At 70.5% G+C, this 230,686-nt stretch carries 187 protein-coding genes, 5 pseudogenes and 1 riboswitch (1 of these 193 cut by a window edge); of the genes and pseudogenes, 69 read left to right on the plus strand and 123 right to left on the minus strand.

Going from position 1 to position 230,686, the window contains the following annotated elements:
* Positions 1-172 (minus strand): annotated as a pseudogene (locus ACFY16_RS07180) (methylmalonyl-CoA carboxyltransferase); the annotation flags it as partial.
* A 506-nt stretch (positions 173-678) separates the two neighbouring features.
* Positions 679-1,194: a hypothetical protein gene (locus tag ACFY16_RS07185; RefSeq protein WP_390646117.1), complete on the minus strand. Its 516-nt coding sequence runs from the start codon at positions 1,192-1,194 to the stop codon at positions 679-681.
* Between the two features lie 283 nt (positions 1,195-1,477).
* On the opposite strand from ACFY16_RS07185, the gene ACFY16_RS07190 reads away from it, so the two are divergent.
* Complete coding sequence (locus ACFY16_RS07190) at positions 1,478-2,098, plus strand: YceI family protein (protein WP_390646118.1); 621 nt, start codon at positions 1,478-1,480, stop codon at positions 2,096-2,098.
* A gap of 303 nt (positions 2,099-2,401) precedes the next feature.
* Here the strand turns inward: ACFY16_RS07190 and ACFY16_RS07195 are convergent, their stop codons facing one another.
* Both ACFY16_RS07195 and ACFY16_RS07200 read right to left on the minus strand, forming a co-directional pair.
* Complete coding sequence (locus ACFY16_RS07195) at positions 2,402-3,214, minus strand: ABC transporter permease (protein WP_390646119.1); 813 nt, start codon at positions 3,212-3,214, stop codon at positions 2,402-2,404.
* Positions 3,211-3,564 carry a hypothetical protein gene (locus ACFY16_RS07200; protein ID WP_390646120.1) on the minus strand — a complete coding sequence of 118 codons (354 nt, stop codon included), beginning with the start codon at positions 3,562-3,564 and terminating at the stop codon, positions 3,211-3,213. Before ACFY16_RS07200 ends, ACFY16_RS07195 begins: the two co-directional genes overlap by 4 nt.
* A 281-nt stretch (positions 3,565-3,845) precedes the next feature.
* Between ACFY16_RS07200 and ACFY16_RS07205 the strand changes: the two genes are divergently transcribed.
* Complete coding sequence (locus ACFY16_RS07205; protein WP_390646121.1) at positions 3,846-5,855, plus strand: zinc ribbon domain-containing protein; 2,010 nt, start codon at positions 3,846-3,848, stop codon at positions 5,853-5,855.
* A 615-nt stretch (positions 5,856-6,470) separates the two neighbouring features.
* Positions 6,471-6,863 (plus strand): annotated as a pseudogene (locus tag ACFY16_RS07210) (LuxR C-terminal-related transcriptional regulator); the annotation flags it as partial.
* A gap of 135 nt (positions 6,864-6,998) precedes the next feature.
* On the opposite strand, the gene ACFY16_RS07215 reads toward ACFY16_RS07210, so the two are convergent.
* Positions 6,999-8,396, minus strand: a complete 1,398-nt coding sequence (locus ACFY16_RS07215) for a hypothetical protein (protein ID WP_390646122.1) — start codon at positions 8,394-8,396, stop codon at positions 6,999-7,001.
* A 67-nt stretch (positions 8,397-8,463) separates the two neighbouring features.
* Positions 8,464-11,475: a glycoside hydrolase family 3 N-terminal domain-containing protein gene (locus ACFY16_RS07220; RefSeq protein WP_390646123.1), complete on the minus strand. Its 3,012-nt coding sequence runs from the start codon at positions 11,473-11,475 to the stop codon at positions 8,464-8,466.
* A gap of 264 nt (positions 11,476-11,739) precedes the next feature.
* On the opposite strand from ACFY16_RS07220, the gene ACFY16_RS07225 reads away from it, so the two are divergent.
* Positions 11,740-11,916, plus strand: a complete 177-nt coding sequence (locus ACFY16_RS07225; RefSeq protein WP_390646124.1) for a hypothetical protein — start codon at positions 11,740-11,742, stop codon at positions 11,914-11,916.
* Between the two features lie 8 nt (positions 11,917-11,924).
* Here ACFY16_RS07225 and cimA read toward each other — a convergent pair whose 3' ends face one another.
* From cimA to ACFY16_RS07270, 9 genes are all read right to left on the minus strand, one after another.
* On the minus strand, positions 11,925-13,529 hold the full coding sequence (cimA, locus tag ACFY16_RS07230; RefSeq protein ID WP_390646125.1) for a citramalate synthase: 1,605 nt from the start codon (positions 13,527-13,529) through the stop codon (positions 11,925-11,927).
* A gap of 322 nt (positions 13,530-13,851) precedes the next feature.
* On the minus strand, positions 13,852-14,460 hold the full coding sequence (locus tag ACFY16_RS07235) for a TetR/AcrR family transcriptional regulator (protein ID WP_390646126.1): 609 nt from the start codon (positions 14,458-14,460) through the stop codon (positions 13,852-13,854).
* 18 nt (positions 14,461-14,478) lie between these two features.
* A complete protein-coding gene (locus ACFY16_RS07240; protein ID WP_390646127.1) occupies positions 14,479-15,516 on the minus strand; it encodes an agmatine/peptidylarginine deiminase in 1,038 nt (345 codons plus the stop codon).
* A 49-nt stretch (positions 15,517-15,565) separates the two neighbouring features.
* Positions 15,566-17,236, minus strand: coding sequence for an urease subunit alpha (locus ACFY16_RS07245; RefSeq protein WP_390646128.1), 1,671 nt, complete (start codon positions 17,234-17,236; stop codon positions 15,566-15,568).
* Positions 17,233-17,916 (minus strand): urease subunit gamma, encoded by a 684-nt coding sequence (gene ureA, locus ACFY16_RS07250; protein ID WP_390646129.1) that lies wholly within the window; start codon positions 17,914-17,916, stop codon positions 17,233-17,235. Before ureA ends, ACFY16_RS07245 begins: the two co-directional genes overlap by 4 nt.
* 308 nt (positions 17,917-18,224) lie before the next feature.
* A complete protein-coding gene (locus ACFY16_RS07255) occupies positions 18,225-19,316 on the minus strand; it encodes a branched-chain amino acid aminotransferase (RefSeq protein ID WP_390646130.1) in 1,092 nt (363 codons plus the stop codon).
* Between the two features lie 251 nt (positions 19,317-19,567).
* On the minus strand, positions 19,568-20,611 hold the full coding sequence (locus ACFY16_RS07260; protein WP_390646131.1) for a 3-isopropylmalate dehydrogenase: 1,044 nt from the start codon (positions 20,609-20,611) through the stop codon (positions 19,568-19,570).
* Between the two features lie 193 nt (positions 20,612-20,804).
* The gene (locus tag ACFY16_RS07265) at positions 20,805-20,936 is read right to left on the minus strand and encodes a hypothetical protein (RefSeq protein WP_015493350.1); all 132 of its coding nucleotides are present in this window, start codon (positions 20,934-20,936) and stop codon (positions 20,805-20,807) included.
* Positions 20,937-21,116: 180 nt separating this feature from the next.
* A complete protein-coding gene (locus tag ACFY16_RS07270; RefSeq protein ID WP_390646132.1) occupies positions 21,117-22,025 on the minus strand; it encodes a LysR family transcriptional regulator in 909 nt (302 codons plus the stop codon).
* Positions 22,026-22,128: 103 nt separating this feature from the next.
* Between ACFY16_RS07270 and ACFY16_RS07275 the strand changes: the two genes are divergently transcribed.
* Positions 22,129-23,124, plus strand: a complete 996-nt coding sequence (locus tag ACFY16_RS07275; protein WP_390646133.1) for an NADP-dependent oxidoreductase — start codon at positions 22,129-22,131, stop codon at positions 23,122-23,124.
* Positions 23,125-23,146: 22 nt separating this feature from the next.
* Here ACFY16_RS07275 and ACFY16_RS07280 read toward each other — a convergent pair whose 3' ends face one another.
* The 4 genes from ACFY16_RS07280 to ACFY16_RS07295 form a co-directional block, all read right to left on the minus strand.
* Complete coding sequence (locus ACFY16_RS07280; RefSeq protein ID WP_390646134.1) at positions 23,147-23,716, minus strand: GNAT family N-acetyltransferase; 570 nt, start codon at positions 23,714-23,716, stop codon at positions 23,147-23,149.
* Positions 23,717-23,740: 24 nt separating this feature from the next.
* On the minus strand, positions 23,741-24,613 hold the full coding sequence (locus ACFY16_RS07285; RefSeq protein ID WP_390646135.1) for an alpha/beta fold hydrolase: 873 nt from the start codon (positions 24,611-24,613) through the stop codon (positions 23,741-23,743).
* 165 nt (positions 24,614-24,778) lie between these two features.
* Positions 24,779-26,410: an L-glutamate gamma-semialdehyde dehydrogenase gene (pruA, locus tag ACFY16_RS07290; protein WP_390646136.1), complete on the minus strand. Its 1,632-nt coding sequence runs from the start codon at positions 26,408-26,410 to the stop codon at positions 24,779-24,781.
* A gap of 171 nt (positions 26,411-26,581) precedes the next feature.
* Entirely contained in the window at positions 26,582-27,508 is a 927-nt protein-coding gene (locus ACFY16_RS07295; protein WP_390646137.1) for a proline dehydrogenase family protein, read from the minus strand.
* Positions 27,509-27,672: 164 nt separating this feature from the next.
* On the opposite strand from ACFY16_RS07295, the gene ACFY16_RS07300 reads away from it, so the two are divergent.
* The gene (locus ACFY16_RS07300) at positions 27,673-28,869 is read left to right on the plus strand and encodes a PucR family transcriptional regulator (RefSeq protein ID WP_390646138.1); all 1,197 of its coding nucleotides are present in this window, start codon (positions 27,673-27,675) and stop codon (positions 28,867-28,869) included.
* Positions 28,870-28,927: 58 nt separating this feature from the next.
* Here ACFY16_RS07300 and ACFY16_RS07305 read toward each other — a convergent pair whose 3' ends face one another.
* Entirely contained in the window at positions 28,928-29,506 is a 579-nt protein-coding gene (locus ACFY16_RS07305) for a TetR/AcrR family transcriptional regulator (RefSeq protein ID WP_390646139.1), read from the minus strand.
* A gap of 97 nt (positions 29,507-29,603) precedes the next feature.
* Here ACFY16_RS07305 and ACFY16_RS07310 point away from each other — a divergent pair, with 97 nt between their 5' ends.
* Positions 29,604-31,121, plus strand: a complete 1,518-nt coding sequence (locus ACFY16_RS07310) for an MFS transporter (protein ID WP_390646140.1) — start codon at positions 29,604-29,606, stop codon at positions 31,119-31,121.
* Positions 31,122-31,237: 116 nt separating this feature from the next.
* Here the strand turns inward: ACFY16_RS07310 and serA are convergent, their stop codons facing one another.
* The 6 genes from serA to ACFY16_RS07340 all read right to left on the minus strand — a co-directional run bounded on the left by serA (position 31,238) and on the right by ACFY16_RS07340 (position 41,190).
* A complete protein-coding gene (gene serA, locus ACFY16_RS07315) occupies positions 31,238-32,827 on the minus strand; it encodes a phosphoglycerate dehydrogenase (protein WP_390646141.1) in 1,590 nt (529 codons plus the stop codon).
* Positions 32,828-33,097: 270 nt separating this feature from the next.
* Positions 33,098-34,096 (minus strand): ketol-acid reductoisomerase, encoded by a 999-nt coding sequence (ilvC, locus tag ACFY16_RS07320; RefSeq protein WP_390646142.1) that lies wholly within the window; start codon positions 34,094-34,096, stop codon positions 33,098-33,100.
* Between the two features lie 118 nt (positions 34,097-34,214).
* Positions 34,215-34,739 (minus strand): acetolactate synthase small subunit, encoded by a 525-nt coding sequence (gene ilvN, locus ACFY16_RS07325; RefSeq protein WP_390646143.1) that lies wholly within the window; start codon positions 34,737-34,739, stop codon positions 34,215-34,217.
* 20 nt (positions 34,740-34,759) lie between these two features.
* The gene (locus ACFY16_RS07330; protein WP_390646144.1) at positions 34,760-36,613 is read right to left on the minus strand and encodes an acetolactate synthase large subunit; all 1,854 of its coding nucleotides are present in this window, start codon (positions 36,611-36,613) and stop codon (positions 34,760-34,762) included.
* Between the two features lie 243 nt (positions 36,614-36,856).
* Positions 36,857-39,865, minus strand: coding sequence for a putative bifunctional diguanylate cyclase/phosphodiesterase (locus ACFY16_RS07335; RefSeq protein ID WP_390646145.1), 3,009 nt, complete (start codon positions 39,863-39,865; stop codon positions 36,857-36,859).
* Between the two features lie 374 nt (positions 39,866-40,239).
* Complete coding sequence (locus ACFY16_RS07340) at positions 40,240-41,190, minus strand: 2-hydroxyacid dehydrogenase (RefSeq protein ID WP_390646146.1); 951 nt, start codon at positions 41,188-41,190, stop codon at positions 40,240-40,242.
* Positions 41,191-41,265: 75 nt separating this feature from the next.
* On the opposite strand from ACFY16_RS07340, the gene ACFY16_RS07345 reads away from it, so the two are divergent.
* Both ACFY16_RS07345 and ACFY16_RS07350 read left to right on the plus strand, forming a co-directional pair.
* Positions 41,266-42,264: an aldo/keto reductase gene (locus ACFY16_RS07345; RefSeq protein ID WP_390646147.1), complete on the plus strand. Its 999-nt coding sequence runs from the start codon at positions 41,266-41,268 to the stop codon at positions 42,262-42,264.
* Between the two features lie 169 nt (positions 42,265-42,433).
* Positions 42,434-43,603, plus strand: a complete 1,170-nt coding sequence (locus tag ACFY16_RS07350; protein WP_390646148.1) for a PQQ-dependent sugar dehydrogenase — start codon at positions 42,434-42,436, stop codon at positions 43,601-43,603.
* Positions 43,604-43,612: 9 nt separating this feature from the next.
* Here ACFY16_RS07350 and ACFY16_RS07355 read toward each other — a convergent pair whose 3' ends face one another.
* The 7 genes from ACFY16_RS07355 to ACFY16_RS07385 form a co-directional block, all read right to left on the minus strand.
* On the minus strand, positions 43,613-43,840 hold the full coding sequence (locus tag ACFY16_RS07355; protein WP_390646149.1) for a DUF6191 domain-containing protein: 228 nt from the start codon (positions 43,838-43,840) through the stop codon (positions 43,613-43,615).
* Positions 43,841-43,862: 22 nt separating this feature from the next.
* Positions 43,863-46,952: an AAA family ATPase gene (locus ACFY16_RS07360; RefSeq protein WP_390646150.1), complete on the minus strand. Its 3,090-nt coding sequence runs from the start codon at positions 46,950-46,952 to the stop codon at positions 43,863-43,865.
* A gap of 266 nt (positions 46,953-47,218) precedes the next feature.
* Entirely contained in the window at positions 47,219-47,404 is a 186-nt protein-coding gene (locus tag ACFY16_RS07365; protein ID WP_390646151.1) for a hypothetical protein, read from the minus strand.
* A 211-nt stretch (positions 47,405-47,615) separates the two neighbouring features.
* Entirely contained in the window at positions 47,616-48,182 is a 567-nt protein-coding gene (locus ACFY16_RS07370) for a hypothetical protein (RefSeq protein WP_390646152.1), read from the minus strand.
* A gap of 34 nt (positions 48,183-48,216) precedes the next feature.
* Entirely contained in the window at positions 48,217-48,468 is a 252-nt protein-coding gene (locus ACFY16_RS07375) for a hypothetical protein (RefSeq protein WP_390646153.1), read from the minus strand.
* On the minus strand, positions 48,446-50,677 hold the full coding sequence (locus ACFY16_RS07380) for an MMPL family transporter (protein WP_390646154.1): 2,232 nt from the start codon (positions 50,675-50,677) through the stop codon (positions 48,446-48,448). Before ACFY16_RS07380 ends, ACFY16_RS07375 begins: the two co-directional genes overlap by 23 nt.
* A 214-nt stretch (positions 50,678-50,891) precedes the next feature.
* Positions 50,892-51,218, minus strand: a complete 327-nt coding sequence (locus ACFY16_RS07385) for a hypothetical protein (protein ID WP_390646155.1) — start codon at positions 51,216-51,218, stop codon at positions 50,892-50,894.
* A 184-nt stretch (positions 51,219-51,402) separates the two neighbouring features.
* Between ACFY16_RS07385 and ACFY16_RS07390 the strand changes: the two genes are divergently transcribed.
* The gene (locus tag ACFY16_RS07390; protein ID WP_390646156.1) at positions 51,403-52,218 is read left to right on the plus strand and encodes an SAM-dependent methyltransferase; all 816 of its coding nucleotides are present in this window, start codon (positions 51,403-51,405) and stop codon (positions 52,216-52,218) included.
* Positions 52,219-52,280: 62 nt separating this feature from the next.
* Here the strand turns inward: ACFY16_RS07390 and gatB are convergent, their stop codons facing one another.
* The 10 genes from gatB to ACFY16_RS07440 form a co-directional block, all read right to left on the minus strand.
* A complete protein-coding gene (gatB, locus tag ACFY16_RS07395) occupies positions 52,281-53,795 on the minus strand; it encodes an Asp-tRNA(Asn)/Glu-tRNA(Gln) amidotransferase subunit GatB (protein WP_390646157.1) in 1,515 nt (504 codons plus the stop codon).
* A gap of 15 nt (positions 53,796-53,810) precedes the next feature.
* Positions 53,811-54,053, minus strand: coding sequence for a hypothetical protein (locus ACFY16_RS07400; protein WP_351151463.1), 243 nt, complete (start codon positions 54,051-54,053; stop codon positions 53,811-53,813).
* A complete protein-coding gene (gene gatA, locus ACFY16_RS07405; RefSeq protein WP_390646158.1) occupies positions 54,050-55,543 on the minus strand; it encodes an Asp-tRNA(Asn)/Glu-tRNA(Gln) amidotransferase subunit GatA in 1,494 nt (497 codons plus the stop codon). Before gatA ends, ACFY16_RS07400 begins: the two co-directional genes overlap by 4 nt.
* Before the next feature lie 7 nt (positions 55,544-55,550).
* Positions 55,551-55,847, minus strand: a complete 297-nt coding sequence (gene gatC / locus ACFY16_RS07410; RefSeq protein ID WP_018531282.1) for an Asp-tRNA(Asn)/Glu-tRNA(Gln) amidotransferase subunit GatC — start codon at positions 55,845-55,847, stop codon at positions 55,551-55,553.
* Between the two features lie 104 nt (positions 55,848-55,951).
* Positions 55,952-56,443, minus strand: a complete 492-nt coding sequence (locus ACFY16_RS07415; protein ID WP_390646159.1) for a cupin domain-containing protein — start codon at positions 56,441-56,443, stop codon at positions 55,952-55,954.
* Positions 56,444-56,616: 173 nt separating this feature from the next.
* Complete coding sequence (locus ACFY16_RS07420; protein WP_390646160.1) at positions 56,617-58,932, minus strand: putative bifunctional diguanylate cyclase/phosphodiesterase; 2,316 nt, start codon at positions 58,930-58,932, stop codon at positions 56,617-56,619.
* Between the two features lie 259 nt (positions 58,933-59,191).
* Positions 59,192-61,384 carry an NAD-dependent DNA ligase LigA gene (gene ligA / locus ACFY16_RS07425; RefSeq protein WP_390646161.1) on the minus strand — a complete coding sequence of 731 codons (2,193 nt, stop codon included), beginning with the start codon at positions 61,382-61,384 and terminating at the stop codon, positions 59,192-59,194.
* 15 nt (positions 61,385-61,399) lie between these two features.
* Positions 61,400-62,407: a methionine synthase gene (locus tag ACFY16_RS07430; RefSeq protein WP_390646162.1), complete on the minus strand. Its 1,008-nt coding sequence runs from the start codon at positions 62,405-62,407 to the stop codon at positions 61,400-61,402.
* 65 nt (positions 62,408-62,472) lie between these two features.
* Positions 62,473-63,171 (minus strand): SDR family oxidoreductase, encoded by a 699-nt coding sequence (locus tag ACFY16_RS07435; protein WP_390646163.1) that lies wholly within the window; start codon positions 63,169-63,171, stop codon positions 62,473-62,475.
* A 7-nt stretch (positions 63,172-63,178) separates the two neighbouring features.
* A complete protein-coding gene (locus tag ACFY16_RS07440) occupies positions 63,179-63,718 on the minus strand; it encodes a TIGR00730 family Rossman fold protein (RefSeq protein ID WP_390646164.1) in 540 nt (179 codons plus the stop codon).
* A gap of 50 nt (positions 63,719-63,768) precedes the next feature.
* Here ACFY16_RS07440 and ACFY16_RS07445 point away from each other — a divergent pair, with 50 nt between their 5' ends.
* Positions 63,769-64,092 carry a DUF427 domain-containing protein gene (locus ACFY16_RS07445; RefSeq protein WP_390646165.1) on the plus strand — a complete coding sequence of 108 codons (324 nt, stop codon included), beginning with the start codon at positions 63,769-63,771 and terminating at the stop codon, positions 64,090-64,092.
* Between the two features lie 37 nt (positions 64,093-64,129).
* A complete protein-coding gene (locus ACFY16_RS07450; protein WP_390646166.1) occupies positions 64,130-64,909 on the plus strand; it encodes an alpha/beta fold hydrolase in 780 nt (259 codons plus the stop codon).
* Between the two features lie 24 nt (positions 64,910-64,933).
* Here the strand turns inward: ACFY16_RS07450 and mnmA are convergent, their stop codons facing one another.
* Positions 64,934-66,064: a tRNA 2-thiouridine(34) synthase MnmA gene (gene mnmA / locus ACFY16_RS07455; protein WP_390646167.1), complete on the minus strand. Its 1,131-nt coding sequence runs from the start codon at positions 66,062-66,064 to the stop codon at positions 64,934-64,936.
* 60 nt (positions 66,065-66,124) lie between these two features.
* Between mnmA and ACFY16_RS07460 the strand changes: the two genes are divergently transcribed.
* Positions 66,125-66,799 carry an N-acetylmuramoyl-L-alanine amidase gene (locus ACFY16_RS07460; protein ID WP_390646168.1) on the plus strand — a complete coding sequence of 225 codons (675 nt, stop codon included), beginning with the start codon at positions 66,125-66,127 and terminating at the stop codon, positions 66,797-66,799.
* A gap of 89 nt (positions 66,800-66,888) precedes the next feature.
* On the opposite strand, the gene ACFY16_RS07465 is transcribed toward ACFY16_RS07460, so the two are convergent.
* From ACFY16_RS07465 to ACFY16_RS07475, 3 genes are all read right to left on the minus strand, one after another.
* A complete protein-coding gene (locus ACFY16_RS07465; RefSeq protein ID WP_390646169.1) occupies positions 66,889-68,058 on the minus strand; it encodes a cysteine desulfurase family protein in 1,170 nt (389 codons plus the stop codon).
* Between the two features lie 91 nt (positions 68,059-68,149).
* Positions 68,150-68,431, minus strand: coding sequence for a DUF4190 domain-containing protein (locus tag ACFY16_RS07470; RefSeq protein ID WP_390646170.1), 282 nt, complete (start codon positions 68,429-68,431; stop codon positions 68,150-68,152).
* A gap of 50 nt (positions 68,432-68,481) precedes the next feature.
* Positions 68,482-68,649: a hypothetical protein gene (locus tag ACFY16_RS07475; protein WP_390646171.1), complete on the minus strand. Its 168-nt coding sequence runs from the start codon at positions 68,647-68,649 to the stop codon at positions 68,482-68,484.
* A gap of 147 nt (positions 68,650-68,796) precedes the next feature.
* On the opposite strand from ACFY16_RS07475, the gene ACFY16_RS07480 reads away from it, so the two are divergent.
* Complete coding sequence (locus ACFY16_RS07480) at positions 68,797-69,423, plus strand: TetR family transcriptional regulator (RefSeq protein WP_390646172.1); 627 nt, start codon at positions 68,797-68,799, stop codon at positions 69,421-69,423.
* A 76-nt stretch (positions 69,424-69,499) separates the two neighbouring features.
* Here the strand turns inward: ACFY16_RS07480 and ACFY16_RS07485 are convergent, their stop codons facing one another.
* Together ACFY16_RS07485 and ACFY16_RS07490 are read right to left on the minus strand one after the other, a co-directional pair.
* A complete protein-coding gene (locus tag ACFY16_RS07485) occupies positions 69,500-69,853 on the minus strand; it encodes a hypothetical protein (protein WP_390646173.1) in 354 nt (117 codons plus the stop codon).
* A gap of 303 nt (positions 69,854-70,156) precedes the next feature.
* Positions 70,157-71,017 carry a thioesterase family protein gene (locus tag ACFY16_RS07490; RefSeq protein ID WP_390646174.1) on the minus strand — a complete coding sequence of 287 codons (861 nt, stop codon included), beginning with the start codon at positions 71,015-71,017 and terminating at the stop codon, positions 70,157-70,159.
* 155 nt (positions 71,018-71,172) lie between these two features.
* Between ACFY16_RS07490 and ACFY16_RS07495 the strand changes: the two genes are divergently transcribed.
* Complete coding sequence (locus ACFY16_RS07495; RefSeq protein ID WP_390646175.1) at positions 71,173-72,405, plus strand: alpha/beta hydrolase; 1,233 nt, start codon at positions 71,173-71,175, stop codon at positions 72,403-72,405.
* Here ACFY16_RS07495 and ACFY16_RS07500 read toward each other — a convergent pair.
* The 9 genes from ACFY16_RS07500 to ACFY16_RS07540 all read right to left on the minus strand — a co-directional run bounded on the left by ACFY16_RS07500 (position 72,314) and on the right by ACFY16_RS07540 (position 82,877).
* Positions 72,314-72,970 carry a trimeric intracellular cation channel family protein gene (locus ACFY16_RS07500; RefSeq protein ID WP_390646176.1) on the minus strand — a complete coding sequence of 219 codons (657 nt, stop codon included), beginning with the start codon at positions 72,968-72,970 and terminating at the stop codon, positions 72,314-72,316. The genes ACFY16_RS07495 and ACFY16_RS07500 overlap by 92 nt on opposite strands.
* 168 nt (positions 72,971-73,138) lie before the next feature.
* Positions 73,139-74,452, minus strand: coding sequence for an ABC transporter ATP-binding protein (locus ACFY16_RS07505; protein ID WP_390646177.1), 1,314 nt, complete (start codon positions 74,450-74,452; stop codon positions 73,139-73,141).
* On the minus strand, positions 74,449-75,546 hold the full coding sequence (locus ACFY16_RS07510) for an ABC transporter ATP-binding protein (protein WP_390646178.1): 1,098 nt from the start codon (positions 75,544-75,546) through the stop codon (positions 74,449-74,451). The genes ACFY16_RS07505 and ACFY16_RS07510 overlap by 4 nt, the downstream gene beginning before the upstream one ends.
* Positions 75,543-76,550, minus strand: coding sequence for an ABC transporter permease (locus ACFY16_RS07515; protein WP_390646179.1), 1,008 nt, complete (start codon positions 76,548-76,550; stop codon positions 75,543-75,545). Before ACFY16_RS07515 ends, ACFY16_RS07510 begins: the two co-directional genes overlap by 4 nt.
* A 69-nt stretch (positions 76,551-76,619) precedes the next feature.
* Entirely contained in the window at positions 76,620-78,389 is a 1,770-nt protein-coding gene (locus tag ACFY16_RS07520) for an ABC transporter substrate-binding protein (protein WP_390646180.1), read from the minus strand.
* 34 nt (positions 78,390-78,423) lie between these two features.
* Positions 78,424-79,422: an ABC transporter permease gene (locus ACFY16_RS07525; RefSeq protein ID WP_390646181.1), complete on the minus strand. Its 999-nt coding sequence runs from the start codon at positions 79,420-79,422 to the stop codon at positions 78,424-78,426.
* Positions 79,423-80,252: 830 nt separating this feature from the next.
* Positions 80,253-81,053: an enhanced serine sensitivity protein SseB C-terminal domain-containing protein gene (locus ACFY16_RS07530; protein WP_390646182.1), complete on the minus strand. Its 801-nt coding sequence runs from the start codon at positions 81,051-81,053 to the stop codon at positions 80,253-80,255.
* Between the two features lie 136 nt (positions 81,054-81,189).
* The gene (locus tag ACFY16_RS07535; protein WP_390646183.1) at positions 81,190-81,993 is read right to left on the minus strand and encodes an enhanced serine sensitivity protein SseB; all 804 of its coding nucleotides are present in this window, start codon (positions 81,991-81,993) and stop codon (positions 81,190-81,192) included.
* Positions 81,994-82,202: 209 nt separating this feature from the next.
* Positions 82,203-82,877: an AAA family ATPase gene (locus ACFY16_RS07540; protein WP_390646681.1), complete on the minus strand. Its 675-nt coding sequence runs from the start codon at positions 82,875-82,877 to the stop codon at positions 82,203-82,205.
* A gap of 170 nt (positions 82,878-83,047) precedes the next feature.
* Positions 83,048-83,149: riboswitch (glycine riboswitch) on the plus strand.
* A gap of 183 nt (positions 83,150-83,332) precedes the next feature.
* On the opposite strand from ACFY16_RS07540, the gene gcvT reads away from it, so the two are divergent.
* From gcvT to ACFY16_RS07565, 5 genes are all read left to right on the plus strand, one after another.
* The gene (gcvT, locus tag ACFY16_RS07545; protein WP_390646184.1) at positions 83,333-84,451 is read left to right on the plus strand and encodes a glycine cleavage system aminomethyltransferase GcvT; all 1,119 of its coding nucleotides are present in this window, start codon (positions 83,333-83,335) and stop codon (positions 84,449-84,451) included.
* A gap of 117 nt (positions 84,452-84,568) precedes the next feature.
* Positions 84,569-84,946, plus strand: a complete 378-nt coding sequence (gcvH, locus tag ACFY16_RS07550) for a glycine cleavage system protein GcvH (RefSeq protein WP_351152428.1) — start codon at positions 84,569-84,571, stop codon at positions 84,944-84,946.
* Positions 84,947-84,960: 14 nt separating this feature from the next.
* Positions 84,961-86,223 (plus strand): serine hydroxymethyltransferase, encoded by a 1,263-nt coding sequence (glyA, locus tag ACFY16_RS07555; RefSeq protein WP_390646185.1) that lies wholly within the window; start codon positions 84,961-84,963, stop codon positions 86,221-86,223.
* A gap of 86 nt (positions 86,224-86,309) precedes the next feature.
* A complete protein-coding gene (locus ACFY16_RS07560; protein WP_390646186.1) occupies positions 86,310-87,677 on the plus strand; it encodes an L-serine ammonia-lyase in 1,368 nt (455 codons plus the stop codon).
* Positions 87,678-87,825: 148 nt separating this feature from the next.
* Positions 87,826-88,383 carry a glycoside hydrolase family 25 protein gene (locus ACFY16_RS07565; protein ID WP_390646187.1) on the plus strand — a complete coding sequence of 186 codons (558 nt, stop codon included), beginning with the start codon at positions 87,826-87,828 and terminating at the stop codon, positions 88,381-88,383.
* A 238-nt stretch (positions 88,384-88,621) separates the two neighbouring features.
* Here the strand turns inward: ACFY16_RS07565 and ACFY16_RS07570 are convergent, their stop codons facing one another.
* The 3 genes from ACFY16_RS07570 to ACFY16_RS07580 form a co-directional block, all read right to left on the minus strand.
* Positions 88,622-89,284, minus strand: a complete 663-nt coding sequence (locus tag ACFY16_RS07570) for an NADPH-dependent F420 reductase (protein ID WP_390646188.1) — start codon at positions 89,282-89,284, stop codon at positions 88,622-88,624.
* A 168-nt stretch (positions 89,285-89,452) separates the two neighbouring features.
* Positions 89,453-89,665 (minus strand): EF-hand domain-containing protein, encoded by a 213-nt coding sequence (locus ACFY16_RS07575; RefSeq protein ID WP_390646189.1) that lies wholly within the window; start codon positions 89,663-89,665, stop codon positions 89,453-89,455.
* Between the two features lie 50 nt (positions 89,666-89,715).
* Positions 89,716-90,630: a MerR family transcriptional regulator gene (locus ACFY16_RS07580; RefSeq protein WP_390646190.1), complete on the minus strand. Its 915-nt coding sequence runs from the start codon at positions 90,628-90,630 to the stop codon at positions 89,716-89,718.
* Positions 90,631-90,685: 55 nt separating this feature from the next.
* Here ACFY16_RS07580 and ACFY16_RS07585 point away from each other — a divergent pair, with 55 nt between their 5' ends.
* Positions 90,686-91,324: a GNAT family N-acetyltransferase gene (locus ACFY16_RS07585; protein WP_390646191.1), complete on the plus strand. Its 639-nt coding sequence runs from the start codon at positions 90,686-90,688 to the stop codon at positions 91,322-91,324.
* A 9-nt stretch (positions 91,325-91,333) separates the two neighbouring features.
* Here ACFY16_RS07585 and ACFY16_RS07590 read toward each other — a convergent pair.
* The 7 genes and pseudogenes from ACFY16_RS07590 to ACFY16_RS07620 all read right to left on the minus strand — a co-directional run.
* Positions 91,334-91,504: pseudogene (locus ACFY16_RS07590) on the minus strand (hypothetical protein); the annotation flags it as partial.
* Positions 91,505-91,530: 26 nt separating this feature from the next.
* Complete coding sequence (locus ACFY16_RS07595) at positions 91,531-92,727, minus strand: YncE family protein (RefSeq protein ID WP_390646192.1); 1,197 nt, start codon at positions 92,725-92,727, stop codon at positions 91,531-91,533.
* Positions 92,727-93,527: a polysaccharide deacetylase family protein gene (locus ACFY16_RS07600; RefSeq protein WP_390646193.1), complete on the minus strand. Its 801-nt coding sequence runs from the start codon at positions 93,525-93,527 to the stop codon at positions 92,727-92,729. The genes ACFY16_RS07595 and ACFY16_RS07600 overlap by 1 nt, the downstream gene beginning before the upstream one ends.
* A 202-nt stretch (positions 93,528-93,729) precedes the next feature.
* Positions 93,730-94,236 carry an ATP-binding protein gene (locus ACFY16_RS07605; RefSeq protein WP_390646194.1) on the minus strand — a complete coding sequence of 169 codons (507 nt, stop codon included), beginning with the start codon at positions 94,234-94,236 and terminating at the stop codon, positions 93,730-93,732.
* A 337-nt stretch (positions 94,237-94,573) separates the two neighbouring features.
* On the minus strand, positions 94,574-95,341 hold the full coding sequence (locus ACFY16_RS07610; protein WP_390646195.1) for an enoyl-CoA hydratase/isomerase family protein: 768 nt from the start codon (positions 95,339-95,341) through the stop codon (positions 94,574-94,576).
* 79 nt (positions 95,342-95,420) lie between these two features.
* The gene (locus ACFY16_RS07615) at positions 95,421-96,683 is read right to left on the minus strand and encodes an Ig-like domain-containing protein (protein WP_390646196.1); all 1,263 of its coding nucleotides are present in this window, start codon (positions 96,681-96,683) and stop codon (positions 95,421-95,423) included.
* Between the two features lie 165 nt (positions 96,684-96,848).
* Positions 96,849-98,069, minus strand: a complete 1,221-nt coding sequence (locus ACFY16_RS07620) for an Ig-like domain-containing protein (RefSeq protein WP_390646197.1) — start codon at positions 98,067-98,069, stop codon at positions 96,849-96,851.
* 163 nt (positions 98,070-98,232) lie between these two features.
* Here ACFY16_RS07620 and glgX point away from each other — a divergent pair, with 163 nt between their 5' ends.
* The gene (glgX, locus tag ACFY16_RS07625) at positions 98,233-100,494 is read left to right on the plus strand and encodes a glycogen debranching protein GlgX (RefSeq protein WP_390646198.1); all 2,262 of its coding nucleotides are present in this window, start codon (positions 98,233-98,235) and stop codon (positions 100,492-100,494) included.
* 182 nt (positions 100,495-100,676) lie between these two features.
* Here glgX and ACFY16_RS07630 read toward each other — a convergent pair whose 3' ends face one another.
* From ACFY16_RS07630 to ACFY16_RS07645, 4 genes are all read right to left on the minus strand, one after another.
* Positions 100,677-101,321, minus strand: coding sequence for a response regulator (locus ACFY16_RS07630; protein ID WP_390646199.1), 645 nt, complete (start codon positions 101,319-101,321; stop codon positions 100,677-100,679).
* Positions 101,311-102,690 carry an ATP-binding protein gene (locus ACFY16_RS07635; RefSeq protein ID WP_390646682.1) on the minus strand — a complete coding sequence of 460 codons (1,380 nt, stop codon included), beginning with the start codon at positions 102,688-102,690 and terminating at the stop codon, positions 101,311-101,313. The genes ACFY16_RS07630 and ACFY16_RS07635 overlap by 11 nt, the downstream gene beginning before the upstream one ends.
* An 80-nt stretch (positions 102,691-102,770) precedes the next feature.
* Complete coding sequence (locus ACFY16_RS07640; protein ID WP_390646200.1) at positions 102,771-103,505, minus strand: ABC transporter permease; 735 nt, start codon at positions 103,503-103,505, stop codon at positions 102,771-102,773.
* Positions 103,502-104,407 (minus strand): ABC transporter ATP-binding protein, encoded by a 906-nt coding sequence (locus tag ACFY16_RS07645; RefSeq protein ID WP_390646201.1) that lies wholly within the window; start codon positions 104,405-104,407, stop codon positions 103,502-103,504. The genes ACFY16_RS07640 and ACFY16_RS07645 overlap by 4 nt, the downstream gene beginning before the upstream one ends.
* A 183-nt stretch (positions 104,408-104,590) precedes the next feature.
* Between ACFY16_RS07645 and ACFY16_RS07650 the strand changes: the two genes are divergently transcribed.
* The 7 genes from ACFY16_RS07650 (at position 104,591) to ACFY16_RS07680 (ending at position 116,725) form a co-directional block, all read left to right on the plus strand.
* Positions 104,591-106,411, plus strand: a complete 1,821-nt coding sequence (locus tag ACFY16_RS07650; RefSeq protein WP_390646202.1) for an ABC transporter ATP-binding protein — start codon at positions 104,591-104,593, stop codon at positions 106,409-106,411.
* Positions 106,408-108,273 (plus strand): ABC transporter ATP-binding protein, encoded by a 1,866-nt coding sequence (locus ACFY16_RS07655; RefSeq protein WP_390646203.1) that lies wholly within the window; start codon positions 106,408-106,410, stop codon positions 108,271-108,273. Before ACFY16_RS07650 ends, ACFY16_RS07655 begins: the two co-directional genes overlap by 4 nt.
* Before the next feature lie 17 nt (positions 108,274-108,290).
* Positions 108,291-110,033 carry an ABC transporter transmembrane domain-containing protein gene (locus ACFY16_RS07660; protein ID WP_390646204.1) on the plus strand — a complete coding sequence of 581 codons (1,743 nt, stop codon included), beginning with the start codon at positions 108,291-108,293 and terminating at the stop codon, positions 110,031-110,033.
* Positions 110,030-111,793: an ABC transporter ATP-binding protein gene (locus ACFY16_RS07665; RefSeq protein ID WP_390646205.1), complete on the plus strand. Its 1,764-nt coding sequence runs from the start codon at positions 110,030-110,032 to the stop codon at positions 111,791-111,793. Before ACFY16_RS07660 ends, ACFY16_RS07665 begins: the two co-directional genes overlap by 4 nt.
* A 341-nt stretch (positions 111,794-112,134) precedes the next feature.
* Positions 112,135-114,177, plus strand: coding sequence for a M4 family metallopeptidase (locus ACFY16_RS07670; RefSeq protein ID WP_390646206.1), 2,043 nt, complete (start codon positions 112,135-112,137; stop codon positions 114,175-114,177).
* A gap of 300 nt (positions 114,178-114,477) precedes the next feature.
* On the plus strand, positions 114,478-116,142 hold the full coding sequence (locus ACFY16_RS07675; RefSeq protein WP_390646207.1) for a M4 family metallopeptidase: 1,665 nt from the start codon (positions 114,478-114,480) through the stop codon (positions 116,140-116,142).
* A gap of 70 nt (positions 116,143-116,212) precedes the next feature.
* Positions 116,213-116,725 carry a DUF1990 domain-containing protein gene (locus ACFY16_RS07680; RefSeq protein WP_390646208.1) on the plus strand — a complete coding sequence of 171 codons (513 nt, stop codon included), beginning with the start codon at positions 116,213-116,215 and terminating at the stop codon, positions 116,723-116,725.
* A gap of 208 nt (positions 116,726-116,933) precedes the next feature.
* On the opposite strand, the gene ACFY16_RS07685 is transcribed toward ACFY16_RS07680, so the two are convergent.
* From ACFY16_RS07685 to ACFY16_RS07700, 4 genes are all read right to left on the minus strand, one after another.
* On the minus strand, positions 116,934-117,284 hold the full coding sequence (locus tag ACFY16_RS07685) for a hypothetical protein (protein WP_390646209.1): 351 nt from the start codon (positions 117,282-117,284) through the stop codon (positions 116,934-116,936).
* Positions 117,281-123,706, minus strand: a complete 6,426-nt coding sequence (locus ACFY16_RS07690) for an RHS repeat-associated core domain-containing protein (RefSeq protein WP_390646210.1) — start codon at positions 123,704-123,706, stop codon at positions 117,281-117,283. The genes ACFY16_RS07685 and ACFY16_RS07690 overlap by 4 nt, the downstream gene beginning before the upstream one ends.
* Complete coding sequence (locus tag ACFY16_RS07695; RefSeq protein WP_390646211.1) at positions 123,703-128,094, minus strand: LamG domain-containing protein; 4,392 nt, start codon at positions 128,092-128,094, stop codon at positions 123,703-123,705. The genes ACFY16_RS07690 and ACFY16_RS07695 overlap by 4 nt, the downstream gene beginning before the upstream one ends.
* 209 nt (positions 128,095-128,303) lie before the next feature.
* On the minus strand, positions 128,304-130,922 hold the full coding sequence (locus ACFY16_RS07700) for a glycosyltransferase family 1 protein (protein ID WP_390646212.1): 2,619 nt from the start codon (positions 130,920-130,922) through the stop codon (positions 128,304-128,306).
* Between the two features lie 284 nt (positions 130,923-131,206).
* Here ACFY16_RS07700 and ACFY16_RS07705 point away from each other — a divergent pair, with 284 nt between their 5' ends.
* From ACFY16_RS07705 to glgB, 5 genes are all read left to right on the plus strand, one after another.
* On the plus strand, positions 131,207-132,409 hold the full coding sequence (locus ACFY16_RS07705) for a S8 family peptidase (RefSeq protein ID WP_390646213.1): 1,203 nt from the start codon (positions 131,207-131,209) through the stop codon (positions 132,407-132,409).
* A gap of 309 nt (positions 132,410-132,718) precedes the next feature.
* Entirely contained in the window at positions 132,719-134,818 is a 2,100-nt protein-coding gene (locus tag ACFY16_RS07710) for a maltotransferase domain-containing protein (RefSeq protein WP_390646214.1), read from the plus strand.
* Positions 134,815-136,515: a maltose alpha-D-glucosyltransferase gene (gene treS / locus ACFY16_RS07715; protein ID WP_390646215.1), complete on the plus strand. Its 1,701-nt coding sequence runs from the start codon at positions 134,815-134,817 to the stop codon at positions 136,513-136,515. Before ACFY16_RS07710 ends, treS begins: the two co-directional genes overlap by 4 nt.
* Positions 136,516-136,598: 83 nt before the next feature.
* A complete protein-coding gene (locus ACFY16_RS07720; protein WP_390646216.1) occupies positions 136,599-138,017 on the plus strand; it encodes a maltokinase in 1,419 nt (472 codons plus the stop codon).
* 28 nt (positions 138,018-138,045) lie between these two features.
* Positions 138,046-140,553, plus strand: a complete 2,508-nt coding sequence (glgB, locus tag ACFY16_RS07725) for a 1,4-alpha-glucan branching enzyme (RefSeq protein ID WP_390646217.1) — start codon at positions 138,046-138,048, stop codon at positions 140,551-140,553.
* Between the two features lie 121 nt (positions 140,554-140,674).
* On the opposite strand, the gene ACFY16_RS07730 is transcribed toward glgB, so the two are convergent.
* The 3 genes from ACFY16_RS07730 to ACFY16_RS07740 form a co-directional block, all read right to left on the minus strand.
* Positions 140,675-142,933, minus strand: coding sequence for a HelD family protein (locus tag ACFY16_RS07730; protein ID WP_390646218.1), 2,259 nt, complete (start codon positions 142,931-142,933; stop codon positions 140,675-140,677).
* A 177-nt stretch (positions 142,934-143,110) separates the two neighbouring features.
* Positions 143,111-143,452 (minus strand): thioredoxin, encoded by a 342-nt coding sequence (gene trxA, locus ACFY16_RS07735; RefSeq protein WP_390646219.1) that lies wholly within the window; start codon positions 143,450-143,452, stop codon positions 143,111-143,113.
* Positions 143,449-143,877 carry a MerR family transcriptional regulator gene (locus tag ACFY16_RS07740; RefSeq protein WP_351144806.1) on the minus strand — a complete coding sequence of 143 codons (429 nt, stop codon included), beginning with the start codon at positions 143,875-143,877 and terminating at the stop codon, positions 143,449-143,451. The genes trxA and ACFY16_RS07740 overlap by 4 nt, the downstream gene beginning before the upstream one ends.
* On the opposite strand from ACFY16_RS07740, the gene ACFY16_RS07745 reads away from it, so the two are divergent.
* Complete coding sequence (locus ACFY16_RS07745) at positions 143,876-144,064, plus strand: hypothetical protein (RefSeq protein ID WP_390646220.1); 189 nt, start codon at positions 143,876-143,878, stop codon at positions 144,062-144,064. The genes ACFY16_RS07740 and ACFY16_RS07745 overlap by 2 nt on opposite strands.
* Before the next feature lie 122 nt (positions 144,065-144,186).
* Here ACFY16_RS07745 and ACFY16_RS07750 read toward each other — a convergent pair whose 3' ends face one another.
* Positions 144,187-145,611, minus strand: a complete 1,425-nt coding sequence (locus ACFY16_RS07750) for a cation:dicarboxylate symporter family transporter (RefSeq protein ID WP_390646683.1) — start codon at positions 145,609-145,611, stop codon at positions 144,187-144,189.
* A 145-nt stretch (positions 145,612-145,756) separates the two neighbouring features.
* On the opposite strand from ACFY16_RS07750, the gene ACFY16_RS07755 reads away from it, so the two are divergent.
* The 5 genes from ACFY16_RS07755 to ACFY16_RS07775 all read left to right on the plus strand — a co-directional run bounded on the left by ACFY16_RS07755 (position 145,757) and on the right by ACFY16_RS07775 (position 151,437).
* Complete coding sequence (locus ACFY16_RS07755) at positions 145,757-147,511, plus strand: ATP-binding protein (protein WP_390646221.1); 1,755 nt, start codon at positions 145,757-145,759, stop codon at positions 147,509-147,511.
* Positions 147,508-148,206, plus strand: coding sequence for a response regulator (locus tag ACFY16_RS07760; protein WP_390646222.1), 699 nt, complete (start codon positions 147,508-147,510; stop codon positions 148,204-148,206). The genes ACFY16_RS07755 and ACFY16_RS07760 overlap by 4 nt, the downstream gene beginning before the upstream one ends.
* 167 nt (positions 148,207-148,373) lie before the next feature.
* Positions 148,374-149,750 carry an extracellular solute-binding protein gene (locus ACFY16_RS07765; RefSeq protein WP_390646223.1) on the plus strand — a complete coding sequence of 459 codons (1,377 nt, stop codon included), beginning with the start codon at positions 148,374-148,376 and terminating at the stop codon, positions 149,748-149,750.
* Positions 149,747-150,607 (plus strand): carbohydrate ABC transporter permease, encoded by an 861-nt coding sequence (locus tag ACFY16_RS07770; RefSeq protein WP_390646224.1) that lies wholly within the window; start codon positions 149,747-149,749, stop codon positions 150,605-150,607. Before ACFY16_RS07765 ends, ACFY16_RS07770 begins: the two co-directional genes overlap by 4 nt.
* A 5-nt stretch (positions 150,608-150,612) precedes the next feature.
* Positions 150,613-151,437, plus strand: a complete 825-nt coding sequence (locus ACFY16_RS07775; protein WP_390646225.1) for a carbohydrate ABC transporter permease — start codon at positions 150,613-150,615, stop codon at positions 151,435-151,437.
* A 97-nt stretch (positions 151,438-151,534) separates the two neighbouring features.
* Here the strand turns inward: ACFY16_RS07775 and ACFY16_RS07780 are convergent, their stop codons facing one another.
* A complete protein-coding gene (locus ACFY16_RS07780) occupies positions 151,535-152,560 on the minus strand; it encodes an ATP-dependent 6-phosphofructokinase (RefSeq protein WP_390646226.1) in 1,026 nt (341 codons plus the stop codon).
* 245 nt (positions 152,561-152,805) lie between these two features.
* On the opposite strand from ACFY16_RS07780, the gene pta reads away from it, so the two are divergent.
* The 3 genes from pta (at position 152,806) to pyk (ending at position 157,739) form a co-directional block, all read left to right on the plus strand.
* Positions 152,806-154,950 carry a phosphate acetyltransferase gene (gene pta / locus ACFY16_RS07785; RefSeq protein WP_390646227.1) on the plus strand — a complete coding sequence of 715 codons (2,145 nt, stop codon included), beginning with the start codon at positions 152,806-152,808 and terminating at the stop codon, positions 154,948-154,950.
* Positions 154,951-154,979: 29 nt separating this feature from the next.
* On the plus strand, positions 154,980-156,209 hold the full coding sequence (locus ACFY16_RS07790) for an acetate kinase (RefSeq protein ID WP_390646684.1): 1,230 nt from the start codon (positions 154,980-154,982) through the stop codon (positions 156,207-156,209).
* A 102-nt stretch (positions 156,210-156,311) separates the two neighbouring features.
* Complete coding sequence (gene pyk / locus ACFY16_RS07795; protein ID WP_390646228.1) at positions 156,312-157,739, plus strand: pyruvate kinase; 1,428 nt, start codon at positions 156,312-156,314, stop codon at positions 157,737-157,739.
* A gap of 95 nt (positions 157,740-157,834) precedes the next feature.
* Here pyk and ACFY16_RS07800 read toward each other — a convergent pair whose 3' ends face one another.
* The 5 genes from ACFY16_RS07800 to tnpB form a co-directional block, all read right to left on the minus strand.
* The gene (locus ACFY16_RS07800) at positions 157,835-159,127 is read right to left on the minus strand and encodes a hypothetical protein (protein ID WP_390646229.1); all 1,293 of its coding nucleotides are present in this window, start codon (positions 159,125-159,127) and stop codon (positions 157,835-157,837) included.
* Entirely contained in the window at positions 159,117-159,728 is a 612-nt protein-coding gene (locus tag ACFY16_RS07805) for a DUF6114 domain-containing protein (protein WP_390646230.1), read from the minus strand. The genes ACFY16_RS07800 and ACFY16_RS07805 overlap by 11 nt, the downstream gene beginning before the upstream one ends.
* A gap of 133 nt (positions 159,729-159,861) precedes the next feature.
* Complete coding sequence (locus tag ACFY16_RS07810) at positions 159,862-160,539, minus strand: DUF6230 family protein (protein ID WP_390646231.1); 678 nt, start codon at positions 160,537-160,539, stop codon at positions 159,862-159,864.
* A gap of 670 nt (positions 160,540-161,209) precedes the next feature.
* Positions 161,210-162,181 carry a tetratricopeptide repeat protein gene (locus ACFY16_RS07815; protein WP_390646232.1) on the minus strand — a complete coding sequence of 324 codons (972 nt, stop codon included), beginning with the start codon at positions 162,179-162,181 and terminating at the stop codon, positions 161,210-161,212.
* A gap of 264 nt (positions 162,182-162,445) precedes the next feature.
* Entirely contained in the window at positions 162,446-163,897 is a 1,452-nt protein-coding gene (gene tnpB / locus ACFY16_RS07820; RefSeq protein WP_390646233.1) for an IS607 family element RNA-guided endonuclease TnpB, read from the minus strand.
* A gap of 255 nt (positions 163,898-164,152) precedes the next feature.
* Here tnpB and ACFY16_RS07825 point away from each other — a divergent pair, with 255 nt between their 5' ends.
* Together ACFY16_RS07825 and ACFY16_RS07830 are read left to right on the plus strand one after the other, a co-directional pair.
* A complete protein-coding gene (locus tag ACFY16_RS07825; protein WP_390646234.1) occupies positions 164,153-164,788 on the plus strand; it encodes a TetR/AcrR family transcriptional regulator in 636 nt (211 codons plus the stop codon).
* An 84-nt stretch (positions 164,789-164,872) separates the two neighbouring features.
* Positions 164,873-165,592 (plus strand): hypothetical protein, encoded by a 720-nt coding sequence (locus tag ACFY16_RS07830; RefSeq protein WP_390646235.1) that lies wholly within the window; start codon positions 164,873-164,875, stop codon positions 165,590-165,592.
* Positions 165,593-165,687: 95 nt separating this feature from the next.
* On the opposite strand, the gene ACFY16_RS07835 is transcribed toward ACFY16_RS07830, so the two are convergent.
* The 6 genes from ACFY16_RS07835 to ACFY16_RS07860 form a co-directional block, all read right to left on the minus strand.
* Complete coding sequence (locus ACFY16_RS07835; protein ID WP_390646236.1) at positions 165,688-166,062, minus strand: DUF6086 family protein; 375 nt, start codon at positions 166,060-166,062, stop codon at positions 165,688-165,690.
* Entirely contained in the window at positions 166,050-173,120 is a 7,071-nt protein-coding gene (locus ACFY16_RS07840) for a hypothetical protein (RefSeq protein ID WP_390646237.1), read from the minus strand. The genes ACFY16_RS07835 and ACFY16_RS07840 overlap by 13 nt, the downstream gene beginning before the upstream one ends.
* Before the next feature lie 427 nt (positions 173,121-173,547).
* Positions 173,548-175,248, minus strand: coding sequence for a methylmalonyl-CoA mutase (locus tag ACFY16_RS07845; RefSeq protein ID WP_390646238.1), 1,701 nt, complete (start codon positions 175,246-175,248; stop codon positions 173,548-173,550).
* A gap of 75 nt (positions 175,249-175,323) precedes the next feature.
* A complete protein-coding gene (locus tag ACFY16_RS07850) occupies positions 175,324-175,662 on the minus strand; it encodes a DUF3817 domain-containing protein (protein WP_355501715.1) in 339 nt (112 codons plus the stop codon).
* A 55-nt stretch (positions 175,663-175,717) separates the two neighbouring features.
* Positions 175,718-176,227 (minus strand): MarR family winged helix-turn-helix transcriptional regulator, encoded by a 510-nt coding sequence (locus tag ACFY16_RS07855; RefSeq protein WP_390646239.1) that lies wholly within the window; start codon positions 176,225-176,227, stop codon positions 175,718-175,720.
* A gap of 11 nt (positions 176,228-176,238) precedes the next feature.
* The gene (locus tag ACFY16_RS07860) at positions 176,239-177,516 is read right to left on the minus strand and encodes an MFS transporter (RefSeq protein ID WP_390646240.1); all 1,278 of its coding nucleotides are present in this window, start codon (positions 177,514-177,516) and stop codon (positions 176,239-176,241) included.
* A gap of 77 nt (positions 177,517-177,593) precedes the next feature.
* Between ACFY16_RS07860 and ACFY16_RS07865 the strand changes: the two genes are divergently transcribed.
* Positions 177,594-178,574, plus strand: a complete 981-nt coding sequence (locus ACFY16_RS07865; RefSeq protein ID WP_390646241.1) for a DUF5937 family protein — start codon at positions 177,594-177,596, stop codon at positions 178,572-178,574.
* A gap of 45 nt (positions 178,575-178,619) precedes the next feature.
* On the opposite strand, the gene ACFY16_RS07870 is transcribed toward ACFY16_RS07865, so the two are convergent.
* Positions 178,620-180,257 carry an FAD-dependent oxidoreductase gene (locus ACFY16_RS07870; RefSeq protein WP_390646242.1) on the minus strand — a complete coding sequence of 546 codons (1,638 nt, stop codon included), beginning with the start codon at positions 180,255-180,257 and terminating at the stop codon, positions 178,620-178,622.
* 263 nt (positions 180,258-180,520) lie between these two features.
* Here ACFY16_RS07870 and ACFY16_RS07875 point away from each other — a divergent pair, with 263 nt between their 5' ends.
* The 7 genes from ACFY16_RS07875 (at position 180,521) to ACFY16_RS07905 (ending at position 185,886) form a co-directional block, all read left to right on the plus strand.
* On the plus strand, positions 180,521-181,669 hold the full coding sequence (locus ACFY16_RS07875; protein ID WP_390646243.1) for a SchA/CurD-like domain-containing protein: 1,149 nt from the start codon (positions 180,521-180,523) through the stop codon (positions 181,667-181,669).
* Between the two features lie 71 nt (positions 181,670-181,740).
* Positions 181,741-182,184: a cupin domain-containing protein gene (locus ACFY16_RS07880; RefSeq protein ID WP_390646244.1), complete on the plus strand. Its 444-nt coding sequence runs from the start codon at positions 181,741-181,743 to the stop codon at positions 182,182-182,184.
* Complete coding sequence (locus ACFY16_RS07885) at positions 182,181-183,449, plus strand: beta-ketoacyl-[acyl-carrier-protein] synthase family protein (RefSeq protein ID WP_390646245.1); 1,269 nt, start codon at positions 182,181-182,183, stop codon at positions 183,447-183,449. Before ACFY16_RS07880 ends, ACFY16_RS07885 begins: the two co-directional genes overlap by 4 nt.
* Positions 183,446-184,696: a ketosynthase chain-length factor gene (locus tag ACFY16_RS07890; RefSeq protein WP_390646246.1), complete on the plus strand. Its 1,251-nt coding sequence runs from the start codon at positions 183,446-183,448 to the stop codon at positions 184,694-184,696. Before ACFY16_RS07885 ends, ACFY16_RS07890 begins: the two co-directional genes overlap by 4 nt.
* A 13-nt stretch (positions 184,697-184,709) precedes the next feature.
* Positions 184,710-184,967, plus strand: coding sequence for an acyl carrier protein (locus tag ACFY16_RS07895; RefSeq protein ID WP_390646247.1), 258 nt, complete (start codon positions 184,710-184,712; stop codon positions 184,965-184,967).
* 1 nt (position 184,968) lies between these two features.
* On the plus strand, positions 184,969-185,448 hold the full coding sequence (locus ACFY16_RS07900; RefSeq protein WP_390646248.1) for an SRPBCC family protein: 480 nt from the start codon (positions 184,969-184,971) through the stop codon (positions 185,446-185,448).
* A gap of 105 nt (positions 185,449-185,553) precedes the next feature.
* On the plus strand, positions 185,554-185,886 hold the full coding sequence (locus tag ACFY16_RS07905; RefSeq protein ID WP_390646249.1) for a TcmI family type II polyketide cyclase: 333 nt from the start codon (positions 185,554-185,556) through the stop codon (positions 185,884-185,886).
* 62 nt (positions 185,887-185,948) lie between these two features.
* On the opposite strand, the gene ACFY16_RS07910 is transcribed toward ACFY16_RS07905, so the two are convergent.
* From ACFY16_RS07910 to ACFY16_RS07925, 4 genes are all read right to left on the minus strand, one after another.
* Positions 185,949-187,019: a methyltransferase gene (locus ACFY16_RS07910; protein ID WP_390646250.1), complete on the minus strand. Its 1,071-nt coding sequence runs from the start codon at positions 187,017-187,019 to the stop codon at positions 185,949-185,951.
* Between the two features lie 46 nt (positions 187,020-187,065).
* A complete protein-coding gene (locus ACFY16_RS07915; protein ID WP_390646251.1) occupies positions 187,066-188,124 on the minus strand; it encodes a nitrous oxide reductase family maturation protein NosD in 1,059 nt (352 codons plus the stop codon).
* 309 nt (positions 188,125-188,433) lie between these two features.
* Positions 188,434-188,727, minus strand: coding sequence for an MTH1187 family thiamine-binding protein (locus tag ACFY16_RS07920; RefSeq protein ID WP_390646252.1), 294 nt, complete (start codon positions 188,725-188,727; stop codon positions 188,434-188,436).
* Positions 188,724-189,068 (minus strand): DUF3817 domain-containing protein, encoded by a 345-nt coding sequence (locus tag ACFY16_RS07925; RefSeq protein ID WP_390646253.1) that lies wholly within the window; start codon positions 189,066-189,068, stop codon positions 188,724-188,726. Before ACFY16_RS07925 ends, ACFY16_RS07920 begins: the two co-directional genes overlap by 4 nt.
* Before the next feature lie 224 nt (positions 189,069-189,292).
* Between ACFY16_RS07925 and ACFY16_RS07930 the strand changes: the two genes are divergently transcribed.
* From ACFY16_RS07930 to ACFY16_RS07945, 4 genes are all read left to right on the plus strand, one after another.
* Positions 189,293-189,925: an AIM24 family protein gene (locus ACFY16_RS07930; protein ID WP_355502056.1), complete on the plus strand. Its 633-nt coding sequence runs from the start codon at positions 189,293-189,295 to the stop codon at positions 189,923-189,925.
* A gap of 1 nt (position 189,926) precedes the next feature.
* The gene (locus ACFY16_RS07935; RefSeq protein WP_390646254.1) at positions 189,927-190,577 is read left to right on the plus strand and encodes an AIM24 family protein; all 651 of its coding nucleotides are present in this window, start codon (positions 189,927-189,929) and stop codon (positions 190,575-190,577) included.
* Positions 190,574-191,374 carry an AIM24 family protein gene (locus ACFY16_RS07940; protein ID WP_390646255.1) on the plus strand — a complete coding sequence of 267 codons (801 nt, stop codon included), beginning with the start codon at positions 190,574-190,576 and terminating at the stop codon, positions 191,372-191,374. The genes ACFY16_RS07935 and ACFY16_RS07940 overlap by 4 nt, the downstream gene beginning before the upstream one ends.
* A gap of 92 nt (positions 191,375-191,466) precedes the next feature.
* Positions 191,467-191,943, plus strand: coding sequence for a MarR family winged helix-turn-helix transcriptional regulator (locus ACFY16_RS07945; RefSeq protein ID WP_390646256.1), 477 nt, complete (start codon positions 191,467-191,469; stop codon positions 191,941-191,943).
* Between the two features lie 352 nt (positions 191,944-192,295).
* On the opposite strand, the gene ACFY16_RS07950 is transcribed toward ACFY16_RS07945, so the two are convergent.
* Genes ACFY16_RS07950 through ACFY16_RS07960 form a run of 3 tightly spaced genes read right to left on the minus strand, consistent with a single transcriptional unit; the run spans position 192,296 to position 194,722 of the window.
* A complete protein-coding gene (locus ACFY16_RS07950) occupies positions 192,296-192,478 on the minus strand; it encodes a hypothetical protein (RefSeq protein ID WP_390646257.1) in 183 nt (60 codons plus the stop codon).
* Between the two features lie 53 nt (positions 192,479-192,531).
* Positions 192,532-193,488 (minus strand): methylmalonyl Co-A mutase-associated GTPase MeaB, encoded by a 957-nt coding sequence (gene meaB / locus ACFY16_RS07955; RefSeq protein WP_390646258.1) that lies wholly within the window; start codon positions 193,486-193,488, stop codon positions 192,532-192,534.
* 34 nt (positions 193,489-193,522) lie between these two features.
* On the minus strand, positions 193,523-194,722 hold the full coding sequence (locus ACFY16_RS07960) for an acetyl-CoA C-acetyltransferase (protein ID WP_390646259.1): 1,200 nt from the start codon (positions 194,720-194,722) through the stop codon (positions 193,523-193,525).
* Between the two features lie 147 nt (positions 194,723-194,869).
* Here ACFY16_RS07960 and mce point away from each other — a divergent pair, with 147 nt between their 5' ends.
* The 7 genes from mce (at position 194,870) to ACFY16_RS07995 (ending at position 204,695) form a co-directional block, all read left to right on the plus strand.
* Complete coding sequence (gene mce, locus ACFY16_RS07965) at positions 194,870-195,310, plus strand: methylmalonyl-CoA epimerase (RefSeq protein ID WP_390646260.1); 441 nt, start codon at positions 194,870-194,872, stop codon at positions 195,308-195,310.
* Positions 195,311-195,519: 209 nt separating this feature from the next.
* Complete coding sequence (gene scy / locus ACFY16_RS07970) at positions 195,520-199,368, plus strand: polarized growth protein Scy (protein WP_390646261.1); 3,849 nt, start codon at positions 195,520-195,522, stop codon at positions 199,366-199,368.
* 183 nt (positions 199,369-199,551) lie between these two features.
* Positions 199,552-200,487 (plus strand): cellulose-binding protein, encoded by a 936-nt coding sequence (locus ACFY16_RS07975; protein WP_351144767.1) that lies wholly within the window; start codon positions 199,552-199,554, stop codon positions 200,485-200,487.
* 181 nt (positions 200,488-200,668) lie between these two features.
* Complete coding sequence (locus ACFY16_RS07980) at positions 200,669-201,619, plus strand: ABC transporter ATP-binding protein (RefSeq protein ID WP_390646262.1); 951 nt, start codon at positions 200,669-200,671, stop codon at positions 201,617-201,619.
* Between the two features lie 2 nt (positions 201,620-201,621).
* Complete coding sequence (locus tag ACFY16_RS07985) at positions 201,622-202,392, plus strand: ABC transporter permease (RefSeq protein ID WP_390646263.1); 771 nt, start codon at positions 201,622-201,624, stop codon at positions 202,390-202,392.
* 138 nt (positions 202,393-202,530) lie between these two features.
* Positions 202,531-203,829, plus strand: a complete 1,299-nt coding sequence (locus ACFY16_RS07990; protein WP_390646264.1) for an ABC transporter ATP-binding protein — start codon at positions 202,531-202,533, stop codon at positions 203,827-203,829.
* Positions 203,826-204,695 carry an ABC transporter permease subunit gene (locus ACFY16_RS07995; protein ID WP_390646265.1) on the plus strand — a complete coding sequence of 290 codons (870 nt, stop codon included), beginning with the start codon at positions 203,826-203,828 and terminating at the stop codon, positions 204,693-204,695. The genes ACFY16_RS07990 and ACFY16_RS07995 overlap by 4 nt, the downstream gene beginning before the upstream one ends.
* Before the next feature lie 20 nt (positions 204,696-204,715).
* Here ACFY16_RS07995 and ACFY16_RS08000 read toward each other — a convergent pair whose 3' ends face one another.
* Complete coding sequence (locus ACFY16_RS08000) at positions 204,716-205,045, minus strand: ATP/GTP-binding protein (protein ID WP_390646266.1); 330 nt, start codon at positions 205,043-205,045, stop codon at positions 204,716-204,718.
* Between the two features lie 223 nt (positions 205,046-205,268).
* Here ACFY16_RS08000 and ACFY16_RS08005 point away from each other — a divergent pair, with 223 nt between their 5' ends.
* Entirely contained in the window at positions 205,269-206,297 is a 1,029-nt protein-coding gene (locus tag ACFY16_RS08005; RefSeq protein ID WP_390646267.1) for an LLM class flavin-dependent oxidoreductase, read from the plus strand.
* 84 nt (positions 206,298-206,381) lie between these two features.
* Here ACFY16_RS08005 and ACFY16_RS08010 read toward each other — a convergent pair whose 3' ends face one another.
* Positions 206,382-206,774 carry an SCO5389 family protein gene (locus ACFY16_RS08010; protein WP_351144760.1) on the minus strand — a complete coding sequence of 131 codons (393 nt, stop codon included), beginning with the start codon at positions 206,772-206,774 and terminating at the stop codon, positions 206,382-206,384.
* A gap of 252 nt (positions 206,775-207,026) precedes the next feature.
* Between ACFY16_RS08010 and nucS the strand changes: the two genes are divergently transcribed.
* Complete coding sequence (gene nucS / locus ACFY16_RS08015; RefSeq protein ID WP_390646268.1) at positions 207,027-207,698, plus strand: endonuclease NucS; 672 nt, start codon at positions 207,027-207,029, stop codon at positions 207,696-207,698.
* 88 nt (positions 207,699-207,786) lie between these two features.
* Here the strand turns inward: nucS and ACFY16_RS08020 are convergent, their stop codons facing one another.
* The 3 genes from ACFY16_RS08020 to ACFY16_RS08030 form a co-directional block, all read right to left on the minus strand.
* Entirely contained in the window at positions 207,787-210,306 is a 2,520-nt protein-coding gene (locus tag ACFY16_RS08020; RefSeq protein ID WP_390646269.1) for an ATP-binding protein, read from the minus strand.
* 265 nt (positions 210,307-210,571) lie between these two features.
* Positions 210,572-210,895, minus strand: a complete 324-nt coding sequence (locus tag ACFY16_RS08025; protein WP_351144757.1) for an STAS domain-containing protein — start codon at positions 210,893-210,895, stop codon at positions 210,572-210,574.
* A 181-nt stretch (positions 210,896-211,076) separates the two neighbouring features.
* Entirely contained in the window at positions 211,077-211,925 is an 849-nt protein-coding gene (locus ACFY16_RS08030) for a 3-hydroxyacyl-CoA dehydrogenase family protein (protein WP_390646270.1), read from the minus strand.
* A 402-nt stretch (positions 211,926-212,327) separates the two neighbouring features.
* Between ACFY16_RS08030 and ACFY16_RS08035 the strand changes: the two genes are divergently transcribed.
* On the plus strand, positions 212,328-212,900 hold the full coding sequence (locus ACFY16_RS08035; protein ID WP_390646271.1) for a cob(I)yrinic acid a,c-diamide adenosyltransferase: 573 nt from the start codon (positions 212,328-212,330) through the stop codon (positions 212,898-212,900).
* Between the two features lie 90 nt (positions 212,901-212,990).
* On the opposite strand, the pseudogene ACFY16_RS08040 reads toward ACFY16_RS08035, so the two are convergent.
* Positions 212,991-213,450: pseudogene (locus ACFY16_RS08040) on the minus strand (hypothetical protein); the annotation flags it as partial.
* Between ACFY16_RS08040 and ACFY16_RS08045 the strand changes: the two are divergent.
* Both ACFY16_RS08045 and ACFY16_RS08050 read left to right on the plus strand, forming a co-directional pair.
* Positions 213,450-213,641: pseudogene (locus ACFY16_RS08045) on the plus strand (hypothetical protein); the annotation flags it as partial. The pseudogenes ACFY16_RS08040 and ACFY16_RS08045 overlap by 1 nt on opposite strands.
* A 38-nt stretch (positions 213,642-213,679) precedes the next feature.
* On the plus strand, positions 213,680-215,506 hold the full coding sequence (locus tag ACFY16_RS08050) for a glycosyl hydrolase family 18 protein (RefSeq protein ID WP_390646272.1): 1,827 nt from the start codon (positions 213,680-213,682) through the stop codon (positions 215,504-215,506).
* A 79-nt stretch (positions 215,507-215,585) separates the two neighbouring features.
* Here the strand turns inward: ACFY16_RS08050 and ACFY16_RS08055 are convergent, their stop codons facing one another.
* The 17 genes from ACFY16_RS08055 to rpmE form a co-directional block, all read right to left on the minus strand.
* On the minus strand, positions 215,586-216,032 hold the full coding sequence (locus ACFY16_RS08055; protein ID WP_351144750.1) for a DUF2550 domain-containing protein: 447 nt from the start codon (positions 216,030-216,032) through the stop codon (positions 215,586-215,588).
* Between the two features lie 142 nt (positions 216,033-216,174).
* Positions 216,175-216,549 (minus strand): F0F1 ATP synthase subunit epsilon, encoded by a 375-nt coding sequence (locus ACFY16_RS08060; RefSeq protein ID WP_351144749.1) that lies wholly within the window; start codon positions 216,547-216,549, stop codon positions 216,175-216,177.
* 192 nt (positions 216,550-216,741) lie between these two features.
* Entirely contained in the window at positions 216,742-218,178 is a 1,437-nt protein-coding gene (gene atpD, locus ACFY16_RS08065) for a F0F1 ATP synthase subunit beta (protein ID WP_390646273.1), read from the minus strand.
* Positions 218,178-219,095: a F0F1 ATP synthase subunit gamma gene (locus ACFY16_RS08070; RefSeq protein WP_390646274.1), complete on the minus strand. Its 918-nt coding sequence runs from the start codon at positions 219,093-219,095 to the stop codon at positions 218,178-218,180. The genes atpD and ACFY16_RS08070 overlap by 1 nt, the downstream gene beginning before the upstream one ends.
* A 21-nt stretch (positions 219,096-219,116) precedes the next feature.
* Positions 219,117-220,709, minus strand: a complete 1,593-nt coding sequence (gene atpA / locus ACFY16_RS08075; RefSeq protein ID WP_390646275.1) for a F0F1 ATP synthase subunit alpha — start codon at positions 220,707-220,709, stop codon at positions 219,117-219,119.
* Between the two features lie 142 nt (positions 220,710-220,851).
* The gene (locus tag ACFY16_RS08080) at positions 220,852-221,673 is read right to left on the minus strand and encodes a F0F1 ATP synthase subunit delta (RefSeq protein WP_390646276.1); all 822 of its coding nucleotides are present in this window, start codon (positions 221,671-221,673) and stop codon (positions 220,852-220,854) included.
* A complete protein-coding gene (locus ACFY16_RS08085) occupies positions 221,670-222,218 on the minus strand; it encodes a F0F1 ATP synthase subunit B (RefSeq protein ID WP_390646277.1) in 549 nt (182 codons plus the stop codon). Before ACFY16_RS08085 ends, ACFY16_RS08080 begins: the two co-directional genes overlap by 4 nt.
* A gap of 42 nt (positions 222,219-222,260) precedes the next feature.
* Positions 222,261-222,491, minus strand: a complete 231-nt coding sequence (gene atpE, locus ACFY16_RS08090) for an ATP synthase F0 subunit C (protein ID WP_006381669.1) — start codon at positions 222,489-222,491, stop codon at positions 222,261-222,263.
* Positions 222,492-222,564: 73 nt separating this feature from the next.
* The gene (atpB, locus tag ACFY16_RS08095; protein ID WP_390646278.1) at positions 222,565-223,398 is read right to left on the minus strand and encodes a F0F1 ATP synthase subunit A; all 834 of its coding nucleotides are present in this window, start codon (positions 223,396-223,398) and stop codon (positions 222,565-222,567) included.
* A 210-nt stretch (positions 223,399-223,608) separates the two neighbouring features.
* The gene (locus tag ACFY16_RS08100; RefSeq protein WP_351144742.1) at positions 223,609-224,067 is read right to left on the minus strand and encodes a hypothetical protein; all 459 of its coding nucleotides are present in this window, start codon (positions 224,065-224,067) and stop codon (positions 223,609-223,611) included.
* Positions 224,068-224,370: 303 nt separating this feature from the next.
* Positions 224,371-225,702 carry an MraY family glycosyltransferase gene (locus ACFY16_RS08105; protein WP_390646279.1) on the minus strand — a complete coding sequence of 444 codons (1,332 nt, stop codon included), beginning with the start codon at positions 225,700-225,702 and terminating at the stop codon, positions 224,371-224,373.
* 129 nt (positions 225,703-225,831) lie between these two features.
* The gene (gene glyA / locus ACFY16_RS08110) at positions 225,832-227,070 is read right to left on the minus strand and encodes a serine hydroxymethyltransferase (protein WP_390646280.1); all 1,239 of its coding nucleotides are present in this window, start codon (positions 227,068-227,070) and stop codon (positions 225,832-225,834) included.
* 78 nt (positions 227,071-227,148) lie between these two features.
* On the minus strand, positions 227,149-227,817 hold the full coding sequence (locus ACFY16_RS08115) for a protein-tyrosine-phosphatase (RefSeq protein WP_390646281.1): 669 nt from the start codon (positions 227,815-227,817) through the stop codon (positions 227,149-227,151).
* Entirely contained in the window at positions 227,814-228,461 is a 648-nt protein-coding gene (locus ACFY16_RS08120; protein WP_351144738.1) for an L-threonylcarbamoyladenylate synthase, read from the minus strand. The genes ACFY16_RS08115 and ACFY16_RS08120 overlap by 4 nt, the downstream gene beginning before the upstream one ends.
* A gap of 53 nt (positions 228,462-228,514) precedes the next feature.
* Positions 228,515-229,360, minus strand: coding sequence for a peptide chain release factor N(5)-glutamine methyltransferase (prmC, locus tag ACFY16_RS08125; protein WP_351144737.1), 846 nt, complete (start codon positions 229,358-229,360; stop codon positions 228,515-228,517).
* Positions 229,361-229,408: 48 nt separating this feature from the next.
* Positions 229,409-230,485 (minus strand): peptide chain release factor 1, encoded by a 1,077-nt coding sequence (prfA, locus tag ACFY16_RS08130; protein ID WP_390646282.1) that lies wholly within the window; start codon positions 230,483-230,485, stop codon positions 229,409-229,411.
* A gap of 109 nt (positions 230,486-230,594) precedes the next feature.
* A protein-coding gene (gene rpmE, locus ACFY16_RS08135) for a 50S ribosomal protein L31 (protein WP_019326867.1) crosses the window boundary here: on the minus strand, positions 230,595-230,686 show its end. It continues 133 nt past the right edge of the window; only the last 92 of its 225 coding nucleotides appear in the window; its start codon lies off the right edge, out of view; it ends in the stop codon at positions 230,595-230,597.

Consider the following 230,686-nt stretch of genomic DNA (forward strand, 5'->3'; position numbering starts at 1 on the left):
GGTCCAGGAGCAGCTCGATCCGCTCCCGGGCGGTCAGCTTGCCCTTGGCATGCTGTGCCTCGGTCGCCCTCTCGCTCGGACCCGCCAGCGCCTGCACACGGATCTCGTGGAGTTCGGCGACCCGCCCTCGCGCGTCCGTCGGCTCACCCGTCGTCTCTTCCAAAACGGTCATGTAGTGACCTTACGAAGCCGACCAAGGAAAGCGAGCCGTCCACTCCGTACAGTCTCCGGACCGTTTTCCTGGTACCCCTGAACAGAACCGCGACCCCATGCAGGCGTTCCGACTGCTCAAGGGGCCTGCGGCTTGTAGGGGTCGCACAAACCCAGGGGCTGAGAGCCAGCTCACATTCGTGCGTCGCACATGCCGTCTCCGGAGTGACACGGAGGCGCATACGGCGGCCTGCCGACAGTACCTCGCCGGAGTCGTCGGTCCGGATCACCCGGCGCACGGAACGGTCCCAGACGATCTTCAGCGGTTCACCGCTGCGCGGCGGCGGGAGGCTCGCTCACACAGAGGTTGACCTGCTCCCCCTCCGAGCCGGCGGCGGTGGAGGGTGTCGTACGGGTCGCCCGCGGGGGCGTCCGCGGCGCGAGCCGTGCCGGTCCTCGCGGCGATGACCGCCGCGAGGACCGCCGCGCCGAGGAAGAGTCGGCGCGAGGGAGTCATGTCCGAGCGGCTCAGCAGCCGCCGCAGTTGTAGTACAGGACGTCCCAGTGGCTGCCCTCGTCGGCGTAGATGTTGCCGGCGCCGGACTGGTACTGGGGGGCGCCGTCGCCGCGCAGTCCGATGTAGGTGAAGGAGTTCTTGATGTAGTTCGTCACGCAGGTGTTCTTGCCGTAGTCGAGCTTGTAGCCGTTCCAGTGGGAGTAGGTGCCGGAGGCGTGACCGGTCTCCGTACCACCGGTGATGTTGAGGGCGCAGCCGCTGGCGCTCTTGAGGGTCTGGGCGCCCTGCGCGGTGGCGAGGTTGAGCTGCTCGAAGGACGTACAGGTGGAGTTGTTCCGGTCGGAGCAGCCACCGGAAGAGGACCAGGTGATGCCCACCTGCCGGAACATCGAGGTCGCGGTGGCGTGGCTGATCTTGGTGACGGCGAAGGCGTCGGTAGCGGTGCCGAGGACGGCGACGCCGGGGGCGACGAGGAGGGCGAGCGCGGTGAGGGCGGAGCGGAGCTTGAGCGGTCTCGCGGTCTTCATGGGGACCATGGGAAAACCCTTCCTGCGGATGGCCGTGCTTCCTTCGGGGCGGCTGTGCAGGTGGCGCAGGGAGATGATGCCCGAGGTCTACGCGCGTCCGCCAGAGGGCACCGGACGATTACCCGCCGTAGCCTGGGGAATACGTAGCGGGTGATGTTGAAAACTGAACGGAATAGGTCTACCGTCGGTCCTGTTCACCTCGTTGAAGATTCAACAGAATCCTCCAGAGTCCGTTCCGCGGCTTCGGACGAAACCGCGACCCCCGTCCCCCAAGGAGCACGTCATGGGCATCTTCGGCCGCAAGAGCAGCAACGACACGACCAGCGAGACCACCGCCGCGGCCCCTGCCGCCGTGACCCCGGAGCTGGCCGCGCTGACCGGCGAGTACACGATCGACCCGGCCCACTCCACGTTCGCTTTCGTGGCGCGCCATGCGATGGTCACGAACGTCAAGGGCAAGTTCAACGACTTCACCGGTTCCCTGTACCTGGACGGCAGCGACCCGGCCAAGTCCACGGCGACCATTGACATCACGATGGACAGCGTCGACACCGGCTCCGCCGACCGTGACGGCCACCTGAAGAGCTCGGACTTCTTCCGGACCGATGAGTTCCCGACGATGACCTTCCGCTCCACCAAGGCGGAGGCCCTGGGCGGCGACGACTACCGCATCACCGGTGACCTGAACATCCTCGGCGTCACCAAGCCGCTCACCATCGACCTGGAGTTCAACGGCTCCGCCAAGGACCCCTTCGGCAACGAGCGCCTCGGCTTCGAGGGCAAGGCGGAGATCCTGCGCTCCGAGTGGGGCCTGACGTGGAACGCCGCGCTGGAGACGGGTGGCGTGCTGGTCTCCGACAAGATCAAGCTGAACTTCGACATCTCGGCGATCAAGAACGCGTGAGGTTTGCCGTCCGACGGCTGAACGCCGAGTCCTGAGCGCGCCCGCCCTTCACCCACCCTTGTGGGGAGGGCGGGCGCTCGGCGTATCCGGGTGCCGCCCACCGCGCTGTGCACGAGGAGGGCCGGCCGTGGATCGTTGTTGCCCCAGAAGGCCGCGGCTCTGCCTGAAGCCGAGTGGCCTCGTGGTCAGGGAAGTACGGCCGGGGCTGGACAGGCAGTCCCCGTCGTGGACCTGATCGCTGCGGCTCCGCCACGAGGGGTCCGGGTGCAGTCCCCCCGCCACTTGGAGTGTGTTCGTCCGGCCTTACGCGTCTCGCGCCCCGAGCAGTACCGCCCCCGCCACCAACAACCCCGCCACGTACGCCGCCAACACCCCCAGCCCGGGCCACGGACCGATCGCCAGACGCTCCAGGTTCTTCGTCGCCTGGATCGACAGGCCCGCCGGCATCGGTGCCCAGCGTTGCAGGCGGTGCTGCCATGTGGGGGAGGCGAGGGCGTTCGCCATGAACGGGACGATGTACAGGAGGCCGAGGCCCAGGGTGATCGCGCCGCTTGTGTCTCTGAGCAAGGTTGCCAGGGCCAGGCCCAGCAAGGTCACCAGCATCAGACAGAGGACCGAGCCCGCCGCCGCGCGGAGGGTCGGGCCGTCCGTCAGGGTCGGCAGGGGGTACCCCGTCGACGGCTTGAAGCCGTTCGTCGGGAGGATCAGGCGGGCGAGCCACAGCGACGTGACGATCGCAGCCGCTCCGGCCACCGCCGTCACCGCGGACAGTGTCGTCGCCTTCGCCATCAGCATCCGCCGACGGGCCGGCATCGCGATGAGCGTCGTGCGGATCGTGCCCGTGCCGTACTCCGCCCCCATGGACAGGACGCCGAGGATCAGCGCCGTCGCCTGGCCGAGCCAGACGCCCGTAAGGCTCAGTTTGACCGTGTCCTCGTGGCAGGCCGCGGCCGTCAGGCAGTCGTGGGTGTCCACGGCGGCCGTCGTGGCCGCGCCCATCCCGACGGTCAGGACGACGGTGGCCGTCAGCAGGAGCCAACTGCTCAGCAGCGTACGGAGTTTGGTCCACTCCGCGTGGAGAGGCCTCGGGGAGCCAAGGGAATTCATGGAACTCATACGTCCCTCCTGCGCAGACGCCATCCCGCCAACACCAGCGCCACCGCCACGTACACGCACAGGACCGCCAGGCCGTTTCCGGGCGAGAGGGGGTAACAGCCGCTCTCCGGGAGGCAGTTGCTTTCCACCTGTGGGTAGTGCGTCGCTCCCTGCTGGACCGCGAACGCCGCCGCCGGGGTCAGCCTCAGCATCCAGTCCGCGACCGGGAGCGGCAGGGCGAACGCCAGGATCTGCGGGAGGATGACGAGGACGATGACGATGGTGATGGCGCCGGCGCTGTTGCGGAGGACCGTGCCCAGGGCGAGGGCCAGGACCGCGACCAGGGACAGGAGCAGGGCGCTGCCCACCACCGCGTGCAGGGCGGGATCATGGACGAGCGAGAGGTCAGGGTACGCGGGCGGCTTGAACCCGTTGGACCGCAGGCTGCGTTGGGCGAGCCGAACACGATCGCCGTCGCCGCCAGGCTCAGGTGTTTCCTTTGGAATCCGTAGCGATGCATCGTCTGTTGGTGCGGCGTCGTGTGTCCGGTGCCGGTTTCGGTGTCGTATCTGAGTGCGTGGATCGAATGCGTGACCTTTTCGCGGGAGTGTCGTTGATCGGATGACAGCACCACGGGCGGGAAGGGGAGCCGGTGAGCCGGAAGCTGCCGCTCGGCGAGGGCGAGACGGCCCGGACGGCCTGTGCTCGTGGACTGTTGCGTACGGGCGTGGTGGAGAAGACCGGCGAGGTCCTGTCGGCTGCTGTGCTGGTGCAGCGGGTGGGCTGGGCCGCCGATCTGGTGTCCGGCATGGCGGCCGGACTGCTGGCCGGGCACTGGAACGCCACCGATGTGGATGTCCTGGCTTCGGGTGAGGACGCGGGCGGGCGGACGCTGCCGTCGAACGCGTGGATGGCGCTGCGCCGACTGGGCTGGACGGCCGCTCCGGCCCGGGGCGTGAGGGTCAACGACCGGATCGTGCGCATGGCCCAGGAGCAGGCCGGGCGCGCGCTGCGCTCGGCCCGCTGGCGGGCCGAACTGACCTGCGCGGTGCTTGAGACGTGGCCGGGCGATCCGGGCAGGCGCACCCCTGAGGAGTGGGACCGGGTACGCGAGGCGGTCCCCGGGGGCCGGCATCTCCCCTCGGGTGTGATCCGCTCCCGCACGCGGCAGATCACCGCCTTCGCCACACAGCACGGCCGCCTGCCGGCCGATGTGTTCGAGCTGGAGGCTGCGCCCCGGGCAGCGCGGATGCTGCTGCTGTCGGCGTGCGACGGCCAGCAGGCCACCATCGAACGCGGCGAGGACGACCCGCAGCGGGCGCTGCTGCGCCTGCAGCTGCCCACCCGGCCCGACCCGCGTTCCTACCGGGACTGGACCTGGGTGGCCTGCCCCGTCCCGCTGCCGCCCACCATCCCGCCCGGCGCCGTGCTGCACCTGCCCACCCTGCGCCTCGCGGGCAGCAAGGTACGCGCCGACCTGGCCTACACCCACGCCGTCCCCAGGACCAGCCGTACCGGCCACACCGTGGCGCTCGGCGTGGACTGGGGCCTGAACACCCTGCTGTCCGCGGGCGCCGCCCGGCTGCACGACGACGGGCACATCACCGCGCTCGGGCACGGCGCCCAGTTCCGGGCCACCGGCGTCCTGGCCAGGCAGCACCGCCTGCGGCGCCTGTCGGAGCACCTGCACGCCAAGGCCGACCGGTACCAGCGGCTCATCGACGAGACCACCGGGCATCCGCTCACTGGCAGGCACGAGGTGCTCCGTGAGGAGATCCGCCGTGTCTGCGACCGCAGGTCGAACCTCAACGATGCCCTGGCCCGGGCCGCCGCCCGCTGGACGGTGGACCAGGCCATCGCCGCCCAGGCCACGGTCATCTACCTGGAAGACCTGCGGTCGATGGAAGCGGGCGGCATGGGCCGCACCATGAATACGCGCCTGTCCCAGACGGTGCGCGGCCAGATCGCCGACCGCATCCGGCACCTGGCCGCCGAAGCCGGTATCGCCGTGGTGACCGTCCCGCCGCGCAACACCTCCCGGCACTGCCCCCGTTGCCTGAGCCCGCTGCGGCACCGCAAGGCCCCCGACCGCCCCACCACACCGGGCTGGAAATGGGCCATCTGCCCCGACCGCGCCGGATGCGGCTGGCAGGGCGACCGCGACCACGGCGCCTGGCAGCGCATCGCCGCACGCGGCCTCACCCACCAGGCCAAGACCGTCACCGACCGGCCCACCATGCAGATGATGATCCGCACGGTGGTGGACACACTCGAAACCCAAGCGGTCATCACCCCGCCCGCCGAGACCAGCCGGACCGACCGGTCCAAGACCGGCCCCACCCGGCGCAAAACCACACGCCCCGCGCCCAGGCGACGCAGGGCACCCTCCCCCACCGGCCCCTCGGGCCCGGCGGGCAAGCGTCCGGAGGGACACGCACCAACGGACCGGAGACGGCTGCCCCGCGCAGCCCACCGGCACCAGGGCGAGACAACGATCAGCACACCCTCCCCCAGACTCCGTCCGGGGGGACCCCCATCCAGCCGACACCGGCCACGAGGAGCAACACTGGGCGCAGGCTTCCACCTGCACGCCCACGCCACCCCTCCACGATGGGCACAACCCACGCCAGACGCCATGTCTGACATGGGATCACTAAGCTGATCAGAGACGCTCACCGCGAAGGTCACCGCCCCTGTCACCAGCGCCTTGGCCGCGAGCACCCGCGCACGGCGCGGGCTGGCCGAGAACGTCGTACGGATCAGGCCGCGTTTGTACTCGGAGGTGATGAACAGGGCGCCGAGACAGACCATGAACAGCACGCCCACGAACGCGCCCTGGAAACTCATCTGGACGGTGTCGGGGCCGGTCTCGTCCGGGGCGATGTCGCCCTGGCCGCTGACGGTGTAGACGCCGCCCGAATGCTTGGTGGCGCCGGGCGTCCGGGCCGCGGGGCCGGACACCGGCCCGCTCGGGGCCTTCGGGTCGTTCGGGTCGATGCCTCGCACGTCCGTGCTGGTCCACGTGGTGCCCGCAGTGCCGCCGCTCAAGGCCACGTGGTCGAAGTCCGCCTTGGCCGTGGTGCCGCTCACCCTCTCGCTCGTTCCGCCGAACGAGCGTCGCAGTTCGGTGTGTTGAGGCGTCGTCACGAAGAAGCCCGCCTGGACCGTCCCCGACAGTTCCGGCAGCGCGACCGCGCCCACCTTCGTCCAATGGGTGCCGTCGGTCGACTCATAGCCGGTGAACTGCCCGTCCTTGCGGGTCAGTCGGAGCCGGCGCGTGTACGACGCCCTGGCCGCGGGAGCGAGCGGGTTCCTGTTGAAGGACGTGACCGCCGAGCGGCTCTTCGACGCGGTACGGGTCGTCGCGGCCGGGGAGGCCCTGCTCGCGCCGGCCGTCACCCGGCGGCTGATCGCGGAGTTCGCCCGGCAGCGGCCCAGGACGGCCCCGGCCGACGACGCGCTCGCCGCGCTCACCCCGCGCGAGACCGACGTCCTGCGGCTGCTGGCGGAGGGCCTGTCCAACCCGGAGGTCGCCGAGCGGCTGCACGTCGGCGAGGAGACGGTCAAGACGCACGTCAGCCGGGTCCTGTCCAAGCTCGGACTGCGCGACCGCACCCAGGCCGTCGTCATGGCGTACGAGTCGGGGCTGGTGGTGCCGCGGATGTCGTAGGTCCGCCGGGGGGCGGACTTCCGGGGGCAGACTTCTGGGACACCGCTCGGCCGGACGGAGCACGAGGTGCCGCGGCTCGCCGGACGATCCCCCGGGAGCCGGCGCCGTTCACGCCCGGCGCGTCCGTTCCCGTAGTCAGAACCCGCCGCCGAAGTCCCCGCCGCCCCCGCCGCCGAAGTCGCCTCCTCCCCCACCGTCGCCGAATCCGCCTCCGCCATCGCCGAACCCGCCCCCGAAGTCGCTCGAGTCGAAGTCCGCGCCGGAGAGGTCGCCGCCCTCGTATCCGGCGGCGCCGAAGTCGCCGTAGCCGCTGCCGTAGTCGGCGGCGTAGGACGGCGTGGACATCGCGCTGCCGAGCACGGTGCCGAGGAGGAGGCCGGGGAGGATGCCGCCGCCGAAGTAGCCGCCGGCCCAGGGACCGTAGGCGGGGCCCGCGTCCCAGTAGGGGCGGCGGCCGTACTCGGTGTCGACCTGGCGGATCACCGGGTCGCGGCCGTCGGCCAGCCGGGTACGGTCGGCGGCGCAGACGGGTACCTCGCGGGGCGCGCCGCCGACCGGCGTCCAGGTGGCGTCGGCGACCGAGGGGCCGTGGCGGGGATCGAAGAAGCAGGGCGGGCGGCGTTCGGGCAGTGAGCGGCCCTCACGGCGGGCGGCGAGCTGGGCCAGGGAGAAGCGGCCGTCGTCCAGGGCCTGGGTGACGGCGCGGACGTCCTCCGGTTTCCGCGCCTCCGCCATGTACGTCTTCGCCTGATCGTAGGCGTCCAGCGCGCGCTCGTAGTCCGCTCGCATGGCGTCGTCCGCCCCGGCCTCGGCCGGGTGGAAGTCCAGGCGGTCCAGCTCCTCGCCGAAAGCGGTGATGTCCTCGTCCACCACGACGCGCAGTTTGTCCAGGGCGGCCTGCTGCTCCTCCTCGCGGCGCCGGCGGCTGCGGCGGGCCAGCGCGTACGCGCCCACCCCGCCCGCCACCAGGACGGCGCCCGCAGTGATCAGCGCCGTGGTCGAGCCCCCGTCACCCCCGCCGGAGGAACCCCAGGTCGAGGGCGCCGAACCGCCCATGTTGGTCAGCGCGCGGCCGGTGAAGTCGTCGAGCTGGGTCTTCGCGTCGCTCTCGCCCTGGACACTGGTGACGAGGTTCGCCACCGCTGTGCGCGGCAGGACGGAGGAGTCGGCACGGGCGTCGAAGCGGTCGCCGAGGCGGATCGCGTACAGGCCGGTGATGCCGGTGGCGGTGCGCAGGTCGGTGAAGAGGTTCTGGGTCGGGTAGCCGGCCGGGAGAACCGCGATGAAGAGGGGTTTGTCGGCGTTCTTGATCTGCTTGGTCAGGGCGTTCGCGTCGGCGTCCGACAGCTGGGACGCGGCCGCCGGATCGACGTAGACGGGGCTCTTGCGCAGGGCGTCCGCGACGGCCGAGACGCTGGTGGCGGCCGAGGCGGGCCGGGTGCCCACCCACACCCCGGCGAGGGCGACGAGCACGGCGAGCACAAGGGCCGGCACCAGTCCGGGGAGGCTTCGGGTCCGTACGACGGCCTTCATGGTTCGAAGCTACCCGAAGCCTCCCAAAACTGGTCATTTTTTTCAGGCGGGAGACGCAGTATGTACGTCAGGCCGCCCGGTACGCCTCCGTCAGCTTCTGCACCGCCGCGCCGTACCGGCCGGTCAGGAGCAGATGGTCGGCGTCGGCGAAGGGCTTCGCCACCGCCGCCGTGATGTTCTGCCCCACCTTCTGCTGGACGATCAGCCGCGCCTTGGTGACGAGCGCACGGCCGGCCTCTTCCGCGCCGGCCTTCTCGGCCACGGCGGCTGCGACCCCGAGGGCTTTCAGCGTCGTCCCGCCGCCCTCCGGCGCCTTCGTGAGGGTCGTCAGACCCCAGCCGTACGGGAACTGCGGGTCGTACGCCGAATCGCCGACGTTGACCGGCAGCTGGGCCTCGGACCTGGGCCAGGTGACGGGGAGCTGTCCGGTGAAGGGGCGCGCGCCGTACAGCACGTCCGCCACGCCGGCGCCCTCGGTGCCCGGCAGCCAGGAGGCCACCAGCGCGTCGATGTCGCCGAGCCGGTCGCCGACGAGTTGCGGGCGGCCCGAGACGATCAGCACCGCGCACTTCATGGCCGCGCACACCTTGTCCACGGCGGCCTGGTCGGCGGCCGTCAGTTCCAGGTCGTTGCCGTTGCCGACGTCGCCCACGCCCTCGGCGTACGGGGTCTCCCCGACGACGACCACGCCGACGTCGTAGCCGTCGGTGGGTGCGGAGGCGTCCTTGGAGTAGGTGACGTCGCCGCCGGCCGCGCGCATACCCTGCAGGATCGTCGTCCCCGGGGTGATGTTCCCGGACGAGCCCTGCCAGGTGACCGTCCAGCCGCCGGCCTGGTTGCCGATGTCGTCGGCGTTGGAGCCGGCGACGTAGACCTTCTGCGACTTCTTCAGGGGCAGCACACCGCTCGCGTTCTTCAGCAGCACCTGCGACTCGGCGGCCGCCTGCCGGGCGACGGCACGGTGGGCCGGGGAGCCGATCTGCGCGGCGCCGGTGGTGTCGGCGTAGGGGTGCTCGAAGAGGCCCAGCTCGAACTTCTGGGTGAGGATGCGGGAGACGGCGTCGTCGATGCGCTCCTCGCTGATCCGGCCCGCCTCGGCCTCGTCGACCAGGGTCGAGCTGAAGTCCTTGTACGTGTACGGCACCATCATCATGTCGAGGCCCGCGTTGACCGCCGTGCGGACGTGGGCGGCGTAGTCGCCGGGGAGCTGGTCGATGGCGTTCCAGTCGCTGATGACGAAGCCGTCGAAGCCCATCCGGTCCTTGAGCACTCCGTTGATCATGTCGGCGCGGGCGTGCATCTTCACCGGACCCTGCCCGTCGCCGGCGATGTCGAGCGAGGAGTACGACGGCATGACCGTGCCGATCCCGCGGTCGACGGCCGTCTGGTAGGGGGCGAGGTGGACGGTCTCCAGCTGCTGCCGGGTGACCTTGGTGACGCCCTGGTCGATGGTGTAGGTGCCGGTGGTGGAGGAGCCGTACTCGGTGCCGCCGTCACCGACGAAGTGCTTGGCGGTGGCGAGGACCTTGTCGTTCCGGCTCAGGTCCGCGCCGTTCGCCCGCCCTTGGAGGCCCTGGATGACGGTTTCCATGGAGTCGACGAGGGCCGGATCCTCGCCGAAGGACTCGTAGGAGCGGCCCCAGCGCTCGTCGCGGGTGACGCAGAGGCAGGGGGCGAAGTCCCAGGGGATGCCGGTGGCGCGGACCTCGGCGGCCGTCACCGCGCCCGTCTTCTCGGCGAGTCGGGGGTCGCGGGTCGCGCCGATGCCGATGTTGTGCGGCATGACCGTGGCGCCGACCAGGTTGTTGTGGCCGTGGACCGCGTCGACGCCGTAGATGAGCGGGATCTGGAAGCGGGTCGCCTGGGCCCGGAGCTGGAAGGAGTCGATCATCTTCGCCCAGGCCTCGGGCGTGTTGGGGGTCGGGGTCGAACCGCCTCCGGAGAGCAGCGAGCCGAGGTCGTAGGCGGCGATGTCACCGGGTGCGGTGAGCGCGCCTCGCTCGGCCTGGGTCATCTGGCCGGCCTTCTCCGCCAGGGTCATGCGGGAGAGGAGGTCGGCGACGCGCTTCTTCACCGGCAACCTGCTGTCCAGGTAGGGCAGCCCGTTGGCGTCCACGACGACCTGCGGGGTCTCGGCGGGGGGCTTGGCGCCGGTGACGGTCAGCCTGAGGGGGATCGTCTCGGCGGGTTCGGCGGCCTTGTCCTTGAGGGTGGGGACTTTGATGGTCTGCGTCGTGCCCGAGGCCGTACCGGCCGGGAAGGTGAGGGTTCCGGTGACCGGGGTGTAGTCCTTGCCGGGTTCCGCGGTGCCGCCGGTGGTCTCGTAGGCGACGGTCACCGGTTCGTCGACGGGGGCGGAGCCGGTGGTGGCGACGGTGACCTCGATCGTGGCCGCCCCGCCCTCCTTGACCGGGTGGACGGCGGAGTCGGTGGTGACGGAGGCACGCAGGGACTGGTCGGCCTTGCCGTACAACTCGACCTCGTCCATGGCGAACCGGCCCTCGGCGCCGACGGGGAGCGTGACGGCGTACCCCCACATCCCAGTGAGACCGAGGACGTGGTCGATGCCGCCGACGGGCTGGTAGTCCGTGCGGTACACGAAGTCGCCGAAGGGGATCTCGACCTGTTTCCAGCCGGTCCAGTCGTCGGTGAAGGAGGTCGTCCACAGCTCGGAGGCCTCGCCGTTCGCGCCGCCGTCCTTGATCTCGAAGGCGATCTTCTTACCGTTGTCCTGGCCGTCCCACCAGAAGCGGATGCCCTCGTGGGCGGACCAGTCGTGGGCGGGCTGGTTCGCGGCGAAGTCGTGCGTGAAGCCGCCGTAGCCGCTGATGTCGTACGTCCCGGAGAGCACCTTCTCCCCCTCGGGGGCGTCGGCGCGTTCCTCCAGTGCGAGCGTAGGCGGGTCGTCGCTGTCGCTGCCCCAGGTGAAGATGCCCTCGGCGGGCTGGGAAGCGAAGGGGACCTCGCCCTCGTAGCGGTCGACGGGGGTGGGGGCGGGGTCGTCGGCCGCGCGGGCCGACGACAGCGGCACCAGAGCGGCCAGCAAGGCGGCGGAGACGAGCAGGGCGGTTCTCGGCATAGACCTTCCCTCGACTCTCATGGTTCACTCAGGACTTAGCTCACATCGTGAGTTAACTGTCGGCCCGTAGACCCGTCAAGACGTCACGCCGGACATTCCGACCCGGGTGCGGGCTCAACCCCGACGGGCCGACGACGGCTCGGACTCCGAGCCCGACCTCTCCGGCTGGAGTGTCCCGGCAAGCGGCACGGCACCGACGCCGAGTTCCCGCTGTTCTCGCCCCCGGCGGCCTGGCGGGCACGCACGGCCGGGCAGCAGCGGCCGGTGCCGGCGTACACGTACGAACTCTCCTTCGGGAAGGCCGAGTTCAACTACGAGTACACCGGCATCGTCACCTTCCGCGCCACCGACCTGCACCCGTTGAGGCGAGGCCAGGTCTGGGCCGACGGTCGGGCGATGAGTCTCGGCGAGTTCGAGAGGCTCGCCGAGGACTCCTGCTGAGGCGTCGGCTACTCCGCGGGCTCCACCCCGGCCCGCAGCAGGCCGTACGTGTACGCGTCCTCCAGTGCCTGCCAGGACGCGGCGATGACGTTCTCCGCCACGCCCACCGTGGACCACTCGCCGGCGCCGTCCGACGTCGAGATCAGAACACGCGTCGTGGACTGGGTGCCGTGCTTGCCTTCGAGGATGCGGACCTTGTAGTCCACCAGCTCCAACTGGGCGAGCTGGGGGTAGATCTTCTCCAGGGCCACGCGCAGCGCGCGGTCCAGGGCGTTGACCGGGCCGTTGCCCTCCGCCGTGGCGACGATGCGCTCGCCCTTGGCGTAGAGCTTCACGGTCGCCTCGTTGGCGTGCGTGCCGTCGGGGCGGTCCTCGACGATCGCGCGCCAGGACTCGACCTCGAAGTACTTGCGGGCCTTGCCCTCGGCCTCCGCGCGCAGCAGCAGTTCGAACGACGCGTCCGCCGCCTCGAACGTGTAGCCCTTGAGCTCGCGCTCCTTCACGCGCTCGACCACGCGGCCGACCAGTTCGCGGTCGCCGCTGATGTCGATGCCGAGTTCCTTGCCCTTGAGCTCGACCGAGGCACGGCCCGCCATGTCCGACACCAGCATCCGCATGGTGTTGCCGACCTGCTCGGGCTCGATGTGCTGGTACAGGGCCGGGTCGACCTTGATGGCGGAGGCGTGCAGGCCGCCCTTGTGGGCGAAGGCCGAGACTCCCACGTACGGCTGATGGGTGGCGGGGGTGAGGTTCACCACCTCGGCGATCGCGTGCGAGATGCGGGTCATCTCGCGGAGCGCGCCCTCGGGGAGGACCTTCTTGCCGTACTTCAGTTCCAGGGCCGCCACGACCGGGAACAGGTTGGAGTTTCCTACCCGCTCGCCGTAGCCGTTCGCCGTGCACTGGACGTGGGTCGCGCCCGCGTCGACGGCGGCGAGGGTGTTGGCGACCGCGCACCCCGTGTCGTCCTGGGCGTGGATGCCGAGCCGGGCGCCGGTGTCGGCGAGGACGGTGGCGACGACCGCCTGGATCTGTGCCGGGAGCATGCCGCCGTTGGTGTCGCAGAGCACGACCACGTCGGCGCCGGCCTCGGAGGCGGCGCGGACGACCGCCTTCGCGTACTCCGGGTTCGCTCGGTAGCCGTCGAAGAAGTGCTCGCAGTCGACGAAGACGCGGCGGCCCTGCGACCGGAGGAACGCGACCGTGTCCCGCACCATCTCGAGGTTCTCGTCCAGCGTGGTGCGCAGCGCCAGTTCCACGTGACGGTCGTGGGACTTCGCGACCAGCGTGATCACCTGGGCGCCGGAGTCCAGGAGGGCCTTGACCTGCGGGTCCTCCGATGCCTTCGCGTTCGCCCGGCGGGTGGACCCGAAGGCGACGAGCGTGGCGTGCTGGAAGTCGATCTCCTGCTGCGCGCGGGCGAAGAACTCCGTGTCCCGCGGGTTGGCGCCGGGCCAGCCGCCCTCGATGAAGCCGACGCCGAAGTCGTCCAGGTGCCGTGCGATGGCCAGCTTGTCGGCGACGGTGAGGTTGATGCCCTCCCGCTGGGCGCCGTCGCGCAGGGTGGTGTCGAAGACATGGAACGAGTCGTCGAGCTCGCTGGTTTCCGTCATGGTGTCAAGGCTCCTGTTTTGGATCTCGGTCTACCGGAATAACCGGCTCCACCGTCCCCCCCATGGTCCCTCGCGCTCCCCTCCTGGCTGAAGGTGGGCCAGGAAAACGAAAAACCTCTCGCGGGTGCGAGAGGTCTGCGCGCGGGTCGAGGACACGATGGCCGCCCGTACCTGGTCGTACGTGGCGGTCACTGCGGACCGGCGCGCCTGCTGCCAATAATCGTGGCGAACGAGAGCACGGCGGCAGTCTGGCACAATCCGCCCCTGCACTCACCGTCCGTCTCAGGATGCGAGCGGTTACCTGGTCGACCTGGACAAAGGATCAAGCATCCGGGTGAAGCGCCTCGTCCAGGAACTCCCGCACGTGGCCGAGGACCTGCCCCCGGTCCGTCCCCCGCAGCCCGATCGCCACGTGGATGGAGAAGCCGTCGAGGAGGGCGCGCAGCCGGGCGGCGAAGCGGTCGGCGTCGACCGGGCGGAACTCGCCACGCGAGACACCCTCCGCGATCAGGGCGACCAGGTCGCGGTGCCAGGCGCCCTCGATGGCGGCCTGCCGGTCGCGGGCGTCGTCGTCGGCGTTCTGCGAGCGGTTCCATACCTCCAGCCAGAGGGTCCAGTGCGGGTCGCGGTGGCCGTCGGGGACGTACAGGTCGACGTACGCGTCGAGGCGTTCGCGGGCCGGCGCCGTGCGGGTGAGGAGCCTGCCGCGTTCGGCGCCCAGCCTGCTCTCGCTCCACTCCAGGGTCTGGAGCAGCAGTTCGTCCTTGGAGTGGAAGTAGTAGAGCAGATGGCCGCTGCTCATGCCGACCGCACGGCCGAGCGCCGCCATGGTGAGCTTCTCCAGACCGCGCTCGGCGATCATGTCCATGGCTGCGGCGAGGACCTCCTCGCGCGGCGGCGCGTTCCTGCGCGCACGTGCCGCACCGGCCATCGCTACTCCCACCTGCTCTCAGATCTTCGGCTGCTGCTGGGTGATGCAGTGGATGCCGCCGCCACCGGAGAAGATCGTACGGGCGTCCACCAGCGTCACCGTCCGCTCCGGGAACAGACGGCGGAAGATACCGGCCGCGATCTCGTCGCGCGGGTCGTCGAAGCCGCACAGCACCACACCGCCGTTGCAGAGGTAGTGGTTGATGTAGGAGTAGTCGGCCCAGTGGCCGTCGGCCTCCAGGACGGTCGGCGCGGGTACCTCGACGACTTCCAGACGGCGGCCGCGCGCGTCGGTCTGGGACTTCAGCAGGCCGATGACCTCCTTCGTCACCTCGTGGTCGGGGTGCGCCGGATCGGGCTGGTGGTGCGCGACCACCACGCCCGGGCGGGCGAAGGCGGCGACGATGTCGACATGGCCGAGGGTGCCGAAGCCGTGGGGAGGGTAGTCGCCGGTGAGGCCGCGCGGCAGCCAGATCGCCTTGCGGGTGCCGAGCTGGGCGTGGATCTCCGCCTCCACCTCCGCGCGCGTCCAGTGCGGGTTGCGCTCGGGGCCGAGCTGCACGGTCTCCGTCAGCAGGACGGTGCCCTCGCCGTCGACGTGGATCGCGCCGCCCTCGTTGACGAGCTTCGAGGCGTACGTCCGTGCCCCCGCGAGGTCCGAGACGTACGCGGCGATCTTCGCGTCGTACTCCCAGCGGGCCCAGTCCTGGGCGCCCCAGCCGTTGAACGTCCAGTCGACGGCCGCGAGTTCACCGCGTCCGTCGGTGAGGAAGGTGGGGCCGATGTCGCGCATCCAGGCGTCGTCGAGGTCGCGCTCGACGATCTCGATGCCGGGGCCGAGCAGCGCGGCGGCCCCCACGGCCTGGCCCGGGCCGCACACCACCGTCACCGGCTCGAAGCGGCGGATCGCCCGGGCGACCGACGCCCAGGCCGTACGGGACGCGGCGAGGTCCCCGGGGTCGTCGAAGGTCGGGTTGGGTCCCGGCCACGCCATCCAGGTGCGTTCGTGCGGGGCCCACTCGGCGGGCATGCGGAAGCCGTCGGCGGCAGGGGTCATGGGGAGTCCTTCGCTGAAAAGCGTGACACTTTTCTCGGATGTGTCACAGTTACAGAAAGTAGAGACGGTTGAGGGAGACGGACTCGGCCGGCTCGGAGCGCAGCGGCTCTCCGTCCAGGGTGACCAGGCCGGTGCGCTGGTCGACGTCCACGGATCCCGTACGGGAGTTGAGGCGCAGGTCGGCCGGGCCGATACCGCGGGTGCCGCCCACGGCGACCCTGCGTCGGCGGGTCGGCATCCTGTCGTTGCCCTGGTCGAGGGCGGCCCGGGCGACGAAGGCGACCGAGATGTCGGCGGGTGTCGTGCCGTGCGCGCCGAACTGCGGGCCCAGTACCAGGGGTTCGCAGGTGTCGGTGGCCGCGTTGGGGTCGCCGACCACGCCGTACGCCGGGAAGCCGGACTTGAGGACGAGCTGCGGCTTGGCGCCGAAGTACTCCGGCCGCCACAGCACGATGTCGGCGAGCTTGCCCTCCTCGATCGAGCCGACCTCGTGCGCGAGGCCGTGCGCGATGGCGGGGTTGATGGTCAGCTTGGCGATGTAGCGCAGGACCCGTTCGTTGTCGTGGTCCTCGGGGGCGCCGAACTCGGCCTTCATCTTCCCGGCCATCGCGAACGTACGGCGCACGGTCTCCCCCGCGCGTCCCATGCCCTGCGCGTCCGACGAGGTGATGCCGATCGCGCCCAGGTCGTGCAGCACGTCCTCGGCGCCCATGGTCCCGGCGCGGATGCGGTCGCGGGCCATGGCGGCGTCGCCGGGCAGGTCGGTCTTGAGGTCGTGGACGGAGACGATCATGCCGTAGTGCTCGGCGACCGCGTCCCGGCCGAAGGGGAGGGTGGGGTTCGTGGAGGAGCCGATGACGTTCGCGACTCCCGCCATCTTCAGCACGTTCGGCACATGACCGCCGCCGCAGCCCTCGATGTGGAAGGCGTGGATGGTGCGGCCCTCCAGGACCCGGAGGGTGTCCTCGACCGACAGGCACTCGTTCAGCCCGTCGCTGTGCAGGGCGACCTGGACGTCGTGCTCCTCGGCGACACGCAGCGCGGTGTCCAGCGCCCGCGTATGGGCGCCCATGTCCTCGTGCACCTTGAAGCCGGACGCGCCGCCCTCGGCGAGGGCTTCGATCAGGGGTGCCTGGTCGGAGGAGGAACCCCGGCCCAGGAAGCCGATGTTGACCGGCCAGGCGTCGAACGCGTTGAACGCGTGCCGCAGCGCCCACGGCGAGTTGACGCCGACGCCCCACACCGGCCCGAACTCCTGCCCGATGATCGTGGTCACGCCGGAGGCGAGCGAGGCCTCCATGATGCGCGGGGACAGCAGGTGGACATGCGTGTCGACGGCCCCGGCCGTGGCGATGAGCCCCTCGCCGGACACGATCGACGTGCCCGTGCCGACGACGACGTCGACCCCGTCGAGAGTGTCGGGGTTCCCGGCCCGCCCGATCGCGCAGATCCGGCCTTCCCTGATACCGATGGAGACCTTCCGGATCCCCTGCACGGCGTCGATCACGACGACGTTGCTGATCACGACGTCACACGTCTCGCGGACGGCGGCCGCCTTGAGATGGAGGCCGTCACGGGCGGTCTTGCCGAAGCCGGCGAGGAACTCGTCGCCGTACTTCTGGGCGTCGGACTCGACGCGGACGGTCAGCCCGGAGTCGCCGAGGCGGACCCGGTCGCCGGCCCGCGGGCCGTGGATGGCGGCGTACTCGTACGGGTTCATGCCTGTGCTCCCAGATATCCGCAGGCGGCGGCCCTGCGTATGGCCTCTTCCCGCGCCCCCGGCGCGTCCAGCGCCCCGTCGACCAGACCGGCGAAGCCGATCGCGATCCGGTCGCCCCCGATCGGCACGAGCCCGACCTCGGCGCTCTCCCCCGGACCGAAGCGCACCGAGGAACCGGCCGGGACCGCCAGCCGCATTCCGTAGGCCTTCCGGCGTGCGAAGTCGAGTCGCGGGTTGGCCTCGAAGAAGTGGAAGTGGGAGGTGACGGAGACCGGTACGGCCGCGGTGTTGGTGACCGTCAGCCGTACGACCGCCTCGGGCTCGGCGTGCTCGGGTCCCGGCAGCAGCGCGCCCGGTGCCCGGTCGCCCAGCCCGCCTCCCCCGATCGGATCGCTGACGACCGCGAGGCGCGAGCCGTCGTCGAAGACGGCCTCGACGTGCACCTCGGTGACCACGTCGGCGACGCCCGGCAGCACGTCGTGCGGGCCGAGCACGGACCGGGCGGCGGCGATGGCCTCCGCGAGCCGCTTCCCGTCCCGGGCGGCCTCGCACACGGTGTCCGCGATGAGCGCGGTCGCCTCCGGCACGTTCAGCCTCAGGCCGCGGGCGCGGCGGGCGCGGGCCAGTTCGGCGGCTCCGAACAGCAGCAGCCGGTCACGTTCGGTGGGTGTCAGTCTCATGACGCGGCACCTCCTTGCCTTCCTCGCGTTAGAGCATCACTCTAAGCCCTGGGTTCGCGCAACCGAAACGTTGAAGCCCCACCTTCGAACGCGTCACATTGAACGCTGCTCAAACAATAGGAGAGCCCGAACGCCGTTCGAAGGAGACCAGCCATGCTGCTGTCGCTGACGGGCGGGGTGGACCGCAGCTTCCTGCTCTCGGGGGTGGTGGGCGGGGTGGTGTACCTGGTGTGGACCGCCGGGGCGGTACGCGACAGGGCCGCCGCGGACACGGAGTCCGGGGCGGCCCTGTCGGGTGCTCGCGAGGCTCAGGCCAGCTCGTGCATCCAGCCGTGCTTGTCCTCGGCCTTGCCGCGCTGGATGTCCAGCAGGGCCTGGCGCAGCTTCAGGGTGACCTCGCCGGGCTCACCACCCGACTGCTGCCACTCGGCGCCGGTGCTGCGCTTGACCGTGCCGACCGGCGTGATCACGGCGGCGGTGCCGCAGGCGAAGACCTCGGTAAGAGTGCCGTTCTCCGAGTCGCGCTGCCACTGGTCGACGGAGACGCGGCCCTCCTCGGCCTCGTAGCCGAGGTCACGGGCGACGGCCAGGAGGGAGTCACGCGTGACGCCCTCCAGGATCGAGCCGGTGAGGGTCGGGGTGACGATTTTGTCGCCGTACACGAAGTACAGGTTCATGCCGCCGAGTTCCTCGACCCACTTGTGCTCGACCGCGTCGAGGTAGCAGACCTGGTCGCACCCCTTGGCGGCGGCCTCGGCCTGGGCGAGCAGGGAGGCCGCGTAGTTGCCGCCGGTCTTGGCGTCGCCCATGCCGCCCGGGACGGCGCGGACGCGGTCCTCGGAGGCCCAGATGGAGACCGGCTTGACCCCGCCGGGGAAGTAGGCGCCGGCCGGGGAGGCGATGACGATGAACAAGTACTCGTTGGCGGGCTTCACGCCCAGGCCGACCTCGGTCGCGATCATGAAGGGGCGCAGGTAGAGGGACTCCTCGCCGCCGTGCGCGGGCACCCAGTCCTTGTCCTGCTGGACCAGGAGGTCGCACGCCTCGATGAAGGTCTCGACCGGCAGCTCGGGCATCGCGAGGCGGCGGGCGGAGCGCTGGAAGCGCTTGGCGTTCTGGTCCGGGCGGAAGGTGGCGACGGAGCCGTCGGGGCGGCGGTAGGCCTTCAGGCCCTCGAAGATCTCCTGGGCGTAGTGCAGGACGTTGGTGGCCGGGTCGAGCGGGATCGCCGCGTACGGAACGAGTTGGCCGTCGTGCCAGCCCCGGCCCTCGGTCCACTTGATCGTCACCATGTGGTCGGTGAAGTGGCGGCCGAACCCGGGGGCCGCCAGGATCGCGTCGCGCTCCCTGGCGGAGAGGGGGTTGGCGGACGGCTTCAGCTCGATCGTGGGCGTCGTCATGAGTAGGTGTCCTTCACCGGTTGTAGTGACGGGCCGCGCTCACGCCCGCACGGCCGGTGGCCAGTGCTAGGACGTCCGAGCATTCCCTCATACCGCGGCTCCGCGTTCGATTATCGCGCGGGGCCCGCGGCGGAAGAAAACGGGGTGAATGCGGCCCAGTGGTTGATGGTGGCACCCGGCGAGGCATACGAAAAGCCGCCGGGTGCGGATGCGACCCGGCGGCTTCGAAAGAGTTCGAGGTGCGCGGCGGGTCAGCCGGCTACTCGTACGGAGAGCGCGTCACCGATCTCGGTGGTGCTGCGGGCGGGCAGCGCACCGCGCTCCGCGAGGTCGGCGGAGACCGCGTCCTCGATCCGGGTCGCCTCGGCCTCGTAGCCGAGGTGGCGCAGGAGGAGGGCGACGGACAGGACCGTGGCGGTGGGGTCGGCCTTGCCCTGGCCCGCGATGTCCGGGGCCGAGCCGTGGACCGGCTCGAACATGGACGGGAAGTCGCCGGACGGGTTGATGTTCCCGCTCGCGGCGACGCCGATGCCGCCGGAGACGGCCGCGGCGAGGTCGGTGACGATGTCACCGAAGAGGTTGTCGGTGACGATGACGTCGAACCGCTCGGGCTGCGTGACCAGGTAGATGGTGGCCGCGTCCACGTGCATGTACTCGGTGGTGACCTCGGGGAACTCCGCGGCCACCTTGTTGAAGATGTTGGTCCACAGGTGACCGGCGAAGGTCAGCACGTTGTTCTTGTGGATCAGCGCGAGCTTCTTGCGCGGGCGGGCCTGAGCGCGGGCGAAGGCGTCGCGGACCACGCGCTCGACACCGAAGGCCGTGTTCACCGAGACCTCGGTGGCGACCTCGTGCTCGGTGCCCTTGCGGATGGTGCCGCCGTTGCCGGTGTACGGACCCTCGGTGCCCTCACGGACCACGACGAAGTCGATCTGCGGCTGGCCGGCGAGCGGGGTGGCCACGCCCGGGAGCAGCTTCGACGGACGCAGGTTGACGTGGTGGTCGAAGGCGAAGCGGAGCTTGAGCAGGAAGCCGCGCTCCAGGACGCCGGACGGCACCGACGGATCGCCGATCGCGCCGAGCAGGATGGCGTCGTGCTTCTTGAGGTCGTCGAGGTCGGCGTCGGTGAGGGTCTCGCCGGTGGCGAGGTACCGCCTGGCGCCGAAGTCGTACTCCTTGGTCTCCAGCTTCACATCCTGCGGAAGGACTGCGGAGAGGACCTTGAGACCCTCGGCCACGACCTCCTGGCCGATGCCGTCACCGGGAATCACTGCGAGATTGATGCTGCGAGACATGTCCGGCACCCTACTCCTCGTCCCATGGAATGACACGGACTGTCCGCCATACGGACATTCCGTTGGAGGGTCAGGAGCCGCTCGACTTCGACCATGTCGAGGTGCGGCGCGGGGCGCGGGCCCCGCACCGCACCCCGGCGGGTGCGGCTCCCGGTATCAGGGGTTCAGCGCAGGTTCAGGGCAGGAGTTCGACTCAGTGGCCGGTCTCGCCGCCGTTGTCGCGACGGTCGAGGGCGCGCTGGAGAGCGGCGGCGGCGTTCTTGCGGTCGGACTCGCTCGTACGGGAGACGTGACGGACTCGGCGGCGGACGGTCGTCTCGGCCATGGGAAATCGACTCCTTCGGAACCGGGAGCGCGGAACGGGTTACGAGACGCCGGATGGGGCGGGGAGCGGAGCGGCAGGGGTTGCCTGCACGGGGCCCGGCTCACGACCGCCATTCGCTGGATCGAGCGAGACGTTCGGCTCCTACAAAGCTAAGCGAGGAGCGCGCTCCTGTCTCTACAATTACTCGGACTTCCTACTATCTGAGACGGCGGCTGCCGGACGACGGGCCCGCAGCTCTCTGACCAGGGCGCGCACGGCCGCCGTGGCGGCGAGTTCGGGGGTGGTGACGTAGCCCACCTGGCGGGTAGGGCGTTCGGTTCCGAGGTCGGTGATCCCGACCGAGAGCGGTGCTCCGGTGAGGGAGAGCGCGGGCATGATGGCCATGCCGAGACCGCTGCTCACCATCGAGAGCACCGCTCCGTCGTCCTCGGCGCGCACGGTCGCCGCGGGGATCCAGTCCTGCGCCGCCCACCACTGGCGCGTGTAGGAGGAGCAGTTCTCGGTCCAGTCGACCAGGGGCAGGGCGCGCGGGTCCGGGTGACCGGCCGGGTGCACCAGGGCGTACGGCTCCTCCAGCAGTACGTCGCCGATCAGTTGCGGCGGGATCGGTGAGCTGGTCCCCATGGTGGCGATCCCCAGGTCGGCCCGCCCCGCGGTCACCTCGCCCGCCGCACCGGTGCCCACCTCGCGCACCACGGTGACTTCCGCCTCGATCCCCGGGTGCCGTGCGGCGAGCCGCTCCAGCACGGGCGGCAACAGGTACAGGGCGGCACTGCGGAAGGCGGCGATCCGCAACGGCCCGGCGACCTCCCCGGCCCCCACGCCCCGCGTCTCGGCGACCAGCACCTCCAGCATCCGCAGGACCCGACGGGCGTGGGCCACGGCCCGGGTACCGGCGGCGGTGGGCCGGGCGCCGTACCGTCCCCGCTCGAACAGCACGACGCCCAGTTTGCGTTCGATGCCGCGCACCGCGTGCGAGACCGCGGACTGGGTGGTCCCGAGCCGGCCGGCCGCCGCCGAGAAGCCTCCCTCGCCGGCCACCGCCACCAGGGTCCGCAACTCCTGCGGCGCAAGATCGACCGTGTCCACGCGAGGCTCCCACCTGCCACTATGAGGGCGCTTCATGGATCGCCCCGTTCCATGACCGCAACCCCCTGCCCACCCCGCGCATTCCTCCCTACGGTCCCGTCCCATGACCGACACCGCGCTCACCGTGCACCAGACCGCCCGCCCGGCCGGCTTTCCCACCCCCGCCCACTTCCGCTTCGCCGAGTCCCCCGTCCCCGAACCGGCCGCCGGCACGGCCCTGGTCGAGAACCTCTACTGGTCCGTCGACCCGTACCACCGCGAAATGATGGACGGTGACTTCGAGTTGGACGCCCCGCTGGAGGGCCGCACGCTCGGCCGGATCATCGCCTCGCGCGACCCGGCCCTCCCGGAGGGCGAGATCGTCTTCCACCGCCGGGGCTGGCGCACCCACGCGGTCGTCCGTCCCGAGGAGGTCAGGCGCCTCCCCCAGCACGACGGGGTGCCGCTGTCCGCGTACCTGAGCGTGCTCGGCGGTACGGGCCTGACGGCGTACGTCGGCCTCACCCGGATCGCCCGGCTGCGCGAGGGCGACGACCTGTTCGTCTCGGCCGCGGCCGGCGGGGTCGGCACCGCGACCGGCCGGTTCGCCCGGCTGCTGGGCGCCTGCCGGCTGGTCGGCAGCGCGGGCACGGCGGCCAAGGTCCGTCACCTGACCGAACAGGTCGGCTACGACGCGGCCTTCGACTACCACGAGGGCCGGGTCTCCGACCTCCTCGCCGAGGCCGCCCCCAGTGGCATCGACGTGTTCGTCGACAACGTGGGCGGCGACCATCTCGGCGCGGCGATCGGCGCGCTACGGGAGCGCGGGCGGGTGGTGCGGATCGGCACGGTCGGGCAGTACAACACGCCGGACGCACCGCCGGTGCTCTTCAACCACGCCGACGTGGTGGAGAAGAGTCTCCGCATCGAGGGTTTCCTCGTACGCGACTACGTCGACGTGCAGGAGGAGTTGTACGAGTTCGCCGTACCGCATCTGCTGAGCGGGGCCCTGGCGCTCGACGAGACGGTGGTGGAGGGCTTCGAGCGGATCGTGGAGGCGTTCCTGTCGATGCTGCGGGGCGGCAACACGGGCAAGATCCTGGTGCGGGCCACTACCTGACGGCCGTCGTTCTGACGAGCCGTCACAGTACGTCGCCGTCCCGCCAGTCGAAGACCAGCTCGTGGGTGGAGTCGAGCGGGCCGGCGAGCGCGGGGCGTACGAAGGTGCTGCCCTCCTCCTCCGGCAGGCGCACCACGCCGTCCGGGCCGTGGGCGGCGACCCGGCCCGCCCACACCTGCCAGCCGCGTGCCGCGTACAGGCGTGCCCCGGCGTCGCTCGCCGAGAGCGCGCCGACGTCGTAGGCGCGGTCGACCACCCGTTCCAGGGCGCCCATGACCCGGCCGCCCAGGCCGGTCCGGCGCGCGTCGGACCGTACGGCGACGGCCTCCACGTACCCCATCCGCAGCCAGCGGCCCCGGTACCGCGCCCGCCGCATGATCACCGCCCCGTGGGCCGCGAGCCCGGCCCCGTCGTACACCAGGGCGTGCACACCGCCGAGGCAGTGGTCGTAGTCCTCGTCGCCGAAGTCGCCGTCGAAGGCGGCGTCCAGGAGATCGCGGACAGCCCGGAGGCCGGCGGGGGCGAGGTCGGCGGTGTGGGCGATGCGAAGACGTGGGGCGCGGAGCGAGGGAATGCGGGTGCGCGGGGTCACCGCAGCAGTATCCCGCTCACCCGCTCAGAGCGCCCTCGCCACCGCCTCCCGGAAGCCTTTCGGGTCCTCGGTCCATACCATGTGCCCGGCCTCCGGAAGGGTCACCCTGCGTACGTTCGGCAGCGCGCGTTCCAGGGAGTCCACGGCGGCGCGGGGCCGGATGTCCCGGGCTCCGTCGACGATCGTCACGGGTACGTCCAGGGAGCGACAGGCGGCGTACAGCTCCGGAGTGCCCCACACGCGCCTCCGCTCGGCGTTGAGGGCCTTGTTGCACTCGTCGTTGATCGCGAACCACGGGTCGGCCATCCGTCCGGCGTGCTCCAGCGCCCGCTCGCGCTCCTCGAACTCGACCGACCACTGGAGTACGGCCCGTTCCCGGTCCTCCTCCTCGGTCCGCCGCGGACGTTCGGTCAACTCCTGCCAGCGGGAGAGCCGTTCGGGGTGGTCGCCGAGCCGGGCACGGAAGTTCTCCACGAAGGCGTCGTGCCAGTCGGCGTCCGGCCCGATGCCCGTCCCGGCCACGTAGACCAGCGCGCTCACCCGCTCCGGATGCGCGAGCGCGTAACTCAGTGCCAGCTGCGCGCCCCAGGAGTGGCCGAGCAGCGCCACGCGGTCGAGCGCGAAGTGCCGTCGTACGGCGTCCAGGTCGGCCACGAACCGCTCGCTCGTCCACGGCCCCGCGCACCGCCGCGACCGCCCGCACCCGCGCTGGTCCCAGCGGACCACCGTGGCCAGGTCGGCGAGCAGTCCGGCCGCGTCGCCGAACATGTCCCACAGACCGGGGCCGCCGTGGCACAGCACCAGCGGCTCGCCCGCGCCCGACCGCGACGCCCACAGGGCCACCCCGTCGTCGGCCGTGACGGTCACCGTCTCCGTCTCGCTCTCCGTCCAGGTCATGGGAAGGAGTCTGCCCGCTCGTCGGCCCGAATGTCCGCCAGTGCGTCCGGCCGCATGTCACGCCAGTGTGTCCACCCGTTCGTCCGCCCGTTCGTCCGCCCGCGCGGACACGCGAACGGGCCGGGCCGACGAAGACCCGGCCCGGCCCGTTCCACGTGGGGGGTGTCAGCCCATGTGCGGGTACGTGTAGTCGGTCGGCGGGACCAGCGTCTCCTTGATGGCGCGGGTCAGCGTCCAGCGCATCAGGTTCTGCGGGGCGCCGGCCTTGTCGTTGGTGCCGGAGGCACGGCCGCCGCCGAAGGGCTGCTGGCCGACGACGGCGCCGGTCGACTTGTCGTTGATGTAGAAGTTGCCGGCCGCGTAGCGCAGCTTCTCCATCGTGTACGCGGCGGCCGCGCGGTCGCCCGCGATGACCGAGCCGGTGAGGGCGTAGTCGGAGGCGGACTCCATCTGGGTCAGCATCTCGTCGTACTGGTCGTCCTCGTAGACGTGCACGGCGAGGACCGGGCCGAAGTACTCGGTCGTGAAGACCTCGTTCTCCGGGTCGGTGCACTCGATGACAGTCGGACGGACGAAGTAGCCGACCGAGTTGTCGTACGAGCCGCCCGCGACGATCGTGCAGGCCGGGTCGTCCTGCGCCCGGTCGATCGCCGCCTTGTTCTTGGCGAAGGCACGCTCGTCGATGACCGCGCCGATGAAGTTCGAGAAGTCGGTGACGTCACCCATGGTGAGGTAGTCGACCTCGGCCGCGAACTCCTCCTTGAAGCCGGAGTTCCAGATCGACGCCGGGATGTACGCCCGGGAGGTCGCGCTGCACTTCTGGCCCTGGTACTCGAAGGCACCGCGGGTCAGCGCCGTCTTCAGGACCGCGCGGTCGGCGCTCGGGTGCGCGACGAGGAAGTCCTTGCCGCCGGTCTCGCCGACCAGACGCGGGTAGGAGCGGTACTTCTCGATGTTGTTGCCGACCGTCTTCCACAGGTACTGGAAGGTCTTGGTCGACCCGGTGAAGTGGATGCCGGCGAGGTCGCGGTGCTCGAGGGCGACCTTGGACACCTCGATGCCGTCGCCGGTGACGAGGTTGATGACGCCCTTGGGCAGACCGGCCTCCTCCAGCAGCTGCATCAGCAGCACGGCGGCGTGGGTCTGGGTCGGGGACGGCTTCCACACGACCACGTTGCCCATGAGCGCGGGGGCGGTGGGCAGGTTGCCCGCGATGGCCGTGAAGTTGAACGGCGTGATCGCGTAGACGAAGCCCTCGAGCGGGCGGTGGTCGAGGCGGTTCCAGACACCCGGGGAGTTGGCCGGGGGCTGCTCGGCGAGCAGGTCACGGGCGTACTTGACGTTGAAGCGCCAGAAGTCGACCAGCTCGCAGGGACAGTCGATCTCGGCCTGCTGCGCGGTCTTCGACTGGCCGAGCATGGTGGAGGCGGCGAGGGTCTCGCGCCAGGGGCCGGCCAGCAGTTCGGCGGCGCGCAGGATGATCGCCGCGCGGTCGTCGAAGGACATCGCGCGCCAGGCGGGCGCCGCGGCGAGGGCCGCGTCGATCGCGTCCTGCGCGTCCTGCTGGGTGGCGTTGCGGTACGTGCCGATGACGGCCTTGTGGTTGTGCGGCTGCACGACCTGGAAGGCCTCGCCGCCGCCCATCCGCTTCTCGCCGCCGATGGTCATCGGCAGCTCGGCGGGGTTCTCGGCGAGCTCCTTGAGCTTGACCTCGAGGCGGGCACGTTCGGGCGAGCCGGGGGCGTAGCCGTGCACCGGCTCGTTGACGGGGGTGGGGACCTGGGTCACAGCGTCCATGAGTTCCGTAACTCCTTGTACTTGAGCGGGTGTTCGGGCTCAGCCCTTGCTGACCATGGAGCGGAGGAAGAAGCGCAGGTTCGCCGGCTTCTCCGCCAGGCGGCGCATGCCGTACCTTCCCGGGGGACAACCCCCGGACCCCCGGCCGAAATCTTCAGTGATCGTCATCTCTCAGCCTCGGGTGAGCATGCTGCGGACGAAGAAGCGCAGGTTCGCCGGCTTCTCCGCCAGGCGGCGCATGAAGTAGCCGTACCAGTCGGTGCCGTAGGCGGTGTAGACGCGCATGCGGTGGCCCTCCGCGGCGAGCCGCAGGTGCTCGTCGCTCCTGATCCCGTACAGCATCTGGAACTCGTACTCGTCGAGCTTGCGCCCGGCCTGCCTGGCGAGCTCCTGGGCGATGCTGATGAGCCGCGGGTCGTGGGACCCGATCATCGGGTACCCCTCGCCCTCCATCAAGGTCCTCAGGATCCGGACGTACGCCTTGTCGATCTCGTGCTTCTGCTGGTACGCGACCTCGGCGGGCTCCTTGTAGGCGCCCTTGACGAGGCGTACGCGGCTGCCGGCGTCGGCGAGGCGACGCGCGTCGGCCTCGGTGCGGAAGAGGTAGGCCTGGATGACGCAGCCGGTCCGCGGGAAGTCCTTCCGCAGCTCCTCGTGGATGGCGAACATCGAGTCGAGGGTGGTGTGGTCCTCGGCGTCGAGCGTGACCGTCGTACCGATGGCGGCGGCGGCCTCGACGACCGGGCGGACGTTGGCGAGGGCCAGCTCGTGGCCGCCCGGGAGGGACTGGCCGAACATCGACAGCTTGACCGACATCTCGACCTTCTCGCCGAGTCCGAGCTCCTTGAGCCGGCCGACCAGCTCCAGGTAGGCGTCCCGCGCGGCGGCGGCCTGCTCCGGGCTGGTGATGTCCTCGCCGACGACGTCCATGGTCAGCTCGAGACCCTTGGCGGTCAGGCCCTCGATGATCGGGACGATGTCCCCGACGGCCTCGCCGGGGATGAAGCGGTCGACGACCTGCTTCGTCACCGGGGCCGCCGAGATCAGGCGTCGCATCCGGTCGCTGCGCGACGCGGCGAGAATCACGGGACCCAGCACGGGGCACCTCCACAGAAAAGCACCAGAACGGCCGCTGCCCGACGATTCGGGGACGGCACGGAGAACCACCGTGAAACCTAAGGATCCCTCCGATCCTCGGCCATCGACAGCTGTCACGCATCCGTGCCCGAGATCTCAGACAGATGTATGAAGGCCTCTCGGAAATGCGGGAGAATGCCCGGGTGACGTCCGAATACAAGGGTGATTACCAGGAGCTGGTGGACGAGATCTCGGAGCTGCTGGACGCCCCGGCGACCCTGGAGAACCGCAACTTCGAGCTGATCGCCTTCGGGGCCTACGACAGCGAGGGCGACCTCGATCCCTCGGCGCTGGACCCGGTGCGTACCCGCTCGATCCTGACCCGGCGTTCCACGGCGGCGGTCCGGACCTGGTTCGAGGGCTTCGGCATCACCCGGGCCACCGGCCCGGTCCGTATCCCGCCCACTCCCGAAGCGGGGGTCTACCGGGGACGCATCTGCCTTCCCGTACGCCATCGGGGTGTCGTTCTCGGTTACGTCTGGCTCCTGGACGACGATCCGGGCCCGAGCGAGCGACAGCTGGCGGCGGCGATGGCGGTCACCGGACGGATCGGCGCGCTGCTCGCGGACGAGGCCGCGGCCGGCGCGGACCTCACCCGGGAACTGCGGGCGGTGCTGACGGCCGAGGGGGGCTGGCAGCACGACATGGCGGTGGCCGAGCTGCGCACCGCTCTCGGCAACCGCGCCGACGGTCCCCACACGGTGGTGTGCGTGGCCCCCTGGCCCTCGGCCGACCCCGACGACGCGCCCTCCGTGCGTACGCTGCCGGGCGCGACGACGTTGTGCACGGTTCCGTGGGGCACGGCGGCCCAGTCGCTGGCACTGCTGGTACGGCTGCGGTCGACGGAGACGGTGACGCCGGCGGTGTCGGCGGCGGGACGGTTGCTGGAGCGGGTGGGCGGCAGGCCGGGTTCCGTCGCCGCCGGGGTCGCCGCCCCGCGGCTGGGACTCGCCGAGCTGGGGACGGCCTGGCAGGAGGCGACCGGGACGGCGCTGGCCGCGCTGGCGGAGCCGCGGTTCGGCCCGGTCGCCGAGTGGGCGCGGATCGGCCCGTACCGGCTGCTGACCTCTCTCCCGCGACAGGCGGCTCACGACTTTGCCGTGGCCCCGCTGCTCACCCCGGCCCACCAGGAACTGGCCCGCACCGCCGAGGCCTATCTCGACTGCGCCGGCCAGGCGGGCCGCACGGCAGCCCTGCTGGGCATCCACCGGCAGACCCTCTACTACCGACTGTCGCGTGTGGAACAGCTGACGGGCCTGGACCTGGACGACGGGGAGGACCGGCTGCTGCTCCACATGGCCCTGAAGAGGGCGCGCCTGTAGAACCGCTCCGCCGTACGGCACTTCGCGGACCGGGGGGTCGTGCTGCGGGACGAGCGGGTCACGTCCGCGTGGCGGCCTCGACGATCTGCCGCAGGCCCTCGGTGAGTGTGTCCCCGTCAGGTGCGGTCTTCGGGTCGAAGGTCCACTGCGAGATGAGCCCCGACATCAGGGTCATGTAGAAACGGCCGAGGGTGTCGGCCGTCTCGTCCGACACCTCCCCCTCCGGCACGCCCATGAGCAGCGAGACCAGGCCCCGGCCGCCCTCGAGCTGTGCGCGGCTCAACTGGTCGCGCACCTCGGGCAGCTGGTCGCCCATCGCCATGATCTCCATACTGAGCCGCCACATCGAGCCGGGCTCACGCATGGAGTCGACGATGTTCGAGAACACCTCCCGGAACCGCTCCAGGGAACCGGGCGCACCGTCGATGCCGGCATCCTCCTCACCCTCGAAGGACACCTCCTCCACCAGGGCGATGTAGGCCTGCCCGAGCAGCGCGTCCTTCGACCCGTAGTGGTAGCCGATCGAGGCCAGGTTGGTCCCGGACTCCTTCACGATGTCGCGCGCGGTGGTGCGCGCGAACCCCTTCTCCAGCAGGCAGCGCTTCGCGCCCTCGAGCAGATCCTCGCGATGTCCCATGCCCACCAGCCTACCGGGGATCCATACGACCGTCCTAGACGCATGAATTATACAAGCGTTCTAGACAAGCGTTTAAGACGCCCGTACAGTCATCGGCATGACGAACTCGACGCGCACCACCACAACCCCGGCCGGCCGCGCCGGCCGCCGTGAATGGACCGCACTCGGCGTGCTGATGCTCCCGCTGCTGCTGGTCTCGATGGACGTCTCGGTCCTCTACTTCGCGATTCCCGCGATCAGCGCGGACCTGGAGCCGAGCGGCACGCAGCAGCTGTGGATCTTCGACATCTACGCGTTCGTCCTGGCCGGCCTGCTGATGACGATGGGCTCGCTGGGCGACCGCATCGGCCGCCGCAAGCTCCTCCTGATCGGCGCCGCCGCCTTCGGCACCGCCTCACTGATCGCGGCCTACGCCAACAGCGCCGAGACCCTGATCGCGGCCCGAGCGGTGCTCGGCATCGGCGGTGCGACCCTGATGCCGTCGACGATGGCGCTGATCCGCACGATGTTCACCGACTCCGCGCAACGCGCGAAGGCGATCGGGATGTGGTCCGGCGTGATGACGGCCGGCATCGCGCTCGGCTCGGTGATGAGCGGTGTCCTGGTCCAGTACTTCTGGTGGGGCTCGGTCTTCCTGGTCAACCTGCCCGCGATGGCACTGCTGCTGGCCCTCGGCCCGTTCCTGCTCCCCGAGTCCAAGGACCCGAACCCCGGCCGCTTCGACTGGCTGAGCGTCCCGCTGTCGATGGCCGCCGTGCTCCCCGTCGTCTACGGCCTGAAGGAGATCCCGTCCGAGGGCTGGCACACCGGGTACGTCGTCTCGATCACCGTCGGCCTGCTCTTCGCGGCGCTCTTCGTCCACCGCCAGCGCACCGCGGCCTCCCCGATGATCTCCCCGGCGCTGTTCCGCGGCCGCGGCTTCGCGCCCTCCGTCGTCCTCAACCTCATCGCCTCGTTCGCCATGCTGGGCTCGGCGTTCTTCACCACGCAGTACCTGCAGTCGGTGCTCGACAAGAGCGCGATGGAGGCGGCCCTGTGGGCGCTGCTCCCCTCGGTACCGATCGGCATGGCGGCCCCGCTGGCGACCGCACTGGTCCAGAAGGGCGTCAACCGCGCGTACGTCGTCACCGCCGGATTCGCCATCGGCGCCTGCGGCTACGCACTGCTGAGCCTCGCCGGCACGGACTCACTGTGGCTGGTGCTGGTCGCGTGCGGTGTCCTCGCCTCCGGGATCGTCATGGTCATCTCCCAGATCACCGACCTCGCGATGAGCAGCGCCCCGGTGGAGCGTGCGGGCTCGGCGTCCTCCCTGATGGAGACCGGCGCGGAGTTCGGCGGCGCGCTGGGGATGGCGGTCCTCGGCTCCATCGGCACGGCGGTCTACCGCCACGACATCCCGGCCTCGGCCCCGTCCGCAGCCCACGAAACCCTCGGCGGCGCGCTGGCGATCGCCGGTCAGCTGCCGGGGCGCACGGGTGACGCCCTGGCAACAGCCGCCCGGGAGGCGTTCACCAGCGGGATGCAGGCAGCGGCGATCGCGGGGACAGTACTGCTGGTGGGGGCGGCGGCGCTGGCGGCACGGGCGCTGCGGAGTATCCACGTCGACGACAAGTAAGGGCACATGCGAACGCCGGACGGGCTGACTCACGTCAGCCCGTCCGGCGTTCGAGCATGCGGCCGTTCAGGCCGAAGCGGGGGCCTGGGGGCGGCAGCCCCCAGGCGACGGCAGCCTCAGACGAGGTTGACCGATCGAGCCGACGTCGCGCCGATCTCCGCCGCGACCTCACCGAGCACCCCGGAGGACACCGTGTCGTCCACGGTCAGCACCGCCAGCGCCTCGCCACCGGCCACCGCACGGGAGACCTGCATGCCGGCGATGTTGATCCCGGCCTCGCCGAGGATGCGGCCGACCGTGCCGACGACGCCCGGACGGTCCTCGTAGCGCAGCACCACCATGTGGTCGGCGAGCGCGAGGTCGACGTCGTACTCGCCGACCGCGACGATCTTCTGGAGGTGCTTCGGGCCGGCCAGCGTGCCGGAGACCGAGACCTCCTCGCCGTTGCCGAGCGTGCCGCGCACGGTGACGACGTTGCGGTGGTCGGGCGACTCGGAGCTGGTGGTCAGCCGCACCTCGACACCGCGCTCCTGGGCGAACAGCGGGGCGTTCACGTAGGAGACCGTCTCGTCGACGACGTCCTCGAAGACGCCCTTGAGCGCCGACAGCTCCAGCACCTTCACGTCGTGCTGGGTGATCTCGCCGTACACCTCGACGTCGAGACGGACCGCGACCTCACCGGCGAGCGCGGTGAAGATGCGGCCGAGGCGCTCGGCGAGCGGCAGACCCGGCTTGACGTCCTCGGCGATGACACCGCCCTGGACGTTCACCGCGTCCGGCACGAGCTCTCCGGCGAGGGCGAGACGCACGGACCGGGCGACCGCGATGCCCGCCTTCTCCTGCGCCTCGTCGGTCGACGCGCCGAGGTGCGGGGTGGCCACGACCTGGTCGAACTCGAACAGCGGGGAGTCCGTGCAGGGCTCCTTCGCGTACACGTCGAGACCGGCACCGGCGACCCGGCCCTCCTTGAGGGCGGAGTACAGCGCCTCCTCGTCGACGATGCCACCGCGCGCGGCGTTGACGATGCGCACGCTCGGCTTGACCTTGCGCAGCGCCTCATCGCCGATCAGACCGACCGTCTCTGGGGTCTTGGGCAGGTGGACGGTGATGAAGTCGGCGACCTCGAGCAGCTCGTCCAGCGACAGGACCTTGACGCCCATCTGGGCGGCGCGCGCGGGCTGCACGTAGGGGTCGTAGGCGACGACCTTCATGCCGAAGCCGGACATGCGCTGGGCGACGAGAGCGCCGATCCGCCCCAGACCCACGACACCCAGGGTCTTCTCGGCGAGCTCGACGCCCGTGTACTTGCTGCGCTTCCACTCGCCGTTCTTCAGCGCGGCGTTGGCCTGCGGAATGTGGCGTGCGGTGGCGAGGATGAGACCGCAGGCCAGCTCGGCGGCGGTCACGATGTTCGAGGTGGGGGCGTTGACGACCATCACGCCGGCCTTGGTGGCGGCGGAGACGTCGACGTTGTCCAGGCCGACGCCGGCTCGTGCGACGACCTTCAGCTTCTTCGCGGCGGCGATCGCCTCGGCGTCGACCTTGGTGGCCGAGCGGATCAGGATCGCGTCGACGTCGGCGATGGCCGGGAGCAGTTCGGCTCGGTCCGCTCCGTTGCAGTGCCGGATCTCGAAGTCCGGGCCAAGCGCCTCCACGGTCGCGGGCGACAGCTCTTCAGCGATGAGTACGACAGGTTTCGAGCTCACGTGAGTCCTCACAAGTCCAATGCGTGCGGACGGCCGTCCCGACGGCCGCAGGCGGAGGAGGGTACTGGCCGCGTGGAAGACGCACGACGCTGTGGGCCTGACGCGTATGTAGTGCAGAAGTCTAGTGGCGCGGCGCGAGTCCTCTTGCGCCTCTGCGGAAGGATCACCCGTCCGTGGCTGGACGGGTTGGACAACAGCCTATTCCCTGGTGTTACCCGTGGTTTGCCGAAGGGGCCGGAGCGTCCTGCCCCGGCCCCTCGGCCAGGAGGCTTACGCCTCCTCGTCGACCCAGCTCATCAGCTTGCGCAGCTGCTTGCCGGTGGTCTCCAGCAGGTGCTCGGAGTCCTGCGTCTTGTACTCGTTGTACTTCTTCAGACCGCCGTGGTACTCGTCCATCCAGTTGCTGGCGAACGTGCCGTCCTGGATCTCGGCGAGGACCTTCTTCATCTCGGCCTTGGTGGCGTCGGTGATGATGCGCGGGCCCGTGACGTAGTCGCCCCACTCGGCGGTCTCGGAGATCGACCAGCGCATCTTCTCCAGGCCGCCCTCGTACATGAGGTCCACGATCAGCTTCAGCTCGTGCAGGCACTCGAAGTAGGCGATCTCCGGCTGGTAGCCAGCCTCGACCAGGGTCTCGAAACCGGCCTTGACCAGGGCGGAGGTGCCACCGCACAGGACGGCCTGCTCACCGAACAGGTCGGTCTCGGTCTCCTCGGTGAACGTCGTCTTGATGACGCCGGCGCGCGTGCCACCGATGCCCTTCGCGTACGACAGCGCCAGCGGGAACGCGTTGCCGGTGGCGTCCTGCTCGACTCCGGCGATCGCCGGGACGCCACGGCCCTCCACGTACTGACGGCGGACCAGGTGGCCCGGGCCCTTCGGGGCGACCAGGGCGACGTCGACACCGGCCGGGGGCTTGATGAAGCCGAAGCGGATGTTGAAGCCGTGGGCGAAGAACAGCGCGTCGCCGTCCTCCAGGTTCGGGGCGATGGACTCCTCGTAGACCTGGGCCTGGATCGGGTCCGGGATGAGGATCATGATGACGTCGGCCTCGGCGGCGGCCTCCGCCGGGGACACCACGCGCAGGCCCTCCTCCTCGGCCTTCGCCTTGGACTTGGAGCCCTCGTGCAGACCCACCCGGACGTCGACACCCGAGTCACGCAGCGACAGGGCGTGCGCGTGGCCCTGGCTGCCGTATCCGATGACCGCGACCTTGCGGCCCTGGATGATGGACAGGTCGGCGTCAGCGTCGTAGAACAGCTCGGCCACTTTGGGTTCTCTCCTTGGTGTGCAGGTGTGCTTCCCACCGTATGACGGTGGGGGGAAAGGAAGTTTTGGGATCTCGGTATACGGGCGGCCGACGACCGCCGGCCGCCCCTACCCAGACTTACGCAGATCGGTCCAGCGCGCGCAGCGACCGGTCCGTGATCGAACGGGCACCGCGGCCGATCGCGATCGTGCCGGACTGGACGAGCTCCTTGATGCCGTACGGCTCCAGCATCTTGAGCATGGCCGACAGCTTGTCGCTGCTGCCGGTGGCCTCGATGGTGACGGCCTCCGGGGAGACGTCGACGGTCTTGGCGCGGAACAGCTGGACGATCTCGACGATCTGGGAGCGCGTCTCGTTGTCGGCGCGCACCTTCACCAGAACGAGTTCGCGCTGAACGGCCGAACCCGGCTCCAGCTCGACGATCTTCAACACGTTGACGAGCTTGTTGAGCTGCTTCGTGACCTGCTCGAGCGGCAGGTCCTCGACCTGCACCACGATGGTGATACGGGAGATGTCGGGGTGCTCGGTGACGCCGACGGCGAGCGAGTCGATGTTGAAGCCGCGGCGGGAGAACAGCGCGGCGATCCGGGCGAGGATGCCGGGCGTGTTCTCGACCAGGACGGAGAGCGTGTGCTTGGACATTTCTGTGTGGTCTCTCTCGCTCAGTCGTCTTCGTTGTCGCCGAAGTCCGGGCGGACGTCCCGGGCGGCCATGATCTCGTCGTTGGAGGTACCGGCGGCGACCATCGGCCACACCATCGCGTCCTCGTGGACGATGAAGTCCACGACGACCGGGCGGTCGTTGATCGAGTTCGCCTCCTCGATGACCTTGTCGAGGTCCTCCGGGGACTCACAGCGGATCGCGTAGCAGCCCATCGCCTCCGACAGCTTCACGAAGTCGGGGACGCGGGTGCCGGCACTCGGCTCCTTGCCGGTTGCCCCGGGGCCGGAGTGCAGCACGGTGTTGGAGTAGCGCTGGTTGTAGAAGAGGGTCTGCCACTGCCGGACCATCCCCAGGGCGCCGTTGTTGATGATGGCGACCTTGATCGGGATGTTGTTCAGGGCGCAGGTCGTGAGCTCCTGATTGGTCATCTGGAAGCAGCCGTCGCCGTCGATCGCCCAGACGGCCTGCTCCGGCCGGCCGGCCTTGGCGCCCATCGCGGCCGGGACCGCGTAGCCCATCGTGCCGGCACCGCCGGAGTTCAGCCAGGTCGCGGGCTTCTCGTACTCGATGTAGTGCGCGGCCCACATCTGGTGCTGGCCCACGCCCGCCGCGAAGATCGTGCCCTCCGGAGCGAGCTGACCGATGCGCTGGATGACCTGCTGCGGGGAGAGCGAGCCGTCCTCGGGCTGGTCATAGCCGAGCGGGTAGTTCTCCCGCCAGCGGTTGAGGTCCTTCCACCACGCGGTGTAGTCGCCCTTCTGGCCCTCGCTGTGCTCTTTCTGCACCGCCTGGACCAGGTCCGCGATGACCTCGCGGGCGTCACCGACGATCGGCACGTCGGCGGCGCGGTTCTTGCCGATCTCGGCCGGGTCGACGTCGGCGTGGACGATCTTGGCGTGCGGGGCGAAGCTGTCCAGCTTGCCGGTGACACGGTCGTCGAAGCGGGCTCCGAGGGCGACGATCAGGTCGGCCTTCTGCAGCGCGGTGACGGCGGTGACCGCACCGTGCATGCCCGGCATTCCCACGTGCAGCGGGTGGCTGTCGGGGAACGCGCCGAGCGCCATCAGGGTGGTGGTGACGGGCGCTCCGGTGAGTTCGGCGAGGACCTTCAGCTCGGCGGTGGCGTGTGCCTTCAGCACCCCGCCGCCGACGTAGAGGACAGGCCGCTTGGCGCTGGTGATCAGCTTGGCCGCCTCGCGGATCTGCTTGGCGTGCGGCTTGGTCACCGGACGGTAGCCGGGCAGGTCCATCACCGGCGGCCAGGAGAACGTGGTCTGCGCCTGCAGGGCGTCCTTGGCGATGTCGACCAGGACGGGACCCGGCCGGCCGGTGGAGGCGATGTGGAACGCCTGCGCGATGACCCGCGGGATGTCCTCGGCCTTGGTCACCAGGAAGTTGTGCTTGGTGATCGGCATCGTGATGCCGACGATGTCCGCCTCCTGGAAGGCGTCCGTGCCGATCGCCTTGGAGGCGACCTGGCCGGTGATCGCGACCAGCGGCACCGAGTCCATGTGGGCGTCCGCGATCGGCGTCACCAGGTTGGTCGCACCCGGGCCCGAAGTGGCCATGCACACGCCCACCTTGCCGGTGGCCTGTGCATAACCCGTGGCCGCGTGGCCGGCGCCCTGCTCGTGCCGGACCAGGACGTGACGCACCCGGGTCGAGTCCATCAACGGGTCGTAGGCGGGAAGGATCGCACCGCCGGGAATGCCGAATACCGTGTCGGCCCCGACCTCCTCGAGAGAGCGGATGAGGGACTTCGCACCCGTGACGTGCTCGACGGGCGCGGACTGCTGTCCTCCGGATCGGGGCCGCGGCTGCGGATGGTGGGCCCCGGTGGCCTGCTCGGTCATCGGCATTCTCTTCTCGATGCTGAGGGTTTTTGCGAAGTTCGTGCGGTGTGCGGCGGTTGTCCGCCAGGTGCCTGTGCAACAAAAAACCCCTCGTGCCGAAAGGCAAGCGAGGGGAGCGCGCCGGTGAGGTCGCTGGGGATTCCGGATCCTCCTCCGGTGGGTCCCAGCTCAGCCGACGCGCTGTCCAAGTACGAGAATTCGGGTGCGCATGGCACTGACCCTCCCCCCGGCACGCACCCAGTGTCAAGTGGGTGGGACGGGAGTCTCATTATGTGAGCGGAGGGCCGTTCCGCCTCCGAGGACAGCGGGCACACCACCTGTGTACACCCCCGCACCGCCGCCCGCGAACGCCGGTTCGGCCGGTCCGTGCGGCACCGGAAAGCGGCCGGAGCCGAGCGCCCGGCGCAGCCGGTGCTCATCCAGCGGGCCGGAGAACGCCATGCCCTGGCCATGGGTGCAGCCCATCGCGCGCAGGGCGACCACCTGCTCCGGCAGGTCCACACCGTCGGCCACGGACTGCAGCCCGAGGTCGTTGGCGATACGCAGCAGCCCACTGGTGATCTTGTGCAGCCGCGCGGACTCCACGACCCCTTCGACGAGCGAACGGTCGAGCTTCAGTACGTCGACAGGCAGCCTCCTGAGCGCCGTGATGGCCGCATAGCCGCTGCCGAAGCCGTCCAGGGCGATCCGGACGCCGAGCCGCCGCAGGGCGCCCAGGCGGCGCTCCAGCTCGTCCAGCGACACCCTGGGCTCGGCGTCGGCCAGCTCTATCACCAGAGATCCCGACGGCAGCCCGTGCCGGGTCAGCAGGGCCTCCACGGAGCCGAGCGGCATCGGCCGGTCGAGGAGCCGGCGGGCGCCCACCCGTACGACAACGGGCACGGCCAGGCCGGTCGCGGCGCGCTCGGCGGCCTGTTCGACGGCCTCCTCCAGCACCCAGCGGCCCAGCTCGGCGGTCTTGTCGCTGTCCTCCGCCACCCGCAGGAACTCGGCGGGCGTGAAGAGCACGCCCTGGGAGGAGCGCCAGCGGGCCTGGGCGGTGACCGAGGTGATCCGTCCGTCCTCCAGGCAGACCACGGGCTGGTGCAGCAGCGCGAACTCGCCGTCGTGCAGCGCGGCACGCAGCCGTGTGGCCAGCTCCGCCTTGCGTACGACGTCCTGCTGCATCTGTGGCTTGTACAGCTCGACCCGGCCCTTGCCGCCCGCCTTGGCGCGGTACATGGCGAGGTCGGCGTTGCGCAGCAGCTCGCCCGCGCCCAGGCCCGGTTCGGCGAAGGCGACGCCGATGGACGCGGCGACCCGGACGTCGTTGCCGTCGATCACGTACGGCTGCGAGAGCGTGACCCTGAGGCGGTCGGCGAGCTCCAGGATGTTGCCTTCGCGAGCGGTACGGTCACGGCTGCCGTCGCCGACGATCAGGGCCGCGAACTCGTCGCCGCCCAGCCGGGACGCCGTGTCCCCGTGCCGGACCGCGTCCTGGAGTCTGCGGGCGGCCTGGACGAGCAGCTCGTCCCCGGCCTGGTGCCCGATCGTGTCGTTGACGGCCTTGAAGCCGTCCAGGTCGATGAAGAGAACGGCCGTGCCCCGGAGGGCGGCCCCCCGGTCGGAGGAACGACGGCCGGACAGCGCCTGCTGCACCCGCTTGGTGAACAGCGCGCGATTGGGCAGGTCGGTGAGCGGGTCGTGCTCGGCGTTGTGCTGGAGCTGGGCCTGCAGCCGCACCCGCTCGGTCACGTCCCGGCTGTTGAAGATCAGTCCGCCCTGGTGACGATTGACGGTGGACTCGACGTTCAGCCAGCCGCCGACGCCGGACCTGAAGCGGCACTCGATGCGGGTGGTGGGTTCCTCGAGGGGGCTGGCGGCGAGGAAGCGGCGCACTTCGTGCACCACACAGCCCAGATCCTGCGGGTGGATGAGACCGGCCAGTTCGGTTCCGACGAGATCCTCCGCGGGCCGTCCATAGACCCCGGCGGCGGCCGGGGAGACGTACCGGAGGATGCCGTTGGGCGCGGCGATCATGATGACGTCGCTGGAGCCTTGCACCAGGGAGCGGAAGTGGTTCTCCTTCTGCGCCAGCTCCTGGGTGAGGGTGATGTTGTCGAGCAGCATGATGCCCTGGCGCACCACGAGGGCGAGCACGACCGTGCCGCCGGTGAGGAGCACCACGCGGTCGACACTGTGTCCGTTGAGAACGTTGTAGAGGATGCCCAGGGGACAGACGGCGGCGGCGAGGTAGGGCGTGAGGGCGCCCAGCGAGCCGGTGATGGGCCGGGTGGTCGGATACCGGCTGCGGTCGCCTTCCTGTGGCGGACCCTGTGGCGGCCCGGGGTGGTGGCCGCCGGCGCGCTGCCCGGGCAGATGCTCGCGCACCACGCGCGTGTGCCCTTCGTCGCCCGTCGGCCCCTGCCGCCGGGAGGCGGCCCAGGGGGCGTACGCGAGGAGCAGCGAGCCGGCGAACCAGCCGGCGTCCAGCAGCTGGCCCGAGTGGTAGTCGTTGTGCAGCAGCGGCGAGGTGAACAGGGCGTCGCACATCACGGTCAGGGCGAGCGCGCAGATCGCGGTGTTGACCGCGGCGCGGTTGACCGCCGAACGCCGGAAGTGCAATGCGAGCACCATGCTGACCAGGGCGATGTCGAGCAGCGGGTACGCCAGCGACAGTGCGGTGTGCGCCACGCTCGGCCCGTCGAACTTCGCGGCCTGGGCGAGCGCGAGACTCCAGGACAGCGTGAGCAGCGAGCCGCCGATCAACCAGGCGTCCAGCGCCAGGCAGACCCAGCCCGCCTTCGTCACGGGCCGCTTGGCCAGCACCAGCAGCCCCACGATCGCGGGCGGCGCGAAGCACAGGAAGAACAGGTCGGCGTAGCTGGGGCTGGGCACGGGCCGCTCCAGGACGACCTCGTACCACCCCCACACGCCGTTGCCCAGGGCCGCCATCGCCGAGGAGAGGGTGAACAGCAGCCAGGCGGATCGAAAGCGGACGCGGCGGGTGTGCGCGTAGAGGTAGCACGACACGGCGGCGGTGGCCGCCGCGGCGCTCAGCCCGAAATCGCCCATGATCAGGGCGACTTCGCTCGAGCCCCAGCCGAACGCGGAACCGACGGCGTATCCCGCGCACACCAGGGCCAGTACGAGTTGGGGGACCAGGCTCGATCCGCCGCCGGAGACCGGCCGGCGGAACAGCGGCGCCTGCGACGGAGGCTGTGCCCGCAGCGCTCCGTCGAGGGTGGTCACGGAAGGCGGTGGCGAGCTCACCGGGCCCTCCCGGTCCGCGCCGTTCCCGCGTCCCGCGGGTCCAGGTGCGCTGGGTGCGCGTGCCTTCGGCGGCAGCTGTGCCTGCGGTGATGATGGCCGTGATGACCGCCGTGATGACCGTGTCTGCGCGCGGCCGCGCGCCAGGGCCGCCGCCGGTGGCCCCGACGCGTCGGGTCGTTCGTCCATAGGCCGTGCATCGCCCGTCGCCCCCCTCACAAGTCTGAAATGTCCATCCCCGACGCCGAATGGTGCGCGGCGCAGCCCCTTTCGGGACGATACACCAGTCTCGTCACTCAGGGACATAGTGTCTCTACGCTCCGTGACCGTCGAGCACGCATTGCGTCCGGAAGACTGCGGAGGGTACTCGAATCGGATTACACGTCTGTTGCGCTCGTCGTACGGACCACGTGGCGCAGCGGCTCCCGGTTCACGAAACGCCCCAACTGGTCCACCAGCAGCCGCTTTGCGCGCGGCAGGAACGCGGACGTCGGACCGCCGACATGCGGGCTGATCAGCAGGCCCGGCGCGTGCCACAACGGGTGCCCCTGGGGCAGCGGTTCGGGGTCCACGACGTCCAGGGCTGCGGTGATGCGGCCGCTCTCCAGCTCGGCGAGCAGGGCCTTGGTGTCGACGACGGGCCCGCGAGCGACGTTGACCAGCAGCGCGCCGTCCTTCATGCGTGCCAGGAAGCCGCCGTCGACGAGGCCGCGGGTGCTGTCCGTCAGGGGCGTGGCGAGGATGACGACGTCCGCCTCCGGGAGCAGGGAGGCCAGTTCGGTGAGCGGATGCACTGGACCGCGCGCTGTGGTGCGCTCGGAGCGCGCGACGCGCGCCACCCGCGCTACCTCGAACGGAACGAGCCGGTCCTCGATGGCCTCGCCGATGGCCCCGTAGCCGACGATGAGGACGGTCTTGTCGGCGAGCGCCGGCCGGAACCCACCGAGCCACTGGCCCTTGTCCTGGGCCCGTACGAAGTCGGGGATGCCCCGCAGCGAGGCGAGGATCAGGGCCAACGTGAGCTCGGCGGTGCTCGCGTCGTGCACACCGCGCGCGTTGCACAACCGCACCCCGGGGCGCAGGTACTTGAGGCCGGGCTCCACGTTGTCGGTGCCGGCGGACAGCGTCTGGACCACTTCCACGGAGGTCATCTCCGGCAGAGGGCGTAGGCCGACCTCGCCGGGTTTCATGTACGGCACGACGTAGAAGGCGCAGTCGGCCGGGTCCGCGGGAAACTCCGGGCCACCGTCCCAGTACAGGTAGTTGGGGCCCTGCGGAAGCCCCTCGATCTCGTCCGGCGGGATGGGAAGCCACACGTCAGTACTCATGGTCAGGAGGCTATGTCAGGGCGGCGGAGAGGCAGAGGTTAGGTTGGGGGGCAGGAGAGGGAGGTTCACGAGCAGGTGGAGCGCAGGACGATCGGCGCGGGGGCGCTCGCGATGGGGGCCGTCGGACTCGGGTGCATGCCGATGAGCTGGGCGTACAGCGGGTCGCGGCAGCGGGGCGACGAGTCTCTCAGGGCGGTGCACCGGGCCCTGGACCTGGGCTCGACGCTGCTGGACACCGCCGACATGTACGGCCCGTTCACCAACGAACTCCTGGTGGGGCGGGCGTTGAAGGAGCGGCGCGAGGACGCGTTCGTGTCCACGAAGGTCGGCCTGCTGGTGGGCGAGCAGCACATCGTGGCCAACGGGCGCCCCGGTTATGTGAAGCGGGCGTGCGACGCCTCGCTGCGGCGCCTCCAGACGGACGTGATCGACCTCTACCAGCTGCACCGGGCCGACCCCGAGGTCCCTGTCGAGGAGACCTGGGGCGCGATGGCGGAGCTCGTGCGGGCCGGGAAGGTACGGGCGCTCGGGCTGTGCGCGGTGGGCGCGCGGGGCGGCCGACGGTCCGGGGCTCGGCTGCACGACGCGACGATCCGGCAGCTGCAGCGGGTGCAGCAGGTCTTCCCCGTGAGCGCGGTGGAGGCCGAGCTGTCGGTGTGGTCGCCGGAGGCCCTGGAAGCCCTGCTGCCGTGGTGCGAGGCGCGCGGCGTCGGCTTCCTGGCGGCGATGCCCCTCGGCAACGGCTTCCTGACCGGCACGCTGACACCCGGCGAGGGCTTCGAACCGGACGACATGCGGGCCCGCCACCCCCGCTTCACCGCCGAGATGATGGCGGCGAACCAGCCGATCATCGCCGGCCTGCGCCGGGTGGCCCGACGGCACGGCGAGGACGTCACGGCGGCCCAGGTGGCCCTGGCCTGGGTCCTGGCCCAGGGCCGCCACGTGGTCCCGGTGCCGGGGACCAAGCACGAGCGCTGGGTGGCGGAGAACGCGGCAGCGGCAGGACTGCACCTGACGGCGCAGGACCTGACGGAGGTGGCGGAGCTGCCGGGGGCGGTGGGGTCCTGGGACTGAGCGGTCCTTGGGCCGAGGGGCCTCGGGACTGAGCGGTCCTTGGACTGAGGGGTGTGCGGACGGACGGACCCAGTGCTCACGGACTCGTTCCCGCATCGGTCGCCTTGATCGGGAACCCGTGAGGCGCGAGCGGTGTATGACAAGTAGAACCCGCCGCGTCGAAGGGACCATGATCGTGCAACGTCGAGCTGTGACGGCCGTGTTGGCCGCGGGCGCGCTTCTGTGGACGGCCGGCTGCTCCTCGGGCGGCGGAGGCTCACCGAGCGGCGAAGGAAGCACGTCACCAAGTCGTACGAGCGCCCAGTCCTCCCCTTCGACGCAGGCGACTGAGGCGACCCCACCCGCCAAGGGCTCGGTGAAGGTGGTGCGCACGGTCACCGAGGACCTGAAGACCCCCTGGGGCCTGGCCCCGCTCGCCGACGGCGGTCTGCTCGTCTCCTCCCGGGACGAGGGGACGATCACCCGGGTCGACGAGCAGACCGGCAGGAAGACGGAGTTGGGCGAGGTGCCGGGGGTGTCCCCGGCCGGCGAGGGCGGCCTCCTGGGCATCGCACTCTCCCCGGACTACGCCTCGGACCACATGATCTACGCGTACTTCACCTCCGCCTCGGACAACCGCATCGTCCGGATGCTGTACGACGACAAGAAGCCCGCAGGCGAGCAGTTGGGCGCGCCCGACACCGTCTTCAAGGGCATTCCCAAGGGCGTGATCCACAACGGCGGCCGGATCGCCTTCGGCCCGGACAGGTTGCTCTACGTCGGCACGGGCGAGAGCGGTGACGGCAGCCTGTCCCAGGACAAGAAGTCCCTGGGTGGCAAGATCCTCCGCCTGACCCCGGAGGGCGCACCGGCGCCGGGGAACCCGTTCCCCGACTCCCCGGTGTACTCGTACGGTCACCGGAACGTCCAGGGCCTGGCCTGGGATTCCAAACAGCGCCTGTTCGCCTCGGAGTTCGGCCAGAACACCTGGGACGAGCTGAACGCGATCAAGCCGGGCGACGACTACGGCTGGCCGAATGCCGAGGGCAAGTCGTCCGACCCGAAGTACCGCAACCCGATAGCCCAGTGGCGCACGGACGACGCCTCCCCCAGCGGCATCGCCTATGCCGAGGGCTCGATCTGGATGGCGGGCCTGAAGGGACAGCGCCTGTGGCGCATCCCGCTGAAGGGCACGGAGGCATCGGCGGCCCCGCAGGCATTCCTCACCGGCGAGTACGGCCGCCTGCGCACCGTGGTGTCGGCGGGCGGCGACAAGCTGTGGCTGGTCACGAGCAACACGGACGGCCGAGGGCACCCGAAGCAGGGCGACGACCGGATCCTGGAACTGGAGGTGAGCTGAGCACGGCGCTCACCCCTCCGCATCGGAGTCGGACTCCCCGGACTCGCCCGACTCGCCGGACTCCTCTACGGCCGACGGCCGGGGCGGGCGTACGACAACCTTCCCGGACGCCAGATCTATCGGCCCGCGTCCGGGGTCGCTGTCCCCGGTGTCCTCCCGGGTCAGCTCCAGCCGGTTCTGCTCGTCGCGGGTGTGTTTGCGGCCTGGTGCGAAGAGTTCCTCGAAGGCGTTGAACACAGGTCCTCCTCCTGCCGGTCCCCTACAGCGTACGGTCCATGTCCGCCGTCCCGGAGGCGGGCTGCTCGGGCGGGAACAGTCCCGTCCGATGCGCCACCGCCGCCGCCTCCCCCCTTCCCGAGACGCCGAGCTTGCCCAGGATGTTGGAGACGTGGACGCTGGCCGTCTTCGGGGAGATGAAGAGCTCCTCGGCTATCTGGCGATTGGTGCGGCCGAGGGAGACCAGGCGCAGAACGTCGCGTTCCCGGCTGGTGAGACCGAGGGCTTCGGCGGGGTCGGTCGTCCCCTCCGGGGCGCGGGGCAGGGAGAGGCGGGCACGCCGGGCGAGCAGGGTGACGGCGTCGGCGAGGTTGCGGGCGCCGAGGCGTTCGGCGACGGCGTGGGCCAGGCGGAGCAGCTCGGTGGCGCGGGCGCGCTCGTCCTCGCCGCCGGTACCGAGGAGGGCCTCGGCGAGCCGGTGCCGGATGCGGGCGAGGTCGTAGGGGCGCTCCAGGGGTTCGAAGGCGGTGACCACCTCCGACCAGGTGTCGGCGGTGTCCCGGCCCTCGGCTCGGTGCAGTTCGGCGCGGACCCACTTCTCGTGGGCGAGCCAGACAGGTGCGTCCGTGGTGAGGTTCTTGACCGACTCCAGGATGCGCTCCAGGACCTGCCGGCGACCCTGCTGCGCGGCGGGCAGGGTGCGGGCGTCGGCCTCGGCGATGGCGGCGGCCAGCAGCAGGGGCCAGGCGTAGCGCTGGGTGCCGGGTGAGAAGCCGGCGTCGAGGGTGCGCTCGAGCGTGGCGCGGGCGTCGAGGAGGCGGCCTTCGGCGGCGGTGACTCCGATGGTGACGCAGGCCAGCGGAATCGACTGCTGGGGTGTGGCGTCGCAGGAACCGAAGTGTACGTTCGCCGCGGCCAACCGGCGTCCGGCTTCGGACAGGTCGCCCCGGGACAGGGCGAGTTCGGCCAGACAGAGGGCTCCGGCGCTCTTCGGCCTGGTGTCCTGTCCGCGCCGTATCGCGTTCTGCGCCGTATCGGCGGCGGCGTCCCAGCGGCCGAGCGAGTACAGCGATTCGGAGAGGTTGCCCCACACCCAGCCCTCGGAGTCCACGAGGCCGAACTTCCGGGTGTAGTCGGCCCCCTCCTTGAGCAGCGAGACGGCTTCCTGGGAGCGGCCGACGGCCTCGAGCTTCGCGGGCAGGTTCACGTAGGCGCGGCCACCGACGTACGCGATACCGAGGTCGAGCGCCCGCTCCTTGACCTCGTACATCTGGGCGAGTCCGGCGTCGAGGTCGCCGGCGTCGACCATGAGGCCGCCGAGGGTGAGGCGGGCGTTCAGTTCGATCTCGCCGGCGCCCACCATGCGTGCGTACTCCACGGCGCGTTCGGCGGCCGAGAGGGCCTCGGGTCCGGGCTCGTGCGCCATCAGCCAGGCGGCCACGTTGCCCAGCACCTCGGCGTGCACCTCCGAGGGCGGCAGACCGCGCACGAGTTCCTGGGCGGTGGACAGTTCCGCCCAGCCGTCACCGCGGGCCAGTGCCTGCACCAGACGGGAGCGCTGGCCCCAGAACCAGGCGGTGCGCAGGGGATCGTCCTCGTCGTCCAGCAGGCGCAGCGCCCGCTTGGTGATCTTCAGGGCGCGTTCGCGTTCACCGCAGAAGCGGCCGGCGACAGCCGCCTCCGCCATCAGGTCGAGGAAACGCAGGGAGGACGGGGCTCCTCCCGGTTCGAGCGAAGTCGAGAACTTGGGGGAGGCGGGGTCGCAGTCGTAGGGAGGGTAGGCCGTCGTGTAGTCGAGGGGGCGCAGCCGGGCCCGTATGTCCTCGGGGGCGGCGTCCCACAGTTCCATCGCGCGTTCGAGCAGCCGCAGCTGCTCGCTGTAGGCGTGCCGGCGGCGGGCCGTGACGGAGGCGTCGAGGACGGCGGGCAGGGCCTTGGCCGGGTCGTGGGCGTGGTACCAGTAGCTGGCCAGGCGCATGACGCGCTCGGCGGCGGGGACGAGCGTCGGGTCGGTCTCCAGGGCCTCGGCGTAGCGGCGGTTGAGGCGGGAGCGTTCGCCGGGGAGCAGGTCGTCGCTGACGGCCTCGCGGACCAGGGAGTGCCGGAAGCGGTAGCCGTCGCCGGCCGGTGTGGCGAGCAGGATGTTGGCGTTCACGGCGGCGCGCAGCGCCTCGATGAGGTCGTCCTCGGTGAGCCGGGCGACGGCTGCGAGCAGCCGGTACTCGACGGTGGAGCCGCCCTCGGCGACGATCCGGGCGACGTTCTGGGCGCTCTCCGGCAGGCTCTCGACGCGGACCAGGAGCAGGTCGCGCAGGGAGTCGGTGAGGCCGGTGCGGCAGCCGACGCCGACGGCGACGGCGAGTTCCTCGACGAAGAAGGCGTTGCCGTCGGAACGTTCGAAGATGTCGTCGACCTGGGCGGGGTCCGGTTCGGTGGCGAGGATGCCGGCGATCTGACGGCCGACTTCCGCCCGGGTGAAGCGGGCGAGTTCGAGGCGGCGGACGGTGCGCAGCCGGTCGAGTTCGGCGAGCAGGGGCCTGAGCGGGTGGCGGCGGTGGACGTCGTCGGCGCGGTAGGTGGCGAGAACGACGAGGCGGCCGGTGCGCAGGGTGCGGAAGAGGTAGGCGAGGAGGTGGCGGGTCGAGGCGTCGGCCCAGTGCAGATCCTCCAGGGCGACGACGACGGTGCGGTCGGCGGCGACCCTCTCCAGCAGCCGTGCGGTGAGTTCGAAGAGGCGGCCCATGCCCTCCTCGTCGTGCCGCCCGGAGCCGCTCTCGCCGAGTTCCGGCAGCAGCCGGGCCAGTTCCTCCTCCTGCCCGGTGGCCGCGGCGGCCAGTGCGTCCGGCAGTTCGCGGCGCAGGGCGCGCAGGGCGGTGGAGAACGGAGCGAAGGGCAGCCCGTCGGCGCCGATCTCGACACAGCCGCCCAGCGCGACGACGGCCCCCCGGTGGCAGGCGGCCGTAGCGAACTCCTCGACGAGCCGGGTCTTGCCGACCCCGGCCTCACCGCCGATCAGCAACGCCTGCGGCTCGCCCGCGGCGGCACGGGCGAGCGCGTCGTCCAGCGCGCCCAGCTCCTCGGCACGCCCCACGAACACGGGACTGACGGACCTGTTCTCCACGGGGCCGAGCATCGCACAGTGGTCCGACAGCGCCCCAACGGTCGTGGGAAGAGCGAGAGCGGTCCCGGCCGGTGCCCCGCGATCCAGCGGGCCCTGCCGACGACCGACCCCCGTACCGCCGTCCGCCCGCGCCCCGCCGCCCCCGGCCGGGACAGCCCACTCGGCACACCCGACCGAAGCGGACCGACCGACCCCCGTACGACCGTCCCCTCGCGTCTCGATGTCCCCGGCCGGGGCATCCTGCCGCGGGCCGCCGTCCGCCGGCGCCCCGGCGCCGCTCACGCGGCGCGTGCCGGCCGGTGCCGGCGGGGGCGGTGGGTATGCGACTCGGTCTCCGTGGCCCGTTCGGCGGCTTCGCGGCGGGCGGCGCGGCGGCCTCGGACGACGGCGCGGGCCAGCCGCTCCTGCTCGGCCTGGCGGATCCGCTCGGCGGAACGCATCTGCTGGAGTTCGTACTCGAACATGGTGTCCCCTGTGAGGTGAGAGTCGGGCTGGTGTCATCGCTCGCTGCGATGTCTCAACCTTCGTCTCCCAGGGGAGTCCGCCACATCGGGAGAGTTCCACATCTTCCGCGGGCGGCGGGGCCTTAGACGTGCGTAAGGGGCCTTAGGGCTGCCGTAAGTGCCCTACGGCAGCCCTAAGACCCCTGGGGGACCTGCGGGGATGGCCCGCGGATCAGCTTGCGGGGGGCAGGCCGAGCAGGACGTCCGTGTACTTGAGGACAGCCAGGAGGAGGCCGATGACGCCCAGCGAGACACCGGCCCAGGCGACCGACTTGATCCACGGGGCCTGCGGCCTGCCGGGGGCTCCGAAGGCGGGCCGGGCGAGGACCACGACGCCGACGATCAACGCGGCCAGCGCGAACAGGCCGCCCCACAGCGCGGTGGTGTGCCAGGCGTCGCCGTAGACCTCCTTGATCTGCGTGGCGACGCTCGCCGTCGACGAGGTCTTGAGCTGGCCGACGAGCGTCTCGCGCGCGGCGGCCACGGTGGAGATCCAGCCGCCGGTGAGCGAGACGACACCGAGCCCGGCGGAGACCACGGCGCCAGCGCCCTGACCGACCCCGGAGGGGCCCTCCTCCTGCACGTCGGCGTCCGCCTCGAACAGCTCGTCGCCGTCCTCGGCCTCGGTCTCGGTCACCTCGTCCGGGGCGTCGTTCTTGGTGACGTTCACCTTCTCCTCGTCGGTCGTCGCCTCGGCGCCCGTCTCGGCACCGGTCTCGTCAACAGTCTTCGTTCCCATGCCTGCACCGTACGGACGGAGTCTGAGAGCGCCCTTAATGATCGTTGTGACCGGTACGCGCGCGTGCCTCGCGCCACTCGGGGGCGAGAACGGACCACACCTCGAGGTCGTGCCGTACGCCGAGCATGGCCCGCGCGGACGCGACGTCCGTCTCCTTCGACCCGAAGGCGATGAACTGCCCGATGAAGTCCCTGCCCCGGTCCAGATGAGCCAGGAACTCCTCGGCGTGCCAGGGCTCCAGCGGCCGCAGCTCGGCCCCGTCGTCACCCAGCGATATCGCGTACATCCTGCTTCCGCCCCTTCTCCAGTACGTCCGTGACGTCCGCGAGCCTCTCATGGGCGGCTCGGCACTCGGGCGGTTCGATGCTGATGCGCGGCAGGCCGCGGTCGAGCCAGCGGGGCAGCCACCAGTTGGCGCCGCCCAGCAGGTGCATCAGGGCGGGCACGAGCAGGGTGCGCAGGACGAAGGCGTCGATGGCGACGGCGGCGGCGAGCGCGATGCCGAACATGGCGATCACGCGGTCGCCGCTGAGCACGAAGGCGAGGAAGACCGAGATCATGATGACCGCGGCCGAGTTGATCACCCGGCTGGTCTCGGCGAGGCCGACGCGGACGGCCCGGCGGTTGTCGCCGGTCTCCAGCCACTCCTCGTACATCCGGCTGACCAGGAAGACCTGGTAGTCCATCGACAGGCCGAAGAGCACCGACACCATGATCACGGGGAGGAAGGGCTCGATCGGGCCGGCGCGGCCCAGGCCGAGCAGTTCGCTGCCCCAGCCCCACTGGAAGACCGCGACGACGATGCCGAAGGCGGCGGCGACGGCTGCCACGTTCATCACGGCGGCCTTGAGCGGGATGCCGAGGGAGCGGAAGGCGAGCAGGAGCAGTACACAGCCGAGCCCGATGACGACCCCGACGAACAGCGGCAGCTTGCCGATGATCACGCCGGCGAAGTCGTCGTAGGAGGCCGTCACCCCGCCGACCCGCACGTCGAGGGAGGTGCCCGCCTCGGCGCGTGGCAGTACCTCGGTGCGCAGCCGGTCGACGAGGTCACTGGTGCTTCGCGACTGCGGCGCGGAGTCGGGGACGACGGTGAAGTACGCGGTGCGGCTGAGGGAGTCGTACGTCACCGGCGTCACCGACGCGACGCCCTCGGCGGTGCGCAGCGTGGTGTCGAGGTTGTCGAGGGCGAGCCTGTCCTCGGCTCCGCCGACCCCGGTGACGAGGGTGAGGGGGCCGTTGACGCCCGGGCCGAAGCCGTCCGCGAGGAGGTCGTACGCCTGGCGCGTGGTGGTGGACTTCGGGTCGTTGCCCTGGTCGGAGGTGCCCAGCCGCAGGGAGAACGTGGGCAGCGCGAGGACGGCGATGACGACGACGGCGACGGTGCCGAGCAGCTTGGGGTGGCGCTCGACGAACGCCGACCAGCGGGCGGCGAACCCGGTCGGCAGTTCCGGCTCGGGCCCGTGTTCGACCAGGCGGCGCCGCTCACGGCGGCTGAGGGCACGCATGCCGATGAAGGACAGCAGGGCGGGCAGCAGGGTCACCGAGGCCGCGACCGTCAGCACGACGGTGAGCGAGGCGGCTATCGCGACGCCGTTGAGGAAGTTCAGCCGCAGGATCAGCATTCCCAGCAGGGCGATGCAGACAGTGGCGCCGGCGAAGACGACCGCACGTCCGGTGGTGGCGACGGCGTTGGTGACCGCCTCGGCGACCGGCAGACCACGTTTCAGACCCCGCCGGTGCCGGGTGACGATGAACAGGGCGTAGTCGATGCCGACGCCCAGACCGATCAGCATGCCGAGCATGGGGGCGAAGTCGGCGACGGTCATGGTGTGTCCGAGCAGCACGATCCCGGCGTACGCGGTACCCACGCCCACCAGGGCGGTGGCGATGGGCAGCAGCGAGGCGGCGAGCGAGCCGAAGGCGAGGAACAGCACGACCGCGGCCACGACCACGCCGACCACCTCGGAGAGGTGCGCGCCCGACGACTCGGTGAGCGCGATGGCGCTGCCGCCCAGCTCCACCTGGAGCCCGCCGCTCTCGGCCGCCTTGGCTGCGCCGACCACGGCCTGCGCCTCGGACTTCGTGATCTCCTCGGCCGGGTCGTCGAAGGTGACGGTGGCGTACGCCGTACGGCCGTCGTCGCTGATCCGGCTCGCGCCCCGGTCGTCGCCGTACGGGCCGGTCACGGAGGCGACCCCGGGCAGATCCGCGATCTTCTCCAGGACGCGGGTCATCGTCTGTTCGACGTCGGCGGCGCGGACGGTGCCGGACCCGGTGTGCCAGATGACCGTGTCGCTGTCACCGCCGAGGCCCGGAAAGCCGTCCTTCAGCAGCTGGGTGGCGCGGCCCGACTCGGTACCGGGGACCTCGTAGTCGTTGGAGTACGCGGAGCCGGTGACGGCGGCTGCCGCCGTCATCCCGCCGAAGGCCAGGAGCCACAGCACAACGACGACGAGGCGGCGTCGGACACACCAGCGCGCAAGGGCTGCCACGAACGTACTCCCGGGACGACTATGTGTGGATCTTTGACCGGGAACAGTCGTCCATTAACTGAACAGCCCTCAAAGAACACATGAGCAATATGACGTCACTCTTTCAGGCTTAACTGATCGTTTGTCGCGTTCGTGGGCTTGTTCACATGACTGGGGGGCGCCTCACAGGACAGTTTTATGAACTCTGTCGCGCCGACGGGCACTTCGGACGACGTCAGTCGAATTGATCGCCGACCGCCATCACCATCACTCCGGCGATCAACAGCCACAGGGCCCGCCGGGTGTGTCCCCGAAAACCCAGGACCGCCGCGAGCGCGCAGACGGCGGCGCCGAGGGCGTAGGCCGCCGGGGCGAGAGCCGGAACGGAACCGGTGCGACGGAGCAGTGCCGCGGCCAGGCCCGCCAGGGTCAGCAGGCTTCCGGTACCGGCCGCCGTCCAGCGGGCCCGCCGCGCGTCCTCGGTCCGGTCGTCCGTGTCGTGCGTCTCGGCTATGTCGGCATCCCTTTCGGCATCCGTCTCGGAATCAGTACGACCACTCATGGCGGGCGAGCGTAGTCCCTCCGGCTGAGAAAACCGGCTGCGGGGAGTGTCCTCGGCTGCTAGCGTCCCGGCCGTCCGAAATTCCCGGCACATCGCCGCCGACCCGAGCAGGTGCATTGTTTGAAGGTCCGACCGAGCTCCGACGCCATCCCTTCTTCCAAGGACCCAAGGAGCCCGTTCACCGATGTCCGACACCACACCCGACATCACTCAGAGCACCTCGACCGACGCCCTCACTAGTCGCCTGACCCGGGTCCGCTACCCGCGCAGCAGTCGCTACGACGTCCGCTGGACCATCGAGAACCAGATGGGCCCGCACGCGCTGTGGCTGCTGGAGTGGCTGGCCCCCGCCCTCGGCCCGGACACCCTGCGCCCCGGCGCACGCGTCCTCGACCTGGGGTGCGGTCGCGCCATGACCTCCGTCTTCCTCGCGAAGGAGTACGACGTCCAGGTCACCGCGGCCGATCTGTGGGTGAAGCCCGAGGAGAACGCCGCGCGCATCGCCGCGGCGGGCGTAGCCGACCGGGTGCTGCCCGTGTTCGCGGAGGCGCACGACCTGCCGTTCGGCGAGGGCACGTTCGACGCGATCGTCTCCATCGACGCGTACCAGTACTTCGGCACCAACGACCTGTATCTGCCCACGCTGACCCGGCTGCTCAAGCCCGGGGGGCGGATCGGTGTCGTCGTACCCGCGCTGCGGGAGGAGCCGGCGGGCGCCGAGCCGCCGGAGCATTTGAAGCCGTTCTGGGACCCCGGCTTCTGGGCCTTCCACTCCGCTGCCTGGTGGCGGCGCCACTGGACCCGCAGCGGGGCCGTGGAGGTCGAGGCCGCCGACTGGCAGCCCGACGGCTGGAAGGACTGGCTGCTGTGGAGCGAGGTGTGCGCCGAGGAGAGCCCGAGCGAGTTCATGGCCGGCCTGGCCCGTGAGTCGGTCGAGCTGGTGCGCGCCGACGAAGGCCGCGCGCTCGGCTTCGTACGCGTGGTCGGCCGCCGCGTCTGATCACATGCCTGGGGGGATGCATCGGTGTCGATGCATCCCCCCAGGGTTCACGAGAGCGGGACTCAGCCCTCGCTGACGCCCAGCTTCTCCAGGATCAGCTCCTTGACGCGGGCCGCGTCGGCCTGGCCACGTGTGGCCTTCATGACCGCGCCGACCAGGGCGCCGGCCGCGGCCACCTTGCCGCCGCGGATCTTGTCCGCGACGCCCGGGTTGCCGGCGATGGCCTCGTCGACGGCGGCGGTCAGCGCGCCCTCGTCGGAGACGACCTTCAGACCGCGCTTCTCGACGACCTCGTCCGGGGTGCCCTCGCCCGCGAGGACGCCCTCGATGACCTGGCGCGCCAGCTTGTCGTTCAGATCACCGGAGGCGACCAGCTTCGTCACCCGGGCGACCTGCTCCGGCGTGATGGCCAGCTCGTCGAGCGTCGTGCCCGACTCGTTGGCGCTGCGGGCGAGTTCGCCCATCCACCACTTGCGGGCGGAGGCGGCGTCGGCACCGGCGTCGATCGTGGCGACGATCGGGTCCAGGGCACCGGCGTTGAGGATCGACTGCATGTCGGTCGCCGAGATGCCCCACTCCTCGCGGAGCCGGTTGCGGCGGACCAGCGGCAGCTCGGGCAGGCCGGAGCGGATCTCCTCGACCCACTCGCGGGACGGGGCGATCGGCACCAGGTCCGGCTCCGGGAAGTACCGGTAGTCCTCGGCCTCCTCCTTCACCCGGCCCGAGGTCGTCGACCCGGTGTCCTCGTGGAAGTGGCGGGTCTCCTGGATGATCGTGCCGCCGCTGCTCAGCACGGCCGCGTGCCGCTGGATCTCGAAGCGGGCCGCGCGCTCGACGGACCGCAGCGAGTTGACGTTCTTGGTCTCGCTCCGCGTGCCGAACTTCTCGCGGCCGTGCGGGCGCAGCGACAGGTTCACGTCGCACCGCATCTGGCCCATCTCCATGCGGGCCTCGGAGACGCCGAGCGCCTTGATGACCTCGCGCAGCTCACGGACGTACGCCCGGGCGACCTCGGGGGCACGCTCGCCGGCACCTTCGATCGGCTTGGTGACGATCTCGATGAGCGGGATGCCCGCGCGGTTGTAGTCGAGCAGGGAGTGGGACGCGCCGTGGATACGGCCGGTGGCGCCGCCGACGTGGGTCGACTTGCCGGTGTCCTCCTCCATGTGGGCGCGCTCGATCTCCACGCGGAAGGTCTCGCCGTCCTCCAGCTGTACGTCGAGGTAGCCGTTGAAGGCGATCGGCTCGTCGTACTGGGAGGTCTGGAAGTTCTTCGGCATGTCCGGATAGAAGTAGTTCTTCCGGGCGAAGCGGCACCACTCGGCGATCTCGCAGTTGAGCGCGAGACCGATCTTGATGGCCGACTCGACGCCGGTCGCGTTGACGACCGGGAGCGAGCCGGGCATGCCGAGGCAGGTCGGGCAGGTCTGCGAGTTGGGCTCGGCGCCCAGCTCCGTGGAACACCCGCAGAACATCTTGGTCTTGGTGCCGAGTTCGACGTGGACCTCGAGGCCCATGACGGGGTCGTACGACGCCAGCGCGTCCTCGTACGACACCAGGTCGGTCGTGGTGGTCACGGTGAAACTTCCCTCTCAGCCCAGCAGGACGTCGTCGTCGCCCAGCCGCTTCAGCTCGCGGTAAAGGATGGCGAGGCCGGTGACGATCGCGACGGCCGACACGGTGGCGTCGATCAGGCGCAGTGTGTCGTGCTCGGCGCGGGCCTTCTTGATCTGCTTGGCGACCCCCATCGCACCGAAGGCGGTGGTGGCCATGGACAGGTACGTACCGGACTTGGACTTCTTGAAGCCCTTGGCCTTGGACAGTGCCTTACTCACAGCGACGGAGCCTCCTCGATCAGCGGGTGCCCCCACCTTTCCACGAAGGCTGCCTCGACGGCGGCGCCGACCTTGTAAAGACGGTCGTCCTTCAGCGCCGGGGCGATGATCTGCAGGCCGACCGGGAGGTTGTCCTCCGGGGCGAGACCGCAGGGCAGCGACATGGCCGCGTTGCCCGCCAGGTTGGTCGGGATGGTGCAGAGGTCCGCGAGGTACATGGCCATCGGGTCGTCGGCGCGCTCGCCGATCGCGAAGGCGGTGGTCGGGGTCGTCGGGGAGACGATCACGTCGACCTGCTCGAAGGCCTTCTCGAAGTCGCGCGTGATGAGCGTGCGGACCTTCTGGGCGGAGCCGTAGTAGGCGTCGTAGTAGCCGCTCGACAGCGCGTACGTGCCGAGCATGATCCGGCGCTTCACCTCGGGGCCGAAACCGGCCTCGCGGGTGATCGACGTGACCTCCTCGGCGGAGTGCGAGCCGTCGTCGCCGGTACGGAGGCCGTAGCGCAGGCCGTCGAAGCGGGCGAGGTTGCTGGAACACTCGCTCGGCGCGATCAGGTAGTACGCCGACAGCGCGAGATCGAAGGACGGGCAGTCCAGCTCGACGATCTCCGCGCCCAGCTCCTTGAGGAGGGCGACGGACTCGTCGAAGCGCTGGATGACGCCGGCCTGGTAGCCCTCGCCGCGGAACTGCTTGACGACGCCGACACGCATCCCGGCGACGCTGCCGTTACGGGCGGCCTCGACGACCGGCGGGACCGGGGCGTCGATGGAGGTGGAGTCGAGCGGGTCGTGCCCGGCGATGACCTCGTGCAGCAGCGCCGCGTCCAGGACCGTACGGGCGCAGGGACCGCCCTGGTCGAGGGAGGACGAGAAGGCGACCATGCCGTAACGGGAGACCGCGCCGTACGTCGGCTTCACGCCGACCGTGCCGGTGACGGCGGCCGGCTGGCGGATGGAGCCGCCGGTGTCGGTGCCGATGGCCAGCGGGGCCTGGAAGGAGGCCAGGGCGGCACTCGAACCGCCGCCGGAGCCGCCGGGGATCTTGGTCAGGTCCCACGGGTTGCCGGTCGGGCCGTAGGCACTGTTCTCCGTCGACGACCCCATGGCGAACTCGTCCATGTTGGTCTTGCCGAGGATGACGACGTCGGCGGCCTTCAGCCGCTTGGTGAGCGTCGCGTCGTACGGCGGGATCCAGCCCTCGAGGATCTTCGAACCGACGGTCGTCGGAACGCCCTCGGTGGTGAAGATGTCCTTCAGCGCGAGCGGGACGCCGGCCAGCGGGCCGAGCTTCTCGCCGCGCTCGCGCTTCTCGTCGACAGCGCGGGCCTGCGCGAGGGCACCCTCGCGGTCGACGTAAAGGAAGGCGTGCACCTTCTCGTCGACGGCCTCGATACGGGCCAGGTGGGCCTCGGTGACCTCGACGGCCGTGAGCTCGCCGGAGGCGATCTTCGCGGCGGTCTCGGCGGCGGTGAGCCTGATGATGTCCGTCATGATGGTCTTAGTCCTCCCCCAGGATCTGCGGCACCTTGAAACGCTGCTGCTCCTGGGCCGGGGCGCCGGAGAGCGCCTGCTCGGGGGTGAGCGACGGACGGACCTCGTCCGCTCGCATGACGTTCGTCAGCGGGAGCGGGTGAGAGGTCGGCGGTACGTCTTGGTCGGCGACCTCGCTGACGCGGGCCACCGCGCCGATGATGTCGTCCAGCTGGCCGGCGAAGTGGTCGAGCTCTTCGGGCTTCAGCTCCAGACGCGCCAGCCGAGCGAGGTGGGCGACCTCCTCGCGCGTGATGCCAGGCATGCAGCGTTCCTCTGGGGTGAGTGTGTGTGGTTTGGGGCCAATCCTAGGGGGCCGAGCCCCGTGCACGTGAAACGGTTTCCCCCCGGGGGCCCGGAAGGCCCTCCTCAGCGGCGGCCGTCCCAGGCGGCACTCCGCAGGAAGTGGTTGTCGTAGAGCTCCTGGACCTCCAGCAGGCTCTCCGGGCCGACCTCACCCAGGCGGATGCGCTGCAGATGGCGGAAGTACTCGAAGCGCTCGACGCCCGGGGTGATGACGATGAGGATGTCGGCGGCGGCCCCGGGAGCGGCGGCGAAGGCGTGCGGCTTGCCCGGCGGGACGATGACCAGGTCGCCGCGCTCCGCGGTGACGATGTCGTCGCCGGAGAGGAGCTCCGCGGCACCGTCGAGCATGAAGAACATCTCGGCCGAGTTGTTGTGCAGGTGGGGGTAGGCACCGTCGGCGCCCTCCGCGAGGGTGATCCGCACGGTGGACAGCGCCCCTCCGGACGCACTGCTGTCGGCCAGCAGCCTGACGGCGACGGGAGCGCCACCGATCACTTCGGCCTCCGCATCACGGACGACCACGGACGCGTCGAACTTCGGCACGAACAGCGACATTTCCGAACCCCCTCATGACAGTTACGGACACGTTCAGGCCGCGAAGAGCAGCCCGGCACTGATCAGGACAACGACGGCCGTGACGTAGTGGATCCGAAGGCGACGGCTTTCGTACCGCCGTCGCGCAGCACTATTGCGCTTCACCCCTCAGCTGGGCTGAACGGGTGGAAGAGTCACTCGTCGGACGCCGCCGCGGGCAACGCCGCCGCCGGTCGCTGCCAGCCCCGGGACCCTCGCGCCCGCAGCCACGCCGTCGTCTCCTCGGCAGGCATCGCGGCAGCGACCAGCCAGCCCTGTACGGCGTCGCAGCCCATGTCGCGCAGGCGCTCCCAGGTCTCGTCGTCCTCGACGCCCTCGGCGACCACGAGGAGGCCGAGAGAATGGGCGAGGTCGACCGTGCAGCGCACGATCTCCGCGTCCTCCGTGTCCACGGCCAGCCGGGCCACGAACGAGCGGTCGATCTTCAGCTCGCTGACGGGCAGCCGGCGCAGGTGCACCAACGAGGAGTAGCCGGTGCCGAAGTCGTCCAGGGACATCTTCACGCCGTGCCCCGTCAGCCCGGCGAGGGTGTCGGCGGCGCGCTGCGGTTCCTCGAGGAGGACGTGTTCCGTTATCTCCAGCTGGAGCGCCCCTGCAGGGACACCGTGCCGGGCGAGGCGAGCGGCGACGGAGCCCGCGAAGCCGGGTGTGTGGACGTCGCGCGGGGAGACGTTGACCGCGACCGGCACGTACAGGCCCTGGGCGCGCCACCGGGCGACCTGGGCCAGCGCCGTGTCCAGGACGTACTCCGTCAGGTGGGGCATCAACCCGGAGGACTCGGCGATCGCTATGAACTCGTCCGGCGGGACCTTGCCGCGTTCGGGGTGCACCCAGCGCACCAGGGCCTCGAGACCGGCGACCTGTCCGTCGAAGCGGACCTTGGGCTGGTAGTGCAGCTGGACCTCGTGGGCGTCGAGGGCCCGGCGCAGATCGCCGAGCAGTCCGAGCCGGTCCGGGGTGTTCGAGTCGCGCTTGGACTCGTAGACCTCGACCCCCGTACGGTCCCTTTTGGCCTGGTACATCGCGACGTCCGCCCGGCGCAGCATCCCCTCGGCGTCCAGGGCGTGATCGGGGAAGACGGCGACGCCCGCGCTGGCCTCCAGCACGAGGGTGAGTCCGTCGAGGTCGAGCGGGGAGCTGAGGGCGGCGACCAGGCCGCGGGCGATGCGGGTCGCGGACGTCGTGGAGTCGGCGACCGGCAGTAACACGGCGAACTCGTCCCCGCCGAGCCGGGCGGCCTCCGCCCCGCGCGGCAGGGCCAGGCGCAGCCGGTCGGCTATCTGGAGGAGCAGCCGGTCGCCGGCGAGATGACCGAGGGTGTCGTTGACCGAGCGGAAGCGGTCGAGGTCGATCAGCATCAGGGCGGCGCGGGCGCCGATGCGCTCGGCGTCGTCCAGGGCCGTCCATATGCGTTCCAGCAGCCACTGGCGGTTGGGCAGGCCGGTCAGCGGGTCGCGCAGCTGCTCCTCGGCACGGGCCCGGGCTATCCACAGGGTGGCGTCGAGGGCGACGAGCGGGATGGAGAACAGCGGCAGCAGGATGGGCTCGGCGGCGGCGACCACGCAGACCAGGGGTGCGATGCCGAGCAGCGCGACCGCGACCAGGCCCTGTCTGACCAGGGCGGTGCGAGCGACGGTGGGCAGTCCGCCGTCGCGGGGGGCGTGCAGGTACCACAGCACGGTGCGGGTCACCGCGAGGTACGCGGCTGCGACCAGCACCACCTGGGGGGCGGTGTAGAGGGTCCAGGTGTCGGGGTTCCAGGGGGTCTCGACGGACGGCACGCGTCCGAAGGCCGCGAGCACCAGGGCTCCGGCGCCGATGCCGAGGATGTCCACCGCGCCGTGCAGGACGCCCGGCCGCCAGCGGTGGCGCCTGGCTATGCCGACCAGGACGACGACGGTGAGACTGACCATGCCGGCGGGCGCCCAGCCGTACAGCAGCAGCACGGAGAGGGTGAGGGCGGCGCCGGATCCGGTGCCGCCCCACCAGCGGGCGTGGCCCAGCATGACGAGGTGGCCGACGATGATGCCGGTGAGTACGGCCAGCGACCAGCCGACGGTACCGGCCGGGAAGAGTGCGTGGCTGCCGGTGAACGCCCGGTAGAAGCCGGCGCCCAGGACGAACCCGGCCGCCGCGACGACCCCCGCGGGCAGCGCGGGCCAGGACAGGTGCCGTTCGGACTCGGTGCCGGGCAGGCCGGTCGCGTGTTCGGTGTCGAGGCGGGCGTGGCGGAGGCCGTCAGTCGTGAGGGGCCGGGCGGAGCCGTGGCCGTCAGTCGTCAGGGGCCGGGCGGAGCCATGGCCGTCCACGGTGGTGCGACGGCCGGCCGCGCGCCCCTCCGTGCCATCGCGCGCCGAAGCCCGCGTCCCCCACCGGCTGTCCCGCCAGGCGCCGGTGACCCGGCGCAGGCGCAGCCGTGCGTCCGGGTCGGCGCTCTCGGTCGGTTCCATTCCCGTCCCTCTCACAGCCGGCGGTGCCCACGCCACGCGGCCCGATGCCCGACAACCATCAACGGCGCCGCGTTGGAAAACCCTTCCCCTTGCCCACCAGGAGCACGGAGATGCCCCGACCGCAGCTGGGCACGGCAGGCGCACGCCTCAACAGTAGGCCGCAGAAGGCTTCCACGGGCAGCGGTCGTCGACGGTTGCCCGATTGCGCCCCTACCACCCGTATGCATCTGGTATGCGCCGATCGGGTGGTCTTCAACCGCTACTCCTCGGTCGGAAGGGCGACTTCGGCCGCCGCCTCCGGCCCCTGTTCCAGTAGGACGTTGAAGCCGTCCTCGTTCAGAACCGGAACCTTGAGTTGCATCGCTTTGTCGTACTTCGATCCGGGATTGTCACCCACAACGACGAATGACGTCTTCTTCGAAACCGAACCGGTCACCTTCGCTCCGCGGCTCTGCAGCGCCTCCTTGGCGCCGTCACGGGTGAAGTGTTCGAGTGTGCCGGTGACCACGACAGTCAGGCCTTCGAGCGGACGCGGGCCCTCGTCCTCACCGGAACCCTCCTCCTCCATGCGGACGCCGGCGGCCTTCCACTTGCGGAGGATCTCCTGGTGCCACGCCTCGGCGAACCACTCCTTGAGGGAGGCGGCGATGATCGCTCCGACGCCGTCGGTGTTCGCCAACTCCTCTTCGGTCGCCTGCTCGATGCGGTCGATGGAGCGGAACTCGCGAGCCAGCGCCTCGGCCGCCACCGGCCCCACATGACGGATCGACAGGCCGGTGAGGATGCGGGCGAGCGGGCGCTCCTTGGCGGCCGCGATGTTCTCCAGCATGGCAAGAGCGTTCTTCTTCGGCTCGCCCTGCTGGTTGGCGAAGACGGTGGCGACCTTCTCCTCGCCGGTCTTCGGGTCGCGCTTGGGCAGGCCGCTGTCCTGGTCGAGCACGTACGCCTTGATGGGCAGCAGTTGCTCGATGGTGAGGTCGAACAGGTCACCCTCGTCCGTCAGCGGCGGGTCGGCGGGCTCCAGCGGCTTGGTCAGGGCCGCGGCCGCGACGTATCCGAAGTGCTCGATGTCCAGCGCCTTGCGACCGGCGAGATAGAACAGACGCTCACGCAACTGGGCGGGGCAGGTACGGGCGTTCGGGCAGCGCAGGTCGACGTCGCCCTCCTTCATCGGCCTGAGCGGCGTACGGCACTCGGGGCACTCGGCCGGCATCACGAACTCACGCTCGCTGCCGTCGCGCAGGTCGACGACCGGTCCGAGGATCTCCGGGATCACGTCACCGGCCTTGCGCAGCACCACGGTGTCCCCGATGAGGACGCCCTTGGCCTTGACCACGTCCTGGTTGTGCAGGGTCGCGAACTCGACCTCCGAGCCGGCCACCGTGACGGGCTCGACCTGGGCGTACGGCGTCACCCGGCCCGTACGGCCCACACCCACCCGGATGTTGACGAGCTTGGTGTTGACCTCCTCCGGCGCGTACTTGTACGCGATCGCCCAGCGCGGCGCCCGGGCCGTGGACCCCAGCCGACCCTGGAGGCGGATCTCGTCGAGCTTGACGACGACTCCGTCGATCTCGTGCTCGACGGAGTGCCGGTTCTCGCCGTAGTACGCGATGAACTCCCGTACGCCGTCGAGGTCGTCGACCACCTTGTTGTGCCGGGAGGTGGGCAGGCCCCAGGTCTTGAGCAGGTCATACGCCTGGGAGAGGCGAGTGAGGCCCGCGTACCCCTCCAGGGCGCCGATGCCGTGGACGACCATGTGGAGCGGCCTGGTCGCGGTGACCCGCGGGTCCTTCTGGCGCAGTGAACCCGCCGCCGCGTTGCGCGGGTTGGCGAAAGGCTTGTCCCCGGCCTCGACCAGGCGTGCGTTGAGCTCCTCGAACTTCTCCATCGGGAAGTAGACCTCGCCGCGGATCTCCACGAGGTCCGGGACCCGGTCGCCGGTCAGGCGGTCCGGAATCTCCGCGATCGTACGGACATTGGGCGTGATGTCCTCGCCGGTGCGGCCGTCACCGCGGGTGGCCGCGCGCGTGAGGCGGCCGCGCTCGTAGGTGAGGTTGACGGCGAGGCCGTCGACCTTCAGCTCGCACAGGAAGTGATGGCCGGAGGTACCTACGTCCTTGGCCACGCGCTCCGCCCAGGCGGCCAGTTCCTCGTCGCTGAAGGCGTTGTCGAGGGAGAGCATGCGCGAGCGGTGCTCGACCGACGTGAACTCCGTCGCGTACGCCCCCGCGACCTTCTGGGTCGGTGAGTCGGGCGTGCGCAGTTCGGGGTGCTCCTCCTCCAGCGCCTCCAGGGAGCGCAGGAGCTTGTCGAACTCCACGTCGCTGATGACGGGAGCGTCCTTCACGTAGTACCGGAAGCGGTGCTCCTCGATCTGCTCAGCCAGCTGCGCGTGCTTCTCCCGTGCCTCGACGGGCACCGTCGTCTCCGCTTGCTTGTCGCCGGCCACCGTGTTGTCCTCCCGTTACTCTGGGTTGTCCGCGAGAGATCTCGCCGCCAGGACGCAGTGGGCGAGCGCCCTGCGCGCGTACTCGGGCGAAGCCCCCGCGAGTCCGCACGACGGAGTGATCGTGACCGCCTCCGCGAGAAGTCCCGGTGGCAGCCCCAGCCTGCGCCACAGCGTCCTGACACCCATGACGCTACCGGCAGGGTCCGACAACGGGCCGTCCGTGCCGGGCAGCACACCGGCGAACAGCCGTGTCCCGCCTTCCACCGCCTCGCCGATCGCGTCGTCGTCACGCTCGGTGAGGAGCGAGAAGTCGAAGGACACCGCCGCCGCGCCGGCCCGGCGCAGCAGGGCGAAGGGGACGTCCGGTGCGCAGGAGTGGACCACGACAGGGCCGTCGCCGTGAACCCCGAAGACGTCCCGGAGGGTGGCCTCCACGATCTGCCGGTCGACCGCGCGGTGGGTGCGGTAGCCGCTCGCGGACTTCACCTGGCCGCGCAGGACGGCGGTGAGGGAGGGTTCGTCGAGCTGGAGGACGAGCCGGGCGCCGGGGATGCGGCGGCGCACCTCGGCGAGGTGCAGCCGGAGCCCCTCGGCGAGGGAGGCGGCGAGGTCGCGGCAGGCGCCGGGGTCGGAGAGGGCCGCCTCGCCGTTCCGCAGTTCCAGGGCGGCGGCCAGGGTCCAGGGACCCACCGCCTGTACCTTCAGCGGCCCCTCGTACTCCTGCGTGAACTCCTCCAGCGCGTCCAGGTCCTCCCCCAGCCACGACCTGGCCCGCTTGGTGTCCCGCCCCGGCCGGTCCCCGAGCCGCCACCCGCTGGGCTCCACGCGCGCGTACAGCTCGACGAGCATCCCGGCGGTCCGTCCGATCATGTCCGCGCCGGGTCCGCGGGCCGGCAGCTCGGGCAGGAACGGGAAGTCCTCGAAGGACCCGGTGGCGGTCTTGGCGGCCTCGCGGGCGCCACCGCCGGGGAGGGAGCCGACGCCGGTCGCGGGACCGAAGCTGAACTGCTTGTCTTCACTCACCCCGGAAGCGTACGGCTCCGCCGGTGCGCCGGTTCGGGGTGTGCCGCCCGTGAAGAAACCCTCCGTCACCGCCCCGGTCGCACCGTCAGGTCGTTGACCTCCGCGTCCCTCGGCAGGTCGAGGGCCATCAGGATCGTCGTCGCGACCGACTCGGGGTCGATCCACTTCGCCGGGTCGTACTCCTTGCCCTCCTGCTGGTGGACCTTGGCCTGCATCGGGCTGGCCGTGCGGCCGGGGTAGACGGAGGTGACGCGGACGCCGTTCGCGTGCTCCTCGTGGCGGAGGGAGTCGGCGAGGGCCTTCAGGCCGTGCTTCGAGGCCGCGTACGCCGACCAGTCGCCGTGGGCGTTCAGGCCCGCGCCGGAGTTCACGAACACCACGTGGCCGCTTGCGACGCGCAGCTGGGGCAGGAAGTGGCGGGTCAGCTCGGCGGGGGCGATCAGGTTGACGTTGAGCTGGTGGCGCCAGGACTTCGGGGTCAGCTCCCCCACCGGGCCCAGGTCGACGACGCCCGCGATGTGCAGCAGGGAGTCCACCCGGTCCGGAAGGGTCTGGTGGGAGAACGCCCAGCTCAGCTTGTCGGGGTCCGCCAGGTCACCGACCAAGGTCCGCGCCCCGGGGAACCCGGCCGCCAGTTCCTTCGCACGCCCGGCGTCGCGCGCGTGCAGCACGAGCTCGTCTCCGCGCGCGTGCAGGCGGCGGGCGACGGCCGCGCCGATGCCGGAACCCGCCCCGGTGATCACATGAGTAGCCATGCCTGCCATGCTCGCATCACTCGATGCCCTGGCTCTCCTCCAGGTAGGCCAGCGCGCCGACCGGCTCCTCCGCGAAGAACACCAGGTCGGTGAGGGGGATGGGCAGGAAGCCCTCGGCGTCCATGCGTCGGAACTGCTCCTTCAGGCCGTCGTAGAAGCCCGCGCTGTTGAGCAGCACCACCGGCTTGTCGGTGTGCCCGTGCTTCTTCAGTTCGAGGATCTCCGTGGCCTCGTCGAGCGTCCCGGTGCCGCCGACCATGATCACGACGGCGTCGGCCTTCTCCAGGAGCAGCTTCTTGCGCTCGGCGAGGTCCCGCGCGATCACCATCTCGTCGGCGCCCGGACGGGCCTTCGCCGCCAGGAAGTCCACGGAGACCCCGCAGAGCCGTCCGCCTGTCTCCTCGACTCCGTCGGCGACCACCTTCATCAGACCGACGTCCGAACCGCCCCACACGAGCGTGTGACCGCCTTTGCCCAGCAGCTCCGCGAACTCGCGCGCGGGGCGGGTGTAGCGGTCGTCGAGGTCGGCGGCGGAGAGAAAGACACAAATACGCATGCGGCCACCGTACGCGGGAAGAACCGGGGCCCCGTAGGCGCTCTCCAGGTATGGCCGAAGGACACACGATCACCATCGAGCAGGGCACACAGCGCGTCCGGGTCGTCCACGGCGACCGGACACTGGCGGAGAGCGACCGCCCCCTCGTACTGCGCGAGACGGGCTGTCCCCCGCGGTACTACATCCCCGCCGAGGACGTACGGCTCGACCTGCTGACGCCCTCCGACACCCACACGTACTGCCCGTTCAAGGGGACGGCCTCGTACTGGTCGCTGCCCGACGCGGCGGACCTCGTCTGGGCCTATCCCGACCCCAAGCCGGACGTCGCCGAGATCAAGGACCACTTCTGCTTCTACGAAGTAGAGGTGTCGTGACCGATTAGTCCGGTTCCGGATGGCAGTCTCGACAAGCATGGACAAGAAGACGATCTCGCGCGACGGCACCTCCATCGCGTACGAACGCACCGGCCAGGGCCCGGCGGTCGTCCTGGTGAGCGGCGCGATGTCCGCGCGCGGCACGGTGGCGCCGCTGGCCGGGCCCCTCGCGGACCGCTTCAGCGTCATCTCGTACGACCGCCGGGGCCGCGGCGAGAGCGGCGACACGGCGCCGTACGCGGTGGCCCGTGAGGTCGAGGACATCGCCGCGCTCGTCGAGGCGGCGGGCGGTGACGCGGCGCTGTACGGCATCTCGTCGGGCGGCGCGCTGGCGCTGCAGGCGGCGGCCGCCGGACTGCCGGTCCGTCAGGTCGCCGTGTACGAGACGCCGTTCGCCGACTACGGGGGCGGCGCGAAGGGGCGCGCCGAGTACACCGAGAACCTGGACCGGGCGCTCGCCGACGGGCGGCGCGGTGACGCGGTCGAGCTGTTCCTCCGTCTCACCGGCCTGGCCGAGGAGATGATCCAGAGCGCCCGCCGGTCCCCCATGTGGCCCCCGATGGAGGCGATCGCCCCGACCCTGGCCTACGACAACGCGGTCATGGGCGACGGCCTCGTCCCCCGGGACCGGCTGGCGTCGATCACTGTCCCCGTCCTGGCCGTCGCGGGCGGCGAGAGCCCCAAGTGGCTGCGTGAGGCGACCAGGGCGGTCGCGGAGTCCGCACCCCAGGGCACCTACCGCGTCCTGGAGGGCCAGACCCACATGGTGGACCCGAACGCGCTGGCACCGGTGCTGGCGGAGTTCTTCACCGCGTAGTGCACGCGCGCGTGCGCAAACGGCTCAGGCCACCCCGGCCGTCGCCCGCACCGTGGTCGCGATGGTCGCCGACCCCACCACGCGTGTGCCGTCGTACAGCACGATCGCCTGGCCGGGGGCCACCCCGCGGACCGGCTCCGTGAAGGTGACCTCAAGGGTGCCGTCGACCAGGGCGGCGGTCACCTCGGTCTCGCCGCCGTGGGCGCGCAGCTGGGCGGTGTAGGTGCCGGAGCCGGTCGGGGCGGCGCCGCACCAGCGGGGCTTGACGGCGGTCAGTCCCGTCACGTCCAGGGCGGCCGCCGGGCCCACCGTCACCGTGTTGTCGACCGGCGAGATGTCGAGCACGTAGCGCGGCTTGCCGTCGGCGGCCGGAGTGCCGATGCGCAGGCCCTTGCGCTGGCCGATGGTGAAGCCGTACGCGCCCTCGTGCGTGCCCACCTTGGTGCCGGACTCGTCGACGATGTCGCCCTCCGCCTTGCCCAGGCGGGAGGCCAGGAAGCCCTGGGTGTCGCCGTCGGCGATGAAGCAGATGTCGTGCGAGTCCGGCTTCTTGGCCACGGCCAGGCCCCTGCGCTCGGCCTCCGCGCGGATCTCGTCCTTCGTGGTGAGCGTGTCGCCGAGCGGGAACAGGGCGTGCGCCAGCTGCCTGTCGTCCAGGACGCCGAGGACGTACGACTGGTCCTTGGCCATGTCTGAGGCGCGGTGCAGTTCGCGGGTGCCGTCCTCCCGGACCAGCACCTTCGCGTAGTGCCCCGTGCACACCGCGTCGAAGCCCAGCGCCAGCGCCTTGTCCAGGAGGGCGGCGAACTTGATCTTCTCGTTGCAGCGCAGGCACGGGTTCGGGGTGCGCCCTGCCTCGTACTCGGCGACGAAGTCCTCGACCACGTCCTCACGGAAGCGGTCGGCGAGATCCCAGACGTAGAACGGGATGCCGATGACGTCCGCGGCGCGGCGGGCGTCGCGCGAGTCCTCGATGGTGCAACAGCCACGCGCGCCCGTACGGAACGACTGCGGGTTCGCGGAGAGCGCGAGGTGGACACCGGTCACGTCGTGGCCGGCTTCCGCCGCGCGGGCGGCGGCGACGGCGGAGTCGACCCCGCCCGACATGGCGGCGAGGACGCGGAGGGGGCGGGAGCGCTGCGGGGTGTCAGTCATAGCTCTTCAAGAGTAAGGGGGCGCGGGAACCGAATCCCGCGAGTATCCGTTCTCGATCACATGGGGGAGACTCAGGCGGGGGCGAAGAAGAGCGACTCGGACCGGCGGATCGGGCGGCGGGCCCTGCTGGTCGGCGGGGTCGCGGCCGCCGTGGGCACCGCCGCGCTGGCGCGCGACGAGCTGGCGCACCTGTGGTGGCGGCTGCCGGGCGTGGAGAAGCCGCGGGTGGCGGGGGCGGTCGACTTCCGGGGTGCGCAGTGGGTGGCCGCGTCCCAGGCGAACTTCCGGCGGGCGGACCGGCCGGACGACTACTCCGTCGACATGGTCGTCATCCATGTCACCCAGGGCAGCTTCGACAGCGCGGTGAAGGTCTTCCAGGATCCGGGGCACAAGGCCGCCGCGCACTACATCGTCCGCAAGGACGGGCACATCACCCAGATGATCCGCGAGCTGGACGTGGCGTTCCATGCGGGGAACCGGGAGTACAACGAGCGGAGCGTCGGCATCGAGCACGAGGGCTTCGTGGAGCGCGCCTCCTCGTTCACCGACGCGATGTACGCCGCCTCGGCCCGCCTGACGGCGGGAATATGCGCGCGGTACGGCATACCCGTCGACCGTGAGCACATCATCGGGCACGTGGAGGTGCCGGGGACGGATCACACGGACCCGGGGAAGTACTGGGACTGGGACCGGTACATGCGGCTCGTGCGGGAGGCGGGCGCTCCTCCCGCGTAGCCGCGACGCGGTCCTGGACGGGCCGGCGGGACGCGGGCCGGTGCGGTGCGCGCCCTCGCGTCAGTGGTGCCGCCAGGGCGGAACAGGCCCTAGGTCAGCCCCGCCGCCCGGGCCCGTTCCACCGCCGGGCCGATCGCCTTGGCGACCGCTTCGACGTCGGCCTCCGTGGAGGTGTGCCCCAGGGAGAAGCGGAGGGTGCCGCGGGCCAGGTCCGGGTCGGTGCCGGTGGCGAGGAGGACATGGCTGGGCTGGGCGACGCCGGCGGTGCAGGCGGAGCCGGTGGAGCACTCGATGCCCTGGGCGTCCAGCAGCAGGAGCAGGGAGTCGCCCTCGCAGCCCGGGAAGGTGAAGTGGGCGTTCGCCGGCAGGCGGCCGGCCGGGGAGGGGTCGCCGCCCAGGATCGCGTCGGGCACCGCCGCACGGACCATGGTGATCAGGTCGTCGCGCAGGGCGCCGATCTCGCGGGCGAACCACTCACGCCGCTCGGCCGCCAGCCGGCCCGCGACACCGAAGGAGGCGATCGCCGGGACGTCGAGGGTGCCGGAGCGGACGTGGCGCTCCTGGCCGCCGCCGTGCAGGACGGGTACGGGGGTGTACTCGCGGCCGAGGAGGAGGGCGCCGATGCCGTACGGGCCGCCGATCTTGTGGCCCGAGACCGTCATCGCGGCGAGGCCGGAGCCGGCGAAGTCGACGGGAACCTGACCGAAGGCCTGGACCGCGTCGGCGTGCAGCGGGACACCGAACTCCCCTGCCACGTCGGCGAGTTCGCGGACCGGCAGGACCGTGCCGATCTCGTTGTTGGCCCACATCACGGTGGCCAGGGCGACATCGTCCGGGTCGCGGGCGATGGCCTCGCGCAGGGCCTCGGGGTGGACTCGGCCGTAGGAGTCGACCGGGAGGTACTCGACCGTGGCGCCCTCGTGTTCGCCCAGCCAGTGGACGGCGTCGAGGACCGCGTGGTGTTCGACGGGGCTGGCGAGAACCCGGGTGCGGCGCGGGTCGGCGGCGCGACGGGACCAGTACAGGCCCTTGACGGCGAGGTTGTCGGCCTCGGTGCCGCCGGAGGTGAAGACGACCTCGCTGGGGCGGGCGCCGAGCGCTTCCGCGAGGATTTCGCGGGACTCCTCGACCGTTCGGCGGGCCTTGCGGCCGGATGCGTGAAGGGAGGACGCGTTGCCGGTGACGCCCAGCTGGGCGGTCAGGGCCTCTGCCGCCTCCGGGAGCATGGGGGTGGTCGCGGCGTGGTCGAGGTATGCCATGGTGGGGCCGATTCTACGGGCCCCGGTGACCGGTCCGGGGTTGCGGGCACCCTTGCCCGGGGCCGGGACCGGCGTCAGCCGGTTCCCGGCCTCAGAAACTCCACGACACCGTGCTGTCCGCCTGCACGAACGCCACCAGCACCAGCAGGTCGGCGATCCCCAGGCCCAGGCCCAGGTAGGCGCGGCCGCGGCGGGCCGTGCCGCGCCACAGGGCCACTGCCGCCAGGACGATGGCTACCGGGCCGAGGAAGAGGTTGAGGACGAGGAGGCCGAGCAGGCCGAGGATGAAGGACGCGACGGCCATGCCGTCGGCGTCGCGCGTGCCCGCGTCGCGGGTGCCGGTGGGGCGCGTAGCCGGTGCGGTGAGTTGCATGAGGGTCAGCTCCCGAGGGTCGGACGAGTGGAAGGACGAGTGGCGACAGGTCAGTTCGTCGACGTGCCGCGCCGGCGGCCGTGCCGCTCGCGCAGCGCGAAGATGCCGAGCCAGGCCGCGATCACGGCGGCGGCGACGACGGTGAAGGTCAGCGGCGCGTGGGCCACAGTGCCCATGACAACGCCGAGCAGAAGAAGTGCGGCGACGAGGAACAGCATGGGATCGGATCCCCCTCCGAGATACCTCTCGCGGATACCTCTCGTTACGTTTCGGTGAACGGTTGTAGTTACAGTTGTTCACTGACTTCTGAGTCTAGCGCGCCCGGCGGCTTTTCAATTCCGGAGAACAGTTGTTAACTGGGTGTCATGAGTCACACCCTCGGCATCCGGCAGGCCCAGAAGCAGAAGACCCGACAGTCGCTCCTGGAAGCGGCGTTGGGCCTCCTGGAGGAGCAGAGCCTGAGCAGTCTCGGCCTGCGCGAGGTCACCCGCGCCGTCGGAGTCGCGCCGACCGCCTTCTACCGGCACTTCCGCTCCACCGCGGACCTCGGCGTGGCCCTGGTCGAGGAGGCGCTCGGCAGCCTGCACCCGATGATCCGGACGACGGTCACCGACGCCGGCACCAGCGAGGAACGCATAGCCCGGGCCGTGCAGTTGATCGCCCGCCATGTGGACGCGTACCCCGCCCATGTCCGCTTCATCGCCCGCGAGCGTCACGGCGGGGTGCAGCCGGTGCGGGAGGCCATCCGGGACCAACTGGTCCGGTTCGCCGAGGAAGTGCGGGACGAGCTGGCCAAAGACCCCGAGTCCGAGGGATGGAGCGACGACGACCTGCTGATGCTCGCCCACCTCTACGTCGACCAGATGCTCATCACCGCCTCGCTCTTCCTGGAGGCCCTGGAGGCGCCGGAGGAGGAGCGGGAACGCGTCACGCAGGTCGCGACCCGGCAGATGCGGCTCATCAGCATCGGCCGGCACCACTGGCTCAGGTGACCGGGGGTCCCGCGAACACACAGGGGCGCCGCGCTCGTTCACCGAGCGCGGCGCCCCTGTCGTACGGCGTCCCGGGTCAGCCCTGCTGGGCCTGACCGCTCTGCCGGCCGCCCGGGCCGCCGCAGCCACCGCCCTGACCGCCGCCGGGACCACCCAGCCCGCCGCCGGGCGCACCGCTCGGCATACCCGACGGGGCGCCCGAGGGGTTGCCGCCGGGCGCGCCCGGCGGCATGCCCGACGGCGCTCCTGAGGGGGCGCCGCTCGGCCGCCCGGACGCGTTCCCGGTCGGCATGCCGGACGGTGCCTGACAGGCCTGCTGCCCGGAGTTGCCACTGTTCGAGGACGACGAGTCACCCGAGCCGCAGGCCACCAGGACCAGAGGCGAGAGCGCCAGCAGAGCCGCTGCGGGGACGAGACGCACACGCTTCATGAGAGACAACTCCAAGGAATATGAGGGAGCCTTGAGAAGCGCACTCAACCAACGGCCCTTAAGGCTTCCTTGGGGCCCTACTGTCCCCGGCCTGTCAATCAGGTAAAGCACGACCCAAGGCACCGCGCTGACCTGGACTTTCAGCCGGATCCCTCGGCTACTCGCTGGTTCTCCCTCGGCGTCGCCCACGCCGCCCTCCCCGAAGGGCCGCGTGACGGGCGTCCCTTCGAGCCGCTCGTAGGGCCGACCCCCGAAAGAGCCGGCCCTACGCGCGGCCGGCCGCGCGGCTGGGCCGGGAGCCCCTCAGCCGAGCCTGACCCTGGCCAGCTGGCGTGACTGCGCCACCAGCCGGTCGGCGCTGTCCCAGACCTCGGCGTCCTCCTCCAGGAAGCCGCCGGCGAGGTTGCGGGTGGTGATGGAGACGCGCAGCGGGCCCGGAGCGGGGCGGCAGCGGACGTGGACCGTGAGCTCCACCGTCGGGACCCAGCCGGACAGGCCGATCTCGAAGGCGGTGGGCGGGAGGGCGTCCACCGCGAGCAGGAGGGACAGCGGGTCGGCGTCGCGGCCGTCGGCGAGGCCGAACCAGGCCCGCATCTCCCCCTTGCCGGACGGCTGTCCGAGCGCCCAGCCCAGGGTCGACGGGTCGAGCTTGAGGAACAGGCGGTCGGCGATGGCCGAGCTGCCGGGGACGGGGCTCGGACCGTCCTGGGGGCCGAAGCACTGCTCCAGCGGCGGGATCGCGGGCGGCTTCGCCGACGTACGGACGTCGTCGGGGAGGGAGTCGAGGTCGCCGTAGGAGGCGAGGACGCGGATCCGCTCGACCTCGTTGCCCTCGTCGTCGTACTGGAAGAGCGCGGCCTGGCCGGTGGAGAGCGTGCGGCCGGTGCGGACGAGGTCGGTGCGGACGACCGCCGGGCCGGGCTGCGACGCCGTCAGGTAGTGCGCCGAGATCGTGAACGGGTCCGGGTGCGGCAGGGCGTCGGCGAGGGCGCGGCCCAGGACGGCCAGCAGATAGCCGCCGTTGACAGCGCTGATGATCGTCCAGCCGGGCGAGAGGTCGATGTCGTAGACGCCGGGTTCGCGACGGGTGAGCGCGGTGTCCCGGTCGAACTCGCTGTCGCCGATCGTGGCCTGCACGGCCGGTGCGGAAGCTGCTTCTGGCATACCTGAACCGTACAAGAAGTAACTACTAAGCGGTAGCTTTGGATATTGCCATTACGTGACATCCGGCCGCGCACCCGGGTGAGGTTCCGGCAATTTCTTGGTAAGTGCCCGTACTCGTCCGTAACCCGGGGCCCCTGATTGCCCTCTATGGGGACATGAGCCTCACCGGGACTGCGTTCCTCACCACCCTGATCGTGCTGTCCGTCGTCGCCGTCGCGCTGCCGCTGCTGCTGTGGTCGCGGATGCGGGGACCGAGGGTCGTACGCCTGGCCGTCCGGATGGTGATGCTGCTGTTCGCCCAGGTCACGGCCGTCGCCCTGGTCTTCACTCTGGTCAACAACGCCAACAACCTCTACGACAACTGGGCCGACCTCCTCGGCACCGGCAGCCATGTCCAGCAGGCGGCCGACCTCGGTTCGGACGGCACCGGCGGCATAGCGCTGGAACGGCTGCCCCGGGTCGGACAGCGCTTCACCCGCGCCGACGGACGGGGCATGCAGGCCGCCGGCGGGGTCCGCGTCACCCAGCTGAAGGGCCGGGTCTCCGGCGTCGACGCCGAGGTCTACGTCTGGCTGCCGCCGCAGTACGACGAGCCCGCCTACCGGCACCACAGGTTCCCCGTCGTCGAGGTGCTGCCGGGCTATCCCGGCTCGGCGAAGGCGTGGTTCGGCTCGTTGCGCGCGCACGAGCAGCTGCTGCCGCTGATGCGCTCCGGCCAGATCGCGCCGTTCATCCTGGTCGCCCCGCGGACCACGCTCCTCGCCGGGGTGGACACCGGCTGCGCGAACGTCCCGGGCACGGTCAACGCCGACACCTGGCTCAGCGTCGACGTGCCGAAGATGGTCATGGACAACTTCCGGGCCGAGCCCGCGCCCGGCGGCTGGGCGGTCGCGGGTTACTCGGCCGGGGCGCACTGCGCGGTCAAGCTCGCCGTCGCCCACCCCGACCGCTACCGGGCCGCGGTGAGCCTGTCCGGCTACAACGACCCGATCGGCGAACGCGACTCGCTCACCGCCCAGAACCCGGCCCTGCGCGCCGAGAACAATCCCTACCTGCTGCTGCGCGGGGCGAGCACCCCGCCCCCCGTCGCGCTCTACCTCTCCGGCCAGCCCCACGACGGCTACGAGGCCGCCGTGGCCCTGGAACAGACCGCGCGGCCGCCGACGTTCGTACACGTGGAGTACGTCCCGAGGAGCGCGGGCGGCCACACCATGGCGCTGTGGCGGCCGCAGGTGGTCCCGGCGTTCCGCTGGCTGACCCAGCAGCTGGGCCCGCACCACGTCGCCGTCAGGGGCGCTACTCCTCTCGTACCGTCGACCGGCGATTCCACGCGCGCGGCGCTCGCCAGTGGTACTTCATCGCGAGCAGGCGCAGAACGAAGGCAGTGAGGGCGGCGAATCCGCTGGCCAGCGGGGTGAGGACGTCGTAGCGGATGCACACCACGACCATGATGGCGCCGACCATGGCCGGCACCGCGTACAGGTCGCGGTCCCAGCGCAGCAGCGACGGCACCTCGTTGGCCAGCACGTCCCGCAGCACGCCGCCGCCGACGGCGGTGGCGAGTCCGAGGGCGGCCGACTGGGGCAGCCCGAGCCCGTAGTCGTACGCCTTCGTCGTGCCGGCGACGCAGAACAGGCCGAGGCCTGCCGCGTCGAAGACGTTCACGCCGACCTGGATGCGCTCCACGTGGGGGTGCAGGAAGACGACCAGGAGGGCGGCGAGCAGCGGTGTGAGGAAGTAGCCCAGGTCCGTGAACGCGGCCGGCGGCACCGCGCCGATGATCAGGTCGCGGAACAGTCCTCCGCCCAGCGCGGTCACCTCGGCGAGGACGGCGATGCCGAAGACGTCGAAGTTCTTGCGGACGGCCAGCAGCGCACCCGAGATGGCGAACACGAAGATGCCGATCAGGTCGAGCGTGTGCTGGACGGAAGGGCTGAACAGTTGCTGGAGCACCCTCACATTCTTACCTGCCGAAGCCTATGGACCTTACAAAGCGAGGCCTGCGGGGGTGGTTGCTCCTGAACATGCCGAACGGGAGACCGCCATGAGTCGTCTGCGGACGCGGACGACTCTGCGCTCCCCCGTTTGGGCATGTGCATGACTTCGGTATCTCGTCATGCGCTACTTGTCGGTCGACTCCTGCTTCTCGGCGTCACCGGGCTCGGCGTCACCGGGCTCGTCAGAAGCCTCGGCGGAAGCCGCTTCCTCGGACGGGGCCGCCTCCTCGGACGGGGCCGCCTCCTCGGCGGCAGGCGTCCCCTCGGTGGAAGCCATCTCCGCGGCCACCGCCGCCGACGTCTCGGCCGACTCCGCGAGGACTTCGTCCGCCACCAGCTCCGCGGCCTCCTTGGCGGCGGTCAGCAGCACCGTGTCCTGCGGGGCCTGGTCCGCGAAGTTCTCCGGGTGGTGGCAGGCGACCTGCTGGCCGGGCCGCAGCTCGATGAGCTTGGGCTCGGTCGTCCGGCAGATCTCCGTCGCCTTCCAGCACCGGGTGTGGAACCGGCAGCCGCTCGGCGGCGAGATCGGCGAGGGCACATCCCCCTTGAGCAGGATGCGCTCGCTCTTGGCACCCCGGCGCTTGGGATCCGGGACCGGCACCGCCGACATGAGCGCCTTGGTGTACGGGTGCATCGGTGACTCGTACAGCGAGGTGCGGTCGGCGAGTTCGACGATCTTCCCGAGGTACATCACCGCGATGCGGTCCGAGACATGGCGTACCACGGACAGGTCGTGCGCGATGATCACGTAGGTCAGGCCCAGCTCCTGCTGGAGGTCGTCCATCAGGTTGACGACCTGGGCCTGGATCGACACGTCGAGCGCGGAGACCGGCTCGTCGGCGACGACCAGCTTCGGCTTCAGGGCGAGCGCGCGGGCGATGCCGATGCGCTGGCGCTGACCGCCGGAGAACTCGTGCGGGTAGCGGTTGTAGTGCTCGGGGCTCAGACCCACCAGCTCGAGGAGCCGCTGGACCTCCTTCTTCACCCCGCCCTCCGGTTCCACGCCCTGGAGCCGGAAGGGCGCCGAGACGATCCCGCCGATGGTGTGCCGCGGGTTCAGCGAACCGTAGGGGTCCTGGAAGATCATCTGGATGTCCCGCCGCAGCGGACGCATCCCGGCCGAGTTCAGCCTCGTGATGTCCTTGCCCTCGAAGTGGATCGAGCCGCCGGTCGGGTCCTGGAGCCGCGTGATGACCCGGCCCATCGTCGACTTGCCGCAGCCCGACTCACCGACCACGCCGAGGGTCTCGCCCTTGCGTACCTCGAAGTCGAGACCGTCGACCGCCTTGACCGCGCCGACCTGCCGCTGGAGCACGCCTTTGCGGATCGGGAAGTGCTTCTGCAGGCCCTCGACCTTGAGCAGCACCTCCCGCTCCTCGGGAGCCGACGCCTGCTGGGGAACCGAGGAGGCCACGTCCGTTTTCTTCGTCTCACTCACAGCTTCGGCGCAATCTCTTCGGTCCAGATCCGCGTACGGTCCTCCGGCGAGAGGTGGCACGCGGAGAAGTGTCCGCTGCCGACCGGCTGGAGCTCCGGGCGCACGGTACGGGTGACATCGCCCTTGGGGACGTCCGCGTACGGGCAGCGGGGGTGGAAGGCGCAGCCCGAGGGGACGTTGATGAGGCTCGGCGGCTGACCCTTGACCGGGATGAGCCGCTCGGAGGTCTCGCGGTCGATGCGGGGCATCGAGCCGAGCAGACCCCAGGTGTACGGGTGCTGCGGCCGCTCGAAGACGTCGTCCACCGAACCTCGCTCCACGCACCGGCCGCCGTACATCACCAGGACGTCGTCGGCGATCTCGGCGACCACGCCGAGGTCGTGGGTGATGAGGACGACCGCGGAGCCGAACTCCTTCTGCAGGTCCCGGATGAGGTCGAGGATCTGCGCCTGGACGGTCACGTCGAGGGCGGTCGTCGGCTCGTCCGCGATGAGCAGCTCGGGGTTGTTGACCAGCGCCATGGCGATCATCGCGCGCTGACGCATACCGCCGGAGAACTCGTGCGGGTAGCTGTCCACGCGCTTGGCCGGCTCGGGGATGCCGACCCGGTCGAGCATCTCGACCGCCCGCTTGCGGGCGACCTTCTTGCTGACGTCGTGGTGGACCCGGTACGCCTCCACGATCTGGTTGCCGATCGTGTAGTACGGGTGCATCGCGGACAGCGGGTCCTGGAAGATCATCGCCATCTCGCGGCCGCGCAGCCGGCGCACCTCGTCCGGGTCGGCGCCGACCAGCTCCTTGCCGCCGAGCCAGATCTCGCCGGACATCTGCACGTTCTTGCCGCGCGCGCCGAGCCGGTGCAGGCCCATGATCGCCAGCGAGGTGACGGACTTGCCGGAGCCGGACTCGCCCACGATGCAGAGGGTCTTGCCCTTCTCCACCTGGAAGCTGAGCCCGTCGACGGACTTGACCAGACCGTCGTCGGTGGGGAAGTGCACCTTGAGGTCGCGGACCGCGAGGAACGCGTCGGGCGCGTTCGCCGGCGAGCTCGTGGGTTCGCCCACGGCGGCACCGGTCTTGGAGAGTTCGGTCACGAGAGCCTCACGCGAGGGTCGGCGGCGGCGTACAGCAGGTCCACCAGGAGATTTGCGATCACGACGAAGACGGCGGCGAGCAGGGTGACGCCGAGGATCGGGGGCAGGTCGTTGTCGGTGATGCCCTGCACCGCGTACTGGCCGATGCCGGGCAGCGAGAACACGCTCTCGGTGATCACGGCGCCGCCGAGCAGCAGGCCCAGGTCCATACCGAAGACGGTGATGATCGGGGTCAGCGCGGCCCGCAGCCCGTGCCGGGCCACGACCTTGCGCTCGCGCAGGCCCTTGGCGCGGGCCGTGCGGATGAAGTCCTCATTCATCGTCTCCAGCATGCCCGAGCGGGTGAGCCGCGCGTAGATGGCGGAGTAGAGGAGGGCCAGAGAACACCACGCGGGGAAGAGCGTGTTGGCCCACTGGGCCGGATTCTCGGTGAACGGTACGTAGGTGCGGCCGAAGATCGGCCACTGGTAGGTGAAGAGCAGCAGCGCCAGGTTGCCCGTGAAGAACATGGGCAGCGAGACACCCGCGAGCGCGACGCCCATGAAGGAGCGGTCGAAGAAGCTGCGGGGCTTGAGCGCGGAGACCACGCCGATCAGCACACCGGACACCAGCCACAGCACGGCGGCGCCGGCAGCCAGCGAGATCGTCACTGGAAGGCGCGAGGTGAGCTGCGGCCACACCGCGACGTGGTTCTTGAAGGAGTAACCGAAGCACGGCGCGTCGCAGTGCGCCGTCGTGGGCCCCAGGTTGTAGGTGGCACCGGACACGATCCCCTTGATGAAGTGCCAGTACTGGGCGTACAAGGGCTGGTCCAGACCGAGGTTCTGCTTGACTGCGGCGATGTCGGCCTTCGTCGGGCTCTTTCCGATGTACTGCTGCGCGAGCTGGTCGGCGGTCTGGCCGGCCATCCGGGGCAGCAGGAAGAAGATCGCGAAGGTGACCGCGGTGACGACCAACAGCAGGATCACTGCCGCGAACGTCCGACGGAGGATGTACGAGATCACGGGGACCGGCGTCGGTGCCCGCGGGCCGCGAAGCCCGCGGGCACCAATGCCTTCACCTGCCTTCCGGGGCTACTTCTTGGTCGTGCCGATGTTGAGGTAGTCGTACTGACCGCTGAAGGCCGCCGTGGACACCAGGTTGGTGTAGTTGGCCGGGCGGTACAGCAGGACCTTGAAGTAGGTCAGCGGGACGAGCGCCGCCAGGTCCATCGTGCGCTTGTCGATCTCGGCGTACTGGCTGTTGCGCTTGGCCTCGTCCTGGGTGGCGATGGCCGTCTCCAGCATCTCGTTGACCTGCTTGTCATCGAGGTACGAGATGTTGGTGTTGCCGGACGCACCGATCGCGTCGCCGTGCAGGATCTGCTGCAGGAAGCCGTAGCCGCCGGGCCAGTCGGCACCCCACTGCATCATGTGCAGACCGATGTTCTGCTTCTTGTCGAACGTCGGCACACCCGCGTAGTCGGTGAAGTACTTGCCCGACGGGTACTGCTTGAGGGTGGCGTTGATGCCGACCTTCTTCAGCGAGGCGATGATCGCGGTGGCCGCGTCGATCTCCTGCTGACGGTCGCTGCGCGCCGAGATGTTGGTGGTGATGGTCGACTTGCCGCAGGCCTTCAGCTGCTCCTTGGCCTTGGCGACGTCACCCTTGTTGCCCGTGGTGGCGTAGACGTCTGCCTTCTGGTAGCCCGGGATGTCCGGCGGCAGGACGGTGGTGGCGATGTCACCGCGGATCGGGCCGCCCTCGGCGGTCTGCACGGAGACCTTGTCGATGGCGTACTCGACGGCCTTGCGGCAGGCGACGTTGTCGAACGGCGCGACCTGGGTGTTGATCGCCATGTAGACCAGGCGGCCACCGTAGGTGTTGTCGGTGTTGGCCTTCAGAGCGGCGTCGTTGACGACCTTCGCCTGCGTCGCGGCCTGGACACCCGTACCGCCGAGGTCGATCGCGTCACCGGCCTGGACGTCCTGGTCGATGGTCTCGGCGTTGACCTTGAGCTTGACGACGATCTTGTCCGGGTACTGCTTGCGCAGCGGGTCCGTCGCCGCGTCCCAGTTCTTGTTGCGGACGAGGACGGCCTGCTTGCCCTCCTCGTAGCTCTGGAACTGGTACGAGCCCGAGGACACGATGCTCTTGACGTAGTCGATGCCGGTGTCCTTGGCCTGCGGCACCGGAGCCGTCTGCGGCGTCGCGACCAGGTAGTCGAACTCCTGGAAGGCGCGGTTGAGCTTGAAGACGATCGTGGTGTCGTCCGGCGTCTCGATGGACTTCAGGCCCTCGGCGCTCTTGTCCTTGTAGGGACCCTTGTACTTGTCGCCGCCCTCGAGGAACTGCTGGAAGTAGTTCGGGCCGAGGGAGAGCACGTCACGCGCGAAGTTGGAGCGCTCGACGGCGTACTTGACGTCCTTCGAGGTGATCGCGGTGCCGTCCTGGTACTTCAGGCCCGAACGCAGCTTGTACGTCCAGGTCTTGCCGCCGTCGCTCGGCACACCCGCGCTCGCGGCGAGGTCCGGGACCAGCGTGTTGCCCTCCTCGCCCGCACCGGGCTTGAAGGTCATCAGCGGGCGGGCGTACAGCCGGCTGAGGTTGTACATGTACGCGTAGTACGTGTTGCCGGGGTCGAAGGAGTCCGGGACGTCGCTGTACTCGTACGTGACCGTCCCACCCTTCTGGGTGGAGGCGTTGACGACGCCCTTGGTCGCTGCGTTGGCCCCAGCCGACTTGTTCCCGTTTTCCTTGTTGTCATCGGCCTTGCTGCAACCTGCAAGCAGCAGGCTCACACTGCCGATGGCCGCGACCGCGGCCAGCGCTGACCTTCGCATGATGGTCTGCTTCCCCTCCATTGTCGGAAACTTGTGGACTCTCACCGCGGCCGGATCAGCGGCTGCGCGGGTCGAGAGCGTCGCGGAGACCGTCGCCGAGCAGATTGAACGCCAGCACGGTCACGAAGATGGCGAGACCAGGCACGATCATGTACTCCGGGTCCACCTGGTAGAAGTCGACCGCCTGGTTGAGCATGCCGCCCCAGGACGCCTGCGGGGGCTGGATGCCGACGCCGAGGAAGCTCAGGGACGCCTCGAAGAGGATGTTGGTCGGGATGAGCAGCGTCGAGTAGACGATGATCGGGCCCACGAGGTTCGGCAGCAGCTCCCGGAAGAGGATGTACGGGCCCCTGGCCCCCATCCCCCGCGAGGCGTCGACGAACTCCCGCTCACGCAGGGCCAGCGTCTGGCCGCGGACGATACGGCCCAGATAGGGCCAGTTGAAGAAGCCGATGACGAAGATCAGCACGCTGATGTGCAGCGGCAGGCCCTCCAGCCCGAAGGCACCGCCCTGCAGGGTGGCGGAGATGGCGATCGCGAACAGCAGCAGGGGGAACGCCAGGAAGGTGTCCATCAGCCGGCTGATGATCGTGTCGACCCGCCCGCCGTAGTAGCCGGCCACCACACCGAGGACCGCGCCGATCGTGTTCGACAGGATCGTGGCGCCGAAGGCGACGACCAGCGACACCCAGGAGCCCTCCAGGATGCGGGTGGCGATGTCGCGGCCGAACTTCGGCTCCACACCGAGCGGGTGGTCCCAGCTCATGCCGCCGAAGTCGCCCTTGGGCAGCGAGGTGTTGGGGTCGATGAGGTCCTGGTGCAGGGCGTTCGGATCCAGGCCGAACAGCGCCTGGAGGGGCCGGGAGAGCACCGCGAGCAGGATGAGCAGGATGACGATCACGCCACCGGCGACCGCCACCTTGTCCTTCTTGAAGCGGGACCAGGCGATCTGCCCCAGGGAACGGCCCTCGATCTGCCCCTTCTCGACGCCGACGAGCACAGCCTCCGGCTGTGCCTCGGCTGCCGATCCGGTGGTCTCGATCGGTGCGGTCACGGTGACCCGACCCCTCTCGCCGGTGGTGACCGGCCTTCATCCGCCGCTGTAGGCGGCTTGGTTCACTTACCTGCTACGCGGCCTGCGCCGATGAGTGCGGCCCAGCTGTCCAGTTGATCCCGGATTGGCACCGATGGGTACGCACTCGCTGGATCCATGGCCTCGCGTCTGAGAAGGCGAGTATTCGACGCCTTCACGATCACACGCCAGGCCTCACGGAGAATGTATGCGCAACCGTGATGCCGATCTGGGTGTTCCGTTATCCGAACACGGGGCATCGCCCTCCGGAGATCGGCCTTCCGGCTCCACACGTCGCGATGCGAACGGGCTCCCCCGGCATGGCACTTGCCGGGCCCGAACGGCGTGGCCGACTTCTGTCTCGCCGACGCGGCGACCCATCGGTGGCGTGCGCTCTGTTCGGTCACGACGAGAACCGCTCCGGCCGCCGCCGGAACGGCAGTCGGCGAGTCCTGGGCGTGCGGCTCGCCCACCACCGTCGGCCGGCCCATGGCGGGTGGCTCGCCCACCACCGTCGCCCGAACTCACGGCTGCTGAGCGGCCGGTCCGGTCTCCCGAGCCGGCCGACCGTCCGTCCGGCATGCGCCCGGCCGACCAGGACCTGTCCGGCCGGTCGAGCTGGAGCCGGAGGTCAGGTCGAGCCGGAGGTCGGATCGGGCCGGAGGCCGGAGGTCAGTTCGAGCCGACGCCGGAGGTCAGGTCGAGCCGTAGCCAGCGGTTCAGGTCGAGCCGAAGCCAGCAGTTCAGTTCAAACCGAAGCCAGAGGTCAGTTCAAACCGAAGCCAGAGGCCAGTTGGAACCGAAGCCGACGGTCAGTAGGGGCGCGAGCCCGGGTAGCCGTAATCGCCCGCGGGAGCCTGGGCCGGGGCGGGCGCCGCGTGGGCCTCGCGGTCGTAGAAGGGGCGGGCGTTGGCCCGCATCCACATCACGACCGGGTCGTGCTCGTCGGACATCGCCACGGTCGACACCGGCAGCCCGTCCGGCACCGCGCCGATGGACTGCTGCATCATCCCGCGGACGGAGTCGACGGCGGGCGGCGAGGTGTCGTACACGTCGAGGCCGATGGCGAGGTACGGCGCCCCGAGCGCGGGCTGCACCCAGGCGCGGCGCAGCGCGCGGACCGCCGGGGTGCGGTGGGCGTTCTGCGCGAGCAGGGCGTAGAACTGGGGGATCTCGATTCCGGGCTCGGACAGCCGCAGCGGGCCGGCCGGCTGGCGTTCCAGGCCCGTCGCGATCCGGCGCAGGTCGAGCCAGGGGATGCCGAGGCCGCCGCCGGGGGCGTGCGGGTTCAGCCAGAGGCCGAAGTGGTCGGGGTACAGCGTGCGGGCGACGTCGAGGCCGTCCACCACCTCGTACGAACGGTTCCAGCCGCTGGCCGAGAGTTCCTGGGCGGAGGTGACACAGGGCGCGTAGCCGTAGCCGTTGACCTCCATGTTCCCGTACTGGGCGTCGGGGGAGCCGGCCTGGCCGTGCCACAGCAGCATCCAGACCTGGCCGGAGGACGGGGTCGCGAGCGCACGAAGGAGCGCCTCGTAGGCGTCGTAACGCCCGGGCGTCACCTGGCGCAGCATGTGCTCGACCTGCCCGGTCGCGGCAGTGCCGCTCGCGCTCACCCTTTACCGCCCCTTCGAGAAACGTGGCCTTGGATATGAAACCACCTTAGGTGGCTCGTTAGACAACAGCCGCCCAGGAGTTCGGGGGTTGTTCTGCGTTCGGGGGTTGTTCCGCGTCGGCGGGCGCGGTCGGTTCTCAGTGGTCCCGTTGGTAGAACGGGCGTACCCGCTCCCGCATCCAGTCCGTCACCGGGTCCTCGACCACGTCCAGGAGGACGAGGTTCACCGGCCACTGGACGGCGACCTTGGCGAGCGCCCGGCCGAGTGCGTCCAGCGGGAGGACGCGCAGGTCGCCCTCCCACTGGGACAGTTCGACGCCGACGAACAGGACGGGATCGCCGGTCTCGATGGCGGCCAGGCAGCGGCGGGCGGTGAGTACGACGCCGATGTCGGCGAACTCGGCCGAGGCCGCGGCGAGGAAGTCCACCGGGTCGTCCTGCCAGTCGGGCTCGAACAGCCGCACCCGGCCGCCGCCGGCGAACCCGTCGAGCGGGGTCCGCCCGCTCCGGCACAGCTCGGCCACGGCGGCCGGCGGGAGCGGGATGCCCACCACGCCGTCCGGGTTCACGACGATGCCGACCTGCGGCGGCAGACCGCGGGCGAACTCCACGGCGGGCGCGACGGTGTACGACATGTGCGAGCCGACGACCTGCCGGAACTGCTCCTCGGAGCTGAAGACCGGCACGTACACCTGGCCCTCGATCTCCAGCGTGGGCAGGTCGAGAGGGCCGCTGTGCGGGCCTCCGCCGTTGGGCAGCGGCACCCAGACGAAGCTGCGGCCGAGCACCTCGACGATCCGTCCGCCGGCCGTCGGGACGCCGAGGGAGGCGGCGAGCACCTCCTCCAGCTCGTTGCCGGGCCATCCGCCGTGCGGATGGGGGTGCGTCTGCGCGGGGAAGCCCGCCGGGAAGTCCGCGGGAAGGTCCGCCGGGAAGTCCATCTCTCTACCGCCTGCTGGGAACCGCTGCTGTGGCTGAAAAGGCTAACCGGTACGAACCCCGACTGAATCGTCCCGGAGACCGATCCACCTCCGGGCCGCCCGTCGGCGGATCACCCCGGAGGCAGGTCCGAAGCTGGTCCGGAGCAGGTCCGAAGCAAGTCCGGCTCCGGTCCGGATCAGGTCCGGCTCCGGTACCGCTCAGGTCCGGCTCAGCTCGTGAAGGCGATCCGTCGCAGCACGTCCGCCGCGTCCCGGTCCAGCAGTACCGCCGAGCCGCAGCCCGGGGGCAGCTCGCCCTTCTCCACGGCGCGCAGCAGGCGGGCGGCCGCGCGGCGGTGGCGCAGGAAGGCGTAGCGCGAGACGCCGCGGCCCCGGTCGCGCTGGCCCTCGAGCGCCGTGCCGGGGGTGACGTCGAGCAGCAGCAGGTGCAGGGTGCCGCCCCGGCGGCGGGCCTCGCGGGCCAGCCAGTCGCGCACCCAGGCCTGAGTGCCGCAGTCGTGCACGACCACTCCCTCACCGGTGCGCAGCGCGCGGCGCAGTCCGGCGTAGTGGGCGAGGCGGACGAGCGGGCGGTAGACGGCGTACGGCAGGAAGCGCGGCGCCCGGGCGTCCCAGCGGTCGCGGGTGTCCTGGGAGTCGATGCGTACGCCCCGCACCGCGCGCCGCATCAGCGTGGACTTGCCGCTGCCGGGCAGGCCGGTGATCACGACCAGGTCGCGGGGGCCGAAGACCAGGCCGTGCGGGCTGTGCCGGGAGCGCTCGCGCAGATCGCGGACGACCGGCGCCGACCGCGGGCCGCACGCCTCCACGGCCGGGGCCGCGGGCTGCTTGGGCAGTGCCGCGGCCGAGCTGGTGGCGTACGCCGTGATCCTGTTCACCGTGATCGTCCTCCCCTGGGGTCAGGTAAGTCCTTTCCCCGCCGAGCGTAAAGAGAAGGTAATGCGCGGTGTCTCGTGTTTTCGTTCGCGTACCGCCACAGCCCGGTTACAGATGCGGCCTGCCCTTGCCGGGCGATGCGTGCAATGATGTCCGCGCCAACTGCATACCGGCCGCTTGAATCCGCGCGGGAGAGTCCCCAGCAGCAGTGCTGCACCGGGGCGCCGAAGGAGCAAGTCCCTCCCTTGAATCTCTCAGGCCCCGTTACCGCGCGGGCGAGGCACATCTGAAAAGCGGGCCGCTGCGACAGCGGCTCCACCCAAGGTGCAAACCATGATCACGTGTGGTCATGGTGAACCTCTCAGGTTCCGATGACAGATGGGGAGGAACTACCTCGCCCTCCCCCACGCTCGACTTCGCTCGCGCGGGAGGTGCCCCCATCGCCCTTGGAGACGACCGACCGATGAGCAGCACCCCACTCCGTCACACCGCCCTCGATGCCCTGCATCGCTCGCTCGGCGCGACCATGACCGACTTCGCCGGCTGGGACATGCCCCTGCGCTACGGCTCCGAGCGCGACGAGCACAACGCGGTGCGCACCAGGGCCGGCCTGTTCGACCTCTCGCACATGGGTGAGATCACGGTCACGGGGCCGGAAGCGGCGCGGCTGCTCAACTACGCCCTGGTCGGCAACATCGCCTCCGTCGGCGCCGGCCGCGCCCGCTACACCATGATCTGCCGGGCCGACGGCGGCATCCTCGACGACCTGATCGTCTACCGGCTGGGCGAGACGGAGTACATGGTCGTCGCCAACGCCTCCAACGCCCAGGTCGTGCTGGACGCGCTCGTGGAGCGTTCCGCCGGCTTCGACGCCGAGGTGCGGGACGACCGGGACGCGTACGCGCTGATCGCGGTCCAGGGCCCGGAATCCCCCGGCATCCTCAAGTCCCTCACCGACGCCGACCTCGACGGCCTGAAGTACTACGCGGGCCTGCCCGGCACCGTCGCCGGCGTCCCCGCGCTCATCGCCCGCACCGGATACACCGGCGAGGACGGCTTCGAGCTGTTCGTGAAACCCGAGCACGCCGTCGAACTGTGGCAGGCCCTGACCAAGGCCGGCGAGGGCGTCGGCCTGGTCCCCTGCGGCCTGTCCTGCCGGGACACGCTGCGCCTGGAGGCGGGCATGCCGCTGTACGGGCACGAGCTGAGCACCTCCCTGACGCCCTTCGACGCGGGGCTCGGGCGGGTCGTGAAGTTCGACAAGGACGGCGACTTCGTGGGGCGTACGGCGCTGGAGGCGGCGGCCGAGCGCGCCGCTTCGCAGCCCCCGCGTGTCCTCGTCGGCCTGGTCGCCGAGGGCCGCCGCGTCCCCCGCGCCGGGTACGCCGTCGTCGCCGGCGGCGAGGTGATCGGCGAGGTCACCTCCGGCGCCCCCTCCCCCACGCTGGGCAAGCCGATCGCCATGGCGTACGTCGACGCGGCACACGCGGCGCCGGGCACGCCGGGAGTCGGCGTGGACATCCGAGGCAGCCACGAGCCGTACGAGGTCGTGGCGCTGCCGTTCTACAAGCGCCAGAAGTAACACTGAGCGCGGTCCTTACGTCCCTTACGTGACACCGCGCACATTTCCGCTGCTCACCAGCGGTTCCAGCAGCCCCCCATTCACCAGCACTCCCCCGCGTACAGGAGAATTCAGGCCATGAGCAACCCCCAGCAGCTGCGCTACAGCAAGGAGCACGAGTGGCTGTCGGGCGCCGAGGACGGCGTCTCGACAGTCGGCATCACGGAGCACGCGGCCAACGCGCTCGGCGATGTCGTCTTCGTCCAGCTCCCGGAGGTCGGTGACACGGTGGCCGCGGGCGAGACCTGCGGCGAGCTGGAGTCGACCAAGTCGGTCAGCGACCTGTACTCCCCTGTCAACGGTGAGGTCACCGAGGTCAACGAGGACGTGGTGAACGATCCGTCGCTGGTGAACTCGGCCCCCTTCGAGGGCGGCTGGCTGTTCAAGGTGCGCGTGGCGGAGGAGCCGGCCGACCTGCTCTCCGCCGACGAGTACACCGCTTTTTCCGCCGGCTGAGGAGTCACGTACACATGTCGCTTCTGAACACGCCCCTGCACGAGCTCGACCCGGACATCGCCGCCGCCGTCGACGCCGAGCTGCACCGCCAGCAGTCCACCCTCGAGATGATCGCCTCCGAGAACTTCGCGCCGGCCGCGGTCATGGAGGCGCAGGGCTCGGTCCTCACCAACAAGTACGCCGAGGGCTACCCGGGCCGCCGCTACTACGGCGGCTGCGAGCACGTCGACGTCGCCGAGCAGATCGCCATCGACCGGGTGAAGGAGCTGTTCGGCGCCGAGTACGCCAACGTGCAGCCCCACTCGGGCGCCTCCGCCAACCAGGCCGCGCTGTTCGCGCTCGCCCAGCCCGGCGACACCATCCTCGGCCTGGACCTGGCCCACGGCGGCCATCTCACCCACGGGATGCGGCTGAACTTCTCCGGCAAGCAGTTCAACGTGGTCGCGTACCACGTGGACGACTCCGGCCTGGTCGACATGGCCGAGGTCGAGCGGCTCGCCAAGGAGCACCGCCCGAAGGTGATCATCGCGGGCTGGTCGGCGTACCCGCGGCAGCTGGACTTCGCGGAGTTCCGCCGGATCGCGGACGAGGTCGAGGCCTACCTGTGGGTCGACATGGCGCACTTCGCGGGCCTGGTCGCGGCCGGGCTGCACCCGAACCCGGTGCCGTACGCGGACGTGGTCACCTCCACCACCCACAAGACGCTGGGCGGGCCCCGCGGCGGGATCATCCTCGCGAAGAAGGACTTCGCGAAGAAGCTGAACTCGTCCGTCTTCCCGGGCTTCCAGGGCGGTCCCCTGGAACACGTGATCGCGGCCAAGGCGGTCTCCTTCAAGGTCGCCGCGAGCGAGGACTTCAAGGAGCGCCAGCGCCGTACGGTCGACGGCGCGCGGATCCTCGCCGAGCGGCTCACCGCACCGGACGCCCGCGAGGCCGGCGTGAACGTCCTGTCGGGCGGCACCGACGTCCACCTGATCCTGGTCGACCTGCGCGAGTCCGAGCTGGACGGCCAGCAGGCCGAAGACCGCCTCCACGAGGTCGGCATCACGGTCAACCGCAACGCCGTCCCGAACGACCCGCGCCCGCCGATGGTGACGTCGGGCCTGCGGATCGGCACGCCGGCCCTGGCCACCCGCGGCTTCCGGGCCGAGGACTTCGCCGAGGTCGCGGACGTGATCGCGGAGGCGCTGAAGCCGTCCTACGACGTCGAGGCGCTGAAGTCCCGGGTCAAGGCCCTGGCCGACAAGCACCCGCTCTACCCCACCCTGGGGCAGTAGTACCGCTGTACGGGGGCACCGCGCGCACACTGAGAGGTGAGCGCGGTGCCCCGTCCCTTGTTCCACCCCCGTTCTGAGGAGTCACCGTGGCCATCTCGGTCTTCGACCTGTTCTCGATCGGCATCGGCCCGTCCAGCTCCCACACGGTCGGCCCGATGCGCGCGGCGCGCATGTTCGCCCGCCGGCTGCGCAACGAGGACCTGCTGACGTCCGTCGCGTCCGTCCGCACGGAGCTGTACGGCTCGCTCGGCGCGACCGGCCACGGCCACGGCACCCCCAAGGCCGTGCTCCTCGGCCTGGAGGGCGACTCGCCCCGCACGGTCGATGTGGAACGGGCCGACGAACGGGTCTCGGAGATCAAGGAGGCGGGACGGATCCGGCTCCTCGGCGAGCACGACATACCGTTCTCCTTCGACGACGATCTGGTCCTGCACCGCCGCAAAACCCTCCCCTACCACGCCAACGGCATGACCCTGTGGGCCTACGACGCCTCGGGCGCGCAGCTGCTGACCAAGACGTACTACTCCGTCGGCGGCGGCTTCGTCGTGGACGAGGACGCCGTCGGCGCGGACCGCATCAAGCTGGACGACACGGTCCTGAAGTACCCCTTCCGCACGGGCGACGAGCTGCTGCGCCTGACGAAGGAGACCGGCCTGTCGATCTCCTCCCTGATGCTGGAGAACGAGCGTGCGTGGCGCACCGAGGACGAGATCCGCACCGGCCTGCTGGAGATCTGGCGGGTGATGCAGGCCTGCGTGTCCCGCGGCATGTCCCGCGAGGGCATCCTGCCCGGCGGCCTGCGGGTGCGCCGCCGCGCCGCGGTCACGGCACGTCAACTGCGCGCCGAGGGCGACCCGTTGGCCCACTCCATGGAGTGGATCACGCTCTACGCGATGGCGGTCAACGAGGAGAACGCGGCCGGCGGCCGCGTGGTGACGGCCCCCACCAACGGCGCCGCCGGCATCATCCCGGCGGTTCTGCACTACTACATGAACTTCGTCCCGGGCGCGGACGAGGACGGCGTGGTCCGCTTCCTCCTCGCCGCCGGCGCCATCGGCATGCTCTTCAAGGAGAACGCCTCCATCTCCGGCGCCGAGGTCGGCTGCCAGGGCGAGGTCGGCTCCGCCTGCTCCATGGCCGCCGGCGCCCTCGCCGAGGTGCTGGGCGGCAGCCCCGAGCAGGTCGAGAACGCCGCCGAGATCGGCATGGAACACAACCTGGGCCTGACCTGCGACCCGGTCGGCGGCCTGGTCCAGATCCCCTGCATCGAACGCAACGGCATGGCCGCGGTCAAGGCCGTCACCGCCGCCCGCATGGCCATGCGCGGCGACGGCTCCCACAAGGTGTCCCTCGACAAGGTCATCAAGACGATGAAGGACACGGGCGCGGACATGTCCGTGAAGTACAAGGAGACGGCCCGGGGCGGGCTGGCGGTCAACATCATCGAGTGCTGAACGGCTGTCACCCGTCCGGCCGAGGAGCGCCGCACGAATTGCGGGCCGAGGCTGGTATTCCGCCGCGTCGAGGGATCGCCCGTGCCAAGGTGGGGCATACACCAACTCCAACTCCTGTCCCCCCACTGACAGTCAAGGGAGTCCCCACATGCTGCGCGGCATCGACGTGAGCGCGTTCCAGTCCTCGTCCTACGACACGGACGGCCTCTCCTTCGTCTTCATCAAGGCGTCGGAGGGGCGTTCGTACGTCAACCCGAGGCTCAGCGCCCAGACCAAGCACGGCCGTGACGCCGGCCTGGTCGTCGGCTTCTACCACTTCCTCTGGCCCGGCAACATCACCGCCCAGGCGGAGTACTTCGTGAGCAAGGCCCCGGAGAAGGCGGGCGACATACTCGCCGTCGACTGGGAGACGACCAGCGAGGGCACGCACGCGAGCAACGCGGAGAAGGATCGGTTCATCCGGAAGGTGAAGGAGCTGCGGCCGAACAATAAGGTCGTGCTCTATTGCAATCGCCATTTTTGGTTGAGTATGGACAGTACGTCCTACGCCGGTGACGGTCTCTGGATCGCGGACTACGTGACTGCGGGCAAGCCCCGCATCAAGGCGAAGTGGCGCTTCCACCAGTACACCGCCGATCCGCGGGACACGAACGTGGCGGACTTCGCGAGCAAGGCCGCCCTGCGGGAGTGGGCAACCGTGGAATGAACCCTGCCCTTACGCTCCGACCTGCGGCCGGACAGCGACCGCGGAGAAAAGGGAGCTGCTCGACACGGGTGGGACCATCACTGCGGTCAGCAGCAACGGCGCGTACTCCTTCACCGAGCCCAACCGCGAGAGCGAGGTGACCGGACTGCGCGGCGGTGCGGTGCGGCCCGGGGACTCGATCGGGGTCGAGCTGCCTGATGGGCCGCACCTGCCGCTGGAGATCGTCCGAGGCGTACGGCTAGCCGCGGAAGTCCGGGGTGCGGTCCGGGGACGCCTCCGCCAGTGCCTTGGTGACCGCCTCGACGCCGGCCTGCAGGCCGTAGACCGGGGTGCCGGGCTGCTGGCGCCAGGAGTCGTCGATGCCGCCCGCGTCGACGGTGTCGAAGCCGAGCTCGTCGATCAGGGCCCGTACCTTCGCCTTGGCCGCCGTGTCGTCGCCGGCGACCGGGAGGGCCATGCGGCCGGGGTCGCCGGCCGGAAGCGGCCGCTCCAGGATGTCCTGGGCATAGGTGCCGTTGAACGCCTTGATCACGGGGTGGCCGAGGTGTCGCTCCGTGAAGCGGCTCTCGGTGAGGCCCTCGTCCTCGATCTCCGCGAGCCTGCCGTCCCGCTCCCGCGGGTAGTAGTTGCCGGTGTCGATGACGGCGACGCCCTTCGCCGCGCCGTCCAGCAGGCCGGACGGGAGGTTCGGGACCGCCTTCACGGGGACGGTGACCACGACGACCTCGGCGTCGCGCGCCGCCTGCTCGGCCGGGACGGCTGTCGCGCCGGTCTCCTCGGCCAGCGCCGTGAGGGTGTGCGGGCCACGGGAGTTGGCCACGGACACGTCGTGTCCGAGGGCGGTGAGCCGCCGGGTCAGGTTGCCGCCGATGTTGCCCGCGCCGATGATGCCGATCTTCATGACTGGCCCTCCGAATTTGATGCACACGCATGCTTCTTGCGGGGCATCAACCCCGGAGATCCCGACGCTATTCCGCAGCCGTGGCAACCGGGTGAACGGCCCGCCCAGACCCCGGCATGACGAAGGGGCGCCCGCCGCCGAGAAGACAGGGCGCCCCTTCCACGTGCGTCACTTGCCCAGGTAGGTCCAGAACTCGTCGAACGACAGGACCTTGTCGCCGTTGAGGTCACGGGTCTTGATGATGGCCTCCGCGACCGACTCCGTGACGTTCCAGTCGCCCTGCTGAGCCAGGGCGGCCTTGAACTCGGCGGCGGTGATGGATCCGTCACCGTCCGTGTCGATCCGCTGGAACTGCTTGCGTGCTTCCTCGATGTCGGCCATCGATCCGCCCCTTTTCGTCGTACCTTGCTGTCATCCTGACGCAGGTCAGATTAACGGCCCGCCCGAACGCGCAGCGCGGCGACCACCCAGGCGAACTCCTCCTCGTACGCGGGCTGGGGTTCGAGTCCGTTCACGATGGCCGACAGCTCGCGGTACCGGGCGACCCGGACGTTCGAGCCCGCGGTCAGTCGCTCCAGTACGGCGGTCCGGTCGCCGTCGCCGAGCACCTCGCGCAGCACGTCCTCGGCCTCCGGCGCCTCGGGGGCGATGCCCTGCCGCAGTGCCTCTCCGGAGAGTTGGATCAGCCGGCTCATGAACCACAGGGAGGAGCCGGCCGGGACGTCCGGACCCCGGTCCGCCGCGTTGAACTCGATCATCCGGCGCATCAGGACCCGGAATTCCGGGTCCTGGATCAGCTCGGCGAGTTCCACCCAGGCGTCCACCTGCTCGGGCGTGGGGTCGTCGGGCAGGTTGGCCGCGGCGAACCGCAGCCGTCGGCGGATGTCGGGGTCCGCCGTGTCGATCCCCTCGAAGATCTCCTCCATGAAGTCCTCGACGATCCGCCTGCGCTCGGCGGCCGACAGTCGCGCCAGCTTGTTCATCAGGGTCGTCTCCTCTGCGGTCGAGCCGCGTCGTGCCACGGTGGACAGCACCGCACGGGTCACCTTCAGCGCGCGGATCTGCGCGTCCAGCGCCTTCACATGCGCGGCCGCGACCTCCGCGACCGTCGCCTCGCCGGCCAACACCTTGCGTACGTCGCCCAGGCCGAGACCCAGTTCGCGCAGGGTGCGGATCAGTTCCAGGCGGGCGACGGACTCGGCGTCGTACAAGCGGTAGCCGCCCGCGGAACGGGCCACCGGGGGCAGGGCGCCCTCGTCGGACCAGTAGCGGATGGTGCGCACGGACAGGCCGGTCGCCCGGGCCAGCTCCCCGATGGTGAGAAGTCCGGTGCCGTCTTCGATCATGTCTGCGAGTCTGGGCCTTCCAGTGGGTGGAGACTCAAGCGAGGAGACGGGCACCATGGCGGAGACCCTGCGGGACATTCTCGACGCGGCGGCCCGGGGTGTCTTCCCTCCGGCGGACGGCGGTACGACCGTCGTGCCCCAGTACGGCCACCGGGACGCCGGGGTCATCGCCTTCACCGCGCACTCCGTCGTCTTCACGGACGAGGATCCGCAGTGGGTGCACCAGGCGCTGCGGGCGGCGGACTGCGACGCGCTCGCGGCGACCATGAACGCCCGGTTCCTGACCGCCTTCCTGGACCGCACGGGGCGCGGGACCGACACGATCGACCTCCTCACGGTCGGCGCTCCGCTGCCGGGCGAACCGCCACTGCCCCTGACGGAGCTCGCGGACCCGGGCCATCCGCGGGTGGTGAGCTCCCGCCGACGGCGGGACGACGTACGGGTGTGGACCGTCGAGGGTGGTGTGCTGGTGCTGGGGCGCGGGGTCGCGGGGCGGCTCGAGGTCGCGGTCGAGGTGGACGAGGACGTACGGCACCGGGGGCTGGGGCGGCGACTGGCGACGGCGGCGCGGCACCTGAGCGGGGGCGAACCGGTGTGGGCCCAGGTCTCGCCGGGCAACGCCCGCAGTCTGCGGGCGTTCCAGGCGGCCGGTTATCTGCCGGTGGGGTCGGAGGCGCTGCTCATCCCCCGGTAGCCGGCCGGCTCAGTGCCAGGGCTCGTAGTACGGGTTGCTCTCGCAGTCGCTCATGATCTCGACTTTGGTGGTCTTGTCGACCGGGCAGACGCCGATGATGTACTCCCGGGCCACGCCGCCGGGGAAGGCGACCTCGACCTGGTCGGCCCACTTGTGGGTGTCGCCGATGGTCTTGTTGATACGGCAGCGTGGCAGCTGACCTCGCGTCAGCGGAAGACGCCGGTGTGGCCGAGCGAGTAGCGGCCGGGCTGGGGGTAGACCGCGAGGCCGTGCGGGCCGCTGCCGACCTTGATGCGGGCCAGCTGGTGACCGGTGCGGGTGTCGATGGCGTACACCTCGGCGTTGTAACGGCCCGACAGCCACAGGACCTTGCCGTCGGCCGAGACGCCGCCCATGTCGGGGCTGCCACCGTCGGGCAGGTGCCACTTCTTCGTGAGCCGGTTCTTCGTGAAGTCGAAGATGGAGATGGTGCCCTCGCCGCGGTTGGAGATGTACATCTCGCGGGAGTCCCGGCTGACGTACAGGCCGTGGCAGCCCTTTCCGGTGGGCAGGAGGGTCGGCCTGGTGAACTTGTCGCCGTCCAGGATCCATACGCCGTCGGCCACCATGTCGGCGATGTAGAACCTCTTGCCGTCGGGGGAGAGTTTGACGTCCTGCGGCATCGCGCCCTGGAAGGGGAGCTTCTCCTGCGCGACGACCTTCATCTTCTCGGTGTCGACCTTGAGCAGTTCGCCGCTGAACTCGCAGGAGACGATGAAGTACCGGCCGTCGGCGGAGAAGTCGGCGTGGTTGACGCCGTAGCAGCTGACCGGCTCGGTCCTGACGCGCTTCATGGTGTGCGCGTCGCGGAAGACGAGTTCGCGGTCCATGGAGGCCATGACGACGGCGTACTTGCCGTCGGGCGTGAAGTAGAGGTTGTACGGGTCGTGGACCTGCACGGGCTTGCCCGCCCTGCCGGTCCTCGGGTCGATGGGGGTGAGGCTGTTGCCGAGGTCGTTGTTGACCCACAGGGTCCTCAGGTCCCAGGAGGGGACGACGTGCTGGGGCTGGTGGCCGACGGGGATCGTGTCGATGACCTCGTACGTCTTCGGGTCGATGACCGTGACCGTGTCGGACAGGGTGTTGGGGACGTAGACGCGGGAGGGGAAGTCCTTGACCACCGGGGAGAGCTGGTTCGGGCGGTCGGCGGCGTAGATGTCGTGCGGGTCGAGGACGGGGGGCATACCGGGCAGGCCGTGGGCATCGGTCTTCTTCTTCGGCTGGGGCGGACGGACGGCCGCCGCCTTCGTGCCGTGGGCCTCGTGCGCGTGGTCCCCGGAGTCGGCGCCGCAGGCGGCGAGGAGCGTGAGGGAGACGAGGGCGGCGCCGACGAGGAGGGTGCGCCTGAGGGGATTCGCGTGCATCAGCTGAACAGCTCCGTGGTGGTGACCGCGTGCAGTCCGCGGCGGTCGAGTTCTGCGAGTACGGCGGGGAGCGCGGCGACCGTGTCCGGGTAGCCGAAGTGGAGGCTCACCACGGATCCGTTGCGGACCTCGTCGAGGATCTTGCGGGTGACGGCGAGGGCGCCGGGCTCGGTGAAGTCGAGGGAGTCGACCTCGTAGGAGAGGACGTGCGGGTAGCCGGCGCGGGCTGCCAGGCGTTCGACGAGGGGGGAGGCGCGGGGGGCGCGGGAGGGGCGGAACCAGGTGCCGATGGAGCCGGTGAGGCGCTTGAGCCGGTCCGCGCAGGCGGTGATCTCCGCCTGCGCGTCGGTCTCGGACATCGCGTTGATGTCGCGGTGGCGTTGGGTGTGGTTGCCGAGGTCGTGACCGCCGTCGAGGATGCGGCGGGCCAGCTCGGGGTGGGCGTCGAGCCAGCTGCCCACGGCGAGGACGGTGAGGCGGGCGCCGTGCTTCTCGGCCTCGGTGAGGAGGGAACGGGCGATGGCCGGGTCGCCCTGGCCGTGGAAGGTGAGGGCCACGCGGGGGTGGGTGCGGGGGCCGTGGGTGAGCTGGGTGGGCTGGTGGGGGTAGCGGTGGGGGGCGGGGGCGGCGAGGGGTGTCGGTGTCCTCGCCGGTCCGGAAGGCGTGGGGGCGGGGGGCGTGGGGGCGGGGTGGGCGGCGGCGCCGGTCGTGGCGCATCCGGCGGCCAGCGCTCCGCCGGCGACGAGTCCGGCGCCCGTGCGCAGTGCCGTGCGGCGGTCTGTCTGGGTCACCCGCACCATTTAAGGCGGATTACGGGAGGAAATGGATGATTGGCCCGATTCATGCGCGGTGCGGGTCGCGGACAGGAGGCTTCTCGCCCCCGCCGCCCCTACCCGTCCCGTCCCCAGAGGCTCCGCCCCTTCGACCCCGTCAGGGGGCTCCGCTCCCTGGACCCCCGCTCCTGGAACGCCGGAGGGGCAGGTTCTCCGAGAAGTGCCGCTGTCAGCGGTCCGCCACCCTCATCTCGAACCATGTCGTCTTTCCTCGCGGGAGCAGGTCGACGCCCCAGCGGTCGGAGAGTTTGTCGACGAGGAACAGTCCGCGGCCGCTGATGTCCATCTGCTGGACCGGCATGAGGCAGGGCAGACCGCGGGAGGGGTCGCGGACTTCGATGCGGATCCAGCCCGGGCGGCGGCGCATACGGAGGCCGAAAACGCGGGCGCCGGTGTGGCGTACGGCGTTGCCGACGAGTTCGGAGACGAGTAAGACCGCGTCCTCGGTCATCCTGGGGGTCAGGCGCCACTGCCGTAGAAGCACTACCTGAGCCAGCCGGCGTGCGGTCGCCGCGGATTCGGGGCGGGACGGCAGCGAAACCTCCGCGTCCGTCGGGTTGCCGAACAACTCGAGGGCCCGGAGCGCCCGTTCGTCCTCGACCGCGGGCGACCAGCGCGCCGTCACAGTCGGACGGCCGTGTCCCCGCGGCTGTTCGATACCCTCCAGCCCCGCCATGCCCCCATCATGGCCGCCCGTGGGCACCTCCGGGGTCGTTCTGGAGGAATACACCCCCCGGAACGCATCATTCCGGTCGATTCGATTGGCATGTGCCACTGGCAGTTCGGAGACCTCCGCATCCCCTCTGACCTGCTGCAACGGATCGACTGGAGGCAATCGCCAAGCTCCCTCGACAAGGCAGGCTTAAGGTTGCCTTAAGGTTCCCATAAACCGCCCCATCGAGGGACCCCGGATCAGACGCCGCGTCAATTGCAAGTGATTCAGGGGAGGTTCAGTCAGCGAGTTTCAGTGGACGGGTTCCGCGGAGGAGTTCGGCGGACTGGTCCGGAGTCGTTCACAGGAACTTCGCCTTGCCCGGGCCCTCTTCCACGAAGCTGCGCATCCCGCGCTCCCGGTCCTCCGTGGCGAACAGGCCCGCGAACCAGTTCCGTTCCACCGCCAGGCCGGTCTCGATGTCGGTCTCCAGACCCGTGTCGATCGACTCCTTCGCGGCGCGCAGCGCCAGCGCCGGACCCTGGGCCAGCCTGGCCGCCCACGCGTGCGCCTCCGAGTAGACCTCGGCGGCCGGGACGACGCGGTCCACCAGGCCGAGCGTCAGCGCCTCCTCGGCCTTCACCATGCGGCCCGTGAAGATCAGGTCCTTCGCCTTGGAGGGGCCGATCAGGCGGGCCAGGCGCTGGGTGCCGCCCGCCCCCGGGATCAGGCCGAGCAGGATCTCCGGCTGGCCGAGCTTGGCGTTGTCCGCCGAGATCCGGTAGTCCGCGCACAGGGCCAGTTCGCAGCCGCCGCCCAGCGCGTAACCCGTGACGGCCGCGACCACCGGCTTGGGGATGCGGGCCACCGCCGTGAACGAGTCCTGCAGGGCGCGCACCCGCAGGATCATCGCCGTGTGGTCCATCGCCTGCATCTCCTTGATGTCCGCGCCCGCCGCGAACACCTTCTCCCCGCCGTACAGCACCACCGCGCGCACGTCCTCGCGGCGCGTGGCCTCCTCGGCGAGTTCCTTGAGGCGGTCCTGGGTGGCCACGTCCAGCGCGTTCATGGGAGGGCGGTCCAGGCGGATGGTGCCCACGCCTTCGGCGACTTCGAGTTGCACAGTCATGCAGGCAGGTTAACGAAGACTAACGGCAATGGCCCCGGTGCCGTACCTCACACCGGGGCCGCCGTACGTCAGGTGTGGCTCAGGCCTTCCACTTCTCCCACGACATGTTCCAGCCGTTCAGGCCGTTGGACGGGTCGACCGTCGGGTCGGTGGAGTTCTTGACTTCCACCACGTCGCCGACGATCGAGTGGTTGAAGAACCACGCGGCCGGCACTCCGCTGTCGTAACCGCCGCGCACGTCTCGCAGGCCGATGCAGCCGTGACTGGCGTTGTAGTTGCCGAAGGCGCCGCCGCCCCAGTAGTTGCCGTGCACGAAGGTGCCGGAGTTGGTCAGGCGCATGGCGTGCGGGACGTCCTTGATGTCGTACTCGCCGTCGTAGCCGACGGTGTCGCCGTTCATCCGGGTCACCGTGAACTTCTCGCTGATGACCATCTGGCCGTTCCAGGTGGCGTAGCCGGGCTTACCGGTGGTGACCGGGATGGTCTTGACGACCTTGCCGTCCTGCGTGACCTTCATCGTGTGCTTCTTGGCGTCCACGACGGACACCTGGTTTCGGCCGATGGTGAAGGAGACGGTCTTGGACTGCTTGCCGTAGACGCCCTTGCGGCCCTCGACGCCGTCGAGGTTCAGCTTCACCGTGACCTTGGTGCCGGACTTCCAGTACGTCTCGGGACGGAAGTCCAGGCGGTCGTTGCCGAACCAGTGGCCCTCGACGTCCACGGCCGGCTCGGTCTTGATCTCGATGGCCTTCTCCACGTCGTCCGGCTTGGTGATGCCGCGCGTGAAGCGGACCGAGAACGGCATTCCGACGCCGACGGTGGAGCCGTCCTCGGGCGTGAAGTTGCCGATGAAGGTGTTCTGCGGACTGAGCGTGGTGAAGGAGGAGTCCTCGGCGGCCGTACGGCCCTCGGAGTCCTTGGCGACCGCGTGCACCTCGTACTTGGTGGACGCCGCCAGGTGCGTGGCGGGCGTCCAACCGGTGCCGTCCGCCGAGATCGAGCCGTCGATCTCCGTACCCTTGGTGTCCTTGACGGTGACCTCGGTCAGCTTGCCCTTGGCGGCGGTGACCTTCAGGACGCCGCTGGTGTCGACCTCCTTGGCGCCGGCCTCGGGGGCGATGGTGACGACCGCCTCCGACTGCGCGCTCTGCGCCGTTGCCGACTCCTTGTCCTTGCCGTCGGCGGAGCCGGATCCGGAATCCGAGCCGCCGCCTCCGCCGCAGGCGGTGACGGCGACCAGCAGCGCCCCGAGAGCCAGCGCCCGCAGCCCCCCGCGGCCCCGCCCCTCTGTTCGGCCCGAGCGCGCGTCAACCGACGCCCCCGATATCGGTCGCACGTTCAATTTTTCTCCCCTCGCCGGACCCCGGTCCGGCCCACACCCCAGCGCGTCCCACGCGCACATTGGCGCATATTAACCACATGATCAGTGCGGTCGGCGCCCGGCGATTGTCACTGTTCAGTCCCAACTCCGCCGTTTCCCGGGCCCCCAATTCCGCGCCCCACCTGGTTACTTGTCCGCGCCGCCTGCTTTCCACTCCTTCCATCCCATGTTCCACCCTCCGAGCCCGTTGTCAGGAGCGACCGTTTTGTCGTTGCTGTTCACGATCTCGACGACGTCACCGACCAGGCTGCGGTCGAAGAACCAGCCGGCGGGGGTGTCCGGGCTCCCGCCCTTCACATCCCGCAGGCCCACGCAGCCGTGGCTGACGTTGCTGTTCCCCGGGGCGTCGGGCGCCCAGTAGTTGCCGTGCAGGAACGTGCCGGAGTCGGTCAGCCGGATGGCGTGCGGGACGTCGGGGATGTCGTACTCGCCGCCGAAGCCGACCGTGCGGCTGTTCATGCGGGTGACCTCGAGCATCTCCATCATCACCATCTTGCCGTTGTAGGTGGTGTGCTGCGGAGCGCCCGCGGTGATGGGCACGGTGGCCAGCAGTTCGCCGTCGCGCCGTACCTCCATGGTGTGTTCGGCGGCGTCGACCAGCGAGACCTGGCTGCGGCCGACGGTGAAGGAGAACGTCTTGTACTGCAGCCCGTAGACCCCGCGTGCCCCCTCGACGTCCCGGAAGCGCAGGGCGACAGTGACCTGGGTGCCGGGCTTCCAGTAGTGCTCGGGGCGGAAGTCGAGGCGGGACTTGCCGAACCAGTGCGGGCGGACCTCGACGGCCGGCTTCGCGGTGACGTGGACGGCGCGCTCGACGGCCGCCCGGTTCTCGATCTCCCGGTTGAACTCCAGCGAGATGATCATCCCGGTGCCGACCGTGGAACGGTTCTCGGGCGTGGCGTACCCGATGAACCGCTCCTCGGGGACGTACGTCGTGAACGTCGTGTGCCGCGCCGAGCGGTGGCCTCGGCCGTCGAGGGCCACCGCGTCGACCGTGTACTTGGCGGCGAGCGCCAGCTTTCCCCCGGGTTCCCAGCGCCGGCCGTCCGCGGAGATGCGGCCGGACACCGGAGTCTCCTGCGCATCCTGCGACTTGACGACCTTCACCGACTCCAGGTGCCCGCTGGGCACCTGGATCCGTAGCGCCTTGCCGGGGCGCACGTCCTTGCTGCCGTCGTCCGGCGAGATCCGGATGACGTCCTCGGGTGCCGGCGGTTTGCCGAGCGCCCTGTCGATCCCTCCCGTCGGGTCCGAATCGCAGCCGGCGGCGCCCGCCAGCAGCCCTGCCCATGTCAGTACGGCGGCCAGCGCGGCCCCCGCGCGCCGCGCGCGCCCTTGTACGTGCATCACACCGACCCCAACGACCGGCCCGCCCCGGGGAAACGTGAGTGCGAGCCATGAGCTGGGCAGAACAGTGGGGAGGACGACGCGATGGGGAGCGGCGGCCGGGACGCCGCACGCCCAGTTCCCCGTGATCCACGTCGTGCCATGAGCCGCGGGAGGCCGAACCGTGTCCAGCGCAGCCGAGCAGGAGGCGGTGGCGGAAGAGCGCGCCACCGAGGACGGGCGCCCGGCCGCCGCCGCGAACGGCGCGCAGCGCAGGACACCGGGCGTGCCCGTGTGGCCGGGTGCGCCGATGCCACTGGGCGCCCGGTTCCGGGTCGGCCCGGAGGGGGTGGCGGGCACCAACTTCGCGCTGTGGGCGGGCGGGGCGGAGGCGGTCGAGCTGTGTCTGTTCGACGGGCCGGGCCCGGGAAGCAAGGAGACCCGCGCCCGGCTGACCGAATTGACGCACGAGATCTGGCACGGTTTCGTGCCGGGCGTGATGCCGGGGCAGCGCTACGGCTTCCGGGTGCACGGCCGCTGGGACCCGTGGACCGGCGCCCGCTGGAACCCTGCGAAGCTGCTCCTCGACCCGTACGCGCGCGCGGTGGACGGCGACTTCAGTCTGCCGCCGGAGGTGTACGGGCATGTGCGCGACTGGCCCCAGCAGCAGGTCGCGGACACCGTGCGCGACGACCGGGACTCCGCGCCGTACGTCCCCAAGGGCGTCGTCGTCCATGACGACGCGCCCGACGACGAATGGGCTCACGACCGCCGCCCGAAGACGCCGTGGGCCGACTCGGTGATCTACGAACTGCATGTCAGGGGATTCACCAAGCTGCACCCCGGCATCCCGGAGGAGCTGCGCGGCACGTACGCGGGTCTCGCGCACCCGGCGGCGATCGAGCACCTGGTGCGGCTGGGCGTCACGGCCGTGGAGCTGCTGCCGGTGCACCAGTTCGCGCACGAGGACCATCTGCTGCGGCGGGGACTGAAGAACTACTGGGGCTACAACTCGATCGGCTACTTCGCCCCGCACGCCGGTTATGCCGCCTCCGGTACGACGGGACAGCAGGTCGGCGAGTTCAAGAGCATGGTCCGGGCCCTGCACGCGGCCGGGATCGAGGTCATCCTCGACGTGGTCTACAACCACACGGCGGAGGCAGGCGAGCTGGGCCCGACACTCTCCCTGAAGGGCATCGACAACCGCGGCTACTACCGCCTCCAGTCGGACGCCCGCCGCTACGCCGACTACACGGGCTGCGGCAACACCCTGCACGTCGTCCAGCCGCACGTGCTGCGCCTGATCACCGACTCGTTGCGCTACTGGGTGACGGAGATGGGCGTGGACGGCTTCCGCTTCGACCTCGCCGCCGCGCTGGCCCGCTCCATGCACGACGTCGACATGCTCTCCCCGTTCCTGGCGGTCATCGCCCAGGACCCCGTGCTGCGGCGGGTGAAGCTCATCGCGGAGCCGTGGGACGTCGGCTCGGGCGGCTACCAGGTGGGCGCGTTCCCGCCGCTGTGGACGGAGTGGAACGACCGCTATCGCAACGCCGTACGGGACTTCTGGCGGCACGCCCTGCCGGACGTCCGGGAGATGGGCTACCGGCTGTCGGGGTCGAGCGACCTGTACGCCTGGGGCGGGCGGCGGCCGTACGCCTCCGTCAACTTCGTCACCGCGCACGACGGTTTCACCCTGCGGGACCTGGTGTCGTACGAGCGCAAGCACAACGAGGCGAACGGCGAGGGCAACCGGGACGGCACGGACGACAACCGGTCGTGGAACGGCGGGGCCGAGGGCGGGAGCGACGACGAGCGCATCCGGGCGCTGCGCCGCCGTCAGCTGCGGAACCTGCTGACCACCCTGCTGCTGTCCACGGGCGTGCCGATGCTGGTCGCGGGCGACGAGCTGGGGCGCACGCAGCGCGGCAACAACAACGCGTACTGCCAGGACAACGAGATCAGCTGGCTGGACTGGAGCCTGCTGGACGACCCCGGCTGGCGGGCCCTGTTCGACCTGACCTCGCGGCTGATCGAGCTGCGCCACCGGCATCCGGTGCTGCGGCGCCGGGCGTTCTTCTCCGGGCGGGCGCACTCGGCGGACGGGCTGCGGGACCTGGCCTGGTTCACCGCGCGGGGCACGGAGATGACGGAACGGGACTGGTACGCGCCCGCCGCCACCCTCGGCATGTATCTCTCCGGGCGGGACATCCCGGGCCGCGACGAGCGGGGCGCGCCGATAGTCGACGACAGTTTCCTGGCCGTACTGCACGCCGGGGACCGGCCGGTGAGCTTCGTCCTGCCGGGGCCGCCGTGGGCGGAGCGGTACGAGGTGGTCGTCGACACGTCGAGGGAGGAGCAGGCGGGAGCGCCGGACGTGGTGCACCGGGCGGGGGTGGCGATCACGGTGCCGCCGCGGGCCGTGCTGCTGCTGAGGGTCCGCTGAACACCGTTTTCCGGTCCGTGGACAGCCGACGGCAAGGACCACCTCTACGACCTGGCCGCCGACGCCCGCGAACAGGCCGGCCTCGCGGCGGACCGGCCCGAGCTGCTCGCCGAGGTGAAGGCGGCCCGGGAGAAGACGGCGGGCGGGCCGCTGCCGTACCCGGCGGCCTGATCGGCCGAGGGTCAGCCGAGAATTCCCCGCTCGTACGCCACCGCCACCGCCGCCGCCCGGTCCTTGACGCCCAGCTTGGCGTACAGGTGGGTGAGGTGGGTCTTCACGGTCGCCTCGCTGATGAACAGTTCGCGGGCGATCTCGCGGTTCGACGTGCCCTTGGCGACCAGGGCCAGCACTTCGCGCTCACGCGCGGAGAGGGACTCGTTGCCGGGGGCCCTGGGGGTACGGACCGCGGAGACCAGGCGGGAGGCGACGGCAGGGGAGAGCACCGTGCGGCCCTCGGCGGCGGCGCGGACGGCCGTGAAGAGTTCGTCGCGCGGGGCGTCCTTGAGGAGGTAGCCCGTCGCGCCCGCCTCGATCGCGGGCAGGGTGTCGGAGTCGGTGTCGTACGTGGTCAGGACGAGGACCTTGGCGCGGGCGCCGCGCCGGGTCAGTTCGGCGATCGCGTCGACTCCGCCGCCGCCCGGCATGCGCAGGTCCATGAGGATCACGTCGGGGTCGAGAGCGGCGGCCCGTTCGAGGGCCTCGACGCCGCCCGCGGCCTCCCCCAGCACGGTGAATCCGGGCGCGGACTCGAACATGCCGCGCAGGCCGTCGCGTACGACGGGATGATCGTCGACGATCAGCAGGGAGATCAGCGCGTCATCGGTCATGGCGGACCAACGGTACGCGAGCCGAGACCGCCGTGCCCTGCCCCGGCTCGGACTCGACCGTCAGCGCGCCCCCGACGCGTTCGGCGCGGGCCCGCATGCCGTCGAGGCCGAAGCCGCCGATGGGGGTTCCCCCGCTCATGGGGGTCCCCCCGCTCATGGGGGTCCCCCCGCTCGAGCGAAGTCGAGAGTGGGGGAGAAGTCGGGAGTGGGGGAGAAGTCGGGAGTGCGGGAGGGGGCGGGCGGGGAGGGCGAGGGGGTCGAAGCCGGTGCCGTCGTCTCGGATGTCGAGGATGACCTCGTCGCCCAGGAAGGTGAGGGTGACGCCGACCCGGGTCGCCCGCGCATGACGGGCGGCGTTCGACAGGGCCTCCTGGACGATCCGCAGGAGGGTGGCCGCGAGCTCCTCGTGGAGCTGTTCCGCGGTGCCGGCGAGCGTGAACTCGGCGCGCACGCCTGTCCGTTCGCCCCATTCGGCGACCGTCTTCTCCAGGGCTTCGGGCAGTCCGTCGTTCTCCAGCGCCACCGGGGCCAGGTTGTGCACGGAGCGGCGGGCCTCGCCGAGGCTGTGCCGGGCCAGGTCGGCCGCGCGGTCCAGGTGGATGCGGGCCACGGCCAGGTCGGAGACGTTCGCGACCACCTGGAGCTGGGCGATGATGCCCGTCAGGCCCTGGGCGAGGGTGTCGTGGATCTCGGCGGCCAGGCGCCGGCGTTCGTCGGCGACCCCGGCCTCCCTTGCCTGGACGAGGAGTTGGGCGTGCAGGGCGGCGTTCTCGTCGAGGGCCTGCTGCAACGCGGCGTTGGTGCGTTCGAGTTCGGCGATGGTGGCGATCTGGACGCGGGCGCGCTCGTCGTCCTGGGCCGCGAGGCGGCTGAAGACGGCGAGCAGGCCGGCGTTTGCGCCGAGCACCAGGCCGAAGCCGAGCCAGAGCACCCGGCCGTGCGGCGGCATGCCGCCGACCTGGGAGCCGGACATGGTGACGGCCGTGGCGAAGAGGCCCACCTTGATCAGGCGGGGGCGCAGCAACCAGCTGGCGTCGTAGTACCCGGTGACGGCGTAGAAGGCGAAGAACGGGTTGAGCCAGGACAGGACGAAGCCGAGGGCCCAGCGGACGGTGTAGTAGACGGTGCCCGCCGTGGACGGGCCCGGCCGGCTCCGGACCGCCCTGCCCCACACCAGCTGGAGGGCGAGGCTCGCGAGCACGAGGACCGTGGCCACGTGCTCCTCGCCCGTGGTCATGCCGACGAGACCGGCCGAGACGACGGAGGCGAGGGTGCCGATGGCCAGGAGCCCGTAGGGCCCCCAGCGGTAGAAGGCCGCCCGTCGCGGCCCGACCGCAGCGGCGTCGGCCCGCGCCGCGATGCCGGGCATCGCCAACGAGGTACCGACCGCCCCCGTGAAGCCCGCCCGGGCGTTGTCCGTCATGGCGCCAGTGTCGTGCACGGACGGGCTCACTCCCAGCGGAACCAGCGCGTCGCCGCGCCGGTCAGCAGCAGGATCCACGCCACCAGCACGCTCAGGTGGGTCCAGCCCGGCCAGTGGCCCGCCGCCGCCTGGTTCAGGGCCTGCGCGGCCGCCCCGAAGGGGGTGCAGCCGACGATCCGGGCGAGGACGTCCGGCATCGCCTGCACCGGCAGCCACACGCCCGCGCAGAACATAGACGGGAAGAACACCGCCGACCCGATCGCCCCCGCGATCTTGGTCGTGCGGGAGAGCGCCGACACCACCGATCCGAGTGCGAGGGCGACCATCACGGCCAGCAGCAGGGCGAGACCGTATCCGAAGAGCTGTTTCGGCACGCGTACGTCGAAGCCGAGGCGCCCGACCACGAGGACGAGCAGCGCCGATGCCAGGGATGCGGCGCCGTACACCAGCATGTGCGCGGAGAGCAGGGTGGACGGGCGGACCGGCGTGGCGGCCATCCGGCGCAGGATGCCGCGTTCGCGGTAGCCGGTGAGGGTCTGCGGCATCGACTGCAGGCCGCCGACGATCAGACCGAGCAGCACGGCCACCGGGACGTAGGCGTCGACGGTGCGCAGGCCGCCGAAGTCGTCGTCGGGCTGCCGGAAGGACGGGATGGAGCCGAGGATCACCAGGAGGAGGGTCGGGAACAGCAGGATCCAGAAGATGCTGCCGGGTTCGCGGCGGAAGAGGCGGACCTCGGTCTTCAGCACGGCGGTGCTCATACCGCTGCCTCCTTCGTCAGGTCGAGGAACGCGTCGTCGAGCGTGGCGTCCACGACGCGCAGCTGGTGGGCGGTGATGTGGTGGCGGGCGAGCAGGGTGATGACGGCGTTGACGGTCTCGTCGGTGCCGGAGAGCGTGATGCGGCCGTTCTTGTGCTCGACGGAGGCGAGCTCGGGGAGTGCGTTCAGGTCACGGTCGTCGAGCGGGGCGGACGGGGTGAAGCTGATGACGGTGGAGCCCGCCGAGCGCCGGATCAGGCCGGCCGGGGTGTCCAGGGCGGCGATCCGGCCCTTGTCGATGACGGCGATCCGGTCGCACAGACGCTGCGCCTCTTCCATGAAGTGGGTGACCAGCAGGACGGTGACGCCACCCGCCCGCACGTCCTCGATGAGCTGCCAGGTGTCCCGGCGGGCCCTCGGGTCCAGACCGGTCGTCAGTTCGTCCAGGACGACGATGCGCGGATTGCCGATCAGGGCGAGCGCGATGAACAGGCGCTGCTTCTGGCCGCCGGAGAGTTTCGCGAACCGGGTGGTGAGCTTCGGCGTCAGGCCCAAGCGCTCGGCGAGCGGGCGCCAGTCCAGCGGGCTCGGGTAGAAGTCCGCGTACAGCTCCAGCGCCTCGCGGACGGTGAGTTTGGGCTGGAGTTCGCTCTGCTGGAGCTGGGCGCCGAGGACGCGGGCGACCTGCTCGTGGTCGGCGACGGGGTCCAGGCCGGTGACACGGACCCGGCCCGCGTCGGGGACGCGCAGGCCCTCGACGCACTCGACGGTGGTGGTCTTGCCGGCGCCGTTCGGACCGAGGATCCCGAAGATCTCGCCCTCCTCGACGGCGAAGGAGACACCGTCGACGACGGCCCGGCCCCCGTAGGCCTTGCGCAGGTCGGTGACTTCGATGACGGACATGCGTCGAGCGTGCCGCGGAGGCCGGATCGGGCACATCGGCCGTCCCGCTCGAAGGGGCATCAGCCGATCGGTTGATACGCCCGTACGACCTCTCGAACACCCAGGTCGTAGGACCGACGCACGATCCGGGTCCGGCCAAAACTCGGTGGGCGTTGTCAGTGGCGATCCGTAGGCTCGCCCCTGATGCCCACGACACGTGCAACCACCAAGGACCGCTCCGCCGTACGCACCCTGCTGCGTCTGTGGCCGTACGTACGGCCGGTGCGGGGGCGGCTGTTCACCGCCGCGTTCGTCGCGATCCTCGCCTCCTGCGTGGGGCTGGTGATACCGCTCGTCCTGAAGTGGATGGTGGACGGCCCGGTCGCCGACCGGGACCCCGGCGGCGTGTGGCTGGGCGCGCTGTACCTGCTGCTGCTCGGGCTCGCCGAGGCACTGCTGTTCGGGCTGCGGCGGTGGCTGGTCGCGCGGCCCCTGTCGCACGTCGAGGCGTCGATGCGGGCGCGGCTGTACCGCCACCTCCAGCGGCTGCCGGTGGCCTTCCACGACCGTTGGGCGTCGGGGCAGTTGCTGTCCCGGGCGACCACCGACCTGATGCTGCTGCGCATGTTCCTCGCCTTTCCGTTGACGTTCCTGCTGGTCAACGGGGTGACGATCCTGATCGGCGTGGTCATCATGCTGCTCCAGGACTGGACGCTGGGTCTGGTGATCCTCGGCCCCGCGGTGCCCGTGATGGTCATGTGCGTGGTCTTCGAGAAGAGGTACGCCGATGTGGCGCGGCTCGCGCAGGACCAGGTGGGCGATCTGACGACGGTCGTCGAGGAGAGCGTGCTCGGCATCCGCATCATCAAGGGGTTCGGGCGGCACCGGAGTCAGGCGCGGGCGTTCCGGGAGCTGTCCCGGACGCTGCGGGGCACGGAGCTGCGCAAGGCGCGGCTGCTGGCGACGATCTGGTCGGTCATCGTGACGCTGCCGGAGCTGTCCATCGGGGCGGCGCTGGTGGTCGGGTCGGTGCAGGTCGCGGACGGGGACCTGTCCTCGGGCACGCTGGTGGCCTTCCTGTCGACCGCGCTCGCGCTGCGCTGGCCGGTGGAGTCCATCGGCTTCCTGCTGGCGATGAGCCAGGAGGCGTCGACGGCGACGGAGCGGTACTTCGAGGTGATGGACGCGGAGCCGGAGTCGTCCACCGTGCGCGGGGCCGCCGGGGAGCCCGCGGACAGCGGGGACAGCGGACTGCGCTTCCACGACGTGCGGTTCCGCTACCCCGACGCCCCGCCCGACTCCCCTCCCCTGCTCGACCGCATCGACCTGCACATCCGCCCCGGTGAGTCGATGGCCCTGGTCGGGGCCACCGGAAGCGGCAAGACCACACTGACCGCGCTGGTCCCCCGGCTGCACGAGGTGACGTCCGGGCGGATCACGCTGGACGGCGAGGACATCACCGCGATGCCCCGCGAGGAGCTGCGCGCGAAGGTCGCCGTCGCCTTCGAGGAACCCACGCTGTTCTCCGCGAGCGTCGGCGACAACGTCCTCATGGGGGCCGACGGCAGCGCCGGCGCACCGGAACTGGAACGGGCGCTCGCCGTCGCCCAGGCCGACTTCGCGCACGCGCTGCCGCAAGGGACGCGGACCCAGGTCGGTGAGCAGGGCCTGAGCCTGTCCGGCGGCCAGCGGCAGCGACTGGCGCTGGCCCGGGCGGTGGTGGGCCGGCCGAGGTTCCTGGTCCTCGACGACCCGCTCTCCGCGCTGGACGTCCACACGGAGGCCGCCGTCGAGGCCGCCCTCCGTCACGTACTCGCGGACACCACGGCCCTGATCGTGGCCCATCGCCCCTCCACGGTCCTCCTCGCCGACCGGGTCGCCCTGCTCTCCGCCGGCCGCATCGCGGCTGTCGGCACCCACCAGGAACTACTGCGCACGAACGCGGAGTACGCCCGGCTGATGTCCGGGGCCGGGTCCGGCGACGAGCCCGGGAAAGCGTCCGGCAATGAGGAGGACGACCGATGACCGCCGCCACGACGTCCGTTCCCGCCGCCGACGGTGAGGAGGAACTGACTCGCCGCGAGGACGCGGGGGCAGGCGACCCCTTCGACCGTGACATCCTGCCCACCCCGCCCGGCGCCACAGCCACGCTGCTGCGCTCCCTGCTCGCTCCCATGAGAGCGAGGGTCGTGCTGACCACGGTCCTGCTGCTGCTCCAGCAGGCGGCGGTGCAGGCGGGGCCGCTGCTGGTGGCGTACGCCATCGACCGGGCCGTCCCGGCGTTCCGGGACGGCGACCACGGTCCGCTGATCGCGGTGGCGGTCGCCTATCTGACGTGCTCGCTGGCTTCCGGCGGGTTGCAGTACGCGTTCACCGTCGTCTCCGCCCGGGTGAACCAGGACGTGCTGCTCGATCTGCGCGGCCGGATCTTCCGTCACGCCCAGGCGCTCAGCGTTGACTTCCACGAGCGCTACACCTCGGGCCGGCTGATCTCCCGCTCCACGACGGACGTCGAGTCGCTGCGCGAGCTGCTCAGCGAGGGCTTGCAGGAGCTGGTGACGGTCCTGCTGTCGTTCGTGTACATCTCGGCGATGCTGCTCTGGCTGGACCTGGGGATCGGCGCGGTCGCGGTGGCCTCGGCCGTGCCGCTCTATCTCCTCGTACGGGTGTACCAGCGGCGCGCGGGCGAGGTGTACCGGGAGCGGTCCACGGCGATCGCTGCCGTGATCGTGAAGTTCGTGGAGACGATGAACGGCATCCGGCCGGTGCGCTCCTTCCGCCGCGAGGCCGCCAACGACGCCGAGTTCGCCGTCCTCAACCGGCGGCACGAACGCAAGAACGGCGACGCGCTCCTCGAGATGGCCCGCTATGTCGTCGGCTCCCGGCTGGTGTCCAACGCGGCCCTCGCGGCGACCGTGCTGTGGGGCGCCTACCGGGTGGCGGACGACTCGCTGGAGCTGGGCGTGCTGGCGGCGGCCGTGCTGTACCTGCGGCGGCTGTACGACCCCATCGACCGGCTCGGTATGTTCCTCAACTCCTACCAGTCGGCGGCCGCCTCGTTGGAGAAGATCGCGGGACTGCTGGCCCAGACGCCGTCCGTGCCGGAGTCCGCGGAGCCCCGGGAACTTCCGGTGCGCGAGGGCGAGCACCCCGGCCGTGAGGTCGTCTTCGACGGCGTCCGCTTCGCCTACCGCACCGGCGGCGAGGTCCTCCCCCGCTTCGACCTGACCCTCCCGGCCGGACAGACCGTCGCGGTCGTCGGCTCGACCGGCGCCGGCAAGTCCACCCTGGCCAAGCTGCTCGCCCGCTTCTACGACCCCTCCGACGGCCGGGTCCTGCTGGATGGGGTCGACCTGCGCGACCTCGCCCTGCCGGAACTGCGACGCGGGGTGGTCATGGTGACGCAGGAGGCGTTCCTGTTCTCCGGCACGGTCGCGGAGAACATCGCCATCGGCCGCCCGGACGCGACCCGGGAGGAGATCGAGCGGGCAGCGAAGGCGATCGGCGCGCACGAGTTCATCAGCGCCCTGCCCGACGGCTATGACACGGACGTACGCAAGCGGGGCGGCCGTATCTCCGCCGGGCAGCGCCAGCTCGTCGCGTTCGCCCGGGCGTTGCTCGCCGACCCGGCGGTGCTGATCCTCGACGAGGCGACCAGTTCGCTGGACATCCCCGGGGAGCGGGCCGTGCAGCGCGCGATGTCGACGGTGCTGCTCGGCCGTACCGCGGTCGTGATCGCGCACCGGCTGTCGACGGTCGAGATCGCCGACCGGGTGTTGGTCATGGAACACGGGCGGATCGTGGAGGACGGCAGCCCGGCCGAACTGACCGCGGGTACCGGCAGGTTCTCGGACCTGCACCGGGCCTGGCGGGACAGTCTGGTCTGAGCGGGGGGACTCCGAGGATGATCGACGCGTACGAGGACCCCGGCACGCCCGACTGTCGCGGCGGCTGGCGGTATCTGTGGTGGCTGGTGACCAGGCAGCCGTGGCGATCCGTCGCGGGTGCGGCGATCGCCAGTGTCTGGATGGTGCTGGGTGCGGCGACGCCGTATCTGATGTCCCGGGCGATCGACGACGGTCTGGAGCCGGGCGACCTGGGCACGCTGACCGGGTGGACCGCCGTGCTGGTCGGGGTCGGGGCGTTCAACGCCTGGCTGGGGATCATGCGGCACCGCACGATGACCCGGGTCCGGATGGACGCCAACTTCCGCACGGTCAAGGTGGTCGTCGGCCACGCGGTGCGGCTGGGGGCCGCGCTGCCGCGTCGGGTCGGGGCCGGTGAGGTGGTCACGATCGGCGTGGGCGACGTGCAGACGATCAGCTCGTCCCTGACGGTGGTCGGGCCCGGTGTCGGCGCGATCGTCGCCTACGCGGTGGTCGCCGTGCTGCTGCTGTCGGTGTCCGCGCAGCTGGCCGCTGTGGTGCTGCTCGGGGTGCCGGTGATCGTCGTGCTCGTCGGGCCGCTGATGGGGCGGTTGCAGGGCGTGGAGTCGGAGTACCGGGAGCGGCAGGGTGTGCTGACCGCGCGCATCGGCGATCTGGCGGGCGGTCTGCGGGTCCTCAACGGCCTGGGCGGCAAGGGGCTGTTCGCCGATGCCTTCCGCCGGGACTCGGGGCGGCTGCGGGAGCAGGGGTACCGGGTCGGTGCGGTGACGAGTTGGATGCAGGCGCTCGGGGTGGGGCTGCCGACGCTGTTCCTCGCCGTGGTGACCTGGCTCGCGGCCCGGCTGGCCGCCCAGGGGGACATCACCGTGGGCGAGTTGGTGGCGGTGTACGGCTATGTCGCGGTCCTGGTGGTCCCGGTGGCGTTCTTCATCGAGTGCGGCTACCAGCTCGGCCGGGGTGTGGTGGCCGCGCGGCGGGTGGTGCGGCTGCTGCGGCTGGAGCCGGAGACGGACGACGGCCGGTGCGCCGCTCCCGCCGAACCGGCGGTGCTGCACGACCCGGAGTCCGGGGTGCGGGTGGCGCCGGGGCGGCTGACCGCGCTGGCCGGGGCGCGGCCCGCCGACTCGGCCGCCGTCCTCGACCGCCTCGGCCGGTACGCCCCGTCGGCGGCGACCTGGGGCGGGACACGCCTCGACGAGATCCCGCTGCCGCAGGTCCGGGCGCGGATCCTGGTCGCCGACCACGAGGCCGACCTGTTCGCGGGGTCGCTGCGCGAGCTGGTGGGCGGGCGCCGGGAACCGGACGAACAGGCCCTCTGGGACGCGGTGCACGCGTCAGCGGCCGACGACATCGTGCAAGGCCTGCCGGACGGGCTCGACTCGGCGATCGACGCCCAGGCCCGCAACCTCTCCGGCGGCCAGCGTCAGCGCGTCCGGCTGGTGCGGGCGCTGCTGGCCGCCCCCGAGGTACTGCTGGCGGTGGAACCGACGTCGGCGCTCGACGCGCACACCGAGGCGGCGGTGGCCGCCCGGCTGCGGCACGCGCGCACCGGCCGTACGACCGTGCTGACCACCACTTCCCCGCTCGTGCTCGACCACGCCGACACCGTCCACTACCTGGCCGACGGCAAGGTCACGGCCACGGGCACCCATCGGCAACTGCTGGCGGAACAGGCCGGCTACCGGGCCCTGGTGGCACGAAACGCCGACCCGGACACCGACACGGACACCGATACCGACGCCGAGGAGGTCGTGGCATGAGCCGAGGGCAGCTTCCCATCGCCGAACCGGCCGACGTGCGCCGGGCCGCGGCGCGGCTCGTGCGGGCCGACGGTCGGGGGTTCGGGGCCGTGCTGGGGCTGAACGCGGCGGCCGCCGGGGTCGGGCTCGCCGGGCCGTGGCTGCTGGGCCGGATCATCGACGAGGTGCGGGCCGGAAGCGGGGTCGGGGCGGTGGACCGGCTGGCGGTCGGCATCGTGGTGTGCTCGGTGGCGCAGTTGCTGCTGGCGCGCTGGGCCCGGTACGCGGGGCACCGGTTCGGGGAGCGGACACTGGCGCGGGTGCGTGAGGAGTTCGTCGACCGTGCGCTGGCGCTGCCCGCGTCCGTGGTGGAACGGGCCGGCACCGGCGACCTGACCGCGCGCGGCACGGCCGACGTGGCCACCGTCGGTACCACTCTGCGCGACGCCGGGCCCGAGCTGCTGGTCAACTCCGTGCAGGCGCTGTTCCTGCTGGGCGCGGTCTTCGCGCTCGACCCGCTGCTCGGCGCGGTCGGGGTGTGCTGCCTGGCCCCGATCGGGGTGGCGCTGCGCTGGTACCTGCGCCGGGCGCGGGACGGCTATCTGGCCGAGGGCGCCGCCAACTCGGAGGTCGCCGAGATCCTCGGGGCGACCGCGTCCGGGGCGCGTACCGTCGAGGCGTTCCGTCTCGGGGAGCGGCGGATCGCGGCGAGCCGGGAGGCGTTGGAGGTCTCCCGCCGCAAACGGCTGTACACGCTGTTCCTGCGGACGGTGTTCTTCCCGGCGGTGGAGGTGTCGTACGTCCTGCCCGTGGCCGGGGTACTGCTGGTCGGCGGGGTGCTGCACACGCACGGGGCGATGAGCCTGGGGGCGGTGGTGGCGGGCGCGCTGTACCTGAAACAGTTCAGCACCCCGCTCGACGAGGTTCTGATGCGGGTGGAGCAACTGCAGAGCAGCGGCGCGTCGTTCGCACGGGTGGAGGGGCTCGCGCGGGCCCCGCGGGCGAACGATGCCGCGGATTCCCCGGTCCCGTCGGACGACCGCATCGACGTGACCGGTGTGCGCTACGCCTACGACCGCGGCGGCGAGGTGCTGCGCGGGGTCGACCTGACCGTGCGGCCCGGTGAGCGGCTGGCGGTGGTCGGCCCCTCCGGCGCCGGCAAGACCACGCTGAGCCGACTGCTGGCGGGCATCGACGCGCCGAGCGTCGGCACGGTGACGGTGGGCGGGGTGCCGGTCGCCGGGCTCCAGCCGGAGCGGCTGCGCCGCCAGGTCGTGCTCGTCACCCAGGAGCACCACGTCTTCCTCGGCACGGTCCGCGACAACCTGCGCATCGCCGAACCGTCCGCCACGGACGCGGAGTTGTGGGCGGCGCTCGCCACGGTCGGCGCCGAGGCGTGGGTACGCGAGCTTCCGGACGGCCTCGACACCCCTCTGGGGGAGGACGGTTGCGGCACGGACGGCTCGCAGGCTCAGCAACTCGCCCTGGCCCGCGTGGTGCTGGCCGATCCGCACACGCTGATCCTCGACGAGGCCACCGCGCTGCTCGACCCGACGACCGCCCGCCACACCGAGCGCGCCCTGGCCGCCGTACTGGAGGGTCGTACGGTCATCGCCATCGCCCACCGGCTGCACACCGCGCACGACGCCGACCGCGTGGCCGTGATGGAGGACGGCCGCCTCACCGAACTCGGCACGCACGAGCAGCTGGTGGAGGCGGGCGGGGCGTACGCGGCGCTGTGGCGGACCTGGCACGGGGACCCGGCAGGCGGCACTGCCTGACGCCTCGCGCCACGCACCCGACCGCCACGCAGCCGATCGCCGCGCGTCCGACGCGCCATGCATCCGACGCGCCACACACCCAACACTCCGCATATCGAACATGAACTACCGGACAACGGACCGTTTCCGGCCAACTTCCTGACGCGGCCCTGACAGAGAGCGCAATCTCCTGCCACTCTTCCCACGGCCACTTCACAGCAACCCCACAGGTTCGTCGCTGTGCCGGGGCCGTAGCTCTCACGCACGTGGTTCTGCGTACCGCCCTGTTCTGCCCGGACGGCCGACCCGCCGTCCGGTCTCCCCTGGCCGTGCGACCCGCGGCCACGCAGAAGGAGTCAGTGTTGAGCAGCAGTTCCTCTCGCAGACGCACCTCCCACAGCACGCACCGCCGGGCCGCCGCCGTCGCCCTCGCCGGCGTCACCGCCCTCCTTGCCGCAGCCGTCCAGTCGGGCGCCGCGAGCGCGGCCCCCGCCGGCGCCCCCACGGGCAAGGCCGATCCCGCCCACACCGCCGTCAAGCTCTCGCCCTCGCAGCGCGCCGAGCTGATACGCGACGCCGACGCCGCCAAGGCGGACACCGCCGAGGACCTGGGCCTGGGCGCCAAGGAGAAGCTGGTCGTGCGCGACGTCCTCAAGGACGCCGACGGCACCCTCCACACCCGCTACGAGCGCACCTACGACGGACTCCCGGTCCTCGGCGGCGACCTGGTCGTCGACACCGCCAAGTCGGGTGCGACCCAGCGCGTCATCAAGGCGACGAGTGCCGCCCTCAGGGTCTCGGACGTCACCCCGGACATCACCGTGGCGGCCGCCGAGCAGCAGGCCGTCCAGCGCGCCAAGGCCCTCGGCGGCAGCAAGTCGACCGCCGACAGCACTCCGCGCAAGGTGATCTGGGCGGCGAACGGCACGCCGACCCTGGCGTACGAGACGGTCGTCGGCGGCTTCCAGGACGACGGCACGCCGAACGAGCTGCACGTCATCACCGACGCGGCCACCGGCAAGAAGCTCTACGAGTACCAGGGCATCAAGAACGGCATCGGCAACACCCAGTACAGCGGCCAGGTGACGCTGACGACGACCCAGTCGGGCTCCACCTTCACGCTGAACGACGGCGCGCGCGGAGCCCACAAGACGTACAACTTGAACCGCGGAACGTCGGGCACCGGCACACTGTTCTCGCAGACCAACGACACCTGGGGCAACGGCACCACGTCGAACGCAGCGACGGCCGGCGCCGACGCGCACTACGGCGCCGCGGAGACCTGGGACTTCTACAAGAACACCTTCGGTCGCAGCGGCATCAAGAACAACGGCGTGGGTGCGTACTCGCGGGTCCACTACGGCAACGCGTACGTCAACGCGTTCTGGGACGACGGTTGCTTCTGCATGACGTACGGCGACGGCTCCGGCAACGCGGACCCGCTGACCTCGCTGGACGTGGCGGGCCACGAGATGAGCCACGGCGTCACGTCGAACACGGCCGGCCTCAACTACAGCGGCGAGTCCGGCGGCCTCAACGAGGCGACGTCCGACATCTTCGGCACGGGCGTGGAGTTCTACGCGGCCAACTCGACCGACGTGGGCGACTACCTCATCGGCGAGAAGATCGACATCAACGGCGACGGCACCCCCCTGCGCTACATGGACAAGCCCAGCAAGGACGGCGGCTCCGCCGACTCCTGGTACTCGGGCGTGGGCAACCTGGACGTGCACTACTCGTCGGGTGTCGCCAACCACTTCTTCTACCTGCTCAGCGAGGGCAGCGGCGCCAAGGTGATCAATGGCGTCAGCTACAACTCGCCGACCTCCGACGGCCTTCCGGTCACCGGCATCGGCCGCGACAAGGCCCTGCAGATCTGGTACCGGGCACTGACGACGAAGTTCACGTCCACCACCAACTACGCGGCGGCCCGTACCGGCACGCTCGCGGCGGCGGGTGAGCTGTACGGCACGACGAGCGCCGAGTACAAGGCGGTGCAGGACGCCTGGGCGGCCGTCGCGGTCGGCTCGCGCTCCGGTGGTGGCGGCGGCGGTGGCACGTCCTTCGAGAACACCGCCGACGTATCGATTCCGGACAACGGAGCGGCCGTCACGTCGTCGATCACGGTGTCCGGGCGGACCGGCAACGCCCCGTCGAACCTTCAGGTTTCGGTCGACATCGTGCACACGTGGCGCGGCGACCTCGTGATCGACCTGGTGGCCCCGGACGGGTCGACGTACCGCCTGAAGAACTTCAGCTCCTCCGACTCGGCGGACAACGTCAGCACGACCTACACGGTCAACGCGTCCTCCGAGGTCGCGAACGGCACCTGGAAGCTGAAGGTCCAGGACCAGGCGGCCCAGGACACCGGCTACATCAACAGCTGGAAGCTCACCTTCCCGTAGGCCTCCCCGCTCACCAGGCACCCGCAGACAGGGCGCCGCCCCGGTGGTTCGGCTCCCCGGGGCGGCGCCCCCATTTTGCCATGCGCATGCCCACCCCTGGTGATCCCTTTACCCGGGCCAAGTCCGTTTACATTCCAGCAACGTTCACCCGGTAGTCGATTTCCAGCCAACATCACATCCGGGTCCTGACATGTACGCGCCCTTGATGTCACTCTTCCTCCAACCGCCGCAGCACAGCAACTTCACATCACCTCCGGTCAGTACCCCACGCTGTCCGGACTCCCCCACCAAGGAGCTTGCGTGAGCCCCCTCTACGCGCGTCACAAGCGCACCACTCTGGCCATCGCCACCGCCGTCGCGGCCGGAGCCCTGCTCACCACCGGTCTGACCACCGGTACCGCTGCCGCCCAGACCCCGGCGGACTCCGGCAAGGCGGCGCCCCTCGCGGCGGCCCCCCTCCAGCTGTCCTCGGCAGCCCGCACCACGCTCATCCAGCAGCAGCAGGCCGACGCGCCCGAGACCGCCACGGAGATAGGTCTCGGCGCCAAGGAGAAGCTGGTCGTCAAGGACGTCGTGAAGGACGTCGACGGCACGGTCCACACCCGCTACGAGCGCACCTACGCGGGCCTCCCGGTCCTCGGCGGCGACCTGGTCGTCCACCAGTCGGCGTCCGGCGCGACCAAGAGCGTGACCAAGGCCGTCAAGGCGAGCATCAAGGTCGCCTCCGTGAAGCCGCAGATCACCGCCGCGAAGGCGGAGAAGCAGGCGCTGACCGCGGCGCAGGCCGCCGGCTCGGAGAAGACCGCGGCCGACTCCGCGCCCCGCAAGGTGATCTGGGCGGGCAGCGGCACCCCGGTCCTCGCCTACGAGACGGTCGTCGGCGGCCTCCAGGACGACGGCACCCCGAACGAGCTGCACGTCATCACCGACGCGGCCACCGGCAAGAAGCTCTACGAGTACCAGGGCGTCGAGACCGGCACCGGCAAGACCCTCTACTCGGGCACGGTCACCCTCAACACCACCCTGTCGGGCTCGACGTACCAGCTGACCGACAGCACGCGCGGCGGCCACAAGACGTACAACAAGGCGCACTCCACGACCTCCTCCGCGGGCACGCTGTTCACCGACGCGGACGACGTGTGGGGCACCGGCGCGGCCTCCAGCTCCACCACCGACCAGACCGCGGCCGCCGACGCCGCGTACGGCGCCCAGGTGACCTGGGACTTCTACAAGAGCACCTTCGGCCGCAGCGGCATCAAGAACAACGGCGTGGCCGCGTACTCCCGCGTCCACTACGGCAACGCGTACGTCAACGCGTTCTGGGACGACAGCTGCTTCTGCATGACCTACGGCGACGGCTCCGGCAACACCCACCCGCTGACCTCGCTGGACGTGGCCGGCCACGAGATGAGCCACGGCGTCACCTCCAACACCGCGGGCCTGAACTACTCGGGCGAGTCCGGCGGTCTGAACGAGGCCACCTCGGACATCTTCGGCACGGGCGTGGAGTTCTACGCGGCCAACTCGAACGACGTCGGTGACTACCTCATCGGCGAGAAGATCAACATCAACGGGGACGGCACCCCCCTGCGCTACATGGACAAGCCCAGCAAGGACGGCGGCTCCGCCAACTACTGGTCCTCCAGCGTGGGCAACCTCGACGTGCACTACTCGTCGGGTGTCGCCAACCACTTCTTCTACCTCCTGTCGGAGGGCAGCGGAAGCAAGACGATCAACGGGGTGAGCTACAACTCGCCGACGTACAGCGGCTCCACGGTCACCGGCATCGGCCGCGCCAAGGCGCTGCAGATCTGGTACAAGGCGCTGACGACGTACTTCACGTCGACGACGAACTACAAGTCCGCCCGCACGGGCACCCTCTCGGCGGCGGCCGCACTGTACGGCTCCGGCAGCACCGAGTACAACGCGGTGGCGGCGGCCTGGACGGCCGTCAACGTGAGCTGATCCACGCGGCTTGAGCAGGGCGGTACCCGGGGCGAAGGCGTCCCTGGGTGCCGCCCTACCCTTGTCTCCCATGTCCTTCACGTACGCGGACGTCGGCGCGACCCGCGAGAACGCCGGTTTCTGCCCGCCCGGCTTCCACCGCCTGCACGCACGCACCCGCCTCGGCGAGGGCGAGGAACTCTTCCGCCGGGCCGCCGAGGCCGTCCTCACCTGGGAGATGCACCGCACGATGGGCGTCGGCGTCGACGCGGACGCCGACCGTGCCGCCCCCGGCGTCGACGTCACCATCACCCTCGCCGGCATGATCAAGGCCCCCTGCCGTGTGGTCTGGACGGTCGAGGAACCCCGCCGGGCCGGCTGGGCCTACGGCACACTGGCCGGCCATCCCGAGTGCGGCGAGGAGTCCTTCGTCGTCGACCGCACCGGCGACGGCACGGTCTGGCTGACCATCTCCGCCTTCAGCCGCGCCGCCAAGTGGTACGCCCGGGCGGGCGGGGCGGCGACGCGGGGGTTGCAGCACGCGTACGCCCGGCGGTGCGGGATCGTGCTGCGCCGGATGTGCGCGGACCTCGACGAGGCGTGACGCATCGCGGCGGCCCGTCGGCGCCGGGGAGGTACACGGCCTGCTGGTCACCTCGCTCGTCCTGCCGGACCGGGTGGGCGGCGAGACCGCCCTCCGGCCGGAGCACCCGGCGGACCTGAAAGAGCGCAAGGCGGACCTGGCGCGGGCCATGGACCGGACCGTCCGGAAAAGGGGCGTCCCGGAATACCGGAACGCCCCTTTTGCATGCTCAGCTCTGCGGTCGTACCGCGCGCCAGGCCCTCTCCAGGGCGGCGAGGAACTCCGCCTGGGCCGAGCGCTGGAACCAGGTGAAGAGGATCGCCTGCGGCTGCCCGCCGATCTTCGTCTTCGGGGCGTCCGCCCAGTGGCTCAGGTGCGCCGGGTCGGGGTCCGTCGCCAGGAACACGTAGCCGTTGACGATCGGGGTGGGGGCCTTGGACAGCGGCTGGACGAGTTCGGCGAGGGTGACGACGCAATCCTTCGCGCCGCCGATCCTGGCGGTCAGGGCCCTCTTGATCTCGACCCGGTCGTCGTACAGCGTGACCTTGGCGTTGAAGCCCTTGAACGTCTGCGGACTCACCAGAACTTCACCGCTTCCCAGGTCGATCTCGCCGCGCTGCCGATCGACGACCGGACCCCGCTCGTCGCGTTCCAACCGGACCTGATGCCGCTCCAGGCGGCTGGGAAGGCGCCCGACTTGAGGAGCCCGCCGACACCCGTGGCCATGCCGATGATACCGCCGACGCAGCCTCCCCAGTCCTTCGTCCGGCAGCTGTCGTAGGTCAGGATCGCGCCTCCGACGGCGACGCTGATGCCGACGATGGCGAGCGCCGAGGCGCCGCAGACGGGCGTGCCCGCGCCGATGGTCGTCAGCTCGCACATGCCCAGCCAGGCCGTGCCGACGCCGGTGCCCACCCCGATGATCGTCTTGGCCGTCGAGTTGAGCCCGCCCTCGTCCTCCTCCTCTTCCTTGGGTTTGTTCTCCTTGGCCGCCTTGGCCTTCGCCGTCCGCATACAGCTCGCCGCGGGCTTGCCGGAGCGCATGCAGACGTCGAACTCGATGGCCTTGTCGCGGTCCGCGCCCTTCAGGGAGTTCAACCAGTTCCGGTACTCCCCGTTGGACAGCTTGCTGTAGTTCTTGCTGCCGGTGTAGTTGAGGTCCTTCTGCAGCCAGTCGTAGGTCTTCTTGTCGATCGGCTTGGTGCTGCCGCCCGAATTGCCGTTGCCGTTACCGCTGCCGGTGCCGTCGTGGCTGGACCCGTCGTACTGGTCGGACGCGGGGTCGTTCTCCGGCTTGTACGTGCCGTAGGTGCCGTTGGTGCCCGAGCAGTAGTGGGGGTAGCAGCTCTCGAGGCCGGTGGGGTCGCTGGCCGTCGTCGGGTTGTTGTCGGCGTAGTTGTAGCCGTTGATCTGCTGCGGGTTGGTCGGGTTCATGACCGGGTCGACGGACAGGAAGCGTCCGGTCGACTCGTCGTACTCGCGGGCCCCGAGGTGGGTCAGCCCGGTCGTGGTGTCGTCCGTGCCGCCGACGAATCCCTTGGTGCCCGGCCAGGCCGTCGCCGCGGTGCCGCGTTCCTCGCCGAAGGGGGTGGTGCGGCGCTGCTGGAGCGCCTGGGTCGCGGCGTCGACCGCGAGCTGGCCGGTGCCCTGGTGGTCGGGGATGACGAAGGACACCTTGTCGTCGTCGGTGCGTACAGCCTGCATGCCGTTGCCGAGGTCGTAGTACCGGGTGGCCTGGGGCTTGGTGGCGCCCTTGGGCAGCACGATCTCGCTGTTGCCGAGGTACAGCGTGGTGTCGGCGTCGGTGCGCTGGATCAGCCGGTTGCCGTCGGCGTCGTACAGGTACGAGGTCGTCTTCGTCCCGCCGCTGCCGTTCGGCTCGGTGACCTTGGCCAGGCGCCCCTCCGCGTCCCAGTCCAGGTCCTGGGTCACGCCCCCGATGGTGCGGGTCTCGGTGTTGCCGGTCGGGTCGTAGGTGTAGGAGGTCTTGGAGGTGGCGCCGTTCGGGCCGGTCGTGTCGACCTGCGTCAGGGTGTGGGACTTCGCCGAGCCGGCGGGCGGGTAGGTGTACGTGCTCCTGACGTCCTTGGCCGTGTCGCCGCTGGGGGCGTGCTCGACCTCGGTGGCCCGGTTGCCGACCGACGCGCCGTTCGTCTCCTTGTCATAGCTGTAGGAGGTCCAGTACGGGGCCGGGCCGCCCAGTACCGAGGCCGCCGGGGTCGCCGCGCAGCCGGTGCTGCCCTGCGCCCAGGCCTCGGTGAGGCGTCGCAGGTAGTCGTAGCTGAAGCACTGCTGGTCGGTGCCGTCGCGGGAGGTGTCGGCGATCGACAGGACGTTGCCGGTCTCGTCGTAGCCGTAGGTGAGGGCACGGTCGACCCCGGCGACGCCCTCACGTTCCACGCGGGAGGTCTTCAGGCGCTGGGTTCCCCACTCGTAGGAGTTGGAGACCTGTGTGTACTTCCCTCCGGTGGTGGCGACCTGGAGCTGCATCGGTTTGCCGGTGTAGCTGTAGTCGACGTTCGTCAGGTAGGAGGTCGCGCCGGACGCCTTGACCGGCCGGTGGGTCGCGTCGTAGCCGAGGTTCAGGGCCTCGCCGGGCAGTGAGCCGGCCGCCGGGTAGGACGTGCCGGCGACCGTGCCGTCGAGGTTGTACTGGGTGTTGATCTGGTAGGAGCCCTGAAGCTCCTTCTCGGCGGCCGGGATGACGGTCGTGGTGCGGGTCGCCCGGTACAGGCCGTCGTAGGCGTTGACGTTGGTCGTGTACTCGTTGGTGCCGTCGTAGCGCGTCGAGGACGCCAGCCGGCCCTTGGCGCCGGAGACGGTGTCGTAGACCCACTTCGACAGCAGGGTGCCGGTGGCGGTGTCCTTGTGCAGCTCGGTCTTGCGGCCGAGGTCGTCGTAGACGTAGGCGAGTGTGACCTCGCGGTCGTCCGTCACGGACGTCAGCTGTCCGCGGTCGTCGTACTGGGAGTCCACCGTGCCCTTGTCGGGGTCGGTGGACTTCTTGGTGCGCCCGAGCTGGTCGTACTCGTAGGTCCACTTGTTGCCGACCGGGTCGGTGACCTGCGACAACTGTCCGGCGGGGGTGTACTCGTACGCGGTGGTGTCGTGCGCGCCGGCCGGCGTGCCGCCCCGGTACTGCCACAGCTCCCGCGTCCGGCCCCGGGCGTCGGTGACCGTCGTGGTGGCCGGGGAGCCCTTGGGCGGGGTGACGGTGACGCGGTCGCCGCCGTAGACGGTGGTCGTGGTGGACAGGACCGTGCCGCCGTCGCCGTTGCCCGCGACCTCCTTGCGCTGGGTCTCCCGGCCCAGGCCGTCGTGGCTGAACCAGGTCTGGGTCTCCACGCTCAGCGCGTCGTCCAGCACCAGCGGGACGGTGGAGGGCGGGGAGGTGTTGTAGTAGCTCGCGAAGGTCTTCGCGGTCAGACCACGGTCGTCGTAGAAGGTGTCCGTCAGCAGCCGGCCGCCGTCCGGGCCCGGGTCCTGCGTCTGGGTGGGGCGCAGGAAGCCGTCGTACAGGTCGTACGCCGTCTCCTGACTGCCGTCGTTGTTGAGGGTCTTCGTCCCGACGGCCACCGCCTTGTTCTCGGCGACGGTGTAGGTGAACTCGTAGTTCGGGGTCTGGCTGTTGGCCTTGGACCGGTTGGGCAGCCACACCTTCAGCGAACGGCCGAGCGCGTCGTACGTCAGGTCGGTGCGCTTGGAGTTGGTGTCCACGACGGCCGTGGGGACGCCGCGCACCGGGTCCAGCGTCGTGGTGGACGACTGGGCGGTGGTGCTGTCACCGGCCTTGGCGGGCGGGGTCGTGACCTTGCTGCTGGTCGGGATTCCGGTGGTCGGGGTGTAGGCGGTCGTGGTGGTACGGCCGTCCTTGCGCTCGGTGCGGCTCAGCGTGCCGGAGCCGTTCACCGTCACGTTCGCGGTGAGGTCGGTGGTGCTGACCGCGCGGCCGTAGAGGTCGTACGTGGTGCCCTTCTCCAGGTAGGTGGCGGTGGTTCCGTCGTGGGACTTCAGCGTGGCGACGTAACGTGCCTCGCCCTTGCCGGGCCGGGCGCTGTAGTCGGCCCCGTCGTAGGCGGTGCGCACGTCGGAGAGGACCTGGGTGGCCCGCTTCGGGGTGGTGTCGCAGTCGACGGAGACCGTCTCGACGCGGGCGGCCAGGGAGTACAGGTTGGCCGTCGCGTTGTCCGCGTACGTCGTACGGGTGCAGGTGTTGTCGGTGCTCACACCCGTCTCGCCGAGGTCGTTGACCTGGGTGGGGCGGCCGGTGGCGTCGTCGAACGTGGTGTAGCTGGTGGTCTCGCGCCACTTGGCGCCGACGCCGTCGTCCAGCGATGTGTAGGTGTGGGTGGAGTCCGTGCCGCTGAAGTCGGCGGTGCTGGTGCCCCAGGAGCGGGTGCGCCTGGCGGTCTCGTGGAACCAGCCGTGGTTCACCGTCTTGTCCAGGATGCGGCCGCCCGGCCCGGAGTACTTCTCCGTGCGGTACTCGAAGCCCTGCAGGGCCTCCCAGTCGCTGAGGGTGGCGCCCTCACCGTTGTCCAGCGTGACGGTCTTGGTGCCGCCGTCCTTGTCGAGGCGGTCGCCGTGCATGCCGCGCAGGAAGTAGTGGTCGGTCTGCGTCTCCATTCCGGACGTGCCGCCGGTCTGGACCCGTACGTGCCGGTAGCCGCGCCACTGCGACCATGTCTTGTACTTCTCCTTCGTCAGCCCGTCGTCGTCGTTGTAGTGCCAGGCCGCCCCGTCGAGGTACGAGTACTGACTGATCATGTCCGGGGACCGGCCCGTGCGGTCGGTCTGCGTCACCGAGGTCACCACGTACTTGTTGAACCACTGCAGGGACGGGTCCGCGTCACCGGAGGCCGTGTAGTAGAGCGGATAGCAGCGGGTGGTGTTGGTCTCGGGCGTGGGCAGGGCGTCCCAGGAGCACGGCGCGGCCGAGTAGTTGATGTCGATCTGGCCGCCCGACTCGTCCGCGATGGTCGACAGCCGGTGCTTGATGAAGGGCGCGGTGCCGTCGCCCGTCCTGTCGAGGCGGTTGGCGTCCTGGTGGTAGGTGAACGTGACCTTCGGCAGGGTGATCGACGGGGTGGCCGACTTTCCGGTGTGCTGGACGGAGTCCAGCAGCAGCGAGTAGTCGATGTCCGCCATGCCCCAGCGCTGGGTCAGCGCCCAGGAGTCGGCGTCCGTGTACGTGCCGTCCGATTTCAGCGTCTGGGTCAGGACGGAGGCCAGGCGCTGGCGGGTCCAGAAGGTGGGCGAGTACTGGCCGGTGCAGTCCGTGGCGGTCTTGCAGTTCAGGTCCCACGGCGTGTCGTACCAGTAGAACGACTTGTCGTCGATCGTGTCGGCCGCGCACGTCACCCCGGTCTCCGGGATGCACCGCTCGGTCGAGGTGAAGTCCACCTTGGCGAGGGCCTTCGCGGAGTAGACCGTGTCACTGCGCAGCCCGTACTCGATGCGGTCCAGGGTGCCGCCGCGCACGTAGGGCGTGTCGTCGGCGGCCTTCAGCGCGCGCCCGTAGTTGTTGGTCTCCTTGTCGTAGTAGTACGCGATGGCGTTGCCGTGCGTGTCGACGACGTAGTCCAGGTTCCAGCGCCAGGCCTGCTGGCACCAGGACGCGGCGAAGGTGCTCGCGTGGCAGGGCTCGTTGTCGTCGTCGCCGAAGACCGGCACCGTCCAGGTGGAGTCGGTGGTCTCCTTGCCGGAGGCCCAGCCGGGCAGCTTGTGGTAGCCGAAGAAGTACTGGGTGCCGTCGGTCGTGGTGACCTTCCAGTACTCCTGGTTGTCGTCCCCGTTGTCCCGCGGGTCGGACGTCGTGCCGGTCAGCCGCTCGACCCGGGTGCCGTCGTCGTTCTTCAGCCGCCACTTGCCGTCCGAGGCCTGGATCAGCTCGCCGCCCTTGCCGTTGAAGCTGAGCGTGGCGTTGTCGTAGCCCCAGCACAGGTCACCGGGCTTGTTGCCGTCGACGGTGATCCCGTCGTCGGCGCACGGCTTGTAGGAGCGCTCGATGAAACCGGGCCACAGATCGAAGCCGTCGCCGGCCCAGGACGCCTGGTTGTTGGACGTGGTCGTCCGGCCGTCCATGGAGCCGGAGGAGTAGCTCAGACCGACGGTGGGCACGAGGCCGCCGGGGACGGCGGGCACGTTCATCCCGTACGACCAGGAGAAGTCGCCGGTGCTCAGGCCCGTCTGCCAGGTGGCCGACGGGGAGAGGCTGGTGGCCTTGTAGTCGCCGTCGCTGCCGGAGGCCTCGGCGGTCACCGCGAGGACGGTCGCGGAGCCGGCCTCCGCCGACAGGGCGGTCGCCGACGACGTGGCCGGGACACCGACCGCGTCCGCCGCCAGGGTGTGGTGCTCGGTGTCGTTGACGGCCGCGACCGGTTCGGCGGTACGGCACGACGGCCGCTCGGGGGTGGTCAGCGCACAGGCGGGCAACCGCACGAGGCGCAGCCGGGAGCCGTAGCCGCCGCCGTACGCCTCGGCGAAGCGGCCGTAGTCGATCTCCAGGCCGATCTTGCCCGCCCGGGTGCCGGCGTCGGCGCGGTCGACGGCGAGGAGCAGCCCGTCGTCCACACCGGCGCCCGTCGCCGTGTCGCGGTCCAGGACCCGCACCCGTGCCTTGGCGACGCGCTCGGTCGCGGCCTCGGCCGACTTGGGTGCGCGCACGGCCACGGGCAGTTCGCCGGCCCTGGTGCGGGCCGGTGTGCCCTGCGCCGTCGTACGGGCCGCGGGCACCGCCGCCGTCGCCTCACCGGACACCGGCCAGGCCGCGGCCGGATCCCCCTGCGGGGTCAGCGGCGCCGTGGTCCGCGCCCGCGGCTTGACCTTGGCGTCGTGACCGGAGACGGGCTTGTCCGGCTGGACGACGGCCGTGCCGCCCTTGCCCGAGCCGGCCGCCACGGCCGTCCGGGCCGTCACCATCGGGACGAGGGAACCCACCAGTACCGCCGACACGACGAGTGCCGTGCGTCTGCGGGTCCCTCTCCACCTCTGCGTCTTCACTGGGCCTCCCCGCTGCCCGGAACCACGGTCGGCAGATCGGCGGCGCCGAGTGCCAGCTGCTGGATCTGGTCCTGGTCGAGGGCGCCCTGGAACGCCCAGACGTCGTCGATGCCGCCGGACCAGTTGTCACCCCACGTGCCCGCGCTCTTCGCCCGGCCCAGTTGCAGGGTCTTGGTGGCGTTGAAGCCGAGGGCGTTGTCGGCCCAGGAGACGTGGTCGGTGCACGCCGGGTCGTCCTGGGTGCCGTCCGCGTCGTCGTCGGCGCAGACGTACTGCTCCAGCTGGCCGTTGACGTAGAGCTTCATCGTGTCGGCGAACGCGTCGTGGACCAGCGCCAGGTGGTTCCAGCCGTTGGCGCTGTAGTCGTCGAAGAGCGTGCTGCCCGCCGACGCCTCACTTGCCGACGTGGAGTCCGCGTCCGGCATCGTGATCCGCCAGTTCCCGGTGGGGATCGGCGTCGACGGGTCCCCGTCGTCCGGTCCCGGCTCGTAGCCGAGGACGAAGGCGCTGTTGACCGCGCCCTCCTGGCTCAGCACCGCCCCTGGCTGCTGCGGACGGCCGGACGGAGCCTGCGCCCACGCCGTCACCGTGAAGCTCTGGCTGGTGTCGACCGGAACGGAGGCGGTGGCCGCGTAGTCGTCGGTGCCGTCGAGGAGCAGCGCGCCCGAGTCCACCCAGCCGCTGCCCGTGGTCGCCCCGTTGTACAGGGTCACCGGGCGGTTGCCCGCGGAGGCGTCCGCCGAGGCGACCGGCGAGCCGGAGGCCGACTCCACCTTCCAGCGGCCCTTGACCACCGGGTGCGCCTTGAACAGGTTCTTCACCTCGTCGCCCGAGATCACCCGGTCGTAGAGGCGTACGTCGTCCATGTCGCCCTTGAGGAAGCCCGTCGGGCTGCCGGTGGCGTTGCCCGCCGCGCCGAGCGTCACCTTGCCGACCGCGAGCCACGGCGTGGTGAACGGGCTGGTCGCCTTGAGCACACCGTTGACGTACAGCCGCATCTCGCCGACGTCGTAGTCGTAGACCCCGACCACATGACTCCACTCACCGAGCCCGGCCGCCGCGCAGTTGGTGTTCGCCGGGCAGGCGTTCTCCTGCGCGCGCACCACGGTGGCGTCGGCGGTGTCGGCGGTCTCCCGCAGGAACACCCAGCCGCCGAGCGCGGACGAGTGGTAGAGCTCGAACCCGCGGTTGACGGTGCTGCTCTGGCTGATCGCCGTCATCGCCCGGGCTTCCTTGTCCTTGGGCAGCCTCGCCCACAGGGACACCGAGAAGCTCTGGTAGGTGTCCAGCACCGGCTGGCTCGTCTCGGCGTAGTCGTCCGTACCGTCCAGGGTCAGCGCCGTGCCCGCCGCGCCCGTGGTGCCCAGGGCGGCGCCGCCGCGCAGGGTGGCCGACAGCGTCTGGGCCCGGCCCGTCACCAGCGAGGCGTCGGACGCCTCGTCCAGCGGGAAGACCAGCTTCGCCGGCCGGCCGCCGCTCACCACCGGCTTCTTGGCGTTCAGGGTGGACACCTGCGCGTCGGTCAGCTGGTAGTCGAACAGCTGCACCTCGTCGAGGTCGCCCTTGAAGAAGCTGCCCAGCACGCCCGACTTGCGGGTCGCCCCGATCAGCGTGGAGCCGCGGGCGTCCCAGGGGCCGCTGAAGGCCGCCGTTCCCGCCAGCGAGCCGTTCACATACAACTTCACCTGGGAGTTGACGTTGTCGAACACGCCCACGAGGTGGGTCCACGTGTTGGCCCGCGAGCTCACGCAGGCCGTGTCGCCGCTCGCGCAGGCCGGCTGCATCGCGCGCGACGCCGTGGCGCTCTCCGAGTCCGCGCCGTGCCGTACGAACACCCAGCCCGCGCGGGACGGCGAGTAGTACAGCTCGAAGGCGCTGCGCACGCTGCCCACCTGGGAGAGGGCCACCGCTCCCTCCGGGGCGTCGGCCGGGATGTCCCCGACCTTCGCCCACAGCGACACCGAGAAGCTCTTCGCGGTGTTCAGGACCGGCGACACCGTCGTCGCATAGTCGTCGGTGCCGTCCAGGTGGAGGCCGTTGCCGCTGACGCCCGCGACACCGGTCTGCGCGCCCCCGTTGAGAGTGGCCTCCCAGGGGCCGCCCGAACCGGCGACGGTGCTGCCGCCGGCGTTCTCGTCGAGCTGCCAGGACATCCGGTCCGGCTGTCCGGCGCGGACGCGGAAGTAGAAGATGCCGATGCTGCTGCCGTTGCCCGCCGCGTCGAATGCCTGCGCGGTGACGTAGTTGACGCCGGACTTGGTCGGCATGAACTTCATCGTCTTGGCGCCACCGGTGGTGGTGGTCAGTGTGTGGGCGCTGCTCGGCTGGCCGTTGATGCCGAACCAGTACTTGGTGACGTCCGTGGCCGTGGAGTCGATGGTGAAGGAGCCGTAGCGGCCCACTCCGTCCAGCCAGGGGTCGTTGGGGTTCTCCGGGTCCGATTCCGGATACTGCGTGGAGGCGATCGACGGCTCGGCCGGCACGCTGGTGTCGTAGATCATCGCGCAGTCGGTGGCCGAGCCCGTGTACGACCACGGCGACCACTGCGCCCCGTCGTACGACCGCGCGTGCCAGCCGATCTTCGTGTTCTTCGGGATGCTCGACGGCAGGGTGACCGAGAAGTCGGAACCGGAGGCCTTGTACCCCGACCGTGCCGAGGTCCAGCGCGCCGTCCAGCCCTTGCTGTCACCGGTGTCCCAGGACGCCTGGAACTGCACCGCCACACTGTCGCCGTCGGGGTCCGTCACGTCGTTCGCGCGCAGGGTCGGCAGGATCCGCACCCGCTTGACGGTCGAGGAGCAGGTGCCGCCGGGGTTCTGTGTCAGCTGGGACATCTTGATCTGGCCGGGGGGACGGTTGTACTGCACCCGCAGCCACGCGTCGTCGGCGAACCGTTTCCAGGCGGACGGGTCGGTCTCGCTCTTGGCGCGCAGCCCGAACGTCGTGGTCGCCCAGCCGTTCGCGGCCGCCTGCTGCACCGCCCGCAGTGCCCAGAACTCCACGTTGCCGCCGGGGCAGTCGCCGCTCCAGCCCTTCGCCTCACTGCGCGTCTGGAGCAGATCGACCCAGAAGGCGTCGTTGTTCTGGGTGTTCCAGGTGGTCGACTTCGAGATGCCCTTGGTGCGGTAGAGCTGCACGTCCGTCTTGGTGCAGCTGTAGGAGTGCGTCTCCGGTACGACGAACTCCGCGGACAGGATCGTCTTGCCCGCGAAGCGCGAGGTGGGAACGGCGTAGAAGAGCCTTTTGACGTCCTCGGGCGCGCACCGGGCGTCACCGGCGCAGTAGCCCATGCCCGAGTCGGAGTCGCCGTTGAAGCGCCACTGCGGGGAGGACGCCCAGTACCGCGACACCATCGTCCAGTCGCCCGCCTTCGGCGAGTACCACTGCGGGTCGATGTAGACCGGGTAGGTCGCGTCTTTCAGCAGCTTCTGGTCGGGCGTCAGCACCAGTTCGTCACCGCCGGTGGTGACCTCGACCCCGAGCGGGGCGACCTGGGCGGACTCACCCGGGCCCGGCGCCTCGTCATCGGCGGCTGACGCCGGCGGCGCGGTGGTGCTGGTGGTGCTGGTGGTGCGCAGGGCAGCCGTGTTGGCGGTGGCCGCCTTGGCCGTGGCCGGGTCGGTGCCCTTGCTGGAGTCCCACATCAGCGGCCGCGGCGCCTCGAACACCGTGCCGCCGGCGCCGGAGTCGGTCGCCGCCAGGCCGCCGTCCGCGGTCTCCCCCACAGTCATGCCGTCGGCGTCCATCGCGAGGCGCAGCTCGGCCAGCTTCGGATTCGCCGCCGCCTGAGCCGACTTGACCACCAGCACCTGCGAGATGCCGTCGATGTCGGCGCGTACCTGGAGGTCCACGTCCGGCAGGACCGACGGGTACGTGGCCGTCGCGCCGTCGAGCACCGGCGCCGGCAGCTTGCCCGGCCACGACAGCGACAGCTCACGCCCCGCCTGCTCCAGCCGGACCAGCGGCTGGTCCCCGCCGCCCGAGAACGCGATCCCGGTCGCCGCCGCCTTCGGCGCCACCGATCCGTCCGGCCGTCGCTCCAGCGTGGTGTCGATGTCCTTCCACGCCCCGTCGACCCGCGTGCGCACCGGACGCATGTGCTCGATCGCCTCGAGCGTGCCGTCCGGCTTCGCGAACACCTCGGCCGTCTCGCTCCGCAGAGCGGCGACCTCCACGTCCTTGCCGGTCCGCCTGGCCTCGGCCAGGGCCGCGTCCTCCGTGCCGTTCCCGGCAGCGGTGTCAGCGACGGTGTCGGCGACGGACGTTGATTCCGCCCTGGCGGCGGCTGCCGCCGGCGGTGGCGAAGTGAGCAGCCCGGCGACCAGCAGGGCGCCGAGCAGTCCTCCGAAGCCACGCGCCGACGGACGTCTGGACAGACGTCTCCCCATGACGTTCCCTCCCCCGTTCCCTCACGTGTCTCTTACGACACGGACGGGAGGGGAATCTAGGGGGGGCCTGTACGGCCGTCCAGACTGCGCAAAACAGGCAAACGTTCACCGGTCTCCCATGAACCCACAAAGCCCGGGGAGTGATTAACATCACAGATGAACGTTTGTCATTGCGCGGACGGACTCCTGGTGTCCGCCACCTCAAACCGCTATCGCATCAGCACTCCCGCCGCCTCCACGGATTCCTCCGACGGAACCGCCAGCAACCCCAACTCCGCGCCGGATGCCAGGAGTCGGTGGGCGGGAAGGATGCGGACCGTGTAGCCGTAGGGCCCCGTTCGGTCCAGCGACAGCGGCCCCTCGTACATCCACCGCCCCTCCAGGTCCGGCCCGCCCGTCGGCTTCAGCGGGACCGTCGCCGCGTCCGTGATGCGGTCCTCGGAGTCCACGCGGCCCGAGACCGCCTGCACCTCGACGTCGTCGGTGCCGAGCTCGCCCAGGGCGACGCGCACCCGCAGGACGAGGGTGGTGCCGAGCTCGGCGGTGGCCGTGGCGGTGGCGGTCTCCACATGGTCGACGCTCACGCCGTGCCAGGCGGCGCGCACCCGGGCCTTCCACGCGGCGAGTTCGCCGGCGGCGGCCGGGGTCATCGAGCGGTGGGCGTGGGAGGCGGGGGTGTAGAGGCGTTCGACGTACTCGCGGACCATGCGGCCCGCCAGCACCTTCGGGCCGAGCAGGGTCAGGGTCTGGCGGACCATCTCGATCCAGCGGTCGGGCAGACCGTGCCGGCCCCGCTCGTAGAAGCGGGGCGCCACCCGCTGTTCGAGGAGGTCGTAGAGGGCGGCCGCCTCGATGTCGTCGCGGCGGTCGACGTCGGTGCCGGAGCCGTCCGCCGTGGGGATCGCCCAGCCGAAGTCCGGCTGGAACCACTCGTCCCACCAGCCGTCCAGCACGGAGAGGTTGAGGCAGCCGTTGAGGGCCGCCTTCATGCCGGAGGTGCCGCAGGCCTCCAGGGGCCTGAGCGGGTTGTTCAGCCAGATGTCGCAGCCCGGGTAGAGCTTCTGCGCCATCGCCATGCCGTAGTCCGGCAGGAACACGATCCGGTGGCGCACCCGCGGGTCGTCGGCGAACCGCACCAGCTCCTGGACGAGCCGCTTGCCGCCGTCGTCCGCCGGATGCGCCTTGCCCGCGACCACGATCTGGAGGGGGTGCTCGGGGTGCAGCAGCAGGTCCATCAGACGGTCGCGGTCACGCAGCATCAGCGTCAGCCGCTTGTACGACGGGACCCGGCGCGCGAAACCGATGGTGAGGACGTCCGGGTCGAGCACCCCGTCGATCCAGCCGAGCTCGGCCGCACCGGCGCCGCGCTGCCGCCAGGAGGCCCGCAGCCGTTCCCGCACCTCCACCACCAACTGCTCGCGCAGTTCCCGGCGCAGCTCCCAGATGTCCTGGTCCGGGATGTCGCCGACCGCGTCCCAGCGGTCCGAACCGCCGACGGTCAGCGCGTCCTCGGTACGCTGGGGGCCGATCTGGCGGGCGCCGAGCCGGAGGACCTCCGGGGCCACCCAGGTCGGGGCGTGCACGCCGTTCGTCACGGAGGTGATCGGCACCTCCTCGGGGTCGAATCCGGGCCACAGGCCGGCGAACATCTCCCGGCTGACCTGGCCGTGCAGCAGCGACACGCCGTTGGCGCGCTGGGCCAGGCGCAGGCCCATCACGGCCATGTTGAAGAGGTTGGGCTCGCCTCCGGGGTAGGTCTCCATGCCGAGCCGCAGCACACGTTCGACATCGATGTGCGGGAGTTCCGCTTCGGGCCCGAAGTGGCGGGCGACCAGCTCGCGGTCGAAGCGGTCGATGCCGGCCGGGACGGGGGTGTGGGTGGTGAAGACGGTCCCCGCGCGGACCGCCTCCAGGGCCGCGTCGAAGTCCAGGCCCCGCTCGCCCAGTTCCGCGATGCGCTCCAGACCGAGGAAGCCCGCGTGACCCTCGTTGGTGTGGAACACCTCCGGTTCGGGGTGGCCGGTCAGGCGGCAGTACGTGCGTACCGCCCGGACACCTCCTATACCGAGCAGCATCTCCTGGAGCAGCCGGTGCTCGCTGCCGCCGCCGTAGAGCCGGTCGGTCACGCCGCGTTCGCCGAGGTCGTTGTCCTCGACGTCCGAGTCGAGCATCAGCAGCGGCACCCGGCCGACCTGGGCCAGCCAGATCCGGGCGCGCAGGGACCTGCCGCCGGGCAGGGCGAGGGAGACCTGCGCCGCGGTGCCGTCGGCCTCCTTCAGCAGGGCGACGGGCAGCTCGTTGGGGTCGAGGACCGGGTAGTGCTCCTGCTGCCAGCCGTCCCGGGAGAGGCTCTGACGGAAGTAGCCGTGCCGGTAGAGCAGCCCCACCCCGACGAGCGGTACACCGAGGTCGCTGGCCGCCTTCAGATGGTCGCCGGCGAGGATGCCGAGGCCGCCGGAGTACTGGGGCAGGGCGGCGGTGATGCCGAACTCGGGGGAGAAGTAGGCGACCGCGGCCGGGAGGTCCGCGGACTGCGTCTGGTACCAGCGGGCGCCGGTCACATAGTCGTTGAGGTCGCCCGCGGCCGCGGTGAGGCGGCGCAGGAAACGGCGGTCGTCGGCCAGCTCCGTGAGCCGCGCGGGCGGCACGCTGCCCAGGAGTCGTACGGGGTCACCGCCGCAGGCGGCCCAGCACTCGGGGTCGACGGACTGGAAGAGGTCGCGGGTCTCCGCATGCCAGGACCAGCGCAGGTTACGGGCCAGATCGCTGAGCGGCCGGAGGGAGTCGGGGAGAACGGGACGGACGGTGAATCGACGGATCGCCTTCACATTCCACCTCGGCGCAAGTCGCTGTGCGGACGCACGGCGGTGTGCGTCTCGTCGTCGCTCTCGACGGTACCGGCGTTGGTGTCGCCGTCGCTGGGGGCTACGCCCGCAGACCCCCCGTTTCGGCCCGAACAGACGCACCCGGCCGATATGGCCGATTCCACCCCCGTAGGCCTTCTTGTGGTGCTTCACGCGGCGCGAAAGGCTGCCAGTGGCGTACCGGCCGGCGTGGGGTGCACCCCGCGCGGCGGCTGCCGTATGCCGAGTCGAGGAGGGGAACTCGGACCATGGCACGGACGCGAACACGGCGTCTGCGCTGGGGGGCGGGCCTGATCGCGGTCACCACGGCCGCGGTGCTTTCGGCCATCACCCTGCCCGCGCACGCCGCACCGGAGGGGCTGATACTCGGCGCCGGAGAACCCGGCTCCGTCAGCGGAAGCTACCTGGTGGCACTGAAGGGGGGAACGAAGGCCCCGTCGGCGGCCGGTAAGGACGTCGCCGAGAGGTACGGGGCGAGAATCAGCCACACCTACGGCACGGCTCTGAACGGTTACGCCATCCGGGCCGACGAGAGACAGGCGAGGCTCCTCGCGGCCGACTCCCGCGTCGCCTCGGTCGTCCAGGACACCCGCGTGACCCTGGACCACACTCAGAAGACCCCGCCGTCCTGGGGCCTGGACCGTCTCGACCAGCCGAATCTGCCGCTGGACAAGAGCTACACCTGGCCGGAGTCGGCGGGGGTCGGCGTGACGGTGTACGTGATCGACACCGGTATCCGGATCACGCACAAGGACTTCGGCGGGCGCGCGAGCTACGGCTGGGACTTCGTCGGCAACGACCGCACGGCCGCGGACGGCAACGGCCACGGCACGCACGTCGCCGGCACCATCGCCGGCACGGGCTACGGCGTCGCCAAGAAGGCCGAGGTGGTCGCCGTAAGGGTGCTCGACGACGAGGGGGCCGGCACCACGGCCCAGGTCATCGCGGGCATCGACTGGGTCACCAAGCACGCGAAGAAGCCGGCGGTCGCCAACCTCAGCCTGGGCGGCTTTCACAACGCCCAGCTCGACTCTGCCGTACGCGCTTCCATCGCCTCCGGCGTCACGTATACGGTCGCGGCGGGCAACGACGGTCTCGCGGCCGCCCTGTACTCGCCCGCGGACGTGAAGGAGGCCGTCACGGTCGGCGCGACCGACAACAGGGATGCCCGGGCCGCCTTCTCCAACTTCGGCTCGGCTCTCGACCTGTTCGCGCCGGGCGTGTCGATCACGTCGGCGTCCAACGCGAGCGACACCGGCAGGGCGACGTACTCCGGAACGTCGATGGCGGCGCCGCACGCGGCGGGCACGGCCGCGCTCTATCTGGCCAACCATGCGAGGGCCACGCCCGCTCAGGTCGCCAAGGCGCTGGTCGCGCAGGCGGCCAACGGCAGGGTGTCCGGCCGGGGGCTCGGCTCGCCGGACAAAATCCTTCAAGTGCCGCCCTCTTGATGACGGATCCCGGGACCGGTCCTGGCAGAGTCCCCCGCTCGTGATGGCCAAGTCCCGGCACCGGCCCCGTTCCTCTCGAACGGGGCCGGTCTTGCGTGTAGACATACGCGTGAGTAGTTAACAAAGTGCCGGATTGCGCACTCGAATAGGGTGGGAAGGCTTCCTCGGTACACCCTCAGGTACACCCCGTCAGGAACACCCCTCTGGAACACCCAGGTACACCACGCAGGTAGACCCCAGGTGGACCGACGCAGGACCCACCTCCCCACAGCCATCCGCCCACCCACGTTGACGCGGACAGGAGCGGTCATGCCCGCCACGCACCACTCGTCAGCACCCCCGACACCCCGTACCGACGCACCCCCCGTGCGCCCCGCCGACGTTGGTCCGCCGGCCCCGGAGCCATCCTCCGCGGGCGACGCCGCCGTCGTCGGGCGCATACCCGTTCTGGACGTCCGGCCGATCGTCCAGAACGGCCGGCGGCCCGCCAAGGCCGTGACCGGCGAGTCGTTCGAGGTCTCGGCCACTGTGTTCCGCGAGGGCCATGACGCCGTCGCCGCCAATGTCGTACTGAAGGATCCCGACGGCCGCCCCGGCCCCTGGACCCCGATGCGCGAACTCGCCCCGGGCACCGACCGCTGGGGAGCCACCGTCACCGCCGGCGCACCCGGCCGCTGGACCTACACGGTCGAGGCGTGGGGAGATCCGGTCACCACCTGGCGGCAGCACGCACGCATCAAGATCCCGGCGGGGATCGACACGGGCCTGGTCCTGGAGGAGGGCGCGCGGCTGTACGAACGGGCGGCCGCCGGAGTGCCGAAGGGCGGCGGGAAACGGTCCGTCCTGCGCGCCGCCGTGGCCGCCCTCCGCGACGAGACCCGCCCGGCCGCGTCCCGGCTGGCGGGGGCGTTGACGCCGGAGGTGGACGAGGTCCTGGCCCGGTATCCGCTGCGGGAACTGCTCACCGCCTCGCAGCCGTTGCCGCTGCTGGTGGAGCGGGAGCGGGCCCTGTACGGCGCCTGGTACGAGTTCTTCCCCCGCTCGGAAGGCACACCGGCACGGCCGCACGGCACCCTGCGCACCGCGGCGCGCCGGCTGCCCGCCATCGCGGACATGGGCTTCGACGTGCTCTACCTGCCGCCGGTCCACCCCATCGGCACCACCTTCCGCAAGGGCGCCAACAACACCCTGTCCGCCGGACCCGGGGACGTCGGGGTGCCCTGGGCGATCGGCTCCCCGGAGGGCGGACACGACGCGGTCCACCCCGACCTCGGCACGATCGAGGACTTCGACTGGTTCGTCGCCCAGGCCACGGAGGTGGGCCTGGAGGTGGCGCTGGACTTCGCCCTGCAGTGCTCGCCGGACCACCCGTGGGTGGAGAAGCACCCGGAGTGGTTCCACCACCGCCCCGACGGCACGATCGCTCACGCGGAGAACCCGCCGAAGAAGTACCAGGACATCTACCCCATCGCGTTCGACGCGGACATGGACGGCCTCGTCGCAGAGACCGTACGCATCCTGCGGTACTGGATGGACCACGGCGTGCGGATCTTCCGCGTGGACAACCCGCACACCAAGCCGGTCGTCTTCTGGGAGCGGGTCATCGCGGACGTCGGCCGCACCGACCCCGACGTGATCTTCCTGGCCGAGGCGTTCACCCGCCCCGCGATGATGCGCACCCTGGCCCAGATCGGCTTCCAGCAGTCCTACACCTACTTCACCTGGCGCAACACCAAGCAGGAGCTCACCGAGTACCTCACCGAACTGTCCGGGGAGTCGGCCGCCTACATGCGGCCCAACTTCTTCGCCAACACCCCCGACATCCTGCACGCCTACCTCCAGCACGGCGGCCGCCCCGCCTTCGAGATCCGCGCGGTCCTGGCCGCGACGCTCTCCCCCACCTGGGGCATCTACAGCGGCTACGAACTGTGCGAGAACACCCCGCTGCGCCCGGGCAGCGAGGAGTACCTCGACTCGGAGAAGTACCAGATCCGCTCCCGCGACTGGGAAGCCGCCGCCCGCGAGGGCCGCACCATCGCCCCCCTCGTCACCAGACTCAACGACATCCGGCGCCGGAGCCCGGCCCTGCGCCGGCTGCGCGACATCCACTTCCACCACGCGGACCAGGACGCCGTGATCGCGTACTCGAAGCGGAGCGGTTCGAACACGGTTCTGGTGGTCGTCAACCTCGACCCCCACCACACCCAGGAGGCCACGGTCTCGTTGGACATGCCGCAACTCGGCCTCGAATGGCACGAGTCGGTGCCGGTGCGCGACGAGCTCACCGGCGACATCTATCACTGGGGCAGGACCAACTACGTGCGCCTGGAACCGGGCAGCCGGCCCGCGCACGTATTCACCGTCCTGCGACCGTCCACCCCGCAGACCGGAGGGTCACCCACACAATGATCGTCAACGAGCCCGTTCCGGACACGTTCGAGGACACTCCCGCCAAGGACCGGGACCCGGATTGGTTCAAACGCGCCGTCTTCTACGAGGTCCTCGTCCGTTCCTTCCAGGACAGCAACGGCGACGGCATCGGCGACCTGAAAGGTCTGACCGCCAAACTCGACTATCTGCAATGGCTGGGCGTCGACTGCCTGTGGCTCCCGCCGTTCTTCAAGTCCCCCCTGCGTGACGGCGGTTACGACGTCTCCGACTACACCGCCGTCCTGCCCGAGTTCGGCGACCTCGCCGACTTCGTGGAGTTCGTCGACGCCGCCCACCAGCGCGGCATGCGCGTCATCATCGACTTCGTCATGAACCACACCAGCGACCAGCATCCGTGGTTCCAGGAGTCGAGGAAGGACCCCGACGGCCCCTACGGCGACTACTACATGTGGGCCGACGACGACAAGCAGTACCAGGACGCCCGCATCATCTTCGTCGACACCGAGGTGTCGAACTGGACCTTCGACCCGGTCCGCAAGCAGTACTTCTTCCACCGCTTCTTCTCCCATCAGCCGGACCTCAACTACGAGAACCCGGCCGTGCAGGAGGAGATCGTCTCCGCGTTGCGGTTCTGGCTGGACCTGGGCATCGACGGCTTCCGCCTCGACGCCGTGCCCTACCTGTACGCACAGGAGGGCACCAACTGCGAGAACCTTCCCGCGACGCACGAGTTCCTCAAGCGGGTGCGCAAGGAGATCGACGCGAGCTATCCGGACACGGTGATCCTCGCCGAGGCCAACCAGTGGCCCGAGGACGTCGTCGACTACTTCGGCGACTACGCCGGCGGCGGCGACGAGTGCCACATGGCGTTCCACTTCCCGGTCATGCCACGCATCTTCATGGCGGTGCGCAGGGAGTCCCGGTATCCGGTGTCGGAAATCCTGGCCAAGACGCCGGCGATTCCGTCCGGCTGCCAGTGGGGCATCTTCCTGCGCAACCACGACGAGCTCACCCTCGAAATGGTCACCGACGAAGAACGCGACTACATGTACGCGGAGTACGCCAAGGACCCGCGCATGCGCGCCAACATCGGCATCCGCCGCCGCCTCGCCCCGCTGCTGGACAACGACCGCAACCAGATCGAACTCTTCACCGCCCTGCTGCTCTCCCTGCCCGGCTCGCCGATCCTCTACTACGGCGACGAGATCGGCATGGGCGACAACATCTGGCTCGGCGACCGCGACGCCGTCCGCACCCCGATGCAGTGGACCCCCGACCGCAACGCGGGCTTTTCGTCCTCGGACCCCGGACGGCTGTACCTGCCCACCATCATGGACCCGGTCTACGGCTACCAGGTCACCAACGTCGAGGCCTCCATGTCCTCGCCGTCGTCCCTGCTGCACTGGACCCGCCGCATGATCGAGATCCGCAAGCAGAACCCCGCCTTCGGACTCGGCTCCTACACGGAACTCCAGTCTTCCAACCCCGCCGTCCTCGCCTTCCTGCGCGAATACGAGGACGACCTCGTCCTGTGCGTACACAACTTCTCCCGCTTCGCACAGCCGACCGAGCTCGATCTGCGGGCGTTCCGCGGGAGGCATCCGGTCGAGCTGTTCGGCGGGGTGCGCTTCCCGGCCATCGGTGAGCTGCCGTACCTGCTGACCCTGACCGGGCACGGCTTCTACTGGTTCCGGCTTCGCAAGGACGCCGCCTAGAAGCCCGGGCGGGGCGGTTTCCCCCGCCCCGCCCGGGGCACGCATCAGTAACACCCCGACCCACCGGGGAAAGGACGCGACCCATGTCGGAAGCCGTCACTCGCACCGCCACCACAAGCCCCGGCCTCCTTGCGTCCCTGGCTCCGCTGCTGCGGGAGTGGCTGCCGCGGCAGCGCTGGTTCGCGGGCAAGGGACGCCCTGTCACCGGTTTCTCGCTGGTCGCGGCCACCGAGCTGCTGCCGACCGGCGGCACGCTCGGCCTGTACCACCTGCTGGTGCGCGCCCACCAGCCGTCCGTGCTGGGCGGCTCGGCCCACCCCGGTGACTGTTACCAGCTCCTCATAGGCGCGCGCGAGGCGCTGCCGCCCCGGCTGGCGCCCGCGCTGATAGGCCACGTCACCCAAGGGCCACTCGCCGGACGGACGGTGTACGAGGCCCTGTACGACCCCCGGCCCGCCGATGTGCTCCTGGAAGCCCTGCGCTCCCAGGCCCGCATCGGCGGGCTGCGTTTCGAGCGGGACCGCGGCCAGGAGATCCGGAGCGGTCTGGTATCACGGGTGATGACCGCCGAGCAGTCCAACTCGTCGGTGGTCTACGGAGATACGTTCATCCTGAAGCTGTTGCGCCGCGTCGTGCCCGGCACCAACCCGGACCTGGAGCTGCCGCTGGCCCTGGCCCGCGAGGGCTGCGCGCGCGTGCCGGCACCCACGGCGTGGCTGCGGGCGGAGCTGTCCGGGGAGTCGTACGTGCTGGGTGTGCTCCAGCCGTTCCTGCAGGGCGCCTCGGACGGCTGGGAACTGGCGCTGCGCGAGCTGGCCAAGGGCGAGGACTTCGTCGCCGAGGCGCGGGCCCTGGGGCGCGCCACGGCCGAGGTGCACACGGCGCTCGCCCGCGCGCTGCCCACGGTGACCCTGGGGCACGCCCAGCTGCGGCCGCTGGTCGACGGCATGGTCGAGCGCCTCGACGCGGCCGCTCAGGCAGTGCCCGCGCTGCGCCCGTACGCTCCTGGACTGCGCACCGCCTTCGAGACGCTGGCCGAGCTGGCGGCGGAGGGCCGGGCCTGGACCGCCCAGCGCATCCACGGCGACCTGCACCTCGGGCAGTGTCTGCGCTCGCCGTCCGGGGGCACCTCCCACGCGTCCAGCGGTGGGGGAGCGTGGTCGCTGATCGACTTCGAGGGCGAGCCGGCCAAGCCGCTGGCCGAGCGGCGCATGCCGCAGCCCACGGTGCGGGACGTCGCGGGGATGCTGCGCTCCTTCGACTACGCCGAGCACTCCGTGAGCCCGACCGTGCCGGGCTGGGCGGACGCCTGCCGGTCCGCCTACTGCACCGGGTACGCCGAGACCGGCGCCCCGGATCCGCGCACCGACCCCGTACTGCTGCGGGCCTACGAGACGGACAAGGCGGTCTACGAGGTCCTCTACGAAGCCCGGCACCGCCCCGACTGGCTCCCGGTCCCGCTGTCCGCGGTGCGCCGCCTCGCCGCGCCCGACCTGTCCTGACCTCACCCTCGCCCAGGAGGCTCCGTCCGTGACCCCCAGCCCCCCGTCCAACGGTTCGCATCCGAAGAAGACGGCCGAGGAGAAGACGACAGCGAAGAAGGCGGTGGCAAAGAAGGCGGTGACAAAGAAGGCCGTGGCAAAGAAGGCGGCAGCGAAGAAGACCGCGGCCAAGAAGCCGGTCACCAAGAAAGCAGCCGCCGAACAAGCAGCCGCCAAGAAGGGAGCGACCACGAAAGTCGTGGCTGAAAAGGCGGCCAAGAAGGCCCTGAAGCGGGCCACCCCCAAGAAGCTGCCCCCGCAGTCCGCGCCGGTGCCCGAGCCGGCGCCGCCCCGGCCCGTGCCCTTGGCCGTCTCCCCCGCCGTCGACGCGGGCGACCGCGAACGCCTCCTTCACGGCACCCACCACGCCCCGCACTCCGTCCTGGGCGCCCACCCGGTGCCCGGTGGCGTGGCCTTCCGCGCCTTCCGCCCGTACGCGCTGTCCGTGACCGTCGTGGCCGGCAGCCTGCGTGCCGAACTGCACGACGACGGGGACGGGTTCTTCTCAGGCCTGCTCCCCCTGAACGACGTCCCCGAGTACCGCCTCCTGGTGGCGTACGAGGGGACGGTCCAGGACACCGAGGACGCCTACCGATTCCTGCCGACCCTGGGCGAGCTGGACCTGCACCTGATCGGCGAGGGCCGGCACGAGCAGCTGTGGACGGCGCTCGGCGCCGAGCCGATGACGCACCAGGGCGTGACGGGCACCCGCTTCACGGTGTGGGCGCCGAACGCGCGCGGGGTGCGGGTGACGGGCAGCTTCAACTTCTGGGACGGCACGGGACACCCGATGCGTTCGCTGGGCTCCTCCGGCGTCTGGGAACTGTTCGTGCCGGGCATCGGCGAGGGCGAGCTGTACAAGTTCGAGATCACCCGGCCCGACGGTTCGCGGACCCTGCGCGCCGATCCGCTGGCCCGCCGCACCCAGACCCCGCCCGAGACGGCCTCGATCGTGCACGCCTCGCACTACGAGTGGGGCGACGAGCAGTGGCTGGCGCACCGCGGGGACACGCCGGTGCACGAGGCGCCGTTCTCCGTGTACGAGGTCCATCTCCCCTCCTGGCGCCCGGGGCTGACCTATCGCCAACTGGCTGACCAGCTCCCCGCGTACGTCAGGGATCTCGGCTTCACCCACGTCGAGCTGATGCCGGTCGCCGAGCACCCCTTCGGCGGCTCGTGGGGCTACCAGGTCACCGGCTTCTACGCGCCCACGGCCCGCCTGGGCACGCCCGACGACTTCAAGTTCCTCGTCGACGCACTGCACCGGGCCGGCATCGGCGTGATCATGGACTGGGTCCCCGCGCACTTCCCGCGCGACGACTGGGCGCTGGCCGAGTTCGACGGCCGCCCCCTGTACGAACACGAGGACCCTCTCCGCTCCGCCCACCCCGACTGGGGCACGCTGGAGTTCGACTTCGGGCGTCGCGAGGTGCGCAACTTCCTGGTCGCCAACGCCGTGTACTGGTGCGAGGAGTTCCACATCGACGGGCTGCGGGTGGACGCCGTCGCCTCGATGCTCTACCTCGACTACTCGCGCGAGCCGGGCCAGTGGGTCCCGAACGAGCACGGCGGCCGGGAGAACCTGGACGCGGTGGCGTTCCTCCAGGAGATGAACGCGACGGTGTACCGGCGGGCACCGGGTGTCGTGACGATCGCGGAGGAGTCCACGGCCTGGGACGGCGTCACCCGCGCCACCCATCACAAGGGGCCGAGCGGCTTCGGCGGCCTGGGCTTCGGGCTGAAGTGGAACATGGGCTGGATGCACGACTCGCTGGAGTACATGAGTCGCGAGCCGGTGCACCGCAAGTACCACCACAACGAGATGACCTTCTCGATGGTGTACGCCTACAGCGAGAACTACGTCCTGCCCATCTCCCACGACGAGGTCGTGCACGGCAAACGCTCACTGGTGTCGAAGATGCCGGGCGACTGGTGGCAGCGGCGCGCCGACCTCCGCGCCTACCTCGGCTTCATGTGGGCCCACCCCGGCAAGCAACTCCTCTTCATGGGTCAGGAGTTCGCCCAGGGCGCGGAGTGGTCGGAGGCCCACGGCCCCGACTGGTGGCTCCTCGACCCGGCGTACGGGGCGGAGGCCGACCACCGCGGCGTACGCGATCTCGTCCGCGACCTCAACACCGTCTACCACCACACGCCCGCCCTCTGGCAACGCGACACCGAACCCGACGGCTTCCAGTGGATCGTCGGCGACGCGGCCGAGGACAATGTCATGGCCTTCGTGAGGTACGACGCCGACGGCGTCCCCCTCCTCGCGGTCTCCCACTTCTCCCCCGTGGTCCGCCACGACTACCGCCTCGGCGTCCCCGACGACGTCCCCGCCTGGCACGAGACCCTCAACACCGACGCGGCGGCATACGGCGGCAGCGACGTCACCAATCCCGACCCGGTCAAACCGGAACCCACGCCCTGGCACGGCCGCCAGGCCGGCATCAGGCTGACCCTGCCGCCGCTGGCGACGGTGTGGCTGCGCCCGGCCTGACCTCGTCGAACGCCGGACGGGCTGTCGCAGCCCGTCCGGCGTTCGAGGACGCAGCCCGTTCAGGGCCGAACGGGGGCCTGGGGGCGGGACGGGTAGCGTCGGCGGGGGCGGAAATCCCTGGTCACGCGCACGCGTCGGCCAGCGCCTTCGGCAGTGCCCGGCTGTGCAGCACCCCCAGCCGCTGCGTCGCCCGGGTCAGCGCCACGTACAGGTCACTGGTGCCGTACAGCCCCGGCTCCACCACCAGCACGGAGTCGAACTCGAGCCCCTTCGACTGCCGCGGGTCCAGGAGTACGACGCTCCGCGTCAGGTCCGGCTCCGCGCCCACCGTCACCCCGTCCAGCCGTGCGGCCAGCTTCCGGTGCAGGTGACGCGGGGCGATGACCGCGAGCCGCCCCTCGGCGGGGGTCAGCTCCCCGACCGCCTCGGCGACCGCGCCGGGCAGGTCGTCGGTGGCGCGCACCCATGGCCGTACGCCCGTCGAACGGACCGAACTCGGCGGTTCGAAGTCGGGGTTCTCGGCGCGGACGACGGCCGCCGCGAGTTCCATGATCTCGGCGGGCGTGCGGTAGTTGACGCCGAGGCGGGTGTGCTCCCAGCGGTCCTCCACGTACGGCTGGAGGATCTTCGCCCAGGAGCCGACGCCCGCCGCTTCCGCGGTCTGCGCCGGGTCGCCGACCAGGGTCATCGAGCGGGTCGGACTGCGCCGCATGAGCAGTCGCCACGCCATCGGCGACAGCTCCTGCGCCTCGTCGACGATGATGTGCCCGAACGCCCAGGTCCGGTCGGCCGCCGCGCGCTCGGCGGCGCTGCGGTGGTCGTCCTCCTCGTGCCGCTCGGCGAACCGTTCGGCGTCGATGATGTCGTGCGCGGACAGGACCTCGGAGTCCTCCTCGTCGATGTCCTCGAACTCGTAGGTGCGTGAGGCGTACGAGACGTCGAGCACGCCCTGCGCGTAGGCGACCTGTGTCTCCCGCTCGCGCTCCGCCCGGGCCCGCGCCACCCGCTCGTCCTCGCCGAGCAGTTCGGCCGCCTCGTCCAGCAGCGGGACGTCCGCGACGGTCCACGCCCGCGTCACCGGGCGACGGATGGCGTTCGCGTCCTCGTCGGAGAGGTGGCCCACCGGGTCGGCGAGGAAGTCCGCGACCAGACGCTGCGGCGTCAGGCGGGGCCACAGCCGGTCGATGGCGGCCCAGACCTCGGGGTTCTCGGCGAGCTCGTCACGGATCTGTGTGATGTCGCTCGGGTCCAGCAGGTTCGTGCCGTCGAACGGGTCCGTGCCGATGCGCTCGGCGACCATGTCGGTGAGCGTGTTGAGGATGTGGCCCTCGAAGTGCTCACGCGCCACGTTGTGGGGCAGTCCGGCGGAGCGGGTGCGCTCGCGCGCGACCTTCACCAGGCCGTCGTCGAGCATCAGGACCTCGCGGTCGTGCTCGATCGCGATCACCGGGTCGGGCAGCGCCTGCCAGTCACGTACGACCTCGGCGAGGACGTCCGCCATGTCGGCGCGGCCCTTCACGGCGGCCGCCTCGCGGGTGTCGGTCGCCGTCGCCCGCACGCCGGGGAACAGCTCCCCGACCGTCGCCAGCAGCACGCCCGTCTCGCCGAGCGAGGGCAGCACCTCGCCGATGTAGCCGAGGAAGGCGGGGTTGGGACCGACGATCAGGACGGCGCGCTTGGCGAGCAGCTCCCGGTGTTCGTAGAGCAGATACGCGGCCCGGTGCAGGGCCACGGCCGTCTTTCCGGTACCGGGGCCGCCCTCGACGACCAGCACCCCGCGGTGCGGCGCCCGGATGATCTCGTCCTGCTCGGCCTGGATGGTCTGCACGATGTCGTTCATGCGGCCGGTGCGCGCGGAGTTGAGCGCGGCGAGCAGCACGGCGTCGCCGGTCGGGTCCTCGTGGCCGGTCCTCTCCTGGTCCCCGAGGTCGAGGATCTCGTCGTGCAGAGCGGTCACCGTACGGCCGCTGGTGGTGAGGTGCCGGCGCCGTCGCAGACCCATCGGCGTGTGCCCGGTGGCCAGGTAGAAGGGCCGGGCGACGTCCGCACGCCAGTCGATCAGGATCGGCGTGCGCTCCGCGTCGTCGGTGCGCAGGCCGATACGGCCGATGTGGTGGCTCGTGATCGATGGGGGTCCCCCCGCTCGAGCGGAGTCGAGGGTCGGGGAGAGGTCGATACGGCCGAAGCAGAGCGAACCGTCCACGGCGTTCAGCGCGGCGAGCAGCCCCGAGCGCTCGGCGACCAGGATGTCCCGCTCCAGCCGGGCCTGCATGGGTGTGTTGCCCTGTGCGAGCGCGTCCGTGACGCCGGCCTCGGTGTCTCCACGCAGGGCGTCCACGCGCGCGTACAGCCCGTCGATGAATTCCTGCTCGCGCCGCAATTCGGTGTCTTCACTGTGTGGAAAGCCGGTGTTTGACAATTCCGCTCCCGCCCGGATATACTCTGGTCACTGGACTTCTTTGCGACCCAATACCCTTGAAGTCGCGAATCATTGAATATACGCAAAGAAATCCCCCGAGCGCAATTGCTCGGGGGATTTTTTGTGTACTGCGTGCGTTCAGACCGCCTCGAGCACGTCGGACAGCTCCTCCAGCAGCCGTCGCTTGGGCCGGGCGCCCACCATCGACTTCACGGGCTCGCCGTCGCGGAACACCATGAGCGTGGGCGTCGACAGCACGCCGTAGGCGATGGTGGTCTGCGGGTTCCGGTCCACGTCCAGCTGGACGATCCTGATCCGGTCCCCCTCCTCGAAGGCGATGTCCTTCAGTACCGGCCCCAGCTGTCGGCACGGCCCGCACCAGTCGGCCGTGAACTGCACCAGCACCGGCAGATCCGAGCCGATCACCTCCGCCTCGAAGTCCTCGTCCGTCACCTCGGCCACGCCGTCCGTCTTGATCACCGTTCCTGCCCTCCCAGTTCGCACCGGGGTTCCGGACCGCCCGGAACCAGCGCCTCGGCTGCCAGTTCGGTCCGCGCCTGCTCGGCCTTCGCCAGCTGGTCGCCGACCTGCGCCCGCACCGCGCGAAGCTCGCCGATCAGCGCGTCGAGCTCGTCCAGCTTGCGCCGGTAGACCGCGAGCGACGCCGGGCACGAGTCACCCTCGGGGTGCCCGGCCCGCAGACACTCCACGAAGGGCCGGGTCTCCTCCAGATCGAACCCGAAGTCCTGCAACGTCCTGATCTGCCGCAGCAGCTTCAGATCCCGCTCGTCGTAGGACCGGTGCCCGTGGTCGTCCCGCCGCGCGGGCAGCAGCCCTCGCGACTCGTAGTACCGCAGCGTCCGCGTGGTGGTTCCGGCCCGTGCGGCCAGCTCGCCGATTCGCATGCGTACGAACGTAAGCCTTGACGCCGACGTCAAGGCAAGCACTCGTTCGGCGGACGGTGTCGGTGACAGCAGCGGCTTCCGCCGCACCGGCGAGGAAAGCGCGATCGACACAGCGGTCCTCGCCGACGACATGGTGAACCTCGGTGATCTCGGGGTGCTCGATCAGCGAAATGTCCGGGACGTGTGAAACCGGGCGGCTGAGCCACGGGGGAGCTGCTCAGCCGCCCGGTGTCCGTGAGCCGGGCACCCGGCGCCGGGTTCAGGCCGGGCCGGGCACCCGGAGTGCGGGCGCCTCGGACGTCGGGGACCTCAGGCCTTGGCCAGTTCCTTCTCGCCGCCCTCGCGCGGCTCGGGCACGTCGGCGTCGTCGGCGGCGGCGCCCTCGTCCAGCAGCGTCCGCTCGTCGAAGGGCAGCTCACCGGCGAGCACCTGCCGGACGCGGCCCTTGTCGATCTCCTTCGTCCAGGTGCCGATCAGAACGGTGGCGACGGCGTTCCCCGCGAAGTTCGTCAGGGCTCGGGCCTCGCTCATGAAGCGGTCGATGCCGACGATGAGGCCGACGCCGTCCACCAGCGCGGGCTTGTGGGACTGCAGACCACCGGCCAGCGTGGCCAGGCCGGCGCCGCTGACGCCCGCCGCGCCCTTGGAGGCGAGGAGCAGGAACAGCAGCAGCGGGATCTGCTCGCCGATCGACATCGGCGTACCCAGAGCGTCCGCGATGTACAGCGACGCCATGGTCATGTAGATCATCGTGCCGTCGAGGTTGAAGGAGTAGCCGGTCGGAACGGTGATGCCGACCACCGGCCTGCTGACGCCCAGGTGCTCCATCTTCGCGATGAGCCGCGGCAGCGCGGACTCGGAGGAGGAGGTGGACAGGATCAGCAGGAACTCCCGGGCCAGGTACTTGAACAGCGAGAAGATGTTCAGGCCGGTGATGATTCGCAGCAGCGCGCCGAGCACGATGAAGACGAACAGGAAGCACGTCACGTAGAAGCCGAGCATCAGCACGGCGAGGCTCTTGAGCGCGTCCAGACCGGCCGAACCGGTCACGGCGGCGATGGCGCCGAAGGCACCGATCGGGGCGGCCCACATCACCATGGCGAGGATGCGGAAGACGAGCCGCTGGATGTGCTCGATGCCCCGCAGCACCGGCTGGCCGACCGGCCCCATCGCCTGGAGCGCGAATCCGGCGAGCAGCGCGACGAGCAGGGTCTGCAGCACCTGCCCCTCGGTGAAGGCGGAGACGAAGGTCAGCGGGATGATCGACAGCACGAACTCGACGGGCGGCAGTGCCTCGCTGGACACCTGGTCGTGCCCGGTCTGCTTGAGCGCCTCCGTCAGGTGCAGCCCGTCACCGGGGTGCAGGATGTTGCCCACGACAAGACCGATGGCGAGCGCGACGAGCGACATCACCAGGAAGTAGCCGAGCGCGATACCGCCGACGGCTCCCACCTTGGCGGCCTTGCGGACGGACCCGATCCCCAGCACGATCGTGCAGAAGATGATCGGCGAGATCATCATCTTGATCAGGTTCACGAAGCCCGTGCCCAGCGGCTTGAGCTCGACCCCGGCGTCGGGCCAGATCAGGCCCACGGCGATGCCGAGGGCCACGGCGACGATCACGGCGATGTACAGGTATTGCGTGCGGTCCCGCTTCGCGGCGGGTGCGGCAGGTGCCGTATCGGGGGTGCTGGCGGCGGCCACGGCTGCCCTCCTTGACGTCTTCGTCGGCATCTCCGGCGTGCGGCTCACGTCCGGGGGATGTGGGAGCGGGGCTCCCGGGAGATGTGGGGAATGCGGTGAGCATCTCCCGAGCTGTGAGGGCGGTCACCCTTCCGTTCATTTAGTTCACGCTTAACGCGGGAGGCACACTGACGACATGCGCATCCCCTTCCCGAGGCCCCGCAGCCTGGCAGGCCAGCTCTTCGCGATGCAGGCCGTGCTGATAGCGGTCGTCGTCGCCGGGTACGCGCTGTTCACCTATGTCAGCGACCGCAGCCAGGCCGAGGACGCGGCCGGCCGCCAGGCCACGGCGGTGGCCCGGTCGGTCGCCGACGCCCCCTCGGTCCACGCGGCCATCCGCACCGCCCACCCGACGGCCCAGCTCCAGCCGTACGCGCTGCGGGTCATGCGCGACACCGAGGTCGACTTCGTCACGATCATGGACCCGCAGGGCATCCGCTGGACCCACCCCGACCAGGACCAGATCGGACGGCGCTTCCGGGGCAACACCGCGCGCGCCCTGAACGGCGACACCTTCACCGAGACCTACACCGGCACCCTCGGCGCCTCGGTCCGCGCGGTCACCCCCGTCGAGGACGACGACAAGCGGGTCATCGGCCTGGTCAGCGCGGGCATCAAGGTCGAGGCGATCAGCGCGCGGGTGCAGGACCAGGTCACGGCCCTGCTCGGCGTCGCGGCGGGCGCGCTCGCCCTCGGCGCGATCGGCACGTACGTCATCAACGCCCATCTGCGCCGCCACACCCACGGCATGAACGCGGCGGAGCTCAGCCGTATGCACGACTATCACCAGGCCGCCCTGCACGCCGTGCGCGAGGGGCTGCTGATGCTGGACGGGCAGTACCGGGTGGCGCTGATCAACGACGGCGGGCGGGAGCTGCTCGGGGTGTCGGGCGAGGTGGTGGGCCGGTCGGTGGCGGGGCTGGGCCTGCCCGCGCCGCTGACCGGGGCGCTGCTGGCGTCGGAGCCGAGGGTGGACGAGGTGCACCTGACCGCGCGACGGGTGCTGGTGGTGAACACCTCACCGGTGTCGGGGGGCGAGCGCCGAGGGACGGTGGTCACCCTGCGCGACGTCACCGAGCTCCAGTCGCTGATGGGCGAGCTGGACTCGGAGCGGGGCTTCACGCAGGCGCTGCGCTCCCAGGCGCACGAGGCGGCGAACCGGCTGCACACGGTCGTGTCCCTCATCGAACTGGGCCGGGCGGAGGAGGCCGTGGAGTTCGCGACGGCCGAACTGGAGCTGGCGCAGGCGCTCACCGACCAGGTCGTGGCGGCGGTGAGCGAGCCGGTGCTGGCGGCGCTGCTGCTGGGCAAGGCGGCCCAGGCGAACGAGCGGGGTGTGGAGCTGGTGGTGTCGGAGGAGAGCGACCTCGACGACGCGGTGCTGCCGGAGACCTTGCCCGCGCGGGATCTGGTGACCATCCTCGGGAACCTGATCGACAACGCCGTGGACGCGGCACAGGGCAGCGGGCGGGCGCGGGTGACGGTGACGGCGTACACGGAGGCGACGGACCTGGTGCTGCGCGTCTCGGACACGGGGGCGGGCGTGGACCCGGACCATGCCGAGCTGGTCTTCCAGCGCGGCTTCTCGACGAAGCCCGCGGGCCCGGGCGGACGGGGTCTGGGCCTGGCTCTCGTACGGCAGGCGGTGACGCGGCACGAGGGGGTGCTGTCGGTGGCGGAGGCCGACGGGGGCGGGGCGGAGTTCGTGGTGCGGTTGCCGCTGCGAACGGGCGCCGTGCCGGACGGTGCGGTTTCTGGAGACGGGGCTTCGGGTGGCACGGATTCCGAAGGCGCGGTTTCCGAAGGCGCGGTTTCCGGGAGCGCGGTTTCCGGGAGCGCGGTTTCCGGGAGCGCGGTTTCCGGGAGCGCGGTTTCCGGAGGCGGCGCGTGACGACTGAACAGCCCATCCGGGTCCTCGTCGTGGAGGACGACCCCGTCGCGGCGGACGCGCATGTGATGTACGTGGGCCGGGTGCCGGGTTTCGTGGCCGTCGGCAAGGCGCACACGGGCGCGGAGGCCCGGCGGCTGCTGGACCGCACAGCCGTGGATCTGCTGCTCCTGGACCTGCATCTGCCGGACGCGCACGGCTTGCAGCTGGCACGGTCGCTGCGCGCGGCCGGGTACCACGCGGACGTCATCGCGGTGACGTCGGCACGGGACCTGACGGTCGTACGGGAGGGGGTGTCGCTCGGTGTCGTGCAGTACGTCCTGAAGCCGTTCACCTTCGCGACCCTGCGGGACCGGCTGGTGCGGTACGCGGAGTTCCGGGGCGCGGCGGGCGAGGCGAGCGGGCAGGACGAGGTGGACCGGGCGCTGGCCACGCTGCGGGCACCGGGACCGGCCGCCCTGCCGAAGGGCTTGAGCGCGCCGACGCTGGAGCGGGTGACGGGAGCGCTGCGGGAGGCCGAGGAGGGGCACACCGCGGCGGGGGTCGCGGAGGCCGTGGGGATCTCGCGGATCACGGCTCGGCGGTACCTGGAGCATCTGGTGGAGGCGGGGCGGGCCGAGCGGAAGCCGCTGTACGGGCAGGTGGGCAGGCCTGAGCTGGTCTATCGGTGGGTTCGGGGGGTGGAGAGGGGGAGGTAGGAAGGACAGGCCGGGTCGGATTCCGGCTCGTCCGGGCAGACCCCAAGGGCCCCACTGAGGCCGCCGAGGTCCCAATCCGACGCACACGCATTGACCTGACTAGACCACTCCTCTTACCTTCACACGGCAGCCATCCCGGCCACAACGAAGTGAGCCCGCAGGAGGTCATGCCCGTGCGCCCCACCGCCACAGTCCCCACCGCCGTATGCGCCACTCTCCTCGCCGCGACCACCCTCACCGCCTGCGGTTCCGGTTCCGGTAGCGACCCGGACACCGTCAAGGTCTCCTACAAGCAGTCCACGGACAACTCGATCCACGTCATGGACGACTACCTCGCCGGCATCAAGAAGGAGTTCGAGAAGGCGAACCCCGGCAAGAAGGTCGAGCTCGTCCCCATCAAGGCCGCGGACTCGGAGTACTACACCAAGCTCCAGCAGATGCTCCGCTCCCCCAAGACCGCCCCCGACCTGGTCTACGAGGACACCTTCCTCATCAACTCGGACATCACCAGCGGGTATTTGAAGCCCCTCGACACCTACCTCGCCAAGTGGCAGGACTGGGACCAGTTCATCGACACGGCGAAGGCGGCCGCCCGGGGCCAGGACGGCAAGACGTACGGCATCCCGGACGGCACGGACACCCGAGGGCTCTGGTTCGACAAGGGCATCTTCGAGAAGGCTGGGCTCCCGGCCGACTGGCAGCCCAGGACCTGGGACGACGTCCTCACCGCCGCCCGTACCATCAAGAAGAAGGTCCCCGGCGTCACCCCCCTCAACGTCTACACCGGCAAACCCGCCGGTGAGGCCGCCACCATGCAGGGCTTCGAGATGCTGCTCTACGGCACCGGCGACGGCAGCTCCGACCCCCTGTACGACAAGACGGCCAAGAAGTGGATCGCCGGCAGCCAGGGTTTCAAGGACGCCCTCACCTTCGTGGAGACGGTCTACAAGGAGAAGCTCGGTCCGGACGTCTCCGACGCCCTCGACCCCAACTTCGGCACCCGCGTCCGCGGCGAACTCCTCCCCCAGGGCAAGCTCGGCATCGACCTCGACGGCTCCTGGCTCCCGCAGGACTGGCTCCCCGGCAGCGGTCACGAGTGGCCCGAGTGGTCGGACAGCCTCGGCCTCGCCGCCATGCCCACCCAGCACGGCCAGGCCCCGGGCAAGGTGAGCATGTCCGGCGGCTGGACCTGGGCGATCCCGGCCAAGGCGGGCAACCCCGGCGTCGCCTTCGACTTCGTCAAGACCATGCAGACGAAGGCGAACGCCCAGAAGTGGTACATCGCCAACTCCGGCATCGCGGTCCGTAAGGACGTCGCCGCCGACCCCGCGTACGTGAAGGCCCAGCCAGGCATCAAGTTCTTCACCGACCTCGTCGCCAGCACGCACTACCGCCCGGCCTATCCGGCGTACCCGAAGGCCTCCACCGCCGTCCAGGAGGCCATGGAGGGCGTGACGACGGGCGACCTGTCCGTCGACAAGGCGGCGAGCGGCTACGACGAGACGCTCAAGGAGGTCACCGACGACCAAGTGGTCGAGAAGTGACCGCGCGCTCGCTCACCCGGGCTCTCCCCCTCACCCCCGCCCTGATCCTGCTCCTGCTCTTCCTGGCGGGCCCGATCGCGTACTGCGCCTACATCGCCTTCACCGACCTCCAGCTCACCGGCCAGGCCCACTCGTCGTTCGTGGGCTTCGACAACTTCCGTACGGCGTTCAAGGACGAGCAGTTCCTGAACGCCGTATGGCTGACCCTCGTCTTCACGGTCCTGTCGTCCCTGATCGGCCAGAACACCCTGGGCCTGGCACTGGCCTCGCTCATGCAGCGCGCGTCGAAGCCGGTGCGCACCCTCACCGGCGCCGTCGTCATCACGGCCTGGGTGCTCCCGGAGGTCGTGGCCGGCTTCCTCCTCTACGCCTTCTTCCGTCGCGAGGGCACGCTGAACGCCATCCTGGACTGGCTTCATCTCCCCTCCCAGAACTGGCTGTTCACGCTCCCCGTCCTGGCCGTCTCCTTCGCGAACGTCTGGCGGGGCACGGCGTTCTCGATGCTGGTCTATTCGGCGGCCCTGAACGAGATCCCGAAGGAGATCACGGAGGCGGCGGAGGTGGACGGCGCCGGCGGCTGGCGCCGCATGTGGCACATCACCCTCCCGATGATCCGCCGCTCCATCGGCACGAACCTCATGCTCAACACCCTCCAGACCCTCTCCGTCTTCGGCCTCATCTGGGTGATGACGAGAGGTGGCCCGGGTGACAGGAGCCAGACGCTTCCGCTCTTCATGTACGAACAGGCCTTCCAGAACAGCATGATCGGCTACGGCACGGCGGTGGCGCTCCTGCTGCTCGTGGTGGCGTCTCTCTTCTCGGTCGTCTACATGCGTCTGCTGCGAACGGAGGTCTGACGCCCATGGCACGCACGACCCGCCGCCGCCTGGCCGCGGACGCGGGCCTCCTCGTCGTGGCCGCCGCCTTCGCGCTCCCCCTGGCCTGGGTGGTCCTGTCCTCCCTGGACCCGCACGCCGACCTCAGGGTGAAGGCCCCCGACGGCCTCACCCTGCGGAACTTCGACGAGATCCTCACCCCCGACATCACCTTCACGCCCCTGCTGAACAGCCTGATCCTGTGCGGCGGCGCGACCGCGCTGACAGTGGTGTGCGCGGCGCTCGCGGCCTACCCGCTCTCCCGTTTCCGCTCCCGCCTCAACCGCCCGTTCCTGCTGACGATCCTGTTCGCGACGAGCCTGCCGATCACGGCGATCATGGTCCCGGTGTACGCCCTGTTCGTACAGGTGAACCTGATCGACACCCTCCAGGGCACCATCCTGTTCTTCGCCGCGTCCCAACTCCCCTTCGCCATCTGGCTGATGAAGAACTTCATGGACGGCGTACCGAAGGAGCTGGAGGAGGCGGCGTGGACGGACGGCGCGTCGGCCTTCCAGTCGCTCATACGGATCGTGCTGCCGCTGATGGGCCCGGGGACCGCGGTGGTGACGGTGTTCTCGTTCGTCATGATGTGGGGGAACTTCTTCGTCCCGTTCATGCTCCTGCTGACTCCGGACCAGATGCCGGCGTCCGTGAGCATCAACGAGTTCTTCGGGAACCGGGGGATGGTGGCGTACGGGCAGCTGGCGGCGTTCTCGGTCGTCTATTCGACGCCGGTGATCCTGCTGTACGTGTTGGTGGCCCGGCGGTTGGGGGGTGGGTTCGCGCTGGGCGGGGCGGTCAAGGGGTGACGCCGACGGACGGGCTGTTCCGTTCCACAATCCGTGATTGTGGCCGAACAGCCCGTAGTCACCACACCCCCACCCCCTGGGCGGCCCTTCGAGGCCCCTAGAAGACCGACTCCGCTTCGTCCATGCGGTCCTTCGGCACCGTCTTCAGCTCGGTGACCGCCTCCGCCAGCGGGACCATCACGACGTCCGTCCCGCGCAGCGCCGTCATCTTCCCGAAGTCACCCCGGTGCGCGGCCTCCACCGCGTGCCAGCCGAAGCGCGTCGCCAGCACCCGGTCGTACGCGGTCGGCGTGCCGCCGCGCTGGATGTGGCCGAGGATGACCGGCTTGGACTCCTTGCCGAGGCGTCGCTCCAGCTCGTACGCCAGTGCCGTACCGATGCCCTGGAAGCGTTCGTGGCCGAACTGGTCGATCGCGCCCTTGCCGTAGTCCATGGTGCCCTCGGCGGGGTGCGCGCCCTCCGCCACGCACACGACGGCGAACTTCTTGCCGCGGGCGAAGCGCTCCTCGACCATCTTCACCAGGTCGGCCGGGTCGAAGGGCCGCTCGGGCAGGCAGATGCCGTGCGCGCCCGCCGCCATGCCCGACTCCAGCGCGATCCAGCCGGCGTGCCGGCCCATGACCTCGACGACCATCACCCGCTGGTGGGACTCCGCCGTGGTCTTCAGGCGGTCCATGGCCTCCGTGGCGACGCCCACCGCGGTGTCGAACCCGAACGTCCGGTCCGTCGCCGAGATGTCGTTGTCGATGGTCTTCGGAACGCCGACCACCGGCAGGCCGGCGTCGGACAGCATCCGCGCCGCCGTCAGGGTGCCCTCGCCGCCGATCGGGATGAGCGCGTCGATGCCGAAGTCGCGGGCGATGTCGGTCGCCTTCTCGCAGGCCTCGCGCAGGCGGTCGCGCTCCAGGCGGGAGGAGCCGAGGATGGTGCCGCCGCGGGCCAGGATGCCGCTGACTCCGTCGAGGTCGAGCGTGCGGTGGTGACCGTCGAGCAGACCGCGGTAGCCGTCCTCGAAGCCGATGACGTCGTCGCCGTACTGTGCGACCGCTCGGTGCACGACCGACCGGATCACTGCGTTCAGGCCGGGGCAGTCGCCGCCTGCGGTGAGAATTCCGATACGCATCGTGCTGTGTCTCCTGCTCGCTGTTGACACCGGTGAGCCAGTCCGATTGTTTCATGGCCCTCTGGACGGTGTCGCTTCCGCGCGGTCCGTCCCGATCGGCCCTGCCGGACCCTCACGGGACCCTCGAACCTGACGGGCGCCTTATCCAGCCGCAGAGGTATTGTCAAGAGGGTTCTGCTCACCTCGGTGGGCGATTTTTGTACGTGGATGAATCCGTGCACACACAGACGAAACGGAGAGCACGCGTGACGCGCAGCGTGTACGTGACCGGGATCGACCGGGGCGACGGCCGCCAGGTCGTCGAGCTGGGAGTCATGGAGCTCCTGACCCGGCAGGTCGACCGGGTGGGCGTGTTCCGTCCGCTCGTCCACGACGGCCCCGACCGTCTGTTCGAACTGCTGCGCGCCCGCTACCGGCTGTCCCAGGACCCGGCGACGGTCTACGGCATGAACTACCACGAGGCCTCCGCCCTCCAGGCCGAGCAGGGGACGGACGAACTGGTGTCGACCCTGGTCGACCGCTTCCACCTCGTCGCCCGCGACTACGACGTCGTCCTCGTCCTCGGGACCGACTTCGCCGACACCCAGCTCCCGGACGAGCTGTCCCTCAACGCCCGGCTCGCCAACGAGTTCGGGGCGTCGGTCATCCCCGTCGTGGGCGGGCGGAAGCAGCCGGCCGAGTCGGTGCTCGCCGAGACGCGCAACGCCTACCGGGCGTACGACGGACTCGGCTGCGACGTCCTCGCCATGGTCACCAACCGGGTCGCCCAGGGAGACCGGGCCGAGATCGCCCGGCAGCTCGACTCCCGCCTCCCCGTCCCCTGCTACGTCCTCCCCGACGAGCCGGCTCTCTCCGCCCCCACCGTCTCGCAGATCTCCCACGCCCTCGGCGCCAAGGTGCTCCTCGGCGACGACTCGGGGCTGGCGCGGGACGCCCTGGACTTCGTCTTCGGCGGCGCCATGCTGCCGAACCTGCTGACCGCCCTGACGCCCGGCTGCCTCGTCGTGACCCCCGGCGACCGCGCCGACCTCGTCGTCGGCTCGCTGGCCGCACACAGCGCCGGCACCCCACCGATAGCCGGCATGGTGCTCACCCTCGACGAGGTGCCCAGCGACGAGGTCCTCACCCTCGCCGCCCGCCTCGCCCCCGGCACCCCGGTGCTCTCGGTGGCCGGCAACAGCTTCCCCACCGCCGCCGAACTCTTCTCCCTGGAGGGGAAGCTGAACGCGGCCACCCCGCGCAAGGCCGAGACCGCGCTCGGCCTGTTCGAGCGGTACGTCGACACCACCGGCCTGCTGGGGCGCGTCTCCGCGCCGAGCAGTGACCGTGTCACGCCGATGATGTTCGAGCACAAGCTGCTGGAGCAGGCCCGTTCCCAGATGCGGCGGGTCGTCCTCCCCGAGGGCACCGAGCCGCGGGTCCTGCACGCCGCCGAGGTGCTGCTGCGCCGGCGTGTCTGCGACCTGACCCTCCTCGGTCCTGAGGACCAGATCCGCAAGAAGGCCGCGGACCTCGGCATCGACCTGGCCGGCTGCCAGGTGATCGACCCGGACACCAGCGAGCTGCGTGACGCCTTCGCCGAGAAGTACGCCAAGCTGCGCGCCCACAAGGGCGTGACCGTCGAGCTGGCGTACGACGTGGTCAGCGACGTGAACTACTTCGGGACGCTGATGGTGCAGGAGGGCCTCGCCGACGGCATGGTGTCGGGCTCCGTGCACTCCACGGCCGCCACCATCCGGCCCGCCTTCGAGATCATCAAGACAAGGGGGGCCGCGCGAAGCGCGTCGGGCAGGGCGGTGGTGGGAGACGGGAGGGCGAAGCCGGACGCCGACATCGTCTCGTCCGTCTTCTTCATGTGCCTCGCCGACAAGGTCCTCGTCTACGGCGACTGCGCCGTGAACCCCGACCCGAACGCCGAGCAGCTCGCCGACATCGCCATCCAGTCCGCCGCCACCGCCGAGCAGTTCGGCGTGGAGCCGCGGATCGCGATGCTGTCGTACTCGACCGGTACGTCCGGCTCGGGCGCCGACGTCGACAAGGTGCGGGAGGCCACCGACCTCGTCCGCTCCCGCCGTACCGACCTGAAGATCGAGGGGCCCATCCAGTACGACGCGGCCGTGGAGCCGACCGTCGCCGCGACCAAGCTGCCCGGGTCCGAGGTCGCCGGTCAGGCCAGCGTGCTGATCTTCCCGGACCTCAACACCGGCAACAACACCTACAAGGCCGTGCAGCGCTCGGCCGGCGCGATCGCTGTCGGCCCGGTCCTGCAGGGTCTGCGCAAGCCCGTCAACGACCTGTCCCGCGGCGCGCTCGTCCAGGACATCGTCAACACCGTCGCCATCACGGCGATCCAGGCCCAGACCCCGAGCGAGAAGGCAACCACCCAGTGAGTCCCGCCCACCCGTCTCCCACCACCGCCCTGTCCGACGAGCTCCGCTCGGCCCCTCCTACGCGAGTCCTCGTCCTCAACTCCGGCTCCTCGTCAGTGAAGTACCAGCTGCTGGACATGGGGGACAGCAGCCGGCTGGCGGTGGGCCTTGTCGAGCGCATCGGCGAGCAGACCTCCCGGCTGAAGCACACCTGCCTCACCACCGGTGACACCCGTGAGCACAGCGGCCCGATCGCGGACCACGAGGCCGCCCTCAAGGCGGTCGCCGAGGAGCTGACCCGCGACGGCCTGGGCCTGGACTCGCCGGAACTCGCCGCGATCGGGCACCGGGTGGTGCACGGCGGCATGTTCTTCACCGAGCCCACCGTGATCGACGACGAGGTGCTCGCCGAGATCGAGCGGCTGATCCCCGTCGCGCCGCTGCACAACCCGGCCAACCTCACCGGTGTCCGCACCGCGCAGGCGCTGCGCCCCGACCTGCCGCAGGTCGCCGTCTTCGACACGGCGTTCCACACGACCATGCCGGAGTCCGCGGCGCGCTACGCGATCGACCCGAAGATCGCGGACCGCCACCGTATCCGCCGCTACGGCTTCCACGGCACCTCGCACGCGTACGTCTCCCGGGAGACCGCGCGACTGCTGGGCAAGGACCCGTCGGAGGTGAACGTGATCGTGCTGCACCTCGGCAACGGCGCCTCGGCGTCGGCGGTCGAGCAGGGCCGGTGCGTGGACACCTCCATGGGACTGACGCCTCTGGAGGGTCTCGTGATGGGCACGCGATCCGGTGATCTGGATCCGGCGGTCATCTTCCATTTGGCCCGTGTTGGCGGAATGTCCACGGACGAGATCGACACTCTTCTCAACAAGAGGAGCGGTCTGTTCGGCCTGTGCGGGGACAACGACATGCGCGAGATCCGCCGTCGGATCGACGAGGGCGACGAAGAAGCCCGGCTCGCCTTCGACATTTACATTCACCGGCTCAAGAAGTACATAGGCGCCTATTACGCGGTGCTCGGCCGGGTGGACGCGGTCGCCTTCACCGCCGGGGTCGGCGAGAACGCTGCGCCGGTGCGGGAGGCCGCGATCGCGGGCCTGGAGGGACTGGGCCTGGCGGTCGACGCCGAACTGAACGCCGTACACGCCGACGAACCGCGGCTGATCTCGCCCGCCGGCGCGCGGGTGGCGGTCGCCGTGGTGCCGACCGACGAGGAACTGGAGATCGCCACACAGACCTACGCACTGGTCGAAAAGAACAGCTGAGCAATTACCGACGAGTAATACACGCCTGAGCACCGGTCCGCCCATTTGTATCTTCCGCCAGACGGAATATTCCGGAGCGAAACAAACCGATAGGATCGCCCCATGCGCCGTTCGAAAATCGTCTGTACTCTCGGCCCCGCGGTCGACTCCCACGAGATGCTGGTCGCCCTGATCGAGGCCGGCATGAATGTGGCCCGGTTCAACTTCAGTCATGGCACCCACGCCGAGCACCAGGCGCGGTACGACCGCGTCCGGGCCGCCGCCAAGGAGACCGGCCGTGCCATCGGTGTCCTCGCCGACCTCCAGGGCCCGAAGATCCGTCTGGAGACCTTCGCCGAGGGTCCCGTGGAGCTGGAGCGCGGTGACGAGTTCGTCATCACGACCGAGGACGTGCCGGGCGACAAGCACATCTGCGGAACGACGTACAAGGGCCTGCCGGGCGACGTCTCGCGCGGCGACCAGGTCCTGATCAACGACGGCAACGTCGAGCTGAAGGTGCTGGACGTCGAGGGCCCCCGGGTGAAGTCGATCGTCATCGAGGGCGGTGTCGTCTCCGACCACAAGGGCATCAACCTCCCGGGCGCGGCCGTGAACGTGCCCGCGCTGTCCGAGAAGGACATCGAGGACCTGCGGTTCGCGCTGCGCATGGGCTGCGACATGGTCGCGCTGTCCTTCGTCCGCGACGCCAAGGACGTGGCCGACGTCCACCGGGTGATGGACGAGGAGGGCCGCCGGGTCCCCGTCATCGCCAAGGTGGAGAAGCCGCAGGCGGTGGAGAACATGGAGGACGTCGTGATGGCGTTCGACGCCGTGATGGTCGCCCGTGGTGACCTCGCCGTCGAATACCCGCTCGAGAAGGTCCCCATGGTGCAGAAGCGCCTCATCGAGCTGTGCCGCCGCAACGCCAAGCCGGTGATCGTGGCGACCCAGATGATGGAGTCGATGATCACCAACTCCCGCCCGACCCGCGCCGAGGCCTCCGACGTCGCCAACGCGATCCTGGACGGCGCGGACGCGGTCATGCTGTCCGCGGAGTCGTCGGTGGGCGCGTATCCGATCGAGACCGTCAAGACGATGTCGAAGATCGTCAAGGCGGCCGAGGAAGAGCTGCTGTCCAAGGGCCTGCAGCCCCTGGTCCCCGGCAAGAAGCCGCGTACGCAGGGTGGTTCGGTCGCCCGCGCCGCCTGCGAGATCGCCGACTTCCTCGGCGGCAAGGGCCTGGTGGCCTTCACCAAGTCCGGTGACACCGCGCGCCGTCTCTCCCGCTACCGCGCCTCCCAGCCGATCCTCGCCTTCACCACCGACGAGGGCACCCGCAACCAGCTCGCGCTCAGCTGGGGCGTGGAGTCGCACATCGTGCCGTTCGTGAACAGCACCGACGAGATGGTCGCCCTGGTCGACCAGGAGCTCATCAAGCTCAACCGCTTCGACACGGGCGACATCGTGGTCATGACGGCCGGCTCCCCGCCCGGCGTCCCCGGCACCACCAACATGGTCCGCGTCCACCACCTGGGCGAGAGCGGCAAGTAAGGCCGCGGACACGGCTGTACGGCACTGAGGGCGCCCCCTGGTCACCAGGGGGCGCCCTCAGTCTGTGCGGCTCCCGAACGGGCTCTGTGGGACCGTCAGTCGGTGATGTACTGGTGCATCCCCGGGACGGTCAGCGTGCCGCCGAACTGGCCGGCCTGCTGGACCTTCACGTTGGTGAAGTAGATCAGCGGGAGGTCCAGCGGCGGCGGGCTCTTCGGGCTGAACGTGATCGGGATCAGACCGAACAGGTTGCCCGAGATGCTCTCGGTGTACATGATCGTGTCGCCGTCGGCGATCGTGGACGTGGTGCCCTTGCCCGCCTGCACGTGGTACGTCTTGCCCGACTGCTCGTCCTTCACCGTCTGGTGCAGGTCGCCGATGTCCGTCCCGTCGGAGATGACGTACTTCAGGACCTCCTTGACCGTGCCGTTGGCGGTCTTGACCTTGACGATGCCCTTGTAGGAGGCACCCTTCAGCGTCAGCGAGCTGGCGTTCAGGTACCAGGGGCGGTCGGGCAGCGGCATCCTGTTGTCGACTCCGCCTTCCGCGTCCGTGGCGGCCTGGCAGTCGTCGGGGTCCGTGGTGGAGCTCGGGGACGCGGTGGCGTCCTTTGCCGCCTTCTCCACCGACTCGGCCGCCTTGGACGCCGCGTCGGTGGTGTCCTTCACCGTGTCGTTCACCGTGTCGGTGAGCTTGTCGGTGGTGTCCTTGACGGTGTCGGACACACTCTTGTCCGAGGAGGAGCTGTCCTTGCTGTCGTCGCTCGCCGAGGACGAGGCGGACGGCGTCGGGGTGGCGCTCACGCTCTCCGTGGAGCCGCTGCCTCCGGTGAAGACGTCCTTGAGCGTGTCCCCGATGGTGTCTAGCAGGTTGCCGCTGGTCGCGGACGCCGAGGGCGACGCCGTACTCGTGTCGCCGCTGCCGGACGCGGACGAGTCGCTCGCGGAGGACGACTGCGACGGCGTGGGCTCGTCCTTGTCGTCGGAACCTGAATCCGACGAAGAGGACGTGCCCGACGTGTCCGAGGACTTCGACCCCGAGTCCGTGCCCTCGTCCGTCTTGGAGTCGGCCGACTCACTTGCGCTCGCCGACGCGGACGGCGAGGCCGATGCCGAGGCATCCGTGGAGTCCGCGAGGGCCGCGACGCAGTTCTTGTACTCCTCGGCCGCCTGACTGCTGGACGTCGGCTGGTCGTCGGCGAGGGCGAGCGTCGGCGTGAGCCCCATTCCCATGAGGACCGCCGTCGGCATCGCCGCCAGGGCTATCGCCTTGCCGGCCGGCACGTGGAACCTGGTGAACAGCGGCTTCTTGGGAGCCGCGTGGCGCGGCCCGGTTCTCACAAGCGACGCGTCCGCGTCAATCCCGTGAGTCACCTCGTCAGCCGACACTGTGCCTCCCGTTCGCCCCGTTGGCCGGGATCGTTCCTGACAGATCGTTCGTCTCGCCCGTTCCGCCAGGGCCCTTGGTGAAGTCCGGGCCCCCGCCGTACGAGGCGTCGTACGCACCGCCCACGGGAGTGCCGCCGTCGGTCACCGCGCTCTCGGGGGAGTCGCCCGCCCCGGTGTCGGACTTCTGCGCCGGCTCCGCCTCGGGCGGCGCGCCGGGCGCCCACGACACGGCCATCGCACCGCCGACGAGGGCGAACAGGAAGCCGACGATGAAGCCGCCGAAGTTGGATACCGGAATGGACACCAGCCCCAGCAGGATCGCCGCGACACCCGCGAAGACCTGTACGTGCTTCTGGAACCAGAGACTGATGCCCAGAACGACGAGCAGGACGCCGATGATCAGCGACCCGGCGCCCGCGGTGGTGGACATCGCCAGGGTCAGATGACCGACATGGAGGTGCGCGTACGGGAAGTACATGATCGGAAAGCCGCCGATCATGACGAACAGACCGGCCCAGAACGGTCGAGTTCCCCGCCAGGCGCGGAACTGCAGCCTCCGGCGAGTGAACTGGCCCGGTGCGGCAGGAGTCTCGGCGCTCATGGAAAACAGCTCCCTGGTGCGGCGTTTGCTGTGGTGAGGGTGGTACTGCGATGGAGGGATGCGGGGTGTTGCGAAGTCGGGCGGAGGTGACGGGCGGGGGCGCCTTGCGGCTCCCCCGCCTGTCACGGAGTGCCTAGTAGCACTCGTTGGACCCCTTGGACAGCTTCATGCTGAGGCCGGGAAGGGTGAAGGTTCCGGCGGTGGTCGCCCACGCCGTCTGCTTCACGCCGTACAGGTCCGCCTTGGTCGCCTGCTGGGCGAAGCCGTAAGGGTTGGCCTGCTCCTTGCCACCCTTCATGCCCGTGCTCTTGCCGGCGTCCTGGCCCTCCATGGCGACGGGACCCGTGTTGCCCGCGGCCACACCGATGTCGATGCCGGTGAACACGGCCTTGTCGGCGCCGAGGTCCTCGACGTCGATGAACAGGTTGTCGGCCTTGACCTGCTTGTCCTCGTCGCTGCTGTTACCCGCCGTCAGCGTCAGGGTGACCGACCCGAGGATCGGGATGTTCGGCGTGACGACCGACTGGCACATCTTCTCGATCCTGGCGGTCTTGAACGACGACACCGCGACCGGGTGAAGCGTCTTCTCGCCAGTCATCGTGTAACCGGAGTCGATCGCCCCGTACTGCGCGAAGCCGTCGCCGTGGAGCTCCTTCGCCGTCACCTTGAACGACTGGCCCGACACACTGAACGACGCGGCAAGCGCACCCTGTGCGAGGGCGACACCTATACACGCCGTGGCGGCGACGCTGGGCACCATGACCACAGCGAACCGCTTCCATCTGGTCCCGCCACGCACCTGGGACTCCATATTTCCTCCTTCTCGGACGTACATCGCCTGCCCCCCGGCTCGCCCCTGGTCGGCGGCTCGGCCGGGCAGGGATGGGAGAAGTGCTACGTCCTCGGGAAGGGGAGCGCCCGCACTCGGTGGCGCGAACCGCGCCCGAATCACCGGCGATCACCCCCGAGCGACAACCACTGGTCGCGCCTGACACACATCACGCACAACCCTGCCGGGCAGGCTCCGCCGTCGGGCGAAGACCCCCCTGCCCAAGAGCCGACGCCACTGCCGTCGGCTCTGCCCGGTGGGGACCCACAGTGTCCCGTCGCCCCAACCGGCTGTCGAGGTACGGGAATGGACCGAGCGTCGCCGATCGTGGTGCATTCTCGCCGCCCGCACAAGGGGGTTCGTTACTGGCTAGTAACGGCGGGATAACCGAACAACGACCCAGAGGCCTCGGCCCGCGACACAGGGTGGCACTCGAGAGGGGAGCAAATTAGTTGATCATCGGACAGAATCCGACAGAACAACGCCCCGAACTTACTCGCAGTAACAGCGGCCGCGATTACCAAGATTTGGTAAAGCGCGGCCGCAGTGGCGTCTCGTCAGCAAATCTTTCACTCGGGCATCACATGCCCTGGCGTTTAGCGACAGGTCAGAACGGGGCTTCCGCCCCGCCCTGAACCGGCCTCCGTCCCGCTCAGAACAGGGCTCGCGCCAGCGCCCGCCGCGCCGCCGCGACCCGCGGGTCCTCGGCCCCGACGACCTCGAAGAGCTCCAGCAGCCGCAGCCGTACGGCGTCCCGGTCCTCCCCCGCCGTCCGCTGCACCGTCTCGATCAACCGCCCGAACGCGTCCTCGACATGCCCGCCGACGAGATCCAGGTCGGCGGCGGCGATCTGCGCCTGCACGTCCTTCGGCTTGTCGGCCGCGTCCTTGCGCACCTGCTGCGGGTCGAGGTCCTGCACCCGCTGGAGCAACTCGGCCTGGGCGAGCCCGAGTTTGGCCTCCATGTTCCCCGGGTCGTCGCTCAGTACGTTCTTGTACGCCTGGACGGCCCCGCCCAGGTCGCCCGCGTCCAGCGCCCGGACGGCGGCCTCGAGGAGCGCGTCGTACGGCCCCTCCGCCACCTCGGGAGCGGGCCGGCCGCCCGGCTCTGCGTCCGGGTCGACGGTCAGGCCGGTCAGACCGAAGCGCTGCTCGGCGACCTGCACCAGCTGGTCGAGGGTCTGCCGGATCTGCTCCTCACCGGCCGCCCCCTGGAAGAGCGGCAGCGCCTGCCCCGCCACGACGGCGAAGACGGCCGGGATCCCCTGGATCCCGAACTGCTGCATCAGCATCTGGTTGGCGTCGACGTCGATCTTGGCGAGCAGGATGCGCCCGTTGTACTCGACGGCGAGCCGCTCGAGGACGGGGCTCAGCTGCTTGCAGGGCTGGCACCACTCGGCCCAGAAGTCGATGACGACCGGTACCTCGGCGGAGCGCTGCAGGACTTCGCTTTCGAATGAGGCCTCGTCGACGTCGATGACGAGGTCGGCCGGAGAGACGGCTCCCACCCCGCCCTGACGGGCCGCTTCGGCGCGCGTCTGCTCGGCCTTGGCCTTGGCCTCCTGGGCCGCCTTCACCGCGGCGAGGTCGACGACGCCGCTCATGGACATATTCCGTGGCTGCATGCGCCTATCCTCCCCCGTTCCCGCTCATGGTGAAAAACGTCGTCAAAGCCGGGCCAGACTGTGTGCTGTTCGGCGCCGGGTCCCCACCCGCGCCGTGTGGTCGTCGCCCGTGTACGTCCGTCACGAGCTTTCGCTACGAGTCGTAGCGTAATGGCACTGAGTGCCTCCGGAACACCCGCCTTCGGTGATCTCCCTCACGGCCGTTGCTCAGAGCCTCAGCGGCTCTCAGCATTCCGGGCATTTCGCCCCGGAAGGTCCGTCACATCACCAAAGCGTGAGGGCTTCGGTTTGGGTACGGTCTCTCGTTTCCTTCCCGCGTGGGGCGGGGATTGCGCCACCTGCCCGCCCCGGCCCGGCCTTGCGGCCGGGCCGGGTGGTGCGGGTCTTACGGTCGGCTCCACGAGGCTTCGACACCTTGATGGTGTCCAGGTCTCCGGCCACTCCGGTACCTGTTGTTGCGGCCGCCGCGAGGGCGGCGAGGTTGTGTGCTGCGTTCTCGTCCCGGTCCATCACGAGCGGACAGGAGTCGCAGTCGAAGACTCTCACGTGCAGCGGCATCTTGGCTTTCGTCGCGCCGCAGTTCGAGCAGGTCTTGGAGGAGGGGTACCAGCGGCTGGCCACGATGGTGCGGGTGGCGTTGCGCCGGCCCTTGTAGCTGAGCTGGCGGCGGATCTCCCCGAATCCGGCGTCGGCGATCTTCCGGGCCAGGCGCCGATTCTTCAGCATTCCGGCGACATTGAGGTCTTCCACCACCACGGTGGCGTACTCGGCCCGGATGCGGGTGGTGAACTTGTGCAGGGCGTCCGTGCGCAGGTTCGCCACCCGGTGGTGCACCTTGTTGCGTTCGCGGTTGGCCTTCTCCCACCGCTTCGAGGGCTGCTGCCCGGTCCTGTAGTCGGGCCCCTGCCGTCGGGAGACCCGGCGCGAGTGCAGGCGCAGTAGCTTCAGGGAGCCGTCCAGGTGCTTGGGGTTCGGCTCGTAACGTATCTCGCCGGTGCTGTCGGCCATCACCGCCAGGTGCTTGACCCCGAGGTCGATACCGACCGCCACATCGGGGCGTGCGACCCGCACCAGATCACGCTTCACCTCGGTCTGCAACGAGACGAACCAGCGGCCCCGCTCATGCCGGACGGTCGCCGACAGAACACGGGCCGTCCCCGCCTGGATGCGGGCGAGGAGTTTCCCGGTGGGCTCATGGACGCGGATCGTGCCGAGCCTCGGCAGCGTCACATGCCTGCCGCCCGTCTCGACGCGGATCGTGCCGGTGGTGAACCGGCACGCCAGCCGCGCCTTCCGCTTCACCTTGAACCGGGGCATCCCCATCGCGCGGCCCTTACGCCTGCCGTTCTTCGACTTCGCGTAGTTGTCGAACGCGGCGGCAGCGTTCGCCAGGCCGGTGGAGTACGCCTCCTTCGAGTTCTCCTCCCACCAGGCGGCGAACCTCGGATCGGTGTGCTTGGCCTCGTTGAACGCCTTGCGCAGCGCGGGCAGCGACCACGGCCGCCACGGGGTGAGTTCCCTCTCGCCAATGCCGTAGGTGGCTTCGGCCCTGCGCTGCCACCACGAGGCGGTGACCCAGGACACGGCCCAGTTGTAGGCGGCGCGGGCGGCACCGCAGTGCGAACGCAGCGACCGCTCCTGTCCGGCGTTGGGGTCGAGGGCGAACCTGTAGGCCTGCACCACGCAGCCGGGCCGTAGCCGGAATTTCCCGCTCACTCGGCAGTCTCACCCCCCGCCCGCTTCGATGATCCCCTCACCACACCCAACGAGCACCGCACCCAAAGGTCACACATTCGACGGAGGAACTCACGTTCCTGTCCCGGAAGGCGAAGACCCCGGCCATGGGCAGGACACACCATGACCCACCGCCCCACCGGGAGAACCTCACACCATCACGACACGGACCGACAGACACTGAGACCTGCTGATGGATTGCCCAGCAGCTGCCAACCCCCCGGTTATGGTCGTGGGATGCAGAGCCGCACCCCAGCCAGCCGTACCGGACGCCCGCGCAGCGCCGCCGCGGACACCGCGATCCTGGCCGCGACACGGGAGGCTCTGGTCGAACTGGGCTGGTCGAAGCTCACGTTGGGAGACGTGGCGGCGCGGGCGGGGGTCGCGAAGACGACGCTCTACCGCCGTTGGGCGGGCAAGCACGAACTCGTGGTCGACGCGGTCGCCGAACTCTTCGACGAGCTGGAACTCCGCGACCGGGGCAGCCTGGCCGCCGACATCGAGGGCGTGGTGCTGCAGTTCGCGGCGATCCTGGCCCGGCCGGAGGCGAAGAGCGGGCTGATGGCGGTGGTCGCGGAGTCGACGAGGGACGACGCGCTGCGGGAACGCATCCGCTCGTCGATCGTCGACCGCCAGAAGCGTCTGGTCCTGGCGGGCCGCGCCCGCGCGCAGACCCGCGGCGAGCTGCCCCCCGCGACAGACCCCGGGGAGGCGGCCCGCACGGTCGACCTGATCTTCGACGTGGTCGCGGGCGCGGTGGTGCACCGCACCCTGGTGAGCGCGGAACCGGCGGACGAGGAATGGGTGCGGAGCTTCACCCGGGTGCTGCTGCTCGGGCTGACGGGTGCTTCAGCGCGGCCGGAAACAGCGTAGTCAAAACGTAATGGGGGGACGGGTTTTCCGTCGGTAAGATCATTTCGCCAATGCTTCATCCCGCGAGAAATGTCAGGAACAAGCATGAGATTGCGAAGGGTCCTTCCGGTCGTCGCCGCACTGCCGACCCTGTTGGTGATATCCGCGTGCACCAGTGATGCGGACGGCTCCGACGACAAGAAGGCCACGGCCTCCGCGAAGAGCACGCCGAGTGCGGAGGCCAAGGCCGCCGAGGCCAAGCGGATCGGCGCGATGGACCCGCAGACCCTGGAAAAGGCCACGATCTCCGGGAAGAGCAAGGGCTTCGAGTTCAAGCAGGTGTCCAAGGCGGACGCCGAGGCGGGCCGGGACATGAAAGCCGACAAAACCGAATGCCAGCCAATCGCCAGCCTCGCCGGCGGCTATACCCACATCGAAGCGGTGAGCGTGGAACACCGCTCTTTGGAACCCACGGAGGCCACCAACGCCACCATCGGCTCGATGTGGCTCGCCTCCCACTCCGAGAAGAATGCCAAGCTGGTCATGTCCGACCTGCGCACCTCCCTGAAGAAGTGCCCCGACGGCTTCAAGACGCTGGGTCTCGCCTACAAGGATGTGAAGCAGCTCAAGGACCCGGACCTCGGGGACGACGCGGTCAGCTACCGCATCACGAACGTCGTCGCCAAGCAGTCGGTGCCGATGACGTACACGGTGGTCCGCAAGGACGGTGTGATCGCCGCGTTCTACGGCGTCAACATGCTCACGCCGAAGGACAGCGCGATCCCGGAATCGGTGGTCAAGGCGCAGTTGGCACAGCTGGACTGACGGACTGACGGCACGCGCACTGCGCACCGGACCGAAGTGAAAGGGCCGCTCCCCTGGTGGGAGCGGCCCTTCGGCTTTACGTGCCTCGCCCCTGTCTACCTGATCTTGTTCATAGGCAGTTCCTGCTCACGGACCCACGACAGGTAGCCCGCTTCCGCCTCGGTGTTGGGACGGACCGGATACCCCACCCGCTCGATCATGGCGATCATGATGGGGAGGACACCGTCCAGCATCATCACCAGGTACCGGTGATCGCTGTTAGCGCGGATCGTCAACAACTCCTGAACCAGGTTCTGGAATTCCTGACGGTCGATCTCGTACATCTCACCGAGATTCGGACCAAGTCCGTTAGGCAGCTTCGCCATGTCGGCGGCAGCGGTCACCATACCGACGAACAGCTTTCCCGCTCGGTGCGACGGACTCCAGACGTCCGCTCCCTCGATTTCGAATAGATAGCTCATGACGGCCATTTCAGATGGATGGTAAGGTTCGGGAACTCGGCCTGCATTTCTCTGATTCTCTGCTCGACGAGTGGACGAAGCCCGGGATTCACGGTGTTGATCGCCGAGTCAGTGAACCACAGTCCGATCGGCGCGTCCTCGTATCCTCTGATGTATTGACGAGCGCGCAGATAAGACCTGATCTTACCTTCGACGTTCTTGTCGACCCACTTCGCGTAGCCCTTGGCGAAGTTTCTCTCGGAGGCGGTCTTCTCCTCCCAGAGGACACCGTCCTTGAGGTAGTCGATGTCCGTGATGGTGTCTGCGAGGTTGGCCGGGTCGTCGATGTTCACATCGCGGTCACCCTCCTTCATATGGTACTTCCCGTCGGAGCCGAGACGCGGCCGCTTGGGGTCATCGAAGGAGATGCCGTCGCAGTCCAACGGGTCGCTGGCGGCACTCGCGAAGCTGACGGCCTTGGGCTTGGTGGCCGAGAAGCAGCTCGGCGTCTTGTCAGGCTTCGGCTCGGGCTCCTTCTTCGCCTTTTCGATGATCTTCCGAAGCCGGTCGAGGGTCTTCTTTCCCCACTCGGCCCGCTCAAAGAACCGTGCGATGCCAGCAGTCACTGTCGCGATCGCCTTGGAGACCGCGGGCAGTTTACCGAGGACGACCACCAGGCTGCCGACGTTGACCAGTGTCCACAGGCAGCTCTCGACGTCGCCTTCACCGAAGCAGCGCTTCAGGTCGCTGACCCCGATGAGCTCAAGCAGCACATCGGCGCCGTTCTCACGGATCCAGTCAACGATGGTCTGCGACACCGAGGCGAAAGCGTCCCGGTAGTCGTCGACGCACTGCTGGCCACAAGCCTCAAGCAGGATGGCTTCGTCCTCGGCGGACAGTTGGCTGCCGGGGTCATAGATGACCCCCTGGTCGCCCGATGCCATCGCGGCCTTGCGCTCCTCCTCAAGTCGCTTGCGCTCCTCCTCCTCGGCGCGGTCGGCGGCCTTGTCGGCATCAGTCGCGGATTCCTGGGCGTTGGCCGCGGCGGTTTCCGCTGCGTCGGCGTCGCGTTCCGAAGTGGTCGCCACGCGGTCGGCCAGCCCTGCGTCCGCCTCGGCGTCGTCCGCGGCCGAACGTGCGCTGGCCGCGTCACGTTCCGCGTCAGTCGCCTCGCGGTCGGCCGCGGCCGCATCGGTCGCCGCCTCGTTGGCGGCGAACGTCGCGTACACGGCATCGGTGCCGGCCTCCTGGGCATAGCCCGAGGCCCGTTCGGCCGCTGCCTGGGCCGCGGCGGCGGCCTTGGCGGCCTCGGCGGCGGCCGCTTGGGCACGCTTGACCGCGTTCGCCGCACGCTGCGCGTCCTTGGCCGCCGCTGCCGCCGCCTCGGCTGCGAGCTTGGCGTCCGCGTCCGCCTGCTCTGCCAGGCGCTGCGCCTCGACGGCGAAGCCCGCCGCCTCGTCCGCCTTGGCCTGGGCCGCCGCGGCCTGCTGCTCCGACAGGGTCAGCGCACTTTGGCCGGTGAGCACAGCGAAGGCGGCGGAAGCATCGGTCTCCTGGTACGGGGTACCGATCGCGATGGCCTCGTTCGCCGGTGCCGCCGCCTGCGTGGCGGTGTCCCGCGCCGCTGCTGCGGACACAGCGGTGGCGTAGGCGTGACCGGCGGTCTCGGCCGCCCACTTGGCGGTCTCCACGGCTTCGCTCTGGGCGGCTGCGGCTTCGGTCTTGGCGGTGTCCGCCGCCTCGGAGGCCTTCTTGGAGTCCGCTTCGGCGTTCTTGGCGTTCTGTGCCGCGGCCTCGGAGGCGTCGATCGCCTCGGCCGCCGCCGCATGTGCGTTGGCCGCCGCTCCCGCAGCCGTGTAGTACGCCGACCACGCACCGTCCGCGGCCTGCTGGGACCGTGTGGCCGCGCCCCTCGCGGTGGTCGCCGCCGCACGCGCGTTGACCGCCGCCGTGGACGCGTCGTCGGCCGCCGAACGGGCCGCGGACGCGGCGGACGCCGCTTCGTTGGCCGCGGCGCGCGCTTCCGTCGCGGCCGCCCGGGTCTCCTCGGCCGCTTCGGTCCCCTCCGCCGCGGCTGCGGCAGACTCGAGGGCGGCGGCCCGGGACTCGTAGGCCCGTTTCTGCTTTTCCGCCTCTACCGCACGGTCCCGTGCTTCGGCGGCGTCGTACTCGGCTGTCTCAGCCGCTGCGCGTTTTGACGCCGCCGTACTACCCGCGGCGGTGGCGTCGTTGAGCGCGTCACCGGCACGGGCGCGTTCGTCCTGTGCCCGCGCCTCGGCCCCGGCGGCCTTCTCGCGCTCCGACTCCGCCGTCGCGCGAGCCGCCGCAGCGTTGGCCCGCTCCAGTTCCGCCACCGCGCGCTGGCTCTGGGCGGTGGCAGCCGCCTGGCGGGCGACCTCCTCCTCCTTCTCGGCTGTGGCCTGCGCCGCCTTCGCCTTCGCGGCGTTGGCCTCGGCCTCGTCCGCCTGCTCGTCGGCGCTGTCCGCGGCGGCCTTCGCCTGGGCGGCGGCCTCCTGAGCGGCGATGCGGTGGAACTCGGTGTTCACCGCGTGGGTCTCCGTCTGGGCCAGGGCGAGCAGCGCCTTGACGTCGGAGACAGTGGCGTTGGTTGCGTTGAAGGCCGTTTCGGTCGCCTTCGCGGCGGCCTGGGCTGCCGCGCCGGAGGCACGGGCGACCTGGACCGACTGCTGGGCGTAGGTCAGGCCCCGGCCGCGCGGCGCCTGGGTGGCGTCGGCGATGTCGTACGCCTGCTGCTGCGCGGTCACCGCACGGGTGGCGGCGGTGGACGCGGCAGTGGCCTGCTGCTTGGCGGAGGTGACCAGCGCCTGCACCTTGCCGCGGGCGCGGGCCAGGTCGGTGTTGGCCTGGTCGAACAGCGCCTGCTTGGGCTTAAGGATGTAGTCCGGGTCGGCCTTCAGTATGTCGTGCCAGTACTTCTGCCAGAGCAGGATCTGCTCGGCGAGCCATGCCTGACCGATGGCCTCGATCATGTCGTCGGTGGCCTCGCGGGTGGCGGCCGACGCATCGGCCTCCGCCTGGAGGATCGCGGCGCGCGGGGCGGCCTGGGCGGCGTACTCCGCGTTCCACTCGGCGGTCGCCGTGGAGACGACGGACGCGAGGGCGTTGTGCGGGTCCACCGGGTCCGCGCTGTCGCAGGACGACCAGGCCTGCTTGAGGTTCTCCACCTCGATGCGGAACTCGGCCGAGTCAGCGGCGGGGGCCTCGGTCAGGAAGCCGCCGTGCTTCAAGTAGGAGGCGACGTCGGTGGCGGTGGTGCCGCCCCAGTAGCGGGTGTTGTTCAGCTTCGTGTCGCGCAGCATGTCGGCCGCCACGAAGTCGTTCCAGGAGTCCTCGCCGAGGTTCTCCTCGTAGATCTCCTTTGCCCGGGCGATCGCCTCCGGGCTGGCGTTGCTGTGGCCGTCCCAGCCGAGCCGACCCGCCAGTTCCTCCTGTGTGAAGAGGGTGAACTGCAGGACGTCCGCGTCGAACTCGGGCGCGTGCAGCGAGATCTCGTCGCTGAAGGAGCTGAGCGCGTACGGGCGGTTGGCGTCCTCCAGGCCGTCGGTGCGGGCGGCGGAGGCGTCCCGGTAGTCGAAGGCGGCCTCGGTGTCCAGGGCGCGTGCCTGGCCGAGCGGTTCGAGACCGATCCAGCCGATGTCGCCGACCACCTCGTGGAGTTGGGCGGCGCTGCCGGTGAGGCCCTCGATGGCCTTCGCTTTCATGTTGGCGCCGCCCGCGTGCAGGGCGACTCCGGCGACGCACTGCTCCAGGCGGGGCGTGCTGCGGACCTTGCTGATGAGGGCGGTGAGTTCGGTCAGTCTGCGCTGGGCGTCATAGGCGTCGGCGAAGACCTGGTGCATGCCGGTGGAGACGGCCTCGATGGCCTTCTCCAGCGCGGGGATCCGGCCGACGATCATGGCGGAGGACGGGATGTCGACGAGCGACCACAGGCAGCTCTCGGTTCCGTCGAAGGCCAGGCACTGCTTGACCTTCGCGGCGCCGAGCTGGTCGAGGAGGATCTGGCCGCCGTTGGCGGCGGTCCACTCGAGGACGTCGACGGAGACGGCGGCGCGGCCGTCGTTGTACTCGTCGACGCAGGTCTGGCCGCACTCGTCGAGGAGGATCTGCTTCTCCTGGTCGCCCAGGGCGGGCCAGTTGGCGGCGCCTCCCTTGATGGGCGTGGCGCCGTCGGCGAGGGCGTCCTCCAGGTCAGCCTCGTCCTGTTCGCGCTGTTCCTGTTCGGCCTGGGCGGCGGCGTCCTCGGCGGCGTTGGAGTCGGCGTCGGCGTCGGCCGCCTTCGTCTCGGCGTCCTTGGCGTCCTGTTCCGCCTCAGTCGCAGCGTTCTCGGCGTCACCGGCGGCGCTGGCCGCCCGCTCGGAGACCTCCCCGGCCTTCACGGCGTCCCGCTCGGCCTCGGTGGCCTCGCGGTCGGCCTGGGTGGCCTCGGATTGGGCCTCGCCTGCGGTCAGCCGGGCGCTGACGGCGTCCGAACCGGCCTGCTGGGCGTACCCGGAGGCGGAGTCGGCGGCCTTCTGCGCGGCCTTCTGCGCGGCCGCCGCCTCCGCCGCGGATGCCTGGGCCCGGGTCACGGCCTGCGCGGCGCGCACCGAGTCGGTGGCTGCCTGGGCGGCGGCCTCGGCGGCGAGCTTGGCGTCGCCGAGTGCCTGGTCGGCAGCCTGCTGGGCGGCTTCGGCGGCGTCGGCGGCCTCGGCGGCCTTGGCCTCGGCCGCGGCGGCCTGCTGCTCCGCCAGGGACTTTGAGGACTGGCCGACGAGCACGGCGAACGCGGCCGAGGAGTCCGTCTCCCGGTATGGAGTTCCGACGGCCACGGCGTCGTCGGCGGCGACCACGGCGTCGTTGGCGCTGTCGCGGGCGGCGAGCGCGGCCTGCCCGGCGGCGTAGGCGCGGCCGGCCGCAGTGGCGGCCGTCTTGACGGCGGCATCGGCCTCGGGGGCGGCGGCCGCGGCCTCCTCGCCGGCCTTCTTGGCCAGTTCGGTGGCGTTCTCCGAGGCGGTGGCGGCGTTGTCGGCGCGGAGGGCGGCGTCCTGGGCGGCGTCCAGGGCCTCGGCGGCCGCGGCGTGCGCGGTCGCGGCGGCGCCGGTGGCCTTCAGATAGGCCAACCACGCCTTGTCGGCGTCGGCCTGGGCGCGTTCGGCCGCGCCCTCCGCCTTGGTGGCGGCGGAGCGGGCGGTGACCGCGGCGGCGGTGGCGTCGTTCGCGGCGGTCTGCGCGGCGGTGGCGGCGGTCGCCGCCTCGTCCGCGGCGGTGCGCGCCTTGTCGGCAGCCTCCCGGGTCTCGGTGCCGGCCGCGCTGCCCTCGGCAGCCGTGGCGGCGGCCTGGAGAGCCGCGGCGCCGGCCGCGGTGGCTTGCTTCTTCTGCAGTGCGGCGACGGCCGCCTCGCGCGCAGTCTGGGCGGCCTTGGCCTTCGCATCGGCGGTGGCGCGCTTGTCCTTGGCGGTGTCGGCAGCCGTCTCGGCTGCCGACTTGGCCTCCTGTGCGGCTGTCTTCCCGTTCTCCGCCTGTGCTTCGGCCTCCTGCGCCTTGGCGCGCTCGGTGGCGGCCGTGACCCGGGAGGCGACGGCGGTGGCGTGCTCCAGTTCGGCCTTGGCGCGCTGGGTCTGCGCGGTGGCAGCGGCGTCGTGGGCCTTGTCGCTCTTCGCCTCGGCGGTGGCCTGGGCGGCCTTCGCGTCCATGGCGCTGTCGGCGGCGGCCTTGGCGTTGGCGTCCGCGGTGTCGGCGGCGGCCTTCGCCTGGGCGGCGGCCTCCTGCGCGGCGATCCGGCGGAACTCGGTGTTCACGGCGTGCGACTCGGTCTGCGCCTTGGCCAGCAGGGTGTCGCTGTCGGCGACGGTGGCGTTGGCGGCCTCCAGCGTGGTCCGCGTCGCCTTCGCGGCGGCCTCGGCGGCCGCGCCGGAGGCACGTGCGACCTGGACCGACTGCTGGGCGTACACCAGACCCCGGCCGCGCGGCACGTTGTCGGTGTCGGCGATGGCCCAGGCGGTCTGCTGAGCGGTCGCGGCCTTCTGGGCGGCGGCAGCAGCGGTGGCCGCGTACTGCTCGGCCGAGGTGACCAGGGCCGCGAGGTTGTCGCGGGTGCGGGCCAGGTCGGCGTCAGCCTGGTCGTAGAGCGCCTGGTCGGGCTTGCCGACGGCGTCGGGGTCGTTGGCGAGCCTGCCCTGCCAGTACTTGCGCCAGGTCAGGATCTGCTCGGCCAGCCAGGCCTCCCCGATGGCCTCGATCATGTCGTCCGTGGCCTCGCGGGTGGCGGCAGCGGCGTCCGCCTCCGCCTGGATGATGGTGGCGCGCGGGGCTGCCTGGGCGGCGTACTCCGCCTCCCACTCGGCCATCGCGGTCATCACCGGGCCGTTGAGCACGCGGCGGGCATCAACCGGGTTCTGGCTGTCGCACGCGGCCCAGGCCTGCTTGAGGGCCTCGACCTCGATGCGGTACTCGGCCGTACCCGCGGCGGGTGCCTCGGTGAGGAATCCGCCGTGACGCAGGTAGGAGGCGATGTCGCTGGCAGTGGTGCCGCGCGAGTAGAGGGTGTTGAAGTCGCTGAGCATGCTCGCCGCGGCCCAGTCGTTCCAGGTGTCCTGGCCGTCGGCCTGCGCGGCGATCTCCTTGGCCCGGGCAACGGCGTCGGCGCCGGCGTTGGTGTGGCCGTCCCAGCCGAGCCTGCCCGCCATCTCCTCCTGCGTGTGCAGGGTGAACTGGCGTATGTCCGCGCCGAATTCGGGCGCGTACCACTGCATGTCGCCGCTGAGCCAGGCGGACGAGGCGTAGGGCTTATTGGCCGCGTCGAGCGCCTCGGTGCGGGCCTTGAAAGCCGTCCCGTAGTCGTGCGCCGCCTCGGTGTCGGCGTCCCGCGCCTGCCCGAGGGGTTCGAGACCGATCCAGCCGATGTCGCCGACGACGGCTCGCAGTTCGTCGACGGTGCCGGTCAGGCCCTCGATGGCCTTGGCCTTCATGTTCGCGCCGCCGTAGTGCAGCGCCACACCGGCGAGGCAGCGGTCGAGGCGCGCCGACTCCCCGATGCTGTTGCGGTAGAGGCCGTCGTCCTCCTCCGCCGTGTCGGCGGAGGCGGGCACGGCCTGTATCAGACCGGCGAAAAGAGCGGCAGCGGTGACGAGTGCCGTCCCTGCTGTCGCTCTGGTGAGAGCGTCACGCAAACGCCTTCGGCGCCTGCCGTACGATCTTCCCAATGACATCTAGTTTACCTAACTAATGTCCTGAAGGGTCGACAGCCTCCGGACGCGCGCACGAGAGCCGGACACTGCCGCTGGAAAGCGGGACACGTGCCCGACGCCACAGAGAGCAACCACACCACCCCCGTGCGGTACCGGGGCGAACCCCAAGGGACGCTCTCACGCTCAGGTTCACCAACGGAAGATCAAATAATCTTCACCAAGAACCCACAGGTAACCAGGGGTAGACAAAATGATCACACCCGTAACAAGATCGTTACGGGTGTGATCCAGCCGTGCGAAGGCCGAGAAACCGCAGGAAGAGGGCCGTTCAGAACCCCGCCGGCTCCGTGTACACCCCCCACTCCTCCCGCAGCACCCCGCAGATCTCCCCCAGGGTCGCCTCCGCCCGTACGGCGTCCAGCATCGGGCCGATCATGTTCGAGCCGTCGCGCGCGGCGGCGAGCATCGCGTCCAGCGCCGAGCGCACGGCCACGTCGTCCCGCGCCGCCTTGCGGGACGCCAGCACGCGCACCTGCTCCCGCTCCACCTCGTGGCTGACCCGCAGGATCTCCAGGTCCCCGGTCACGGAGCCGGTGTGGACGTTCACGCCCACGACCCGCTTGTCGCCCTTCTCCAGGGACTGCTGGTAGCGGAACGCCGCCTCCGCGATCTCCCCGGTGAACCACCCGTCCTCGATCCCGCGCAGGATCCCGGAGGTGACCGGCCCGATCGGGTGCCGCCCGTCGGGGTGCGCCCGCAGGCCCCGCTCCTTGATCTGCTCGAAGATCTTCTCGGCGTCGGCCTCGATCCGGTCGGTGAGCTGCTCGACGTACCACGAACCGCCCAGCGGGTCCGCCACGTTGCCGACGCCGGTCTCCTCCATCAGCACCTGCTGGGTACGCAGCGCGATCTCCGCCGCCTGCTCGGAGGGCAGGGCGAGGGTCTCGTCGAGGGCGTTGGTGTGCAGCGAGTTGGTGCCGCCCAGCACCGCCGCCAGCGCCTCCACCGCCGTACGCACCACGTTGTTGTACGGCTGCTGCGCGGTCAGCGAGACGCCGGCGGTCTGCGTGTGGAAGCGCAGCCACTGCGCCTTCTCGGACTGCGCGCCGTACACGTCCCGCATCCAGCGCGCCCAGATCCGGCGCGCCGCGCGGAACTTGGCGATCTCCTCGAAGAAGTCGACGTGCGCGTCGAAGAAGAAGGACAGGCCGGGGGCGAAGACATCCACGTCGAGGCCGCGGCTCAGGCCCAGCTCCACGTACCCGAAGCCGTCCGCCAGTGTGTACGCCAGCTCCTGCGCGGCCGTGGAGCCGGCCTCGCGGATGTGGTAGCCGGAGACGGACAGCGGCTTGTAGGCGGGGATGCCGGCCGCGCAGTGCTCCATCAGGTCGCCGATGAGGCGCAGGTGCGGCTCGGGCTGGAAGAGCCACTCCTTCTGGGCGATGTACTCCTTGAAGATGTCCGTCTGGAGCGTGCCGTTGAGGACGGACGGGTCCACGCCCTGCCGTTCCGCGGCGACCAGGTACATGCAGAAGACGGGGACGGCCGGGCCGCTGATCGTCATCGACGTCGTGACGTCACCCAGGGGGATGTCCTTGAACAGGACCTCCATGTCGGCGGCCGAGTCGATGGCGACCCCGCAGTGCCCGACCTCGCCCAGCGAGCGTGGGTCGTCGGAGTCGCGGCCCATCAGCGTCGGCATGTCGAAGGCGACGGAGAGCCCGCCCCCGCCGTTGGCGAGGATCATCTTGTAGCGCTCGTTGGTCTGCTCGGCGTTGCCGAACCCGGCGAACTGCCGGATGGTCCACGTCCGCCCCCGGTAGCCGGTCGGGTACAGCCCGCGGGTGAAGGGGTACTCCCCGGGCCAGCCGATCCGCTCGAAGCCCTCGTACTCGTCTCCCGGTCGGGGCCCGTACACCGGCTCCACGGGATCGCCGGAGAGCGTGGTGAAGTCAGCGTCGCGCTTGCGTGCGGCGTCGTACCGGGCCTGCCAGCGTCGGCGGCCCTCCTCGATGGCGTCAGCGTCCATACCCTCGAATTTACTAGGACGTCCTAGTAAATGTCGATGGGCAACCGCCGCACGACACCCGTACGGCGGTGTGGGTTACGCCTTGGCGACCGCGGGGGAACCCTCCGCGACCTTCGCCTCCAGCTCGCGGCTGATCTTCCGCTCCACGAAGAACGCGGCCGTCGGGATCGTCCCGGCGATCAACACCCACAGCTGGCGCCCCACGGGCCACTTCGCCTTGGAGCCGAGGTCGAAGGCGAAGACCAGGTAGACGACGTACAGCCAGCCGTGCGCGATGGCGACGACACGGGTGAAGTCGGCGGCGCCGTCGACGTCGAGGCCGTACTTGGCGATCATGCTCAGGCACAGCAGGACGAGCAGCACACCGGTGACGTAGGCCATGACGCGGTAGCGCGTCAGCACGCTTTTCTTCATGCCGACGAGCGTAACCGCCCGTTCCGGGAGATCTTGTCCCGGGTCACGGCCTGTCCTACTGCTCGTCGAAATCCTTCGCCGCGACCCGCAGCGGCCGCAGCATCGCGAAGATCTCCCCGCACTCCTCGGCGTCGTACACGCCGAGCCCGAAGTCCATCGCCATCAGGTCACGGGTGGCCGCCTCGACCACCTCGCGGCCCTTGCCGGTGATGGAGGCGAGGGTGCCGCGGCCGTCGTTGGGGTTGGGGCGCTTGTCCACCAGGCCGGACCTGACCAGCCGGTCCACCGTGTTCGTCACCGACGTCGGGTGCACCATGAGCCGCTCGCCGATCTTGGACATCGGCAGCTCGCCCTCCTTGGAGAAGTTCAGCAGCACCAGCGCCTCGTACCGCGCGAACGTCAGCCCATAGGGCTTGACGATCGCGTCGACCTCGGCGAGCAGGATCTGCTGCGCGCGCATGATCGAGGTGATCGCGGCCATGGACGGCACGTTTCCCCAGCGCTGCTTCCACAGTTCGTCGGCGCGGGCGATGGGATCGAAGGGGAGACTGAGGGGCTTCGGCACGGCACCAGACATTACCCGGCGGTCATATCGCGGTCAGCCCCGTCTCGCCTTTCGGTCCGCCAGGTCTGTACCGCGAGCACCACGCAGCACAGTGTGCCCAGCGCCCCGGCGCCCGCGACCGCCGCGGTCACGCCCACGACCTCGGCCGCCGCACCCGCCAGCGCCATGCCCACACCCTGGACCGTCATCAGCCCGGCGGTCAGCAGGGTCATGGCCCGGCCGCGCAGTTCCTCCGGCACGTCCCGCACGAGCCACTGGTCCAGGCCGAGCGTGTACGCGGAGCCCGCACCCGAGATCAGGAGCAGCAGCAGCGAGACTGCGAGGCCGGGCTGGAGGGCGTAGCCGAGGTAGGGCAGCAGGGTGAGGCAGACCAGCGGGAGCGCGACGCGTTCCCGGGTCGCGGGCCGCAGCCGCGCGCCCGCGTACAGCTCCCCGGCGATCGTGCCGACCGGCAGCGCGCACATCAGCAGACCGAGGCCGGTGGAGCCGACGCCGAGGTCGTCGGCGTAGGGCGCGGCGAGTGCCTCCGGTGCGACGGAGAACATCGGTGGCACCCAGAAGAGCAGGAGCAGCACCCGTACCCGTCGGTCGGCCAGCACCTGCCGGGCGCCCTTGAGGGAGTCCGCCACCAGGGCGCCCGTGTCCCGTGCCCGGGCCGGGCGGCGCCGGGTGCCGAAGCGCAGCAGGGCCGCCGAGGAGAGGAAGGTGCCGATGGTGACCAGCAGCGCGTGGCGGGGGGAGACGGCGGTGAGCAGCAGGCCGCCCAGCCCGTAGCCGACGAGCAGCGCGCTCTGCGCGACGATCCGCAGCAGGGAGCGGCCGAGGACGAACAGGTCGCCGTCGCCGAGGATGTCGGCGAGCGTGGCCATGCGGGTCCCGGAGAACACCGGTGAGACGACGGCCAGGACGCAGCGCAGCGCGAGCAGCGCCGCGATGGGCGCGCCCGGCGCCACCATCAGCGCCACACACCCGGCGCAGACGAGGTCGCACACCACCAGCACGCGTCGGGCCGGGTAGCGGTCGGCGACGCCGGCGAGCAGGGTGCCGCCGACGAGGTACGGCAGGAAGCCGAGCGCGAAGGTCAGCGCGCTCAGCAGGGGCGAGCCGGTGAGGTCGTAGACCAGGACGGACAGCGCGATCTCGCTGACGACCACGCCGAGCATGGACAGCAGATGGGCGGCGAAGACGGCCCGGAACTCGGGGGCCGCGAAGACGCGGGCGTATCCCGTGGGCGGTGCGGGCGCGGGGGGTTCGGGCAGGGTCGTCGTGGCCTCGGGTTCTTCCGGCATGGGCAGCAGCGTGCGGCCCCGAGGACCGGTGACCGTAGAGTTTCGGCACAGGCCGAATCTTCCGGGGTGGTGACGTCGTGCCGATGCGTCTGCGCTTCGGGGAGGACGACTTCCTCCGCTGCCGGTTCGCGCTCTCCCCGCTGTGGGAGACGCAGGAGGTGGTGCGCACCCTCAAGCGACCCGACCGGCACGGCTACCACGCGCACTGGCTGCGCCGGATCCGGACCGCGGCCGACGCGCTGGACCTGACCGGCCTGTGGCTGCTGATGCCGCGCCGCGGCCACTCCCCCGACTGGCTGGGCTCGCCGCCCATCGGCCCGGCGGCCGGCTTCGAGGAGGAGATCGCCGCGGTCCGCGCCGCCGATCCCGAGGCGGCCCGCGCGGACACGGCACGGTCGCTCGCGGACACCCCGGGCGCGCTGGACTCGCCGCGGGGCCGGGCGTGGCTGGCGGACCCGGCACGCATGATCCGGGAGCTGTCCGACGCGTTGGAGGAGGTCTGGCACACCCTCCTCGCCCCGGACTGGCCCCGGCTGCGGGCCCTGCTGGAGGCGGACATCGCCTTCCACTCACGCCGGCTGGCCGAGGTCGGTCTCGGCGGGGTGCTGCCGGAGATCAACCGGCGCTGCGGCTGGCACGCCGGGACGCTGACCGTCGAGGCGCACGTCGAGTACGAGCGGCACCTCGGCGGGCAGGGGCTGGTGCTGATGCCGAGCGTGTTCAGCTGGCCGGACGTCATCAGCGGCTTCGACCCGCCCTGGCAGCCGACGCTCGTCTACCCGGCGCGGGGTGTCGGCGGCCTGTGGGCCGAGCCGGCGGACCGGCTGTCCGAGGCGCTCGTACGGCTGCTGGGGCGCGGCCGGGCCGCCGTGCTGACGGCGCTGGACGAGCCCGCCACCACGACGGCCCTCGCGCACCGGCTGGGGCTCGCACCGTCGTCGGTGTCCGCGCATCTGACGGCCCTGCGCGACGCGGGCCTGCTGACCGCGCGGCGGTACGGGCATCAGGTGCTGTACGAGCGGACCCCCCTGGGGATCGCGCTGGCCTCGGGAGGCTGAGATCCCTCGGGGGTCGCCGTTCTTCCGGTCCCGCGTCCGCGGGGCTCAGGCCAGGTCGAGCAGGGATGCCATGAGGTCGTACAGCGTCGTCTCCGGATCGCTCACCGCCTCCTCCGACCGCCATGCCACATACCCGTCGGGCCGGACCAGCACCGCGCCCCGCGGTGTCGTGCCGTGGAGTTCGGACCAGTCCGTGGAGTCCTGGGGGACGAGGTCCGCGTGCGGGCCCTTGCCGATACGGTACGAGTCGAGGCGTACCGCGAGGCGTTCGGCGACCTTGCTCGCCGCCGTGTGCCACGCGTCGTCGTCGGCGCCGCCGAGCAGCACGAAGGACCGCTCGTACAGGTCGAGCGTGGAGATGCGGACGCCGGAGCGCAGGAGCCACATGTGCGGGGCGCGGCTGCCGGGTTCGCCGGTCATCGCCATCTGCTCGGGCACGACCGGACCCTCGGGGTCGGTGCCGGCGACGGCGCCACGCGGATAGCGGTAGCCCAGGGCCACCTTGAGGACGCCGCCCTGCCGTCCGCCGCCGCCCGCACCGGGCGCGGGGGCGTAGCCCGGGTGGCTGTGTTCCACGGAGCGGGCGGCGGCACGCGCGCTCGTCGCCTGCGCCACGGGCAGCCGCTCCGCCTCGTAGGACTCCAGCAGTCCTGGCCCTGCCCAGCCGTTCAGCACGGCGGCGAGCTTCCAGGCGAGGTTGTGCGCGTCCTGGATGCCGGTGTTGGAGCCGAACGCCCCGGTCGGCGACATCTCGTGGGCGGAGTCCCCGGCGAGGAAGATCCGGCCCGCCGAGTACCGCTCGGCGACCCGCTGCGCCGCGTGCCAGGGCGCCTTGCCGGTGATCTTCACGTCCAGGTCGGGGACGCCGACGGCCCGGCGGATGTGGGCGGCGCACCGCTCCTCCGTGAAGTCCTCCAGCGTCTCGCCCCGCTCGGGGTGCCAGGGGGCGTGGAACACCCACTTCTCGACGTTGTCCACCGGCAGGAGCGCCCCGTCCGCCTCCGGGGCGGTCAGGTAGCAGCAGATGAAGCGCCGCTCGCCGACCGCGTCCGCGAGGCCGCGGGAGTCGAAGGTGATGCTCACGTTGTGGAACAGGTCGCCGGGACCCGTCTGGCCGATGCCCAGTCCCTCGCGGACGGGGCTGCGCGGACCGTCGGCCGCGATGAGGTACTCGGCCCGTACGGTGGTGTGCGCGCCGGTGTCCCGGTTCTTGACGACCGCGGTGACGCCGTCCCGGTCCTGGTCGACGGAGAGCAGTTCGGTGGAGAACCGGATGTCGCCGCCGAGGTCACGGGCACACTTCAGCAGCACCGGCTCCAGGTCGTTCTGGCTGCACAGGCACCATCCGCTCGGGCTGAAGCGGGCCAGGCCGCCGCCCGGGTCGATCTCCTTGAACAGCCATTCGCCCTGGTCGCCGACGAGGGACGGGGTCTGCAGGATGCCGTGGTTGTCCGCCAGTGTCGACGCGGCCGCCCGGATCCGCTGTTCGGCCCCGGCGACCCGGAACAACTCCATCGTGCGCACGTTGTTGCCGCGCCCGCGTGGGTGCATGGAGGTGCCCGAATGCTTCTCGACGACCAGGTGCGGGACCCCGAGACGGCCCAGGAACAGTGAGGCGGACAGGCCCACGAGGGAGCCCCCCACGACGAGAACGGGCACGTGGTGGTCGACTTCTGCGTTCATCAATGCCTCCAGCAGCGGACCCCGGCTTCAGGGCTTCCATGGACCCTCCGGCTACAGGGCTTCCATGCCCCGGCGGGAGGGGTTCGCTCGCCCCATTCACCCGACTGGTGCACCCGGTTCGTCACCCGCTTCGCCCGGGGGGTCACCCACGTGGTTCACGCGACTCGCGCCGTCCTTCAGACCGAATCACGATCGGGGTCCGGGCTGATCGCCGCTCCCGACACCGGGAGCGCCCCGGTTGTCACCGAGGAGATGTGTGCTGAATGACCATCACGGAACGAGTAACGGAACGTGTCTCGGAGCGTGTGTCGCAGTCCGCGTTCGACGGCTCGCGTCTGCGGGTCGTCCTGCTGCTGGACCTTCACGACGGCGCCCAGCAGCAGTTCCTGGAGGCCTACGAGCAGCTGCGCAACCAAGTGGCCTCCGTGCCCGGCCACATCAGTGACCAGCTGTGCCAGTCGATCGAGAACCCCTCGCAGTGGCTCATCACCAGCGAGTGGGAGAGCGCCCCGCCGTTCCTGGCCTGGGTGAACAGCGAGGAGCACGTCGAGACGGTCCAGCCGCTGCACAGCTGCGTCCGTGACACCCGCTCCCTGCGCTTCAGCGTCCTGCGCGAGACGCGCAACGCCTCCGCGCCGCTGCCGGAGTCGGAGAAGGGCCACTTCCAGCCGACGGCACGGCTGGGCGACGGCGTGGTGCGCCACGCCCTCACCTTCACGGTGAAGCCGGGCAGCGAGCGTGTCGTCGCCGAGCTCCTCGCCGGATACTCCTCGCCGCAGGCGCAGGTCGACGAGAACACCCGGCTGCGCCGCACCTCGCTCTTCATGCACGGCAACCGGGTGGTCCGGGCCATCGAGGTGGAGGGCGACCTGATGGCCGCCCTGCGCCATGTGTCCCGGCAGCCCGAGGTCCGGGCGGTCGAGGAGGCCATCAACCCCTACCTGGAGCAGGACCGGGACCTCAGCGATCCGGGGTCGGCCCGGGTCTTCTTCACCCGGGCGGCGCTGCCCGCGGTGCACCACGTGGCGATCGGCACCGGCGAGCCGTCGGACGTGAAGCGGCACGCACTTTTCTACCCGGCGAAGGCGGGGTCCGGCATGGCCCTGGCGCGGCTGCTCGCCCGCGAGGACGAGGCGGCGGCCGAGGACCCCGCCAACCCCGTACACGGCAGCACGATCTTCCAGCGCGACGACATCGTTGTCCGCCTGGTCGACGTACGGGGTGACATCAAGCACGACCCCGTCCTGGCCGTCGGTCTCAAGGGCGGCCGCGACGGGGCCGTCCTGAGCCGCCTGCTCGACGGCGACGCGCTCGGCGTCTACGGGGCGCCGGAGACCGAGAAGGACATCGCGCACTTCCTGGAGCGGTCCGACATGCAGCTGATCACCGACCGCAGCTCATCGCGCTCCTGACCGGAGCGTCCGGCCCGGTCACGGCCGGACGCGCAGGCGCCGTCGGCACACATCAACCGGAGGAAACACACATGACCACGCCCCGCCCACGCATCGTGGACCTGAGCGAGACCGAGCCGAACACCCGGCGCGGAGGTGATCTGCGCGCCATGCTCACGCCCACCGCGGTGGGCGCCAAGAGCGGCTTCATGGGCCTCGCCATCATCCAGCCCGGCGACCGCATCGGGGAGCACTACCACCCGTATTCCGAGGAGTTCGTCTACGTCGTGAACGGTGTGCTCGAAGTCGACCTGGACGGCGAGACGTTCCCGATCCGGGCCGACCAGGGCCTGCTGATCCCGATCAACATGCGGCACCGCTTCCGCAACGTGGGCGATGTGGAGGCCCGGATGGTCTTCCACCTGGGCCCGCTGGCGCCACGCCCCAAGCTCGGCCACGTCGACACCGAGGTGACCGACGAGATGGAGGGAGCCGGACAGGTCTTGACCCCAGCGCGAGCCGAGGCGGTGTCATGACCCGGCGCGTGGCGGTCACCGGCGTCGGCATCGTGGCCCCCGGCGGTGTGGGCGTACCGGCGTTCTGGGACCTCCTGGCGAACGGCCGCACCGCGACGAGGGGCATCACGCTCTTCGACCCGGCGGGTCTGCGTTCGCGTATCGCGGCGGAGGTCGACTTCGACCCGGCCGCCCACGGAATCGACGCGGCGACGACCGAACGTGCCGACCGCTATGTCCAGTTCGCCATGGTCGCCGCCCGGGAGGCGGTGCGCGACGCGGGACTCGACCCGGAGAAGGAGGATCCCTGGCGCATGGGGGTGTCCCTGGGCACCGCCGTCGGTGGCACCACGCGCCTCGAAAACGACTACGTGGCGGTCAGCGAGACCGGCCGGCGGTGGGATGTCGACCACCGCCTGGCGGGTGCCCATCTGCACCGCGCGTTCTCGCCGAGCGCCCTCGCCTCCGAGGTGGCCGAGCAGTTCGGGGCCGGCGGCCCGGTGCAGACCGTCTCCACCGGCTGCACCTCCGGCCTCGACGCGATCGGCTACGCCTTCCACGCAGTGCAGGAGGGCCGGGTCGACGTCTGCATAGCCGGGGCCTCGGACTCGCCGATCTCGCCCATCACGATGGCGTGCTTCGACGCCATCAAGGCGACCTCGCCGAACAACGACGACCCCGCGCACGCCTCCCGGCCGTTCGACAAGGACCGCAACGGGTTCGTCATGGGTGAGGGCGGAGCCGTACTGATCCTGGAGGAGCTCGAACACGCCCGTGCCCGCGGTGCGCACGTGTACTGCGAGATCGGCGGCTACGCCACCTTCGGCAACGCCTACCACATGACCGGTCTCACCCGGGAGGGCCTGGAGATGGCGCGCGCCATCGACGACGCGCTCGCCCACGCGCGCCTGGACGGCTCCGCCATCGACTACGTCAACGCCCACGGCTCCGGCACCCAGCAGAACGACCGGCACGAGACGGCCGCGGTGAAGCGGTCGCTGGGCGACCACGCGTACCGGACGCCGATGAGCTCGATCAAGTCGATGGTGGGCCACTCCCTGGGCGCCATCGGGGCGATCGAGGTCCTGGCCTGTGTCCTGGCCCTCGTCCACCAGGTCGTGCCGCCGACGGCGAACTACACGACCCCGGACCCCGAGTGCGACCTCGACTACGTGCCACGCACCGCACGCCAGGCCAAGCTGCGCAACGTGCTGTCCGTGGGCAGCGGCTTCGGCGGCTTCCAGTCCGCGGTGATCCTGACCCGACCAGATCGGAGGACGCGATGAAGCCACAGCGAACCCGGCGCGCCGTCGTCACCGGCATAGGTGTCGTCGCCCCCAACGGAGTGAACACCGAGACCTTCTGGAAGTCCACGCAGGAGGGCCTCAGCTTCCTGGACCGGGTGACCCGCGAGGGGTGTGAGCACCTGCCCCTGCGGATCGCCGGCGAGGTCCACGGATTCGATCCGGCGGCACTGATCGAGGAGCGGTTCCTCGTCCAGACGGACCGGTTCAGCCACTTCGCGATGGCCGCCGCCGACGGCGCGCTGGCGGACGCCCGGCTCGGCCGCGCCGACACCGACCGGGATCCGTTCGCGGTCGGCGTGGTCACCGCCGCGGGATCCGGCGGCGGCGAGTTCGGGCAGCGGGAACTGCAGCGGCTGTGGGGGCAGGGGCCCAGATTCGTGGGTCCGTACCAGTCCATCGCCTGGTTCTACGCGGCGAGCACCGGCCAGGTGTCCATCCGCGGGGGCTTCAAGGGGCCGTGCGGCGTGGTGGCCAGCGACGAGGCCGGTGGCCTGGACGCCCTGGCGCACGCCGCCCGGGCGGTCCGGCGGGGCACCGACGTGATCGTGGCCGGTGCCGCCGAGGCTCCGCTGGCGCCGTACTCGATGGTCTGCCAGCTCGGCTACGAGGACCTCAGCACCAGCGACGACCCGACGCACGCCTACCGGCCCTTCACGGACGGCGCGTGCGGGTTCGTGCCCGCCGAGGGCGGCGCCATGCTCGTCGTCGAGGCGGAGACCGTCGCGCGGGAACGGGACGCCGCCGTCCGGGCGTTCGTCGCCGGGCACGGGGCGACCTTCACCGGCGCGTCCCAATGGGAGCAGTCCCGGGAGGGACTGGCCCAGGCGATACGGGTCGCCCTCGACGAGGCCGCGTGCGCTCCCGAGGAGGTCGACGTCGTCTTCGCGGACGCGTTCGGGGTGCCGGCGGCCGACCGTGCCGAGGCGCTGGCGATCGCCGACGTCCTGGGCGGACACGGCCGACGGGTGCCGGTGACGGCGCCCAAGACCGGGATCGGCCGGGCGTACTGCGGGGCGCCGGTGCTGGACGTGGCGGCGGCGGTGCTCGCCATGGAACACGGCCTCGTGCCGCCCACGCCGAACGTCTTCGACCCCTGCCACGACCTCGACCTGGTGACCGGACGTGCCCGCCCCGCCGAACTGCGCACGGCGCTGGTCCTCAGCCGGGGACTCATGGGCTCCAACGCGGCACTCGTGCTGCGGCACGGCGCCCACGCCCTCTCATGAGAAGGAGAAACCGATGGACAACCAACTGACCGTCCAGGAGCTGGCCGCTCTGATGAAGAAGGCGGCCGGCGTCACCGTCGACGCGAGCGAGCTGGCGGACCGGCTCGACTCCGGCTTCGACGAGTTCGGGCTGGACTCGCTCGGCCTGCTCGGCATCGTCGGCGAGCTGGAGAACAACCACGGCCTGATCCTGCCGCCCGACGCGGAGCGCTGCAGGACCCCGCGCGAGTTCCTCGACCTCGTCGGCAGCAACGTAGTGGCAGGAGCCTGACATGGCCGGACACACCGAGAACGAGATCACCATCGACGCCCCCCTGGACGTCGTCTGGGACATGACCAACGACATCGAGAACTGGCCGCAGCTGTTCAGCGAGTACGCGTCCGTCGAGGTCCTGTCCCGGGAGAACGGCAAGACCACCTTCCGTCTCACCATGCACCCGGACGACAACGGCAAGGTCTGGAGCTGGGTGTCGGAGCGGGAGCCCGACCGGCCGAAGCTCACGGTCAACGCCCGCCGGGTCGAGACCGGCCCCTTCGCGTACATGAACATCAAGTGGGTGTACTCGGAGACCCCCCGCGGCACGCGGATGCACTGGACGCAGGACTTCGCGATGAAGCCCGACGCGCCCGTCGACGACGCCTGGATGACCGACAACATCAACCGCAACTCGGTCGTCCAGCTGGAACTCATCCGGGACAAGGTCGAACAGCGCGCCCGTGAGCGCGCGACCGCCTCCGCCACCACCGACTGACCCTCCACCCTCCACTCCTGTCGGCCCGCGGACCGTCCTTTCGGACGGTCCGCCCGGCTGTCGCCCGCGAAAGTCCCGCACAAGTCCCGCGAAAGGACGCTCCCCATGCACCAAGCCCTGATCGTGGCCCGGATGGCACCGGGCACGGCCCCGGACATCGCGAAAGTGTTCGCGGAGTCCGACAGCGGCGAACTGCCGCACCTCATCGGCGTCACCCGTCGCACCCTGTTCCAGTTCGACGACGTGTACATGCACCTCGTGCAGGGGGACCGGCCGCTCGGCCCCGCGATCGCCAAGGTGGCCGACCACCCGGCCTTCCGGGACGTCAGCGACAGACTCACCGCCTACGTGAGCGCGTACGACCCGATGACCTGGCGCAGTCCCAAGGACGCGATGGCCCAGGAGTTCTACCGCTGGGAACGCGACAGCCGTTCCTGACACCCGAGGTGACAAGGGCCCGCCCCCGGCCAGTACCGGGGGCGGGCCCTTGTCACCTCGGATCAGGCGGGTACGACGCACTCGAACGCGTGCAGATACGCGTTGACCGGCCGGATCTCCCCGACGGTCAGACCGGCCTCCGTGATACGGGTGACCAGGCTCTCCTTGGTGTGCTTGGCTCCGCCGACGTTGAGGAGCAGCAGCAGGTCCATGGAGGTGGTGAACTTCATCGAAGGGGTGTCGTCGACGAGGTTCTCGATGACGACGACCCTGGCCCCGGGGCGGGCCTTCGCCAGCACGTTCCGCAAGGTCCTGCGGGTGCTGTCGTCGTCCCATTCCAGGATGTTCTTGATGATGTACAGGTCGGCCTCGACCGGGATGCTCTCGCGGCAGTCCCCGCCGACGATCCGGGCCCGCGCGGCGAGTGACCCGCCGTCACGCAGCCGGGGGTCCGCCTTCTCCACCACGCGGGGCAGATCGAGCAGGGTTCCCCGGACGCCCGGGTGCTTCTCCAGCAGGCTGGCCAGTACGTGTCCCTGGCCGCCGCCGATGTCGGCGACCGTCGAGACGCCGGTGAGGTCGAGGAGTTCCGCGACGTCCCGCGCCGACTGCTCGCTGGACGTGGTCATGGCCTGGTTGAAGACATGGGCGGAGTCGTGCGCGTCCTCGTGCAGGTAGTCGAAGAACCCCTTGCCGTACAGCTCGTGGAAGACGCTGCCGCCCGACCGCACCGCTTCGTCGAGCAGCGGCCAGGCGTTCCAGGTCCAGGGTTCGGTGCACCAGAGGGAGATGTACCGGAGGCTGTGCGGGTCGTCCTCGCGCAGCAGCCGGGACATGCTGGTGTGGACGAACCGTCCGTCCTCGTTCTGCGCGAAGATGCCGTAGCAGGACAGGGCCCGGAGCAGCCGCAGCAGGGGCCGCGGCTCGGTGCCCAGCTCGGCCGCGAGCTGCTCCGCGGTGGCGGGCTCCTCGCCGAGCACGTCGGCGACGCCGAGTCTGGCCGCCGCCCGGACGGCCGCGGCGCACGCGGCCCCGAAGACGAGCTCCCTGAGCCGCATGGCCGGAGCGGGCTGGGAGGCGGCGGCCGGAGCCGCGGCCTGAGCCGTTTCGGGGGCGGGACTCACAGTGGTCATGTACCGTCTCGATTCGCTTGGTCCAGCAAAGACGCGGGTCGGCCGGTCAGCACATTCCGGCGGGTTCGGAACGCCGGCACGTGTTGCGGTCGAACTCGTTTCCCTTTCCGGTGTCCCGGTTGGCCAGGTCGGCCGTCGAATTGCCCGTCAGCACGTTGTCCCGGATGACGTTGCGATCGTTCGGAGTGCCCACCATGCTCTTGTACAGCACCACTCCGCCGGAGAACGGGGACGTGCCCACGTTGTCTCGGACGTCGTTGTACTCCACGACCGTGTCCTCGACTCCGGTGAGGACGATTCCGGCGCCCTGAACAAAGGGCAGCCGGGCCGTTTTCGGGCAGTACTTGTTGTTCTCCTGGACGCTGTTGCCGCGAACGGAAATGGCTCCGGTGCGCGGCTTGTTCTCGTCGCCCACGACGAAGATGCCGCCGCAGTTCCCGGCGAGGTAGTTGTCCTCGACGCTGACGTTCCGCAGGCGCCTGACCGTGATGCCGATGCGGTTGCCGGTCAGGGTGTTGCGGCGGGCGACGGTGCCGTGCGTGTCCGTGGCGCCGGCCTCGGTGGCGACCGTGTTGGAGAGGAAAAGGCCCGACTCTGCGTTGTCCCGGGCGGCATTGTCCTCGAACACACTTCGGACGGACCGTTCCTCGGCGAAGCCCCAGTTGCCGTTGTTCTCGGCGCTCACCCTCCGCACGGTCAGCCCGTCGGTGTTCGATGCCCACAGGCCGTTCTTCTTGTAGCCGGTCAGGGTGAGCGAACGGATGCTGGTACCGGTGACCGGCCGGGCGGACGTGCCCTGCACACAGATACCGTTGCCGGCCGCCGCGCAGCTGTTGCCGGCCTTGGTCGTGTCCGGCTTCAGTACGGTCCATTTCCCCGAGCCGCGAATACTCAGACCGGACTTCGTGACGAGGACGCTTTCATGGTAGGTGCCGGGCGCGATGAAAATGATGTCGCCCGCGTGTGCGGCGTCGACCGCTTTCTGGATCGATTCCCCCGGAAGCACGACATGGGCGGTCGTGGCGTGGGCTGACGGAACACCAGCCAGTCCCGAGGCCACCACGAGTGCGGTGCAACCGAGGTATCTGATCTGTTTTCTCTCCATGAGTCGAAGTTATGGTCCACAAATCCGACTCGCCATGTTGGCTCACCTGTTTACGGCAAGTGGGGCGCGAATGGCCCAATCCTTGACCTGAAAGGGCGCAGGGCTCGGCGATGGCTCCCCCGGCGCAGGTGGTGTCAGACCGCCCACTGGACGACCGGTCCGAGTTCCGCCAACGCGGCTGCCGGCGCCCCGAGTTGGTCCAGCGCTCGCGGAGTCGCATCCGCGCGGGCCCTTCGCGACGCGGACGCCCAACGGCCCCTCGCGAAAGTGGTGTTCGCGAGGGGCCGGTCAGGGGATGCCTGCGCTGTGCTACGCGGAGAGGTGACGCTCCACCGTCTCCACCTTCGAGGTGAGGCCGTCCGTCACGCCGGGGCGGAGGTCCGCCTTGAGGACGAGGGACACGCGCGGGGCCCGTGCCTCGACCGCGGCGACAGCGCGCTTGACGACGTCCATCACCTCGTCCCACTCCCCCTCGATCGAGGTGAACATCGCGTCGGTGCGGTTGGGCAGACCCGACTCCCGGACCACGCGGACGGCGTCGGCGACGTACTCCCCCACGTCCTCGCCGACCCCCAGCGGAGTGACGGAAAAGGCGACGATCATGCGTTCACGATTCCTTCCTTGCGGGCGCGGGAGGCGATCACCGCGTCCTCGGCCTCGCGCCGGAGCTTGCGCTCCGCGAAGAAGCCGCCGGTCGGCAGGACCGAGAGGACGAAGTAGAGCGCGGCGGTCCTGAGGGACCACTTGGTGCGGTTCCAGGCGTCGGCCCAGAAGATCACGTACAGGATGAACAGGACACCGTGGACCGATCCCATCACGGGCACCGCGTCGAAGTCGGTGGTCCGCTTCAGCACCGAGCAGACGAGCAGGAGCAGGAAGGAGACGGCCTCGGGGGCCGAGACCAGGCGGAGGCGGCGGAGGGCGGTGGCGGTCTTGAGGTCCACGGGTCACCTTCGGTGGGATCGGGGGAGAGAAGACGTCGACGGTTTGTGAACGCACGCACAAGCGCGCGTCCATTGTGACAAACGGGTGGGCGCCGGCCGGGAGGGGGTCCGGCCCGGCGCGGCTTCCGCCCGGCCCGGCCACCCCTAGGGGTGGGATCAGGGGCCGTCTCCACCCGTGGGCCCTGTCCGCGCGGCCGGGCGGCGGCTACCTTCGCAGCGTGGCGATGTTCCGACTTCAAGGCAGCAAGGTGCTCGCCGTCGACATGACCGGGGACGCCGTGAAGGCGAAGAACGGCTCGATGGTCGCGTACGACGGACAGATGGCCTTCAAGAAGCTCAGTGGCGGCGGCGAGGGGCTGCGGGGAATGGTGACCCGGCGGCTCACCGGCGAGCAGATGACCGTGATGGAGGTGAGGGGACAAGGGACGTGCTGGTTCGCGGACCGCGCCTCCGAGATCAACCTCGTGAATCTCCAGGGGGACAAGCTGTACGTGGAGTCGAGCAACCTGCTCGCGACGGACGCCGGGCTGCGCACCGGCACGACGTTCACGGGGCTGCGCGGCGCCTCGCAGGGCAACGGGCTGTTCACGACGACCGTCGAGGGGCACGGCCAGGCGGCGATCACGTCGGACGGGCCGGCGGTGGTGCTCAGGGTCAGTCCGCAGTACCCGCTGACCGTCGACCCGGGCGCGTACATCGCGCACCAGGGAAACGTCCGGCAGTCCTTCCAGTCCGGTGTGACGTTTCGCACGTTCCTCGGGGAGGGCGGCGGCGAGGCCTTCCAGATCCGCTTCGAGGGGGACGGGCTGGTGTACGTGCAGCCGAGCGAGCGGAACACGATCGCGGGGGACGTGTGACATGACCTTCCGTGAGATCAACTCGAAGATGGTCGAGGCGACCGTCCTGCCGGGGCAGCGCCTGTTCAGCCAGCGCGGCGCCATGCTCGCCTACCGGGGCGAGGTGTCCTTCACGCCCAACATGCAGAGCGGCCAGGGCGGGGTCATGTCGATGATCGGGCGCCGGGTCGCGGGCGAGGCCACCCCGCTGATGACCGTCGAGGGCAGCGGCACGGTCCTGTTCGGGCACGGCGGCCACCACGTCCAGGTCATCAACCTCGCCGGCGACACGCTGTACGTCGAGGCGGACCGCCTCCTCGCCTTCGAGGGCACGCTCCAGCAGGGCACGATGTTCCTGGGCGCGCAGGGCGGCGTCATGGGCATGGTCCGGGGGCAGGTCACCGGGCAGGGGCTGTTCACGACCACCCTGAAGGGACAGGGCGCGGTGGCGGTGATGGCCCACGGGGGCGTCTTCGAGATCCCCATCACTCCGCAGCGGCCGGTCCACGTCGACCCACAGGCGTACGTCGCCCACCACGGCGACGTACGCAACAAGCTGTCCACGGCGCTCGGCTGGCGCGACATGGTGGGCCGCGGCTCCGGGGAGGCGTTCCAGCTGGAGCTGAGCGGCAACGGTGCGGTGTACGTCCAGGCGTCGGAGGACAAACTGTGAGCGCTTACGGAACTCCGGGCGGCCCGGCGGTCCACGACCCGATGACGCTGCCCGTCGACGACAACGTCAACAACTACACCTTCTGTGTGGAGCTCAAGGGGAGCCAGTGGTTCCTGCAGAAGGGGAAGATGATCGCCTACTACGGCTCGATCGATTTCAACGGCATCGGGTACGGGCGATTGGACCGTCTTGTCCGTACGTCCTTTCATTCGCCTCTGCACGCCGCCGACTGGGTCGTGGCGGAGGGATCCGGCAAGATGCTCCTCGCCGACCGGGCCTTCGACGTCAATTCGTACGACCTGGACGACGGCAACCTGACCATTCGCTCTGGCAACCTGCTCGCTTTTCAGCCAAGTCTTGCCCTCAAGCAGTCGATCGTGCCGGGTTTTCTGACCCTTATCGGAACCGGAAAGTTTGTGGCCGCATCTAACGGTCCGGTGGTGTTCATGGAACCCCCGATCCGGGTGGACCCGCAGGCGCTCGTCGGCTGGGCCGACTGCCCGTCGCCGTGCCATCACTACGACCACGGGTACATGACCGGCCTGATGGGCGGTCTACGTGCGATGACGGGCCTGGGCGGGGCCTCCGGAGAGGAGCATCAGTTCGAGTTCGTGGGAGCCGGCACGGTGCTGCTCCAGTCGACCGAGACCCTCATGGCCGAGCAGGCCACGGGGGCGGTTCCGCAGCAGGCGGGTGTGCCCGGCGGTGGCGGCGTCCCAGGTGGGCACGGGCAGCAACCGGGCCCACCGCGCCTTCCCGGACAGCTGGGGGACCTCCAGCGTCGCTTCGGGCTGTGAGCGGTAGTCTGCGGAGTGTGACATCGAACGCGTGCGCACAGTCACACCACCCTCACTAGTTCGCCTTTCAACCTTTTAGGTAGACTTCATTCATGGAGACCGAGACGGCCACGCGCTGGCTGACCGATGCGGAGCAGTGCGCCTGGCGCACCCACCTGGAGGTCAACAGGCTGTTGAGTTACCAGCTCGAAAAGGACCTGCAGCCGTTCGGCCTGACAATGAACGACTACGAGATCCTGGTGAACCTCTCCGAGTCGGAGGACGTCAGGATGCGGATGAGCGACCTCGCCTCCGCCACCCTCCAGTCCAAGAGCCGGCTCTCCCACCAGATCACCCGCATGGAGAACGCCGACCTGGTACGCCGTGAGAACTGCGAGTCCGACCGCCGCGGACTGTACGCGGTTCTCACGGAGCACGGCCTGGAGACGATGCAGAAGGTCTCGCCCCATCATGTGGCGTCCGTGCGGAAGCACTTCATCGACCTTCTCTCACCCGAGGCCCTGGCGGAGCTCGACAAGGCCCTGACGCCCATCGCGCAACACCTCCGCGGGCAGCGGGGCCGCCCCTGACAGGGCGCTTCATGCGAACGCCGACAGGCGGGACTCGAACAGAGCCCCCGCCTGTCGGTGCGCCGGGGACCGGCCGGGCAGGCGATGAGCCGATGGGCACCGTCCGCCGGTGAGCGCATCCGTGCCCGGGGAGGTCGGGCAACCAGGCGGGACCACGGAAAACACCCACGGCAGGCCGCGCGCGACACCGCCGGCCGGGCGCCGCTTTCCGCCGAGCAGAGCTCACCGCGGACCCGCGCGACGCTCCCGCGTCCCACCCGTATGGCGTATCGGCGGAAGGCGAGCGCCGGGGCGAGGCCGCGCACCGCGCGACGCCCACCCCGGGCGAGACCGCCCCGCATCCCGTCGGGCATCAGCGGCAGTGGCGCGCCAGTCTGCGGCCCCGTTGAAGCAGACCGCCGAGCGCGCTGCCGGCCGACAGCGCGGCGAGTACCCGGGCCACGGTGTCGTCGCCCTGGTGCCGCTGCCCCGCGACGGCGAGGACCAGCAGGTCCGTGGCGCCCGGGGCGAGCCCGACCCCGCCGGCCACGCCCACGGGCGCCAGGAGCCCGCGCGGCCACCCCGGCGGCCCGGTTCCGCCGACCAGGGTCAGCCCTGTGTCAGTCCCGCCACCAGCTCGTCCGCCGCCCGGTAGGGATCCAGTTCTCCCGCCACGATGCGCTCCGCCAGCGCGCTCAGGCGGCGGTCGCCGTGCAGGTCGCCGATGCGTTCGCGCAGGGCCGTGACGGCGATGGTCTCGACCTCGCGGGCGGCCCGGGCGCGACGGCGTTCGGCCAGGGTGCCCCGCTCCTCCATCCACGCCCGGTGCTTCTCCAGGGCCTCGACGACCTCGTCGATGCCCTCGGCGCGCGCGGCGACCGTCTTGACGATCGGGGGGCGCCAGTCGCCGGGGCCGCGGGACTCGCCGAGGCCGAGCATGTGGTTCAGCTCGCGCGCGGTGGCGTCGGCGCCGTCACGGTCGGCCTTGTTGACGACGTAGACGTCGCCGATCTCCAGGATTCCGGCCTTGGCGGCCTGGATGCCGTCGCCCATCCCCGGAGCCAGGAGGACGACCGAGGTGTCCGCCTGGGAGGCGATCTCCACCTCCGACTGGCCGACGCCGACCGTCTCGACCAGGATCACCTCGCAGCCGGCCGCGTCCAGGACGCGGATCGCCTGCGGCGCGGACCAGGCGAGGCCGCCCAGGTGGCCGCGCGTCGCCATGGAGCGGATGTAGACGCCGGGGTCGGAGGAGTGCTCCGACATCCGGACGCGGTCGCCGAGCAGGGCCCCGCCGGAGAACGGGGAGGACGGGTCGACGGCCAGGACGCCGACCCGTTTGCCCTGCTTGCGGTACGCGGTCACCAGCGCCGAGGTGGACGTCGACTTGCCGACGCCCGGGGAACCGGTCAGACCGACGACGTACGCGTTGCCCGTGAGCGGGGCCAGCGCAGCCATGACCTCCCTCAACTGCGGGGACGCCCCCTCCACCAGGGAGATCAGCCGGGCCACCGCCCGCGGCCGGCCTTCCCTGGCCTGGGCCACCAGAGAGGAGACGTCCTGCATCACAGCTCCGTTCGACGAGGGACGTACAGAGAACTCAGGCCTTGGCTACCCGCACGATCAGCGCGTCACCCTGGCCGCCGCCACCGCACAGCGCGGCGGCGCCGACCCCGCCGCCCCGGCGCTTCAGCTCCAGCGCCAGGTGCAGCACGAGCCGGGCGCCGGACATGCCGATCGGGTGGCCCAGGGCGATCGCTCCACCGTTGACGTTCACCTTTTCGGTGGAAACCCCAAGGTCCTTCATTGACTGCACCGCGACGGCGGCGAAGGCCTCGTTGATCTCGATCAGGTCGAGATCCGAGACCTCCAGGCCCTCCTTCTTCAGGGCGTGCAGGATCGCGTTCGACGGCTGCGACTGCAAAGAGTTGTCCGGGCCCGCCACGTTGCCGTGGGCGCCGATCTCCGCGATCCACTCCAGGCCGAGCTCCTGCGCCTTGGCCTTGCTCATCACGACCACGGCCGCCGCACCGTCCGAGATCTGCGAGGAGGAGCCGGCGGTGATCGTGCCGTCCCGGGTGAACGCCGGACGCAGCTTGCCCAGCGACTCGACCGTGGTGTCGCCGCGGATGCCCTCGTCCTTGCTGAAGACGACCGGCTCGCCCTTGCGCTGCGGGATCTCGACCGGGGTGATCTCGGCCTCGAAGACGCCGTTCTTCTGAGCCGCGGCGGCGCGCTGGTGGGACAGGGCCGCGATCTCGTCCTGCGCCTCGCGGCCGATGCCCAGGCGGGTGTTGTGCTTCTCCGTGGACTCGCCCATGGCGATGTTCTCGAAGGCGTCGGTCAGACCGTCGTACGCCATCGCGTCGAGCAGCTCCACCGCGCCGTACTTGTAGCCCTCCCGGGACTTCGGGAGGAGGTGCGGGGCGTTCGTCATGGACTCCTGGCCGCCCGCGACGACGATGTCGAACTCACCCGCGCGGATCAGCTGGTCGGCCAGCGCGATCGCGTCGAGGCCCGACAGACACACCTTGTTGATCGTGAGCGCCGGCACGCTCATCGGAATGCCGGCCTTGACCGCGGCCTGACGGGCCGGGATCTGCCCGGCCCCGGCCTGGAGCACCTGCCCCATGATCACGTACTGCACCTGGTCGCCGCCGATACCCGCACGGTCGAGGGCGGCCTTGATGGCGAAGCCGCCGAGGTCGGCTCCCGAGAAGGACTTCAGCGAGCCCAGCAACCGCCCCATGGGCGTACGAGCGCCCGCGACGATCACAGAACTGTTCGTTCCAGAAGACATGAGCTGCGATCCCCTTACCGGCCTGCACAGCCGAGGAGTGAACGAGGGTTTACTTGAATGTACTGAGCGGTAGTCCACCCGTCATCGGGCTGTCGGTGTGATCGCGCGCACGTTGCGTAACCACCTCCGGAGCGCTGCACTGACAACATGCTGACGCGAATCGACCACATCGGGATCGCCTGTTTCGACCTCGACAGGACCGTCGAGTTCTACCGTGCGACATACGGCTTCGAGGTGTTCCACTCCGAGGTCAACGAGGAGCAGGGCGTGCGCGAAGCCATGCTCAAGATCAACGATACGTCCGACGGCGGTGCCTCGTACCTCCAGCTCCTCGAGCCCACCCGCCCGGACTCCACCGTCGCCAAGTGGCTCGACAAGAACGGTGAGGGTGTCCACCACATCGCTTTCGGTACGGCGGACGTGGACGGGGATGCCGCCGCCATCGAGGACAAGGGCGTACGGGTCCTGTACGAGGAGCCACGGCGCGGCTCCATGGGGTCGCGAATCACCTTCCTGCATCCAAAGGATTGCCACGGTGTACTGACAGAACTGGTCACTTCGGCGCCTGTTGAGTCACCTGAGCACTGACTCTCGTACATATGGGCCGGTAGGGTTGGGGGCGGTCGTCGCTCGTACCGGGGCGACCGCATGCCGGGGTCCGGGTTTCGGGGGACGAGCGTCGGGGCAGCAGCCCATGCTCCGTTGTTGATCTGACACCATTCCCCGGGGGCCCCGTTCGGCGGATGGACGGAGCTCGTTGGAGAAGCTTGCGACCAGGGGACGGATGGGACCGCGCAGTGCGGGGCTACGAGAGCCAGGAGCGAGAGCCGGCGGCTGACGTCGACCACCTCTCTCGGTTCGAGGCCGAGATGAAGCGGCTGAAGACCGAGCGGGAAAAGGCGATCCAGCACGCCGAGGACCTCGGCTACCAGGTCGAGGTGCTGCGCGCCAAGTTGCACGAGGCGCGGCGCACCATCATGTCCCGGCCCGCCTTCGACGGCGGCGACATCGGGTATCAGGCCGAGCAGCTGCTGCGTAATGCGCAGATGCAGGCGGACCAACTGCGCCAGGAGGCCGAGCGCGAGCTCAGCCAGGCCCGGGCGCAGACCCAGCGCATCCTCCAGGAGCACGCCGAGCAGGCCGCCCGGCTCCAGGCCGAGCTGCACCAGGAGGCCGTGGCCCGCCGGCAGCAGCTGGACCAGGAGCTGGCCGAGCGCCGGCAGACGGTCGAGTCGCACGTCAACGAGAACGTGGCGTGGGCGGAGCAGCTGCGCGCCCGCAGCGAGTCGCAGGCCCGCCGCCTCCTCGACGAGTCCCGCGCCGAGGCCGAGCAGGCCATGACCGCCGCCCGCGCGGAGGCCGAACGGGTCACCGCGGAGGCCCGGCAGCGGCTGCAGAGCGAGGCCGAGGGGGCCCGCGCGGAGGCCGAGCAGTTGCTGCGCCGCGCCCGCACGGACGCCGAACGCCTGCTGAACGCCGCCTCCACCCAGGCCCAGGAGGCCACCGACCACGCCGAGGCGCTGCGCAGCTCCACGGCGACCGAGTCCGACGCCGCCCGCCGCCAGGCCGCCGAGCTCAGCCGCGCCGCCGAGCAGCGCATCGCCGAGGCCGACACGGCACTGCGCGAGGCCCGCACCGAGGCCGAGAAGCTGCTCGCCGAGGCCAAGGAAGCCGCCGCGAAGACGCTCGCCGGCGCCGAGTCGGCGAACGAGCAGCGCACCCGCACCGCGAAGGAGCAGGTCGCCCGACTGGTCAGCGAGGCCACGAAGGAGGCCGAGACCACCAAGGCGGACGCCGAGCAGGTCGTCGCGGACGCCCGTGCCGAGGCCGAGAAGGTCCTCGCCGAGGCCGCCGAGAAGGCCCGCAGCGCCACCGCGGAAGAGACCGCTTCCCAGCTCAGCCAGGCCGCGCGCACCGCCGAGGACGTCCTCAACAAGGCGCAGGAGGACGCGCGGCAGACCACCAGGGCCGCCGCCGAGGAGGCGGAGCGGATCCGCACGGAGGCGGAGACCGAGGCGGACCGGCTGCGCGCCGAGGCGCACGACATCGCCGAGCAGCTCAAGGGCGCGGCGAAGGACGACACCAAGGAGTACCGCGCCAAGACGGTCGAGCTGCAGGAGGAGGCCCGCCGGCTGCGCGGCGAGGCCGAGCAGCTGCGCTCCGACGCGGTCGGCGAGGGCGAGAAGATCCGCGCCGAGGCCCGCAAGGAGGCCGTCCAGCAGATCGAGGAGGCGGCCAGGACCGCCGAGGAGCTGCTCGCCAAGGCGAAGGCGGACGCGGACGAGCTGCGCCAGAGCGCCACCACGGACAGCGAGAAGGTCCGTACCGAGGCCATCGAGCGCGCCACCACGCTGCGCCGGCAGGCCGAGGAGACCCTGGAGCGCACCCGCAACGAGGCCGAGCGGCATCGTGACGAGGCCGTCGAGCAGGCCGAGGGCATCAAGGCGGACGCCGAGCGGGCCGCGGGCGAGCTGCGCGAGGACACCGAGCGCGCCATAGCGGCCCGGCAGGCCGAGGCGGCCGACGAGCTGACCCGGCTGCACACCGAGGCCGAGGAGCGCCTCGCGTCGGCCGAGCAGGCGCTGACCGACGCCCGCGAGGAGGCCGAACGGATCCGCCGCGAGGCCGCCGAGGAGAACGACCGGCTGCGCGGCGAGGCCGCCGAGCGCATCCGCACGCTCCAGGCGCAGGCCGAGGCGGAGGCCGAACGGCTGCGTGACGAGGCCGCCGCCGACGCGTCCGCCTCCCGTGCCGAGGGCGAGACCATCGCCGTACGTCTGCGTTCGGAGGCCGCGGCCGAGGCCGAGCGGCTGAAGACGGAGGCCCAGGACACCGCCGACCGGGTCCGCGCGGAGGCGCAGGCCGCCGCCGAGCGGCTGGCCGCGGAGGCCTCGGAGACGCTGGCCGCCGCGCAGGAGGAGGCCGTCCGGCGCCGCCGCGAGGCCGAGGAACTCCTCGGCTCCGCCCGCCAGGAGGCCGACCAGGAGCGCGAGCGGGCCCGCGAGCAGAGCGAGGAACTGCTGGCGTCCGCGCGCAAGCGCGTCGAGGACGCGCAGACCGAGGCCGTACGTCTGGTCGAGGAGGCCGACCGGCGCGCCACCGAGATGGTGTCGGCCGCCGAGCTCCACGCCCAGCAGGTACGGGACTCCGTCGCCGGGCTGCACGAGCAGGCGCAGGAGGAGATCGCCGGGCTGCGCAGTGCCGCCGAGCACGTGGCGGACAGTACTCGCCGGGAGGCCGAGGAGGAGGCGGACCGGGTCCGCGCCGACGCCTACGCCGAGCGGGAGCGGGCGAGCGAGGACGCGACCCGGCTACGGCGCGAGGCGCACGAGGAGTCGGAGGCCGCCAAGACGCTCGCCGAGCGCACCATGGCGGAGGCGATCGCCGAGTCGGAGCGGCTGCGTACGGACGCGGCCGCGCACGCCCAGCGCGTACGTACCGAGGCCTCGGACGCCATCGCCCAGGCCGACCAGGACGCGGCACGCACCCGGGCGGACGCCCGTGACGACGCCAACCGGATCCGGTCGGACGCGGCGACGCAGGCGGACACGCTCATCACCGAGGTCACGGCCGAGGCGGAGCGGCTGCAGTCGGAGACGATCGCGGAGGCCGAGCGGGTACGGGCCGAGGCGGTCGCCAAGGCCGAGAAGCTGATCGGCGACGCCACCGGGGACGCGGAGCGGCTGCGCGCCGAGGCCGCCGACACCGTCGGTTCCGCGCAGCAGCACGCCGAGCGGATGCGCGCGGAGGCCGAACGGGGACGGGCCGAGGCGGCGGCGCAGGCCGAGCGACTGGTGTCCGAGGCGCGCGAGGAGGCCGAACGGACCCTCGACGAGGCCCGCCAGGACGCCAACAAGCGGCGTTCGGAGGCGGCCGAGCAGGTCGACACGCTCATCACGGAGACCACGGCCGAGGCCGACAAGCTGCTCACCGAGGCCCAGCAGCAGGCGCTGAAGACCACGGCGGACGCGGAGTCCCAGGCGGACACCATGGTCGGCGCGGCCCGCAAGGAGGCCGAGCGGCTCGTGTCCGAGGCGACGATCGAGGGCAACGGGCTGGTGGAGAAGGCCCGTACGGACGCGGACGAACTGCTCGTCGGTGCCCGCCGCGACGCCACCGCCATCCGGGAGCGCGCGGAGGAGCTGCGCGACCGCATCACGGGCGAGATCGAGGAGCTGCACGAGCGGGCCCGCCGCGAGGCCGCCGAGACGATGAAGTCGACCGGCGACCGCTGCGACGCGCTCATCAAGGCCGCCGAGGAACAGCTCGGCAAGGCGCAGACGAAGGCCAAGGAGCTGCTGTCGGAGGCCAATTCCGAGGCGGGCAAGGTGCGTATCGCCGCCGTCAAGAAGGCCGAACTGCTCCTGAAGGAGGCCGAGCAGAAGAAGGCGTCGCTCGTGAAGGAGGCCGAGGAGCTCAGGGCCGAGGCGATCCGCGAGGCCAGGCGCACGGTCGAGGAGGGCAAGCGCGAGCTGGAGCTCCTGGTGCGGCGCCGCGAGGACATCAACGCCGAGATCTCCCGTGTCCAGGACGTCCTGGAGGCGTTGGAATCCTTTGAGACCCCGTCAGCCGGCAAGGACGGCGGAGTCAAGGCGGGCGCGACCGTGGGTGCCCCTCGTTCGGGTGGCAAGCCGTCAGAGGGCTAGCGCAACGTGAGAGTTCCGTTAACGTCTGAGGCCTTTGACCGAGTTTTTGGCAAGCCGTCCGGCGGTGAGCCACTCAAAAGGGGTGTCATTCTCCAGATCAAACACGTATCCGCTCGATGACACACCGCTTCGGCCCCTAGGATTCCACCTATCACCTCACCGGTCTCATTCGACAGGAACCCCATGAGCGACACTTCCCCCTACGGCTTCGAGCTTGTGCGGCGTGGGTACGACCGCGCTCAGGTGGACGAACGCATCTCGAAGCTCGTCTCCGACCGTGACAGCGCTCTGGCCCGCATCACCGCTCTCGAGAAGCGCATCGAGGAGCTCCACCTCGAGACGCAGAACGCCCAGGCACAGGTGAGCGACGCCGAGCCGTCGTACGCCGGTCTCGGCGCGCGTGTCGAGAAGATCCTCCGCCTCGCCGAGGAGGAGGCCAAGGACCTGCGCGAGGAGGCCCGTCGCGCGGCCGAGCAGCACCGCGAGCTCGCCGAGTCGGCCGCCCAGCAGGTCCGCAACGACGCAGAATCGTTCGCTGCGGAGCGCAAGTCCAAGGCCGAGGACGAGGGCGTCCGGATCGTCGAGAAGGCCAAGAGTGACGCCTCGCAGCTGCGCGCCGAGGCCCAGAAGGACGCGCAGTCCAAGCGTGAGGAGGCCGACGCCCTCTTCGAGGAGACCCGCGCCAAGGCCGCGCAGGCCGCCGCCGACTTCGAGACGAACCTCGCCAAGCGCCGCGAGCAGTCCGAGCGCGACCTGGCGTCGCGTCAGCAGAAGGCCGAGAAGCGCCTCGCCGAGATCGAGCACCGCGCGGAGCAGCTGCGCCTGGAGGCCGAGAAGCTGCGCACGGACGCCGAGCGCCGCGCCCGCCAGACGGTGGAGACGGCCCAGCGCCAGGCCGAGGACATCGTGGCCGACGCCAACGCCAAGGCCGACCGCATCCGCTCGGAATCCGAGCGCGAGCTGGCGGCGCTGACGAACCGCCGCGACTCGATCAACGCCCAGCTGACGAACGTCCGCGAGATGCTCGCCACCCTCACGGGCGCCGCGGTGGCCGCCGCCGGCACCCCCGCCGACGACGAGCCGATCTCCCGCGGGGTTCCGGCCCAGCAGACCCGGTAGGTCCGTAGCGACAACCGAGGCCCGCACTCTCTCCCCCGAGGTGCGGGCCTTCGTCGTACCGTCGCCTTCGTCGCGCGGTCGCCGCCGTCGGACAGTCGCCGCCGTCGCGCGGTCGCCGCCGTCGGACGTTGTTTGCCCGCCCGGGTGGCAGCCGCCGAACGCCCGCCCTAGCGTGGGCCGCATGATCGAGCTCGAGGGGCTGACCAAGCGGTACGGCGAGAAAGTGGCGGTCAACAACCTGACCTTCACCGTCAGACCGGGCATCGTCACGGGCTTCCTCGGGCCCAACGGCGCGGGCAAGTCGACGACCATGCGCATGATGCTCGGCCTCGACCGGCCGACGGCCGGTGACGTCCGTATCGACGGCAGGCACTACGACCACCTCAAGGACCCGCTCAAGTACATCGGCGCCCTGCTGGACGCGAAGGCCGTGCACGGCGGGCGCACCGCCTTCAACCATCTGCTGTGTCTCGCCCAGAGCAACGGCATCCCGAAGAACCGGGTGCACGAGGTGCTGGACACCGTCGGACTCACGGCGGTCGCGCGCAAGAAGGCCAAGGGTTTCTCACTGGGCATGGGGCAGCGGCTCGGGATCGCGGGGGCGCTGCTCGGCGACCCACGGATCCTGATGTTCGACGAACCGGTCAACGGGCTCGACCCCGAGGGCATCCACTGGATCCGCAACCTCATGAAGTCGCTGGCCGCGCAGGGGCGGACCGTGTTCGTGTCGAGCCATCTCATGAGCGAGATGGCGCTGACCGCCGATCATCTGGTCGTCATCGGGCAGGGGCGGCTGCTCGCCGACACCTCCATGGCCGACTTCATCCAGCGGAACTCGCGCTCGTACGTCCGGATCCGCACCCCGCAGCGCGAGCGGCTGCTCGACGTGCTGCACGGTGCCGGGATCACGGTCGTGGAGACCGGCAGCGGTGTACTGGAGGTGGACGGCGGAAAGCCCGAGCACATCGGGGAGCTGGCCGCGCGGCACCGGATCGTGCTGCACGAGCTGAGCCCCCAGCAGGCCTCCCTGGAGGAGGCGTTCATGCAGCTGACCGCGGAGTCGGTGGAGTACCACGCGCATTCCGACACGTCTGCGCCGCAACAGTGGGGCGACGCCTGGGAGAGGGGCTGAGCATGTCGGCCACGCAGGTCATCAGATCCGAGTGGACGAAGATCCGCTCCGTCGCGTCCACGGTGTGGACGCTCTCCCTCGCGGTGGTGGTCACCATCGCCCTGGGCATGCTGATCTCGGCGCTGTCGAGAAGCGAGTTCGACCGGATGGGCACCCGGGCACAGCTGTCCTTCGACCCGACGTTCATCAGCTTCGCCGGCATGAGCCTGGGACAGCTGGCGATGATCGTGTTCGGGGTGCTGGTCGTCTCCAACGAGTACAGCACCGGCATGATCCGCACCTCGCTGGCCGCCGTACCGCAACGCGGCACGTTCCTGTTCAGCAAGATCGTGGTCGCCACCGGGCTCGCCCTGGCCGTCGGGCTCGCCACCAGCTTCGCCGCCTTCTTCCTCGGGCAGGCCATGCTCGGCCCGCACCAGGCGCAGATCAGCGACTCCGGGGTGCTGCGGGCGGTGATCGGCGGCGGGCTCTACATGACCCTCATCGCGATGTTCTCGATGGGCGTCGCCGCCATGCTCCGCTCGCCGATGCTGTCGCTGGGCATCCTGATGCCGTTCTTCTTCCTGATCTCCAACGTCCTCGGCAACGTCGACGTGACCAAGAAGATCGGCCGGTTCCTGCCCGACCAGGCCGGCAGCAGGATCATGCAGGTGGTCCCCCGGCTCGACGACGACACCCCGTACGGGCCCTGGGGCGGTCTCGGGATCATGGTGCTGTGGGTGATCGCGGCGCTCGTGGGCGGTTACGTGCTGCTGAAGAGGCGTGACGCGTAGTGGAAGTGCGTAACGGGAGTGCTGACCTGCGGCGTTGTTTTACTTTCCCTTGAGCGGAACCGTCAGCGCCCCGATAAGCTCCTAACCCTTACGGGGGCGTGTGCCCCGCTGTCCTGATCCTTTCGATGGGTGCGGAGCATGATCGAGGCTGTCGGCCTGACCAAGCGTTACGGCAACAAGACCGCCGTGTACAACCTCTCCTTCCAGGTACGTCCGGGCGCCGTCACCGGCTTCCTCGGGCCCAACGGCTCGGGCAAGTCGACGACCATGCGGATGATCCTCGGCCTGGACAACCCCACGGCGGGCTCGGTGACGATCGGCGGCTTCCCCTACCGCAGACTGCCGAACGCCCCGCGCCAGGTCGGCGCCCTGCTCGACGCCAAGGCCGTGCACGGCGGCCGGCACGCCCGCAACCACCTGCTGAGCCTGGCCCAGCTCTCGGGCATCCCGGCGCGGCGCGTGGACGAGGTGCTCGGTGTGGTCGGCCTCCAGGACGTGGCGAAGCGGCGGTCCAAGGGGTTCTCGCTCGGCATGGGGCAGCGGCTGGGCATCGCCGCCGCGCTCCTCGGCGACCCCCAGGTGCTGCTCTTCGACGAGCCGGTCAACGGCCTGGACCCCGAGGGCATCCTCTGGGTGCGGAACCTGATGAAGTCCCTCGCGGCGGAGGGGCGGACCGTGTTCGTCTCCAGCCACCTCATGAGCGAGATGGCACTGACCGCCGACCACCTCATCGTCATCGGACGCGGCCAGCTGCTCGCCGACATGAGCGTGAGGGACTTCATCTCGGCCAACTCCGCCGACTTCGCGCGCGTACGCACCCCCGACACCGAGCCCCAGCTGCGCGAGAAGCTGACCTCCGTGCTGACCGAGGCGGGCGGGCATGTCCTGCCCGAGCAGGACGGCGCGCTGCGGGTGACGGGACTGCCGCTGCCGCGCATCAGCGACCTCGCGCACGAGACGGACGTACGCCTGTGGGAGCTGTCGCCGCACCAGGCCTCGCTGGAGGAGGCCTACATGCGGATGACGCAGGGCGCGGTCGACTACCGCTCGACGATCGACCAGAAGGCGGGGCTGATGCAGCAGCTGCCGCCCGGAGCACAGCCGCCGATGCCGGTGCCGGGGCAGGGCCAGCCGGGCTGGTACGCCCCGCCGCCGCCCCAGCGGGGCGGACAGCCGTTCGCGGTGCGGCAGCCCGGCCCCGGCCAGGCGCCCGCGGGCCCGTACGGCGCCTACGGTGCGGCTGACGCCATTCCCGCCTTCGCTCCCGATCCTGCCGTGCCCAACCCGTACGCGGGGCCCCCGACCCACCCTCCGGTCGCCCCCGCCGCCCCGTCGGTCGCTCCCGCCACCCCCGCGGCGGCTGACGCCACCGCCATCCCTGCTCCCGCTCCCGCTCCCGCCGCCGACGACCTGACCAAGCCCGAGGACGCCCGATGAGCACGCCCCAGCCCCCGATGCCGCAGGCCGCACCCGACTGGCAGGCGGCAGCCGGTTCCGCGTACCCCACCTACACCTCGCCGATCCCCGTCGTCCGCACCCACCTCGGGCACGCCATCGCCTCGGAGTGGACGAAGATCAGGTCGGTGCGCTCCACGATGTGGACACTGGGCGTGTTCGTGCTGCTCGTCGTAGGCATCGGCCTGCTGGCCGGCGTGGTGGTCGCGGGCCACGCGTCCGACACGGACCTGTCGGACGAGAACCCGCTGTCGTACGGCTTCTTCGGGCTGCTCCTCGGCAGCATGTGCATCATCACGCTCGGCGTGCTGACCACCGCCTCGGAGTACGGCACCGGCATGATCCGCACGACGATGACCGCATGCCCGTCACGCGGGCGGGTGCTGACGGCGAAGGCACTGGTGTTCTTCGTGGTCGCGTTCGTGATCACGCTGGCGTCGGCCGTCCTCGTGGCCCTCGCGGACGTGGCCATGCTGGACGGCGCGAGGCAGCCGTCGGGCGGGGAGTGGTTCAAGGCCACGATCGGCGTCTCGCTCTACGTGGCGCTGCTCGGGCTGCTGTCGCTGGTCGTGGGCTCGATCATCCGGCACTCGGCGGGCGCCATCACCATCATGATCGGCCTCCTGCTGGCCCCGCTGGTCATCGCGCTGTTCATGTTCTCGTCGTCGCTGGCGGACGTCCGCGAGGCCCTGTTCGAGTACTCGATCCCGAACCAGCTCGGCGTCTTCTACTCGACCTCGCTCAGCGAGTCCGGCCCGTCCGGCTGGGACCCGCTGTGGATCGCCCTGGGCATCACGGCCGTCGCCTTCGCCGGCGCCTTGGCGCTGCTGGAGAAGCGGGACGTGTAGGGCCAAGGCCCGAGAACGGCTCAGAATCTAGGCGCGTTACGGGACCGCTGCACCCGCGTGGTGCGGCGGTCCCGTGCGTTCCAGCACGCCTTGTGCCAGTGCCGGCGCTCGTCGACGCCCGAGTGCTCGGGCCAGGCCACGACATGTGGCACTCCATCGGGAATCATCTGGTCGCAACCGGGGCACCGGTAGGCCTTGCCCTGCGCGCTCGCCCCGGCCACATCGCGCACGCTCCACTCCTCGCCCTGCCAGCTCACCGTGGACTGCCAGCCGCCGTAGCGGCCGGAGGAGTCGTCCTCGGCGCTCCGGCCGGAGCCGGAGCCCTTGGGACGGTTGCGACGCGGGGACACGGAACACCTCACGGGGCTGTACAGGAAGCAGGGGCCATGTCCAGCCTACGCGGCGTGGACGTGGGTACGCGTAAGGAACCAAGCCCCACAAGTCCCCTTCCGTGGCGACCCATTCTCCAGAAAATCCGCAAATCTCTTCGCCAGGCCGTGTCCTCGGCACGTGTCAGACGGTTATGCCGGGTGGGGGAGCTCCGCGTCGGAGCCAAGGAAGCAGGAAAGTGCAATGCGCGTAGGAAGTTTCGTGTTGGCGGCCCAGTTCCCGGGGCAGGGCCAGGGAGAGGCGCTGCACCGCGCGGTCCGCTCCGCCGAGGTCGCCGAGGAAGCGGGGCTCGACACGGTCTGGCTGGCCGAGCACCACTTCGTGCCGTACGGCACCTGCCCGTCGGCGGTCACCCTGGCCGCGTTACTGCTGGGCCGCACCCGTCGCATCCGGGTCGGCACAGCGGTCAGCGTACTGCCCACCGCCCATCCCGTGGCCCTCGGCGAACAGGCCGCGCTGCTGCATGTGACGAGCGGCGGCCGGTTCTCCCTGGGCGTGGGGCGCGGCGGGCCCTGGGTCGACCTGGAGGTGTTCGGCTCCGGCCTGGCGGCGTACGAAAGCGGGTTCCCGGAATCACTCGATCTGCTGGTGCGCTGGCTGCGCGAACCGGCCGTGGCGGCCGCCGGGAATCGTTTCAGCTTCCGCGAAGTCCCCGTCGTACCCAGGCCGTCGGAGTCCCTGACGGAGGGCGAGGGGCCCGAGGTCGTCGTCGCCTGCACCTCGCCGGCGAGTGTGCGACTGGCCGCCGAGCGCGGGCTGCCGATGCTGCTCGGGATGCACGTCGGGGACGAGGAGAAGGCCGAGATGGTGGCCCTGTGGCGGCAGCACGCGCGGGCGGCCGGGCGACCGGCGGAGGAGGTCCACGGCGCCGCCCATGTCTCGGCCGGCGTCTGCCAGATCGCGGACCGGCGTACGGACGCGGTGGAGGCGCTGACGAAGGCGATGCCGGGCTGGCTGAAGCAGGGCCTGGACGCCCATGTGACGGTGGACGACCGTGCCCGGCAGATGCGCGACCCGCTGGCGTACACCGAACTGCTCTGCGGGCTGCACCCAGTGGGCACCCCGCGGCTGTGCGCCGACCGGCTCGCGGCGACCAGCGAGCGGACCGGCATCAGCCGCTTCGCCCTGCTGGTCGAGGGCTCGGGAGACCTGGCGGCAACCGAGGAGAACGTACGGCGGCTCGGCGCCGAGGTGCTCCCGCACCTCGGCTGAACACCCCTGCCGCGCGGGGAGCTTGCCGCTCCGATACTGACTGCACCTCCCGCGTACGGAGCGGCAAGCAGACGGCTCACTGCGTCAGCAGTCCCGGAACTCGGGGGACTGATTCAGCAACTGACTACGAACCGAGGTGAAGCGCGCCAGCGTCTCGTCGACCGAGGCGTCCAGCGGGAACACCGCCACTCGGTGGCAGTTCTGGAAGGCCAACCGCACACCGAAGTGCCGCTGCAGGGCGCCGCGTATCGCGTCACTCGCGAGCGCGCGCAGCAGCTGACCGCGTGCCTGCTCGGACGGCGGGGGCGTCTGGTTGTCGGCGAACTGACCGCCGTCCACCTTCAGCTGGGCCACCAGAGAGCTGATCATCTCCCATGCGTAGGGCAGGGAGGTCCGGACGCAGTCGACGAATGCTGCTTCGTCGACCTCGCCTCGCTCGGCCTGTTCGAGTAGGGCCGGTGAGACGTCGAGCGACATGGGTTCTCCTCTCGCACCCCCGAAGCGCAGGGGTTGCCGGACGGGGATGGGAGTTCGCCATGCCGAAACACCGAGCACGCTGAGTACATGCATTGCGACCTCCCGTTTACTACGGTAGGCAACCGCCGGTGACGGCACCAGGAGATTGCGCACATAGGGAACTCCCAGTAGGCACACAATCGGCCACGAGCGAACACACGTTTTCCAGGGCGAATCGCGTCCACCGCTGCCCGTCGAGTAGCGTTGCGGACCATGCGTCTCGTCATCGCCCGGTGTTCCGTCGACTACGCGGGCCGGCTCACCGCCCATCTCCCTTCCGCGCCCCGCCTGATTCTGGTGAAGGCGGACGGCAGCGTCTCGATCCACGCGGACGACCGGGCCTACAAGCCCCTGAACTGGATGTCGCCGCCCTGCACGCTGAAGGAAGGCAGCGGCGAGGAGGAGGGCGTCTGGACCGTCATCAACAAGGCGGGCGAGAAACTCATCATCACGATGGAGGAAGTGCTCCACGATTCCACGCACGAACTCGGCGTGGATCCCGGCCTGATCAAGGACGGCGTGGAAGCACACCTTCAGGAACTGCTCGCCGACCGCATCGACACCCTCGGCGAGGGGTACACGCTGATCCGGCGTGAATACATGACCGCCATCGGCCCGGTCGACATCCTGTGCCGGGACGCCGAGGGCCGGACCGTCGCGATCGAGATCAAGCGGCGCGGCGAGATCGACGGCGTCGAGCAGCTCACCCGCTATCTGGAGCTGCTGAACCGCGACCCCCACCTGGCTCCGGTGCGGGGCGTCTTCGCGGCCCAGGAGATCAAGCCGCAGGCCCGCGTCCTGGCGACGGACCGCGGCATCGGCTGCCACGTCCTGGACTACGACGCGCTGCGGGGCATCGAGGACGACAAGCTGCGGCTGTTCTGAGCGGCCTGCGTACGACGCGTACGACTTCGTACGACGAGAAGGGCCGGGTCCGACGAACGGACCCGGCCCTTCTGTGTCGAGCGGCTCCTCACATCACCGGGGCCGAGTCGCTGGGTGTCCCGGCCCCGGTGCCCTCCGAGGCGCTCTCGGAGGCGGTGGCAGGCGCGCTGCCGCTGGCCGTGTCCGTGGTGGCCGGGGTGGACGGGGTTTCGGAAGGTGTCTCCGTGGGCGTGGGCGGGGTCGTCGTCTCGGTGGGCGTGGATGTGGAGGGAGCCGGCGACGTCGGCTTCGGTGACGTCCGGGTCGGCTTCGGCGTGGGCGAGGTCGGCTTGGTGGGCGAGCTGGACGAACCGCCCGACCCCTTCGTCCCGCTCGGATCGTCCGACGGCTCCGCCCCGTCCGTGGGCGTCGGGTCGTCGGCGGTGCCGTAGGTGCCGTCGGGGCCGGGATCCGTCGGTACGGCCGCCGTCGCGCCGGTGTCGCCGTTGCCGTTGTCGCTCTTCGGCTTGTCGGCGCCCAGGCTGCCGTCGTCCAGGCCCTGGCTGGCGGACGGGTTGACGCCGACCTGGTCGGCCGGGTTGTTGGCGTCGCCGTTGCCGGACGTGGCGCCGAGGGTCACGACCGTGCCCAGCACGGCCACGAGCAGCGCGCCCGCGCCGGCCGCGACGAGGTTGCGCCGGGCGAGGCCCCGGACGCCGCCACGGCCCTTGTGCGCGCCCTGGGCCGGGGCCTGGTACGTGACCACGGCGGGCGTGTCCACGGCGAGCGGCGGGTAGGCCGGGGACACCCCGGCGGGCGGGTAGACCGCAGACACCCCGCCGGGCGGCGATGCGGACTCCTCGGAGCGCGCGTCGGGCACCTCCTCGCCCGCCGTCGCCCGCACGCCGGGCACGTCGCCCGTACGGTCGGCGACCAGGGCGAGGGCGCGGCGGCCGGCGGTGGTGCCGCGCTTGTCGGCGAGGGCGCCGCGCAGGCCGATGGAGGCCTCCAGTTCGGCGCGGGCCCGGTCGAGCTGTCCCGCGCAGAGCGCGAGGATGCCCAGCTCGTGGTGGAAGTAGGCCTGCTCGGCGACCTGTCCGGCGAGCCTGGAGGCCTCGGAGCCGAAGCGCAGCGCCCGTTCCCAGGCGCTCCACTGCAGTCCGGCGGCGAACGCCGGCGCGGCCGTGCGGGCCAGCTGCACGGCGGTGCTCTCCTCGTCCGCGCCCGGCCGGGTCGTCGCCGGCACCAGGACGGCGAGGGCGGTGAGCAGGGCGTCGGCCTCGGCGCACACCCGCTCGGGGGTGACCGAGGGGTGTCCGGCCCACCAGGCGTAGTGCTGGGCGGCGGTGAGGGCGCGGGCCTCGACGTCGTCGGCGTATCCGGCGGCCTCCAGCTGGGTCAGGACGCCGGCGGCCAGCCGATAGCGGGAGCCGACCGGAGAGACCAGACCGCAGGCCGCCAGCTCGCCGAGGGCGGCGTCCGCGTGGGTGTCGCCGACCAGCGCGGGCAGATGCGCCTGGTGCGGCACCTCACCGCCGAGAGCGACGGCGAAGCGCAGGGTGGCGCGGGCCGAGGCGCTCAGCCGGGAGGCCAGCAGCCGGGCGGGGGCGGCCGCCTCGCCGAGCGAGGGCAGCGGTACGTCCTCGGCCGTGTCGGCGTCGAACGGGGCGTCGACGGGAAGCGCGTCCTCGAAGACGCCGAACTCGTCGACGGCGCCGACGCCGGCCCGCAGCCGGTCGCGCTGCCGCAGCAGGGCGCCGGCCTGGACGAAGCGCAGCGGCAGGCCCTCGGACTCGAACCAGAGGTCGCCGGCCCAGTTGGCCTCCTCCTCGGTGAGCACGCGGCCGACGGCGCGCTCGATGAGGTCGACGCCGCCCGCGCGGTCGAGGCCGCCGAGGAAGACCTCCTCGATGGCTGCGTCGGCGGACGGGGCGGGCACGTCCGGGGTCGCGGCGATCACGAAGGCGCACTCGGGGGTGGCGTCCAGCAGTTCGTCGAGCGCGGCGCCACCGAACTCGACGTCGTCGAGGACGACGACCGCGCCGACCTCCCGGACGTACTCGATCAGCTCGTCGTGGTCCGGGCGGTGCAAGGGCGCGTCATGGACGGCGTGGAAGAGGTCGTACAGCAGGTCGCTCGCCGTGCGGTGGGAGCCGCTCAGGCGGATCACGCCGTCGGGGGCGAGGTCCGCGCAGTCCTCGGCGATGACGTCGAGGAGGCTGGTGCGACCGGAGCCGGCGGGGCCGGTGAGACGGACGGAGCGGCCGCGGGCGAGCAGTCGGACCAGGCGCTCACGCTCGTCCTGGCGGCCGAGCAGCGGCAGTGCGGGCTGTTCGGGGCCGGGCGGGACGGGCGGCCGGGCCGCGCGTTCGACCTCGGCGCGTGCGGCGGCCGTGAGCTTCTCGGGCCGGCCGGGCCGTGCTCCGGGCGCGCAGATCTCGATCTCGCTGCCGTCCACGGGGTTGACCGTGAGCAGCAGGTCGCCGGTGATCAGCTGGACCGTGCGGGCCAGGGCCGGCGTGTGCTGGCCGAAATCGGGTGTGAGGGGGTCCCTGGACGGGCGCGGGCGCGGCGCGTAGCCGTCGCCGTCATGGCCGTACTCCTCGGGTCCCCGGTTGTTCGGGTCCATAGGTTCAAGCCCCCCAAAAGCGTCGAGTGCCGAAAGCCCCTCCCGGCCTGGCCGCACACCGCGCTGTCGCTTCTGGTCCGGGCCCGCTAGAGGGTTGCAAGGTCAGCGGGCAGCCGAACCCTAAACCTTCGCACAGTATCTCCGACAGGCCGGGGTACCGCGCCGTCCGAGACGTCACAGTCTCGTGAGGATTGCGCGCGTCGGGCGTTTCGCAGCAGGCTGACCGGGTCTCCCCCGCCTGCCCGGGCCGGCCCCGCACCGGGCGTCACACGCGGGGCAGGGACTCCACCCCGATACCGCCCTCGATCGCCAGGATCCGGTGCAACCGGGTCGCCACCAGCAGGCGCTGCATCTGCGGCGGTACACCACGCAGCACCAGGCGTCGGCCGATACGGCCGGCCCGCCGGTGGACGCCCATGATCACCCCGAGTCCGGTGGCGTCCCAGGAATCCAGTTCGGACAGGTCGAGCACGAGGTCGCCGACTCCGTCGTCGACGGCCGAGTGCAGGACCGTACGGGCGTCCGCCGCGCTGCGGACGTCGAGGCGGCCCCCGACGACCAGCTCGGCGTGGTCGCCCCTGATGTACATATGCGCTCCCCGTGAGTGCGGTGGCGTACTCCGTGACGGTGGCTGTGCAACGTCTGACTGCTTCAGAGGCAGAGCGGTTGCTAGTTGTAAGCGAACCGATACCGAATTCACCCTCGAAGGTGACACCCCCGGGGGCTGTGCGGTTTCACCGCCCGTACGTACGTGAGTTTCCGTACGTCTATCAGTACGTGTAGAAGCCCTGCCCGCTCTTGCGCCCGATGTCACCGGCGTCAACCATCCGGCGCATCAGCTCCGGCGGCGCGAACTTCTCGTCCTGGGACTCGGTGTAGATGTTGCTGGTGGCGTGCAGCAGGATGTCGACGCCGGTGAGGTCCGCCGTGGCCAGCGGGCCCATCGCATGCCCGAAGCCCAGCTTGCAGGCCAGGTCGATGTCCTCGGCGGTCGCCACGCCCGACTCGTACAACTTTGTCGCCTCGACGACGAGCGCCGAGATGAGACGCGTCGTCACGAAGCCGGCCACGTCGCGGTTGACGACGATGCAGGTCTTGCCGACGGACTCGGCGAACTCCCGTGCGGTGGCGAGGGTTTCGTCGCTGGTCTTGTAGCCGCGGACGAGCTCGACGAGCTGCATCATCGGCACCGGCGAGAAGAAGTGCACCCCGACGACCCGCCCGGGGCGCTCGGTGGCCGCCGCGATCTTGGTGATCGGGATGGCGGAGGTGTTGGAGGCGAGCACGGTGTCCTCGCGCACGATCTTGTCGAGCGCGCGGAAGATCTCGTGCTTGACCTCGAGCTTCTCGAAGACGGCCTCGACGACGATGTCGGCGTCGGCGACGGCGTCCAGGTCGGTGGTCGCGGTGATGCGGCCGAGGGCGGCGTCGGCGTCGTGCGCCTCGAGCTTGCCCTTGCTCACGAACTTGTCGTACGAGGCCTTGATCCCGTCGGTGCCACGCTTCAGTGCCTCGTCGGTGACGTCACGCAGGACGACGTCCCAGCCCGCCTGCGCGGAGACCTGGGCGATGCCGGAACCCATGAGGCCGGCTCCGATGACGGCGAGCTTCCGTGCCACTGTGCGACTCCCCTACTGCAACCATGACTAACACGCTGTTTATGTCTGCCTCTCCGGCGGACGATAGCGCCCGTGAGGGGCTGTGTGACCGGTAAGTAACGCGCGTCACGTCTCATCTGACGGACGTCACACGGGCAGGTGTCACCGCTCGCCTCGTACGGCGTAGTTGAGCGCCTTCTCGCCCAACAGCTCCTCGATGCCGCCGAGGAGCGCGCGCACCTCTGGTGACACTTCGTCCGGATTTCACTCGGCGCGCATCTCATGACAACCGCGGACGAACACCGCCTGAATGACGCTCACTAAACAGCCGTGGGCCTCCGCCAAGGGCTGGGCATCACACTGCGGCCCCGACCATGACGTGGGCGCACGTGCGTTCCGGACAGGCCCTACTACGCTGGTCACATGGTCAATCTGACGCGCATCTACACCAGGACCGGCGACAAGGGCACCACCGCCCTCGGTGACATGAGCCGGGTCGCCAAGACCGATCTGCGGATCTCGGCGTACGCGGACGCCAACGAGGCGAACGCGGTGATCGGCACGGCGATCGCCCTGGGCGGGCTCGCAGAGGAGATCGTCCAGGTCCTCACCCGTGTCCAGAACGACCTTTTCGACGTGGGCGCGGATCTGTCGACGCCCGTCGTGGAGAATCCCGAGTTCCCTCCGCTGCGGGTCGAGCAGTTCTACGTCGACAAGCTGGAGGCGGACTGCGACCGCTTCAACGAGCGGTTGGAGAAGCTGCGGTCGTTCATCCTGCCCGGCGGCACACCGGGCGCGGCCCTGCTGCACCAGGCCTGCACGGTCGTACGCCGGGCCGAACGCTCGACGTGGGCCGCCCTGGAGGTGCACGGCGAGGCGATGAACCCGCTCACCGCGACCTACCTCAACCGCCTGTCCGACCTGCTGTTCATCCTGGCGCGGACGGCCAACAAGGACGTCGGGGACGTGCTGTGGGTGCCGGGCGGGGAGCGCTGAGCGCTCCCCGGGATGTGCGGCGATACGCCGTCCATCGCCTGCGGCATCGCCGTGGCTGGTCGCGCAGTTCCCCGCGCCCCTTTGGGGCGCTCAGTCGCACCCCTCCCCGGCACGGTGGGCGGCAGCTGTCGCCGGGGCCTTCCTGGGACGGATCTGGCAGGTCAGCGCGATCACGCCGTGAATGCCGACGGCCGTAGCGCGGAGCAGTGCCCGTCGCGCAGGAACGCGGGCCCCCCTACGTACCGGATCGCGAGTTGCAGCAGCGTGCACGCGACCGCCGCGGCCAGGACCGTACGGAGCCAGCGGCGGCCCTCGTGGCGGGCGCGGGCCAGGCCGTGGCGCGGTGGGCGCGCGGGCCGTGGCGCGCCCGCCAGGCGGTCGGCCGCATGGGCGTCGAGCCGGCGGATCGTGGAGTGGCGTAGGCGACGACGGTGAAGCCGATGCAGAGCGCCGGGAGTCCGTGCTCCCAGCTCGGTTCGGCGCCACCCCTCAGGTCGACGGCCGTCACCAGGCACAGGACCAGCTCCAGCACCGGCTCGCACAGCAGCAGCGCCCGACATGGCCGAGGCGACGGCGAAGACCCATGTCAGCCGATTCCTCTGGAAGCTGGAGCTGCGCAGTCGGACCCAAGCGGCCTTGTCGGCACAGGAGTTGGGGATCCAGAGGTTTAAAAGGGGCAGTGGTCCAGACCTATTGACCTATGGTCCAGACCTTTCTATTCTCGCGGCACCGTGGGCGTGAAGGCTCAGTCGCGCCCCCAACCCCCGAGGAGGCGCAGCATGCGCTTCAGACACAGAGCCGCGGCAGGATTCGCCACCCTGCTGCTCCCCCTGGCCGGCCTGGTCGGCCTCGCGAGTCCCGCCCAGGCCGCGACGACCGCCACCGCCACCTACACCAAGAGCTCCGACTGGGGCACCGGCTTCGAGGGCAAGTGGACGGTGAAGAACACCGGCACCACGGCCATCAGCTCCTGGACGATCGAGTGGGACTTCCCCTCCGGTACGTCCGTCACCTCTGCCTGGGACGCCGACGTCACGTCCTCCGGCACCCACTGGACCGCCAAGAACAAGTCCTACAACGGCACCCTCGCCGCAGGCGCCTCCGTCTCCTTCGGCTTCAACGGCGCCGGCTCCGGATCACCCTCCAACTGTCTGCTCAACGGCGGAAGCTGTGACGGCGGCACCACGGTCCCCGGCGACAGCGCCCCCTCCGCGCCCGGCACCCCGACCGCCTCCAACATCACCGACACCTCGGTGCAGCTGTCCTGGAGCGCGGCCACCGACGACAAGGGCATCAAGAACTACGACGTGCTGCGCGGCGGCACCAAGGTCGCGACGGTGACGACGACGTCGTACACCGACACCGGCCTGACCGCCGGCACCGACTACTCGTACACCGTCCAGGCCCGCGACACCGCCGACCAGACCGGCCCGGTCAGCGCCGCGGTCGCCGTGCACACCACCGGCGGCACGACCACTCCCCCGACCACCGGCAGCAAGGTCAAGCTCGGTTACTTCACCGAGTGGGGCATCTACGGCCGCAACTACAACGTCAAGAACCTGGTGACGTCGGGCTCGGCCGCCAAGATCACGCACATCAACTACGCCTTCGGCAACGTCACCAACGGCCAGTGCGCCATCGGCGACTCCTACGCCGACTACGACAAGGCCTTCACCGCCGACCAGTCGGTGAGCGGCGTCGCCGACACCTGGGACCAGCCGCTGCGCGGCAACTTCAACCAGCTGCGCGAGCTGAAGGCCAAGTACCCGAACATCAAGGTGCTGTGGTCCTTCGGCGGCTGGACCTGGTCCGGCGGCTTCGCCCAGGCCGCCGCCAACCCGGCCGCCTTCGCCCAGTCCTGCTACAACCTGGTCGAGGACCCGCGCTGGGCCGACGTCTTCGACGGTATCGACATCGACTGGGAGTACCCGAACGCCTGCGGTCTCAGCTGCGACACCAGCGGCTCGGCGGCCTTCAAGAACCTGATGTCCGCGCTGCGCGCCAAGTTCGGCACGGCCAATCTGGTCACTGCCGCCACCACGGCCGACGGCTCCACCGGCGGCAAGATCGAGGCCGCGGACTACGCGGGCGCCGCCCAGTACGTCAACTGGTACAACGTGATGACGTACGACTTCTTCGGCGCCTGGGACGCACAGGGCCCCACCGCCCCGCACTCCCCGCTCACCTCGTACAGCGGCATCCCGAAGGCCGGCTTCACCACCGCCGACGCGATGGCCAAGTTCAAGTCGGTCGGCGTGCCCGCGAGCAAGCTGCTCATCGGCATCGGCTTCTACGGGCGCGGCTGGACCGGCGTCACCCAGGACGCCCCGGGCGGAACGGCCAGCGGCCCGGCGGCCGGCACCTACGAGCAGGGCATCGAGGACTACAAGGTCCTCAAGACGTCCTGCCCGGCCACCGGCACCGTCGCGGGCACGGCCTACGCGCACTGCGGCAGCAACTGGTGGTCCTACGACACCCCGGCCACCATCGGTACGAAGATGGCGTGGGCCAAGACCCAGGGGCTGGGCGGAGCGTTCTTCTGGGAGTTCAGCGGTGACACCAGCAACGGCGAGCTGGTGAGTGCCATCAACAGCGGAATGTCGTAAGTCAGTTCGGCGAGTTACGCGACAGTGACGCTCCCCCAGACTTCGTCCGGGGGGACCCCCACCCAACGAGTGAATGTGGCTACGCCACATTCACTCGTTGTCCGGGCGGGGCTGCCTCAAGCCACGCGAGGAAACCGGTCAGCGCGTCTTCGCTCATGGCGAGTTCGAGACGCGTGCCCCGGTGCAGACAGGTGAGGATCACCGAGTCGGACAGCAGTGCCAGCTCCTCCTCGCCGTCCGGCAGCCGGCGGCCGGCCACCTCGATCGACGCGCGCTCCAGGATGCGGCGCGGGCGGGGGGCGTAGGAGAAGACCCGGTACCACTCGATGCGGTCGCCGTTGTAGCGGGCGACGCCGTAGCTCCAGCCTTTGCCGCTGGTGTCGGGTTTCTCGGGGACGTCCCAGCGCAGGCTGCAGTCGAAGGTGCCGCCCGAGCGCTGGATGAGTCTGCGCCGCAGTCCGAAGACGAACAGCCCCACCACCACAAGGGCGACGACAATTCCGCACACAGTCAGGGCGAGGACCATCGGCACCGACCTCCTCGTCTCCTAGATAACGGAACTAGATAACGGAACGGAAAAAACATCCATATCTGCCTCAGCCGCGGCTGGGACCGGACTGCTCCGGTCCCAGCCGCGGCTGAGTGACGTCATCGCGTGGCGAGCTGGGTCAGCTCGCCGCCGCCGCACGCAGTCGCACGTCCGCGCGACGCTCGGCGGAGGCGTCGCCCTCCGCCTTCGCGCGCTCGAGCTCCCGCTCCACGCGCTGGACGTCGATCTCGTCCGACAGTTCGGCGATCTCGGCGAGCAGCGACAGCTTGTTGTCCGCGAACGAGACGAAACCGCCGTGCACCGCGGCGACGACCGTTCCACCATCACTCGTACGGATGGTCACCGGGCCCGACTCCAGCACACCGAGCAGCGGCTGGTGACCGGGCATGACGCCGATGTCGCCGGACGTGGTGCGCGCGACGACCAGGGTGGCCTCGCCGGACCAGACCTCTCGGTCGGCCGCGACCAGCGCGACGTGCAGCTCAGCAGCCAAGGGAGGCTCCTCGGGTCACCACCCGGCTCTCATGCCGGGTGTCACTAACAAGTCTAGTAGGGCGCCGAGCACCAAGGTGCCGAGGCCCGCCCCGGAACACTGCCGGGGGTCTGGGGGTCGCCCCCAGGCGATGCAGCGTGGGCGTGACAGAGGGGACGGGACGTGCCCGCCCCCTCGTCAAGAGCGCGAGGCTCAGGAGACGCCCAGCTCCTTGGCGTTGGCCTTGAGGTCCTCAATGCCACCGCACATGAAGAACGCCTGCTCCGGGAAGTGGTCGTACTCGCCGTCGATGATCGCGTTGAAGGCCGCGATCGACTCGTCCAGCGGGACGTCCGACCCGTCGACGCCGGTGAACTGCTTGGCGACGTGGGTGTTCTGGGACAGGAAGCGCTCCACGCGACGGGCACGGTGGACGACGAGCTTGTCCTCCTCGCCGAGCTCGTCGATACCGAGGATCGCGATGATGTCCTGGAGGTCCTTGTACTTCTGCAGGACCGTCTTGACGCGCATGGCGGCGTCGTAGTGGTCCTGCGCGATGTAGCGCGGGTCCAGGATGCGGGACGTGGAGTCCAGCGGGTCCACGGCCGGGTAGATGCCCTTCTCGGAGATCGGACGGGACAGAACCGTCGTCGCGTCGAGGTGGGCGAACGTGGTGGCCGGGGCCGGGTCGGTCAGGTCGTCCGCGGGGACGTAGATCGCCTGCATCGAGGTGATCGAGTGACCACGGGTCGAGGTGATGCGCTCCTGGAGGAGACCCATCTCGTCGGCCAGGTTCGGCTGGTAGCCCACCGCGGAGGGCATACGGCCGAGCAGGGTCGACACCTCGGAACCGGCCTGGGTGAAGCGGAAGATGTTGTCGATGAAGAACAGCACGTCCTGCTTCTGGACGTCGCGGAAGTACTCCGCCATCGTCAGACCCGCGAGGGCCACGCGCAGACGGGTGCCCGGCGGCTCGTCCATCTGACCGAAGACCAGCGCGGTCTTGTCGATGACGCCCGAGTCCGACATCTCCTCGATGAGGTCGTTGCCCTCACGGGTGCGCTCACCGACACCGGCGAACACGGAGACACCGTCGTGGTTGTTGGCGACGCGGTAGATCATCTCCTGGATGAGCACCGTCTTGCCGACGCCGGCACCGCCGAACAGACCGATCTTTCCACCCTTGACGTACGGGGTGAGAAGGTCGATGACCTTGACGCCGGTCTCGAACATCTCGGTCTTCGACTCGAGCTCGTCGAAACGCGGGGCCTTGCGGTGGATGGACCAGCGCTCGCCGTCGTAGGTCTCGTCGGAGTTCAGCACGTCACCGAGGGTGTTGAACACCTTGCCCTTGGTGAAGTCGCCGACGGGGACGGTGATGCCCTCGCCCGTGTCGGTGACCGGGGCCTGGCGGACCAGACCGTCGGTCGGCTGCATGGAGATCGTGCGGACCAGGCCGTCACCCAGGTGCTGGGCGACCTCCAGGGTCAGGATCTTCTTCTCGCCGGCGTTGGCCGGGTCGGCCACCTCGACGTGAAGGGCGTTGTAGATGTCCGGCATCGCGTCGACGGGGAACTCCACGTCGACGACCGGGCCGATGACCCGGGCGACGCGGCCCGTGGCAACGGCCGTCTCAACTGTCGTCGTCATTACCTGTCACTCCCCGCGGTCGCGTCGGCCAGGGCGCTCGCGCCACCGACGATCTCGCTGATTTCCTGGGTGATTTCGGCCTGGCGGGCCGCGTTGGCAAGGCGGGAGAGCGTGTTGATCAGCTCGCCCGCGTTGTCGGTGGCCGACTTCATCGCGCGGCGCGTGGCGGCGTGCTTGGAGGCAGCCGACTGGAGCAGCGCGTTGTAGATACGGCTCTCGACGTAGCGCGGCAGCAGGGCGTCGAGGACGTCCTCCGCCGACGGCTCGAAGTCGTACAGCGGAAGGATCTCGCCCTTGGTGTGCGACTCCTCCGCCACCTCTTCGAGGCGCAGGGGCAGCAGGCGGCCGTCGACCGCCGTCTGCGTCATCATCGAGACGAACTCGGTGAAGACGATGTGGAGCTCGTCCACGCCGCCGTCCGCCGTCTCCTTCTCGATGGCCTCGATCAGCGGAGCCGCGACCTTCTTGGCGTCCGCGTACGTGGGCTCGTCGGTGAAGCCCGACCACGACTCCACGACCTTGCGCTCGCGGAAGTTGTAGTGGGCCAGACCACGGCGGCCGACGATGTACGTGTCGACCTCCTTGCCCTCGGCCTCAAGACGCTCGGTCAGCTGCTCCGCCGCCTTGATGGCGTTGGAGTTGAAGGCGCCGGCCAGTCCGCGGTCGCTCGTGAGGAGCAGCACCGCGGAACGGGTCGACGTCTCCGCCTCCGTGGTCAGTGGGTGCCTGGTGTTCGAACCGGTACCGACCGCCGTGACCGCGCGCGTGAGCTCGGTCGCGTAGGGCGTGGAGGCCGCCACCTTGCGCTGCGCCTTGACGACGCGCGAGGCGGCGATCATCTCCATCGCCTTGGTGATCTTCTTGGTCGCGGTGACGGATCGGATGCGACGCTTGTAGACCCGGAGCTGGGCTCCCATGAGTCAGGTCCCTTCCTTACGTCACTTGGCGGCAGCGGCCGGGACGTCCTCGCCGAGCAGCTTGCCGTCGGAGGTCTCGAACTGCTTCTTGAAGTCCGCGATCGCCTCGGCCACGGCCTGGAGCGTGTCGTCCGACATCTTCGCGCCCTCCTTGATGGAGGTCATGAGGCCCTGCTCCTTGCGGTGCAGGTACTCCAGGAGCTCCTTCTCGAAGCGACGGATGTCGGCGACCGGCACGTCGTCCATCTTGCCGGTGGTGCCGGCCCAGATGGAGACGACCTGGTCCTCGGTGGCCATCGGCTGGTACTGAGCCTGCTTGAGCAGCTCGACCATGCGCTGACCGCGCTCCAGCTGCGCCTTCGACGCGGCGTCCAGGTCGGAACCGAAGGCGGCGAACGCCTCCAGCTCACGGAACTGGGCGAGGTCCACGCGCAGACGGCCGGAGACCTGGCGCATCGCCTTGTGCTGTGCGGAACCACCGACTCGGGAGACGGAGATACCGACGTTCAGCGCGGGGCGCTGACCGGCGTTGAACAGGTCCGACTCCAGGAAGCACTGGCCGTCGGTGATGGAGATGACGTTGGTCGGGATGAACGCCGACACGTCGTTCGCCTTGGTCTCGACGATCGGCAGACCCGTCATCGAACCCGCGCCCATGTCGTCGGAGAGCTTCGCGCAGCGCTCCAGCAGGCGGGAGTGCAGGTAGAAGACGTCACCGGGGTAGGCCTCGCGGCCCGGCGGGCGGCGCAGCAGCAGCGACACGGCACGGTAGGCGTCGGCCTGCTTCGAGAGGTCGTCGAAGATGATGAGGACGTGCTTGCCCTCGTACATCCACTGCTGGCCGATGGCCGAGCCGGTGTACGGCGCCAGGTACTTGAAGCCGGCCGGGTCGGACGCCGGGGCGGCGACGATGGTCGTGTACTCCAGCGCGCCGGCCTCTTCGAGCGCACCACGCACGGAGGCGATGGTGGAGCCCTTCTGACCGACGGCGACGTAGATGCAGCGGACCTGCTTCTTGGGGTCGCCGGTGCGCCAGTTGTCGCGCTGGTTGATGATCGTGTCGACGGCCAGGGCGGTCTTGCCGGTCTGGCGGTCACCGATGACCAGCTGACGCTGGCCACGGCCGATCGGGGTCATCGCGTCGACGGCCTTGTAGCCCGTCTCCATCGGCTCGTGCACCGACTTGCGGACCATGACGCCCGGAGCCTGCAGCTCGAGGGCGCGACGACCGCTGGTCTCGATCTCGCCGAGGCCGTCGATCGGGTTGCCGAGCGGGTCGACGACACGGCCGAGGTAGCCCTCGCCGACGGCGACGGACAGCACCTCACCGGTGCGCTGCACCGGCTGGCCCTCCTCGATGCCGCTGAACTCGCCGAGGACGATGGCGCCGATCTCGCGCTCTTCCAGGTTGAGCGCGAGGCCGAGGGTGCCGTCCTCGAACTTCAGCAGTTCGTTGGCCATGGCCGAGGGCAGACCCTCGACCTTCGCGATGCCGTCGCCGGCAAGGGTGACCGTACCGACCTCCTCGCGCGAGGCCGCGTCCGGCTTGTACGACTGGACGAAGTTCTCCAGCGCGTCCCGGATCTCCTCCGGCCGGATCGTGAGCTCCGCCATCTGGGTTCCCTGCTCTCCTTGTTGGGCCCGAAGTTTCACTTTGGGGGGATGGGGACTCCCCCCTGAAAGAGGTGAATCCTCTGCACGGCCCAACCAGGGCCGTAATTGCTTACGTACTGCGTATTGAGTTGCGGCGGGGCTGCTAGCTCGCCAGTCGGCGGCCGGCGTCCTCGATGCGGTCCGCGAGGGAGCCGTTGATGACCTCGTCGCCGACCTGCACCCGCAGCCCGCCGAGGACCTCGGGGTCCACGTCGAGGTTCAGGTGCATCTTGCGGCCGTAGAGCTTCGCGAGGGCGGCGCCCAGGCGCTGCTTCTGCGCATCGCTCAGCGGTACCGCCGACGTGACGACGGCGACCGCGCGGTCCCGGCGCTCGGCGGCGAGCTTGGACAGGGACTCGAGTCCCGCTTCCAGGCTACGTCCCCGCGGCGCGGTCACAAGGCGCGTCACCAGACGCTCGGTGGTCGGCTTCGCCCGGCCGCCGAGCAGCCGGTGCAGCAGCTCGGTCTTGGACGAGTCGCCGGCCGTGCGGTCGGTCAGCGCGGCGCGCAGCTCGGTGCTCGAGGAGACGATCCGGCCGAACCGGAACAGCTCGTCCTCGACGTCGTCGAGCGTGCCCGACTTCTCCGCGGCGGTGAGGTCGGCGACGTTCGCCAGCTCCTCCAGCGCGTCCACCAGGTCGCGGGGCTGCGACCAGCGGGAGCGCACCGTGCCGGCCACCAGGTCGGCGGTCGTGCCGCTGACCTGGCTGCCGAGCAGCCGCTGCACCAGCTCGGCCTTGGCCTCACCGGCCTGCGCCGGGTCGGTGAGGACCCGACGCAGCGAGGCCTCGCGGTCGAGCAGCGCGGTGACGGCGGCCAGCTCGTCGGCGAGCTGGGCCGGGTCCACGGACGTGGAGTCCGTCAGCGCGTCGAGACGCTCACGGGCAGCTGCGAACGCCTCGCGGCTCGCTCCGTGTGCTGTCATCGAGCCGCCTCGGCCTTCTCCTCGAGCTCGTCGAGGAAGCGGTCGATCACACGGCTCTGGCGGGCGTGGTCGTCGAGGGACTCACCGACGAGCTTGCCGGCCAGCTCGGTGGCGAGCTTGCCGACGTCCTGCCGCAGCGCGGCCGCGGCGGCCTTGCGGTCGGCCTCGATCTGGGCGTGACCGGCGACGACGATCTCCTCGCGCTGTCGCTGGCCTTCCGCACGCATCTCGGCGATGAGCGAGGCGCCCTGCTCCTGCGCCTCCTGGCGCAGCCGCGCGGCCTCGTGGCGGGCCTCGGCGAGCTGGGCCTTGTACTGCTCAAGGACGCTCTGGGCCTCGGTCTGTGCGGCCTCGGCCTTCTCGATACCGCCCTCGATGGCCTCGCGACGCTCTTCCAGGACCTTGTTGATGGTCGGGAGGAGCTTCTTGGCGAGGAAGCCGAAGACGATGACGAAGGCGATCAGGCCGATGACGAGCTCCGGCCACGGCGGAATGAGGGGGTTCTCCTTCTCCGCCTCGGCCGCCAGCTGAACCAGGGGGTTCACATCAGTGCCTTTCGTCGAATGGGGCTGTCGCTGTCGTTCGTCTTAGTAGACGAACGGCATGACGAGGCCGATGAGGGCCAGCGCCTCACAGAAAGCGAAGCCGAGGATCTGGTTGGCGCGGATCAGACCGGCCGCCTCGGGCTGGCGGGCCAGGGCCTGGGTGCCGTTACCGAAGATGATGCCGACGCCGACGCCCGGGCCGATCGCGGCGAGGCCGTAACCGATGGAGCCGAGGTTGCCTTCGACCGCAGCAAGGGTCTGGAGAGCGGACATGCCGGTTCTTCCTTCTCTTTCAGTGACCGGTGGGGGTTGGCCACCGGATGTCTCTTGGGTGAGGGGGGCCTGCTCAGTGGTGCTCGGCGAGCGCGCCCTGGATGAAGGTGCAGGTCAGGAGGACGAAGACGTACGCCTGAACGGCCTGGATGAAGAGCTCGAAGGCGGTCATCACGATGACCATCACGAACGAGACGGCCGAGTACGCGATGCCGATGCCGTTCAGCATGTACCAGCTGGCGATCGTGAAGAGCAGCAGCAGGGTGTGACCGGCGAACATGTTCGCGAAGAGTCGCACCGCGTGCGTGAACGGGCGGACGATCAGGTTCGAGAAGAACTCGATGGTCATCGACAGCGGCAGCACCGCGCCGAGCGACTTGTCGTACCCGGTGACGTTCTTGAAGAAGCCGACGAAGCCGTGGCGCTTGAACGTCAGGGAGACCCAGGTGATGTAGACGATCGCAGCGAGCACCGCCGGGTAGGCGATGATCGAGGTCACCGGGAAGGAGGCGACCGGGACGATCGACCAGAGGTTCATCATCCAGATGAAGAAGAACAGGGAGACGGCGAGCGGGACGAACTTCTCGCCCTCGCGCTTGCCGATCGTCTGGTACACGACACCGGTGCGGACGAAGTCGTAACCCGCCTCGGCGATCATCTGGAGCTTGCCCGGGACGAGCTTCGGCTTGGCGAACGCGGCCCAGAAGAAGCCCACCACGATGATGGAACCGAGCAGTGCCAGCAGCATCGGCTTGTTGAAGTACAGGCCGTCGGTGTCGCCCCAGAGCGGCTCGAACATGAACGAGTGCAGGCCCGGAGCCGGGAAGCCGCACCCGTCGAACAGGTGACAGCTCGTGTCGAAAGCGAGCGTCTGCGTCGGGTCAGCACTCACCGCGGGCTCCTTCATCGTGGCGCATAGGTACGGCAACCTCGTTGTGTCGGCGCGGCGCAGGGCCGCGGTTCGGCACGGGACTGGTGTTACGGATGTGGGGGCGGCTGAGGGGCATCTCGCCTCGCGATTGAGCAGGCGTCAGCTCAGATGCCCGCGCCCGCGATGCCGCAGTTGGCACCGGACGATAGCAGGATCTCTCATGCGGCTTTATCCCGGCCCTACCCCTCACGACGAGTGCCCCGAGTTTCCGGGCTTGTCGCCCTTCGAGGAACCGGTCGAGGAGGAGGTCGAATCGGGTTCGACGTAGAGGATCTTGGACTTCATGTGGGCACGCGTCTGCGCGGCGATCCAGGTGAGGGTGCCGGCGACGAGCGTGAGCGCGAAGGCCCTGGGGTTGAACAGCGTCGTGTGCTTGAAAGCGGCGACGAAGATGAACAGCAGCAGGATCTGCGCCGCGTAGAGCATCAGTCCCATCGCCTGGAACAGGTGCGGAAGCGATTTGGCAGTGCGCTGCAGAACGTAGAGCCCGATTCCCATGAAGAGGATCACGATCAGCGTCGCGACGATCGCCCCGACCGCACCCTTGCCGCCCGCGACCACGCCGCTGACGACGGCGGCAATCGCGCCGACGGCAGCCGTGGGCACGGCAGCCTGAGCCAGGATCCGGACGTCGTTGGACGGCATGGCGGCAACTCCGCTTTCAAAGGGGGGCAGGGGTGTCGTCATGGACGAGCGTAGCCCCGGGCCGAGTGTCGGTGACCTCACGCCAATGGACCCTCGTACTACGGTCCTTCGGCTCTATCCCGGGTTCTCGTGAACCGTATCACAAACTATTTGATGAGGTCTTTACCTGGTTGGTGTGCTTGCTGTCACACATGAGAGTGACAGTGCGCGTCTGTGCAAAAACGCTGCCAATTTGTCTGGTATTGGAGCGGTTTGCACTCCCACGACTTGGCAATGCTCTAGTCAGATTCTTACCTTGAGCCGTCAACGGAGGCGCGATCGGGAGCCGATGGCGGTCGCCCCGTTGACCCCTGAAACCCCAGACATACCGGACACTCCGGCCGCGACCGGGGTGCGCTGTTCCTCCTCGGCGGCCGCCTCCGCCTCGTAGGCCGCCGCCTGCTCCGCCTCCGCCGCGGCGAGGCCCTTGCGGCGCCGGTAGCGCGGCGGCACGAAGTGCTCGGCCCAGCGGGGGGCGCGTGGCGTGAAGCGCGGCAGCAGGAGCAGCAGGAGGCCGATCGCGCTGAGGATCACGATGCCCAGGACGATCCACATGGACGCCGAGTTCACGGAGTAGCCGAGTGCGCCGAACGCGATCAGCGCCGACCAGAAGTACATGATCAGCACCGCCCGGCTGTGCGAGTGCCCGATCTCCAGGAGCCGGTGGTGCAGATGCCCGCGGTCCGCGGCGAACGGCGACTGTCCGCGCCAGGTGCGCCGCACGATCGCCAGCACCAGGTCGGCGGCCGGCACCGCGATGATCGTCAGCGGCAGCAGCAGCGGAATGTAGACGGGCACCGTCTGGTGCACGGCCGCCTTCTCGGAGTGGACGTACAGCTGCAGCGCGTCGGGGTCGACCTGCCCCGTGATGGAGATCGCGCCCGCCGCCAGCACCAGGCCGATGAGCATCGAGCCGGAGTCGCCCATGAAGATCCGCGCCGGGTGCATGTTGTGCGGCAGGAAGCCGATGCACATGCCCATCAGGATCGCCGAGAAGAGTGTGGCCGGGGCGGCGGCCTCGATGCCGTACGAGTACCAGATCCGGTAGGCGTACAGGAAGAACGCCGTGGCCGCGATGCACACCATGCCGGAGGCCAGGCCGTCGAGGCCGTCGACGAAGTTCACGGCGTTGATGGTGATGACGACGAGCGCCACCGTCAGCAGGGTGCCCTGCCACTGGGTCAGCGCCACGTTGCCGACACCCGGGATCGGCAGCCACAGGATCGTCAGACCCTGCATGACCATGACGCCGGCGGCGATCATCTGGCCGCCCAGCTTGATCAGGGCGTCGATCTCGAACTTGTCGTCCAGGACACCGATCAGCCAGATCAGCGCCGCTCCGGAGAGCAACGCCCGCGGCTCGTTCGACTTCTCGAACACCTCGTTGAGGTTGGTGAGGTGGTCCGCTACCAGCAGGCCCGCGCACAGGCCGAAGAACATGGCGATCCCGCCGAGCCGCGGAGTGGGTTCCCGGTGCACGTCACGGGCCCTGATCTCCGGCATCGCTCCGGCCACGATCGCGAACTTCCGTACCGGCCCTGTCAGCAGATACGTCACCGCGGCCGTGATGCAGAGCGTCAGCAGGTATTCACGCACAGGCTTCCCCACAGGTCTCGCTGGCCATCTCAGCCCCACACCCTAGCGAGCGACGCATATGGTTGGGGACTTCCGGGTAACGACGATGGTTGCACGTGTGCCTGTGCACCCCTCTGCGCCTACCCCCGTTCAGCCGGGATACGGCGGAAATGCCCGGGCCAGCTCGCGCACCTCCTCCCGGGCCCGGACGCCCTCGATCTCGCCCCGCAGCACGCCCGCGAGCAGCGTGGCGATCCTCGCCATCTCCTGCTCCCGCATGCCCTGCGTGGTCACCGCGGCCGTGCCGAGGCGCAGGCCACGGGCGTCGCCGTGCGGCAGCGCACAGCAGTCCAGGACCACCCCGGCCGCCGCGAGCCGCCCGCGCGCGGTACGTCCGTCGACGTCGAGCGGCGCCGGATCGGCCGTGATGAGGTGGGTGTCGGTCCCGCCGGTGGTCACGACCATGCCCTCCGCCGCCAGCCCGGCCGCCAGGACCCTCGCGTTGGCGACCACCTGATGGGCGTACACGGTGAAGGCCGGCGTCGCCGCCTCGCCGAACGCCACGGCCTTGGCGGCGATGGTGTGCATCTGCGCGCCGCCCTGCGTGAACGGGAAGACCGCCCGGTCCACGCGTTCGGCGAGCTCCGAGCCGCACAGGATCATGCCGCCGCGGGGCCCGCGCAGCACCTTGTGCGTGGTGGCGCACACGATGTCGGCGTACGGCACCGGACTGGGCGCCGCTCCCCCGGCGACGAGCCCGATGGGATGGGCGGCGTCGGCGATGAGATAGGCGCCGACCTCGTCGGCCACGGCCCGGAAGTAGGCGTAGTCGAGGTGCCGGGGGTAGGCGATGGAGCCGCACACGATCGCCTTGGGCCGGTGGGTGTGGGCCAGGGTGCGCACCTGGTCGTAGTCGATGAGCCCGCTCTCGGCGTCGACGCCGTACCCGATGAAGTCGAACCAGCGCCCGGAGAAGTTCACCGGCGAGCCGTGCGTGAGGTGACCGCCGTACGGCAGCCCGAGGGCGAGGACGGTGTCGCCGGGTCGCAGCAGCACCGCGTACGCGGCGAGCACCGCGGACGATCCGGAATGCGCCTGCACGTTGGCGTGCTGGGCCCCGAACAGCGCCTTCGCCCGGTCCACGGCGATCCGCTCGGCGACGTCGACGATCTCGCACCCGCCGTGGTGGCGGGCCCCCGGATACCCCTCGGCGTACTTGTTCGCGAGCGCTGACCCGAGCGCGGCCAGCACGGCGGGCGAGGTGAAGTTCTCGGCGGCGATCAGCTGCAACGAGGTCGCCTGCCGTTCCCGCTCGGCGAGCAGGATGTCCGCCAGCTCGGGGTCCTGCCGGCGCAGGACATCGGCCTCGAGGGTGGGGGTGACCGCCATGATGAACTCCGGACGCGTCGACGCTGACGTACGTCCAATGTAGGCCGGAGAGGTCGGGGGCGCCCGGTGTTGCCGCCGTCAGGTCCGCGCCGGTACCCCGGTGAGCGCCGTCACCACCGGATCCAGCGCCTCGTGTATCTCGTCCCCGATGGACCGGAAGAACGGCAACGGGGCCCCGTACGGGTCGTACACCTCGTCCGCCTCGGCCGTCGGCGCCAGCAGCCAGCCGCGTAGCGCGGCGGCCGCCCGCACCAGGGCGCGCGCACGGTCGACCACGCCGTCCTCCAGCGGAGGCAGCGTCGCCGGGTCGATCGCCCGGACCAGGCGGGTGAACTCCTTCAGCGTGAAGGTGCGCAGGCCCGCCGAATGGCCCATGGAGATGACCTGGGCGCGGTGGTCGCGGGTCGCCGTCAGGACCAGGTCGGCCATGATGACGTGCTCGTCGAGGAGCTCCCGCCCGACGAAGCCGGAGGCGTCCGCGCCGAAGTCGGCCAGCACGGTCTCCGCGTTGGCCTCCATGGGCGCGCCTTCGTGGCCCCAGGTGCCCGCGCTCTCCACGATGAGCCCACTGCTCAGCAGGCCGCCGAGCCGGTCCACCACGAAATGGCGGGTCAGCCGCTCGGTGATGGGCGAGCGGCACACGTTGCCGGTGCTGACGTGGAGGATGCGGAAGCTGTCGCGCGGAAACCCGAAGGTGCCCGTCACTTCCCCGTTGCCTATGCCACGCCCCGCGTCAGGGGCCGTCAATTCGCCACCTCGAGGTCGGGTACGACCTTCCGCAGCTCCTCCGCGGAGATCGCGCCCGCGCGCAGCAGCAGCGGCACCTCGCGGGTGACGTCGACGATCGAGGACGGCACGTTGCCGGGGGTCGGGCCGCCGTCCAGGTAGACGGAGACGGAGTCGCCGAGCATCTCCTGCGCGGCGTCACAGTTCTCGGGGGCCGGGTGGCCGGTCAGGTTCGCGGAGGAGACCGCCATCGGGCCGACCTCCGTCAGCAGCTCGATGGCGACCGGGTGCAGCGGCATGCGCACGGCGACGGTGCCACGGGTGTCCCCCAGGTCCCACTGGAGCGACGGCTGGTGCTTGGCGACGAGCGTGAGCGCGCCCGGCCAGAAGGCGTCGACCAGCTCCCAGGCCAGCTCGGAGAAGTCCGTGACGAGGCCGTGCAGGGTGTTCGGGGAGCCGATGAGGACGGGCGTGGGCATGTTGCGGCCCCGGCCCTTGGCGTCGAGGAGGTCGGCGACGGCCTCCGAGGAGAACGCGTCGGCGCCGATGCCGTACACCGTGTCCGTCGGCAGCACCACGAGCTCGCCACGGCGGACGGCGGACGCGGCCTCGCGCAGACCGGTCACGCGGTCGGTCGCGTCGTTGGTGTCGTATCGCCGTGCCATCTAGCGGGCCTCCTCGTACACGTACTGCTGGACTGAAGTCTGGGGCGCGCTGCTCACGGCAGCGCCTTGCGGGCGGTGGCGAACCGGGGCCGGTTGTTGAGGTCGGGGTGGTCGGCCGCGTCGGCCCAGCCCTTCTCCTCGGTGAAGATCCACGGCACCTGGCCGCCCTGGGTGTCGGCGTGCTCCACGACGACGACGCCGCCGGGACGCAGCAGCCGGTGCGCGGTGCGTTCCAGACCGCGGATGAGTTCGAGTCCGTCCTCGCCGGAGAACAGGGCGAGTTCGGGATCGTAGTCCCGCGCCTCGGGAGCGACGTACTCCCATTCGGTCAGCGGGATGTACGGCGGGTTGGAGATGACGAGGTCGACCTGGCCGTCGAGGTCGTGGAAGGCGTCCAGGGCGTTGCCCTGACGCAGGTCGACCCTGGACCCCTCCACGTTCTTGCGGGTCCACTGGAGGGCGTCCTCGGACAGCTCCACGGCGTGCACGCGGGAGCGCGGCACCTCCTGGGCGAGCGCGAGCGCGATGGCGCCCGAGCCGGTGCACAGGTCGACGATCAGCGGCTCGACCACGTCCATGGCGCGTACGGCGTCTATGGCCCAGCCGACCACGGACTCCGTCTCGGGGCGCGGCACGAAGACGCCGGGGCCGACCTGGAGCTCCAGGTACCGGAAGAAGGCCCGGCCGGTGATGTGCTGGAGCGGCTCGCGCTGCTCACGGCGCGCGATGACCTCCCAGTAGCGGGCGTCGAAGTCCGCGTCCTTCACGGAGTGCAGCGCGCCCCGCTTCACGCCGTGCACGAACGCGGCGAGCTCCTCCGCGTCGTTGCGCGGCGAGGGCACGCCGGCGTCGGCCAGCCGCTGGGTGGCCTGGGCCACCTCTGCGAGCAGCAGGTTCACGCAAGTCCTCCGTGTCGTACTCGTCCTCGTATGTGCGTACGTCCGTCCTTACGCGGCTGCGAGCTTGGCCGCCGAGTCCGCGTCGAGGCAGGCCTGGATCACCGCGTCGAGGTCGCCGTCCAGGACCTGGTCCAGGTTGTACGCCTTGAAGCCGACGCGGTGGTCCGAGAGCCGGTTCTCCGGGAAGTTGTACGTGCGGATCTTCTCGGAGCGGTCGACGGTGCGGACCTGGCTGCGGCGGGCGTCGGCGGCCTCCCGCTCCGCCTCCTCCTGCGCCGCTGCGAGCAGCCTGGAGCGCAGGATACGCATCGCCTGCTCCTTGTTCTGCAGCTGGCTCTTCTCGTTCTGGCAGGAGGCGACGACTCCGGTGGGCAGGTGCGTGATGCGCACCGCGGAGTCGGTGGTGTTGACGGACTGGCCGCCGGGGCCGGACGAGCGGTACACGTCGATGCGCAGGTCGTTCGGGTTGATCTCCACGTCGACCTCCTCGGCCTCCGGGGTGACCAGCACACCGGCCGCCGACGTGTGGATACGGCCCTGGGACTCGGTCGCCGGCACACGCTGCACGCGGTGCACGCCGCCCTCGTACTTCAGGCGGGCCCAGACGCCCTGGCCGGGCTCGGTGGCGCCCTGGCCGCCCTTGGTCTTCACGGCGACCTGGACGTCCTTGTAGCCGCCGAGCTCGGACTCGGTGGCGTCGATGATCTCGGTCTTCCAGCCGATGCGCTCGGCGTAGCGCAGGTACATGCGCAGCAGGTCACCGGCGAACAGCGCGGACTCGTCGCCGCCCGCGCCCGCCTTGATCTCGAGGATGACGTCCTTGTCGTCGCTGGGGTCGCGCGGAACGAGGAGGAGCCGCAGCTTCTCCGTCAGCTCCTCGCGCTGCTTCTCCAGCTCCTTGACCTCGGCGGCGAACTCCGGGTCGTCGGCGCCGAGTTCGCGCGCGGTCTCGATGTCGTCGCCGGTCTGCTTCCAGGAGCGGTACGTGGCGACGATCGGGGTGAGCTCGGCGTAGCGCTTGTTCAGCTTGCGCGCGTTGGCCTGGTCGGAGTGGACCGACGGGTCGGCGAGCTTCTTCTCCAGGTCGGCGTGCTCACCGACGAGTTCCTCGACGGCCTCGAACATCTTGGGCTCCTGATACTGCGTAATGAGGGGGAAGGCGGGCGACCAAAAACGCCGGTCCCGGGCGCCCCCGGTGAAGGGGTGCGGCCGTGGACCGGCGAAATGGGGCTCGCTACTTCTTGGAGCCGGCAGCAGCCTTGCCGAAGCGGGCCTCGAAGCGGGCCACACGGCCACCGGTGTCGAGGATCTTCTGCTTGCCCGTGT

The sequence above is a fragment of the Streptomyces sp. NPDC001315 genome, assembly GCF_042896175.1.
Lineage (GTDB): Bacteria > Actinomycetota > Actinomycetes > Streptomycetales > Streptomycetaceae > Streptomyces.

What these genes read in the sequence shown, in the direction of transcription:
- ACFY16_RS07185 (WP_390646117.1), bottom strand. Translation starts at nt 1,194, where the DNA reads ATGAAGACCGCGAGACCGCTCAAGCTCCGCTCCGCCCTCACCGCGCTC.
- ACFY16_RS07190 (WP_390646118.1), top strand. Translation starts at nt 1,478, where the DNA reads ATGGGCATCTTCGGCCGCAAGAGCAGCAACGACACGACCAGCGAGACC.
- ACFY16_RS07195 (WP_390646119.1), bottom strand. Translation starts at nt 3,214, where the DNA reads ATGAGTTCCATGAATTCCCTTGGCTCCCCGAGGCCTCTCCACGCGGAG.
- ACFY16_RS07215 (WP_390646122.1), bottom strand. Translation starts at nt 8,396, where the DNA reads ATGAAGGCCGTCGTACGGACCCGAAGCCTCCCCGGACTGGTGCCGGCC.
- ACFY16_RS07220 (WP_390646123.1), bottom strand. Translation starts at nt 11,475, where the DNA reads ATGCCGAGAACCGCCCTGCTCGTCTCCGCCGCCTTGCTGGCCGCTCTG.
- cimA (WP_390646125.1), bottom strand. Translation starts at nt 13,529, where the DNA reads ATGACGGAAACCAGCGAGCTCGACGACTCGTTCCATGTCTTCGACACC.
- ACFY16_RS07235 (WP_390646126.1), bottom strand. Translation starts at nt 14,460, where the DNA reads ATGGCCGGTGCGGCACGTGCGCGCAGGAACGCGCCGCCGCGCGAGGAG.
- ACFY16_RS07240 (WP_390646127.1), bottom strand. Translation starts at nt 15,516, where the DNA reads ATGACCCCTGCCGCCGACGGCTTCCGCATGCCCGCCGAGTGGGCCCCG.
- ACFY16_RS07245 (WP_390646128.1), bottom strand. Translation starts at nt 17,236, where the DNA reads ATGAACCCGTACGAGTACGCCGCCATCCACGGCCCGCGGGCCGGCGAC.
- ureA (WP_390646129.1), bottom strand. Translation starts at nt 17,916, where the DNA reads ATGAGACTGACACCCACCGAACGTGACCGGCTGCTGCTGTTCGGAGCC.
- ACFY16_RS07255 (WP_390646130.1), bottom strand. Translation starts at nt 19,316, where the DNA reads ATGACGACGCCCACGATCGAGCTGAAGCCGTCCGCCAACCCCCTCTCC.
- ACFY16_RS07260 (WP_390646131.1), bottom strand. Translation starts at nt 20,611, where the DNA reads ATGTCTCGCAGCATCAATCTCGCAGTGATTCCCGGTGACGGCATCGGC.
- ACFY16_RS07265 (WP_015493350.1), bottom strand. Translation starts at nt 20,936, where the DNA reads ATGGCCGAGACGACCGTCCGCCGCCGAGTCCGTCACGTCTCCCGTACG.
- ACFY16_RS07275 (WP_390646133.1), top strand. Translation starts at nt 22,129, where the DNA reads ATGACCGACACCGCGCTCACCGTGCACCAGACCGCCCGCCCGGCCGGC.
- ACFY16_RS07285 (WP_390646135.1), bottom strand. Translation starts at nt 24,613, where the DNA reads ATGACCTGGACGGAGAGCGAGACGGAGACGGTGACCGTCACGGCCGAC.
- pruA (WP_390646136.1), bottom strand. Translation starts at nt 26,410, where the DNA reads ATGGACGCTGTGACCCAGGTCCCCACCCCCGTCAACGAGCCGGTGCAC.
- ACFY16_RS07300 (WP_390646138.1), top strand. Translation starts at nt 27,673, where the DNA reads ATGCGGGAGAATGCCCGGGTGACGTCCGAATACAAGGGTGATTACCAG.
- ACFY16_RS07305 (WP_390646139.1), bottom strand. Translation starts at nt 29,506, where the DNA reads ATGGGACATCGCGAGGATCTGCTCGAGGGCGCGAAGCGCTGCCTGCTG.
- ACFY16_RS07310 (WP_390646140.1), top strand. Translation starts at nt 29,604, where the DNA reads ATGACGAACTCGACGCGCACCACCACAACCCCGGCCGGCCGCGCCGGC.
- ilvN (WP_390646143.1), bottom strand. Translation starts at nt 34,739, where the DNA reads ATGTCCAAGCACACGCTCTCCGTCCTGGTCGAGAACACGCCCGGCATC.
- ACFY16_RS07330 (WP_390646144.1), bottom strand. Translation starts at nt 36,613, where the DNA reads ATGACCGAGCAGGCCACCGGGGCCCACCATCCGCAGCCGCGGCCCCGA.
- ACFY16_RS07340 (WP_390646146.1), bottom strand. Translation starts at nt 41,190, where the DNA reads ATGAGTACTGACGTGTGGCTTCCCATCCCGCCGGACGAGATCGAGGGG.
- ACFY16_RS07350 (WP_390646148.1), top strand. Translation starts at nt 42,434, where the DNA reads ATGATCGTGCAACGTCGAGCTGTGACGGCCGTGTTGGCCGCGGGCGCG.
- ACFY16_RS07360 (WP_390646150.1), bottom strand. Translation starts at nt 46,952, where the DNA reads ATGCTCGGCCCCGTGGAGAACAGGTCCGTCAGTCCCGTGTTCGTGGGG.
- ACFY16_RS07365 (WP_390646151.1), bottom strand. Translation starts at nt 47,404, where the DNA reads ATGTTCGAGTACGAACTCCAGCAGATGCGTTCCGCCGAGCGGATCCGC.
- ACFY16_RS07370 (WP_390646152.1), bottom strand. Translation starts at nt 48,182, where the DNA reads ATGGGAACGAAGACTGTTGACGAGACCGGTGCCGAGACGGGCGCCGAG.
- ACFY16_RS07375 (WP_390646153.1), bottom strand. Translation starts at nt 48,468, where the DNA reads ATGTACGCGATATCGCTGGGTGACGACGGGGCCGAGCTGCGGCCGCTG.
- ACFY16_RS07385 (WP_390646155.1), bottom strand. Translation starts at nt 51,218, where the DNA reads ATGAGTGGTCGTACTGATTCCGAGACGGATGCCGAAAGGGATGCCGAC.
- ACFY16_RS07390 (WP_390646156.1), top strand. Translation starts at nt 51,403, where the DNA reads ATGTCCGACACCACACCCGACATCACTCAGAGCACCTCGACCGACGCC.
- gatA (WP_390646158.1), bottom strand. Translation starts at nt 55,543, where the DNA reads ATGACGGACATCATCAGGCTCACCGCCGCCGAGACCGCCGCGAAGATC.
- gatC (WP_018531282.1), bottom strand. Translation starts at nt 55,847, where the DNA reads ATGCCTGGCATCACGCGCGAGGAGGTCGCCCACCTCGCTCGGCTGGCG.
- ACFY16_RS07415 (WP_390646159.1), bottom strand. Translation starts at nt 56,443, where the DNA reads ATGTCGCTGTTCGTGCCGAAGTTCGACGCGTCCGTGGTCGTCCGTGAT.
- ACFY16_RS07420 (WP_390646160.1), bottom strand. Translation starts at nt 58,932, where the DNA reads ATGGAACCGACCGAGAGCGCCGACCCGGACGCACGGCTGCGCCTGCGC.
- ACFY16_RS07435 (WP_390646163.1), bottom strand. Translation starts at nt 63,171, where the DNA reads ATGGCAGGCATGGCTACTCATGTGATCACCGGGGCGGGTTCCGGCATC.
- ACFY16_RS07440 (WP_390646164.1), bottom strand. Translation starts at nt 63,718, where the DNA reads ATGCGTATTTGTGTCTTTCTCTCCGCCGCCGACCTCGACGACCGCTAC.
- ACFY16_RS07445 (WP_390646165.1), top strand. Translation starts at nt 63,769, where the DNA reads ATGGCCGAAGGACACACGATCACCATCGAGCAGGGCACACAGCGCGTC.
- ACFY16_RS07450 (WP_390646166.1), top strand. Translation starts at nt 64,130, where the DNA reads ATGGACAAGAAGACGATCTCGCGCGACGGCACCTCCATCGCGTACGAA.
- mnmA (WP_390646167.1), bottom strand. Translation starts at nt 66,064, where the DNA reads ATGACTGACACCCCGCAGCGCTCCCGCCCCCTCCGCGTCCTCGCCGCC.
- ACFY16_RS07460 (WP_390646168.1), top strand. Translation starts at nt 66,125, where the DNA reads ATGGGGGAGACTCAGGCGGGGGCGAAGAAGAGCGACTCGGACCGGCGG.
- ACFY16_RS07465 (WP_390646169.1), bottom strand. Translation starts at nt 68,058, where the DNA reads ATGGCATACCTCGACCACGCCGCGACCACCCCCATGCTCCCGGAGGCG.
- ACFY16_RS07470 (WP_390646170.1), bottom strand. Translation starts at nt 68,431, where the DNA reads ATGCAACTCACCGCACCGGCTACGCGCCCCACCGGCACCCGCGACGCG.
- ACFY16_RS07475 (WP_390646171.1), bottom strand. Translation starts at nt 68,649, where the DNA reads ATGCTGTTCCTCGTCGCCGCACTTCTTCTGCTCGGCGTTGTCATGGGC.
- ACFY16_RS07480 (WP_390646172.1), top strand. Translation starts at nt 68,797, where the DNA reads ATGAGTCACACCCTCGGCATCCGGCAGGCCCAGAAGCAGAAGACCCGA.
- ACFY16_RS07485 (WP_390646173.1), bottom strand. Translation starts at nt 69,853, where the DNA reads ATGAAGCGTGTGCGTCTCGTCCCCGCAGCGGCTCTGCTGGCGCTCTCG.
- ACFY16_RS07490 (WP_390646174.1), bottom strand. Translation starts at nt 71,017, where the DNA reads ATGCCAGAAGCAGCTTCCGCACCGGCCGTGCAGGCCACGATCGGCGAC.
- ACFY16_RS07495 (WP_390646175.1), top strand. Translation starts at nt 71,173, where the DNA reads ATGAGCCTCACCGGGACTGCGTTCCTCACCACCCTGATCGTGCTGTCC.
- ACFY16_RS07520 (WP_390646180.1), bottom strand. Translation starts at nt 78,389, where the DNA reads ATGGAGGGGAAGCAGACCATCATGCGAAGGTCAGCGCTGGCCGCGGTC.
- ACFY16_RS07535 (WP_390646183.1), bottom strand. Translation starts at nt 81,993, where the DNA reads ATGGACTTCCCGGCGGACCTTCCCGCGGACTTCCCGGCGGGCTTCCCC.
- gcvT (WP_390646184.1), top strand. Translation starts at nt 83,333, where the DNA reads ATGAGCAGCACCCCACTCCGTCACACCGCCCTCGATGCCCTGCATCGC.
- gcvH (WP_351152428.1), top strand. Translation starts at nt 84,569, where the DNA reads ATGAGCAACCCCCAGCAGCTGCGCTACAGCAAGGAGCACGAGTGGCTG.
- glyA (WP_390646185.1), top strand. Translation starts at nt 84,961, where the DNA reads ATGTCGCTTCTGAACACGCCCCTGCACGAGCTCGACCCGGACATCGCC.
- ACFY16_RS07565 (WP_390646187.1), top strand. Translation starts at nt 87,826, where the DNA reads ATGCTGCGCGGCATCGACGTGAGCGCGTTCCAGTCCTCGTCCTACGAC.
- ACFY16_RS07570 (WP_390646188.1), bottom strand. Translation starts at nt 89,284, where the DNA reads ATGAAGATCGGCATCATCGGCGCGGGCAACATCGGCGGCAACCTGACC.
- ACFY16_RS07575 (WP_390646189.1), bottom strand. Translation starts at nt 89,665, where the DNA reads ATGGCCGACATCGAGGAAGCACGCAAGCAGTTCCAGCGGATCGACACG.
- ACFY16_RS07580 (WP_390646190.1), bottom strand. Translation starts at nt 90,630, where the DNA reads ATGATCGAAGACGGCACCGGACTTCTCACCATCGGGGAGCTGGCCCGG.
- ACFY16_RS07585 (WP_390646191.1), top strand. Translation starts at nt 90,686, where the DNA reads ATGGCGGAGACCCTGCGGGACATTCTCGACGCGGCGGCCCGGGGTGTC.
- ACFY16_RS07595 (WP_390646192.1), bottom strand. Translation starts at nt 92,727, where the DNA reads ATGCACGCGAATCCCCTCAGGCGCACCCTCCTCGTCGGCGCCGCCCTC.
- ACFY16_RS07600 (WP_390646193.1), bottom strand. Translation starts at nt 93,527, where the DNA reads ATGGTGCGGGTGACCCAGACAGACCGCCGCACGGCACTGCGCACGGGC.
- ACFY16_RS07605 (WP_390646194.1), bottom strand. Translation starts at nt 94,236, where the DNA reads ATGGCGGGGCTGGAGGGTATCGAACAGCCGCGGGGACACGGCCGTCCG.
- ACFY16_RS07610 (WP_390646195.1), bottom strand. Translation starts at nt 95,341, where the DNA reads ATGACTGTGCAACTCGAAGTCGCCGAAGGCGTGGGCACCATCCGCCTG.
- ACFY16_RS07620 (WP_390646197.1), bottom strand. Translation starts at nt 98,069, where the DNA reads ATGCACGTACAAGGGCGCGCGCGGCGCGCGGGGGCCGCGCTGGCCGCC.
- ACFY16_RS07630 (WP_390646199.1), bottom strand. Translation starts at nt 101,321, where the DNA reads ATGACCGATGACGCGCTGATCTCCCTGCTGATCGTCGACGATCATCCC.
- ACFY16_RS07635 (WP_390646682.1), bottom strand. Translation starts at nt 102,690, where the DNA reads ATGCCCGGCATCGCGGCGCGGGCCGACGCCGCTGCGGTCGGGCCGCGA.
- ACFY16_RS07640 (WP_390646200.1), bottom strand. Translation starts at nt 103,505, where the DNA reads ATGAGCACCGCCGTGCTGAAGACCGAGGTCCGCCTCTTCCGCCGCGAA.
- ACFY16_RS07645 (WP_390646201.1), bottom strand. Translation starts at nt 104,407, where the DNA reads ATGTCCGTCATCGAAGTCACCGACCTGCGCAAGGCCTACGGGGGCCGG.
- ACFY16_RS07650 (WP_390646202.1), top strand. Translation starts at nt 104,591, where the DNA reads ATGCCCACGACACGTGCAACCACCAAGGACCGCTCCGCCGTACGCACC.
- ACFY16_RS07655 (WP_390646203.1), top strand. Translation starts at nt 106,408, where the DNA reads ATGACCGCCGCCACGACGTCCGTTCCCGCCGCCGACGGTGAGGAGGAA.
- ACFY16_RS07660 (WP_390646204.1), top strand. Translation starts at nt 108,291, where the DNA reads ATGATCGACGCGTACGAGGACCCCGGCACGCCCGACTGTCGCGGCGGC.
- ACFY16_RS07665 (WP_390646205.1), top strand. Translation starts at nt 110,030, where the DNA reads ATGAGCCGAGGGCAGCTTCCCATCGCCGAACCGGCCGACGTGCGCCGG.
- ACFY16_RS07680 (WP_390646208.1), top strand. Translation starts at nt 116,213, where the DNA reads ATGTCCTTCACGTACGCGGACGTCGGCGCGACCCGCGAGAACGCCGGT.
- ACFY16_RS07695 (WP_390646211.1), bottom strand. Translation starts at nt 128,094, where the DNA reads ATGGGGAGACGTCTGTCCAGACGTCCGTCGGCGCGTGGCTTCGGAGGA.
- ACFY16_RS07705 (WP_390646213.1), top strand. Translation starts at nt 131,207, where the DNA reads ATGGCACGGACGCGAACACGGCGTCTGCGCTGGGGGGCGGGCCTGATC.
- ACFY16_RS07710 (WP_390646214.1), top strand. Translation starts at nt 132,719, where the DNA reads ATGCCCGCCACGCACCACTCGTCAGCACCCCCGACACCCCGTACCGAC.
- treS (WP_390646215.1), top strand. Translation starts at nt 134,815, where the DNA reads ATGATCGTCAACGAGCCCGTTCCGGACACGTTCGAGGACACTCCCGCC.
- ACFY16_RS07720 (WP_390646216.1), top strand. Translation starts at nt 136,599, where the DNA reads ATGTCGGAAGCCGTCACTCGCACCGCCACCACAAGCCCCGGCCTCCTT.
- ACFY16_RS07745 (WP_390646220.1), top strand. Translation starts at nt 143,876, where the DNA reads ATGCGTACGAACGTAAGCCTTGACGCCGACGTCAAGGCAAGCACTCGT.
- ACFY16_RS07740 (WP_351144806.1), bottom strand. Translation starts at nt 143,877, where the DNA reads ATGCGAATCGGCGAGCTGGCCGCACGGGCCGGAACCACCACGCGGACG.
- ACFY16_RS07750 (WP_390646683.1), bottom strand. Translation starts at nt 145,611, where the DNA reads ATGCCGACGAAGACGTCAAGGAGGGCAGCCGTGGCCGCCGCCAGCACC.
- ACFY16_RS07755 (WP_390646221.1), top strand. Translation starts at nt 145,757, where the DNA reads ATGCGCATCCCCTTCCCGAGGCCCCGCAGCCTGGCAGGCCAGCTCTTC.
- ACFY16_RS07765 (WP_390646223.1), top strand. Translation starts at nt 148,374, where the DNA reads ATGCCCGTGCGCCCCACCGCCACAGTCCCCACCGCCGTATGCGCCACT.
- ACFY16_RS07775 (WP_390646225.1), top strand. Translation starts at nt 150,613, where the DNA reads ATGGCACGCACGACCCGCCGCCGCCTGGCCGCGGACGCGGGCCTCCTC.
- ACFY16_RS07780 (WP_390646226.1), bottom strand. Translation starts at nt 152,560, where the DNA reads ATGCGTATCGGAATTCTCACCGCAGGCGGCGACTGCCCCGGCCTGAAC.
- pyk (WP_390646228.1), top strand. Translation starts at nt 156,312, where the DNA reads ATGCGCCGTTCGAAAATCGTCTGTACTCTCGGCCCCGCGGTCGACTCC.
- ACFY16_RS07805 (WP_390646230.1), bottom strand. Translation starts at nt 159,728, where the DNA reads ATGAGCGCCGAGACTCCTGCCGCACCGGGCCAGTTCACTCGCCGGAGG.
- ACFY16_RS07810 (WP_390646231.1), bottom strand. Translation starts at nt 160,539, where the DNA reads ATGGAGTCCCAGGTGCGTGGCGGGACCAGATGGAAGCGGTTCGCTGTG.
- ACFY16_RS07815 (WP_390646232.1), bottom strand. Translation starts at nt 162,181, where the DNA reads ATGCAGCCACGGAATATGTCCATGAGCGGCGTCGTCGACCTCGCCGCG.
- ACFY16_RS07825 (WP_390646234.1), top strand. Translation starts at nt 164,153, where the DNA reads ATGCAGAGCCGCACCCCAGCCAGCCGTACCGGACGCCCGCGCAGCGCC.
- ACFY16_RS07830 (WP_390646235.1), top strand. Translation starts at nt 164,873, where the DNA reads ATGAGATTGCGAAGGGTCCTTCCGGTCGTCGCCGCACTGCCGACCCTG.
- ACFY16_RS07835 (WP_390646236.1), bottom strand. Translation starts at nt 166,062, where the DNA reads ATGGCCGTCATGAGCTATCTATTCGAAATCGAGGGAGCGGACGTCTGG.
- ACFY16_RS07845 (WP_390646238.1), bottom strand. Translation starts at nt 175,248, where the DNA reads ATGGACGCTGACGCCATCGAGGAGGGCCGCCGACGCTGGCAGGCCCGG.
- ACFY16_RS07850 (WP_355501715.1), bottom strand. Translation starts at nt 175,662, where the DNA reads ATGAAGAAAAGCGTGCTGACGCGCTACCGCGTCATGGCCTACGTCACC.
- ACFY16_RS07860 (WP_390646240.1), bottom strand. Translation starts at nt 177,516, where the DNA reads ATGCCGGAAGAACCCGAGGCCACGACGACCCTGCCCGAACCCCCCGCG.
- ACFY16_RS07870 (WP_390646242.1), bottom strand. Translation starts at nt 180,257, where the DNA reads ATGAACGCAGAAGTCGACCACCACGTGCCCGTTCTCGTCGTGGGGGGC.
- ACFY16_RS07875 (WP_390646243.1), top strand. Translation starts at nt 180,521, where the DNA reads ATGACCATCACGGAACGAGTAACGGAACGTGTCTCGGAGCGTGTGTCG.
- ACFY16_RS07880 (WP_390646244.1), top strand. Translation starts at nt 181,741, where the DNA reads ATGACCACGCCCCGCCCACGCATCGTGGACCTGAGCGAGACCGAGCCG.
- ACFY16_RS07885 (WP_390646245.1), top strand. Translation starts at nt 182,181, where the DNA reads ATGACCCGGCGCGTGGCGGTCACCGGCGTCGGCATCGTGGCCCCCGGC.
- ACFY16_RS07890 (WP_390646246.1), top strand. Translation starts at nt 183,446, where the DNA reads ATGAAGCCACAGCGAACCCGGCGCGCCGTCGTCACCGGCATAGGTGTC.
- ACFY16_RS07895 (WP_390646247.1), top strand. Translation starts at nt 184,710, where the DNA reads ATGGACAACCAACTGACCGTCCAGGAGCTGGCCGCTCTGATGAAGAAG.
- ACFY16_RS07900 (WP_390646248.1), top strand. Translation starts at nt 184,969, where the DNA reads ATGGCCGGACACACCGAGAACGAGATCACCATCGACGCCCCCCTGGAC.
- ACFY16_RS07905 (WP_390646249.1), top strand. Translation starts at nt 185,554, where the DNA reads ATGCACCAAGCCCTGATCGTGGCCCGGATGGCACCGGGCACGGCCCCG.
- ACFY16_RS07910 (WP_390646250.1), bottom strand. Translation starts at nt 187,019, where the DNA reads ATGACCACTGTGAGTCCCGCCCCCGAAACGGCTCAGGCCGCGGCTCCG.
- ACFY16_RS07915 (WP_390646251.1), bottom strand. Translation starts at nt 188,124, where the DNA reads ATGGAGAGAAAACAGATCAGATACCTCGGTTGCACCGCACTCGTGGTG.
- ACFY16_RS07920 (WP_390646252.1), bottom strand. Translation starts at nt 188,727, where the DNA reads ATGATCGTCGCCTTTTCCGTCACTCCGCTGGGGGTCGGCGAGGACGTG.
- ACFY16_RS07930 (WP_355502056.1), top strand. Translation starts at nt 189,293, where the DNA reads ATGTTCCGACTTCAAGGCAGCAAGGTGCTCGCCGTCGACATGACCGGG.
- ACFY16_RS07935 (WP_390646254.1), top strand. Translation starts at nt 189,927, where the DNA reads ATGACCTTCCGTGAGATCAACTCGAAGATGGTCGAGGCGACCGTCCTG.
- ACFY16_RS07945 (WP_390646256.1), top strand. Translation starts at nt 191,467, where the DNA reads ATGGAGACCGAGACGGCCACGCGCTGGCTGACCGATGCGGAGCAGTGC.
- meaB (WP_390646258.1), bottom strand. Translation starts at nt 193,488, where the DNA reads ATGCAGGACGTCTCCTCTCTGGTGGCCCAGGCCAGGGAAGGCCGGCCG.
- ACFY16_RS07960 (WP_390646259.1), bottom strand. Translation starts at nt 194,722, where the DNA reads ATGTCTTCTGGAACGAACAGTTCTGTGATCGTCGCGGGCGCTCGTACG.
- mce (WP_390646260.1), top strand. Translation starts at nt 194,870, where the DNA reads ATGCTGACGCGAATCGACCACATCGGGATCGCCTGTTTCGACCTCGAC.
- ACFY16_RS07975 (WP_351144767.1), top strand. Translation starts at nt 199,552, where the DNA reads ATGAGCGACACTTCCCCCTACGGCTTCGAGCTTGTGCGGCGTGGGTAC.
- ACFY16_RS07980 (WP_390646262.1), top strand. Translation starts at nt 200,669, where the DNA reads ATGATCGAGCTCGAGGGGCTGACCAAGCGGTACGGCGAGAAAGTGGCG.
- ACFY16_RS07985 (WP_390646263.1), top strand. Translation starts at nt 201,622, where the DNA reads ATGTCGGCCACGCAGGTCATCAGATCCGAGTGGACGAAGATCCGCTCC.
- ACFY16_RS07990 (WP_390646264.1), top strand. Translation starts at nt 202,531, where the DNA reads ATGATCGAGGCTGTCGGCCTGACCAAGCGTTACGGCAACAAGACCGCC.
- ACFY16_RS07995 (WP_390646265.1), top strand. Translation starts at nt 203,826, where the DNA reads ATGAGCACGCCCCAGCCCCCGATGCCGCAGGCCGCACCCGACTGGCAG.
- ACFY16_RS08005 (WP_390646267.1), top strand. Translation starts at nt 205,269, where the DNA reads ATGCGCGTAGGAAGTTTCGTGTTGGCGGCCCAGTTCCCGGGGCAGGGC.
- ACFY16_RS08010 (WP_351144760.1), bottom strand. Translation starts at nt 206,774, where the DNA reads ATGTCGCTCGACGTCTCACCGGCCCTACTCGAACAGGCCGAGCGAGGC.
- nucS (WP_390646268.1), top strand. Translation starts at nt 207,027, where the DNA reads ATGCGTCTCGTCATCGCCCGGTGTTCCGTCGACTACGCGGGCCGGCTC.
- ACFY16_RS08020 (WP_390646269.1), bottom strand. Translation starts at nt 210,306, where the DNA reads ATGGACCCGAACAACCGGGGACCCGAGGAGTACGGCCATGACGGCGAC.
- ACFY16_RS08025 (WP_351144757.1), bottom strand. Translation starts at nt 210,895, where the DNA reads ATGTACATCAGGGGCGACCACGCCGAGCTGGTCGTCGGGGGCCGCCTC.
- ACFY16_RS08035 (WP_390646271.1), top strand. Translation starts at nt 212,328, where the DNA reads ATGGTCAATCTGACGCGCATCTACACCAGGACCGGCGACAAGGGCACC.
- ACFY16_RS08050 (WP_390646272.1), top strand. Translation starts at nt 213,680, where the DNA reads ATGCGCTTCAGACACAGAGCCGCGGCAGGATTCGCCACCCTGCTGCTC.
- ACFY16_RS08055 (WP_351144750.1), bottom strand. Translation starts at nt 216,032, where the DNA reads ATGGTCCTCGCCCTGACTGTGTGCGGAATTGTCGTCGCCCTTGTGGTG.
- atpD (WP_390646273.1), bottom strand. Translation starts at nt 218,178, where the DNA reads ATGACGACGACAGTTGAGACGGCCGTTGCCACGGGCCGCGTCGCCCGG.
- ACFY16_RS08070 (WP_390646274.1), bottom strand. Translation starts at nt 219,095, where the DNA reads ATGGGAGCCCAGCTCCGGGTCTACAAGCGTCGCATCCGATCCGTCACC.
- atpA (WP_390646275.1), bottom strand. Translation starts at nt 220,709, where the DNA reads ATGGCGGAGCTCACGATCCGGCCGGAGGAGATCCGGGACGCGCTGGAG.
- ACFY16_RS08080 (WP_390646276.1), bottom strand. Translation starts at nt 221,673, where the DNA reads ATGACAGCACACGGAGCGAGCCGCGAGGCGTTCGCAGCTGCCCGTGAG.
- atpE (WP_006381669.1), bottom strand. Translation starts at nt 222,491, where the DNA reads ATGTCCGCTCTCCAGACCCTTGCTGCGGTCGAAGGCAACCTCGGCTCC.
- atpB (WP_390646278.1), bottom strand. Translation starts at nt 223,398, where the DNA reads ATGAAGGAGCCCGCGGTGAGTGCTGACCCGACGCAGACGCTCGCTTTC.
- ACFY16_RS08100 (WP_351144742.1), bottom strand. Translation starts at nt 224,067, where the DNA reads ATGCCGTCCAACGACGTCCGGATCCTGGCTCAGGCTGCCGTGCCCACG.
- glyA (WP_390646280.1), bottom strand. Translation starts at nt 227,070, where the DNA reads ATGGCGGTCACCCCCACCCTCGAGGCCGATGTCCTGCGCCGGCAGGAC.
- ACFY16_RS08120 (WP_351144738.1), bottom strand. Translation starts at nt 228,461, where the DNA reads ATGGCACGGCGATACGACACCAACGACGCGACCGACCGCGTGACCGGT.
- prfA (WP_390646282.1), bottom strand. Translation starts at nt 230,485, where the DNA reads ATGTTCGAGGCCGTCGAGGAACTCGTCGGTGAGCACGCCGACCTGGAG.